The organism is Rhizobium albus (genome assembly GCA_030160035.1).
GTDB classification, from domain to species: domain Bacteria; phylum Pseudomonadota; class Alphaproteobacteria; order Rhizobiales; family Rhizobiaceae; genus Georhizobium; species Georhizobium albus.
In genome coordinates this window covers 1-227,615 of sequence record BSNO01000004.1, presented here as the reverse complement: position 1 = coordinate 227,615, position 227,615 = coordinate 1, and the positions used below count along the sequence as shown (strand labels likewise).

The following is a 227,615-nucleotide window of genomic DNA, read 5'->3' as shown; positions in this document are numbered from 1 at the left end:
TAGACACCAGTCGGGCCGTCCAGGATTCGTCAGGCGAGGCTGCTGCGCGTTCCGCCACGATCGCTTCCAGCCGGGAAAGATCGAAACCACTCATACGTCACTGTCCCTGCCCAAAAGCCGCCTCGGGTCATGTCGCGTTTCCTGAAAACGCGCAATCACTCTCGGATCTCCGTTCGTCGCGTTTTCAAACCGTATCCACTCCATTCGGCAACGCTCTAGTCAAGCCGCACCGCGATGCCGGCGGCGGCCATGTGGCGCTTGGCTTCATCGATGGTAAACGTGCCGAAATGGAAGATCGAAGCCGCGAGCACCGCCGTTGCATGTCCGTCGCGGATCCCTTCGACCAGATGGTCAAGCGTTCCGACCCCGCCCGACGCGATGACGGGTGCCCGCACGGCGTCCGCTATGCTTCGGGTCAAGGCGATATCGAAGCCGCTCTTGGTGCCATCCCGGTCCATGGAGGTCAGTAGCAGTTCGCCCGCGCCACGGTCGACCATGTCGATGGCGAATTCGATGGCGTCGATGCCGGTTTCCTTGCGCCCACCGTGGGTGAAGATTTCCCAGCGCGCTTTCTCGTCAGGCCCAGAGACCTTCTTGGCATCGATCGCGACGACGATGCACTGATTTCCGAACTTGTCGGCCGCTTCGTTGACGAAGGCGCGGTTGTTCACCGCTGCCGTGTTGATCGACACCTTGTCGGCGCCGGCGAGCAGCAATTTCCGGATATCGGCGACAGCGCGAACGCCGCCGCCGACCGTCAACGGCATGAAGCATTGCTCGGCCGTGCGGGCGACGACGTCGAAGATCGTCTCGCGGTTGTCGGAGGATGCAGTGATATCGAGAAAGCAAAGCTCATCGGCACCCGCCGCGTCGTAGGCCTTTGCCGCTTCCACTGGATCGCCCGCGTCGATCAGATCGACGAAATTGACGCCTTTGACGACGCGGCCGTCCTTCACGTCGAGGCAGGGGATGACGCGAGACTTGAGGCTCATTTGCCGGATTCCTTAGCCGACTTCAAAACGTCGAGGGCCTCGGCTGGATCGAGCCTTCCATCGTAGAGTGCCCGTCCCGTGATCGCACCTTCAAGGCGCGCCGCGTCCGGCATTGTCATGCGGACGACATCGGCGATGGAAGCGAGCCCACCGGATGCGATGACCGGAATGGAGACCGCGTCGGCCAGTTCCAGCGTGCTGTCCCAATTGATGCCGGTCAGAATGCCGTCCCGGTCGATATCGGTGTAGATGATCGCCGCGACGCCGGCGCCTTCGAACTTGCGGGCAAGCTCGATCACGCCGAGTTCGGAGCCTTCCGCCCACCCTTCAACGGCAACCTTTCCGCCCTTGGCATCGATGCCGACGGCGATCTTGCCGGGGAAGCGCTTGCAGGCTTCAATCACGAGTGCCGGATCACGCACGGCAACTGTGCCGAGGATGACGCGGGCGAGTCCCTTGTCGAGCCAGGCCTCGATCTGCTCGATCGTGCGAATGCCGCCGCCAAGCTGCACCGGATTGTCGGTGGCCTTCAGAATGGCTTCCACAGCAGCACCATTGACGCTCGATCCGGCGAAAGCGCCGTCGAGATCCACCACATGGAGCCACTCGAAGCCCTGGTCCTGGAATGCCCGGGCCTGCGCGGCCGGGTCGGTGTTGTAGACCGTCGCCTGCGCCATATCGCCAAGCTTCAAACGGACGCACTGACCCTCTTTCAGGTCGATGGCTGGAAACAGGATCATGGGGCCCAACGCAGGAAATTGGCGATGAGAGCAAGGCCGAGTGTCTGGCTCTTTTCAGGGTGAAACTGGGTGCCGGCACGATTGTCGCGCGCGACGATCGCAGTCATCGCGCCTCCATAGTCGGTGGTCGCGACGACGTCTTCCGGACGGCTGGCGGCAAGGTGATAGGAGTGCACGAAATAGGCGTGCAGTCCGTTGCGCCCGGTCGGGATGCCAGCAAGCAGCGGGTGGTCGCTGCGCTGGTCGATGGTGTTCCAACCGATCTGCGGGATCTTGAGAGCGGGATCGCTTGGGCTCATCTCGACGACGTCGCCCGCAATCCAGTCGAGGCCGTGCGTCACGGTCTTTTCCAGCCCGCGGGTCGACATGAGCTGCATGCCGACACAAATGCCGAGGAACGGTCGGCCATTTGCGATGACAGCTTCGTCCAGCGCGTCGCGCATGCCGTCGACGGCAGCGAGACCGGCGGCGCAATCGGCGTAGGCACCGACGCCCGGCAGTACGACGCGGTCTGCGCCCCGGACCGCATCCGGATCGGCCGTGAGGTGGATGTCAGCGGCAAGTCCTGCCTCACGGGCGGCGCGCTCGAAAGCCTTCGTGGCCGAACGCAGATTGCCGGAGCCATAATCGATGATCGCGACCTGCATGGTCAGCGCACTCCATTCCATTCAAACATGCCGAAGCTCTCCTCTGGCCTCTGAAAGCCGGGTTTCGTGCCAACGGGCCTTTTCTCACGCACATCCGGTTCAGTTTTGTCCACGGAACCAGTCGCTGCGGGCCTGGCGAAGAAAACTTCTTCGGCCTCATCAAGCGAAGTTGCGTCGACCAGGGCATCCATCGTCCAGCCACGCGCTTCCAGCTTCGATGCACGCAGCCGGTTGCCCTCGAGACCGGCATAAAGCGATGTCGCAACCGACAGCGCAAAGCCAGTGGCGAAGGTATCGCCTGTTGCCATGAGCCAGTTGGTGACGGCAGTGACAAGAAAAAAGACCCCTGCCCACAACCACATGCGGTGCCAGAGGAACCAGAAGACCGGGAAGATGAAGGCGAGCGGCGCAAAGCCATCGCGAATGAAGCGCGTCTCGATCCCGTCCGGGTCGCCGCCCGGCGGCGTCATCACCACGAAGGTTTTCATTCGGTCATCTCTCTTCGTCGAGCAGCGATCGCTTAGACGAGAATGCCCTTGGTGGACGGGATGCGGTCGGCCGCGCGCGGATCGATCTCCATCGCAGTCCGCAACACGCGCGCAACCGCCTTGAAGCAGGTTTCAGCGATATGATGGCTGTTGGCGCCCGCGAGATTGGTGACATGCAGCGTGATGCCGGCATGCTGGCTGAACGCCTGGAAGAACTCTCGCACCAGCTCGGTGTCGAAGTTGCCGATCTTTTCGGTCGGAAAGGTTACGTTCCAGACGAGAAACGGGCGGCCGGAGACGTCGATCGCGGCGCGGGTCAGCGCTTCGTCCATGGCAAGATCGAGCGAGGCGTAGCGCGTGATACCCTTGCGGTCGCCGAGCGCTTTCGAAAACGCCTGGCCGAGCGCGATGCCCGTATCCTCGACGGTGTGGTGATCGTCGATGTGCAGATCGCCTTTTGCCCGCACGTCGATATCGCTCATGGAGTGTCGCGCCAGTTGGTCCAGCATGTGATCGAAGAAGCCGACGCCGGTCTCCATCGAGGCCCGTCCGGTACCGTCGATGGCGACACTCACCGAAATATCGGTTTCGTTCGTCTTGCGTGCGATGCGGGCGCTGCGACCTTCGCTCACGCCCCTGTCCTTCGATGCCATGCTCAAGCTCCGCCGGGAATATGCGCGCTGCATATCAGGCCACTTGTAAAGAATCCAGAACAGGCCGCCGTTCCGGCCCCAATTGCAAAGGCTTCAGCGCTTCTTACATAAGACCTCGAATTCCATTGGCGGCTCGCGGCCGATGTTCTCCGGACCGGTCGAGCCCATTTCTCCCGACGTTCAAGGACTGAATTTTCATGAGCGATCACGATCCCTACGGCACGATGCATGCCACCACCATCATCACCGTTCGCAAGGACGGACAGGTGGTCATGGCCGGCGACGGCCAGGTCAGCCTCGGCCAGACCATCATGAAGGGTAATGCGCGCAAGGTGCGCCGGCTCGGCAAGGGCGATGTCATCGCCGGTTTCGCCGGTGCCACGGCCGACGCCTTTACCCTTTTGGAACGCCTCGAAGCCAAGCTCGAGCAATATCCCGACCAGCTGATGCGCGCCGCAGTCGAGCTCGCCAAGGACTGGCGCACCGACCGCTATCTGCGCCGGCTGGAGGCGATGATGCTCGTCGCCGACCGATCCGTCACCCTTGCGATTACCGGCAATGGCGACGTTCTCGAGCCGGAGCACGGCACGATCGCGATCGGATCAGGCGGCAACTATGCCTTCGCGGCCGCACGGGCGCTGATGGACACCGACCTTGGCGCCGAAGAGATCGCGCGCAAGGCGATGGGCATCGCCGGCGATATCTGCGTCTACACCAATGGCAATGTGGTGGTGGAGCTTCTGGACGACGCGGCCTGAGATCTCTCGGCCCCTCAAACCGCTCCACGCATTGCGCAGCACAGGACATATTCTCAATGACCGTTTTTTCTCCGCGCGAGATCGTTTCCGAACTCGACCGGTTCATCATCGGACAGAACGATGCGAAGCGCGCCGTTGCCATCGCATTGCGCAACCGCTGGCGCCGCCAGCAGCTCGATGAGAGCCTGCGCGACGAGGTGATGCCGAAGAACATCCTGATGATCGGACCGACAGGCGTCGGCAAGACCGAGATCTCGCGCCGTCTGGCGAAGCTCGCCGGCGCGCCCTTCATCAAGGTCGAGGCGACGAAATTCACCGAGGTCGGCTATGTCGGCCGTGACGTGGAGCAGATCATCCGCGATCTGGTCGAGGTCGGCATCGGCCTTGGTCGCGAGCGCAAGCGTCAGGAAGTGAAAGCAAAAGCCCACCTTTCCGCCGAAGACCGGGTTCTCGATGCACTTGTCGGTTCCACGGCCTCGCCGGCGACACGCGACTCGTTCCGCAAGAAGCTGCGCGAGGGTCTGCTCGACGACAAGGAAATCGAGATCGAGGTGGCCGATACCGGCTCCGGCATGCCGCTCGATATCCCTGGCATGCCAGGCGCCAACATTGGCGTGCTCAACCTGTCCGACATGCTCGGCAAGGCGATGGGCAAGCGCACCAAGAAGATCAAGACAACCGTCAAGCAGTCCTATCAGCAGCTGATCGAAGACGAGGCCGACAAGCTGATCGACGACGAGCAGATCGCGCGTGAAGCGGTACGGGCCGTGGAGAATGACGGCATCGTCTTCCTCGACGAAATCGACAAGATCGCCGCCAAGAACGGTGGAATGGGTGCGGGCGTGTCCCGCGAAGGCGTGCAGCGCGACCTTCTTCCGCTGGTCGAAGGCACGACGGTCGCCACCAAATACGGGCCGGTCAAGACCGACCACGTTCTCTTCATCGCGTCCGGCGCCTTCCACGTCTCAAAACCCTCGGACCTCTTGCCGGAATTGCAGGGGCGTCTGCCGATCCGCGTCGAGCTGCGGGCGCTGACGAAGGAAGATTTCCGCCGTATCCTGACTGAAACGGAAGCCAGCCTGATCAAGCAATATGTTGCGCTGATGGGCACGGAGCAGGTGGAACTCAGCTTCACCGATGATGCAATCGATGCGCTGGCAGGCGTCGCGGTCGATCTCAATGCAAGCGTCGAGAACATCGGCGCCCGGCGGCTGCAGACGGTGATGGAACGCGTGCTCGACACGATCTCGTTCGAGGCGCCCGACCAGTCCGGCACGACCTATGTGATCGATGCCGACTATGTCCGCAAGCATGTGGGCGATCTGGCGAAAAACACCGATCTGTCGCGCTACGTTCTCTAGCTCAACGGTGATTGTGGCGATTCGGCACCGCGTGGATACTTTCGTTCACGCGGTGCTCTATTCGGCTGCGATCCATCTCGACATCAAGGATCGCTCGTCGCTATTCATCGCCTATTCTATGAGGGCTGAAAGCGATGATTCCCGGCGGCTGGACACGTGTCTTCTGCTTGACGGTGGGGCTTCTTGTTGCTGCGCTTCCGGCGCAGGCGGCCGGACGGCCGGTGCCTGAAGGAAACCGCTTCGCCGAGCAACCGGCCGTGCCGGGCGCATCGAGCCGCCGGACATCCGGGCTCAACACGACCTTCGAAGCAAAATACCGTCGGATCTACGATCTGCTCGCTTCTGACGAGGGTCTGCGCACGAAAATCCGCTCGGCAGGCCGTGCTTACGGCATCGACCCGATCCACATTGTCGGTGCACTGGTCGGCGAACACACCTACAATGTCGACGCCTATGATCGGCTCCAATCCTATTACGTGAAGGCCGTCGCCTATGCTGGCGAACGCTTCTCATTCGGCTACAAGGGCGAAAACGTCCTCACTTTCGTCGGCCGCGAACCTTTTGCCCATTGCGGCGAGTTGACGGGCTCCTACGCGCTCTGGTCCTGCCGCGAACGCGTCTGGGACAATGTCTTTCGCGGCCGCACAGTTGATGGCGTCCGCTACCCGAACGATCGGTTCTCGGCCGTCTTCTTCCAGCCCTTCTTTGCCGGCCAGACCTTCGGCCTCGGTCAGATCAATCCGCTGACGGCGCTGAAGATGTCGGATCGCGTCAACAAGGTTTCGGGCTATCCGAAGCTCCAGGCGGATGATCCGATCGGGGTCTACCAGGCGATCATGGATCCCGACCGGTCGCTCGCCTACATGGCTGCAATCCTCGCCTCGTCCATCGAGGTCTATAAGCGCGTCGCGAATTTCGACATTTCGACCAATCCAGGCATCACAGCCACGCTCTACAATGTCGGCGATCCCGATCTGCGCGCTGCCGTTCTTGCCCGCCGCAATGGTGGCGGCGGTCGTCACCTTCCTGAAGAGAATTATTATGGCTGGCTGGTGAACGATCGGCTGGAAGAACTGCGGACGTTGTTCCCCGAAAGCTGAGCGTATCAGCGTTCGATCTGGTCCAGCAGTGCACTCAAGGTGGCGAGCTCCTTCTCGCTCATCTGCGGCAGCAGATGCGCCAGACGGTTGGCGATCTCGGTCTTCTGCTGAGACAGACCGCTCGTTTCGAGCTTGATCTTCGGGTCAGACAGATAGGCGAGGCGCTGCAGTTCTTCGGCCTCGTCCCAGATGATGTTGAAGAAGCCAATCACCTTCTGCACGAATTCCCAGCTCGGGCGACCCCGGTGGCCGTGCTCCAGCGCCGACAGATAGGCCGGAGAGACGCCGAGGGCTTCGGCCATCGCACGCTGTGTGATGCCGCGCTCGGTGCGCATCCGCCGCACGGCGGCGCCGAACGGCGTCATGGCGCAGGCCTGCGCTTCTTCAGGCGGAGATAGATGGCGCCCTCGCCGCCATGGCCGCGCGCCGCCTGCTCATAGCCGGACACATAGGGGCGGAAATCCGGCTGGGTCAACCAGTGGGGCACAGCACGCTTCAGCGCGCCTTCACTGCCGAACGACGCACCCTTGCCGGTGATGACGAGCACATGGCGCAGGCCATCCGCATAGGCCCTGCCGAGAAAGCCGAGCAGCCTCATATGCGCGGCTGATTGATCGAGCCCATGCAGGTCGATCGTCGCGTCGATCGGCAGTCGCCCGCGCGCGATCTTACGATGAACGGGGCGCTCGATCGGGTGCAGCGAGGCGGCAGGCTGTTTTGCTTTTCGGGTTTCGTCGACCGGTGATTCGCGGAACGAAGCTGCCAGCGCCTTGCGCATGCCTTCCGTCACTTTGGCAGGCTCAGGCAGCTGTACGCTGTTCTCCGGGACTTTCGGCGCGAGATCGGCGCTGCTGCCGAGCAGGCTCTCCATCCGACCTGGCATGGGACGCGCGGTCTTCGCCACCTTGTTCCAGAGCGCGTTTTCACCGCGTGTCAGCTTGCGTCCCTTGCTCATAGGCCGAGCCTCGTCGCGGCTGGGCGTGGAACGAGGATGTGGAAAGTTGCTGCGTGCTTGATGCTTCCCGCTTCACTGCCTGCATCTGAGCCAGAGCCTGTGAAAATGTCGGCGCGGGCAGGTCCGATAATGGCCGAGCCCGTATCCTGCCCAATCATCAATCGACAGAACGGCTTAGGGCCATCCACATGGGTCAGGCTCTCGGCATTGATGAAGAAAGGTGTGCCGAACGTATGGATCTCACGATCCACGGCGATCGATCGCCCGGCCGTCAACGGCACCTTGGCAGCGCCGATGGGGCCACGTGTCGGATCGATCTCGGGCTCCTCCCGGAAGAAGATGAACGACCTGTTCTGCCAGAGGATTTCGTCCAGCCGCTCCGGATTCGCGGCCAGCCACTGCCGGATCGTGTCCATCGTCACTGATTTTGCGTCGATTTCACCGAGATCAATCAGGACACGACCGATGGCTTTGAAGGGATGGCCGGACTTGCCGTTGAAGGTGATGCGCGTGACCGTGCCGTCCGGAAAGACAAGCCGGGCCGATCCCTGGATATGCGTGAAAAATACATCCACGCGGGAACGGGCCCAGGCGATTTCGAGATCTCGCTCCGACAGCGCTCCGCGTTCGATCGATCCACGATCGGCGAATTCTTTGAGACCCTCGGGATCCTGCTTTGCCCAGGTGATACCGGCAGCCTGCAGTGAGGGCGCTTCGCCCGCTTCCAGCTGCCGCAGTTCGGGTGGCCGCTTCAGGAAGGGAAACCGGAACTGAGCATCCGGGATGCGCGAAACCTCGACCTCAGGCTCGTAATAGCCGGTCAGAAAGCCGCTGTTCTGGTTGCCGATCCGGCAGGGCCGGAAATGCTGCTCGAAGAAACGGCGCGATGTTTCGGGCTCATCGGCGAGGTAATCGAGTGCTGCGATGGCGGGCGTGAAATCCGTGGCTTCGATGCCGAGCGATCCGGTGCGATACGGCTTTTGAGAGGATGTCAGGTGGCGAGCGCATGCCCGAAACGCCGAGAGGGCGGCACGATGATCATCGGCCGCCCACGCTGAAATGTCCTCAAAGCGAGCCGGATGAAGAACCGCCGGCATGGCGCCGTCAGGCGTCGGCTTCGGTGGCGATGAGCTTCCAATTGGGGTCGCGCGACCGCGTATCACGGGCAAAGGTCCAGACATCATTGACCTCACCGACGCTCTCGGCGTCACCATCGACGACCTTGCCATCCTTGTCATGGGTCACGGAGATGAGCTGGCTGACGAGGCGCAGCGTCACCGCTGACTCGGAGCCCTTCAGCTCCGCCTGGACGATTTCAGCCTTTTCGACGCCGACGAAAGAGGATTTCACCGTTTCGCCGCGCGATTCGCGCTCGTTGATCGCAGCGACGAAGCCTTCATAGACTTCGCGGGACAGGAGGTTCTTCAGCGTCTTGCGGTCGCCGTCGGCAAAGGCCGTGACGATCATTTCATAGGCGATCTTCGCGCCCTCGACGAACTGCTTGGGATTGAAGGCAGGATCGGCTGCGGCGATCTCACGCAGGCCGGCATTCAAATCCGTGCCGGGCTTGGCATAGGCATCCACGGCTTCGAAGCCACCTTCAGCACGCGGCGTATCACGACGAGGCAGGCTGACGACCTTGCCATCGTCAGAAATGTCCGTCCCGGCAGGGGCCTTGGCACCTTCGCGCTTGGTATAAGGGTCGTAGGGCTGGCGCTCATTGCCCGTTCGACGACCGAGCACACTGCGCAGCTGCAGAAATATGATAACTGCCGCCACGAAGAAGAAAAATGTCACAAAATCAAAGGAGCCCATTGCGCCTGCTGCCGATCGGGTGTGTGCCTGCCGCCCCATATAAGGCCCAGGCGGGGATCATTCAAACTCCGTACATTCAAATTGCGACATGGGGCCACCATATTGGGGCCGATTGTTGCGACGGTCGATGTATGAGGCCTGTCGAAACTGTAGTGTATCGGTGTCCACTCAAGGATCAATGGCTGTCACATGGCGTTCTCTCTCGTGCCTTTCATGCTTTTGGCCATGCCGATCGCGGAAATCTCCGTCTTCATCCTCGTCGGAAGCCAGATCGGGCTCTTGCCGACACTTGGCCTGATCCTGGTCACAGCCATCATCGGGTCGGTTCTGTTGCGCGTCCAAGGGTTCGGGATCGTGCGTCGCATCTCGGAAGAAGCGCGTGCCGGTCGCGTGCCGGGCCGGGAGCTCATTCACGGCGTCATGATCGTCGTTGCGGGCGTGCTTTTGCTCACGCCCGGCTTCATTAGCGATACGATCGGCTTCCTGCTCTTCGTTCCGGCCGTCCGGGATTTCGGTTGGCGTCTCGTCAAGGACCGGATCGTCGTGGTAGGTGCGGGTCTCGGAGCGGGCATGGCCGCCGGGATGCGTGGTCAGGCAAGACATCCGAGCGATGAACAGAGGCCCTATGGTGCGCAGCCGCGTGGCCGCACCGTCATCGACCTGGACGAGGACGACTTCAGCCGCGAGCCATCACCGGATAGCCCGTGGCGAGACGATCAGGACGGCCGTGGCGGCCCGAAAAGCCACTGATTGTGCGCTTTGAGTTGTCACCCGGTGGTTGAAGTGATAGCCACGCCGGGATTTTTAAGGGCTGCCGTCAGGCAGTTCGACGGACAAATGGGGAAGAACGATGGCCGAGGAAACAAAGAATTCCGATGGAGCCGCAGCACCAGCGGCAGCCGACAAGGCAAATGGCGCAACGCCGACTTTGAACGTGGTTTCGCAGTACATGAAGGACCTGTCCTTCGAAAATCCGTCCGCGCCGCGCAATGCGGGCCAGCGCGGCAAGGCGCCGTCCATCAATATCAATGTCAACGTCAACGCCAATCCGCTCTCGGAAACCGAGTATGACGTCGTGCTGACGCTGAATGCGACGGCGAAGGATGGCGACACGGTCGTCTTCAACGCCGAGCTCGTCTATGGCGGCATCTTCCGCCTGCAGGGCTTCGCCAAGGAGCACATGCTGCCGCTGCTCTTCATCGAGTGCCCGCGCATGCTGTTCCCGTTCGCCCGCCAGATCATTGCAGACGCAACGCGCAATGGCGGTTTCCCGCCGCTGATGATCGACCCAATCGATTTCGCGCAAATGTTCCAGCAGCGTATGGCCGCCGAGCGGACCCGCGCGGCGAGCGCTCCGGCGCCACAGGTCAACTGACCAAAACGATGATCAGCTTTCCCCGATCGGCCAGATCGGGGAAGGCGTTCAGAGCGATTTCTGGAACACAATCTATCGCAGAACGCGCCACAACGCGTTCTTGCCGAGCCTTTCGACCAGGCGTGCATGCGCTGCTTGTTCCAACTCTGTCAGCCGTGGCGGCAGCGGGCGCTCGCGCACCATGACGGAGATGTCGATCTCGACGGATCTCCCTCCACCATTGTTTCCAAACTCGATTTCCAGACCAAGCGCCGTCTGACGGCCGCCGATCATCTCGATATAGACTTCGGCCAGGAGCTCAGCGTCGAGCAATGCGCCGTGCTTGGTGCGGTGGCCGTTGTCGATGTTGTAGCGCCGACACAGCGCATCCAGCGAGTTCGGACCCATCGGATGGCGTCGACGCGCGAGCACCAACGTATCGAGGATCTGTTCGCGCCCGATGGGAGCGATCCCGATGCGCTCGAATTCGGCGTTGATGAAGCTGATGTCGAATGTCGCGTTGTGGGCGATCAGTGTCGCATCGCCGAAGAATTCCTGCAGTTCGCCCGCGATCTGGGCGAAAGTCGGTTTGTCCGCCAGGAATTCGTCGGTGATCCCGTGCACCTGCAGCGCATCCGGATGGACGGGGCGTCCCTGCGCATTGATGTAGACGTGGAAGCTGCGGCCTGTCGGAAAATGGTCGATGAGCTCGAGACATCCGATCTCGATGATGCGATCGAGCCTGAAATCGAGGCCGGTCGTTTCCGTGTCGAAAATGATCTCGCGCATCACGCTCTCCGTCCGCGTCTCATGCGGGTTGTCCGGTCAGTTCTAAAATGATCGCCTCGACCCGCTGCTCCGTCGCAGCCAGACCCTCGCCGGTCTCGATGATGAAGTCGGCACGGGCGCGCTTTTCGGCATCCGGCACTTGCCGCGCGAGAATAGAGGCGAACTTCTCCTCCGTCATGCCGGGCCGGGCCATGACGCGCGCCTTTTGCACATCTTCCGGACAGGAGACCACGGCAATGCGATCGACATCGGCATCCCCACCACTTTCGAAGAGCAGCGGCACATCCAGAAGGACGAGCGGATGGCCTGCGGCTTTCTGCTCGCTGAGAAAGGCTTCCCGCTCACGCCGGACAAGCGGATGGACGATCGCTTCCAGTTTTTGCAGAGCCTCCCGGTTTCCGAGAACCTTCTGCGCCAGGACAGTCCTGTCGATGACCCCGTCAGCGCTCGTTATGCATGGGAACGCGGCTTCCAGCATGGGCACAGCCTGGCCGGCATAAAGCTCGTGAACGACGGCGTCGGAATCGAAGACCGGAATGCCGCGTGCGGCAAACATTGCGGCGGTCGTCGATTTCCCCATGCCGATCGAGCCTGTCAGACCGAGCTTGATCAATGTTTCGACTCCAGATCGGCGATCACCAGATCCCGGACTTCCTGGGTCACGTCGGGGCGCAGTCCGAACCAGCGTTCAAAGCCCGGAACAGCCTGGTGCAGCAACATGCCGAGACCATCGACGATCGGCAGTCCCTGGGCTTTCGCCTCTTTCAAAAACGGCGTCATCAGCGGCGCGTAGACGATATCGGTGACCACGGCGTCGGGACGCATGCTGGTGAAATCAATGGATGGGACGTCCGAACCGTCGAGACCCAGAGAGCTGGTGTTCACAAAGAAGTCTGCGTTCCGGACGAGCGAAGAAAGCTTTTCCATCCCGTGGGCAGCTGCTTTGGGACCGAATAGGCCAGCGATCTCCCCTGCCCTTTCAACCGTGCGGTTGACGATATCGACGCGGTCGAACCCGCGTTCGACCAGCGCGTCGATCACCGCGCGACTTGCGCCGCCCGCGCCGAGAACTACAGCTCGCTCACCGCGATGCCAACCCGGCGCACGCTGATCGAGATTTGCGAGGAACCCATAGCCGTCCGTGTTTGTGAGATGCAGGCGCCCATCGACGCACCAGAGTGTGTTTCCGGCACCGAGCCGTGCCGCGACCGGATCGATCTCATCGGCGCCACGCATGGCGGCTTCCTTGTGGGGCATCGTCACATTGCCGCCGACAAAACCCGCTTCGCCGCTTCTCAAGCGGTCCAGAAATCCGGGGAAATCATGCGGGGCGACGTCGAGCGCTTCATAGGAGCCGGCGATGCCATGCTTCTTCAGCCAGTGGCCGTGAATGATCGGCGAGCGGGAATGTCCGATCGGGTGCCCGACGACGAAGGCGGCAGGCGGCGTGGTCATCCGTCGATTGCCCCGACCCGGCGCAGCTCGGCCAGAAGCGGCAGCAAGGGCAAACCGACGATAGTGAAGTAATCGCCCTTGATCTTGTCAAACAGCTGGATGCCCTTGCCCTCGAGTTGGTAGGCGCCGACACTTTTCAACGCGATGTCGCCGACCGATGCCAGATGACGACCGATGAAGCCGGGATCGAGGCTCCGCATGGTCATGGCGGCGGTCGACATATGGCGCCACACGGCCTCGCCGTCACGGGCAAGAACGATCGCGGAATTGAGATGATGCGTCTTCCCGGACAGCTTCAGCAGATGGCGGCGTGCACCTTCCATGTCGTCAGGCTTGTGAAAGACTTCATCTCCCAGCGACAGGGTCTGGTCGGAACCGATGACCCATGCGCCAGGCGAACGCTCGCTCACATCGACGGCCTTCGCTTCGGCGAGCACCAGAGCGACATCTTCCGGTGTCGCACCACTATCGGCCAGCGGCGCTTCCAGCGCGCGTTCGTCCACTTCAGCCGGCACGGCATCGAATGCCACTCCGGCGTTTTCCAGTAACTGCCGGCGAAAGGGGCTCGAAGACGCCAGAATGATGGGTTCAGCCATGAGCGAAGCGGTCCTTTCCTTGGAGAAATTCGATGGGTCGAGCGCTAGCGTGCCTTGGCGCGCAAGGCAAGAATCGCAGCGGCCGTCTCCTCGATCGACTTTCGAGTCACGTCGATCATCGGCCAGTTCCTGCGCAGGCAGAGAGAGCGGGCGTGCTTCAATTCCTCGGCGATCGTCGCGCGGTCCGTATATATCTCTGAATTGTACCCTAACGCGTTGCCGAGTACACGGTTTTGCCGGACCTGCGCGATGCGTTCGGTAGAGGCGATGAGCCCGACGATCAGCGGCTTGCGCGCCTGGTCGAGCGCCGGCGGCAAGGGATTGCCCGGCACGATCGGAAAATTGGCTGTCTTCACACCGCGATTGGCCAAATAGATGCTTGTCGGCGTTTTCGACGTGCGGCTAATGCCCACGAGAACCACATCGGCTTCTTCGTAATCGGTGATGATCTGACCGTCGTCATGATCCATCGTGTAGTTCAGCGCATCGATGCGGCGAAAATATTCCGCGTTCATCACGTGCTGGGCACCGACGCGGCGCCGCGACGGAGCTCCCAGATAGGACTGGAACACCGTCATGATCGGCTCAAGCACGGAAACGCTCGGAACGCCCATTTCCCGGCACCTTGTGTCGATCATGGAGGACAGGTCCTGATCGACGATCGTGTAGAGCACGATGCCCGGCGCACCATCGATCGCGTCAAGTACAGCGCCCAGCTGCTTGCGGTTCCGGATCAGCGGATAGACGTGCTCCAGCACCTGAGCGTCCTGGAACTGCGCGGACGCAGCTCTGCCGGCCGCCATTAGGGTTTCACCGGTCGAGTCCGAAATCAGATGCAGGTGAAAGTAATTTTTCGGCTGATCCACACGATTCACTGGGGGCTGTTGATGACTGTTGATGAGTTTCGGCATGAGGATCGCGGTGCTCTCAGGCCGGTATGAACTGCCGACTTGTCCACAATGAGCTCTGCGGGGACGGCCTTTCACGGTCAATGTCACGCTGCGGCGAATTGGAGGATGCGTCAACACACCATCCACAGCTTAACCAAACGGGATCAAGGCTGCGCTTTGCCGCAAAATGCTGAAATACCATCGCTTTTTGAGATGTCCACATTGCAAAGCGAATCAAGTGATTCCAGTGTGCGGCACAGATGGCTTCCACGCTTCTTGTGGAGAAGATGTTGACCAAAACTAATCCCTGGAACACACCGACTCTAAGAAGAAGAATCCATTTCAAAGAATCCTTTATTTAAGGAAGAGGAGACGCCGTGACCGACCGAAAGGTGCTGCGCGTTCTGGCAGGAGAGACCATCAGCCCACCACCGATCTGGCTGATGAGACAAGCGGGACGCTATCTTCCGGAATATCGGGAGACGCGGCTGAAGGCGGGAAGCTTCCTCGATCTTTGCTACACGCCCGAATACGCTGTCGAAGTGACGCTGCAGCCGATCAGGCGGTACGCATTTGATGCTGCGATCCTGTTCTCGGACATTCTCGTCATTCCCGATGCCTTGAAACGTGGTGTGCGCTTTGAAGAAGGGCGAGGGCCCCTGATGGAGCCGATCGATGCCGATGGCATTGCCGCGCTTACTCCGGAAGGCGTGATCGATCATCTCGCCCCGGTATTCGAAACGGTGCGGCGTTTGAGAGCCGAGTTGCCGGCCGAGACGACCCTGCTCGGTTTCTGCGGTGCGCCCTGGACGGTTGCGACCTACATGATCGCGGGGCATGGAACGCCTGACCAGGCACCGGCACGATTGTTCGCCTACCGCGAACCTGCCGCATTCGCGCGGCTTCTGGACCTGCTGGCCGACATCTCCGCCGATTATCTGTGTGCACAGATCGAAGCTGGCGCCGACGCGGTTCAGATCTTCGACTCCTGGGCGGGTGTTCTGGGCGAAGCCGAATTTGATGCCTTTGCGGCTCGCCCCGTCCGGCGCATCGTTGACCAAGTTCGGGAACGTCATCCGCAGGCGCGCATCATCGCTTTTGCGAAAGGTGCCGGCGCCCTTCTGGAGGGCTACCGCAAGCGCACCGATGCGGACGCGATCGGTCTCGACTGGTCGGTGCCATTGTCATTCGCCAAGCGGCTTCAGGAAGAAGGTCCGGTTCAGGGCAATCTCGATCCGATGCGCGTCGTTGCCGGCGGGAAGGCTCTGGATGAGGGGATCGATGCCATTCTCGATGTTCTCGGCAATGGGCCGCTGATCTTCAATCTCGGTCATGGCATCACGCCGCAGGCCGATCCTGCACATGTGACGCAGCTGGTGGAGCGGGTGCGTGGTCGGACCTGAGGCTTCAGCCGCCGCCGGCCGTAAAGCGCGTCACAGGGCCTACACGGCCATCGCTGTGCTGCTTTTCTGCGTGGTGCTCGTCTTCTGGTGGCGGCCGGCCAGTCTCGATCTCTGGATCAAGGCGGCGCATGTGGTGGCGGTAATATCCTGGATGGCCGGGCTGCTATATCTGCCGCGGCTTTTCATCTACCACACCGATGCCGAGATCGGCTCAGTTCAGTCGGAAACCTTCAAGGTCATGGAGGAGCGGCTTCTCGAGGTGATCATGCGCCCCGCGATGATGATCTCCTGGGTGCTGGGGCTGTGGCTTGCCTATTCAAGCTTCGCTTTCTCGGGCGGATGGTTGTGGGCGAAGATTGCCGCAGTCGTCGCGCTGACTGCCATCCACATGCGCTTCCTCAAGGCCTGGAAGAGCTTCGCCGCCGATCGTCGGGAGCACACGGCACGCTATTGGCGGATCATGAACGAGGGCCCGACGCTCTTGATGATCGCCATCGTCATCCTCGTGATCGTGAAGCCTTTCTAAGCCTAAGAACCGATTTTTCAGCTTCCTATCCGCGTCTCACGTTGACGTGCGGCGACAAGCCGCTTGCGTGGGGGCAGGGGAATCGCTATTTTCGCGTCAACTTCTCCTCGGCATCGCGTTGACGTCCCCGGCGACAGGCTCCACGGAGCGCACACGCCTCTTCATTCCCGACGCGCCGCCCCCTCCATCATTTTTAGTTTTCCAGTCATCCCGGATACTCCATGCAAGAAATGAAGCTGCAAGAGCTCAAGAGCAAATCACCGACCGATCTTCTCGCTTTCGCGGAAACGCATGAAGTCGAGAACGCGAACGTCATGCGCAAGCAGGAACTGATGTTCGCCATCCTGAAGAAGCTTGCTGCGCAGGATGTCGAGATCATCGGCCAGGGTGTGGTTGAGGTTCTGCAGGACGGGTTCGGCTTCTTGCGTTCGGCCAATGCCAATTATCTGCCGGGCCCGGACGACATCTACATTTCGCCATCGCAGCTGCGTCGCTTCGCGCTCAAGACTGGCGATACGGTGGAAGGGCCGATCCGTGGACCCAAAGAAGGCGAGCGCTATTTCGCGCTGCTCAAGGTCAACACGATCAATTTCGAAGATCCCGAAAAGATTCGCCACAAGATCCACTTCGACAATCTGACGCCGCTCTATCCCGACGAGCGGTTCAAGATGGAGCTCGATGTTCCGACCTCGAAGGATCTGTCGCCGCGCGTGATCGATCTCGTCGCGCCGCTCGGCAAGGGCCAGCGCGGGTTGATCGTTGCGCCGCCGCGCACGGGTAAGACCGTGCTTCTGCAGAACATCGCACATTCGATCACGGCCAACCATCCCGAATGCTACCTGATCGTTCTCCTGATCGACGAGCGGCCGGAAGAAGTGACCGACATGCAGCGCTCGGTGAAGGGTGAAGTCGTTTCGTCCACCTTTGACGAGCCCGCAACGCGCCACGTTCAAGTTGCTGAAATGGTTATCGAAAAGGCCAAGCGCCTCGTAGAGCATGGGCGCGACGTCGTCATCCTGCTCGATTCCATCACGCGGCTTGGCCGTGCCTACAACACCGTCGTTCCGTCCTCGGGCAAGGTGTTGACCGGCGGTGTGGACGCAAACGCACTCCAGCGGCCGAAGCGCTTCTTCGGCGCGGCGCGCAACATCGAAGAGGGCGGGTCGCTGACGATCATCGCCACTGCCCTGATCGATACTGGCAGCCGTATGGACGAAGTGATTTTCGAAGAGTTTAAGGGTACCGGCAACTCCGAAATCGTCCTGGATCGGAAGGTGGCTGACAAGCGCATCTACCCGTCCATGGATATCCTCAAGTCCGGCACTCGCAAGGAGGATCTCCTTGTGTCTCGCCAAGACCTGCAGAAGATTTTCGTTCTGCGCCGCATCCTGGCGCCGATGGGTACCACCGATGCCATCGAGTTCCTGATCGACAAATTGAAGCAGACCAAGAACAACGCGGACTTCTTCGACTCCATGAACACGTAGTCGGCTCACCTCCGACACGCGCTTTACGCTGTGGAGCGGTAATTGACCGATCCCACCACGGATACGATCGTAGCTTTGTCGAGCGGCGCACTCCCTGCGGGTGTCGCCGTTCTTCGCATTTCAGGACCGCAAGTTCGATTCGTTCTCGAAACGATGTGTGGTGGGGTCCCAGCTCCGCGAACTGCCTATCTCCGATCGATTCGGAAACGAAACGGAGAACTCCTGGACAAGGGCATCGTGCTCCATTTCCAGGGACCTAAGTCCTTTACCGGTGAGGACTGCGCCGAATTGCAGGTCCATGGAGGACGGGCGATTGTGTCCGCAATTCTGGCGGAAATGGCCAGTCTGCCGAGAGTTCGTCTTGCGGAGCCGGGGGAGTTCACGCGCCGGGCCTTCGAAAACGGCCGGATAGACCTCACTGAAGCCGAGGGTCTCGCCGATCTAATTGCGGCTCAGACGGAGATGCAGCGGCGGCTTGCCGTTACTCAATCTGAAGGTGGCCTGACGCGGCTTTATGCTGGATGGGCGCGTCGACTCCTGCATGCGCGAGCATTGGTCGAGGCAGATTTGGATTTTGCCGACGAGGACGACGTCCCAGGATCAGTTGCGGATCGCGTCTGGAGTGACATGGAGGCGCTTCATGAAGAGATGGAGCGCCACCTCACAGAAGCTGTCATTGGCGAACGCATCCGCGATGGTTTCAAGATTGTGATTGTCGGCCCACCGAATGCAGGGAAATCAAGCTTACTGAACGCGTTGGCGGCCCGCGACGTCGCAATCGTGTCTTCCGAGGCGGGAACAACGCGCGATCTCATTTCCGTGGATGTCGATCTGGGCGGTTACGCCGCGACGATTACCGACACGGCTGGCATCAGAGAGACAGATCATGGCGTCGAGCAGGAAGGCATTGCCCGCGCGCGCAGGGCATTGGCAACGGCCGACCTTGTCCTAAACCTCTCCGATTCCGGAGAATATGTCACTGATGCCCCGGAAGCCGTGCCTGAAATCCACGTCAGAACGAAATCTGACGTGAACGCGGACGTCCCGGTCTTCAGCGATGTAGCGATTTCGGTAGCTACAGGTGAAGGCGTCGATGCCTTGATTGAGTTGTGCAGATCAAGACTGAGCAGCTTGGCGAATTTTTCCTCCTTGGCCCTACCAACGCGACTCCGTCATCGACAACATCTCACGCAGGCGCTTGAATGCCTGAACGTAGCCGTGAGCGGATCGCATATGCCGATAGAGCTTCGGTCTGAGGAGCTTCGGCTGGCGAGTGATGCGCTTGGTCGCATCACGGGCCGTGTGGACGTGGAAGACGTGCTGGATGTCATCTTCAGCTCATTCTGCATCGGGAAATAATCGTGATTCACGTGAAACACTGAGGACTGGTGGTGATGGATCAACTTTCCGCATTCGACGTCGTCGTCATTGGCGGGGGGCATGCAGGCTGCGAAGCTGCCGCGGCCTCGGCGCGCCTTGGCGCCAATACGGCGCTGCTCAGTCTGTCCGCTGACAAGATCGGCGTTATGTCTTGCAATCCAGCGATCGGCGGCCTGGGCAAAGGACATCTCGTTCGCGAGGTCGATGCTTTGGACGGCTTAATGGGTCGCGTGGCGGACCAGGCCGGCATTCAGTTTCGCATGCTCAACCGCAAGAAGGGGCCGGCGGTGCGCGGACCTCGCACGCAAGCCGATCGCAAGCTCTATCGCCAAGGCGTGCAGCGAGCCCTCAATGATCAAAGCAGCCTCTTCATCGTAGAGGGAGAAGCTGACGATGTTCTGGTCGCCGATGGACATGTGACCGGAGTTGTCTTGGCTGATGGCCGGACGATCCGCTGTCGGGCTGTCGTCTTGACGACGGGGACCTTCCTGCGTGGCGTCATTCATATTGGCGATCGCCAGTTTGCAGCGGGACGAATGAACGAGCAGCCCTCACTCGGTCTCTCTAAGACGTTGTCGAGATTTGGCTTTAAGCTCGGAAGGCTCAAGACGGGGACGCCGGCGCGCCTTGATGGGCGCACGATCGACTGGGCCAGCATTGATCGTCAGGAAGCTGATGCTGATCCCGTGCCGTTTTCCTTCATGACAGATCGGATTACGATTCGCCAGATTGCATGCGGCGTCACGCGGACCACAAAGCAGACGCATGACATAATCGAGACGAACATCAAGCGCTCAGCGATGTATTCGGGGAACATTTCCTCGGTCGGGCCCCGATATTGCCCGTCCGTCGAAGACAAGATTGTCCGCTTCGCTGACCGGGAAAGCCATCAGATCTTCTTGGAGCCCGAGGGTCTCGATGACCACACGGTCTACCCCAATGGAATTTCGACGTCTCTCCCAGAGGATGTCCAGGCGGCTTTCATAGCCACCATTCCCGGCCTGGAAAAAGCGAAGATACTGCAGCCGGGTTATGCGATCGAGTATGACCATATAGATCCGCGCGAGCTTCATCAGACGCTCGAGACCAAGCGTTTATGTGGGCTGTTTCTCGCCGGACAAATCAACGGAACAACGGGCTACGAGGAAGCCGCCGCTCAGGGTTTGGTAGCCGGACTGAACGCGGCGCGAACCTCGGGAGGGGCCGACGGGGTGACGTTCAGCCGCGCAAACTCATACATTGGTGTACTTATCGATGATTTGACGACACGAGGCGTTTCGGAGCCCTACCGTATGTTTACTTCGAGAGCGGAGTTCAGGCTGTCTTTGCGCGCTGACAATGCCGACGTAAGGCTTACCCCAACGGGATTGAATCTGGGATGTATATCGTCAGAGCGTCAGCACCGCTTCGAGCAGTGGATGAACCGTTTAAATGAGGCACGAGAGCTGTTAAAGCGAACAGTGCCCAGTAGATCGGAGCTGGAAGCCTTATCGATTTCACCCCGGCGCGACGGAGCGCAGAAGTCGGTGTTCGATCTGCTTTCGCATCCAGAGACAAAACTCGAGGCTTTTGAAAAGGCGATTCCATCCCTCGCCGCCATTCCTGGCGAGCTGCGCGAAACTCTGGAGATTGAAGCCGTCTACTCAGTCTATCTTGAGCGACAGGCTTCATCGGCTTCTCAACTTCGTCGTGAAGAAGAACGCGCCATACCAGCCGATTTTGACTACGCTTCGTTGCCTGGACTGTCGAACGAGCTGAAGCGCAAGCTGTCATTGTCAAGGCCTCTAAGCATCGCGCATGCGAGCAAGATCGAAGGCATGACCCCGGCTGCCATCGCACTGATACTCTCCAAGCTCAAGCGTCGAGCGACCGTAGAAGAGGCTCTGTCAGCGTGAAAGTCAGTTATAGTGATCTGCGTGTTTCACGTGAAACAGTGGACAGGTTCGCGATTCTTGTTGACTTGCTGCAGCGCTGGCAGTCGCGGATCAATCTCATTGGCCCGTCGACGGTAGAGGATGTCTGGGCCCGTCACATCCGTGATTCGCTCCACGTCTATCACACGCAGCCAACACCGTTTCGATGGGCTGATCTTGGTTCGGGCGCCGGCTTCCCTGGACTTGTGACCGCTATCTGCCTTGCGGAACAGGATCGTGGCCACGTACACCTCATTGAAAGCAACTCCAAGAAAGCTGCGTTTTTACGGGCAGCCATACAGGCCACTGGGGCGCGCGCAACCGTGCACGCTGAACGTATCGAAGCTGCATCGCTCAAGATCGAGCGGCCTGATGCCGTTTCGGCGCGTGCACTGGCTTCGCTGTCGGACCTATTGCAGCTAACTGAGGCCTGGATTTCGGAAGGAACAGTTGCCTACTTCCACAAAGGTCGGGATTACCGCAACGAGGTCGAGACAGCTCGTGGCGCTTGGGAATTCGATCTGGTAGAACATAAGCAAGACCGGAGCGATGAATCGGTCTTGCTGGAGATCAGTGGCCTCCGTCGCCGCTGAGCGGCACTTGCGGAGCTGACATGCTGAATCGGATCATCACCATTGCGAACCAGAAGGGTGGCGTCGGCAAAACGACGACCGCTATCAATTTAGCGACGGCGCTTGCTGCGATCGGCGAGAATGTCCTTGTGATCGATCTTGATCCCCAAGGCAATGCGAGCACGGGACTTGGCATCGAGCGGAAGGAGCGTCGGCTCTCAAGCTATGACCTGCTGACGAATTCTGCGACGTTAGAAGAGATCGTCGTACCGACGGCTGTTCCCAATCTGTCGATCGTGCCATCGACAATGGACCTGCTCGGTGTTGAGATGGAAATCTCGTCAGCCTCCGACCGTGTGCTGCGCGTAAAGAAGGCGCTGCAGAGCGATGCCGCTCGCCGCTACAGCTACGTCCTCATCGATTGCCCTCCTTCTCTGAACCTTCTGACGATCAACGCGATGGTCGCCGCGCACTCCATCCTTGTTCCGCTGCAGTGCGAGTTCTTTGCGCTGGAAGGTTTGAGCCAGCTGCTCGAAACCGTCGGCCAAGTCAGGCAGACGCTCAACCCAGCGCTTGATATCCAGGGGATAGTGCTGACCATGTATGATGCGCGCAACAACCTCGCCCAACAGGTGGTGGCCGATGTGCGCGAGCATCTGGGGGACAAGGTGTACACCACACTCATCCCTCGCAATGTGCGTGTTTCTGAAGCGCCGTCCTATGGTAAGCCGGCTATCATTTACGACCTCAAATGCGCTGGTAGCCAGGCTTACTTGCAACTGGCCTCTGAGGTCATCCAGCGCGAGCGTCGGCGACGGGCCGCTTGATCGTCCGATTGTCCAAGGAAGACATGATGAGTGAAGACACTTCGAAAAGACGCCTCGGCCGCGGACTGGCAGCCCTGATCGGCGAGATGGATCAGCCTGAAACAACGGCACCATCGCGTGCGAAAGCCGACAGTTTCGTTCCGATTGAGCATGTAACGCCGAACCCTAATAACCCTCGCCGCCAGTTTGATCCGGACGATCTCAAGGACCTCGCGGCGTCGATCAGCCAGCATGGTGTCGTGCAGCCTGTCGTCGTGCGCACGCGCGGGGCAGGGCGCTACGAGATCATTGCTGGTGAGCGGCGTTGGCGCGCATCGCAGCAGGCTGGGCTGGTCGAGATCCCAGTCATCATTCGCGATGTGGACGACCGTACAGCGCTTGAGTTGGCGATCGTCGAGAACGTTCAGCGCGCCGATCTTAATCCATTGGAAGAAGCGCAGGGATATCAGCAGCTTATCGCGGAACACGGCTATACGCAGAACGATCTCGGCGACATCATCGGCAAAAGCCGCAGCCATGTTGCCAACAGTCTTCGGCTGTTGAAGCTGCCTGAAATCGTGCGGTCGATGCTTGCCGGTGGTCAGCTGTCATCGGGGCATGCGCGCGCCATCGCGGCGACGTCGGATCCAACCAAGCTGGCGCGCGAAATCGTCAGCAAGGGCCTGTCCGTTCGAGATGCAGAGCGCCTGGCCCAGAAAGATGCCGAATTCGGTGGTGCCGAAAGCGAGCCAACAAGAGCGGCTGCATCGAAGGACGCCGATACTCTGGCGCTCGAGCAGTCCTTGTCCAACGTGCTCGGGTTGAAGGTCGAAGTCAGCCACAAGTCACGCGGCGGCCATATCCGCATCGATTACAAGTCGCTGGATCAACTAGATGAGCTCTGCCGGCTGCTGGGCGCCAGAAGCTAATTTGCCGGCAAACTGACTAAGGATGATTAAGCGCGTTGCAAGCGAGCGGCGCGGGCCGATCGCACTGCCAGCGCTAGAAGTGCCTGCCTCGCGATCGCGTCCTCCAGCGCTGGCCGGCGCCGCGTTTCAAGGATAGCGGCCTGCAGGTGCGTGAGAGCCTGGCCGATCGCATCCATTCGCCAAGCGGCAAGCGCCTTCTCCAGGGCCGGCTTTCGCCGGAAATGCACGCGCCGACCTTGTTCTGCAACCACATTGCCGACGGGTTTGCCGTCCTGCTCGACCGAGGCCCGCATCGTTTCGAGAGCCTGGAACTGGCGTAGACAGCTTTGCAGGGCGAGAAAGACCGATGTCTTCGATGCCATGATCCGCCGCAGCGAAAGATCGAGCGCTTCGACGTCGCCCAACAACACGGCATCCACGGCCGCATCGACTGATAAAGCGGAGGCATCCCCTATCACCGCAAGGACGTCCTCTTCCTGGACGACGTCCTTGCCTTGGGCGTAGAGGGCAAGCTTCTGGATTTCGCCACGCGAGGCCAGGCGGTCACCGCCGATGAGGCTCGCGAGGAGTTCTCGTGCGGCCGAAGTCAGGCGTAGTCCTGCTGCCGACATCTCGCTGTCGATCAGCTCGTTTACGCTCCGCCCTTCATCGGCGTAGCAGGGCACGGCTAGCCCGGCTTTCGCCTCTTCGACGAGTTTTCGAAGTCCTGTGCCCTTCTTGAGATCACCGGCTTCGATGACAACGAGGCAGTCGCTGGGGGGATTGTTTGCCAGCTCTCCGACCGCTTCGAGAACGCCGCGGTCGTTACCGGCACCCAGCAGCCGGACGAGCCGTAACCCGCCGAAGAGGCTGATGGCGCGCGCCTCGTCGACCAGACGGCCGGGATCGGAATTCACCGTACCCGCGTCCAGCCTCACGGCCGAGAAGGGATCGTCGGCATCAATTTTGCTCGCCGCAACGAGATTGGCCGCACGTTCAGCCACCAGTCCGCGATCGGGCCCATAAATCAGCACAATCGGCTGGGGGGGCAGGCCCTTGGAAATTAGGCGTTCGAATTCATGCGCCTTGATTTGCGCCACGGGCTGCCTCTGTCGTCAGGAACAGCGCAAGATCGGCTCTCAGACGCTCTGCCAGTTCCCGCGCAGCGCGATTTTCCGCGTCGCGCGCGGCGCGCACATCGGCAAAGCCCTGCTCGAAACGGTCGTAGCTCGTGGTGACCGATTGCCGGCGAAGAGCAACGACGTCCCCGGTCGCCGAATCCGTGATCTGGTACTCGGCGCGCACCGTCAGGTTCTGACCGGTTGCACGACCATCGATCGGGTTGCGGAGTATCCCAACGTCGCTGCGGGTAACCGTGAGGTCCACGCGGTAGCGCGCATCGGACGGCTGTCCGGCTCCGCCGTGAAGCAGGAATATCAGCTCATTGCGAAGTTCCTGGCCGATCCGATCGTCAGCCGCCTCGATGATGATGTCTGCTGCGGGCCGGGCGGCCATGTCGTAACCGGGCGTCGACCGATCAGCATAAAGCGGCGTGACCTGGCAGGCAGCAAGTCCGAGGCACAGCGCCCCGGCTGTAAGGCGAAGAACAGGCCGGCCGATCGCACGGCGGATGTCAGACAACGACATTCACGATCCTCTGGGGGACGATGATGATTTTCCGAGGCTCGTTTCCAGCCATGGCTGCTTGTACGAAATCGAGCGCCAGCACGGCGGCTTTCACGTCATCTTGCGAGGCTTCGCGCGCGATTGTCAAATCGCCACGCTTTTTGCCGTTGATCTGCACAGGCAGGAGGATTTCATCCTCCACCACCAGTGCGGGATCGAAGTCCGGCCAAGCCGCCATGGAAACCATGCCGTCGTTTCCAAGCGCAGACCAGCACTCTTCGGCGAGGTGAGGGGTCATCGGTGCAATCAGGTGGACCAGGATTTCAACGGCCTCGCGGCAGGCAGCCAGCATCTCTGGCTCCGCACCTCCCTTGGCGACCGACTGCAGCGGGACGGACAGAGCGTTGGTCAGCTCGTAAATGCGCGCGACAGCCTTGTTGAAGCTGAGGCGTTCAAGATCTTCGCCAACGGCCTTCAGCGCCTTGTGCGCGGCACAGGACGCTTCGAGAGCAGGGCCAGAGGCCCCAGCGGCGGGCGCAATGCCCGACAGTGCCGGTGCCGATTCCTGCACCAGTCTCCAGACACGCTGGACGAACCGATGGGCGCCCTCGACGCCTGATTCGGTCCAGATGACATCGCGCTCAGGTGGCGAGTCCGACAGCATGAAGAAGCGCGCGGTGTCGGCGCCGAACGAGGCGATGATGTCGTCGGGGTCGACGACGTTCTTTTTCGACTTCGACATCTTCTCGATCGAGCCGATCGTCAGCGCTTCGCCCGTTTCAAGATGGGTTGCGCGGCGGCTGCCCTCGACATCTTCAATGCGAACATCGGCAGGCGCCACCCAGCCGGCTTCACCCTTGTAGGTTTCATGGACGACCATGCCCTGGGTGAACAAGCCCTTGAACGGCTCATCCAGATCGAGATGCCCTGTCGCCTTCATGGCGCGCGTGAAGAAGCGCGAATAGAGAAGGTGCAAGATCGCGTGCTCGATGCCGCCGATATACTGGTCGACTGGCAGCCAGGCATTGGCCGTCTGGGGCTCCGTCGGTGCATCGGCGCGGGGCGCGGTGAAGCGGGCGAAATACCAGGAGGAATCGACGAAGGTGTCCATCGTGTCGGTTTCGCGACGCGCATCGGCACCACACTCTGGGCATGACACGTGGCGCCATGTGGGATGGCGGTCGAGCGGGTTGCCCGGCTTGTCGAAATTGATGTCGTCCGGCAACTGCACCGGAAGGTCCGCCTTCGGCACCGGAACGACGCCGCACTCTTCGCAGTGGATCACGGGGATAGGGCACCCCCAGTAGCGCTGGCGCGAAATGCCCCAGTCGCGCAGGCGGTAATTCAGCTTGCGCTCCGCCTGCGGCCGGCCGTTGATCTCGGTGTCGGCCAGTCGCCGTGCGACCTCCTCGAATGCTTTGTCAGGCGTCATGCCATCGAGGAAGCGCGAGTTGATCATCACGCCTTCGCCCGTATAGGCGGTTTCAGTGATCTGGAACGTCGCGAGATCCGCGTCCTTCGGCATCACGACCGGGGTGACCGGCAGGCCGTAGCGATTGGCGAAATCGAGGTCGCGCTGGTCGCCGGAGGGGCAACCGAAGATCGCGCCCGTGCCGTAGTCCATCAGCACGAAGTTCGCGACATAGACAGGCAGCGTCCAGGACGGGTCGAAGGGATGTTTCACGTGAATCCCTGTCGGGAAGCCCTTTTTCTCCGCAGTCTCAAGCGCAGCCAGCGAAGTGCCCGCACGTCGGCACTCCTCGCAGAAGGCCTCAAGCTCGGGGTTTGACGCAGCAGCCTGGCGCGCAAGCGGGTGGTCCGGCGAGATCGCCATGAAGGATGCGCCAAACAGTGTGTCGGGTCGCGTCGTATAGACTTCGAGCTCCGTCGCGCCTGCGGGCGCCGTTGCAGGGTCGATCTCCCAGCGGATCACGAGACCTTCAGACTTGCCGATCCAGTTCTTCTGCATGGTCCGGACTTTTTCCGGCCAGCGGTCGAGACCGTCGAGCGCCGTCAGAAGATCCTCGCTGAAATCGGTGATGCGGAAGAACCACTGCGTCAGCTCGCGCTGCTCGACGAGAGCGCCCGAACGCCAGCCACGGCCGTCGATCACCTGCTCATTGGCCAGGACCGTCTGGTCGACCGGATCCCAGTTGACCTTGGACTCGCGGCGGTAGACGAGGCCCTTCTCCAGAAAGTCGAGGAAGAGATGCTGCTGGCGCTGATAGTATTCCACGTCGCAGGTCGCAAATTCGCGGCTCCAGTCGAGCGACAGGCCCATCGATTTCAGCTGGCGCCGCATCGTGTCGATGTTCTGGTAGGTCCATTCCTTGGGGTGAACCTTGTTCTGCATGGCAGCGTTCTCGGCCGGCATGCCGAAGGCGTCCCAGCCCATCGGGTGCAGCACGTTGAAGCCGCGCGCTCTTTTATAGCGGGCAACGACATCGCCCATGGCATAGTTGCGCACGTGACCCATGTGGATGCGCCCAGAAGGATAGGGAAACATCTCGAGCACGTAGTATTTCTCGCCGACAGCATCATCCTTCGTTTCGAAGACCTGATCTTCGGCCCAGCGCGCCTGCCATTTCGGCTCGGTTTCGCGTGGATTGTATCGTTCGATCGCCATGGCTGCCTTGAAATTCCGGAACTGTCGGGAGTTTGGTGTGGGCGGGACCTTCACCATGAAACCCTATGATCGTCAACCATTCCAGCGCTCTCGAGGCGCGCGGCGGCATTGCCGTGGTCGGCGCGCCGCGCTAGGTGCTGGTCGCAATCAGGGAGAGCGATGTGAGCGCAGTCGATAATCTGGCCGCCATCAAGCAGAAGATCAGCCGCGCGGAACGCAAGGCGGAGCGAGAAGCTGGCGGCGTCGAACTGGTGGCCGTCAGCAAGACGTTCGAGGCGGAGGCCATTCGCCCGGTGCTCGAAGCAGGACAGCGGGTGTTCGGCGAAAACCGCGTTCAGGAAGCGCAAGGCAAATGGCCGGCGCTGCGAGCAGAGTTTCCCGATCTGGAACTGCATCTCATTGGCCCGCTGCAATCCAACAAGGCGGCCGACGCTGTGGCGCTGTTCGACGTGATCGAGACGGTGGATCGTGAAAAGATCGCAGCGGCTTTGGCTTCCGAATGCGCCAAGCAGAACCGGCAGCTTCAGTTCTACGTCCAGGTCAATATCGGCGAGGAAGAGCAGAAGGCGGGCATTTCCCCGGTCGAGACGTTGGCGTTCGTCGAGCGCTGTCGCGAGGTCCACAAGCTCGACGTGGTCGGGCTCATGTGCATTCCGCCGGTGGACAAAGCACCAGGCCCTCATTTTGCGCTGCTGCGAAAGCTGGCGCGGGAAGCCGGGGTCGAGAAGCTCTCCATGGGCATGTCCGCGGACTTCGAGATCGCGATCGGTTTCGGCGCCACCAGCGTGCGGGTCGGTTCGGCGATCTTCGGGACCCGCTGACCTCGAAATTCCTGTGATGCCTCCGACACCGTTGCATGTCATAAACGGGCAAAGCGATTGGATTGGGGGAAATCGATGGGTCGTTTGCGGGAAGGTCTGTCGCTTCATGCTCGCGCGGGCGCACTGTCGTGAGCGTTGTTTCTGAGGCGGTCCCGGAGAGCGAGCGCAAGCGCGGCATCTATGGCTGGATGGGATTCGACTGGGCGGCGCAGCCCTTCTTCACCGTCGTCATCACCTTCATCTTCGGCCCCTATTTCGTCTCGCAACTCGCGGATGACCCCGTGCGCGGGCAGGCATGGTGGGGCTACGCGATTGCGTTCTCGGGCTTGCTGATCGCCGTGCTCTCGCCGGTTCTCGGTGCCATTGCGGACCAGACGGGTGCGCGCAAGCGCTGGATCGCAGCTTTCGCCTGCGTGAAGATCGTGGCGCTGGTTCTGCTATGGAACGCGGAGCCAGGCTCGGCACTGATCTATCCTTTCCTGCTGATCATTCTCGCGTCCATCGCTGCGGAATTTTCGATCGTCTTCAACGATGCGATGATCCCAAGCCTCATGACCAACCGGGAGATCGGGCGGTATTCCAATATCGCCTGGGGCCTCGGCTATCTTGGCGGCATGCTCGTTCTCATCTGCGTCGTCGCACTGATGGCGGCGTCGGAAGAAACCGGGCTGACGCTGATCGGCCTGCCGCCGATCTTCGGGCTCGATCCTGCAGCAGGCGAGGCCGCCCGCGCCACGGGGCCGCTGGCCGCGATCTGGTACCTCGTTTTCATCCTGCCGATGTTCCTGCTGACGCCGGATACGCCGCAGGTGAAGCCGCTGGGCGCTGCGGTCCGCGACGGCTGGAGCGATCTCAAGGCGACCTGGGGCGAACTGCGCGAGCGCAAGGCCATCCTGCGGTTTCTCATTGCCCGCATGATCTACCAGGACGGTGTCAACGGGCTTATCGCGCTCGGCGGCACCTTCGCGGCAGCCATGTTTGCGTGGCAGACGACGGAGATCGGCGTCTTCGGCATCATCCTGAATGTCGTCGCGATCTTCGGCTGCCTTGCTGCAAGCCGCCTCGATCGGACGCTCGGCTCGAAGGTGCTCGTGATCATCTCGCTCGTCTGCCTCACGATCGCCTGCATCGGCATCGTCTCGACCGGGCCGGGCTTCACCCTGTTCGGCTGGTGGCAGCTTGGGCTGGAGGACACCGGCGGGCTCTTCGGTACGCCGGCCGAGAAGGCCTACATCGTGTTCGGCCTGCTCATCGGTATAGCCTTCGGGCCGGTGCAAGCCTCGTCGCGCTCGTTCTTTGCCCGTTCGGTGACGGCCGAAGAGGCAGGGCGTTATTTCGGGCTCTACGCGCTTGCGGGTCGCGCAACGTCGTTTCTCGCACCCTTCACGGTGGCGACGGTCACCGCACTCAGCGGCTCGGCAAGGCTTGGCATGGCGACGCTGGTGCTGTTCCTCGTTGTCGGGCTCGTGATCCTCGTCGCCACGCCCTATCCCGCCAACAAGCCGGTGCCGCCATCCCGTCCCCTGTGACGGGGGTTAGTGCCGGAAGTGGCGCACACCGGTGAAGACCATGGCGATGCCGGCTTCGTCGGCTGCGGCAATCACATCGTCGTCGCGCATGGAGCCGCCCGGCTGGATCACGGCCGTTGCACCGGCTTCGATCGCCGTCAGCAGACCATCGGCGAAGGGGAAGAAGGCATCCGACGCCACCACCGAACCGCGAGTCAGCGGCTCAGGCAAGCCAAGCACTTCGGCGGCATCGATTGCCTTGCGGGCGGCGATGCGCGCCGAATCAACGCGGCTCATCTGACCCGCACCGATACCGACGGTCGCGCCATGCCTGGCGTAGACGATCGCATTCGACTTCACGTGCTTGGCCACGCGAAAGGCGAAGCGCAGATCGGCCAATTCGGTTTCGCTCGGTGCGCGCTTGGTGACGATCTTGAGGTCCATTTGGTCGACAAGCGCATTGTCGCGGTTCTGGACGAGCAGACCGCCGGCCACGGAGCGGACCGTCATGCCGGCAGCGGCTGGATCGGCCAGCGCGCCGGTCGTCATGAGCCGCAGGTTCTTCTTGGCCGCGACGATCGCCATTGCTTCTTCCGTGGCGGATGGCGCGATGATCACCTCGGTGAAGATCTCCGTGATCGCGCGGGCAGCTTCCGCATCGAGCTCGGTGTTGAGCGCGACGATGCCACCGAAGGCCGATGTCTGGTCGCAGACGAGCGCCTTTCGGTAGGCTTCCAGCGCTGACGAACCGATGGCAACGCCGCACGGGTTGGCGTGCTTGATGATCGCGCAGGCGGGGCCGGACGCTGTGGCGAACTCGCTGACGAGCTCGAAGGCGGCATCGGTGTCGTTGATGTTGTTGTAGGAGAGCGCCTTGCCCTGGTGCAGCGTCGCGGTGGCAACGCCAGGACGGTGCTCGCCGGTGACGTAGAAGCCAGCCTGCTGGTGCGGGTTTTCACCGTAGCGCATGACGGTCTTCAACTTGCCGGCAAACGACCGGTGGCGCGGGGCAGGGAGGTCCAGGGCCTCAGCGAACCAGCCCGAAATCGCCGCATCATAGGCAGCTGTGCGGGCATAGGCCTTGGCTGCGAGTTCCTTGCGGGCGGCAAGCGGCAGCGCGCCGGAGTGTGCCTCCAGGCCTTCCAAAACTGCGCCATAGTCTTCCGGGTCGGTGACGATCGTCACATAGGCATGGTTCTTCGCCGCGGCGCGGATCATGGCGGGACCACCGATGTCGATGTTCTCGACGCTCGTCTCGTAGTTGGCGCCCTTCGCGCGCACATCTTCGAACGGATAGAGATTGATCACGGCCAGATCGATCGGAACGATGCCATGCTTTTCCATCGCCTCGTTGTGCTCGGAATCGTCACGGATCGCCAAAAGTCCGCCATGCACGCCGGGGTGCAGCGTCTTCACGCGGCCATCCATGATTTCCGGAAAGCCGGTGACATCGGACACGTCGCGCACAGGCAGACCTGCCTCTGCGATCGCACGGGCCGTTCCGCCCGTCGACAGCAGTTCGACGCCGCGTTTTGAAAGCGCAGTCGCAAATTCGATCAGGCCCTGCTTGTCGGAGACCGACAGCAATGCGCGACGAATGGTGACGAGGTCCGGCGCCGGAACGCGCTTCGATGAAACGGCCATGTTGATCAATCCCCTTGGCGCCGGAATGCGGGAGGGTCTTCCGGCGAATTCGGGGGTCGCCTAGCACAGCATGGCGCGAGAGGGAACGCTTTGGCGGCAGCCGGCGGTCAAACCAGCCGGGTCAACGTCCATTGAATTTCAGGTGTCTCGCCAAGCCGCATCGTGACAGTGATCTGCGACGAGCGTCGCGGACCGGTGATGTCGGCGAGATAGATACTGTCATCGACCGCCGGCTTCGTTTCCACGCATTCGAACGTCCAGCGTTCTCCGTCCGGTGCCGTCAGAAGAACGTTGCCGCTCGACGCCTGGTTGATCGTAATCTTCGGATGGATGTGGAAGCGTGCCACTGCCGCCCGCTTGTCGGACGGGTCCGGATCCTTGTCGCCACGCCGCAGAATGCGATCGCGGCCGACGATCCGCGCGCCATCGGGCGAGAGGCGGATTTCCCGCTCGTGATAGAGGCCGAAGCGGGCGAGATAGCCATCATGCCGGGCAACGAAGCCCTGGTTGCCCGTATCGCTGTCGATGCGCTCCAGCGAGACTGTGCGGATGCCGCCGATCATGATGGGTCCGAGGAAGCGCGACTGGGACTGCCGGCTGGAGGAGGTGTCCTGGACGACAACGGTCGAATGAGCAGCGGTGGAGCGCGCCAGCGACTGGAATTCGCGGCTTGCCGCAACGGGCATGCCGGAATTGACGATGAAGCGGTTGCGGCCGGATGACATTTCGAAGGCGAGACAGCCCGCGTGCGCTCGCGTCGACAGGATGCCGGGCGGTGGGCTGCCCGTATCGGCGATCACGACCGTCGGCCCGCATTCGAGACGCTGGTAACCGAGATGGGGCGCGGCCTTGAAGGTTCGGCCGGTGCTTTCGTCGTAGCGCAATACGCACAGCAACCGGTCGGCGGACACCGATGTCGCGCCGTTGAAGAGTGCCAGCTCGCCGTTCGAGTGCCGGAAAAAGCGCAATGCCGGAAACATGCGGTCGATCGCGGGGATCAGCTTCTTCGGCAATGTCTGACCGAGATTGATGTAGGTCTGGCGCAGCGGCAGCAGGTCGCACAGCAGGTCGAGCGCGACTTCGGGCGAGCGCGAGACATGCCCGCCATCGGCAAGGATCTGCCAGTCGAGTTCGAGGTCGAGGTTTTTTGCCGCTGTCCGGATCGCGGCCGCGCTTGCAGGCATCGCGAGTGTCGCCATCGCCAAGGCAATACGCACCTTCAGACGCGTTTCGCCATTCGGCGTGGTCGGTGCGATATGGCGCAGATAGCGCACCTGGAACGCAAGGCTTTTCAGGAAGCGCCGGTAGAAGCCGTGATCCGACCCTTTGAGGACCACGGTGGAATGGGACATCCAGGCAAGCACGCGCTCGGCCATGATCTCCGGCCGCCAGCCGGCGCCATCGACCCGCCGGCCATGGATCGTGATCCACTCGTCGACCAGCGCGCGCGCATTGGAGAAGGCAAGCTCGGTGTTGGCGGCACGCAGATGCCGCAACCAACGGAACGAATGCAGCCGTTCGGCGAATTCTTCCGACGGAAGGTCCACGATAAAGGGGGAGTCGCCGTAGGTCTCGAAGACCTGGCCTGCCAAGGGGAACCGGCCGGCATAGATTTCGTCTGCGATGTGGCGGTCTGCCATGCGCAGATCGGTTGGCGCAACGATCAGCCGATCGGGTGTCATGCCGGCAAAACGGAACGCGGTCACCCTGCCGAGGGCGACGCGCCGGTAAAAGCGACGCCAGACCTCCTCAGCATAGAGACGCAGCGAACGCCGCGTGTCTGAAAGTGCCAATGTCAAATCGACCCCGTGACCCTTGCATCAGGCCGGATTGGCCAAGTGATTCTCATGCATAGCGAGTCTGAGGGGAATTCGTTAAAACAAATAACAAAATTGCCGGAGATCGCCGGCGCAGTTGGTTAAATTCAGCGGCGACGCAGGATTGCGGCGAAAAATCCGTCGAGCCCAGACGTTTCCGGCGTGTCGCCCTGCATCATGGCTGGGGTCGTTCGGAAAAAGCCTTCCTTCGTGATCGCTTCCTCGAGACCCGGCCAGTCGGTCGGGTCGACCGCAACCAGTTCCACATCATCGCGCCTGTCGAGGCAGGCCTTCACCAGTGTCTCGCCCTCGGACGGATCGAGCGAGCAGTTGGCGAAGACGATCTTGCCGCCGGGCTTCACGAGACTGATCGCCGCGTCGAGCAGGTCGGCCTGCAGCGAAGCCAGCTTGGCGACGTCCTCGGCCGACTTCGTCCACGGCACGTCGGGATGGCGGCGGATCGTGCCGGTGGATGAGCATGGAGCATCGAGGAGCACTGCGTCGAAAGTCCGATTACCGGCTGTCTTGCGAAAATCGCCGACGATCGTTTCGACCTTCAGCCCCAGCCGATCCATGTTCTCGCCAAGACGGCGCAAGCGATTGGCGGAGAGATCGAAGGCCGTGACCTTGCCGCCGGCGGCTGCGAGTTGCGCGGTCTTGCCCCCCGGGGCTGCGCATAAATCTGCGACCGCAAGGCCTTCGATATCGCCGAAGAGCCGAGCGGGGATGGATGCGGCCGCGTCCTGAACCCACCAGGCGCCTTCATCGAAACCTTCGAGCTCAGGGATTGCGCCATGGGCTGCGGGGAGCCGGACGCTGCCTGTGGCAACGACGATGCCGCCGAGGCGCTCGGCCCAACCCGCTGCATCGGATTTCACCGTCAGGTCGAGCGGTGGGGCAAACCGATGCGCGTCCAGAATGCGCCTGGCATGCTCTTTCCCATAATGGCTTTGCAGCATGTCCACCAACCAGACCGGGCCGCCGGCCGCCTGGTCCTTGACCTGCTCGAGCACGGCCTGTCCTTCACGCGACAGGCGGCGGAGGACGGCGTTCGCGAGGTTCGCGAAGCGGCGGCTGCGGGGGTCCGCATGGGTCTGCTCCACCGCGAGATCGACGGCGGCACGATCGGGAATGTCGAGAAACAGGATCTGCGTGGCCGCAACGATCAGGATGTGACGCAGCGAGCGTGCACCATCGGGAAGCTTGCGATCGACCATCGCATCGATGGCCGCGTCGAGAACCGGCAGGTTGCGCAGCGCGGTGAGAAGAATGGCGCGCACAAGCGCCTGATCGGCCGGCGGCAGGGCGCGATAGGTGGCGTTGCCGTTTTCAGGCTCGAGCAAACCATCAAGCGAGATCGCGCGGTCGATGACCGCACCCAGCAACCGCGTCGCGGCCTGGCGCGCTGCGAGACCGGGTTTCTGGTTCGAAGGTTTTGCGTGCGTCGTTTCGTGGCGCTTGCGCGGCTGGCCGACCGGACCGGCGCTCAAGACCACGGGCCTCTCGGCGTCGAGGACGGTCCGTTATCCCATGGTCCGCGGCGGGCGCTTTGCATCGTTGCCTGGGCCGGCGCGCTGCCGCCCATCTCCTGATGCAGCTGTTCGAGCGCTGCGATGCGGTTTTCCGTGGCCGGGTGGGTCGAGAACAGGCCATCCATGCGCTGGCCGTTCAGCGGATTGATGATGAACATATGCGCGGTGGCCGGGTTGCGCTCGGCGTCTTCGTTGACGACACGCTTCGCACCACCGGCGATCTTGCGCAGGGCAGAGGCGAGCCACAGCGGATTGCCGCAGATTTCGGCGCCGCGCCTATCGGCCGAGTATTCGCGGGTACGGCTGATCGCCATCTGAACCAGCATCGCAGCGAAAGGCGCGACGATCATAGCCAACAGCACGCCGATGATGCCGAGCGGGTTGTTGCGGTTGTTGCCGAAGAAGAACGCGAAATTGCCCAGCATGGAAATCGCGCCGGCGAGCGTCGCGGTGATGGTCATGATGAGTGTGTCGCGGTTCTGCACATGGGCAAGCTCATGCGCCATGACGGCTGCTACTTCCTCATGCGATAGGCTGTTGAGCAGCCCGGTCGTTGCCGCGACGGCGGCGTTTTCAGGGTTCCGGCCCGTGGCGAAGGCGTTCGGCTGCGGGTTGTTGATCACGTAGACCTTCGGCATCGGAAGGCCCGCATTTTCGGCAAGCCCCGCGACCATGCCGTAGAACTCCGGAGCCGTACGCTCATCGACCTCCTGAGCGTGGTGCATGCGCAGCACCATCTTGTCGGAGTTCCAGTAGGCGAACAGGTTCATGCCCATGGCAACGACCAGCGCAATCAGCATGCCGTTCGTGCCGCCGATCAGAAGCCCGACACCCATGAACAGCGCAGTCATGAAGGCGATCAGCATCGCGGTACGAACAAGGTTCATCGTCATCGGCTCCGTTTGCTGCCGGCTCGCCGGGCTTTTCCCGCGCGTCAGGCGCCTCTATATGTGAGGAGCCGGCCAAGTCACGTCAATATTCTCAGCATGAAAGCCGAATGATGACCGAATCCGCTGAAAATCATGAAGTTGCTGCAGAGCAGATCATGCCGAAGGGAGAGCGTCCGCCGCTCACGGAAGCGGCCAAGCGCGCTCTTGCCGAAGCGGAGGAACGCCGGGCGAAGGCGCGTGAACTGCAACAGCCTCGCGAAATAGGAGGACGCGGTGGCCTCGATCCGGCGCGTTTCGGCGATTGGGAGATCGATGGCCGGGCGATCGATTTCTAGATCTCTCCCGATATTTCAAATTGTCGTGAAAGCATTGAAGCCCCACTAAGCTTGTGAAGCGAAGCTCAAGCGCCGTTACATCTCGCTTAACCTTGCTTGCCCGAGGATAGCGTTCGATCACGGGACAGTTGGGCAGCGCAAAATCAGCTGTGTTCCGATGATCGATGGATTATCTCGGAGCAGCGCCGATGCCGAACTTGCTTTCTCACTATCGCCGGTTTGCCAAGGACGAAGCGGGCAACATTGCGATCATGTTCGGCTTGACCGCCGTCGTGCTTCTCACGGCAGGCGGACTCGCCGTCGAGGTCTCCCGCGCGATGACGGAGCGCAGTTCCATGGCGAACGCGCTGGATGCGGCGGTGCTTGCAACGGCCCGGTCGATCTCGCTTGGCGAGATCACCCGCGCTGAAGCCGAAAATTACATGAACGCGATGTTCGCCGCCAATCTGAACGTCTCGGCCGAAGAAGTCGCCGGCTACCGGATCGACAACATCCAGTTCAACGAAGCAACGAAGACGCTGTCGGCCAACGGCACGCGCGACTTCGACACGATGTTCCGCTTCTTTGGCGAGAACAATGCGCTGACGCTGCGCACGAATTCCGCAGCACTCTACGGCACGACCTATGTGGAAGTGGCGATGACGTTTGACGTGACAGGATCGATGAAAGGTGCCCGGCTGCGTGATCTCAAGAACGCGGCAACAGAGGGTGTAACGCTTCTCTTGGGTGATGGAGAAAGCGAGACGGTTCGCGTCAGTTCGGTTCCTTACGCCGAGGCCGTGAATGCAGGCAGTCTGGCGCGTTATGTCTTTCCGGACGATGGGGGCGCCAACACGGCACCGCCGCGGTTCGGTGATTTCACGACCATGATCGAAAGCGGACAGCGACCCGCCGGACTTTCGCCCGAGGCGAACATTTCCGGGTCCGGTCCCCTCGCGGAAGACACATGCGCCACGGAGCGGAAGGGCAACTATGCGGTCCTGCCGGACGGGCCGGATCGCGCCATGGTCAATCGTGATGATCGCCTTGCGGACTGCCCCGACGCCGCGTTGATCCCGCTGACGAACGACGCTGATCGCCTGACAACATCGATCCAGAGTTTTGCGGCGAGGGGTGTCACCGCGGGCCAGATCGGGATCCAGTGGGCGTGGTACATGCTCTCGCCCGAATGGGCAGACTATCTTCCGGAGGGGTCGAAGCCTCGTGATCCCGCGACGAGTTCGGACACGGTCAAGAAATACGCGATCATCATGACCGACGGCGAGTTCAACACCGCTTTCTTCGGATCCAACCGGCGACCTCCGAATGGCCCGCAGGGGAATGAGACGACGCGTGCCACCAATCAGGCACTGGCGCTCTGCAAGGCGATGAAAGATGATCGCATTACGGTCTTCACCATTGGCTTCGGCCTTCGTGATGGGACGCGCGCAATGAACATGCTTCGCGATTGCGCCACACCGCAGGACGGCGCCATCCAGTATTTCTACAGCGCGACGACGGGTGCGGACCTGACGGCGGCCTACACGGAAATCAGCCGGACCATCCAATCACTGCGTCTCGTACGCTGAGATCCAGACAAAAAAGAACCGCCCCGATGGGATCGGGGCGGTTCGGTTTGGCGTGACTCGCATCCGCCGCGGCGCCGTCGGCCAGCCTATGGTCGGGCCGGCACCGCTTATGTCCTGCCGATCAACGGGAAGGCTGCTCCCCGTGGCGACGATCCACCAAAGCCTCGCGACGGATACCAAAATCACTCGACATCGGATCACCTCCTTTCGTTTCGTTGCACATGAAAAGGAATATGGGTCGCTTCCGCTCCCGTGGCAATGGCCCTTGTCGAAGGAACCTTTATAGCGGGCCGCCATTTCGCCGCGGTTGCTTTCCATGGTCCATGCGGGCGAGACGAAAACCCGGGGCGCATGTATGGAGTGGCGAACTGAATGAAGAACAAGGTCGAGGACTGGCTGGAGCGGCTTGCGCGTTCCCGCCACGAGAAAACGCTGCTCTTCGGGGCCTCTTTCGCCGAAACGGTCATCGTTCCGATCCCGATCGAGCTGATTCTCGTGCCCTATATGGCGATCCACCGCGCGCGCATGTTCTGGCTCGCCACCATCGTGCTGGCCGGATGTCTCGCGGGGGCGCTTTTCGGCTATCTCCTCGGCTATCTCTTCTTCGAGACAGCGGGCCGCTGGGCCATCGAAACCTTCGGCTGGCAGGCAGGCTATGCCGAGTTCCTGGAGCTTTTCCAGAACCACGGCTTCTGGGCGATCATCGCCGTAGGCATCATCCCAATCCCATTCCAGATCGGGATGCTGACGGCAGGCGCTGCGGGCTACTCGCTGCCGCTCTTTCTGCTGGCAGCGTTGATTGCGCGCGGTGTGCGCTATTACGGTCTAGCCCTTGTCGTCTATCTGGTCGGCGAGCACGTGATCGATGCATGGCGCCACAACCGACGCGCCTTGCTGGTCGGTTGTGGCGTTGCTGCAGGACTGCTCTTAGCCGGCTATTACGGCTACAAGCTTTGGTGGTAGCCGGATTCCGGAAAGCCTGACCGATCAGGCCTTCCGGTTTTCGCGGTGCTCGATCAAATCGTCGACGACGGCCGGATCGGCGAGCGTCGAGGTGTCGCCGAGCGCACCGAAATCATCCTCGGCGATCTTGCGGAGAATACGGCGCATGATCTTGCCCGAGCGGGTCTTCGGCAGGCCCGGCGCGAACTGGATCTTGTCTGGTGACGCGATCGGGCCGATCTCGTTGCGCACGTGCTTGACGAGATCCTTCTTCAGCTCATCGCTCGGCTCCACGCCGCCCATGAGGGTCACGTAGCAATAGATGCCCTGGCCCTTCACGTCGTGCGGATAGCCGACGACCGCCGCTTCGGACACGGATTCATGCGCAACCAGCGCCGATTCCACTTCGGCCGTACCCATGCGGTGGCCGGAAACGTTGATCACGTCGTCGACGCGGCCGGTAATCCAGTAATAGCCGTCGGCATCGCGGCGGCAGCCGTCACCGGTGAAGTACTTGCCCTTGTAGGCGGAGAAGTAGGTCTGGATGAAACGCTCGTGGTCGCCATAGACCGTGCGCATCTGCCCCGGCCATGAATCGGCGATGCAGAGATTTCCGTCCGTCGCGCCTTCCAGGACCTTGCCCTCGGCATCGACGAGCTCGGGCTTGACACCGAAGAAGGGCAGGGTCGCCGAACCCGGCTTGAGGTCGATCGCGCCGGGCAGCGGCGTGATGAGAATGCCGCCGGTTTCGGTCTGCCACCAAGTGTCGACGATAGGGCAACGCTTGTCGCCGACGATGTTGTAGTACCACTCCCAGGCTTCCGGGTTGATCGGCTCGCCGACCGAGCCCAGCGTGCGCAGCGACTTGCGCGACGTCTTCGTCACATGGTCGTTGCCGGCGCCCATCAGCGCGCGGATCGCCGTCGGGGCGGTGTAGAAGATGTTGACCTGGTGCTTGTCGACCACTTCCCAGAAGCGGGCGGGCGAGGGGTAGTTCGGCACGCCTTCGAACATCAGCGTCGTCGCGCCGTTAGCGAGCGGGCCGTAGACGATGTAGGAGTGACCGGTGACCCAGCCCACGTCTGCCGTGCACCAGTAGATGTCGCCATCATGGTAGTCGAAGACGTATTCGTGGGTCATAGAGGCGTAGACGAGGTAGCCGCCCGTGGTGTGCAGCACGCCTTTGGGTTTGCCGGTGGAGCCAGACGTGTAGAGGATGAAAAGCGGGTCTTCCGCGTTCATCTGCTCCGGCTCGCATGTCGCGGAGGCCTTGGCGACGGCGTCCTCATAGGCGATGTCGCGGCCTTCGTGCCAGGCCACATCGGCGCCGGTGCGCTTGACGACCAGCACGTTGGCGACGTCAGCACCCTGCTTCTTGGCAATCTCGATCGCCTTGTCGGTGTTGACCTTGAGCGGCACTTTCTTGCCGCCGCGCAGACCCTCGTCAGAGGTGATGATGAAGGTCGAGGCGGCGTCGACGATGCGGCCGGCCAGTGCGTCGGGCGAGAAGCCGCCGAAGACGATCGAGTGGATCGCGCCGATGCGGGCACAGGCCAGCATCGCATAGGCCGCTTCCGGGATCATCGGCATGTAGATGGTGACGCGATCGCCCTTCTTGACGCCATGGTCCTTCATGACGTTGGCGAGGCGGCACACGGCGTCATGCAGTTCGCGATAGGTGATCTTCTTATCGTCGGCCGGGTCGTCGCCTTCCCAGATGATCGCGACCTGATCGCCGCGCTTGTCCAGATGCCGGTCGATGCAGTTGTAGGAGACGTTGGTCAGGCCATCTTCGAACCACTTGATGGAGACATCGCCCTCGAAGCTGGTGTTCTTGACCTTGGTGTAGGGCTTGAACCAGTCGATCCGCTTGCCGTGTTCGGACCAGAACGCTTCCGGATTGTCGATGCTCTCGGCGTACCATTTCTCATAGGTCGACCGGTTGATCTTGGCACGAGCTTCCGCATCCTGGGGTACTTTGTAGACGGCAGCGGACATGAACAATCCTCCTTGATCCTCGGCCATGCGCTTTCACGCATGTCGTCCTCCGGGCCGGACATGCCGACCTCTTCCTGGCGGCATTCATAACATCTCAAGGGCACCCGGCAATTAGACGAAGGGTTTGCGGCCGGATGGCGCAGCACAGGATCAATTGCAATCGCAGCCGAAGGCGCGTATAGACCTCGTCATTCCCGGAAATTGTGGTCAGTACACCCAATCCCGCGGCGCGTTCCCTGAAAAGAGCGCGGACGATAGAAGGATCACATCCATGGCTCAACAACTGCTCATGCCGAAAGCGACAGCCGTCTGGCTCGTCGACAACACGGCGCTCTCCTTCGACCAGATCGCCCAGTTCTGCAAGATGCACCCGCTGGAAATCAAGGCGATCGCCGATGGCGAATCGCACCAGGGCATCAAGGGACTCGATCCGGTCCAGACCGGCCAGCTTTCGCGCGAGGAAATCTCGAAGGCGGAAGCCGACCCGAACCACAAGCTGAAGCTCGCAGACCCCAAGGTTCGCGTTCCGGAAGCAAAGCGCAAGGGACCGCGTTACACGCCGGTGTCCAAGCGCCAGGATCGTCCGAACGCCATCTACTGGCTGGTGCGCAACCACCCGGAACTGAAGGATGCGCAGGTTTCGCGCCTCGTCGGCACGACGAAGTCGACGATCGAGCAGATCCGCAACCGTACCCACTGGAACTCGGCCAATCTGACGCCGATGGATCCGGTGACGCTTGGCCTGTGCACGCAGATCGATCTCGATCTCGAAATCGAACGCGCCAACAAAGGCCGTCCATTACCGTCTGCGGCAGCCGACGAGACCCTGGCGCCGACGAGCGAGACGGAAAAGCTGGGCTTCGGTGCCGGCAACGATCGCGAGGAAGAAGAGAAGGAAATCGACGCCGAGGCCGTCTTCGCCAAGCTGAAGTCGCTGAAGCGCGAGACCCCGGAAGAAGACGAAGAAGACGACTATCGCCGCTGATCGTCGGTCACGGACCACATAGAAACGCCCGGCCTCGTGCCGGGCGTCTTTTGTTAAGGGTCATCTCGCGGAATGGAACCCTTGCATCGCATTCCCGAACGGTGAATCGGTTCCCACTTCACCTGGGAATGCTTCAGTCTTCCTTCGGCGTGACCGTATAGTTCAGCGGAAGGCGGCCGCCATCGGCGTAGATCGTCTGGCCGGTGATGTAGCTCGCATCGTCGGACGCCAGAAAGGCTGCGACAGACGCGATTTCGCTTGGATCGCCGATGCGGCCGAGCGGCGTGCGCGACAGAATGCGCTTCTTGGCTTCCTTGTCGTTGGCAACCGCAGACAGAAGATCCGTCATGATCGAACCTGGGCCAATCGCATTGGCGCGGATGCCGTAAGGCGCGAGCGACAGCGCCATGACCTTCGTCAACTGGCTGACACCGCCCTTTGAGACCGAGTAGGGCACCTGGTTGGGGATCGCAAAGGTGTCGTTGATGGACGACATGTTGACGATCACACCCGGCTTGCCGCCGGCCTGCACCCGCTCGACGAAGTGACGCGCAACGATCTGGCCGCAGAGAAATGCGCCTTTGAGGTTCACGCGTATGACGCGGTCAAAATCGGCTTCCTCGATATCGAGGAAATCGGCCGAGTGTACGATGCCGGCATTGTTGACGAGGATGTGGATGTCGTCGAACGCATCGAGCGTCGCGGCGACGAGATTGTGCACGTCGAGCCGCTCGGCCACGTCGGCTGCGACGAACCGGATCTCGCCGAGGCTCGACAGTTCCTGCTCGGCGGCGTGGCCGGCCTTCTCGTCGATATCGGCGATGACGACCTTTGCGCCGTCTGCCAGGAACCGCTTGGCGATCGCAAGGCCAATGCCCTTCGCGCCGCCGGTGATGATCGCGATCTTGCCGTCGAGGGCCATGGTCTCACTCCTTGACCTTAGAGCAATTTCGCTTTTCTTCGAATCGCGCAGTTGCTCTAAGGCATTTTTGTTTATCGCGTTTCCTGACGGTGAACCGGTACCCACTTCACCTGGAAACGCTCTGAAGTCGCGGACATTGGACCCGTCACGGCTTTGAGGTCAATTGCGGTCAGCCGTCATTTCCCTCGCGAAACGCCTTGCCGACGCGATGCTCTTTCAGCACGGCCGCGATTTCGTCGAGGATCGCCGGATCGTCGATCGTGGCCGGCATCTTCCAGTCCTCGCCGTCGGCGATCTTCTGGAGCGTTGCGCGCAGGATCTTGCCGGAGCGCGTCTTGGGCAGACGTTTGACCTGGAAGGCGTTCTTGAACGCGGCCACCGGCCCGATGCGATCGCGCACGACTTTGACGACACCGGCGGCAATTTCCTCGGGTGATTGCTCGACGCCGTTGTTGGTAACGAAGAAACCGACCGGGATCTGGCCCTTCATGTCGTCCGCGATGCCGATGACCGCGCATTCGGCGACATCGGGGTGCGTTGCGATCGCCTCTTCCATGCCGCCGGTCGACAGTCGGTGGCCGGCGACATTGATGATGTCGTCGGTGCGGGCCATGATGAACAGGTAGCCGTCTTCGTCGATGTAGCCGGCGTCGGCGGTCTTGTAGAAGCCCGGGAACTCATCGAGATAGGCCTTGTGAAAGCGCTCCGGCGCGTGCCAGAGCGTCGGCAGGGCACCTGGCGGCAGCGGCAGTTTTACCACGACATTGCCGAGCGTGTTCGGTCCCAGTTGCCTGCCGGTGTCGTCGACGATTTGGACATCGTAGCCGGGCAGCGGCACGGAGGGTGAGCCCAGTTTCACGGGCAACTGGCCGAGGCCGACGGGGTTGCCAACCATCGGCCAGCCGCTCTCCGTTTGCCACCAATGGTCGATCACTGGAACTTTCAGCGCATTCTGGGCCCACTGGATCGTGTCCGGATCGGCGCGCTCGCCGGCAAGGAAGAGCGTGCGGAACTTGGACAAATCGTAGCGGCCGACATGCTCGGCCTTCGGGTCGTCCTTGCGGATGGCGCGAAAGGCGGTCGGCGCCGTGAAGAGCGCGACCACGCCGTGCTCGGCGATCACGCGCCAGAAGGTGCCGGCATCAGGTGTCCCGACCGGCTTGCCTTCAAAGAGAATGGTCGTGCTGCCGTGCAGGAGCGGCGCATAGACGATGTAGGAATGGCCGACGACCCAGCCGATATCGGAGGCGGCCCAGAACACTTCGCCGGGCTTGACGCCGTAATGGGCGTGCATCGACCAGTGCAGCGCGACCATGTGGCCGCCATTGTCGCGCACGACACCCTTTGGCTGGCCGGTCGTGCCCGAGGTGTAGAGGATGTAGAGCGGTTCCGTCGCCTCGACCGGCACGCAAGGCACGGGCTCGGCCTTCTGGCGCGCGTCGGCCATCAGGCTTTCATAATCGAAATCGCGGCCTTCGGTGAGTTCGCAGGCGAGTTCCTCGCGCTGAAGCACGATGCAGCTTTCCGGCTTCACCCGCGCCATTGCGATCGCGGCGTCGAGGAGCGGTTTGTAGGCGACCACGCGTCCCGGTTCGAGCCCGCAGGATGCGGTGATGACGAGCCTGGCTGCGCAATCGTCTATCCGCGTCGCCAGTTCGTTGGCGGCAAAGCCGCCGAAGACGACCGAGTGGACGAGACCAAGCCTTGCGCAGGCGAGCATCGCCATCACGGCTTCAGGCACCATCGGCATGTAGATGATTACTCGATCGCCTGCCTTGAGGCCGCGGTCACGGATAATTGCTGCAAGCGCGGTGACCTCGGACAGCATCTCCGCATAGGTGATCGCGCGTTTGCGGCCGGTGATTGGGCTGTCGTAGATCAGTGCGTTCTGGCTGCCGCGACCGGCGGCAACGTGACGGTCGAGGCAGTTGTGGCAGGTGTTGGTGGTGCCGCCGACGAACCAGCGCCCATAGGCGCCGGCATCCGGATCGAATACTTTCTCCGGATCGCTGAACCAGTCGATGGCCGTGGCCGCATCGCCCCAGAATCCTTCGGGGTCGCTCTGCCAGCGCTGATAGACGGCGTGGTAGCTGCTGCTTTCGGCCATGATCGATCCTCCCGGGCGCGGGCGTTCCTCCCATCCGCGCATCCGCCAAGGATTAGCGAAGCACGAAGTTCACCGCAAACCCGACGATGGATCGAGCCGTCACGCCCCTGCCGGCTGGCGGCCCTGGGGAGCGACATCCGACAGCATGCCCGCCGCCACCGTCAGGCGCGACATGTCGAAGGCACTGTCCTCGGCCAGAGCCATGATCTGGTCGCGCAGGCGCTCGACGCGGATGCGATCGCTCGCGATCCATGCCTCGACGGGATTCCTGTCTTCCGCAAAACCCGAAATCGCTGCGGTCGTGATGCTGCGTCGCGCCGCATGGATGGCATTGAGATTGCGGGCAAGCGCCAGCGTCGCGTAGCGATCGCGGTCATCAATGCGCAAGGCTGCCGCCTCGATGCGACCGATGCGGAAAATGTCGTTGACCGCGAAGAACTGGCGGGACGCCTTCTTGAGGTCGACGCCGCAGGCTCGCGCAATCTCCTCGATCTCCGGCACGAGCACGAGTGTCTGCAGCAGGGCCAGGTCGCGGGCGAGATCGGCGGGAGCGCCGATCTGCTCGAAACTCTCGCGCTGCCCGACGGTCTCCTCGCGCAGGAAGGGAGAGAGCGCCTGCTCGATCGTCGGTTTCAATGCGCGGGCAGCATCGCGGATTGCGGCAACCTTGTCGCTGAGCGGCTGGCTGCGATCCATGCCGCGCAGGATGCGCCCTGTAGCCATCGCCAGCGCGAAACTCACCGCTGCATAGAGCGTGTTCTGATCCTTGCCGTCGATCTTGCCGTCCAGCGCATCGATGCGGTCGTAAAGTGCCTCGAGTTCCAGCCCGTCGCGGGCAATGACGAAGGCGCGTACGACATCGCCCGGCATGGCGCCACCAATATCCGCGAACATCGACACGAAGGCCGGGCCGCCGCGGTTGATCACGGCGTTCGCAAGCTCCGTCGCGACGATTTCCTCGTTGAGGCGATGCCCGGCGATCTCGTCGGCGAAGTCCCGCTGCATGCGTTTCGGGAAATAGGATTTCAGCGTTGGCATGAAATAAGCATCGGCGGGCAGGCTGCTTGCCATCAGGTCGTCGAACAGGCCGATCTTCGCATAGGAGAGAAGCACGCCGATTTCCGGCCGCGTCAGCGGCTTGCCGTTGCGCTGGCGTTCTTCGAAGAGCTGCCGGTCCGGCAGCGTCTCCACCTTGCGATCGAGCCGGCCCGCGCGTTCCATGCCGTCCATGAGTTCAGCAAGCTGCGGCGAGGCATCGGCGCCGGCGCGTTCCTGAAGCGAGATCGCGAGCGACTGCAGATAATTGTTTCGCAGCACCAGACGCGCGACGTCATCTGTCATGGAGACCAGCAGACGGTTGCGATCGGTGCGGGTCAGCCTCTCCTGCCGCATGGCCGACGCAAGCGCGATCTTGATGTTGACCTCGACGTCGGACGAATTGACGCCTGCGGAATTGTCGATGGCATCGGAGTTGCAGCGGCCACCAGCAAGCGCATAGGCGATGCGGCCGCGCTGCGTGACGCCAAGATTGGCGCCTTCGCCGATCACCTTGGCGCCGACCTCCGTTGCCGCGATGCGGATCGCATCATTGGCGCGGTCGCCCACATCCGCATCGTTTTCTTCGGCCGCTTTCACATAGGTGCCGATGCCGCCGAACCACAAGAGATCGACCTGTGCCTTCAGGATTGCCGTCATGATTTCCGGCGGCGAGGCGATGGTGGTTGCAAGGCCGATGGCGCGGGCGGCTTCCGGGGTCAGCTTCACCGACTTCTCGCTGCGGGAAACGATCATGCCGCCCTTGGAGAGGCGGGCGCGATCATAGTCCTGCCAGCTGGACCGCGGCAGGTTGAAGAGGCGCTGACGCTCGTTGAAACTCGCCGCCGTGTCCGGATCCGGGTCGATGAAGATGTCACGGTGGTCGAAGGCGGCGATCAGTCGGATGTGCTTGGATAGCAGCATGCCGTTGCCGAAGACGTCGCCGGACATGTCGCCGACACCTGCGACCGAAAACGGTGTCGACTGGATGTCGATGTTCATCTCGCGGAAATGGCGTTTGACCGTTTCCCAGGCGCCGCGCGCGGTGATGCCCATCTTCTTGTGGTCGTAGCCGGCGGAGCCGCCCGACGCGAAAGCGTCGTCGAGCCAGAAGCCCTGTTCCTGGCTGATCGCATTGGCCGTGTCCGAGAAGGTGGCCGTGCCCTTGTCGGCTGCGACGACGAAATAAGGATCGTCGCCATCGTGGCGGACCACGTCCTGGGGCGGCACGACGGCATCGCCGTCGATATTGTCGGTCACCGACAGAAGGGTGCGGATGAAGGTCTTGTAAGCGGACTTGCCCGCTTCGAAGATCGCATTGCGATCGCCCGTCTCCGGCAGGTGCTTCGGGAAGAAGCCGCCCTTTGCGCCAACCGGCACGATGACCGCGTTTTTCACCTGCTGCGCCTTCACGAGGCCGAGCACTTCGGTGCGGTAGTCTTCCGGACGGTCCGACCAGCGAAGGCCACCGCGTGCGACGGGCCCGAAGCGCATATGAACGCCTTCCACCTCCGACCCGTAGACGAAGATTTCGCGGAATGGTCGCGGCGCAGGGGCAGCCTCGAGCGCGCGTGGATTGACCTTGAAGGCGAGCGTCCGGCGAGGCTCACCGTCCTCTTCGGTCTGAAAGTAGTTGGTGCGCAGCGTCGCCATGATTGCGTTTTCGTAGCGGCGCAGTATGCGGTCGTCCTCAAGCCGCGCGACGGATTCCAGCGCCGTTGCAATCTTCTTGCGCAGGACAACCACCTGCTTTTCGCGTCTATCAAGCGCCTGGTCGAGCGCGAAGCGTGCCTCGAAGAGCTGATAGAGCAGGGAGGCGATCTCGGGGTAGCGGCCGAGCGTACCGGCGATATAGGTCTGGGAATAGGCACTGCCGAGCTGTCGCAGATAGCGCGCATAGGCGCGCAGCACAACGACGCGGCGTGCATCGAGCCCGGCACCAAGCACCAGCATGTTGAAGGCATCATTGTCGACGTCGCCGTGCCAGGCCTTCAGGAAAGCATTCTCGACCATGTCGAGGCGCTCGCCGGTCGGTGCCTGCCCACCGGCTGCGGGTGCGAGCTCCATCTCGTGAAGAACCACAAGCGCGGGCTCGGCCCTGTCGGCCTGGACGCGAACATCGAAGGTGCGCTCGCTGATCACGCGGAAACCAAGATTCTCCAGAAGCGGCACACGACGCGACAGCGCGACAGCCTCCTGCGCATGGAAGATCTTCAGCGTCATGCGGTCCGGATCGCCCTCGCGGCTCGCCATCAGGTCGATCGCGATGCCACCCGGCTTCGTGCACCTCAAGATGCGATCGAGATCGCCGAGCGCCTCGGAAGGGGTGAACCGTTCGCGGTAGGCCTGTGAGACGTCGAGCCTTGGAGCATCGGGTGCCTTCTCCATCGCGAACCGGTCTTCCCAGCGCGTGACGATGGTGCGGATATCCTGCTCGAGCTTGTCCTGCGCCACGCGAGGCGTCTTGCCGCCGCGGCGGCCGATGATGAAATGCACGCGGGCGAGATTGCCCTCGGGAAAGGCCGGATAATAGGCGGAAACGTGCCCGTCGAAGCGTTCGGCCAAGGCGGCGCCGATACGCTCGCGAACGTCGGAATCATACTGGTCGCGCGGAACGTAGACGATCACCGACACGAAGCGGTCGAATCGGTCGATGCGCGCAAGCACGCGCACGCGCGGACGGTCGGACAGCTCGTTGATCTGGACGCAGTAATCCACCAACGTATCGATATCGATCTGGAAGAGGTCGTCGCGCGGGTAGGATTCCAGCGTGTTGAAGAGCATTTTGCCGGAATGGCTTTCGGGGTCGAAGCCGAGCTTGTCCACGACTGCCTCGACCTTGGTGCGCAGAAGCGGAATTTCGGTGACCGAGCGTGTATAGGCGGTGGAGGTGAAGAGCCCGACGATGCGCAGCTCGCCGCTGACCTCGCCCGCCTCGTCGAAGAGCTTGACGCCGATATAGTCCATGTAGGCGCGGCGGTGCACCTGCGAGCGGGTGTTGGCCTTGGTGACGATCAGCCAGTCCGGGCCTTCCAGAAACGCCACGATTTCAGGCGTCGTCGTCACGTGATCCTTGCCCAGGCGCAGGACGCGCATGTCCGGATCGGCGAGGATGCCGATGCCGTCTTCGGCTGCGCGTTCCACCTTCGCCTCGCCACTATCGGCGGAATAGACGTAGTCGCGCATGCCGAGGAAGGTGAAATTGCCTTCCCGCAGCCAGTCGAGGAAGGCGAGCGCCTCGCGTCGTTCGTCGGCCCTTGCCGTGGTCTTGGCGCGCTTCATGGTCGCCATGGCGCGCTCGAGCTTGTCGAGCATGGGGCGCCAATCGCCGACCGCAGCGTGAACCTGGTCGAGCACCTCACGCAAATTCGCGATCAACCGTTCCGCCTCAGCGGAGGAGAGGGCGGGCAGATGAACCTGGATGTGGCTGACGCGCTTGTCCTGAGGGCAATCCGAGGTTCCTGTGACGAGCTGGATGCGGTCGAGGTTTCTCGTGTCGAGGATCGGGTGCACGGCAAGGAACAGCGTGCGATGGCTGGCCGCGACGGCGCCGATCACCGAGTCGTAGAGAAAGGGCATGTTGCGATCGGTGACGGAAAGCACCGATACGGCCTGGCCCTCGACGCTAAGGCCTTCCGGGTTCGCGATCGTGATCCGTGCCGCGTGATCCTCGAAAGCCGCGATCTCGCTTCGTGCATGGATCGCCATTGCTGCCAGATCCGCATCCGAATAATGCGCGAGATCGTCGCTTGCCGCGCGTCCGTACAGCACGACCGGATCGATGAAAGGTTTCTCCTGCGCATCCAGGACGAGCTTGATCGCGGCGAGCTTGCGGTCGCGCTTCGGATTCTTGCGGAAGGCCAATTCGAATTCTCCCCAGATTCGGCAGTCGAGCGCGCGCCCTTGTGTTTGGCGGGAGCCTAGCAGATGAATTGTGCCGACAAAGTGTGAAGAGATGAAAAAGCGGAGGCTAAAATGGCTGAAACTTCGCAGAAAGTGACGGCGCTTGACCTGCCGATGGCGGATCTGGGTCCAGAAACGCAGGCCTTCTTCGAAAAGTGCGTTGAAAAGATCGGTTTCGTACCGAATGTGCTGATCGCCTATGCCTTCGATGAGAAGAAGCTGCGGCTGTTCAGCGAGTTCTACAACGACCTGATGCTTGGCCCGTCAGGCCTCTCCAAGCTCGAGCGCGAGATGATCGCGGTGGCAGTTTCGGCAGTGAACCACTGCCACTACTGCCTCGTTGCGCATGGCGCGGCGGTGCGGCAGCTTTCAGGCGATCCAGTTTTTGGCGAGGAGGTCTCCACCAACTACCGTGCGGCCGTCATGACGGAGAAGCAGAAGGCGATGCTCGACTTTGCGGTCAAGCTGACCGAGATGCCCGACAAGATCGAGGAAGCCGATCGCAATTTCTTGCGCGAGAACGGCTTTTCGGATCGCGATATCTTTGACATCGCTGCGGTTGCGGGTTTCTTCAACATGTCGAACAGGGTTGCGGCGGCAACCGATATGCGTCCCAATACCGACTATCACGCGCTGGCACGCTGAAGGCGCGCCGAAAGGGAGCTGTTTCCATGCGGGACGATGACAGAGAACGCCGTCAGGCGAAGCGCGATCTCGATCGCCTCGGCAGCGAAGGCGGCATCTTCGGATCGCCTGCCATGAAGAGCAAGGCGCGCTCCGTGCGCGATCATTTCGCAGCCGGCGACGCGGACCAGACCGACCCGATCGAGGTCGCTGCTACCCGAACCGGGCGCATCCTCGCCGTCGTGGCATTCGTGCTGCTTGCTCTCTGGCTCGTCTCCGCCTACGCGTGATTTCCATGTCCAGCGACGTTCCAGTTGACCGCAAGGCGGTCATTGTCATTTCGAGCCACGTGGTGCGCGGATCGGTCGGTAACCGCGCGGCGGTGTTTGCGCTCGAATCGCTCGGCCACCCGGTATGGGCGCTGCCGACGGTCATCCTGCCGTTTCACCCCGGCCATGGACCGTCGACGCGTTATCCGGTCGAGGCGGACGCTTTTTCGAGGATGATCGACGATCTGATCGTTTCTCCCTGGCTCGGTGAGGTCGGCGCCGTGCTTTCCGGTTATCTCGGCTCGGCCGATCAGGCGCGTCCGATCGCCCGGCTGGTGGAGGCGGTGAAGGCGCGGTCGCCCGAAGCCACCTATGTCTGCGACCCGGTGATGGGAGATCTCGGCGGACTGTACGTACCGGAAGCCACCGCGACCGCGATCCGCGACATCCTCATGCCGCTTGCGACGATCGCCACGCCGAACCGCTACGAACTCGCGCACATGGCGGGTGCGACACTCGACGACAACACCGCGATCATGGAAGCGGCGCTCTCGCTTGGGCCAAAACGTGTGCTGGTGACCTCCGCGGTGCCCATGATGGCGGGCGGCATCGGCAATCTGCTCCTGACCGACCGGCACGCCTTTCTGGCGGAACACCGCGCAATCGAACAACCGCCGAACGGCCTTGGCGACCTGCTGGCTGCTGTTTTCCTGTCACGCCTGATGATCGGCGATGGCGACGAGAAGGCGCTCCAGGCCGCAACGGCGTCGGTCTTCGAGGTGCTTGCCCGGACAGTGAAGCGCGGTGCCGATGAGCTGACGCTTGAGAGCGATGCGAATTCTCTCATTCGGCCGATGGCGCTGGTGCATACGCGCCGCCTCGTGCATCCGGCCCAACGACGAAGGCTCTAAATCGTCGCGACGATCTAGACCGGCAAGATGGCGGTGCGTTAGAACGCGGTCGTCGTTCCGGACACCGCATTCAAGCAATCGCGTGGATCAACAAAATCATGACGCAGTTTCCATCTGAGCTCTTGGGCGGCTACCGCAGTTTCATGGCGGGGCGCTATACCGACGAACGCGACCGCTATCGCAAGCTTGCCGAATCCGGGCAGAAGCCGAAGACGATGGTCGTGGCTTGCTGCGATTCCCGCGCGGCGCCCGAAACCATCTTCGACATGGGCCCCGGCGAACTCTTCGTCGTGCGCAACGTGGCCAACCTCGTTCCGCCCTATACGCCCGATGGCGAGCACCACGGCACGTCGGCAGCGCTCGAATTCGCCGTTCAGGCGCTCAAGATCCGCGAAATTCTGGTGCTTGGGCACGGGCGCTGTGGCGGCATCCAGGCGGCGCTCAATCCGGAGAGCGAGCCGCTCTCGCCCGGCGATTTCATCGGCAGCTGGATGGGGATGCTGAAGCCGGTCGCAGACGCGATGCTGAGCTACACGACGATGACGGCCGGAGAGCGCCAGACGGCTCTCGAGCGCGTCTCGATCCGCAATTCGATCAACAACCTCAGGACCTTCCCGTGCGTGAAGATTCTGGAAGACCAAGGCCGGCTGAAACTGCACGGCGCCTGGTTCGATATTTCGACCGGGGAGTTGTGGGTCATGGACCCGCAGACCGGGGACTTCCACCGCCCCGATCTTTGATCGTCTTCTAGAGCAGTTCAGCGTTTCTTCGAATCGCTCAACGGCTCTAAGTTTTCGATTTTACGCGTTTCCGACCGGTGAACCGGTATCCACTTCACCTGGAAACGCTCTAACGGCTCAGCCGTCGATCCGCTGCGCGATAATCGCGATCGCCTGCTGATAGACGGTCGCGGCATTCCAGGCCTCGATGGCGCGGAAGTTGGGTTCGCCCTGCTGGTAGCCGGCACCGGGCTGCCAGCCATGCGAGCGCAGAAAATTGGCGGTCGAAGCCAGCGCGTCGGCACGAGAATTGATCAGGTCGCGACGGCCATCGCCATCGGCATCCACTGCGTAAAGCACGTAGTTGGACGGCAGGAACTGCGTCTGGCCCAGTTCGCCATGGCCTGCGCCGCGCATCTGGCCGGGTGTCAGCTCGCCGCTCTGGACGATTTGCAGGGCGGCGTAGAGTTCACGCTTGAAGAAGTCCGAACGACGGCAATCGTATGCGAGCGTGGCGAGCGCGGACATGGCGCTCTGGTCGCCCATGAAACGCCCGAAGGCGGTTTCCATGCCCCAGATCGCGATAATGACGCCGGACGGGACGCCATAGCTGCGCTCGATCGAGGCGAACAGGTTGGCGTTCTGCTCCTTGTGGCGGCGTCCCTGCGAAACGATCGCGTCGGCGCCGCGCTTCTGCATGAACTCGTCGAGCGAGAGCCGGAAGCTGCGCTGGTTGCGGTCGAGCGAAATCGTCTGCGTCGCGTAGGTCAGGCCGGAGAACGCCGTCTGCAGTGTCTGCGCCTGGATGCCATTGGCCTGCGCTTCGGCCGAAAAGGCGTTCACCCAGTTGGAGAAACCGGAGGCATCGTTGCCGCAGGTCTGAGCCTGGGCCGTGCCTGCCATGGCAACGCTCATGACGCCTGCTGCAAGCGCGCCGAGATACCGCTTCAAAATAACGCGCATGTGGTCGTCTCCGTTTTTGAAAATCTGCTGAGGCCATGCCTGGCTGAAGCTGTGAGCGCGCTTACCCAGCGTTGCAAGCTTCGTGGTCTCCAACCGACGCTAAGCGACGAGGGTTAAGAATTCTCTGTCGCTCGACAAGCGAAAGGCCCGGCGTTAATCCTGGCCGGGCCTTTCCCATTCGTCAAAAATCGAGTGTGCTCACGCAGCGCGCTGGCGTGGCTTGACCAGGCCGCGATTGACCAGAAGCTCCGCGATCTGGATCGTGTTCAAAGCAGCGCCCTTGCGCAGATTGTCGGACACGACCCAGATGTTGAGCCCGTTCTCGATGGTCGGATCCTCGCGGATACGCGAAATGAACGTCGCGTCTTCGCCGGCGCACTCGTAGGGAGTGATGTAGCCACCGTCTTCGTGCTTGTCGATGACCTGGCAACCCGGCGCTTCGCGCAGGATGTCGCGCGCCTGATCGGCCGTGATCTCGCTCTCGAACTCGATGTTGACGGCTTCGGAATGGCCGATGAAGACCGGCACGCGCACGGCGGTGCAGGTGACCTTGATCTTCGGATCGAGCATCTTCTTGGTTTCCGCGACAACCTTCCACTCTTCCTTGGTGGAGCCGTCATCCATGAACACGTCGATGTGCGGGATGACGTTGAAGGCGATGCGCTTGGTGAACTTCTTGCTCTCGATCGGGTCGGCGACGAAGACGGCCCGCGACTGGTTGAAGAGCTCGTCCATGCCTTCCTTGCCGGCACCGGACACCGACTGGTAGGTGGAGACAACGAGCCGCTTGATGCGCGCAACGTCGTGCAACGGCTTCAGCGCGACGACGAGCTGTGCCGTGGAACAGTTCGGGTTGGCGATGATGTTCTTCTTGCGGAAGCCTTCGATCGCATCCGGGTTCACTTCCGGCACGATCAGCGGCACGTCGGCGTCGTAGCGCCAGGCCGACGAGTTATCGATGACGACGCAGCCCTGTGCGCCGATCTTCGGCGAGTACTTTTGCGAGATCGTGCCGCCGGCCGACATCAGGCAGATGTCGGTGTCGGAGAAATCGTAGTTCTCGAGGTTCTTGACCTTCAGCGTCTTGTCGCCGAACGACACTTCCGTGTTCACCGAACGGCTGGATGCGAGCGCCACGACTTCGCTGACGGGGAACCCGCGCTCGGCGAGGATGTCCAGCATTTCGCGGCCGACGTTGCCGGTGGCTCCGGCGATGGCGATCTTGAAGCTCATGATCAGTCAAATCTCCTGTCTCTTCTTCGGCGTCGGGCGAAAGCCCGATCGAACCGACCTGCCCGGAAGAGCACGGACAGGGCGGAAATGGCGAAAGTCCCCCACCGAGGCTGCCAAGACATTAGCGTCAGACCTTGAGCGCGCCGATCGCCGTCTCTCCTTGAAGATACGGTTGCCCCGTCGCGCGGGCTGAATGACCTCGGAAAGTGTGTCGTTCTACACCGGTTCAGACAGGAGTCAAATGCGCGGCGGCTCGGCCGGACGCGGCGGAAAGCCTCATTCCGGCGCATCCACGGCCTCGTCGTAGGCCAGCTGGAACCGCTCGAAACGCCCAAGGGCTTCATCGATGATCGGCTTGTGGCGCTCTGGATCGACGGCATCTGTCCAAACCCAGTTCTGGATCAGCAGTTTGTTCTGTTGCCGGTCGGCCTTCAGATCGATCGCCGCGACGATCTCATCACCGCACAGGACCGGCAGGGCGAAGTAGCCGAGCTTGCGCTTTTCCTTGGTGACGTAGGCCTCGAACAAATGCTCGTAGCTGAAGAAGGCGGCAGTGCGCTTGCGCTGGATGATCAGGGGATCGAACGGCGAGAGGATGTGCGTGAGTTCGGGTGTCGGCGGCAGCTGCTCGATCGTTTCCGGTCTCGCCCAGTAGGCGGTCTTGGCGTCACCTTGGATGGAAACACTGAGGAGCTTTCGGGCACGCACCCGCTGCTCGATCTTCTGCGCCACCGCGGCTTTTTTTGAGGCGGCGAGGTAGCAGATGGAATCGAGACTGACGATGCCCTGCGCAGTCAGCGAACGGTCGATCAGGTAGTCGATGATCTGATTTTTGGTGGCAGGGCGTGGGGCGCGCTCCCAGCCGAAGTGCCGCTCCATCAGGTCGTAGGTTTTCACCATGCCCGTGCGACCCGCGATCGCCAGACGGCCATTGTAGAAGCCCCTCTGCAGCGCCTTCTTCGACGGCTTGCGGCTGGCCCAGAGATGCTCCTTTTCGACCGGTTCTTCGTCGATGTCACGGATGGACAAAGGCCCCTCGCGGCGCACGCGGGCAATCGCCTTCTTCAGCTCCTCGGGCGCAACGCCTGACGACCAGCGCACCGGGTTGTCTCGATGGTCCTTCATCGCGGGCAAGAAGAACTTCAGGTCGCGCGTCGGCACATAGGACAGGGCGTGCGTCCAGTATTCGAAGACGGTCTTGTCGACGGATTGGGCGACTGCGAGATCGCGGCGGCGATAGCGCGGTATGCGGTTGAAGAGGATGTGATGGTGGCAGCGTTCGATCACGTTGATCGTGTCGATCTGCACGTAGCCGAGATGCTCGACGGCCAGGCGCACCGCCTCGGGGCCGTCACCGAAAGGCTCGGCGTGATCGAGCTTCTGCGCGCTGATCCAGCAGGCGCGTGCCTGGCGCTGAGACAGGTGAAAGGGGCGTCGTGCCATCAGGCCCGGGTCCTTGCGGGGCTACGGACTGGGCTTCTTAAAATGCGAATGGCCGGCAGTGACTGTGTCATGCCGGCCATTCTGGTCAGGTTAAGCGCTGGATCAAGCGGCCAAGGCTTTGAACTCCGCGAGAATAGCGTCGCCCATTTCGGCGGTCGAAACGGTCGGTGCGCCCTTTTCGGCGATGTCCGGTGTGCGGATGCCCTTGTCCAGAACGTTCGCGATCGCCTTTTCCAGGCGGTCGGCTTCGGCGATCATTTCGAACGAGTAGCGCAGGCACATGGCGAAGGAAGCGATCATCGCGATCGGGTTCGCTTTGCCCTGCCCGGCAATGTCTGGTGCCGAACCATGAACGGGCTCGTAAAGCGCCTTGCGCTTGCCGGTCTTGCCGTCGGGAGCGCCGAGCGATGCGGAGGGCAGCATGCCGAGCGAGCCGGTCAGCATCGCGGCGACGTCGGACAGCATGTCGCCGAAGAGGTTGTCGGTCACGATGACGTCGAACTGCTTGGGCCAGCGAACAAGCTGCATGCCGCCGGCATCGGCCAGCATGTGGGTCAGCTCGACGTCGGAATGGTGTGCCTTGTGGTAGGCCGTGACGACGTCGTTCCACAGGACGCCCGACTTCATGACGTTGCGCTTCTCCATGGAACAGACCTTGTTGTTCCGGGTGCGCGCGAGGTCGAAGGCGACGCCGGCGATGCGCTCGATCTCATAGGTGTCGTAGACCTGGGTGTCGATGGCGCGCTTCTGGCCGTTGCCGAGATCGATGATCTCCTTGGGCTCGCCGAAATAGACACCGCCGGTAAGTTCGCGGATGATGAGGATGTCGAGGCCCTCGACCACTTCCGGCTTCAGCGAAGAGGATTTCGCAAGCGCCGGGTAGCAGATGGCGGGACGCAGGTTCGCAAAGAGCTCGAGGTCCTTGCGCAGGCGCAGAAGGCCGGCTTCGGGGCGCACATCGTAAGGCACGCTGTCCCACTTGGGGCCGCCGACGGCGCCGAACAACACGGCATCCGCTGCCGTTGCCTTTTCCATGTCCGCTTCGGAGATGGCCGCGCCATGCGCGTCGTAGGCGCAGCCGCCGACCATGCCCTCGTCGGTTTCGAAGCCTGCGCCGAGTTCATCGTTCATGTAGGTGATGAGCTTGCGGACTTCGTTCATGGCTTCCGGGCCGATGCCGTCGCCTGGCAGAAGGAAAAGGGTACGGTGCGCCATGAAAAAGGATCTCCTCGAATTGTTGTGCAGCCTTGCTAATCGCACGTGCGTGAGCACGCAAGAGGATGGAGCCGGCTCCGCCGAAAAATCGTCTACAGTTTACAGAAAGGTGAGGACGGTCGCTTCACAAAAAAGGGCCCGCGTGAAGCGGGCCCAAGGTGTGGATGCCTGAGCATCCGACGGGATTGAGACCTGCCCGGCGGGAGTACCGGGCAGGAAGAGTGTCAGCGAACGAATTCCGGATAGGCTTCGACGCCGATCTCTGCCTTGTCGAGACCCATCTGCTCTTCTTCCGGCGAGCAGCGCAGGCCCATCACGGCGTTGAGGATCAGCCAGACGATGGCCGAGGTGACGATCATGAAGATCGCGACGATGACGATCGGCACGATCTGGCCGGTCAGCGTTGCGTCCGGGTTCGTGAAGAGAACCGCGATGGTGCCCCAGATGCCAGCGAAGAGGTGGACCGGGATGGCGCCGACGACATCGTCGATCTTCAGCTTGTCGAGGAACGGGACAGCAAAGACCACGATCACGCCACCGACGGCACCGATCAGGATCGCTGCACCGAGCGACGGCGTCAGCGGCTCGGCCGTGATGGAGACCAGACCGGCAAGCGCGCCGTTCAGGACCATCGTGATGTCGACCTTCTTGTAGATGATCTGCGTCAGGAGAAGCGCAGCCACGGCACCGCCGGCAGCACCCATGTTGGTGTTGGCGAAGATGCGCGAGACGTCGGCAACGTCGGAGACGGAGCCCATGGCGAGCTGCGATGCGCCGTTGAAGCCGAACCAGCCCATCCACAGGATGAACGTGCCGAGCGTGGCGAGCGGCATGTTGGAGCCCGGCATCGGGTGAACGCCGCCTTCATACTTGCCCTTGCGTGCGCCGAGAATGATGGCACCGGTGAGGGCTGCCCAGCCGCCGACCGAGTGGACGACCGTCGAGCCTGCGAAGTCGAGGAAGCCGAACTGCGTGTCGAGGAAGCCGCCGCCCCACTTCCAGGAAGCCTGGATCGGGTAGAGGAAGGCCGTGAGGACGATCGTGAAGATCAGGAAGGGCCACAGCTTGATGCGTTCTGCGAGCGTGCCCGACACGATGGACGCGGTCGTGGCGCAGAACATGAGCTGGAAGAAGAAGTCCGAACCGGTGGAGGCGTAGCTCAGGTCGTCGGTTGCTTCCGGCGCGACGCCAACAGCTTCGAGAACGGCAACGCCGAAGGCGCCGAGATAGCCGCCCGTTTCATCGGTGCCGATGGACCAGCTGCCCAGCGGGTACATGAGGTTGTAGCCGACGAGATAGTACATGATCGCCGCGATGCCGAAGAGCGCGACGTTCTTGGTCAACTGCATCGACACGTTCTTGGAGCGGACGAGGCCAGCTTCGAGCATGGCGAAGCCTGCCGCCATCCAGAAGACCAGGAAGCCGCCGATGAGGAACAGCAGCGAGTTGAAGATGAAGACCGTGTGCTCGCCGACGGGCGCGGCGGCCTCGACGACAGCTTCCGCTGCAGGTTCTGCGTCCTGCGCGAAGGCCGGAAGCGCGATCATGACGGTCGCGAGCGCGGCGGTCCGGAGAATGGAGTGCTTTGAGAAAGTCATTGGTTGAGTTGCCCCTTGAACCCTACAGCGCTTCGGCATCGGTTTCGCCGGTGCGGATACGCACGGCCTGGTCGATTCCGTAGACAAAAATCTTGCCGTCGCCGATCTGACCGGTCTTGGCGGCGGTCGCGATTGCTTCGACGGTGCGGTCCACCAGATCGGCCGCAACTGCGATCTCGATCTTCAGCTTCGGCAGGAAGCTGACGGCATATTCGGTGCCGCGATAGATTTCGGTGTGTCCCTTCTGCCGACCGTAACCCTTCACTTCCGTGACGGTCAGGCCCTGGATGCCGACAGCCGTGAGGGCTTCACGCACCTCGTCCAGCTTGAACGGCTTGATAATGGCCATCACAATTTTCATGCGGTTTTCCCATCTTTGCGGTTCTGGTGGCTCAATGAGCCTCCGAAAACGGCCATCGACTGCAGTGCCCCCACAGCGGTGACTCGGCTCCATGGATTCAAGGGCCGTGCCAACTGGCTTAGATTTGTGCAACCCATTGAATCGATGCGCAGAAAACAGAAGGGGCGGAGATCGTGTGACCTCCGCCCCTCGGCGTGCGACTAAAAAATGTGCAAAATTCGAAAATTGACGAAACTTTAATCGTCTCGGCGCCGGATGAGTCCTTCTTGGGCAACCGAGGCTATCAATTGACCATCGCGACCGTAAAGGCCGCCGCGTGTGAGGCCGCGGGCGCCCGAGGCATTGGGACTGTCCTGCGTGTAGAGCAGCCAGTCGTCGAGAGGACTCTGTCGGTGAAACCACATGGCGTGGTCGAGGCTCGCCACCTGCAGGTTCTTGTCGAAGATTGAGTGGCCGTGGGCAAAGAGCGATGTATCGAGAAGCGTCATGTCTGACAGATAGGCGAGCACCGCAGCCTGCAGCGCGCGATCGTTCGGCACAGGACCTGTGGTCCTGATCCAGACATCCTGCTTGGGAGCGAGCTTTTCCCTCGAAACATAATGAACGAGCGAGACCGGCCGGATCTCGATCGGGCGCTCGCGTTCCCAGTAACGGCGGATATTCTCCGGCGCGCCCTTGAGGAACTGCTCTTTCAGTTCCTTTTCGCCCATCAATTGTTCCGGTGGCGTGATCTTCGGCATGTCGAACTGATGGTCGAAGCCGTCTTCATCCGTCTGGAAAGAGGCGGACAGGGAGAAGATTGCCTTGCCGTGCTGGATGGCGACGACCCGCCGCGTGGTGAAGCTGGAGCCGTCGCGAATGCGATCGACCTCGTAGATGATCGGAACGGACGGATCGCCGGGGCGCATGAAGTAGGCGTGAAGGGAATGGACGTGGCGCTCGGCAGCAACGGTGCGCTGTGCTGCGACAAGCGCCTGGCCGATCACCTGGCCGCCGAAGACGCGCTGCCAGCCAACCTGCGGGCTGCGCCCGCGATAAAGATCGTGTTCCAGCCGCTCCAGGTCGAGGATCGACAGCAATTCTTCCATGGCACGTGACAATGAACTCTCCAGGCAAGGCTTAAAACAGGGGCCAGATTGCCTATATCCTCCCAATAGGCAAGGGACGCCCCGGCGAAGGCCGGCCAATGCAAAGGGGTAGCAGCATGTCGCAACCGCACACGCGCGAACGCTTCGATATCGTCGTCGGAGGCGCCGGCTATGTCGGCCTGGCGACAGCCGTGGCGATCAAGGCGTCGGCGCCCGAGCTTTCGGTGGTGGTGGTGGATGCCGCACCTGAAAATGCCTGGCAGCGCGACGAACGGGCCTCTGCAATCGCTGCTGCGGCAAGCCGCATGCTGGATCATCTCGGCATCTGGAGCGCGCTCTCCGAGCATGCCGAGCCGATCCGCGACATGATCGTTACGGACTCGCGCAATGGCGACGAGATCAGGCCGGTTTTCCTGACTTTCGATGGCGAAGTCGAGCCGGGCGAGCCTTTCGCGCACATGGTGCCGAACAAGGAATTGGTGAAGGCGCTGCGATCGCGCGCCAAGGACCTCGGCGTCGATGTCCGGCAAGGCTTGAAGATCACCGACGCACGAGAAGACACCGACCTCGGCGTGCGTTCGGTGCTTCTGTCGGATGGTGAAACCATTGCGGCACGGTTGGTTGTTGCGGCCGATGGATTGCATTCAGGCCTGCGTGCCATGGCCGGAATCAAGACCGTCAGTTGGAAATACGGCCAGTCAGGCATCGTCACCACGGTGCGGCACGAGCGCCCGCACAATGGCCGCGCCGAGGAGCATTTTCTACCCGCCGGACCGTTCGCCATCCTGCCGCTGAAGGACAATCGATCGTCGCTCGTCTGGACCGAGCGCACCGAGGAAGCCGATCGGCTGGTGGCGGAAGACGATTTCGTTTTCGAGGCGGAACTGGAGCGGCGCTTCGGTCACAAGCTCGGCACCATCAGTCTCGCCGGCGGACGCCGCGCTTTCCCGCTGGGCCTCACGCTTGCGCGCGATTTCGTCGTGTCGCGCATGGCCCTGGTGGGCGATGCGGCGCACGGCATCCACCCGATCGCCGGGCAGGGCCTCAATCTCGGCTTCAAGGATGCGGCGGCGCTGGCCGAAACTGTGGTCGAGGCATCCCGGCTTGGACTTGATATCGGCTCGGTCTCGGTTCTGGAGCGGTATCAGGCTTGGCGACGTTTCGACACGTTCCAGATGGGCGTGACGACCGACGTGTTGAACCGGCTCTTTTCCAACGACGTGACGCCGCTGCGCATGGTGCGCGATGTCGGTCTCGGCCTGGTCGACCGGATGCCGAAGCTCAAGAGCTTCTTCATCAAACAGGCTGCCGGACTGTCCGGAGAAGGTGCGCCACGGCTTCTGCGCGGGCAGGCGATCTGAATTGTTCGAGCGAGGGTGACTGCGACCGACGGATTGGAGAACGTCAATCCGTCAGCTTGCGTGCTTCGGAGACGAGCATGATCGGGATGCCATCGCGGATAGGGTAGGCCAGCGCCGCCTTCTTCGAAACGAGCTCGCCTGCCTGCTCGTTCAGGTCAAGACTGGACTTGGTCAGTGGGCAGACCAGCAATTCCAGAAGCTTGAGGTCGAGCTTTGGCGTTGAGGGATTATCATCCATGGCCGGCGCCCTTTTTCCATCCAACGCTTATTGCAGGACACCGTCATAATCGTCCGAGGCGCGTGCAAGCGCAATCTCGGTGATGGCGACGAGCGTATCGGCTCGCGTCTTGAGGTCGGGGGCTTCGAGCAACGCCTGCTTTTCCGGCGGCCCGTAAGGCGACATCATCGACATGGAATTGACCAGCGTCGTGTTCGAGGCACGCTGCACGCTCTGCCAGTCCACTTCGAGCTGGTTGGCATCGAGATAGGACTTGAAGCTTGAGAGAAGAGCCGCGCGATCGACGCTGTCGGCTGTTTCATCGGGCGCCAGATCGCTCAGGAACGGAGCGATGCGGAAGGTGCGATACGGCTTGCGGGAAACGACCTCTTCGATCAGGCGCGTGCGGCACACGCCGATGAGCGACACGATATAGCGACCGTCTCCGGTTTCGGAGAAGGACACCACCCGGCCGATGGAGCCGACCGCGCACAGGCCCGACTGCGCATCCGAAGTTGCGCCCGGGCGTTCGAATTCGGGCTGAACGATGCCGACCAATCGATTGGTCGCCATCGCATCGTCGAACATGGCGAGATAACGCGGCTCGAAAATGTTGAGCGGCATCTGTCCGCCGGGCAGGAGCAGTGCGCCCGTGAGCGGGAACATCGCTACAGAATCCGGCAGATCCTTCTCGGTGCGGTAGTGGGCGTTGCCAGCCTGCATGGCGTGGAGCAGCCTTTCATGAACAGAGACTAGAGATGTGGCGTCCTGCCGCCCAATCTCAAGTAGCTCCCTCTCAAATCGGCCGGCAAAGATGCATCACGAGAACAAAATGGACGACAGCTTGCGGCGGGCCGCCAGCGTTGCCGGATCCGTCGGGCCCCAGGCCTCGAACAGCGCCAGCAATTCGCGCCGGCCACCATCGTCGCGCCAGCTCCGGTCGGCCTTCATGATGGCCAGCAGATGATCGGCGGCTTCGTTGCGCTGACCACGGATGCTGAGAATCTTTGCCAGATCGAGCCGTGCTTCGAAATCGTTGGGATCGGCTGCAATGCGCGCTTCGAGCAGCGAGGGATCGCCAAGCTTCGCCACCTCGGCCTCGAGCGCCAGCCGCGCCAGAATCTTCGCCACATCCGGATGGGCGCGTGCCTTTTCGTCCAGCGCGCCGAGAAGCTGTTCAGCTTCCTGCGTGCGACCAGCGGCGATCATGCACTCGGCCATGCCGGCCTGAGCGGCAACATTATCTGGCGCATGCTGCATGATGGCGGCGTAGATCTGTGCTGCACCCTGAATATCACCGGCGTCCAGCCGTCCGCGCGCCTGGTCGAGAGCGGCCTGGATCTGGGCGGCCTCATCGTCCTTGCCGCCACCGGCGCCGACGATCTTGTCGATGAATGCCTTCAACTGGCTCTCGGGCATCGCGCCCATGAAGCCATCGACTGGCTGTCCGTTGACGAAGGCGAACACCGCCGGGATGGACTGCACGCCCATCTGGCCGGGGATCGCCGGATGCTCGTCGATGTTCAGCTTGACGAGCTTCACCTTGCCGCCCGCTTCGCGCACGACCTTCTCGAGCACCGGCGTCAGCTGCTTGCAGGGTCCGCACCACGGCGCCCAGAAGTCGACCAGAACCGGCTGCTTGCGCGATTCCTGCACGACATCGGCCATGAATTTCGCCGTCGTCGTGTCCTTGATGAGATCACCGGCGGCATTGGCTGCGGACGCTTGGCCCTGATCGCCGAACGTCACATTCATGGTGGGTTGCCCGCCTTGGCCGGAGGTCAAAAAAGTGTTGTCGCTGTCGGTCATCTTTGGGCTCCGGAATGAAAGGCGTGGATGGGGCCTGATCTGCCCGCAAAATCGGGATTCAGCTTGAAAGTTTCAAGATCAGTGGGTTGTGGTCGCAATCCTGCAGGAAACGGACGAGATCGGCGCTGCTGAGCGATGTCGTCGCATCGTTGGAGAGCGGATGGGCATTGATGGTGTCGTTTTCCATCAGCGCAGCGTCCAACACGACGGTGACCACCCCTTCGCGATCGTTGAGCGCCGAGAGAGACGTGACCGAGCCCGGCTCGACGCCCAGATGCTCCATCAATGCGTCGGGCTTTCCGAAGGACACGCGGCCGCTCGCGCCGATCAGGCCATGCACCTGCTTCAGGTCCACCTCGGCCGTTTCCTCGAGCACCAGCAGGAAGTAGCGCCCCTTCTTGTCCTTCACGAACAGGTTCTTGGTGTGCGCACCCGGAATGTCGTCGCGCAGCGCCTGGGCTTCGGCGACGGTGAAGACCGGTGCATGGTGGCGCGTCCGATGCGTAATCGACAGGCGATCCAGCCGCTCGAACAAAGCCTGTTGCGCCTCGGTCCACTCGCTCATCATCCGCCCTCCAGTCCCGCTTCCTGCCTGTGGTGCTGCTTCATATGGCGCCTTGCGCTGAGAGGCAAACGTCGGCCCGTGCGAGATGCGCGAGCTCGCGCCAGGCGATGGAAAATTTTGGAAGGCCCCCGCGATTTTGCCTGTTGCAATCTGCAGCGGCTTGCGTCATACAGCGCCGGTCGACGCGCCAAGCGCTTCGATATCGCGGTCCATCGTTACCCCCGGACCATGCGATTGAGCGGGTGTAGCTCAGGGGTAGAGCACAACCTTGCCAAGGTTGGGGTCGAGCGTTCGAATCGCTTCACCCGCTCCAATTTCTCTCTCTCACCGTTTAGCTATGCAGCTTCCACCGTATGCTCGGTGGGAGGCTTCGGCGTTTCTGTTTTTCCAAGGCTTTCATATGCAAAAGCCGGCGCTGAGCAGCGCCGGCCTCGTTGCGATAAGCGTCGGTCGGCTATTCCGCGACTTCCAGATATTCGCTCACCGGCGGGCAGGAGCACATCAGGTTGCGGTCGCCATAGACGTTGTCCACGCGGTTGACGGGCGACCAGTATTTGCCGACGCGGAAGGAGCCGGGCGGGAAGCAGGCCTGTTCGCGGCTGTAGGGGCGGTCCCACTCGCCGACGAGGTCTTCCACGGTGTGCGGCGCGTTCTTGAGCGGGTTGTTCTCCCGGTCGAGACGGCCTTCCTCGATGTCCTTCGCTTCCCGGGCGATGGCGAGCATCGCTTCGCAGAACCGGTCGATTTCCGCCTTGGTTTCCGATTCGGTCGGTTCGACCATCAGCGTGCCGGAGACGGGCCAGCTCATGGTGGGGGCGTGGAAGCCCGAATCGATCAGGCGCTTTGCCACATCCTCGACGGTCACTCCGGCCGATTGCTGCAGGGGTCGGGTGTCTATGATGCACTCATGGGCGACGCGGCCTGCCTTCGACTTGTAGAGCACGTCGAACGCACCTTCGAGCCGCTTGGCGATGTAGTTGGCGCTGAGGATCGCGACCTTCGTCGCCTGGGTCAGGCCTTCGCCACCCATCATCAGGCAGTAGCTCCACGAAATCGGCAGGATCGAGGGTGAACCGAAGGGCGCTGCCGAAACGGGGCCGTGGTCACCGCCGGTCCGCGGATGTCCCGGAAGATAAGGGATCAGATGCGCCTTGACGCCGATCGGACCCATGCCCGGACCACCGCCACCATGGGGAATGCAGAAGGTCTTGTGCAGGTTGAGGTGGCTCACATCGGCGCCGATGTCGCCTGGCCGGGCAAGACCGACCAGGGCGTTGAGGTTGGCACCGTCGAGATAGACCTGGCCGCCATGCTCGTGGGTGATGGCGCAGATATCACGCACCGTCTCCTCGAACACGCCATGCGTCGAGGGATAGGTGATCATGCAGGCGGCAAGGTTTTGCGAATGCTGCTCGGCCTTCGCGCGGAAATCCTCCACGTCGATGTCGCCATTGTTGGCGGCTGCGACGACGACGACCTTCATGCCGACCATCTGCGCGGAGGCCGGGTTGGTGCCATGCGCCGAGGTCGGGATGAGGCAGACGTCGCGGTGGGCGTTGCCATTCGCCAGATGATAGGCGCGGATCGTGAGAAGCCCCGCATATTCGCCTTGCGCGCCGGAGTTCGGCTGCATGGAAATCGCGTCATAGCCGGTGATCTGGCAGAGCTTCTGAGACAGATCGTCAATCAGATGACGGTAGCCGAGTGCCTGATCGGCCGGCACGAAGGGGTGCAACTCGGAAAATTCCGGCCAGGTGATCGGCAGCATTTCCGCTGTCGCGTTCAGCTTCATCGTGCAGGAGCCGAGCGGGATCATCGAGCGGTCGAGCGCCAGATCCCGGTCCGACAGCCGGCGGATGTAGCGGGTCATCTCGCTCTCGGCGCGGTTCATGTGGAAGATCGGATGCGTCATGTAATCGGACTTGCGCAGGTGCTTGTCCGCAATGCGCCAGCCTGCCTTTCCATCCGCCTTCATCTCGCCGCCAAAGGCGCGCCACACGGTCTCGATCACGCCGGGCCGGGTGCGCTCGTCCAGCGTAATGGCGATGCGATCCTTGCCGAGCGGGCGCAGATTGATGCCGGCTTCGAGCGCGGAGCGGATGATCGCGCCCTGCAGGCGGCCCACATCGACGCTGATCGTGTCGAAGAACACGTCCTGGTCGATCGTGTATCCGATCTTTTCCAGCCCTTCGGCCAGCATCACCGTGCGCTCGTGCACGCGTTGTGCGATCGCCTTGATGCCGAGCGGGCCGTGGAAGACGCCGTACATCGACGCCATCACCGCGAGCAGGACCTGCGCGGTGCAGATGTTGGACGTCGCCTTCTCGCGGCGAATGTGCTGTTCGCGCGTCTGCAGCGCCAGGCGGTAGGCGCGGTTGCCGCGCGCATCGACCGACACGCCGACGAGCCGGCCGGGGATCGACCGCTTGTACTGATCTTTCACGGCCATATAGGCGGCGTGCGGGCCGCCATAGCCCATGGGCACGCCGAAGCGCTGGGTCGAACCGTAGGCGATATCGGCGCCCATTTCACCCGGCGTCTTCAGGAGCGCGAGCGCCAGCGGATCGGCTGCGACGATGGCGATCGCGTTCTCGCCGTGCAACGTCGCAATTACATCGGTGAAATCGCGCACCTGGCCGTTCGTGCCGGGATACTGGAAGATCGCGCCGAACACCTCAGCCGGATCGAGATCACTCATGGGATCGCCGATGACGACGTCCCAGCCGAGCGGCTCGGCGCGAGTGCGCACGACGGCGATCGTCTGGGGATGGCATTCTGCATCGACGAAGAAGGTCGTCTTCTTCGACTTGGAAACGCGCTCGGCCATGGCCATCGCTTCGGCGGCAGCCGTCGCCTCATCGAGAAGCGATGCATTGGCGACATCGAGGCCGGTCAGATCGCAGACCATCGTCTGGAAGTTGAGCAGCGCCTCGAGCCGGCCCTGGCTGATTTCCGGCTGGTAGGGCGTGTAGGCCGTGTACCAGGCCGGATTTTCCAGGATGTTGCGCTGGATGACCGGCGGGGTGATGGTGCCGTGGTAGCCCTGGCCCAGAAGCGAGACCAGGTTGCGGTTCATGTTGGCCGTCTCGCGCAGCCGGTCCAGCGCCTCGCGCTCGGTCATCGGCGCGCCCCAGGCGAGCGGCTCGGCCTGGCGGATCGCCTTCGGAACCGTCTCGTCGATCAGGGCGTCGAGGCTTTCCGCCCCCACGACCTTCAGCATCTCGACCATTTCTTCCGGCGAGGGGCCGATATGGCGTCGGTTGGCGAAATCATAAGGCTGGTAGTCGGTGCGCTTGAACGTCATGGCGTTTTATCCAATCAGCTTTTCGTAGGCGTCCTGGTCGAGCAGGCTGTCGGCGGCGGACGGATCGGCAAGCTTCAGCTTGAACATCCAGCCGGCGCCGGTCGGGTCGGAATTGACGAGAGACGGATCATCCACGATCGCCTGGTTCACCTCGGTAACGTCGCCAGCGAGCGGCGCGTAGACTTCGGATGCCGCCTTGACCGATTCGACGGTTGCGGCATCGCCGCCCTTTTCGAAGCTGGCGCCGACATCCGGCAGTTCCACGAAGACGAGATCGCCGAGCTGCTCGGCGGCGTGTTTGGTGATGCCGACGGTGGCGGTATCACCTTCGATTTTCAGCCATTCGTGGTCTTCGGTGAATTTCAACATGGTGCTGTTCCCTGGATGCTCGGTGTTATCGTTTGTAGGTTTGGGTGACGAAAGGCAGGGGCGAGATGACGACCGGAAGGCGCTTGCCGCGCACTTCAGCATAAAGCTTCGTGCCGGCATCGCTTGTCTCGGTCGGAACGAGCCCCATGGCGATCGGACCGTCGACGCTCGGGCCAAAACCGCCTGAGGTGACGCGGCCGATCGGCTCGCCGCCTTCTGCCTCTGCAAAAAGCGGGGCTCCATCGCGCACGGGGCCACGGCCTTCCGGCTTCAGGCCGACGCGGCGGCGCGGTGCGCCGTCATCCAACTGCTTGAGGATGATGTCGGCACCGGGAAAGCCGCCTGCGCGCTCGCCGCCGGTGCGGCGCGGTTTCTGGATTGCCCATTCGAGGCTTGCCTCGACGGGGGTGGTCTCCTTGGTGATGTCGTTGCCATAGAGGCAGAGGCCGGCTTCGAGGCGCAGCGAATCGCGAGCGCCCAGTCCGATCCAGGCGACGTCCTCGTTCTCCAGCAGCCGCTGGGCAAGTTCGGGCGCATCGGAGGCGGCGACGGAGATCTCGAAGCCGTCCTCGCCGGTGTAGCCGGAGCGGGAGACGATCGCGGAAATTCCCGCAAGGTTCGCATCACGCACATCCATGAACACCATGTCGGCGATGGCGGGATCGAGTGCTGTCAGCACGTCCGCGGCTTTTGGACCCTGAAGTGCCAGCAGGGCGCGGTCGTCACGCACGCGCGCCTCGCAGCTTTCGCCGAGATGCTTTTCGAGATAGGCGATATCGTCCGCCTTGCAGGCTGCGTTGACGACGAGAAAAAGATGATCGCCGCGATTGGCCACCATCAGATCATCGAGGATACCGCCATTCTCGTCGGTGAAGAGCGCGTAACGCTGTCGGCCGGGCTTCAATGCGAGGATCGAAACGGGGACAAGGGTTTCCAGCGCACGCATCGCGGTTTCGACCGTGCCGTCCCTCGGGTGCAGTTCGATCTGGCCCATGTGCGAGACGTCGAAAAGCCCCGCCTTCTGGCGCGTGTGGAGATGTTCGCGCATCACGCCGGTGGCGTATTGGACGGGCATGTCGTAGCCCGCAAACGGCACCATGCGTGCGCCGGCGGCCACATGCATCGCGTGAAGCGGGGTCTTCAAAAGAGGTGTTGCTGCGTCGCCCAAGCGTCATCTCCGGACTGCGCCGGAAGCCTTGATCCCGAAAAAGGGCGGCAAGGCTCATACGACCGGCGTCGGTTCAACACGAAGGCAAAATGCCTTCGACACGACGCCCCCTCTGTCCCTTTGCCTGAGATTGTTATCCCTTCGGCGGACGCTTCAACGAGCGCCTCTCTCCAGAGTCTGTCGGTACCCGATGGTCCTTTTGCCTGAGAGTTTCCGGGGGCGATTGCTCCTTCGGCACCGGTGCTCCCAAGCGGGGTCCGGCTTCTCCCATCGAGTGGCCGCACGTTATGCGAAACCGACGCAAATGCAAGAGCGGATGACGCAAACGGGCGGGCGATCCGCGATCGCCCGCCCGCAGTATTTTTCAAGCTGCCGCTTCGGCTGTCGTTCAGGCTGCGCGGCGCTGTGTGCTGCGTGCCGGTGCGTCGATGACGAACTGGGCGACGAGCTCGCGCAGTGCTTCGGCCTCGCCGGCCAGCGTGTGCGTCGCGGCGGTGGTTTCTTCCACCATCGCGGCGTTCTGCTGGGTCATCTGGTCCATGTGATTGACGGCGTGGTTGATCTCGCCAAGACCCGCAGACTGCTCGCGGGCGGCCGTCGCGATGGTCGCCACTGCGGCGTTGACCTGAACGACATGCTGCTCGATCTCGCTCAGGGCATCGCCGGTCGCGCGGACAAGCTTCACGCCGGCATCCACTTCCGTGCCGGAACGGTTGATCAGTTCCTTGATCTCCTTGGCCGCGCCGCTTGCACGGCCTGCCAGATCGCGGACTTCCTGGGCAACGACTGCGAAGCCGCGCCCAGCATCTCCGGCGCGCGCAGCCTCGACCCCGGCATTGAGCGCAAGAAGGTTGGTCTGGAAGGCGATCTCGTCGATGACGCCGATGATGCGGGCGATCTGGCTCGACGCATCCTCGATGCGCGCCATCGCCGCGATGGCATCCTCGACGACCACGCGGGAGCGCTCCGCACCGGCCTTGGCTTCGTCTGCCATGCGGCGGGCGTTGTCTGCCTGGGTGGACGAATTGCGCACCGTCGCGGTGATCTCCTCGAGCGCCGCTGCGGTCTCTTCGAGCGATGCCGCCTGCTGTTCGGTGCGGCGCGACAAATCATCCGTGCCGGCCCGCATTTCGGCGGATGCACTGCTGATCGAGTGCGCGTTCTCCCGCACCATCTCCAGCGTCTCGCTGAGCTTGTGCATGGAGCTGTTGAAGTGTAGCCGCAGGCTTTCGAGGCTCGATACGAAAGGCTCGTCGAGGCGCACCGAGACATCGCCTTCGGCAAGCCGCGCCAAACCTTCGCCAAGGGCATCGACGGCGATCTGCGTTACCCGCGCATTCTCGGCTTTGATGCGCTCGCGCTCTTCGCGGTTTGCCTCGCGTTCGGCACGGGTGCCTTCGGCTTCCGCTTCCATGCGGGCTTTCTCGATCGCGTTTTCGCGGAAGACGCCAAGTGCGCGGGCCAGCTGGCCCAGCTCGTCGCTGCGGCCGACATGGGCGATCGTCACGTCGAGCTTGCCATCGGCAAGATCGCGCGTCGCACCGATCAGGCTGGTCAACGGACGGGCGATGCCGCGCGAGATCACGAAGTAGCCGATGAGGCCGGCCAGGAGGAGCACCGCCGCGCCGAGCGTCATCAGAAGATAGCCGCGAGCTTGAAGGCTTTCGGCCAGTGCGGTGGAGTCAGCCGCAATTGCAGCGCGGCGCGTATCCACGACCTGCGCGATCAGCCCATTCATTGCAACGGTGTCGGTGAAGACCGTGTCGACGATCGTGCCGACCTCTTCGGTGATGGCGAGCTGCTGGCCGCGCAGTGCGATCAGGCCGTTGTTGCTGTCGGCAAAGGCCTGCAATTGCGGCAGCTGCCCGGCGTCGTCGGAATAGCCGGTTGCCTGCATCTTGGTGCCGAGCGTCAGGAACAGGCCGAGCGCGCGATCCTGCAGGCGGCGGATGGCCTCGGGGTCGTTGGTCAGCGCGCCCTGAACGATGAGCGCGGTGAATTCACGCAGCGTGGAGATCATCTCCAGCGTTTCCTTGAGCTGCTTTACCTGAATGTCGACCAGCTCCGTAATGGTCGCCGTGCTGCGCTCGACGGCGCGTTCGCCGCCGATCGTCAGATCAAAGAGCATGTCGTCGACGGCATCGATCAGCGCGAGGTCGACCGAGTGACCGACATCAATGAGCTGGGACATGAAGCGGCGCGTTGCGGGTGAGCCGCTGGCGAAGAGCGGGTCGCGGCGCATGGTGCGCGCAGCCGTCGGCATGTCGGCCAGCATGGTGAGCTCGGCTTCGATCGGCGGCAGATTGCCCGATGCCTGCAGCTGCTCGATAAGAAGCTTCAGGCGGTCGGACGCGGCAATCATGCGATCGTCGAAGGTGCGGGCAAGCGCGCCGTCTTCGGTCAGAAGGTAACCGGATGTCGCCGCGCTGGTGGAGCCGGCTTCGATGCGCAGGCTGAGCAGGCGGCGGAAGGTCTGCATGTCCTCATTGAGGATGCCGCCGATGACGTCGCTTGCTTCCACGGCCGCGGACTCGCCGTCGAAGATCAGCGTGTAATAGGCATCGTCGGCAAGCGGCTGCAGCGCCAGCGCAAGGCTGTCATGGAGCGCAAACAGCTCAACGAGGCGCCGGTCGCGCTCTTCGCGGATGACGATGTTCTGGCGCGTCAGGCCGTCGAGCTCGTCCAGATTGGCTTCGAAAGCCTGTGCGCGCTCGCGCAGCTCGACAACCGCGGGCGCGCTGTCGGCTGAACTGCCCTGGGCTTCCGCGCTGGAGATCAGCGTGCCGACCGCGGCAGTCAGGCGCTCGAACGCCTCGGTGCGTTCGGCTTCTTCTTCGGCGTTGATGAGCTGCGATGAGGCGATCGTCACGTCCGTGCTGAACGTGGCGAGTTCGCCGGCACTGATGACCTGCGGAACCTGCTCTTCGTTGAAGCGCTTGAATTCCGATTGCGCGCCCTGGAAGGACACGACGGCGATACCGATCGCGACGACGGTGAGCGTCGAGATGCCGGCGACCGCGGCCGTGAGCTTGCCGCGCACACCGAGGCCACCACGTCGCTTTGCGACGGCGGACACTGATTTGGTCTCGTTATGAGTTGCCATGATTCTGGTTCCTGATGGAGTGTCGGGCAAATCGATCAGCTTTGCGGGCCGGCGAGCGGGCGAAACGCACCGTCAGGGCCGATTTCGGTCAAGAAGACGTCGTCCAGGCCCTGATTGTCTTCAGGACCGAACTGCAGCGTGAGGCCATCCATCTCGAAGCTGCCGCGCTGGCGGATGCCGTTCAGGAACGCTTCGCGCGTCGGCTCGGGGCCGGCTTCCTCGATCGCCATCGCTGCGAGGCGGCCGGTTATGTAACCTTCCAGGCTGACGAAGCTCGGCTTCGCCTCGCCATCCACATTGGCAAGTGCTGCCTGATAGGCCGCGACCAGAGGATCTGTTTCGTCCCACGGGAAGGGAACTACCTGCGAGACGATGACGCCTTCGCCTTCACCCTCCAGTGCGGCCGCGAGCGCATCCGAGCCGACGAATGAGATGTTGACGAATGTCGGGTCGAAGTCGATCGAGCGGGCGACCTTGACGAATTCCGCGATCGGCAGATAGGCGCCGACCATGACGACGGCCTGCGCGTTCGCTTTGCGCAGCTCGAGCAGCGCCGCCTTCACGGCCGTCGTATTGCGCTGGTAGGTGCCGCGCGCGACCAGTTCCATGTCGCGGCGTTCCAAAGCCGCAACGGCGCCGCTGAGGCCGGCACGGCCGAAGGCGTCGTCCTGGTAGAGAATTGCGATCCGCTTCAGCTTGCGCTCGTCGACGAGCAGTTTCATCCAGGTTTCGGTCTCGGCGTCGTAGGACGCCCGAATATTGACCACGTTTGTGAGCTTCGGATCGCGCAGGAAGCCGGCACCGGTGAAGGCGCCGATGAAGGGGACGTTGGTTTCCAAGGCAATCGGCTGCGTCGCGGCCGATGTGGGCGTGCCGACCGGCCCGATCAGGCCGAAGACCTTGTCCTGGCCGATGAGACGCCGGACCTCGTCGATGGATCGCGCCGGTTCATAATGATCGTCTCGGCTGATCAGCTCGAGCTGTCGCCCGTGCACGCCGCCGGCGGCGTTGACTTCCTGAAATGCAGCCTGGATGCCGAGTTGCATGCCCAAGCCGAGAGCACTGGCCGGGCCGTCGAGCGGCGCCGCCTGGCCGAACACGATCCGGTCGGCGAAAACACCGTCTTCGAGGTTTGGCATTGCTTCCTGTGCGAAACTTGTGGTCGAGGCGAGCAGCGCTGTCGTGAATAAGGCTGCAATGGTCCGTCCGCCGCCAAGGCGCCGTGCATGCGACATGTGATCCCCCGAGGATAGCGTGTGTACAGCATCCCGGGCATGCCGGAGCGTCAGCCAACATTCATGTATTCGGAGAGCCCACACTTTCCGAAGCCGACCGCACCATTGAATAAAATGCTTCCTAAAAAAGATTAAACGCCGCACCCACGAATTGACATGGATCAGTTTTGCTCTTCACGCGAGCATTGCTGGCTTGGCTTGGTCGTCGCGTCGAGCAATGTCGCGCAGCGCTTTGCCTCTCGCACTGCACGCTGCAATCGCCTATATGGCCCGAAAGAAAGGGTACCGATGGCGGAAATGGACCAAACGAACGACTGGACGAGGGCTTATGCGCCTTCGCTGGCGGAATTCGAGTCACTGGCACGCGAGGCATTCGCCCGCCTGCCCGACGAGTTCCGTACGCTGACTGGCGACGTGATCATCCGGCTGGACGACTTCCCGTCAGACGAAATCTTCGAGGACATGGCGCTCGAGACCCCTTTCGACCTGCTCGGCCTGTTCGAAGGGCGCGGCGTGGGCGAGCGCTTCTCGCTGGAAACCGGTGAGTTCCCCAACCGCATCACGCTCTATCGTCGCCCCATTCTCGACTATTGGGCAGAGAATGAGGAAACGCTCGGCGATATCATCGCCCACGTGCTCATCCACGAGATCGGCCACCATTTCGGCCTCAGCGACGACGACATGGAGCGGATCGAAGAGACGGTCGATTGACCGGTCGACCCGCAACCCGCCGTCATTGCTCGCCGAGCTTCATTTCCGGCACGTAATCCACGCCTTCGACTTCCTTGTAGACCGCCTGCGCGCATTTCATGGTCTTGGTTTCGGCGTCGAAGGCATAGGCCGGCGAGCCGCTCAGCAACCAGCCCTTGTTCAGCGCCGCCGTGACCTTGTGACAGAAGCTTGAATCGTCCGGTCCGGTCAGCAGTCGATAGAGTTTCATGTCCGTGCTCCCTTGCGCGCATCAATTGCGGCAGCCTTGGTCAAAAGGCGTTGCGCATCGATCAGATGCAGCCGCTCCACCATCCGCCCATCGATATTGATGACGCCTTTGGCCGCGTTTTCAGGCTGATCGAACGCAGTGACGATGCGTTCCGCATGCTGCCGCTCATCAACGCCGATGCCGAAGGCGTTGTTGGCAGCCTCGATCTGGGCCGGGTGGATCAGCGTCTTGCCGTCGAAACCCATATCGCGGCCTTGGTGGCACTCGTCGGCGAAGCCTTCCGTGTCGCGGAAATCATTGTAGACGCCATCGATCACATCGAGCCCGAAGGCGCGCGCGGCGAGCAGGATCTGCATCAGCCAAGGCACGAGATATGGCCGACCCGGAGTGACGCGAACACCGGTGTCCTTTGCGATATCGTTCGGCCCGACGACGAAGCAATCCAGCCGTGAGCCGTAGGTTCTGGCCGAAGCGGCGACATGACCGGCATTCATGATGCCTTTCGGCGTCTCGATCATGGCCCAGAGCCGCATCGTTTCCGGCGCGTCGGTCTGGTCGAGCGCGGAGGCGGCCGCCTGGATCGCCGCCGGCTCCTCGATCTTGGGAAGCAGGATCGCGTCGACGTCGCCTGCGCGGGCGGCCAGCAGGTCTTCCGTTCCCCACTGCGTATCGAGCCCGTTGATGCGGACGATGCGCTCGCGGCCCTGCAGGTCGAGGTCGCGCAGCACCTGCCGCATGTTCTCCCGCGCCGCATCCTTCTGGTCTGGCGCGATGGAGTCTTCCAAATCGAAGATCACGACATCGAAGTCGAGCGTCGGCAGCTTGGCGATGGCACGCTCGTTGAGCGCCGGCACATAGAGAACGCTTCGGCGCGGACGGACGGGACGGGACGGCTGCTGTTCGGAGGCGGAGCGATTTGACATGGCGCTGTTTTGCCTTTCAGGCTGCAGCCACGCAAGAGCTTGAGCGAGCACCCGTGATTCTTCCGACGAGCACTTCCCCGTCATCCCGTTTCGACATTGTCATCGCCGGCGGCGCAATCATGGGCAGCATGGTTGCACTTTTCCTGCGGGAGGAAGGTTTTACCGGGTCCATCGCCATTGTCGAGCCCGATCCCACCTACTCGAAGGCATCGACCACGCTTTCGGCCGCCTCTATCCGCCAGCAGTTCTCCGAACCCGAGAACATCGCGCTGTCGCTGTTCGGGCTGGACTTCATCCGCGGCCTCGTCGATCGCTTCGGGCCCGACGCCGATGTGGGGTTGACGGAGAACGGCTACCTCATTCTCGCAAGCGCCGAGGGTCAGGCGCAGATCGAAGCCAACCATGATGTCCAGAAGGCCGCAGGTGCCGATATCGCACTCCTGAACTCGGCCGAGCTCGCTGCGCAGTTCGATTGGTTGAACACAGAAGGGCTGGCGGCGGGCGGGTTCGGGCGGAGCGGCGAGGGCTGGTTCGACGCGCATCGGTTGCTGGCAATCATCCGGGGCGAACTCCGGCGTCGCAATGTGGCCCTTCTGCATGCGCGGATCACGGGGGTCGAGGCGAAAGGTGGTCGTGTGCAGACGTGCCGCCTGGATGACGGGGCGGAGCTTTCCTGCGGCGCGCTGGTGAATGCGGCCGGTCCGTCAGCCGGAAGGTTGGCGGGGCTGGCTGGCATCGATCTTCCGGTGGAGCCGCGCAAACGCACGGTGTTCGTTTTTTCGGCCCGCACCATGTTGCCGGCGATGCCGCTGACCGTCGATCCGAGTGGCGTCTATGTCCGGCCGGAAGGCAGCCTCTTCATCACTGGAACGACGCCGCCCGGCGACGCGGCTGCCGAGGCCGATGATTTCGAGCCGGATTATCATCTCTTCGACGAGATCATCTGGCCCGCGCTCGCCCACCGCATCCCCGCGTTCGAGGCGATCCGTTTCGAGCGTGCCTGGGCGGGTCATTACGAATACAACACGCTCGACCAGAACGCGGTGATCGGCCCGCATCCCGAGATCGCGAATTTTCATTTCATCAACGGATTCTCGGGCCACGGCCTGCAGCAGGCGCCGGCTGCTGGGCGGGCAGTCGCGGAAATGATCGTTCACGGCGCCTACCGCACGATCGACTGCCGCGCCTTCGGGTACGAGCGCATTGCAGCCGGCCGGCCGTTTCTGGAGCGCAATGTCATTTGACATGTTCGTGAGCGCCGCTGCCATTGAAGCGCCTTGATTGCAGCTCCACATTGACAGTGTTGAAACAGGATACCCAATTGATGGACACGCTGCGCAACGCGATCCAAACCGTCATCGGCCTCACCCTGGCTGCTGCATCCTTCGCCATCATGGCCGCACTCGGCCTCGCCTTCGTCGGCATCGTGCTGGTCGTCGGCTTGAGCACCGCGCTTGCACTCAAAGTCTTCGGATCCAATCAGGCCCGCCCCGTTATGGCCCGTACGCAGAATGGCCGGCGCAACCGCGAGCCGCGCATCTGGAACGACGGCCGCGGGACGATCATCGATCAGTAAGCCGTAATCGCCGCGCGGTTCTCTCTCGAGACGTGCGAGCGACGTCAAACCTCTTCATTTTCCGGCCGGGCTTTGCTAAAGCGGGCCGGAATTGAAGCGGAGATCAGTCCTTTGGAAAAGTTCGACAAGCTCACCGGAGTCGCGGCGCCCCTGCCGATCGTCAATATCGACACCGACATGATCATTCCGAAGGACTATCTGAAGACCATCAAGCGCACTGGTCTCGGCACCGGACTGTTTTCGGAAATGCGCTATCTGGAAGACGGGTCCGAGAACCCCGATTTCGTCCTGAACAAGCCAGCCTACCGCAATTCGAAGATCCTCGTTGCGGGCGATAATTTCGGCTGCGGGTCTTCGCGCGAGCATGCGCCCTGGGCGCTCGCAGATTTCGGCATCCGTTGCATCATCTCCACGAGCTTCGCGGACATTTTCTATAACAACAGCTTCAAGAACGGCATTCTGCCGATCGTCGTCTCCAGGGACGAGCTTGAAAAGCTGCTCGACGATGCCGAGCGCGGTTCGAATGCGACGCTGACGATCGATCTCGAAGCTCAGGAAATTCGCGGCCCGGATGGCGGCGTCATCCACTTCGAGTTGGATTCCTTCAAGAAGCATTGCCTGCTCAACGGTCTCGACGATATCGGCCTGACGATGGAACGTGCTGCGGCGATCTCCGGTTACGAATCCAAGCTTGCCGACACCCGTCCCTGGGCCTGACGAATGATGCGGCCCTTCGGTGTCGAAGCAGAAGGTTTCACACCGTGACGCCCTTCGTTCCGCGCTGGGCCGCCCCCATCCTGTTTGCCGTCGTGGTCACCTGCATCATGACGTGCATCGTTTCCGGCATCTCGACCGTCTCGGCGGTCGGATTGTCCGATCCAAGGCTCGGAGCCCTCTGGTTCCAGGCATGGATCCCATCCTGGCTCGTCGCCGCACCGATCATGACAGTCGTAGCGCCGCTCGTCAGAGGCGCCATCCAGCGCATGACGCTCTAGCGCTTCTGAGCCGTCTCCCAATGCTTCCAAGACGTGAGTTAAGCGGCCATTAACCATGGCGCGGCTAGTGTTTGCCCGTAATTTGCGCCAATTGCGGCGCGCAATGCGGGTGTGGCATGCGACGAGCAATCGAAGTTGAAAACGGCAGTTTCGGCGGACGCGGACGTGAAAGACCGGGATACAGCCAGCTGGCTGCCCGGCAGAATCAGCGATCGATCTTTCGCGTTCCGCCACTTCTGAAAACACCGTTGCGCATCACCGGCGCGCTGACGATCGTCGCTCTCCTTGCTTTCGCCGTCGGCGCATTGGCGACCTGGAACGTCAACGATCCGAGCTTCTCCTATGCCCATGGCGGGCGCCCCACCAATGCGCTCGGCTTTGCGGGTGCCGCTTTCGCCGATATCGGCATGCAGTTCTTCGGTCTCGGCGCCGTCTTTGCCATGATCGCCCCTGTCTTCTGGGCCATTTTCCTCTTTCGCGGCGTACCGCTGGTGCCGGTCTTCCGGCGGATGGTCGCATGGATCATCGGCGCGGCTCTCTTCTCCGCCGTGCTCGCCTGCGTCACGCCGCCGGCTCACTGGCCATTGCCCACGGGCATTGGCGGTGTTTTCGGCGACATGATCCTGCGCGTCCCCGCCTCCCTGATCGGCGGCTTTCCTTCCGGCATCTATTCCGTGCTGATCGGGCTGGTGCTCATCGGTCCTGCAGTCTGGCTCTCCATGTATGCTGCCGTGCTGGTCGATCGCCGCGACGTCTTCGATGCCGACGAGGAGGATGATCTCGTCGAGGACGACATCGAGGACGACGATTTCGAGCCGGAAAGCGGCCGCCTGCTCGCGCTCGGTGCGATGGCACATTGGTGGTATTCCATGCGGGCTACGGCGCGCCGGATCAGCGGTGGACGCATCGGGAAAGACCGAGGCCGTGACGAATTCGAAGAGCCCTACGATTTCAACGACGATACGTTTGTCACCCTCGATGGCCGTCGCGAACCGGAATTGGCGGAAGCACCTGTCGTCAAGCGCCGCATAGCGCCATCGATCGAACTCGATGACCGCATCGACGACGAAGACGACGCGCTCGATTTCGCGCCGGCGCCGAAACGCCGTACGCCTGGCCGGCCGATCGAGCCCTCGTTCGAGGAGCCTATGGCGATTGACGAGGATGACAGCTATCTCGATGATCGTCTGCACGCCGTTGACGACGACGCTGAGGATCTGGATGACGGCATGGTCGAGCCCGACTGGGCGCCGCAGCCTCGCCGCCAGCCTACCCGCACGGTTGCAGCCCCCGCTCCCACCCCGGTACAGGCGCCGCAGGCAGCCCGTGCCCCGGTGCCCGTCGAAAAGGTGCGCAAGCCCGTCCGCATCAACCGCGAAGCGGCGGCAGAGGGCGGCGACGGGTTCGACATGCCGTCGCTCGACCTGCTGAACGAAGCGAAGAACCTCGGTCGGGATGCGAGCCTCTCCGACGAAATCCTCGAGCAGAATGCGCGCATGCTGGAAGGCGTGCTGGAGGATTTTGGCGTCAAGGGTGAGATCATCCAGGTAAAGCCTGGCCCGGTCGTGACACTCTACGAACTTGAGCCTGCGCCAGGCATCAAATCGTCACGCGTCATCGGTCTTGCCGACGACATCGCCCGCTCGATGAGCGCGATCGCCGCCCGCGTGGCCGTGGTACCCGGTCGCAACGCCATCGGCATCGAGTTGCCGAACGCGCGTCGCGAGACAGTCTATTTGCGCGAAATCATCGCCAGCCGCGATTTCGAGCAGTCCAAGGCGAAGCTCGCGCTTGCGCTCGGCAAGTCGATCAACGGCGACGCCGTCGTTGTCGACATCGCGAAGATGCCACACGTGCTCGTCGCCGGTACCACCGGTTCGGGCAAGTCGGTCGCCATCAATACGATGATCCTCTCGATCGTCTACCGCATGTCGCCGGAGAAGTGCCGGTTGATCATGATCGACCCGAAGATGCTCGAGCTTTCCGTCTATGACGGGATCCCGCATTTGCTGACGCCCGTCGTCACCGATCCGAAGAAGGCTGTGGTCGCGCTCAAATGGACCGTCCGGGAGATGGAAGAGCGCTACAAGAAGATGTCGAAGATCGGTGTGCGCAACATCGACGGCTTCAACCAGCGCGTCGAGCAGGCGCTGAAGAAGGGCGACACCATCTCGCGCACCGTCCAGACCGGTTTCGATCGCGAGACCGGCGAGGCGGTCTACGAGACGGAAGAGTTCGCGATGGAGGCGATGCCCTACATCGTCGTCATTATCGACGAGATGGCCGACCTGATGATGGTCGCCGGCAAGGAGATCGAAGGCGCTGTGCAGCGGCTGGCGCAGATGGCCCGTGCCGCCGGCATCCACGTCATCATGGCGACGCAGCGTCCGTCGGTCGACGTCATCACCGGCACGATCAAGGCAAACTTCCCGACGCGCATCTCCTTCCAGGTCACGTCCAAGATCGACAGCCGCACCATTCTGGGCGAGCAGGGCGCCGAACAACTGCTCGGCATGGGTGATATGCTCTACATGGCCGGCGGCGGGCGCATCCAGCGCGTGCACGGGCCGTTCGTTTCCGACGAGGAAGTCGAGGACGTCGTGGCGCATCTGAAGGCGCAGGGCGTGCCCGAATATCTCGACGCGATCACGGAAGACGACGAGGACGGCGAAGGCGGCGGCGGTGGTGGTCCGGCAGGGACATCGAATCTTGAAGGCTCGGACGACCCCTACGATCAGGCCGTTGCCGTCGTTCTTAGAGATGGCAAGGTCTCGACGTCCTACATCCAGCGCCGCCTGGGGATCGGCTACAACCGCGCTGCATCGCTGATCGAGCGCATGGAAAAGGAAGGGGTCATCGGTCCCGCCAACCATGCTGGAAAGCGCGAAATCCTGGTGCCGACCGAAGACGACATTTCCGGTCGGTGACGGCGCTCCGAGCGTGTTGGGTGCGGTATTCTCGCCGCACGAGGAACCGACATAGTGGCGCCGCAGTTGATTGGGAAAAAACGCTTCGTAGGAGAAGACGATGACCACAAGACTCGAAGCAGGAACGAACTCCAGCGCCCGCTCGCGGCGCTTCGTGCTGAAGGGCGCAGTTGGCCTGCTGGCCATGGCGCTCGTGGCGATGCCGATGGCAGCCGCCATTCCGACCCCTGCAGCAGCGCAGGACAGCCAGATCGCCCAGCAGATCGCGAACCACTTCGCCTCGATCCGCACGATGACCGGTGACTTCGTTCAGTTCGGCCCACGCGGCGAACAGACGGGCGGAACCTTTCATATCGCCCGGCCCGGCAAGATGCGGTTCAACTATCAGGAGCCGTCGCCGATCCGCGTGATCTCGGACGGTGACTCGGTGGTGATCGGCAACCAGAAGCTTGGCACCTGGGATGTCTATCCGCTGAACAGGACGCCTCTGGCGCTTCTTCTTTCGGAAAGCATCGATCTGTCGGCATCGAACGTCGAGTCAGTCAACCAGCAGCCGGATCTGATCACCATCGTCATGTCGGACAGTTCCATGTTCGGTAATTCGAAGATCACCATGATGTTCGATCCGAACACCTATGATCTGAAGCAGTGGACGATGCTGGACGCGCAGAACAAGGAAACGACGGTGATGATCATGAACGTTCGCACCGGCGTCGATTTTGCCGCGAACGTCTTCGATGTACCCTATGATCAGCTGCGCGGACGCGGCACGCAGCGTTAAGGTCTGCTTGCGCCATTTGAGCGCGACGAACCTTCCGCCATTGCCTCGAAGGCAAGGTGCACGATACATCCCCGGCATCATCTGCCGGGGGTTTTTCTTTGTCGTTTTCTATTGCCACGTGGAACATCAATTCCGTCCGCCTGCGCCTGCCTCTCGTGGAAGCCTTTCTCGAAAGTCACCGCCCGGATGTCCTGTGCCTGCAGGAGACGAAATGTCCGAACGACGCGTTTCCCTTCAAACGTCTGCGCAAGCTCGGCTACGAGCACATTCTCGCGCACGGGCAGAAGGGCTATCACGGCGTCGCGACGCTCTCGCGCAACCCTATCCTCGCCGAAGAACGGATGGATTTCGGCGATGTGGGCCATGCCCGGCATGCCTCCTGCGTCATCGCGGCGGGCGCCAAGCGCATCCGGATCCACAATTTCTACGTCCCGGCCGGCGGAGACGAGCCCGACCCCGAGATCAATCCGAAATTTGCGCACAAGCTCGCTTATCTGGCCGAATTGAAGCTGGTGCATGCCGAGCGGGAACGGGAGGAGGGCATATCTTCCGTCCTTGTCGGTGATCTCAATATCGCGCCCCTGGAAACCGATGTCTGGTCGCACAAGCAATTGCTGCGCGTCGTCAGCCACACGCCGATCGAAACGGAAGGACTGCTGCTGGCCCAAGGCTCAGGTGCATGGACTGATCTGATGCGCGTGCACATCCCGCCGGAGGAGAAGATCTTCACCTGGTGGAGCTATCGCGCCAAGGATTGGGAAGCGTCTGATCGCGGGCGCCGGCTGGATCATATCTGGTCGTCGGCCGATCTTGTCGAGAACCTCACGCGGATCGATGTGCTGCGCGAGGCGCGCGGCTGGGACCGTCCGTCCGATCACGTTCCGGTCATCGCCCATTTCGATCTCTAGACAATCGCCCGCGTTGCGCTCTACGGGCAACAACCACTGGTCTCGTTCGTTCATCATCCATCGCACATCATCGAAAGCGCAATCATTTGAACGAGGCAGGACATGAGGACCGAGCGAGCGTAGGGGCAGACGCGGGTGCAGAAGACTGCGGTACGCTCGCCATGGATGATGACAACCCGCTGCAATCCATCGTCACCTGTGTTCGGGCGGCTGGCGATGGTGACGTCGTCTCGATTGCGGATATCGTTACTGCTCTCGGTCGCGCATCTTTTGCGCCGCTCTTGCTGGTGCCAGGCCTGATCATCATCAGCCCGTTGAGCGGCATTCCGGGGCTCTCATCGATCGGCGGCTTCATCATCGCTCTCATCTCGGTGCAGATGGCCCTGCAGCGCAGTCATGTCTGGCTGCCGCGATGGATTTTGAAGCGCGAGGTCGGGCGCGATCGGCTGAACCGGGCGTTGGACTTTATGGAGAGGCCGGTGCGCTTTGCTGACAGGATCACGCGCCCGCGTCTGGAACTGCTCGTTCAGCCTCCCCTCGCTTTGATCCCGCAGTTCCTGTGCGTCGCGTGTGGTGCGGCGATGCCGTTCTTCGAGCTCGTACCGTTCTCCTCGTCCCTGCTGGCCACGGCCGTGACGCTGTTCGCCACGGCACTCGTCACCCGGGACGGGCTTCTGGCCCTCTTCGGCTATATCGTTCTGGGAGGCGGAGGCTCGGCGCTGTTCCTCTTTGTCGGTAACGCCGTGGAAGCGATGTAAAATCGGCTCTTATTTAAGCGACAGCGCAACATCATGCGGGCCCATGCGTTATCCCTCCAACCAAGGAGGCTTACAAAATGAACGATTCCGAAAAGACGAAAAACCCCGCCAAGGAAAGCCTGGAAGAAGAGCGCAAGCACCAGGATACCGACGACAATCTGGAAGAGGGTCTGGAAGACACGTTCCCTGCCAGCGACCCCGTTTCGGCCACGCAGCCGAAGAAGCACAAGGGAAATGGCGACACGTAAGATCGCCAATCAGGATAAAAAAAGGGCCTCGTTCGGGGGCCCTTTTTCGTTGGATGCCGTCAGTTCAGTCGGCGTCTTTGTCCACCGGACGTGGATCGACTTCCGGATCGGCGCTCTCATTCGGGTCTGCGCCCTCATCGATCTCATCTTCAGCTTCGATGTCGCCCTCTACGCCGATCTGACCGGAGCCGCCGACTGGATCAGGCAGTTCCTCGACATGAAACCCATCGACGCCGGCCGGCACTTCTTCCAGTTCCTCATCGGCATAGGGACGGTTGCCCTGTAGGCGGCTTTCCTCGTTGCCTGGCTCGTCGCTATAGGGCCAGCCCTCGTCGATGTCGCGTTCGGTGTAAGCCTTGTAATCTTCCTTGCGCGTCGTGTGTTCGCGCTCGCCTTCTGGCCGGTCTGACATGTTCGTCTCCATGGTCATTTTCATGAACAGGAAACGCGGAGCTCGGTGGTTTGTTCAGCCCGTCCGCTCAGCTAGCCGCCAAGGCGTGGCGACAGGGCGCTCAGATCGTCGATCAGGCGCTGAAGATTGGCTTCGATACGGCGCTGCATGATGGTCCCGAGTTCGGGATATTCCTCGATCATGCGGTTGAACAGCGGACGCGTGATGCGGATCACCTCGGAAGATTCCGCAGCGACAGCCGTGGTCTTGCGCTCCGTCAGCGAAATCAGCGCCAACTCGCCGAGAAGTGTCCCCGGCCTGGCTGCGCCGAGCTTGATCGTCCGGCCCTGATGATCGGTGCGCTCGAGATCGAACGCACCACTCGCCACCGCATAGGCACAATCAGCCGCAGAGCCTTGCCGGAAGAGCACCTGGCCCGCCGGAATACGGCGCCGCTCGGCACCGAACGCAACCAAGCGCAATTGTTCGTCGCTGAGATCGCCGAAAATCGGCACATCGCCCAAGATCGTGATGTCGTCTTTCAGGGACATGGAGCGATGCTTGTCCTTGAGCGCATCACGGGACGATCTTGTATCCGCCGCTCTCCGTCACCAGGATTTCGGCGTTGGATGGATCGCGCTCGATCTTCTGCCGCAGGCGGTACACGTGGGTTTCGAGCGTGTGCGTCGTCACGCCGGAATTGTAGCCCCAGACTTCCTCCAGCAGCACATCGCGCGTCACCACCTTCTGATCCGCACGGTAGAGGTAGCGGATGATGGCCGATTCCTTTTCCGTCAGGCGGATCTTGCCGCCGTTCTCGTCGGTAAGGAGCTTCTGGCTCGGCTTGAACGTATAGGGCCCGACAGTGAACGTCGCGTCTTCACTCTGTTCATGCTGACGCAACTGCGCGCGGATGCGAGCAAGAAGAACCGCGAAACGGAAAGGTTTGACGACATAGTCGTTCGCACCGGATTCCAGACCGAGAATGGTGTCGGAATCGGTATCGTGACCCGTGAGCATGATGATGGGGGACTTGAAGCCACCCTTCCGCAACAGTTTGACCGCTTCGCGGCCATCCATGTCCGGGAGGCCAACATCCATAATGAGCAGGTCGACGGACGCGTTGCGCGCCGTATTGACGCCCTTGGTGGCAGTCGGCTCTTCCAGGAGTTCAAATTCCTCGCAGAGCGCAAGCTGCTCCTTCAAGGTCTCGCGCAAATCCGTATCATCGTCGACGATCAGGATGGTGCGTGAGGTCATGGGGCAGCTCCTGTGCTCGGTTTGCGCATCAGTGCGCAACGCCGAATGTTTAGGCGCTTTGCCTTCGCCTTCAAAGTGGTAAATGTGATCGCCGATCCTCCAGACCGCCGAGACACTGCAAATTGATAGGTCCGTTATCGCCATCCATCGTCACCGTGCGTCGCAAGCCGGGTGCGCACAGTCGCGGTCTTCTATCGGTCGGAGGCGGCAGCGTCGTCTTCCATGTTGCGCTCGGCAAGGGCGGCATCTCGGCCTTGAAGCGCGAAGGCGATGGCGCCACGCCGCGCGCCGAAATGGCAATGCTGCATGGCTATTGGCGCACCGACAAGGGGCCGCGTCCCGAAACCGCGCTGCCCATGCAGCCCATTCGCCACGACGCCGGCTGGTGCGATGCGCCCTGGCATGCGGCCTACAATCGACCGGTAAGGCTGCCATTCCCGGCAAGCGCTGAAACGATGCGGCGGACGGACGACCTTTACGACATCGTCCTCGTGCTCGACTGGAACATCGTCAGCCGCCAGGCAGGCCGTGGCAGCGCCATTTTCATGCATCTCTCTCGCCCAGGCCACCTGCCGACGGAAGGCTGCATCGCGCTGGCGCGTCGCGACATGCTGCTGTTGCTGCGATCGGTGACCACTGCCACGCGCGTCGTGGTCACCGGTTGAGATATCACGGCGCCGCGCGGAAGCGGTAGACGCTGGTGCGTTTGACTTCGGAATCCTCGAGCGCCGTCAGCACCGGCACCTCATAGGTGGCCAGTGTCTCGAGATGATCGGCGGGCTTGTAGCTGCGGCCGGGATCGCCGACGAGAACGGTGGCGCCGCGCGCTGCGAGAGCCTCGAACCAGGGCAGGATCGCCTGGGTCATCGCCCGATCGTAGAAGACGTCGCCGGCGAGCACGACGTCCCACCCCTCGTCCATCCCGACTAGATCACGCGACGTGGTGGTCATGGTCACGTGGTTCAGTGTGGCGTTGAGCTTGCAGGCGCTGAGCGCCCAACGGTCCGCATCGACCGCAAAGACCTCTCTCGCGCCGGCCTTCAGCGCCGCGATCGCGACGATGCCCGAACCGGTCGCGAAATCCAGCACGCTCTTGCCGGCCACGCAGTCCGGATGATCGAGGACGTAGCGCGCAAGTCCCTGGCCACCGGCCCAGGCGAACGCCCAAAAGGGCGGCGGCAGGCCGATGGCGCCGAGCTCTTCCTCGGTCTTCAGCCAGAGGTCGTGGGCTTCCGTGGCCAGATGCAGCGCGATCTCCGGCACATGGGGCGGGCAGGTCACACTGGTGTTTTCGCGGATGAAGCGCTCGGCGATCAGGTCGGGATCGGCCGCGCCTTCCATTCAGCGCGGCGGCTTGTCGAGCCCGCCCATGCGGCAGACTTCCAGATATTCTTCGTCCGTCACCGGCTGCACCGAAAGGCGCATCGACGTGACGAGCGACATCTCGGCGAGCTTCGGATTGGCCTTCACGTCCTTCAGCGTCACCGGCTTCGGCATGTCGCACACAGCGCGGATATCGACGCATTCCCAGCGAGGATCGTCGATCGTCGTATCCGGATGGATTTCGCTGCAAACCTCGACGATGCCGACGACTTCGAGACCTTCGTTCGAATGATAGAAGAAGCCTTTGTCGCCGACCTTCATGGCGCGCATGTTGTTGCGGGCCTGGTAGTTGCGGATGCCATCCCATTGCTCGCCCTTGTCGCCGCGGGCCTTCTGCATCTCCCACGACCATTTGAACGGCTCGGACTTGAACAGCCAATATGCCACGATCAGCGCGCCTCCGGCGGATTGAACGTCCAGTTCCAGGGCGAAATCTCGACGGTCTCGAACAGGCCGGCCTTGGCATAAGGGTCTGCGGCGGCAACGGCTTCGGCTTCGGCAAGGTCGGCGCATTCGAAAATCAACAAGCTGCCGAACGGCTTGCCGTCTTCGCCGAGCAGCGGTCCAGCGATTTTCAGAACGCCGCTCGCGTTCAATGCGTTGAGATGCTCGACATGGGCGGGACGCGTATCCAGCCGCAATTGCAAGGCACCGGGCTTGTCCCGGCAGATGGCGGCGAAATACATCGGCATACTCGCGTTCGTTGACGATCGGGCTTGAGTGTCGGGCTCATTCGCCCGAGGCGATCGATCCGTCAAGTCTTGGGGCCTTGGTCGAAGGTCGCGTCCTCGTTGCGAAGCGGGCGACGCATCAAGTCTTCCATTGCCTGTCCGACGGTCAACCGTCCCTCGATCACGTCAGACACCGCCGTTGCAATCGGCAGTTCTATGCCGGCCCGGCGCGCGAGATCGCAGGCGACTGCGGCCGTGAATGCGCCCTCGGTGAGGGGCTGGCCTGGTTTCGAGAGCTCCTTGGGAGGCACCCCTTGGCCGATGGCGCGCCCGAAGCGAAAATTGCGCGACTGGTCGCTGGTGGCGGTCAGCACCAGGTCACCGAGGCCGGACAGACCCGCGATCGTTTCCGCCTTTCCGCCGAAGGCCGCAGCGAACCGCGTCATTTCAGCAAGGCCACGCGCAATCAGCGCGGCGCGGGCGGACTGGCCGAGTGCGGCGCCATCGACAATGCCGGCTGCAATGGCAAGCACGTTCTTCAGCGCGCCGCCGATCTCGACGCCGGCGACATCGCCGCTCGCATAGAGCCTGAAAGTGTCGCCGGAAAGCGCGGCGGCCGTCGCCTCTGCCCTTGCGCGATCGCTGGAAGCCAAAGTCATGGCCGTTGGCAGGCCATTTGCCATGTCGGCCGCAAAGCCTGGGCCGGAGAGAACCGAGATCGGCAGACCAGGCGCAGCTTCGGCAGCCACTTCTGAAAGGAAACGATGCGATGCGCGCTCGATGCCCTTGGCGCAGATGACGAGCTCGCACTCCGACCCGACATGCGGGCGCAGGGTTCGGATCATCTCGCCCTGCGCCTGGGCCGGCACCGCAACGAGGATGCGGCTGGCGTGGCCGAGTGCGGTGAGGTCATTGCGCAACTCGATGCGCTCCGAAAGGATTACGCCCGGCAGAAATCGGGCGTTCACTCGCGTGTCGCGCATGTCCGTGACCTGCGCGGCATTGCGCGCATACAGCACGAGGGGTTCGAAGCGGCTGCGCGCCAGCGTGCAGGCGAGCGCCGTTCCGAAAGCGCCGGCACCGACGATGGCGAGATCCGGCGCGCTCACGCCTTTGCCCCGCGGCGACCGGAGCCGATGCGGACTTCGGCACTCTCATCGAGCGGCCAGCGCGAACGCGGTGCGACGTCGGCCGTATCTGCCAGCAAGCCCAGCGCCATCCGCTCGGCGCCGGCCCAGGCAATCATTGCCGCATTGTCGGTGCAAAGCTCGATCGGCGCCGCGATCAGGCGAAATCCATGGCGATTGGTCAGCGAAGCGAGCGCGGTTCGGATGGCGCGGTTCGCCGCAACGCCACCGGCAACCACCAGCGCGGGTGTATCGATCTCGGGGAAATCCGCACGGAACCGGGTGAGGCCGCGCGAAAGGCGTTCCTCCAGCGTGTCCGTCACGGCCTTTTGAAACGAGGCGCAAAGATCGGCGACGTCTTCTTCCGAAAGCGGAGCATGTTTGGCGGCCTGCTGGCGCACGGCGGTCTTCAGGCCGGAAAAGGAGAAATCGAGGCGCTCTTCGCCGTGCATCGGCCGGGGCAGATCGAAACGGAGGGGATCGCCGCTTGCTGCGCGCCGTTCCACTTCCGGCCCGCCGGGATAGGGCAGGCCAAGGAGTTTCGCCGTCTTGTCGAAGGCTTCGCCGAGCGCATCGTCGATCGTGGTCGCCAGCCGGCGGTAGTCCCCGACCCCGGCAACGACGAGAAGCTGCGTGTGCCCGCCGGAAACGAGCAGCAGCAGGTAAGGGTCCCGGATCCCGTCGGTGAGGCGCGCCGTGAGCGCGTGGCCTTCGAGATGATTGACGGCATAGAGCGGCTTGCCTGTTGCCGCGGCGATCGCCTTGCCGGTCATCAGCCCAACGATCAATCCGCCGATCAGACCCGGACCGCTGGTGGCTGCGATTGCGTCGACGTCATCGAGCGTCGTCTCGGCGCGGGCAAGCGCTTGCGAAATTATGCCGTCCAGTGCCTCGACATGGGCGCGTGCCGCGATTTCCGGTACGACTCCGCCGAAAGGCGCGTGCTCGTCGAGCTGGCTCAGGACGACGTTCGAGAGGATGTTGCCCGACCCGTCAGGATTGCGGCGCACGAGTGAGGCCGCAGTTTCGTCGCAGCTCGTTTCGATGCCGAGGACAAGTATGGAATTTGGCATGGTGGGGCTTCGTCGACCGTGACCTGACGATTGCGGGGGGCCTGGCGATTGCAGGGGCTCGCAATCCCGTTTACCTGTCGTGCGGTAACATGGACGGAGAGGCATGCGAAAGAGACAATACCGCATCGGTACGCGTGGCGGCCCGCTCGCACTCAAACAGGCCCATGAACTCAAGGGTCGCCTGATGGCGGCACATGGGCTTGACGAAGACTGTTTCGAGATCGTCGTTCTGTCGACGAAGGGCGACCGCATCACCGATCGACCGCTGTCGGAAATCGGCGGCAAGGGCCTCTTCACGCTGGAGCTCGAAGAGCAGCTCTCCGACGGCAGGCTCGATCTCGCCGTGCACTCCTCCAAAGACATGGCGACGAAGCTGCCGGATGGGCTTTATCTCTCGGCGTTTCTTGAGCGCGAGGATGTGCGCGACGCCGTGATCGGCCGAACGGCACCTTCTATCGAGGCGTTGCCGGAAGGCGCGATCGTCGGATCGTCGTCGCTCAGGCGCCAGGCACTCATCCGCCGGCTGCGGCCCGACCTCAACGTGATCACCTATCGTGGTCTCGTGGAGACCCGGTTGCGCAAATTGGCCGAAGGGCAGGTGGATGCGACGTTGCTCGCATTCGCCGGTCTCAAGCGGCTCGGCATGGAGGAGGTCGTCACGCATCTTCTTGATGTAGAAAGCTTTCCGCCTGCGCCGGGCCAGGGCGCGATCTGCGTTGAAAGCCGGATCGGCGACGGCGAAGTCGCGCAGCTGGTGGAGCCGGTCAACCACGCGGCGACGCATGCAGCACTTCTCTGCGAGCGGGCCTTCCTCCAGGAACTCGACGGTTCCTGCCGCACGCCGATTGCCGGGCTGGCGCAGCTCGTCGATGGAACGTTGACGTTTTCAGGCATGATCCTGAAGCCCGATGGAAGCGAGGCACACGAAATCGGCGCCGAAGGCGATCCTGTCAATGCGGTGGAGTTGGGTACGGAAGCCGGGCGCACCGTGCGCGAGCGCGCCGGAGCGGATTTCTTCGCCGACTGGACCTGAAGCCTTGCGCGTCATCGTCACCCGTCCTGAGCCCGGACTGTCACGCACAATGACGCGGCTCGACGCGGAGGGTTACGATGCGGTCGCATTGCCGCTGACGCGTGCTGTCACGCTCGTCGATGGCGTGAAGGCCGCGCTGGGAATGCAATCCGACTTCTATGTGGCAACCAGCGCCGCGGCACTCGATGCTGCGAGCGAGGCCCTCGACCGTTCCCTGCGCATCTGGACCGTCGGGCCGGCCACGGCAAAGCGGGCTCGAAAGGCCGGGTTCTTGGATGTGCGACAAGGACCGGGCGAAGGCCAGGGGCTTGCGCATGCGATCATCGAAGCGGAAGCGGCTGACCTCAAGCTTCTCTATCTGGCCGGCCGGGAACGCACCGCTGGTTTCGAGGATATTCTGAAAGAGGCGGGTCGTGTGATCGATGTCGTGGAAGTCTACGACGTCGTTCCGATCGACCATGGCGCCGACGCGATCTCCGCTGCATTCGCAGGCAATCCGGCGGTCATGCTTTATTCGGCGGGAGCAGCGCGTGCGCTTGCCAAAAACGTGCATCATAAGACCGCGATCATTGCGGTGTGCATGAGCGAAAACGTCGCGGCTGCATTACCGGAATATTGGCGCAAGACATGCGTGGTGGCCGCGGCTCCGAACGAAGATGGAATGGTCGCTGCGCTGGGTCTCGTTCGGAACCAACGCAGATAAATGCCGTTTATGCATTTCAGTCTCCCCCTTGTCCGTTCTATGATCGGCCCCTTATTTTAGTGACCGATGAGGATTGCCCATGGCCAAGCCCGTGCAGCGCCGCCGTTCTGCCAAATCTGCCGACCGAGTTGCCGGTGCCGACACGTCACCGGCAGTCGCGCAAGCGACCGCCCCGACCGCAACTCTGCGCTCGGCCGAACACGTCAAGGCAGTCGATCTCAAGCGGTCGCAATCGGGGACGACCGCGCGCTCGGCAATTCCGGCTTCAACGGGCTCCTCTTCTGCAGCTGCCACGATGGCTGCGGCGTCGGGCGCTGCTGCATCGACCAAGCCTGCGTCGTCCACTTCATCACACGCATCGACAACGACGCGATCGAGTGCTTCGACGGCTCCAGCCGCGGCTGCAGAGCGCAAGTCGGGTGGCGGGGCGATGGGTCACGGTATCGCGGCCGTCGTCGGTGGTCTCGTAGTGCTAGCCGGCCTCGGCGCCTATCAGCTGCTGTCGCCGAGTGATGGCGCCGACACCGGTCAGGCGGAGACCGTCGCTTCGCTTGAGGCACAGATTGCGGAATTGCGTGATGGCGTTGCCGCCTTGACGGAAGCTGCAGGCACCGGCGAGCCGGTCGACGACACCGCGCTGCGCGATGAACTCACCGCGCTGGGCGAGCGGATCGCCGCTATCGAGACTGCTGCCACCGAAAACACCTCCAACGACGCCGCGGCAGCCAATGCCGCTGCGCTCGATGAGTTGCGGACAGCCTTGGCTTCTGAGCAGGAAGCCCGGGAAAGCCTGGCAAGCGAGGTCGCAAGCCGCCTTGAAGCGATCGAAGCCGAGGTCGCCGACACGTCTGCCGAAGAGCGCGCGGCGCTGGCATTTGCCGCGGCATCGCTGAAGAGCGCGATCGACCGCGGCGGCGCCTTCTCCGCTGAACTCGACGCCTTTGCCAATATCGCGCCGGACAATCAGGCGGCAGAGAGCCTGAGGCCTTTCGCGGAAACGGGTCTGCCGACGCGCACCGCGCTCGCTGAGCAATTTCCGGACGTGGCGCGTGAAATGCTGCTCGCGATCAATGTCGGCTCGCAGGATGCCGGCGTTCTCGATCGCCTGATGTCGAGCGCTCTTTCCGTCGTCACCGTTCGTCCCACCGGCAATGTCGAAGGTGGAACGCCGGTGGCACGGATCGCGCGCATGGAAGCACGCATCGGCGAGGGTGATCTCGCTGCGGCTCTGACCGAATGGGAAGCACTACCAGAAGCCGCGAAGGCGGTTTCGCAGGATTATGCCGAACAACTGCGCGGTCGTGCGGAAGCCGATCAGATCACCGATGCCGCGTTGACCTCGGCTTCGGAAGCGATCTCTGCCGAAACCAACTAAGCGCGTGCCAAAAACAAACGTCGGGAGCCGTCCATGATCCGCATCTTGTTCTTCGTCGCTGTCATCTTGGCGCTTGGCCTGTGTTTCGCCTGGCTTGCGGATCGCCCAGGCGAGATGATCTTGATCTGGCAGGGCCAGCGCGTGGAAATGTCGCTGATCGCCGGGATCACCGGCTTCTTCCTGGCGCTGGCAGCAATCGTCTTCCTGCTGTGGCTCGTGCGTACTCTGTTTTCTTCGCCGCATCGCGTCAGCCGCTATTTGCAGAACCGTCGTCGCGACAAGGGCTACAATGCCCTGTCGCGCGGTCTCATCGCAGCTGGCGCCGGTGATGCCGCGCTCGCCAAGAAGATGAGTCGCCGTACCCGCACGCTGATCGACGCCGACAAGGAGCCGTTGATCCACGTTCTCGAAGCGCAGACCTACATGATCGAAGGTCGCCATGACGATGCGCGGGCGAAATTCGAAGCGATGTCGGAAAAGCCCGAGACCCGGGCGCTCGGTCTGCGTGGGCTTTATCTGGAGGCTCGACGTCTTGGTGCATCCGAAGCCGCTCAGCAATTCGCCGAGCGTGCGGTGGAGAAGGACCCGCAGCTCTCCTGGGCCGGCCAGGCAGCGCTGGAATATCGTACCAAGGACGGACAGTGGGACGACGCCATCCGTCTGCTCGACAAGCAGCGGCAGGCACGCACGATCGAGCGGAGCGAAGCGGACCGCAAGCGCGCGGTCCTGCTGACGGCCCGGGCCATGAGTGTGCTGGAATCCGATCCGCGGCGGGCGGCTTCGGATGCCCAGGAAGCGTTGCGTTTGGCGCCAACACTGGTGCCTGCCGCTGTCGTCGCGGCCAAGGCACTCTTCCGTCAGAACGATCTGCGGCGCGGCTCACGCATCCTGGAAAAGTCCTGGAAGCACAGCCCGCATCCGGAAGTCGGCGCGACCTATGTGCGTGCGCGCGTCGGTGATTCCGTTCAGGATCGGCTGAAGCGGGCGCGCAAGCTCGAAGCGTTGAAGCCCAATCATCTGGAATCGCTGACGCTCGTCGGACGCGCGGCGCTCGATGCGCATGACCATACGCTGGCGCGTCAGCGCGCAGAGGCTGCGCTGCGTATCTCGCCGCGCGAGGGGCTTTACCTCCTTCTTGCCGATATCGAAGAAGCCGACACCGGCGATCAGGGCCGCGTCCGCCACTGGATGGCGCAGGCACTGCGCGCTCCGCGAGATCCGTCCTGGACTGCAGACGGCTATGTTTCCGAGCAGTGGGCTCCGCTGTCACCAGTTACCGGCAAGTTGGATGCATTCGTCTGGAAGGTTCCGGTCGAGCAGCTGTCGGGGCCTGAGCTCGAGGCTCAGACATATTCGGTGAAGGATGCCGAGCTCGCTCTGCAGACCGTTCCGCCGGTTGCCCAGTCAGAGCCGAGTGCACCCGTTCAGCCATCACGCGCGACGGCAGAACAGAAGCCCGCAGAGGCTGGCGCAGCCGAAGCGGCGCCTGCACCCGCGCCCAGCAAGGTGGAGGCCGCAAAGCCGTCGGAGCAGCGTGTCGCCGACGAAACTGCGATGGGCGGGTTGTCCGAGGCCGTCGCTCCTAAACCCGCGTCCCCTGAGAAGAACCCGGCCGACAGTGGCGCCGTGATCATCCCGCTGCAGTCGACCAAGGACACGCCAAACAAGCGTGACGATATCGTTGCCGCCGCGCCCGTAGCCGAAGCATCAACGCCAACGCCAACCGCCGATCAGAAGCCATCGGCATCGACCCCGTGGTTCCGCCGCAAGCCGGTGGTGAGCGAGCCGACCGGTCGCGCCATTGGAGAGCCGGCTGAGAAATTGTCGGAGGCAAAGTCTGCGTCGCGTGGCGAGGCCTCGTCTGATTCTTCTGCACCCGCCGACAAAGCACAGACAGCGGCATCGGCGTCACAGGCGACGTCGAGACCCGTCATCGTTGAGAGCGCAGCCACGACCCACGGAACGGCTGAGCCGACGACGTCACGGCCACCCGCGCCACCGCGCCCTCGTGTGGTCGAGACGACGGATGCTGCCAAGTTGGAAAAGGAGCGGGAAGAGCGCTTTCTGACCCAGCGCATCGACGACCCGGGGGTTCGCGAAGGCGAGGCTTCCGAGGAGCGCAGCAAGTCTCAGTCTTCGCGCTTCCGCCTGTTCTAGGGCCAGCGCGTTCTGCCCGGATCAAACAGGCGTGTCACTGTGACGCGCCTGCAACAGTCAGCGCATTGCGCGACTCACGCCGATCTGTAGTTATTGGGGTTATGCTCGAGCGTCTCCAAAAGCTGTTTCAATCCGTCACCCACAGTGAGCGTGCCTCGCGCCAGCTGACGCGGGACGATCCTCGCGTGGCAGCGGCGGCGTTGTTTTTTCACGTGGTCGACGCGGATGGGGACGTGCGCCCGAGCGAGCGCAAGAAGCTTCGCGATGTCGTTGCCGCCGCCTACGATCTCAAGGGCAGCGAACTGGATGCCGTGCTGAAGGCCGGCCAAAAGGCTGACGACGAGGCTGTCGACCTCTATGCGTTCACCAGCGTGCTCAAGCGGTCGCTGGACGAAGAGCAGCGGGTCAATTTCATCGAGCTTCTCTGGGAGGTGGTGTACGCCGATGGCGAGCGCCATGAACTGGAGGAGAATGTCGTCTGGCGCATCGCCGAACTCCTCGGCGTTTCCACCAGACAGCGTGTGTGGGCCAGACAACGCGTGGAAGGCGAGCAGGACTGATGAACTTCATGTCTGGACGACAGGGTTTTGGATCGCGGGACCTCGATCCCGCACCGCGCATCCTCGTCGTGCTGCATCAAGAACGGTCGAGCCCCGGGCGGGTCGGTCTGATGCTGGAACAAGCCGGATTCGCGCTGGATATCCGCCGACCGGTTCTAGGCGACCCGCTTCCCGATACGCTTGAGCGCCATGTCGGCGCGATCGTCTTCGGTGGCCCGATGAGCGCCAATGACGAAGATGAGGGCATTCGGCGCGAGATCGAGTGGCTGAAGGTTCCGCTGTTGGAAAACAAGCCCTATCTCGGCATTTGCCTCGGGGCGCAGCTTCTCGTTCGTCATCTAGGCGGCAAGGTCGAGGCACATCCCGACGGGCTGACGGAAATTGGCTGGTATCCGCTGCGGCCGACGCCGGAAGGGGCGGCGCTGATGAACTGGCCGTCGATGGTCTATCACTTCCACAGGGAAGGCTTCGAGCTGCCGCGTGACGCGACGCTGCTGGCAACAGCCGACGACTACGAGAACCAGGCCTTCCGCTTCGGGGAGAATGCCTGGGGCGTCCAGTTCCACGGCGAACTGACCCAGGCCATGATGCATCGCTGGGTGGTGCACGGGGCGCATCGCTTCGACCTGCCAGGCGCACAGCAGGGTCGGGATCACCTGCACGGACGCATGATCCATGACGGGCCCCTGCGTGCATGGCTCGCCGAGTTCCTGTCGATGATCTTCATGCGCCGGCTCGATCGCGAAATGGGCGTCATGGCGGCGCGCCAGGCTTAAGCGCCTATCGGTGCGGCAGCAGCGCACTTGCCGGGCAAGTTCGGAGTGGCTACATCTCGGCCAGCCCGCAACGGAGAGTGAGAATGATAGCCGTCTTCCAGACCATCGATCTGGCTTTGAGCATCTACACCTGGATCATCATCGGCAGCGCCATCTTCTCGTGGCTCTATGCGTTCAACGTGGTCAATTCCAACAACCGCTTCGTCGCGATGGTGGCGGAGTTTCTCTACAAGGCGACCGAGCCGGCGCTTCGGCCGCTGCGGCGCATCCTGCCTGATCTCGGCGGCCTCGACATTTCGCCGATCGTGCTTCTGCTCATCATCTTCTTCATCCGTTCCTTCATGTGGAACACGATCGCGCCCGCGCTCGTCTAAACGGCGTGCCGTACCGGCCTTGGCCGGTGGCTGAGAGATACGGAAAAGGGCCGCTGCATCCTTAGATGCAGCGGCCCTTTTCGTGATCACAGACTGGACGAGGCGAAACTTACTTCCGGCCGCGCTCGATAGCTTCGGTGATGAAGCGGCGGGCGGCATCGGCGCCCTGCCAATCTTCCACGCGAACCCACTTGCCGGGTTCCAGATCCTTGTAGTGCTCGAAGAAGTGCTGGATCTGCTGCAGCGTGATTTCCGGCAGGTCGGTGTGGTTCAACACCTTCTCGTAGCGCTTGGTGAGCGCCGAGACCGGAACGGCAATGATCTTTTCATCCTTGCCGGAATTGTCTTCCATCAAGAGCACGCCGATCGGGCGCACATTGATGACGCAGCCGGGGATTAAAGGGCGCGTGTTGCAGACGAGCACGTCGATCGGGTCTCCGTCTTCCGAAAGCGTATGCGGCACGAAGCCGTAATTGCCCGGATAGGTCATCGGCGTGTGCAGGAAGCGGTCCACGACCAGCGTACCGGATTCCTTGTCCATCTCGTACTTGATCGGCTGCCCGCCAACGGGAACTTCGATGATGACGTTGATGTCTTCAGGCGGATTGTTGCCGATGGCGATGGCGTCGATGCGCATGTGAACTCTCTTGTTGGAGGCAGGCTTTGCCGGGGAAATACCGGCAATCACGCGCCAAAGCAACTGTGGCACCCGAGCGCGCCTCTGCTCGGCTCAAGGGTGCGCTGTCCGATGCGCTGAACATGCTGTGTGGGCCGACTTTCAATCAGGCGGTAATGGCTACGGCCAGATGAAAGCGATCTTGCCGAGGCGCTTGCCGTCGAAGGTTTCGGTGCCTTCGGCCACGTCGCGCCCGCCGCTTTGGCGGTAGAACTGCACGGCGCGATCATTGTCTTCGAGCGTCCAGACGACGACGCCGCGGCAGCCGAGCGACGACAGAAGCCGTCGTGCTTCGGTAAAAAGCCGCTTGCCGAGCCCGATGCCCTGATATTCCGGGCGAAGGTAAAGCTCGTAGATCTCGCCTTCCTGCGGCAGGGCAGGCGCTCGGTTGAGGCCAAGCGTTGCATAGCCCGCGACCGTGCCGCCGACATCGAGCACGAGAATGCTGGTCGAGCCATTGATCGCGCGCGTCCACCATTTCACGTTGCGGCGCTCCATCATGGCCCGCAGCGTCTTGAAGGGGATCAGTCCGGAATAGGCATGCGCCCATGCGGAGCGGTGCGTTTCGGCAATCGCCTGGGCGTCGTCGGGTGTTGCAGGACGGACATCGATGGAAAGCGTCTTCATGGCACGAATCCTATCGCTTCGGATTCCGCCGACGAAGCGCCTCGGGGAGCAGACGGGGCATCGCCCACAGCTCATTTGGTCCGACGACCCGAAACAAGTTTAACGCTTCATTAACGTTTTCGGCAAGAGACACGGGTGTCCGGTTTTGGTGCTGGCAGTCGCTCCGAAACGGCACAGCGCGCAGCCAGAAACAAAAAGGGCGGGGATGCGATCGCTCGCATCCCCGCCCTGATTCGCAGTCAATTTGTGCTGAGTTACGCGGCGCCAGCGGCGGCCGAACGCGACTTCTCGAAGCGCTTGCGCTCGTTGGAATCGAGATACATCTTGCGCAGGCGGATCGACTTCGGCGTGACTTCGACGAGTTCGTCGTCCTGGATCCAGGAGAGTGCACGGTCGAGCGTCATCTTGATCGGCGGGGTGAGCTTCACGGCTTCGTCCTTGCCCGAGGCGCGCATGTTGGTGAGCTTCTTGCCCTTCAGCACGTTCACTTCGAGGTCGTTGTCGCGGGTGTGAATGCCGATGATCATGCCGGCATAGACCTTCTCGCCGGCATCGATGATCATCGGGCCGCGGTCTTCCAGGTTGAACATGGCGTAAGCGACGGACTCGCCCGCTTCGTTGGCGAGCAGCACGCCCTGGACGCGGCCGGCGATCTCGCCCTTGTAAGGCTGGTAGGAGTGGAACAGCCGGTTCATGATGGCCGTGCCCCGCGTGTCCGTCAGAAGCTCCGACTGGTAGCCGATCAGGCCGCGCGTCGGTGCGTGGAACACGAGACGCACGCGGTTGCCGCCAGACGGACGCAGCTCGACCATGTCGGCCTTGCGCTCCGACATCTTCTGCACGACGACGCCCGAATGTTCTTCATCGACGTCGATGACGACTTCTTCGACCGGCTCGAGCATCTGGCCGTTCTCGCCCTTCTGCATGACGACGCGCGGACGGGATACGGCAAGCTCGAAGCCTTCGCGGCGCATGGTCTCGATGAGGACGGCGAGCTGCAATTCGCCACGGCCGGAGACGTAGAACGAGTCCTTGCCTTCGGCTTCCTCGATCTTCAGCGCGACGTTGCCTTCGGCTTCCTTGAACAGGCGATCGCGGATGACGCGGCTCGTAACCTTGTCGCCTTCGGTGCCGGCAAGCGGGCTGTCATTGACGATGAAGGACATGGTGACGGTCGGCGGATCGATCGGCTGCGCCTGCAGCGGCTCGTTGACGGCCGGGTCGCAGAACGTATCGGCGACCGTGCCCTTCGACAGGCCGGCGATGGCGACGATGTCGCCCGCCTTGGCTTCTTCGATCGGCTGGCGCTCGATACCGCGGAACGCGAGGATCTTGGAAATACGGCCGGTCTCGACCGTCTTGCCGTCGGCAGCCAGTACCTTCACGGCCTGGTTCGGCTTGATGGAGCCGGAATGGATGCGGCCGGTGATGATGCGGCCGAGGAACGGGTTGGCTTCGAGCAGCGTGCCGATCATGCGGAACGGACCTTCGCCGACTTTCGGCTCGGGCACGTGCTCCATGACGAGGTCGAGAAGCGGTGCAAGACCCTGGTCCGACGGACCTTCCGGCGCGGTGTTCATCCAGCCGGCGCGGCCGGAGCCGTAGAGAATGGGGAAGTCCAGCTGCTCGTCATTGGCGTCGAGCGCGGCGAAGAGGTCAAACACCTCGTTGACGACTTCTTCTGCGCGACCATCGGGACGATCGATCTTGTTGATCGCCACGATCGGGCGGAGACCGACCTTGAGCGCCTTGCCGACCACGAATTTCGTCTGCGGCATCGGGCCTTCGGCGGCATCGACCAGAACGATCGCGCCGTCGACCATCGAGAGAATGCGCTCGACCTCACCGCCGAAGTCGGCGTGACCCGGCGTGTCGACGATGTTGATGCGGTGGCCCTTCCACTCGATCGACGTCGCCTTGGCAAGGATCGTGATGCCGCGTTCCTTTTCCAGGTCGTTGGAATCCATCATGCGCTCTGCTGTGCGCTGGTTCTCACGGAAGGAGCCGGATTGCTTGAGGAGCTCGTCGACGAGCGTGGTCTTGCCATGGTCGACGTGTGCGATGATCGCGATATTGCGCATGGTCATGGGAATGTCTCGGAATTGTGGGGCGCATGGATATGAGCGCCAGCCTTCATTTGGCGCGCTCATACATGGTTTTTCGCAAATGCGAAAGGGGCGCGCGCCGATCAGCGTGCTGCCCCGGTCGAGATCAGGCGGCGTCTTGAACCAGGCCGCGCTTTTTGAGCAGGGCTTCCGGCGTCGGAAGCCGGCCGCGGAAGGCTGTGTATGTCTCTTCCGGGTCCACGGCGCCACCGGCGGAATAGACATGGGTGCGCAGCCGTTCCGCCATCGCGGCATCGAAGGCGTCGCCGGTTTCCGCGAAGGCCGAGAAGGCGTCGGCATCGAGCACTTCCGACCACATGTAGGAGTAATAGCCGGCGGAATAGCCGTCGCCCGAGAAGATGTGCAGAAAATGCGGGCTACGGTGGCGCATCTCGATGGCTGCCGGCTTGCCGATGGCCTCAAGGTTTGCCGCTTCGAATGCGGCGGGGTCTTCGACGTCCGCGGCCGTGTGGTAGGCCATGTCGATCAACGCCGAGGCCGTGTATTCCACCGTCGCAAAGCCCGCATTGAACCGGGCGGCGGCCAGGACCTTGTCCAGGAGCTGCTGCGGGATCGGCTCGCCCGTTCGATAATGCACGGCGTGCTTGCGCAGGATCTCAGGCACGGTCAGCCAGTGCTCGTAAAGCTGCGAGGGCAGCTCGACGAAATCGCGCGAGACCGAAGTTCCCGACACGGAAGGGTAGGTCACGTCGGACAAGAGCCCATGAAGCGCGTGGCCGAATTCGTGGAACAGCGTGCGTGCGTCGTCCAGCGACAGAAGGGCAGGAGACCCTTCGCGCGGCTTGGCGAAGTTCATGACGTTGTAGATGAGCGGAAGCTGCCCGCCATCCAGCCGGTGCTGGCTGGCAAAGGCGCTCATCCAAGCGCCGGAACGTTTCGAGGAACGCGCGAAATAGTCAGTCAGGAAGATGCCGATCGTTTCGCCTGAGCGGTTCTTGACGGCAAAGGTCCGGACATCCGGGTGGTAGGCCTTCACCCCATCCAGAAGCTCGAAGTCGAGGCCGAAGAGCCGGCCTGCAACATCGAAAGCGGCCTCGGCGATGCGATCGAGCTGGAAATAGGGCTTCAGCTCCTCTTCGGAGAAATCGAAGCGTTGGCGCCTCAGCTTTTCGGCGTAGTGGCGCCAGTCCCAGGGTGCGATAGGTTCGTTGTTGCCTTCGGCGGCGGCGATGTCTGCAAGCGCTGCCTCCTCATCGGCCGCGTGGCGAACGGCCGGCTCCCAAACGGTCTGCAGCAACGCGTTTACCGCATCGGGGGTCTTCGCCATCGTGTCTTCAAGCTTGTAGGCGGCGAAATTCTCGTAGCCGAGCAGCTTTGCCTTTTCAGCGCGGAGCTTGAGGATTTCGGCAATCAGCGGACGGTTGTCGGTGTCGCCGGCATTCTCGCCGCGCGCCGTCCAGGCTCGGAATGCCGCTTCGCGAAGGTCGCGTCGCTCGGAGAAGGTCAGGAACGGCTCGATGATCGAGCGCGACAGCGTGACGGCGTAGCGTCCATCGGCGCCCCGATCGCTCGCCGCCGACGCCATGGCGTCGCGCACGAAATCCGGAAGGCCATCGAGATCGGTTTCATCGAGAAGCAGCTGCCAGGACTGTTCGTCGGCAAGCACGTTCTGCCCGAAACGCGCACCAAGGGTCGCCAGGCGCTCATTGATCGCGGCGAGGCGGGTCTGGTCTTCTTCCGCAAGGTTGGCGCCGGATCGCACGAAGCCTTTCCAGCTTCGCTCCAGCACGCGGAACTGCTCGGTGGTGAGATCCAGCGTCGATGCTCTCCGGAAAAGGGTGTCGATGCGCTGGAACAGCGGCTTGTTCATCGCGATGCGCGAATAATGCCGCGACAGTTGCGGCGCGATCTCGCGCTCGAGCTCCTGAATGGCCGGGTTCGTATGGGAGCCGGCGCGGTTGAAGAAGAGCGCCGAAACCCGCGACAGGCCTTTGCCGGCCAGTTCCAGGGCTTCGATCGTGTTTTCGAATGTTGGCGCTGCCTCAGACTGAGCGATGGCCTCGATTTCCGCGTCATGCGCCGAAAGGGCCGCGTCGAAGGCCGGGCGGAAGTCATCGTCCTCGACCGCAGCAAAATTGGGGAGCCCGTAGGATCCGGACCAGTCGGAAATGCGTTCAAAGGCGATCGGTGAAGCGGCGGTCATGCGCGTATCCAGCTTTGAGAATGCGTTGAACAGCGATGTAATGATGATGTGATCGGAAGCAAGCGGCAGGCGGCTTGCGAAAGCGCCTATGGGATAATAAGTAAGGCTTACTTTTATCGCAGGAACACCCCATGTCGCGCACGGTCGATCCGGATTCCCTTGGCTTCGTCATCACCGATGTCGGCCGTCTTCTCAGGGCGGCGGTCGAAAAACGCATCGTTCTCAACGGCACGGATATCACGCCGGGAGAAGCCCGGGCGCTGATCCACATCGCTGCGCTCAACGGCGGCCGTCAGACGGTGCTGGCGGAACGCCTCGGCGTCGAGCCCATGACGGTCTCCGGCTATGTCGACAGGCTGGAGCAACGTGGCCTGGTGGAGCGTCGGGTGGACCCCAGCGATCGCCGCGCACGGCTTGTCTATGCGACGGATGCCGCCGACCAGGTAATCGACGAGGCGCGCGCTGTCGCCGGCTCGGTGCTGGGCGCGGCTATGGAAGGGGTGGCGCCTGCCGACAAGGCCGTTTTCGAAGCGGTTCTGCGCAGTATGAGAGGATCGCTTCAGAGCATGCTCGGCTGTGATCGCTCAACCAGCGGACAAGCCGCATGACCGACGCCGTCGAACCCGCGAACCGGCCGCTGCTTCAGCCGGGGCGCATGTCGGAGCGCCGCACGAGCCTGATTTCCGCGCTGCTCGTGGCGATCGGTCCCGTGTCGATGGCGCTCTACACCCCGGCGATGCCGGAACTGGTGCAGGCCTTCGACAGCTCGAATGCGGCCATCAAGTCCACGCTGACGGTTTATTTTGCCGGCTTTGCGGTGGCGCAACTCGCCGCCGGGCCGCTTGCCGACGCCTTCGGGCGGCGCAAGACGACGCTCGGCTTCCTTCTCGTCTATCTGATCGGTGGCGTGCTCGCTGCCCTGTCGCAAAGCGTTGAAATGCTGCTCGTCGCCCGGCTGATCCAGGGGATCGGCGCTGCCGTCGGCGTCACTGTCGCGCGCGCCATTGTGCGTGATCAGTTTGCCGGCGAGCAGGCAGCGCGCATCATGAACATGGTCGGCATTATCCTCGCCATCGCGCCTGCGCTGTCACCGGCGATCGGTGGCGTGACGCTCAGCATTGCCGGGTGGCATGCGATCTTCGTGCTCATGGTTGGCTTCGGCGTGGTGTCGGGCATCATCGTCTGGTTCGCCATGCGCGAAACGGTCATTCCGAGCACGGCGCTGGCGCGGCCGGGCATGGTGCTGCGCGCCTATCGCACGGTGCTCGGCAGCTCCGAATTCCTGTTCGCGAGCTTGACCTGCGGCTTTGCCGTAGGCGCGCTCTATGCGCAGGCGACGATCCTGCCCTTCGTGCTGATCGACAGGGTGGGGCTGACGCCGACCCAGTTCGGCCTGTCCATGCTGATGCAGTCGGGCTCGTTCTTTCTGGGCTCGCTCACCGTGCGCTCCCTGATGCGGGCCCGAAAGGCTGAGGCACTAGTACTGCCCGGCCTCGCCTTCATCAGCGGCGGTGCGCTGCTCCTGATTGCCCTGCTGCTGATGGCGGGCCCGTCCTTCTACACGGTCATGGTGCCGGTTGGGCTCGCCGCATTCGGCATCGCCTTCGTCATGCCGCACATGCAGGTGGCAGGGCTCGTGCCGTTCCCGCAGATCGCGGGTTCCGCCTCTGCGATGATGGGGTTTATCCAGATGGGATCCGGCTTGCTCGGTGGCTCGGTCGCTGCGCTGATCGGCGATCCGGTGGTCGGCATCGGCGTCGTTGTTCCCGCCATGGCGGCCGTGGCCGTGGTGTCCTATGCAGCCTACCGGTTCACGCGGCGTCGCCACGCGAGCCTCGTCGGTCAGCCGCAGGCGCTCGATCAAACGGCGCCTGCGGAATAGCGTTCGTCTCGATTACTTCGAAGAGCGGTTGCGTGCGGCCAGCGTGCGCAGGCGCAGCGCATTCAGGCGGATGAAGCCGGCGGCGTCCTTCTGGTCGTAAGCGCCACGGTCGTCCTCGAAGGTGACGAGCGCGTCCGAGTAAAGCGATTTCGGCGACGAGCGGCCGGTGACCATGACGTTGCCCTTGTAGAGCTTGAGCGTCACTTCGCCTTCCACATGCTCCTGGCTCCGGTCGATCGCGGCCTGCAGCATCTCGCGCTCGGGCGAGAACCAGAAGCCGTAATAGATGAGTTCGGCATAGCGCGGCATCAGCTCATCCTTGAGGTGCGCCGCGCCACGGTCGAGCGTGATCGACTCGATTGCGCGGTGCGCCGCAAGCAGGATCGTGCCGCCTGGGGTCTCGTAGACGCCACGCGATTTCATGCCGACGAAACGGTTCTCGACAAGATCGAGGCGGCCGATGCCGTTGTCGCGGCCATAGTCGTTGAGCTTGGCGAGAAGCGTCGCCGGCGACAGACGCTCGCCGTTGATCGAGACGGCATCGCCTCGCTCGAAGCCCACCGTGATGATTGTTGCCTTGTCCGGCGCGGCTTCCGGCGAAATCGTGCGCATATGCACATATTCCGGAGCCTCGACGGACGGATCTTCCAGAACCTTGCCCTCTGACGAGGAGTGCAGGAGGTTCGCGTCGACCGAGAAGGGCGCTTCGCCCTTCTTGTCCTTGGCAACCGGGATCTGGTGCTGCTCGGCAAAATTCAGAAGATCGGTGCGGCTCTTGAAGGACCAGTCGCGCCAGGGCGCGATGATCTTGATGTCGGGGTTCAGCGCGTAGGCGGAAAGCTCGAAGCGGACCTGGTCGTTGCCCTTGCCGGTCGCGCCATGGGCGATCGCGTCGGCGCCGGTCTTTTCGGCGATCTCGACAAGGTGCTTGGAGATCAGCGGACGGGCGATCGACGTGCCGAGAAGGTAGACGCCTTCATAGACGGCATTGGCGCGGAACATCGGGAAGACGAAGTCGCGCACGAATTCCTCGCGCACATCCTCGATGAAGATCTCCTTGATGCCGAGCATCTCGGCTTTCTTGCGCGCAGGCTCCAGCTCTTCGCCCTGGCCGAGATCGGCCGTGAAGGTGACCACTTCGGCGCCAAGCTCGGTCTGCAGCCATTTCAGGATGATCGATGTGTCGAGGCCGCCCGAATAGGCGAGAACGACTTTCTTGACGTCTTTCAGAGCGCTCATGGAATATCCGCTTCGGAGAAATTGGCAGGGGTCGAATGTGGCGCGCACTTTATTCAGAACGCGCCCTGACACAAGCCACCGGCACGGCATGACGACGCGAATCGGGTGGCGGACGGTCGGTTTCGGCGCTAGGGAATGCCCATCACGCTTCCTCCAGGACCGACCGTCATGTCCTTCATTCCCGACTGGCCGACGCTGGCAGCATTTTCCGCTGCTTCGATCTTTCTTGCGATCACGCCCGGTCCGGACATGACGCTTTTCATCAGCCGCGCGCTTTCCGATGGACGGCGGGCCGGCATTGCCTGCATTGCGGGCGCAATGACCGGGTGCCTGGTCCACACGACGCTGGTGGCGCTTGGCCTGTCGGCGCTGATCGTGGCGTCGCCGACGGCGTTTCTCGTGCTGAAGATCGTTGGCGCCGGCTATCTCTTGTATCTCGCCGTCCAGGCGCTGCGGCACGGGTCCACGCTGTCGGTCGAGACCGGCCCCGTGCGGAGGCGGTCTTTCTTCAGCAATTGGGCAGTCGGGCTAGGAGTCAATTTGCTCAACCCGAAGGTCGCGCTGTTCTTCATGACCTTCTTGCCGCAATTCGTGTCGGTTCGGGATCCGGACGTCGCCAGCAAGCTGTTCTTCCTGGGCTTTCTGTTCGTCGTGCTGTCGCTGCCGATCGTGATTGCGATCGTGCTCGGCGCCGAGCGCCTGGCCGACTGGCTGAAGCGGAACACCAAGGTGATGCGCGCCGTCGACTACGGCTTTGCAGGAATCTTCTCGGCCTTCGCCATCAAGGTGCTGCTGACGCAGGGGCGCTGAAGCGTTTCCTGCTCCAAGCGAAACTATTCCGCAGTGCGGCTGGCAGCCTCGCGCTCCATGCGCCGCCGCTTGATCTGGCGCGGCAGCCAGCCGCCGGCGTGGCGTCCGGCAATCAACCAATAGGCGAGGCCGCCCAGCATCCCGGAAACGATGATGACGGCGACGAAGCTGATTGATGGATTGCCGTCCTGCTGCGGGTTCAACAGCAGGAAGGCGAGGCAGAGCGCCGCGACGACGCCACCCGAGAGGCAGTAGAACAACCAGCCGCGGCGGCGCTGCATCTCCGAATAGAGCGCGATGAACATCGCCGGGATCAACGATGCGTAGGCGACGAGGCCTGCGACGGTGAGAACGCCGATCATGACGCTTATCCACGTGCCGTCACCGGTGATGTTGCGGACGTCCTCGGGTGTTACCGCGCGCGTCAGGAAGGCAAGCGTCGCGCCGGTGACGATGCAGGCGACAAAGAATGCAAACGCCATCATGAGCAGGCGCAGAAAGAACAGAAAGAAGCGGTTCACGCCCTTTGCCTCACTCGGCGCCGTGTCCGGCGATCATCATGGATTCCAGAGCCAGTCTTTCCGATTTACGCAGCCGCTCCGATTCGGATTTCAGCTGGCCGCAGGCGGCGAGAATGTCGCGGCCGCGCGGCGTGCGGATCGGCGATGCATAGCCTGCATGATTGACGAAGTCGGCGAAGCGCTCGATCTGCTCCCAATCCGAGCACTCGTATGCGCTGCCCGGCCACGGGTTGAAGGGGATCAGGTTGATCTTGGCCGGGATGCCCTTCAAGAGCTTCACCAGATCGCGGGCATCTTCCAGGCTGTCGTTGACGCCCTTCAGCATCACATATTCGAAGGTGATGCGCCGTGCGTTGGAGAGGCCCGGATAGTCGCGGCAGGCCTGCAGCAGATCCTTCAGCGGGTACTTCTTGTTGATCGGAACGAGTTCGTCGCGCAGATCGTCGCGCACGGCATGCAGCGAAATCGCCAGCATAACGCCGATTTCCTCGCCGGCCCGGCGTATTTCCGGAACGACGCCAGAGGTCGACAGAGTGATGCGGCGGCGGGAGATCGAGAGGCCTTCGCCATCCGAGGCGATCAGCAGAGCCTGCTTCACGTTTTCGAAATTGTAGAGCGGCTCGCCCATGCCCATCATCACGATGTTGGACACCTTGCGGCCTTCGCTCGGCACCATCGTGCCCGGCGCTGCTTCGACATCGGGGAAATCGCCAAGGCGATGGCGGGCAAGGATCAGCTGCGAGAGGATTTCGCCGGAGGTGAGGTTACGCACGAGCTTCTGTGTGCCGGTGTGGCAGAACGAACAGGTGAGCGTGCAGCCGACCTGGCTCGAAACGCAAAGGGTGCCGCGGCCTTCTTCGGGGATGTAGACCGTTTCGACCTCGACGGGTCGGCCGGCGCCGCGCGATGGAAAGCGCAGCAGCCATTTGCGGGTGCCATCGTTCGATATCTGCTCATCGGCGATTTCCGGCCACCCGATGGTGAAGTTGGCCTTCAGGAGCGCGCGCATCTCCTTGGAGATGTTGGACATGCGGTCGAAATCGTTGACGCCGCGCATGTAGAGCCAGTGCCAAAGCTGGCTGACGCGCATGCGCACCTGCTTCTGCGGCACGCCGACATTGGCGAGCGCAGCGCCGAGGTCTTCCCGCGACAGGCCGACCAGGTCGAGCGGTTCTGCGCGCGCAGGCGCACGCTGAGCCAGCTGTTCGCGCTGCGCCGGATCGCCGAGTTCGAGTGTCAAAGCCATGTCAATCTGCCGCTTTCCAATGCGAAGCGCCCCCGCAGATCAGGACTGCGGCGGCGCATTATTAGCTTTAGCGATGTCGTTGGCGGGCCATGTATCACACATGGGCCGGATCGTCACCCTTGCAGGCCGAAAGCCGCAAGGGTGAGCGCAAGCATCAATTGCAGTTCTGAATTTCGTTCAAAGCCGCGGTCACGCCGGAGAGCGAATAGGAGTAGCTCGTATTCGTGCCGCGCCCGGACACGGCCTGCACCGTCATGGACGAGCCGCCGCGCATCGCCGTTACGAGAGCAGGCTCCTCAGCCGCATTCTCGACCCAGGCGGAATTGCCACGAGAGAACAGGGTGAAGGCGCGGCCGTCGACCGTGACGTTGACCTTGGAGGCATCCTGCAGCGGGTAGCCCATCATCGCCTGCGGCTCATAGGAGACGTTCTGGCCGGGGCGCTGGGAGACGAGGAAGAAGTTCTCGCCGTGGTTGACGGAGCTCGGTTCGGAGCTGGTCGGGACGGAGAGGATGTAGCACACCTTCCCGTTGCCGCTGTCGTAGGAATAGGCACCCCAGGCATTGAACTGATTCATGCGTGTGGGAGATTGGGCGTAGGCGGTCGCCGTTGTCGCCGCCGTGAGCGCGAGTGCGGTGAGAAGAGTCTTCACGAACATTTTATCCTGCCGGTTGCCTGATCAGAATTGACGAAGCGTCGTCCGCCGCAACGCCCTTTGGCGGGCAAACAACACCGCTTCGGTTTAATTTTACTTAATCGCGGTTACCAAACCGTAACCCTCTGGTTTTTTACCACGATCATGCGCTTGCTTGACGAAACCCCCGAGGCCTGAACCGGCTGACAGCCACACTCTGCCTGCCGGCCAAATGCACCGGCGGAAAGCCCCATCGCTCCTCATCGAAACGATGCTGCGACTATGCGGCAAAGAATCCGGCAACAGTTTGACCTTTGCAAAAAGCTGTGTACCTGTCTGCACTTGGTGCCGGTCGGCAGACTTCACCGAACCGCACCGCGTTAATCAGGACGACGCCCACGAATGACTGTCGAGTTGAATGAGCGCTTTGCCCGGCTCGCCCGAGCCGTCGCCGTCGAGCGCGACAAGTCGGCGTTCGCGCAGCTGTTCGATTATTTCGCGCCCCGCATCAAATCCTACCTGCTGCGCCTGAACATGCAGCCGCAGGAAGCCGAGGAGCTGGCGCAGGAAGTGATGATCGTCCTGTGGCACAAGGCAGGGCTTTTCGACCCTGCGAAGTCGTCTCTGGCCACCTGGCTGTTCCGTGTCGCTCGAAACCGCCGGATCGATGCGCTGCGTCGAGATCGCGGCAAAGACCTTGATGCGGAGGATCCGTCGCTCCTGCCGAGCGCGCCGGAGGCGCCGGATCTCGTGATGGATGCGCAGCAGCGCGACGAGCGGGTGCGCCGCGCCATGAGCGTGCTGCCGGCCGAACAGCTCGAGCTGGTACGGCTGGCCTTCTTCATCGGCCTTTCCCACAGCCAGATAGCGGAAGAGACCGGATTGCCGCTCGGCACGGTCAAATCCCGTATCAGACTGGCTTTTGGTCGGTTGAAGAAAGCGCTCGAAGACGATCCGAGGATCGATACGGACGACTGATCCTCTGCCGGTTCTGGCGATCAGAATGTCGATGCGGTCCCTGCCGTCTCGGCTTCTTTGCCGAGCGTCTCGCGGGCGGCGGCATAGTGCGCTTCGGTCATGTGGCTGCGCACGGCCGTGATCGCCGCGGCGAGAACCGCCAGATCGTCGCCGAAACCGATGATGGCGATGAAGTCCGGCACGAAATCGAATGGCAGAACGAAATAAGCGAGCGCCGCCAGGAGCGTCCCGCGCACCCGCGTAGGCGTCTTCGGATCCAGCGCGCAATAATAGGCTGCGACCAGATCTTCGATGAAAGGCACATATTGAGCCGCGCGCCGCAGTGTCTCGAAGAACTTCGCGCGAACGCGGCTTTCCTGCTCGCGCTGGCCCTGCGTGTCTTCGACCGTCAAAATATCGGCAATCTTCTTGTCGTCCATAGACGTGCCTCTTAACGTTCAATCCGCTCTGACAAATCGTGGCCTGAAGCGGCCTCTTCAAGTCTCTGTCAGGCGGCGATGGTATCCATGAAATGCGCCAGCTGAATGTCGAGCCGGCTCACGCCACCCACATCATGGGTTCGAAGCGTCACGTCCACGTTCTTGTACACATTCGACCATTCGGGATGATGATTCATCGATTCGGCCTTCAGCGCGACGCGGCTCATGAAGCCGAATGCCTCGTTGAAATCTGCAAAGACGAAGCGCCGTTCGATCGCCTCTCCCGATGCTGAGAGCGTCCATTGCGGCAGGCCCGCCAGTGCTTCACGCACGGCGTCTCCGCTCATCCTTTCGACAGTCATGACTGGTTCAACCTTTCGAACGTTCCCGCTCTGAAAAGCGCTAGAGCGGGCTATAATAGGCGTTTGGCAGCAGGCTGCTGCCCGTGCCGGCCGATGCATTGGCTTCGTCGAGAGGAAATGCTTCTTCCGTCACATAAGGTCCCCCGCCGATCGAATCGCGCGAGGACATGAGGACGAAGCGGGTGACCGTGAACGCCTGCGTGTGGAAATCGCCGCGCCCCTGGAGGTAGCGCACCACGTCGCTTTCTCTTGCCGTCTTGATGCGCGCCAAGGTGACATGGGGCTTGAACTTGCGCGGATCGGCAGGCAGTCGCAACCGCTGGCACACCCGTTCTATTTCGGCCTGAAGGGCCATGAGTTCGGCGGTCGGCGTGACGCCGGCCCAGATGGAATGCGGCTTCTTGGCGCCGAAAGACCCCATGCCCTGGAGCCGTACCGGAAATTCGGTCCGGCGGATGCGGTCGAAAGCGTTGACGATCTCGTCGGCTGTGGGACCATCCACGTCACCGATGAAGCGGAGCGTGATGTGATAATTTTCCACGTCGATCCATCGCGCGCCGGGAAGCCCGCCGCGCAAGAGGGAAAGCGACATTGTGGTGTCACGCGGGAGTTCGAGGGCGGCGAATAGTCTCGGCATGGAGATCTCCCCGAATCGAAAGGCACTCTCAGCGAATCATGCGACGCAGCCGTCGACAATCCCTAAATATTCAGCGTCCACTTTTGCCTTATCGGGTTCCAACGCGCGTCTCAGGCATCTGGTTTCAAGCGCTGCAGCAATTCTTCTGCGGCAGGAATGAACCGCTCGACCATCACGTCGATGCCGTCTTCATTCGGGTGGATCCCGTCGTCGAGATTGAGTGCGGCCTCAGCGGCAACGCCATCGAGGAAGAAGGGGTAGAAAACCAGATCGTGCTTTTCGGCGAGACGCTCGAAAAGACCGTTGAATCGCGTCTGATAGTCAGCACCCATATTCGGCGACGCCAGCATGCCGGCTAGCAGCACTTCAATGTTGCGGGCCTTCAGCCGTGTGATCATTTCCTCGATATTGGCTTCGGTCCGCGCCGGGTCGATGCCGCGCAGCATGTCGTTGGCACCGAGTTCGAGGATCACCGCATCCGTGCCGTCCGGCACCGACCAATCGAGCCGCGACAGGCCGGCCGAACTGGTATCGCCGGATACGCCGGCATTGGCGATCACGACATCGTGTCCGCGTTCCTGAAGTGCCGCTTCCAGGCGAACCGGGAACGCATAGGCGGCATCGAGCTGGTAACCGGCCATGAGGCTATCGCCAAAACCCACGATCTGAAGGGTTTCAGCACGCGATGCGGTCACGCTTGCCATCAAGGAGACACAGAATGCGAGGAGGAAAGCGGAAAGCCGTTTAACATTCATTGCACCGTTCCTAAATCTTTTTGCGGCCTTGCAGCGTAGACGCCGGGGCAGCCGCCATATCCGGACATATAGGAAGCTTCCGCCTTGACCCAACACATCATCGATCTCGCCGACGCCGATCTGACCCTCGGAAACGGCGCTTCGTCGGTTCATGTCATGAAGCGAATGTCCCTCAAGATTAACGCCGGAGAGTCGGTCGGGATCATCGGTCCTTCGGGATCGGGCAAGTCGACCCTGCTCATGGTTCTCGCGGGCCTGGAAAAGATCGACAGCGGCGCGATCACCATCGCAGGCGCCGAATTGCACAGCATGAGCGAAGATGCGGTCGCCGATTTTCGGGGTCGGCATATCGGCATCGTCTTCCAGTCCTTTCACCTCATTCCGAACATGACCGCGCTCGAGAACGTCGCCGTGCCGCTCGAGCTCGCCGGACGCAACGACGCATTCGAGGTGGCGGAGCGGGAGCTTCGGGCCGTCGGACTTGGCGAGCGCCTGTCACACCATCCCGGCGAGATGTCGGGCGGCGAACAACAGCGTGTGGCGATTGCAAGGTCGCTGGCGCCGTCGCCGGCCGTTCTCATTGCCGATGAGCCGACGGGCAACCTGGACGGCGAAACGGGCCGGCAGATCGCCGATCTTCTCTTCACGAAGCAGGCGGAGCGCGGCACGACGCTGCTCCTGGTGACGCATGATCCGCAGCTTGCGGCGCGCTGCGATCGGCAGATCAAGGTGCGGTCGGGGGAAATCGTGGATGATGGCCTTGGCCAGGCACAGCCGATTGCCCAGTCGCGCGGAGCCTATGCATGAGCCAGGCGCCAGCGAGCCGCGCGACCTCCAGCCAGAATTTCAAGTTGGCCCTGCGGCTGGCGCTGCGCGAAATGCGTGGTGGCCTTTCGGGCTTCTATATCTTCCTCGCCTGTATCGTTCTCGGCACTGCGGCGATTGCCGGCGTCAATTCCGTGTCGCGCTCGATCACCGATGCCATCGCCGCCGAAGGCCAGGCCATTCTTGCGGGTGACATCCGTTTCGAAATCGACAACCGGCCGGCGACGGGCGACGACCTCGCCTTCGTCGAAGGGCTGGGCGACGTGGCTCAATCGGTCAATCTGCGCTCCATGGCCAGGCTCGAGGATGGCAGCGACCAGTCGCTTGTCGAAGTGAAGGCGGTGGATGACCTCTACCCGCTCTATGGATCCCTCGTCACCGAACCGGCGCTCGATTTCGATGCGCGGCATGGTCTTATCGATGGCGCTTATGGTGCGGTGGTCGCGCCTGTGCTTCTCGAACGGATGGGTCTTTCGATCGGCGATCGCCTGACGCTCGGCAGCGCGACCTTCGAGGTGCGCGCCTCGCTGATCAACGAGCCCGATCTCCTGTCCGAAGGCTTCGCGTTTGCGCCGCGCTTCCTGGTTTCGGTGGACGCGCTTGAAGCGGCAGGCCTTCTCCAGCTCGGCAGCCTTGTCGAATATGTCTACAAGGTCCGCCTGCCGGAGCCTGCGACCTACGATCAGCTGCAGGCTATCCGTGACGAAGCTCGGGCGGACTACACAGATGCCGGCTGGGCCGTGCGCACCAGCGCCAACGCCGCGCCGCAGCTGACCGAAAACATCGAACGCTTCTCGCAGTTTCTCACGCTCGTGGGTCTGACGGCGCTCGTCGTCGGCGGCGTTGGCGTCGCCAATGCCGTGCGCGCTTTCATGGATTCCAAACGCGGCGTGATCGCAACACTGAAATGCGTCGGCGCATCGAGCCGCTTCGTCGTCATGGTCTATCTGGTCCAGATCGGCATCGTCGCCACCATCGGTGTCCTGATCGGTGTGGTCATCGGAGCGATCGTGCCCTTCGTGGCGGCAGTATTTCTTGCAGATCTGCTTCCGATCGGCAGCGGTGTCTCCGTGCATCCGGGCGCGCTCTTGCTCGCTGCGGTCTTTGGTCTGCTGACCGCGCTCGCTTTCGCGATCCTGCCGCTTGGCCGCGCACAGGACGTGCCGGCAACCGCACTGTTTCGAAGCCAGGGATTCGACGGTGCAGGCTGGCCTGCCAAGCGCTACCTCGCGGCAACCGCCGTCACCATGGCGGCGCTGGCGGCGCTTGCGATCCTCACATCGTTCGATCGGTTCATCGCGATCATCTTTCTGGCGGCGATCGCATTCTCCTTCGTGGTTCTCCGCTCGGTGGCGGTGCTCATCCAGTGGGCGGCAAAGCGCAGCCCGCGCGTCAATTCCGCGGCACTTCGGCTTGCCATCGGCAACATTCACCGGCCGGGCGCCTTGACGCCGTCCGTCGTTCTCTCCCTCGGACTCGGCCTCGCGCTGTTGGTGACGCTGGCGCTGATCGACGGCAATCTGCGGCGCGAACTTGCCGGCAATCTGCCGGAGCGCGCGCCGAACTTCTTCTTCGTCGACATCCAGTCGAGCGAGATCGACCAGTTCAGAGGGATCGTTGCGACCGCTGCGCCGGAAGGCGACATCGATGCTGTGCCGATGCTGCGTGGACGTATCGTCGGAATCAATGGTGAGGTGCCGAACCCCGAAGATTACGCCGAGGGTCGCTGGGTTCTTCGCGGTGACCGTGGCATCACCTATGCACCAACGCTGCCCGCCGGCACGGCGCTTACGGAAGGGGAGTGGTGGGCTGAAGACTATGACGGCCCTCCTCTCGTCTCGTTCTCGGCCGAAGAGGCGGGCGAACTTGGCCTCGGCATCGGCGATTCCATCACCGTCAACGTGCTCGGCCGCGAAGTGACCGCAGAGATCGCCAATCTGCGCGAGATCCAGTGGGAATCGCTGTCGATCAACTTCATCATGGTCTTTTCGCCCAACACATTTGCCGGCGCACCACATGCGTGGCTCGCAACGCTGACCGATCCGAGCCTCGATGCGGCGCAGGAAGGGCAGATCTTGCGTGAGGTGACGAACGCCTTGCCGACGGTCACCAGCGTGCGCGTCAAGGACGCGATCGACGTGGTGGATCGTCTGGTGGAGCAGCTGGCCGTCGCGATCCGCGCTGCTGCGGCGGTCGCGCTGATTGCCTCGATCCTCGTGCTTTCGGGCGCGCTGGCTGCCGGCAACCGGGCGCGGACGCACGATGCGGTCGTGCTGAAGACGCTCGGGGCAACGCGCAGCACGCTGATCCGCGCATTTTCCTACGAATATCTGATCCTCGGGCTGGCCACCGCGATCTTTGCGCTGTTCGCCGGTGGAGTGGCCGCCTGGTACATCGTTGCGCGCATCATGACGCTGCCGTCGAGCTTCCTGCCGGACGTAGCCATATCCACGCTCGTGATTGCGATCGTGGTCACGGTGGGGATCGGCCTTGCCGGAACATGGCGGGTGCTCGGGCAGAAAGCAGCGCCAATTCTCCGCAATCTTTAACGTTCGATATACTGCGCGACTATTGGGCGCAGGATGTTAGCGTTTCCGCGGCGGGAATCGGCGTTCTGCCTAGAGCCGAGGGTCTTGCTCTTGGCTCAGCTAATCCTCATATTATCCACAGGCATGCTGGAGCCCCGCAGCGGCGCCTGGGTTGGTCGATGACACGACCCGACACCGTTTCACTTCCGGGGCTTTGAAAGAGGAAACTATGGCTGACCTTCGTAACTACCAGACCCGCTCGGCCCCGGCCGGGATGCAGGCCGGAGCTGCGATCGACCAGGGCCTGCGCAGCTACATGCTTCGCGTCTACAATCTGATGGCCCTCGGACTGGCGATCACGGGTGTTGCTGCCTATGCGACATTCGCATTGGCACAGAGCAATCCTGCGTTTGCGCAACTCATGTATGCCAGCCCGCTGCGCTGGGTCGTGATGCTCGCTCCGCTGGCGCTCGTCTTCTTCCTGAGCTTCCGCATTCAGAACATGAGCGTCAGTGCGGCGCAGACCACGTTCTGGATCTACTCGGCCGTCATGGGCCTGTCTCTATCGTCGATCTTCCTGGTCTTCACGGGCCAGAGCATCGTACAGACATTCTTCATCACCGCCGCATCGTTCGGCGCACTGTCGCTTTACGGCTACACGACGAAGCGCGATCTGTCAGGCATGGGTTCGTTCCTGTTCATGGGCTTGATCGGTCTGATCATCGCCATGGTCGTGAACATCTTCCTTGCTTCGAGCGCTCTGCAGTTCGCGATCTCGGCAATCGGTGTCCTGATCTTCGCAGGCCTGACGGCTTACGATACGCAGGAAATCAAGACGATGTACTATGAAGGCGACTCAAGCGATGCCGCCGGCCGCAAGGCCATCATGGGTGCGCTTCGCCTGTACCTCGACTTCATCAACATGTTCATGTTCCTGCTGCAGTTCATGGGCAACCGCGAATAAGCAGAACACGGATAGGTGTTTCGAAAGGGCGGCCTGCGGGTCGCCCTTTTTCGTTGCGGGATCGTCATCGTGCGCGCTGGTATCAGACCTGAAGCTAGGCTATCTGGCGAGCGAAACCGAACGCGATGGTGCTTGCCCCATGTCTTTCTCAATCCGTCCCGCCACGTCCGCCGATCTTACCGCAATCACCGCCATTTATCGGGAGAATGTAGAGAACGGCACGGCAACCTACGAGCTCGAGGCGCCCGATCGCTTCGAGATGGAACGTCGGTTTTCAGCGATCACGGGCAAGGGATATCCCTATCTGGCGGCAGAAGGAGCCGACGGCGCCCTGATCGGCTACGCCTATGCATCCGCTTTCCGGGACCGGCCGGCCTATTCCTGGCTGGTTGAGGATTCCATCTATCTCTCGCCAGAGGCGCGAGGACAGGGCTTGGGCAAGGCGCTGCTCGCAGACCTGCTGTCGCGGACCGAGGCGCTTGGGTTCCGGCAGATGGTTGCTGTGATCGGTGGTGCTCACCCTGCATCGGTCGGTGTGCACCGTGCCTGTGGCTTCGATATGATCGGCACGATGCCGGGCACCGGTTTCAAATTCGGCCGATGGCTGGACACCGTCATCATGCAGAAGGCACTGGGCGCGGGTAACGAAACGCCGGCGGATTTGACGCGCTATCCGGGCACGCTGGCGAACGGCATCGCTGGTCGCTGAGTTATCTGACGGGCTCGGCGGTTAGATACCGACGAGCTTCGGCTTCTTGTCGAGCACGCGCAGCACGGTTTCCAGTTCGTGGCCGCGCTTCAGAATCATACCATTGGCCGCAACCACGCTGAACGCTCCCTGTCGACGGGCATTCTTCGGGCATTTCTCGATCCGGTAAAGTGGGACCTCGCTTGTGCGCCGAAATGCCGAGAAGACAGCCTTCTCGCGAAGATGGTCAAGCGCGTAATCGCGCCACTCGCCGGACGCGACCATGCGGCCATAGAGTCTCAGGATCGTATCGAGTTCGCGGCGATTGAAGGTGACGGGAAGAGGCTCGGCGCCGCTTTTGTAATCCGTCATATGGACGATGTTTGCGCCCTGTTCTGGCACGTGATCCGTCATCGGGTCTCCTGGGATTTCCGACCTTGGGCATGACAACCGTGTGACAGTTTGCCTGCCGGCTGCGGAAATGCAAGGGAAAGAAAGCGTTAAAAGGCCGATCACGAAAGGCGACCGTGCGCGTTACCAAGTGAACCGAAACGGTTACTTGAGCGGGTTTTGGCCGCAATTGGGCCGCACCGATGCCCGAATTGGAGACGAGATTCCGATTGTTGCCTCAGACGGCTCGGTCCGGTGACTTTCGAATTCAAAGCCCCCCAGCCCCTCGAAACCGCTGGGCCGAGCCAACTCTCTGATGCAGCATTGGAAAAGGTCGCTTCGGCGGCCTTTTTTTGTGCCGCCCTTGCTAAGCCGTCCTTTTAATCGGTCCCGGCAGAAGGCTCGATGAGCGCTGCACCGATGATCGCGCCCGGTGCGCGGCCATTCACCATCCTTTGCAACAGGATTGCGCCGTTCCGGTTGACCCAGTCGTCGATCATCATGGCGGGCAAGGAGATGCGCTCGGCATCGCCCTTCCAGACACCGACGATCTGAAGTTCGCGTACGCTGTTCACATAGGTGTAGCTTGCGCCGTCGTTTTCGCCGGCCTCTATCGGCACGGTGGTCTCGCGATCGAAGACGACGAGCACCACATGGGCTTTTCCTTCGCCCTCGCCGACATCGATGACAAGCGTATCATCATCATCATCATGGGCGACGTCGACATCGACCACGAGGCCGCGGCCATCGCGTTCCATCGCGGAAAGGGTGGTGTCGATATGCCCGCGCGAGGCGCCATTGACGTGGTCGCGGCCATTGAGAACGGCCTGGGGAGTGTAAACGCTCTTGCGCTCGAAGGTCGTTGCATAGGCCTTTTGGCGCGCGGTGTTTTCCGGCGAGGCCAGCGTGTCCTTCCAGCCGAGATAATTCCAGTAGTCGACATGATAGGCGAGTGCGATCACGTCGCCTTCTTCGGCCAGATCGGCGAGCACGGCATCTGCCGGCGGGCAGGAGGAGCATCCCTGGCTTGTGAAGAGCTCGACGACACCCAGCGGCTTGTCGCCTGCTATGGTGGCGGTTGGGCAGACGGCGAGCGACAGAAGCAGCAGCGCCGGCGCAATCTTCGATCTGACCATCATCAACTTGACCATTCTGGCGCACGCCATGGCGCATATGGCCCGAAATTGTCGATCGCGGGTCCGTCTTGCGCTGTCCATCCGTTAAAAACGCTACAGGCCGCGCAGATCAAGCAAAAGTCACGTTCGAGTGACGCGCGCGCCCCGAATTTTTGATCCGGGGCGCACATCGATGTCGAAGCTCGAGGTCGCAGTGAACGGCCTTGAGCGGATTCAGGTAGTATCAGGCAGCAAGATCGCGCAGAACCGTCTGCAGAATCCCGCCATTTTCCATGTAGGTGACCTCATCCAGCGTCTCGACGCGGCTGATGATCGTGACGTCCTTGACCGTGCCATCGCCATAGGTGATGCGGGCGGTCTTGGTTTCGCGGGGCTTCAGCTTGGTGAGGCCTTCGATGGTCACGGTTTCGTCACCACGCAGGTTGAGGCTTGCCCAGCTCGTTCCCTCTTCGAGAACGAACGGGATCACGCCCATGCCGACGAGGTTGGCACGGTGGATACGCTCGAAGCTCTGTGCGATCACGGCGCGTACGCCGAGAAGGACAGTGCCCTTTGCAGCCCAGTCGCGCGACGAGCCGTTGCCATACTCGGCGCCAGCGAAGATGACGAGCGGAACGCCCTCTTCCTTGTACCGCATGGCGGCGTCGAAGATCGACATTTCTTCCTTCGACGGATAGTGGATCGTGTATCCACCTTCCTTGCCGTTCGGGCCCATCATGTGGTTGCGCAGACGGATGTTGGCGAAGGTGCCGCGCATCATGATCTCGTGGTTACCACGGCGCGTGCCGTACTGGTTGAAGTCGGCAGCGCCGACGCCACGCTCCATGAGATAGGCACCGGCAGGCGATGCCGCCTTGATCGAACCGGCCGGCGAGATGTGGTCGGTGGTGATCTTGTCGCCGAGCAGGCCGAGAACGCGTGCGCCGACGATGTCGCTCGTGCCGCCTGCGCCCTTGCCCATTCCGACGAAGTACGGCGGGTTCTGCACATAGGTCGATGAATCGTCCCAGGTGTAGGTGTCGCCGGCCGGAACCTGGACGTTCTGCCAGTTCTCGTCGCCACGGAATACGTCGGCATATTTGCTCTCGTAAACGTCGCGTGTGACGTATTTCAGGATGAATTCCTGAATTTCCTTCGAGGTCGGCCAGATGTCGCGCAGATAAACCGGCTGACCGTCGGAGCCTTCGCCGATCGGCTCGGTGGTCAGGTCCTTCTTCACCGTTCCGGCGAGCGCGTAGGCAACGACCAGCGGCGGCGAAGCGAGGTAGTTCGCCTGGACGTCCGGCGAAATGCGGCCTTCGAAGTTGCGGTTGCCCGAAAGCACGCCGGCAGCGATGAGGCCCTTGTCGTTGATCGTCTTCGACACCGGAGCCGGCAGCGGGCCGGAGTTACCGATGCAGGTCGTGCAGCCGAAGCCGACGAGGTTGAAGCCGAGCGCGTCGAGGTCTTTCTGCAGACCGGCCTTTTCGAGGTAGCCGGCAACGACCTGGCTTCCGGGAGCGAGCGATGTCTTCACCCAGGGCTTCGTCTTCAGGCCCTTGGCAACGGCGTTGCGTGCAAGCAGGCCGGCACCGATCAGAACCGATGGGTTCGACGTGTTGGTGCAGGACGTGATGGCGGCAATGGCGACATCGCCGTGGCCGAGATCGTAGTCCTCGCCTTCGACGGCATACCGCACGTCGATCTGGCCAGGCTTCTTGTACTCTTCAGTCAGCGACTTTTCGAAACCGGATGCGATGCCTTCCAGAGGGATGCGGCCTTCGGGACGCTTCGGGCCGGCCATGGAGGGCACGACGGTGCCGAGGTCGAGTTCGAGCGTGTCGGTGAAGACCGGATCGGCCGAACCGGCCTCGCGCCACATGCCCTGCGCCTTCGAATAGGCTTCGACGAGCGCGATTCGATCACGGTCGCGGCCCGAAACGGTGAGGTAGTTGATCGTTTCGGAATCGACCGGGAAGAAGCCGCAGGTCGCGCCGTATTCCGGGCCCATGTTGCCGATGGTCGCGCGGTCGGCGAGCGTCATGTTGTCGAGGCCGGGGCCGAAGAATTCCACGAACTTGGCGACAACGCCCTTCTTGCGCAGCATCTGAACGACGGTGAGCACGAGGTCGGTGGCGGTGACGCCTTCTTTCAGCGCGCCCGTGACCTTGAAGCCGATGACTTCCGGCAGGAGCATGGAGATCGGCTGGCCGAGCATGGCAGCTTCGGCTTCGATGCCGCCAACGCCCCAACCAAGAACGCCGAGACCGTTGATCATGGTCGTGTGGCTGTCGGTGCCGACGCAGGTGTCCGGATAGGCGACGGTCTCGCCGTCCTGATCCTTCGTCCAGACGGTCTGGCCGAGATATTCGAGGTTCACCTGGTGGCAAATGCCAGTACCGGGCGGAACGACGCGGAAGTTCTGGAAGGCCTGCTGGCCCCACTTCAGGAAGCGGTAGCGCTCGCCGTTGCGCTCATATTCCTTCTCGACGTTGTTCGCGAAGGCCTGCGGCGTGCCGAACTCGTCGACGATGACCGAGTGGTCGATGACGAGATCGACCGGAACGAGCGGGTTGATCTTCTGCGGGTCGCCGCCGAGCGATGCCATTGCATCGCGCATGGCCGCGAGGTCGACGACGGCGGGAACGCCGGTGAAGTCCTGCATGAGCACGCGGGCAGGGCGGTAGGCGATCTCGCTGCCGCCGGTGCCCTTGTCGTCGAGCCATTTGCTGACATTGATGATGTCGTTCTTGGTGACCGAACGGCCATCTTCATTGCGCAGGAGGTTTTCGAGAACGACCTTCATCGAGAAAGGCAGGCGCGAAACGCCTTCGAGGCCGTTTGCCTCTGCCTTGGTAAGGTCGAAATAGACATAGTCTTTGTCGCCCACCTTGAGGGTGGAGCGGCAATTGAAGCTGTCGAGCGATTTGGACAAGTGAAACCCCGTCTTCGTCTGATCAGCCGAAGCTGCCGGGCGAACGCCTATACGCTTGATCCCGCGAGGGGATGCGTGAGGATGCGGGTACGGTCATTTCCGCTGTCCGCCCGTGATCGTGAATGCCTTCCGGCAGATCATGTTCGGCGCAAGGATGGTGATCACGCCGACCGCTGGCGTGGTTGCAGGCCTTATAGATAATTTCTATGAAGGGTTCCAGTGCATCGGGGCAAAATGCGACGGATTTCGCAGCCACGCCGCAAGCTGCCCTCACGGGCAATTTCGCCCAGGGGAAAAGCATGCGGCTGATCGCCGAAAGACTGACGGCAAGCCGGGGAAGTGAGCCGATTTTCGCGGATCTGTCGCTGACAGTCGAGGCGGGCGAAGCGCTGATCGTGACGGGTCCGAACGGCATCGGCAAGTCCACGCTGCTCAAGGTCATCGCCGGGTTGCTCAAGGCTGATTCGGGAATCGTGACGTTGGACGGCGGCCCGCAAGAGGCAGAGACGCTTGCCGAAGCCTGCCATTATCTTGGCCATCGCAACGGCATGAAGCGCGAACTGACGGTGGCCGAGAATCTGGGCTTCTGGCAACGCTTCATGGCAGCGCCTGCGCTTGGTGTCGAAGAGGCGGCAGATGCGGTCGGGCTCGCAACAGTTCTCTCGTTGCCTTACGGATATCTCTCGGCCGGTCAGCAGCGCCGGATCGCGATGGCACGACTTCTCGTCTCGCACCGGCCGATCTGGATTCTCGATGAACCGACCGCTGCACTGGATGTTGCTTCGGAAGCGCGATTCGGCGGCATGGTGGAGGCCCATCTTCGAACGGGAGGGCTAGCTCTCATCGCCACGCACCAGCCACTCGCGATCTCGACGCAGCGCGAATTTGCCATGACGCCCGGCCTGTCGGTGAGCGCATGAGAGCGCTCATCCTGCGCGACATCCGGCTCGGCATACGTGCCGGTGGCGGGGCGCTCATCGGGGTGCTGTTCTTCCTCACTGTGATTGCCGTCGTGCCCTTCGGCGTCGGGCCGGATCTCAACCTTCTCGCCCGCATCGGGCCGGCGATGCTGTGGATCGGTGCGCTGCTCGCCTCGCTTCTCGGTCTGGATCGGCTGTTCCAGGCCGACCGAGAGGATGGCGCGCTCGATATCCTGCTGATGCAGGAGCATCCGCTGATCCTCACGGTCTTCGCCAAGTGTCTCGCGCACTGGATCGCGACCGGCCTGCCGCTGGTGCTCGCTGCGCCGCTTCTCGCGCTCTTCATGAATGTCGAGCCGCTGGCGATCGGCGCTGCGACCCTGACGCTGGCCGTCGGCACCCCGGCGATCACGTTCATCGGCGCGGTCGGAGCGGCAGTTGCCGTATCGCTGCCACGCGGAGGTCTTCTCGTATCGATCCTAGTGCTGCCGCTGACCGTGCCGGTGCTGGTGTTCGGGGTGAGCGCCATCTATGCGGCGGTTGAGGAGCCGGCACCTTTCATGCCGCCTTTCCTCATTCTTGCTGCGATCACATTGTTCTTTGCAGTGCTGGGGCCGCTTGCCGCCGCTGCGGCATTGCGCGCATCGACCGACTGAGCCGGGCGCGTTGCCGCCTGTCACGATCCGCGATATGAGTTTCAGGAATGAGCGACACGAGCCTATCCATCGGACGCATCGGCGATCTGGCAAACCCCACCCGGTTTCTTGCCTTGGCGGGGCGATTGTTGCCATGGCTTGCCGGGTTGACCCTCCTCGTTGCCGTGATCGGCCTCTGGATGAGCTTTGAGGCCCCTGAAGACTATCAGCAGGGCGCGACCATCCGCATCATGTTCATCCATGTGCCTTCGGCCTGGCTTGCGATGATGTGCTACACGGTGATGGCGGCTTCCGCGATCGGCACGCTCGTCTGGCGTCATCCCCTCGCAGACGTTTCAGCGCGCGCGGCCGCTCCGATCGGCGCAGCCTTCACCGTACTCGCGCTCGTCACCGGCTCGCTCTGGGGCAAGCCCATGTGGGGAACCTGGTGGGTCTGGGACGCGCGGCTGACTTCGGTCTTCGTGCTGCTTCTCATGTATCTCGGGCTGATCGCCCTGCAGCGGGCAATGGACGATCCGACGAAGTCCGCGCGGCTTTCCGCCATCCTGATCCTGGTCGGTTTCATCAACATCCCGATCATCAAGTTCTCGGTCGACTGGTGGAACACGCTGCACCAGCCGGCGAGCGTCGTGCGGCTCGACGGGCCGACGATCCACCCGTCGATGCTTTATCCGCTGCTGGTGATGGCCGTTGCCTTCACGCTTCTGTTCTTCACGCTGCATCTCGCGGCGATGCGCAACGAGATCTGGCGCCGGCGCGTGGCGGCCTTGCGCCGCCAAGTGGCACGGCAGGCGGCCTGAGGCGGAATCATGCAGTATTTCGGGTTCATCTTCGCGTCCTACGCCATCACTGCCCTCGTTCTGGGCGCCCTGATCGCGTGGGTGATCCTCGACCATCGCGGTCGGCGCGCCGAACTGGCGGCGCTCGAGGCGCAAGGCGTTCGCAGGCGCTCCGATCGGGTCAGCGAGAGCGGGCGATGAGCGAGACCCCGATCGGAGAGCGCGACGAGGCGGCAGGTCCGGCCAAGCGCAGCAACGCACGCGCCCGACTGATCGCGCTGCTGCCGCTGCTTATATTCGGCGCATTGGCGGCGGTCTTCCTCGGTCAGTTGCTGTCCGGCCGCGATGCTTCAGTCATTCCATCGGCGCTGGTCGGCCAGCCGGCGCCTGTGCTCGATCTTCCGGAACTTGCGGGGCTGACGCGCGATGGCGCGCCGGTGCCCGCGCTGAGCAACGCCGCACTTGATGGGCAGCTGACCCTCGTCAATGTCTGGGCTTCCTGGTGCGTGCCATGCCGGCAGGAACATCCGCTCCTGATGGAGCTTGCCGCGCAGGAAGATATCCAGGTCGTCGGCATCAACTACAAGGATCAGAACGAAAACGCGATCCGCTTCCTTGGCGAGCTCGGCAATCCCTATGATGCCGTTGGCGTGGACGACAACGGACGCACCGCGATCGACTGGGGTGTTTATGGCGTGCCGGAAAGCTATCTGGTCGGCCCCGATGGCACGATCCTCTACAAGAAGGTCGGCCCGTTCTCTCCAGAAACCTATCTGACGGAGCTGTTGCCGGCGATCGAGGCGGCGCGGTAAGCCCCGGTTCACAGTCTCAGAGATGGCGGTTCACATCCATCCGCTGATGCAGGATGCGTAGGACGATGAGGTATACCTCGTTGCTCTCCCGAAAAAAGATCACGTGCGATCCAACATTCGTCTTGCGGTAGCCCTCCCGGATGTCGACTGGCCTTGTCATCTGCTGACCCGACGCCACCGAAAAACAGCCATCACGCAGCAACTGAACATACGTGACTGCCTGGCTGGTGCCTCAGCGCTCCTCGATATAGTGCCAGATGCTGTCGAGGTCGCGCTTGGCGGCTGGGGAGAATTGAATGGACCTCAACGAGTGTACGGAGAGGTCTTGCCGGCGATGAAATCATCGAAGTCAAAAACTTCGGGCGGCCCTGAGTTCTCGCCTTCGATCAAAGCATCCTCGAGCGCTTTCACCTTCGCTTCATGCTGCTCGAGCAGGCGAAGTCCGTCACGAAGAACATCGTCCGGCGACCGGTACCGACCAGATGCCAACTGGGCTTCGACGAAACCATCGAAATGTTTGCCGAGCGATACCGCCATGGAAGAATTCCGAGTTGAGATAATCAAAGTTAGATCGGAACAAGGGCGGCTTCAACCCGCTCACCCCTCCGTCGGCTTCTCCATGGCCTTTTCGACCGTCTGGTCCTTCGGCTCCAGCGAATGACGCATGATCAGCGGCATCTGGGCCATCGTGAAGGCGATGGTGATCGGCATCGTTCCCCAAACCTTGAATGCCACCCAGAAGTCGGTCGAAAATGCGCGCCAGACCACCTCGTTCAATACGGCGAGGAACAGGAAAAACACGCCCCAGCGAAGCGTGAGCTTGCGCCAGCCTTCGCTGTCGAGCTTGAAGGCGCTGTCGAAGACATAGCCGAGCAGGGATTTACCGAAGTAAAGACCGCCGAGCAGGATTGCTCCGAACATCGTGTTCACGATGGTCGGCTTCATCTTGATGAAGGTTTCGTTCTGCAGATAGAGCGTCAGCGCGCCGAAGATGAAGACGACGACGCCGGAGATCAGTGGCATCATCGGCACTGTGCGCAGCAACAGCCATGATACGGTGAGCGAGATGGCTGTCGCGACCATGAAGAGCCCGGTCGCGATGAAGATCGGGTCGCCGAGATCGGCCAGCATCGGGAATGTGGAGGCCAGCCACTCGCCGCGCGAATTGGCGAAGAAGAAGACGAGCAGCGGGCCAAGCTCGAGCACGAGCTTGAGGAGCGCATGCGGTTCGGCCTTCTTGGCCGGTGCCACGGGTTCGATCGGTTCGACGCTCATGCAGTCCTCTTCATTCCTGATGCCCGTCATCGTCTACAGCGTCATGATGCTGAAGTGATGGCACGAAAGCACTCTATTTCAGCGGCGTTCCGGCAATCGCCGCGGCGAATTCCCGCGCTTCGAAGGGCTCCAGATCGTCGATGCCTTCGCCAACGCCGATGAAATACACCGGCAATTTGTGCTTGGCCGCAATGGCGACGAGGATGCCGCCGCGGGCCGACCCGTCGAGCTTTGTCATCACAAGACCGTTCACGCCGGCGACGTTCCTGAAGATTTCGACCTGGTTCAGCGCATTCTGGCCGGTCGTCGCGTCGAGCGTTTGCAGCACGGTGTGCGGGGCTTCCGGATCGAGCTTGCCGAGCACGCGTACGACCTTTTCCAGTTCCGCCATCAGCTCCGCCTTGTTCTGCAGGCGGCCGGCCGTATCGACGATGACGACGTCGGAGCCATTGGCCTTCGCCTTCTCGAAGGCATCATAAGCAAGGCCGGCCGCATCGGCGCCGAGCTTGGAGGAAATCACGGTGGAGCCGGTGCGCTCGCCCCAGATCTTCAACTGCTCGATGGCTGCCGCGCGGAATGTGTCACCGGCGGCGAGTGTCACCTTCAGGCCGCCGCGCGTCAGCTTGGCGGCGAGCTTGCCGATCGTGGTCGTCTTGCCTGTGCCGTTGACGCCGACGACGAGGATGACATGCGGCTTGTGGTCGAGATTGAGTTCGAGCGGCCGCGCGACGGGCGCCAGCACCTTCTCGATCTCGCTCGCCATGATCTTCGCGACATCGGCGGAATCGACGCTCTTGCCGTAGCGGCCGGAGGCGAGTGTGTCGGTGACGCGCATCGCGGTCTCTATGCCGAGATCGGCCCGGATCAGGACGTCCTCCAGATCCTGCAGCGTGTCCTCGTCCAGCTTGCGCTTGGTGAAGATCGAGGTGATCTGGTCGGTCAGCTGCGCGGAGGTGCGCGAGAGGCCCTGGCGCAGGCGCTGGAACCAGGACAATTTCTGCGGCGGCGCGATGTCGGTCAGTTCCGTTGATGGTGCCGAGCCGCGGGAAATGCGGATGCCACCTTCCATGGTCGGCAACGGAGCCGGATCAGGATCGACGTCAGCGTCGATCGCTGTCGATTCGTCGGCTAAGGATGTCAATGCCGCAGTGTCTTCCGGCTCGGCTGCGTCCAGATCGAGCGATGCCTCGCCTGCCGTCTCGACAGTCTCGATAATCGGCTCAGGCGTCTCGACCGGCTCTGCCGTCGCTTCCGTCGGCAGTGTTTCGGGTGTGAAAGCGGGCGCTCCGTCGATCACAGGTGTCACGGGTGCTTCAACAGGCTCGGGGCGGATCAGGGTAACTGCCGCCACGCTTTCTGCCGCAGGGATCGCTTTCGGTGCTGCGGGTTCCTCGGTCGAAGCGAGCGGAGCAAGCGTTTCCGGAAGCGTCGCCGCTCCATCCGGCTTTTCCTCTTCCTTCGTTCGACCGAAGGAGAACATGCGTTTCACGAAGCCTAAGGCCATAATCTGTCTTTCAGTCCCGCAGAGCAATTTCGCTTTTCTCGAACCGCTCGATTGCTCTGGGTTTGGGTTTGTCGCGTTTCCGAACGGTGAACCGGTGCCCACTTCTCCTGGAGACGCTCCTGGGGTTCGGAGGTCAGGCTGCCGAGCGGCATCGGTTTTCGGCGCGCAGCATGCCCTCATCATGGCCGACGATATCAACGCCGATCAACGTTCCCGATTCACCGAGATGCTCGGAGAAGGATGTTAGCGCGAAGTTTTCGGTGCGGCCGATGCCGGGCTTTTCGATCAGCAGCGTCTGCCGCGTGCCGACGAGCGACGTCAAATGAGCGTGGTGGGCCTCGTCACCCTTGGCGCGAAGCCGGCGGGCGCGCTCCTTGATCAGCGACCGGTCAAGCTGTGGCATGCGGGCGGCCGGTGTACCTTCACGCGGGCTATAGGGAAACACGTGGAGATGGGAGAGGCCGCAGGCGTCGACGATCGACAGCGCGTTTTGAAACATCTCCTCGGTCTCGGTCGGAAAGCCGGCAATGATGTCCGCGCCAAAGGCGATGTCGGGGCGCAGTCGGCGAACGTCCTCGCAGAACCGGATGGCATCGTCGCGCAAATGGCGCCGCTTCATCCGCTTCAGGATCATGTCGTCGCCGTGCTGCAGGGAAAGATGCAGATGCGGCATGAAGCGCGGCTCGTCAGCAATGAGCTGCATCAGATGCTCGTCAGCCTCGATGCTGTCGATGGAGGACAGGCGGATCCGGGCGAGTTCCGGCACCTGGGCGAGAATGGTGCGCACCAGCTTGCCGAGCGAGGGCTGGCCCGGCAGGTCGGCGCCATAGCTCGTTGCATCGACGCCGGTGATCACCATTTCGATATAGCCGTTTTCGACAAGCCGGCGGACCTGGTCGACGACGGCGCCCATCGGCACCGAGCGCGAGTTGCCGCGGCCATAGGGGATGATGCAGAAGGTGCAGCGGTGGTCGCAGCCATTCTGCACCTGGACGAAGGCACGGGCGCGACCTTCGATGGCATCGACCATCTGCGGCGCGGTTTCCTTCACGGCCATGATGTCGTTGACGCGGACTTTCGCCTCGGCCGAAACGCCAAAATCCGGCAGCTTGCGGTAGCTCGCCGCCTTCAGCTTCTCCTCGTTGCCGAGAACCACGTCGACTTCATCCATGCCGGCGAAGGTTGCGGCCTCGGTCTGGGCGGCGCAGCCCGTCACGATGATGCGGGCATGGGGATTGTCACGCCGTGCCTTGCGGATCGCCTGCTTGGCCTGGCGCACGGCTTCGGCGGTCACCGCGCAGGTGTTGACGAGCACGGCGTTGTTGAGGCCGGCCGCCTCGGCCTCACGCCGCATGATCTCGGACTCGTAGGTATTCAGCCGGCAACCGAAGGTGAGGATGTCGACGCCGCTCATTGCGCGGCCTCGCTCTGCTCGGCGTCTCGGGTGAATGCGCCGGTCCTGGGATCGAGCGTTCCGGAGAATTCCCACTCAGCCGGGCCGGTCATCATCACATGGTTGTTTTGCAGCCACTCGATCACGAGCGGGCCGCCGGGGACATGCACGGTCACGGTCCGGTCGGTCATGCGCTTGCGGATGGCTGAAACGGCAGCCGCACAGGCGGCGGAGCCGCAGGCGCGCGTCAGCCCGGCGCCACGTTCCCAGGTACGGAGCGTCATCTCGCTGCGCGAAGTCACCTGCGCAATGGAGATGTTGGCGCGTTCCGGAAACAGCGGATGATGCTCGAGGATCGGGCCGAAGCGATCGAGCTCATAGCCCCAGACGTCGTCGTCGACCCAGAAGATTGCATGGGGGTTGCCCATGGAAGCGACCGAAGGCGAATGCAGGACCGGCGCGTCGATCGGGCCGATCTGCAGCTCGATCATGCGCGTATCGCGAAATTCCTCCGAGAGCGGGATCTTCTGCCAGTCGAAGATCGGCTCGCCCATGTCGACGGAGATCAGCCCGTCCTCGTGCTCCTGCGCCGTCAGGATGCCGGCGATGGTCTGGAAGGTGAACAGCGACTTGCCGGTTTCGGCGGCGAGTGCCTGGACGACGCAGCGCATGCCGTTGCCGCAGGCCTGTGCTTCGGAACCATCGCAATTGAGGATGCGCACATAGGCGTCGGTCAGGTCGCGCTTGGGATCATGGATCGCCATGATCTGATCGAACCGCGTTGCTGGATCGGCCGCGAGCGCGATGGCGGCCTCGGGCGATACCCGATCGTCGCGGCCGCGCATGTCGACCACGAGGATCTGGTTGCCCAGTCCATTCATCTTGGCGAAGGGAACGCCGGCGTTCATCGTCTCATCAAGCCCTGTCACTTGCCGGCTTATATGGCCGAAACGGCTTGAGATTACCAGTGCGCGGGGCTCAAGCCTGTTCTGCGGGGACGTCCCACACTTCGCCGGGCCGCATCGGGCGGAACCGCTCGCGCGCGATCGACCGTCCGTCGAGTGCCGCATGGAGCGCCGTCACCGGATCGTCGATGCCTTCATTGGTGAGCCGGAAGGTGCCCCAATGGTGGCCGGCGACATGCGCGGAACGGGAAAGCAGCATGCCTTCCACCGCTTCTTCCGGATTCTGGTGCTGGCCCTGCATGAACCAGCGCGGCTCATAGGCGCCGAAGGGCAGGATGGCGAGGCGGAAGCCGCCGTATTTTTCCGCTGCCGCGCGGTAATTGATGCCGGAATGAAAGCCGGTATCGCCGATATGGTAGATACGCCCGCCCGGCGTCTCCACGACGAAGGCGGCCCAAAGCGCCATGCGGCGGTCGCGCGTACCGCGTGCCGACCAATGGTGTGCCGGCTCCAGGCGAACACTGATGCCCGGCGCGACCTCGACGCCTTCTCCCCAGTCGTGAACCGCGATCCACGCATCGGCCACGCGTTCGCGCACGATCACATCATTGCCGAGCGGTGTGACGATCAGGGGTCGATGGGCGGCGTGAAGGGCTGCGAGCGTATCGAGATCGAGATGGTCGTAGTGATTGTGCGACAACAAAATCACATCGATCGGCGGCAGCGCATCCAGCGCGATCCCCGGCTGATTGATGCGGCGCGGGCCGGCGAAGGAGACGGGACTTGCGCGTTCAGACCAGACGGGGTCGGTGAGGATGTTGAGGCCCGCGGTCTGGATCAGCATCGTCGCATGGCCGACCATGGTGATGCGAAGGTCTCTACCACCAACGCGCTCATCCGGCCGGGCAGGCGGGAAGGGGCTGTCGAAGGTCTCGGGCCAGGGCGTCTTCGTCTCGCCGAGCTGCCATTTCAGGAGGTCGAGGAAGGACCCCGGCTCCCGACCACCCGGATTGAAGAAGTACGTTCCGTCGAAATGATCGCTGACGGGGCCATCGTAATAGGGATTGGCCGAGGCGCGCCGCACGCCGAACAGGCCGAAGCCAGCTGCCATGGCACCCAATCCTGCAAGTGAGAGAAAATGTCGACGTTTCATGGCGCCGATATAAGGGACGGCATGGGCCGCGTCGACGGCTGCGCCGGAACGACCGTCCAGTTCACGGGAAGTTTATGAGCACCTCCTAAGGTGCAGTTGTCCCAGTGCAACGCCGTTGCTAGTTTGATTTGCCATGCAAACACGCTTCGACAAGCAAGACCGGCTTTATCAGGTCATCAGGCTCATCCGGCCGGTTCATCTCAACATCCAGCGCACCCTCGAAGCGCAACTGGAAGGCACCGGCATTTCGGTCGCGCAGCGCGACGTGATGGAAGTGCTGCATGGCTGCGGGCCGATCACGGTACCCACCGCAACGCGCATGCTGGGCATGAAACGGCAATTCGTGCAGCGCACGATGACAGACCTGATCACGCTCGGCATGGTCGAGCGCCGGCGTTCGAGCCGGCAGAGCCGCGCCTATCTCTGCAAGCTGACGGAAAAGGGCGAGCGGCTGTTCGAGACGGTCCACCATCGCGAGATGGCCTTGCTGCGCCAGCGGCTCGGCGACATCAACATCACCGAGGTCATCGTTGCGTTGCGTGTCATGGCGCGCGTCGCCGCCGCCTATGAGGCTGCCGCGGCCGACACGCTGACGCGGGACGAGGTGCCCACTCGGCTGAACCGTGACGACGCGCCGAAGAGCGCGCTCGTGGACGGTTGAAGCCGGCGCTCTGGAGGGGGCAAGCCGCCTGCGCTTGACTTTCGGAAGCATATCCTGTTGAAGCGGGCCAATTCCATGCGACGAGCGTAAGCTTCGAAGCCGCCGACCGGGCCCCGTCAAGGTATAAAGAGAGCCCGGAGGTCAACACCCGACAGCGCGATGCGCCCTCGGGTGCTTTCGTGCTTTGGCTTGCATTCGGGTGCGGACATAACGACCTTCGAGACTCTCCTGTTTCGATGGTTTGAAGGACTGAGCCATGTTCGACAATCTCCAGGAACGCCTGGGTTCCATTCTGAACGGCCTGACCGGCCGTGGCGCGCTGTCCGACAAGGATGTGCAGGCAGCGCTGCGCGAAGTGCGTCGCGCGCTTCTGGAAGCCGACGTGGCGCTGGAAGTGGTGCGCGACTTCACCGACCGGGTGCGTGAGAAGGCCGTCGGCGCCGAGATCGTCAAGTCGATCAAGCCCGGCCAGATGGTCGTCAAGATCGTGCATGACGAGCTAGTCTCCATGCTCGGCTCGGAAGGCGTCACGCTCGATCTCAATGCACCGGCGCCTGTCGTGATCATGATGGTCGGCCTTCAGGGCTCGGGCAAGACGACCACGACCGGCAAGATCGCCAGCCGCCTGACCAAGCGGGACAAGAAAAAGGTCCTGATGGCGTCGCTCGACACGCGGCGTCCGGCCGCCCAGGAGCAGCTGAAGCAGCTGGGCGAGCAGACCGGCGTCGACACGCTGCCGATCATTCCGGGCCAGTCGCCGACCGACATCGCGTCGCGCGCAGTCCAGGCGGCCCGTCTCGGCGGCCATGACGTCGTCATTCTCGATACCGCCGGCCGCACACACATCGACGAGCCGCTGATGGTCGAGATGGCGACCATCAAGACGAAGGCCAAGCCGCATGAAATCCTGCTGGTCGCCGATGCGCTGACCGGTCAGGACGCCGTCAACCTGGCGCGCAACTTCGACGAGCGCGTCGGCATCACCGGCCTTGTGCTGACACGCATGGACGGCGATGGCCGCGGTGGTGCGGCGCTGTCCATGCGTGCCGTTACCGGCAAGCCGATCAAGCTGATCGGTGTCGGTGAAAAGATGGACGCGCTGGAGGAATTCCATCCCCGCCGCGTTGCAGACCGCATTCTCGGCATGGGCGACATCGTCTCGCTGGTCGAGCGCGCTGCCGAAACCATCGACCAGGAAAAAGCCCAGGCGATGGCCGACCGGATGAAGGCCGGCAAATTCGACCTGAACGACCTGTCCGACCAGCTCAAGCAGATGTCCAAGATGGGCGGCATGGGCGGCATCATGGGCATGATGCCCGGCATGGGGAAGATGAAGGACCAGATGGCTGCCGCCGGGTTCGACGACAAGATCTTCGGTCGCCAGCAGGCGATCATCTCGTCGATGACACCAGCCGAACGCGCCAATCCCGATCTTCTGAAGCACAGCCGCAAGAAGCGCATCGCCGCCGGCTCCGGCACCAATGCCGCCGACATCAACAAGCTGCTCAAGATGCACCGCCAGATGGCGGACATGATGAAAGCCATGGGCGGCAAGGGCAAGAAGGCCGGCCTTTTCGGCAAGATGATGGGCGGCCTCGGTGGCGGCATGGGCGGCGGTCTTGGGGGCCCGGGCGGCATGATGGGCGGCGGCATGCCCGATCTGTCCAAGATGGACCCGAAGCAGCTCGAAGCACTGCAGAAGCAGGCTGAAGCAGCCGGTCTCGGCAAGGGCATGGGCGGCATGGGTGGAATGGGCGGCGGCGGACTGCCTGGGCTTGGCGGCCCGCGTCTGCCCGGCCTTGGCGGGCTTCCAGGCCTGCCTGGACGGAAGAAGTGAGGGGAGTGGCATGAGCGAGCCGAGCGCGATCGAACAGCTGAAGGGACTGCGCAAGTCCATCGACAACATCGATGCGGCGTTGATCCACGTGCTTGCCGAGCGCTTTCGCTGCACCCAGGCGGTCGGCGTGTTGAAGGCCACACACGGCCTTCCGGCCTCCGATCCGAACCGCGAGAGCCAGCAGATTGAACGCCTGCGTCGCCTCGCGCGCGATGCCGAGCTCGATCCGGATTTCGCAGAGAAATTCCTGAATTTCATCATTCAGGAGGTCATCCGCCATCACGAGGCAATCGCCGCCTCGGCCAGTGGCGCGGTGACGGAGAATTCCGCTCCCTCCGGAGCGGCCTGAGACCAAGACTTTTACCAAACCTCTTCGCCGCAGATGCGGCAGCCACGATCGCAAGGAGTATTTGACATGGCACTGAAGATTCGTCTCGCCCGCGGCGGCGCCAAGAAGCGCCCCTACTACCACATCGTCGTCGCCGACGTGCGCTCGCCGCGCGATGGCCGTTTCATCGAGAAGGTCGGCCGTTGGGATCCGATGCTCTCGAAGGAAAGCGGCGATCGCGTTCAGCTGAACGAAGAGCGCATCAAGCACTGGCTCTCGAACGGCGCCCTGCCGACCGACCGTGTGCTGCGCTTCCTGGACGAAGCCGGCGTTTCCAAGCGTGATGCTCGCAACAACCCGGACAAGGCGAAGCCCGGCAAGAAGGCTCAGGAGCGTCTGGCCGAGAAGAAGCAGAAGGAAGAGGAAGCAGCCGCCAAGGCCGCCGAGGCTGAAGCTGCAAAGAACGCCCCGGCTGAAGAAGCCGCTGCGGAATAAGACTTTTCCTGATTTTCGGGACTTTGAACGGGCGGCCCATCGGCCGCCCGTTCGTGTATGATGAGATGACGCGGACAGAGGACTTCGGCGACATGAATTCCAAGCAGATGCTGCTGATGGCACGGATCGGCGGGGCGCACGGCATCAAGGGCGAAGTGCGCGCGCAAGCCTTCACCGGGGACCCGTCCGCGGTCGGAGATTACGGTCCGCTGACTGCCGCCGATGGCCGGACGTTCGAAATTCTCAAGGCAAAGCCCTCCAAGAACATCGTGCTGTTGACGATCAAAGGCGTGTCGGACCGCAATGCCGCCGAGGCGCTGAACGGGCTGGAGCTCTTCATCGACCGGGACAGCCTGCCGGACGATGCGCTCGACGATGGCGAGGTCTATCAGGACGATCTGATCGGGCTTTCCGTCAAGGACGGCGAGGGTACTGCCCATGGATCGGTCATTGCCGTGCATGATTTCGGCGCCGGCATCGTGCTGGAGATCAAGCCGGAGCGTGGTCCGAGCGTCATGATCCCGTTTTCTGAAGCTGCCGTTCCCGAACTGGACGTCGATGCCGGCTGGTTGCTGGTCGATCCGATCGCTGCCGGGCTCGTCGATGACGGCGAAGACGAGCGCGGTGAGGAGGAGGCGGCGTCCCGCTCCAATCCGGGCAGCCGCAGGCGGCGTCCGCCGAAGGGCGCGGGGGTGGACTGATGGCGTTTCACGCCAGTATCCTCACACTCTACCCGGACATGTTTCCCGGGCATCTCGGTACGTCTCTCGCCGGCCGTGCGCTCGAGCGCGGCGACTGGAGCCTCGAGGCGGTCCAGATCCGCGATTTTGCCGAGGATCGGCACCGCACCGTCGATGATACTCCGGCGGGTGGTGGCGCCGGCATGGTGCTGCGGCCCGACATCCTGGCGCGCGCGATAGACCACGCTTCTCCCGAGGGCGATCCTCGGCCGCGCCTGCTGATGAGCCCGCGCGGGGAGGTGTTGCGGCAACCTTTGGTGCGGGAACTGGCCGAAGGACCGGGCGCCGTCATCGTCTGCGGTCGGTTCGAAGGCGTGGACCAGCGCGTGATCGAGGCGCGCGGCCTGCGTGAAGTCTCGATCGGCGACTATATTCTTTCCGGCGGAGAGCCGGCAGCGCTCGTTCTTCTCGATGCGATCGTGCGGCTGCTTCCGGGCGTGATGGGCAATGCGCTTTCCGGCCAGTCCGAGAGCTTCGAAGACGGGCTTCTGGAATATCCGCACTACACGCGCCCGCAGCTCTTCGAAGGTCGCGCGATTCCCGAGGTGCTGACATCGGGTGATCATGGCGCCGTCGCGCGCTGGCGCAGGGCGGAGGCCCAGAAGCTGACCGAGATGCGCCGGCCGGACCTGCTCGCGGAGAAAAAATTCCACGGCGAATGATGACATCCGGCGCCACTTGGTGTAACGACCCGGCGCGAAGGGTAATATCCCTTCGCGATAATCAAGCAAAGAACCGTGCATCGCTTCCGCCGAAAGGCACACGACCTGGCGTCCTGTCACAAAGGGTCACGCAAGCGCTCTGGCAGTTTCAGAAGAACGAAAGGTCATCATCATGGATATCATCCGTGAACTGGAAGCCGAGCAGGCAGCCAAGATCGAAGCGACACGCAAGCTTCCCGAATTCTCCCCCGGCGACACGGTCCGCGTCATGGTGCGCGTGACGGAAGGTACGCGTACGCGCGTGCAGGCCTATGAAGGCGTCGTCATCGCTCGCTCCGGCGGCGGCATCCATGAGAACTTCACGGTTCGCAAGATTTCCTACGGCGAAGGCGTCGAGCGCGTATTCCCGGTCTATTCGCCGCTGGTCGAAGCGGTCGAAGTCGTGCGCCGCGGCAAGGTCCGTCGCGCCAAGCTCTATTACCTGCGCGATCGTCGCGGCAAGTCGGCCCGTATCGTCGAGAACACCGGCACGCGCGCCCGCAAGCTGAACGACGCCGAGCGCCAGTCGGCTGCCGATGAGAAGGCACGTCTGGAAGCGGAAAAGGTTGCTGCAGCCGAGGCTCTGGCCAAGGAAAAGGCCGCCGAAGACGCAGCGAAGAACGACGCACCGGCTGCAGCCGAATAAGCGTCCGTTCGACACGATCGGATTTCGAAAATGGCGGCCGTCGGTCGCCATTTTCATTTGGGCGTCAAAGCACGGAAAAGCGGTTGCTTGCTTCGCCGCTTGGCGCCGCTAGGATGCGTCGATCGACCGTCTCAGGAGCAAGACCATGACCCGTTCCAAACTGATCGGCAGCCTCGCCGCCATCGCCTCTGTCCTTGCTCTGCCTCTTGGCGTTGAAGCGCAGGAACTGCCCGATCTCGGTGGCCGGTCGATTGTGGTCGTCACGGAAAACGCCTATCCGCCGCTGCAGTTCGTCGATCCGATGTCGGGCGATGCGATCGGCTGGGAATATGACGCCGTCGCCGAGATCGCCGCGCGGCTGAACCTGACCGTGACCTACCAGAACACCAGCTGGGATGCGATGATCCAGGCCGTGTCGGACGGACAGTACGACATGGGCATGACCGGGATCACGATCACCGAGGAACGCGCACAGCTCGTCGATTTTTCCGATCCCTACATGCGCTCGGAAATGTTCATGCTGGTGCGGGCCGACGAAGACCGCTTCACGGATGCTGCGAGCTTCGCCGCTTTCGAAGACGGGCTGGTCGGCGCTCAGTCCGGGACGACGCCGTTCTACGTGGCGGTTTATGACGTTCTCGACGGCAACGAGCAGAACCCGCGCATCCGGCTTTTCGAGACGTTCGGCGCGTCGGTGCAGGCGCTGAACACCGGTGACGTCGATCTCGTTCTCACCGATGGAACGGCCGGCCGCGGCTATGTGAATGCCTCGAACGGCGCGCTGAAGCTCATCGGCGATCCTCTCGGCACCGAGGATTTCGGCTTCATCTTCCCGAAAGGCTCCGACCTCGTCGCGCCGATCAACGCGGCGATCGCGTCCATGCGGGCTGACGGCACGCTGGAGACGCTCACGACGAAGTGGTTCCTCGACTACGAACTGGGCAACTGACACTTGCCGCATCGTTGGAGTAACGGCCCGAGCGACGGGCAGGGCGCTGCCTGATGGCCCATGGCGGAGCGCCGGCGGGCGACAAGGATTTTCCGTACTGGCTGGTTGCAGCAGGTGCGCTCGCCATCGCCATTGCGGTGCTGATCGCGTCGAACGATCTCTACTCGCAAGTTCTGACGATCGTCTCGCGCGGGCTCTGGATCACCATCTTCGTGACGATCGTGGCGTTTGCGCTGGCGACGCTGCTCGGGCTCGGACTTGCGCTCATGGCGCTGTCCGGATCGGTCGCGCTGCGCCAGATCTCGCGGTTCTATGTCGAGATCATCCGGGGCGTGCCGGTTCTGGTACTGCTGTTCTACATCGCCTTCGTCGGCGCGCCGGCTTTCGTCGTTGCCTGGAATGCCGTGACGACACCGCTCAGGGAAGCCGGGCTTGTCGGTGAACTGCTGGTGCGGGACGTGTCGCTGCTCTGGCGCGCGATCATCGCGCTGACGATCGGTTATTCGGCCTTCATCGCGGAAGTGTTTCGGGCCGGCATCCAGTCGGTCGATCCCGGCCAGGTGGAGGCGGCAAAGGCACTTGGGCTCGGTCGCTGGCACCGGTTCCGGCTTGTCATCCTGCCGCAGGCGATCCGCACCATCCTTCCGCCGCTCGGCAACGACTTCGTGGCGATGGTCAAGGATTCTTCGCTTGTTTCGGTGCTCGGCGTCGCTGATCTCACGCAGATGGGCAAGGTCTACGCCTCAGGATCGTTTCGCTTCTTCGAGACCTATTCGATCGTAGCCTATCTCTATCTCTTGCTGACGGTCGGCCTTTCGATCGCTCTGAGGGCGCTGGAGCGGCGGTTGCGCCGCTCGACGGGCCAGCCGGAGGATCGGCGCGGCGGCTGGCGTTCGAAGCCCCACTGATTGCCTCATCCGCCGAAGATTGGTATGAGCGGCGCATGAATTTCGATCGGCCAGAGACGACAGAGCGCTTTAGTGGGAAAATGCGTTTTCCGACGACGCTCAGCTTCGCGCCTCTGCACGATCACAAGCGTCTGCCCGGCCGCTTTCATGCGCGGCTGACCGGCGCCGACGGCAGCGATATCGGCTGATTCCAGTCGCCGCCGGTTTTACGGCGCAATGCTGCCCATCCCCTTTTTCAGTTTTGACGGATGAACACCATGTCCAAGCCCACGACGCTTTATGACAAGATCTGGAACGACCATCTGGTCGACGAACAGCCCGATGGCACCTGCCTGCTCTATATCGACCGCCACCTCGTCCACGAAGTGACGAGCCCGCAGGCTTTCGAAGGCCTTCGCATGACTGGCCGCAAGGTGCGCCAGCCGGAAAAGACGCTGGCCGTCGTCGACCACAACGTGCCGACCACGCCGGACCGCGCGCTCGGCATCAAGAACGAGGAAAGCCGCATCCAGGTGGAGGCGCTTGCCAAAAACGCGGCCGATTTCGGCGTCGAGTATTATGATGCCGCCGACATCCGCCAGGGCATCGTGCATATCGTCGGCCCCGAGCAGGGCTTCACGCTGCCCGGCACGACCATCGTCTGCGGCGACAGCCACACCTCCACCCATGGTGCTTTCGGTGCGCTGGCGCACGGCATCGGCACGTCGGAAGTCGAGCATGTGCTCGCTACACAGACGCTGATCCAAAAAAAGGCCAAGAACATGCTGGTGCGCGTCGACGGGCAATTGCCCGAGGGCGTGACGGCGAAGGACATCATCCTTGCCATCATCGGCGAGATCGGCACCGCCGGCGGCACGGGCCACGTCATCGAGTTTGCCGGCGAAGCGATCCGCTCGCTCTCCATGGAAGGCCGCATGACCGTCTGCAACATGACGATCGAAGGTGGCGCCCGCGCCGGCCTCATCGCGCCGGACGAGAAGACCTTCGCCTATATCAAGGATCGCCCGCGCTCGCCCAAGGGCATGGCCTGGGACATGGCGCTTGAGTACTGGAAGACGCTGAAGACCGATGAAGGCGCCCATTTCGATCGCGTCGTCACGCTCGATGCGGCCAGCCTGCCGCCGATCGTCTCTTGGGGTTCCTCGCCCGAAGACGTCATCTCGGTGACCGGTGCGGTGCCGAACCCCGACGAGATCGAGGACGAGAACAAGCGCATCTCCAAGTGGCGCGCACTGGAATATATGGGCCTGACGCCGGGCACCAAGATCACCGGTATCAAGCTCGACCGCGTGTTCATCGGATCGTGCACCAACGGCCGCATCGAAGATCTGCGCGCAGCCGCAAAGGTCGTTGAAGGCCGCAAGGTCGCCAGCACCGTTGAAGCCATGGTCGTGCCGGGATCCGGCCTCGTCAAACAGCAGGCAGAGCAGGAAGGCCTCGACAAGATCTTCCTCGACGCAGGCTTCGAGTGGCGCGAGCCCGGCTGCTCCATGTGCCTTGCGATGAACGATGACCGGCTGAAGCCCGGCGAGCGGTGCGCGTCCACCTCGAACCGGAATTTCGAAGGCCGCCAGGGCTTCAAGGGCCGGACCCACCTCGTTTCGCCGGCCATGGCAGCAGCGGCGGCGATCGCAGGCCACTTCGTCGACATCCGCGACTGGAACTGAATTCGACATCCGCGGCCCGTTCTGAGACGGGTCGCGGATGTTGGCGTTTACTTCGCCTTAGCCTGACGGGCGTAAGCTTCGCGTCATTCACTCGGGGAATGAGTTTTTGGGCGCGTCTCTACTTCTGGCCATCAATGTCGCGCTCGGCGTCGCCATCATGGTCTCGTTTCTCGCCTTCGGGCTGTTCGATCGCAATCAGAAGCCAGCATTGTGGTGGTTTGCGGCCTGTATTGCCGGCGTCGCGTCCGGTCTGATCGAGTATTCGATGCCACCGCTGGAATACACGGCGATCGCCCGCTTTGCGATCTATGCCTGTTTCGCGGTCTGCCTTTCCTGCATCTCCATCGGGTTGTGGCTGCGCTATTTGCGCCGTGTGCCGGTGCTACCGATGACCATCGTCTTCATGGCGGCCATTGTCAGCTACGCCCTCATCTCCGAACTCCCGCGCAGTTCACTTCTGCGCGCCTTTGTCTACCAGGGGTCCTATAGCGCCATCGCTCTTGTTGGGGTTTTCGCCGTGTGGAGAGGCATGGACCGCAACGCGCTCGATCGCACTCTCTTGGCGGCGATGCTGCTTTTTGCGCTGAACTTCCTGATGAAACCACCGATCATGGTCTTGCTCGGGGGAAACGGCGGCGTCGCGCAGGATTATCTTGCGACCGACTACGCAATGGTCAGCCAGACCATGATGGCGATCGTGACCATTCTGCTGGCTTTCGCGCTTGGACTTCGCACGATGGCCGATATCCTCGGCACCATCCAGAAGCGCTCTGACATCGATCGCCTGTCGGGCGCGCTGACCCGCGACGCCTTTCACCGGGAGGTGTCGCGCAGCCTCTGGCAAGCGGACCGAGAGCGCACGCCGAAGGCGCTGATCCTGTGCGACCTCGATCATTTCAAGCTGGTCAACGACACGTTCGGCCACCAGGTCGGCGATCTCGTCATCGCACAGTTCGGAGCCCTGCTGGAAAGCTTCCGGCGGCCTGGCGACGTCGTGGGCCGGATCGGAGGCGAAGAGTTCTGCATTCTCCTGTCGCGCTGCGACGAGGGAACGGCACGGCTTTTTGCGGAGCAGCTGCGGTCGACGTTCGAATCGCTGGATGCGACGGGCGGACGTTCCGCGCGCCGTTGCACGGCAAGTTTCGGGGTCACGGAGATGCGACCCGCAGAAGCGTTCGAGGCTGCGTTCTCGCGCGTCGACAAGGCGCTTTATGAAGCCAAGAGCGCTGGGCGCAACTGTGTTCGCTTTGCGCGACCAGACATCGAGGATCAAGACGCAACGGTTGGCGGGGCAGTGGAGCCCGACGCTCTGCAGAAGAGGCGGAGCTTTCGCGTCGTCGGCCGGACGCAGGGCTGATCAGTGATCGATCGCCTCGGCGGTGGCCGTTGCTGTGACCAGGTCGTATTCCAGAAGTTCCTCCGGGCTCAGATAATAGAGCCGGTCGGGCGGTGTATCCAGGGCATGAAGCCAAAGGCCCTGGTCGATGCCCATCGCTGCGAGATGGCGGCTGACGCGTGCCGTTACGTTCTGGGCGCGCGACATGGCCTCGGCTGAAGAGACGGCACCGTCGCTGACGCCATAGACCTGATGGACCCCAATGACCGCTTCAGGCCCTGCGCTCCGCTCCACACCACCGGCCATGACCAAAGGGCAGGACGAGGCGCAGAGATCGCCGCTTTCGACGCGTGTCGAGAATTCATTGTCGCGGATGATCTGAGACATCCGCAACGCGTCATCGACCGAGCCGCCGGGCGAATTGAGGACGATCGTCGTCACATACTCGCCGCGGGCAGCAACTTCTGTCTCGAAGCGCGCGGCTGCACCCGGGTCGATCGCTCCCTGCACGCGCAACACGCCGCCCCCGATCAGGTCGAAACTGGCCGCGTTTTTCAAGATGTCCGGATCGGTTGTGATCTGGTGCGGCGGGGCCGGGGCCTCACCATCGCTGAGCGCAGGAGGCAGCATCGTTTCCCGCGAGGCCGGTGAGATCGGCGCGTCCGGCGTACCGTCGCGCAATTCGCCGAGATCGAGCGCCAGAACCACGACCGAGCCGAGCAGGATCAGCCGGAAGGCCCATCCGAGCACGATGCCGTCATCCAGCCTATCAGCCAGCGAAAGGCGTGGCTTGTCGGAAGGGGCCACGCTGCTGGCGTCATTGCTGTTGGCCGGATCCAAGTCCTTTTCGGGAAGTTGCGCGCTCAGGCGCGCCGGCGCTGCCATGGCGTCAGCTGCCTTCCTTGCGGGTGCGGGGATTTGCGGCCTGCACGATCGGCATGATCTTGTCGCTCACCCGCGACGGTGCACCGGTCTGGGCCTCGGGGCGCTCTGTCACCTCGCGTGCGGCTGCTGGCGCCGGCACGTTTTCCTCCTGGTCGGCTTCCGGTTCCGGGGCCGACGGAATGGCTGAAAGCGCCCTGTGCACTTCCATTGCGGCGATCAGATCCGCCGCGCTGACGCGCTCCGCATAGGGCAGGCGCCGCTCCGCATCGCGCAGGACGGCATGGGCGACCGCGAGCATGAGAACGAGCACGGATGGCAACAGGTCGATCGAGATCGCACCGGCCCAGCTTGGAATGAAATCGCCGGCGTAGCGCAGCACGGCTTCCGCGCTCGACATCGGCACGAAGCGGCGTTCGGCGACAGGCTCGCGCGCCAGGATGTCGTCGGCGGCCTGCGACAGAACGAGCGACTGGGCGGCGACGGACTCCTGAATGGAGCCCATCACACGGTCCTGGCGATCGACAAGGCCGAGATCCCGGCCGTCGGCGATCGGTGCGATGAAGCCCAGGGAGAGATCTTCTGCCGCACGTTTGACGGAGGGCGCGACCGACGTTTGCTCCATGGCGGAAATCACGCCGGCCAGCATGACCGCGTTTTCCGCAAACGAATCGGCACGCGGCTCGATCGCGCCGCTGGCGGACACCAGGCTGCGCATGGCAACGAGATGCTGCTGCCCGGTTTCGAACAGCGTCTGCGCCTCCTCGCGCGACGACGCGATGCTGCCTTCAAGTTCACGGAGCTGGCTCGACATCTGGCTCAGAAGTTGAACGACGCTTCCGGATCCGGATGTGCCGGTGAGCGCTCCGCTTTCGCGTTCCTGCCCGGCCAGACGGGCAAAGCGTTCGGAGGCGAGCTGGATGTCGGGCAAAAGACTCTGCGCCGCGAGGGCATTTTCGTGAGCGCGATCAAGGTCGGATGTATAGTCCTGGAGGGTGACGGCGAGGTGCTGCTCGAGCGCCGCCGAACCGGCCAGAGCGGCCGCGTTCAACCAGGACGACATCGCGATGATCATCACGCTGCCGAGCGCCATCACGCCGAGAAGAGCTGCGCGTGCCGATGCGCTCGCCACATGCGGAAAGAGCCGCATCAAATAGGTCCAGAAGGCGTAGATGCCGACGGACACGGCCGCGGAGTAGATGATGGCGGCAAAGAAGACGATGGTGGCCGTTCCATCCAGAAGGCCACGCACGCCGAGATAGGTGTAGACGCCGCTGGCCAGCGCCAATGTCGCCAGCGCGAACCGCGTCATCGTTTCCAGCTTGCCGAGCGAATCTCGCAGCTGTGTGACCAAAGCACCTGACATCAACATCCAACCCCGACGATAATGGGTGCCCAGTCTCTGCCGAAACGGGACGAATTCAAGGCCACTTCGCAACGACGGCGCGGCAGCTCATCACGGTTTAGTCAGAGCGACCCGCCGCGCGCCGGCTCACTGTGGTCGGATCACACAGACGCCGGCTTCGTCCGAACAGGCCGAGTTGCCGCTTGCCGGGCTCACGACCTTGGGACCGGCCGACAGAGGTTCGAGGCTCTCAAGCCGGGAGCGATCCGTGTCGCGACGGTCGATGTAGTAGTAATTGCCGTTGCCGCGATCCCGGTAACCGGAAACGTTGCCAGTAAACGTGCCGCCGCGCGGCGACGAACCGTACCGGTCACGGCGGTCTCTGTCGGCACGGTGCGAGCGGTCGCGTTCGCCCCAGCGCCGATGATAGTCGCGGTCGCCGTCGCGGCGGCCATATCGGTGGTCACGATCGTGACTGCGGCTTCGGCTGAGATCGGGGTTGAAGCGGCTATTCAACCCTTGCGGGCTGGCGAGATCGGATTGCGCATGCGCGATCGTCGCCGGCGTTGCTGCAAATGCGAGAACCGCTGCCAATGCCGCTGACAGAATTCGCAAACGCTGAGACATGTCGAACTCCTCGAAATCGGCCACCCGAAAGCCCTTGGAGGACTGAAGATGGCGTCGTGAGGGCATAATGTCACGCCTGCGGCTCCGAATTGTTACAATATCGTTAAGACTGCAACTGCGAGAGCCGGCCTTCCACAAAGTGTTGACAATCCGTTGGCTGTTTCAATCGATTAACCGCAAGTCTCTGATTTTTCGAGCATTCGGGTCGCCATATTTTGGCTAAAGTGCAACAAACGCGCTTTGACGCGCTGCACATAACAGATTAAAACGCTTCCAAACTATCAAAGAGCCGCTTCCCGCTTCGGCCTTTTGCGCCCGGGGAAACGTGATGAGGTCATAATGGCAAGCGCGACAGGAACGAAGCGAGAGCGCCCGCTTTCGCCGCATCTCACGATCTATCGACCCTACCCGACCATGGTGATGTCGATCGTCCATCGTATCACCGGTGGCGCGCTCTATGTGGGCACCTTCTTCGTGGCGTGGTGGCTGGTGGCAGCAGCCTCCGGTGAGGCCTATTTCAACTGGGTGAACGGCATTCTGGGCTCGGTGCTCGGCCTCATCGTGCTCTTCGGCTACACTTGGGTGCTGGTTCATCACATGGCCGGCGGCATTCGCCATCTCGTGTGGGATACCGGCCGCGGGCTTGAGAAAGAGACCTCGACCACATTCGCCTGGGTCACGCTCGCCGCATCCGCATCGCTCACCGTGATCATCTGGATCGCGGTCTTTATCGTTCGCTAGGAGGCGTCCATGTCCTTGCGCACCCCACTCGGCAGAGTTCGCGGCCTTGGCTCCGCCCGTGAAGGCACGGAGCACTTCTGGCGCCAGCGCCTGACCGCGGTCGCCAACGTTCCGCTGATCGTCTTCTTCGTCGTCTTCCTCGTTGCCCATGCCGGCGCACCTTACGCGGAGGTGACGGCATCATTGTCCAATCCGATCGTCGCCGTGCTCATGGGCATGGTTCTCGTCTCGGCGCTCATTCACATGCGCATCGGTATGCAGGTGATCATCGAGGACTATATCCACGGCGAAGGCGCCAAGGTGGCGCTGCTGATGCTCAACACATTCTTCACCGTGCTGGTCGGCGCATTGTCGATCTTTGCGGTTCTCAAGCTCGGCTTTGGAGGCTGAACGCTCAATGGGTCAGACAAACGGACATGCGGCACCGGGCCAGAACGGCCGTGCCTATGAATTCGTCGATCACGCATTCGATGTCGTCGTCGTCGGTGCCGGTGGCGCCGGATTGCGTGCAACACTGGGCATGGCGGAGCAGGGGCTGAAAACTGCCTGCATCACCAAGGTGTTTCCGACGCGCTCGCACACGGTCGCGGCGCAAGGCGGCATCGCGGCCAGCCTGCGCAACATGACGCCGGACAGCTGGCAGTGGCACATGTACGACACCGTCAAGGGCTCCGACTGGCTCGGCGACGTCGACGCCATGCAGTATCTCGCCATGGAAGCGCCGAAGGCGGTCTATGAGCTCGAGCATTACGGCGTGCCCTTCTCCCGCACGGAAGACGGTCGCATCTACCAGCGTCCATTCGGCGGCCACATGCAGAACTTCGGCGAAGGCCCTCCCGTGCAGCGCACCTGTGCAGCAGCCGACCGCACCGGCCACGCCATTCTGCATACGCTCTACGGCCAGTCGCTGAAGAACAACGCGGAGTTCTTCATCGAGTATTTCGCGATCGATCTGATCATGTCGGACGATGGCCAGTGCACGGGCGTGATTGCCTGGAACCTGGACGACGGCACGATCCACCGCTTCGCGGCCAAGATGGTCGTGCTCGCCACCGGCGGCTATGGCCGCTCCTATTTCTCGGCCACCTCTGCCCACACCTGCACCGGTGACGGCAACGGGATGATCGCACGTGCTGGCCTGCCGCTGCAGGACATGGAGTTCGTGCAGTTCCACCCGACCGGCATCTACGGCGCGGGCTGCCTCATCACCGAGGGCGCACGCGGCGAAGGCGGCTATCTGGTCAACGGCGAAGGCGAGCGTTTCATGGAGCGCTATGCTCCGTCGGCCAAGGATCTTGCCTCGCGCGACGTCGTCTCGCGCTGCATGACGATGGAGATCCGTGAAGGCCGCGGCGTCGGCAAGAACAAGGATCACATCTATCTGCATCTCGACCATCTGGATCCGGCCGTTCTTCACGAGCGCCTGCCGGGCATTTCGGAAAGCGCGAAGATCTTCGCCGGCGTCGACGTGACCCGCGAACCGATCCCGGTTCTGCCAACCGTTCACTACAATATGGGCGGCATCCCCACGAACTATTGGGGCGAGGTGCTGAACGCCAATTCGGAGAACCCGGAGCGGCTGGCACCGGGCCTGATGGCTGTCGGCGAGGCTGGCTGCGCGTCGGTTCACGGGGCAAACCGTCTTGGTTCGAACTCGCTGATCGACCTCGTCGTCTTCGGTCGTGCCGCCGCGATCCGCGCCGGACAGATCATCGACCGCGACAGTGCGATCCCGTCGATCAACGAGGCGCAGTCCGAGCGCATCATGGATCGCTTCGACAGGCTGCGTCACGCTAACGGCTCGTCGCCGACGGCCGAGGTTCGCGGCACGATGCAGCGTATCATGCAGGAAGACGCCGCCGTTTTCCGCACGCAGGAATCGCTGGAATCGGGCTGCAAGCGCATGAGCCAGCTCTGGGGCGCGCTCGGCGACCTCAAGGTCACCGACCGGTCGATGATCTGGAATTCGGATCTCGTGGAAACGCTCGAGCTCGAAAACCTCATGGCGTGCTCGATCACGACGGTCTACGGCGCGGAAGCCCGCAAGGAAAGCCGCGGCGCCCATGCCCGTGAAGACTACAAGGACGGCCCGCTCGGCGGCCGCGACGACGAAAACTGGCGCAAGCATACGCTCGCCTGGGTCGATGACAGCGGTGGCATTAAGCTCGACTATCGCCCCGTGCATACGGAGCTGATCGCCGAAGGCATCGCGATGGAGAAGATCGCGCCGAAGGCGCGCGTCTACTGATCAGGAAAAGCCAACATGGTTGAACTCGCACTCCCCAAGAACTCGCAGATTTCCGAAGGCAAGACCTGGCCGAAGCCGGCGGGCGCCGGGAATCTTCGCGAGTACAAGGTTTATCGCTGGTCGCCGGACGACGACGCCAATCCGCGCATCGACACCTATTACGTCGATGTCGACGATTGCGGACCGATGGTTCTCGACGCGCTGCTGTGGATCAAGAACAAGATTGACCCGACGCTGACGCTGCGCCGTTCCTGCCGCGAGGGCATCTGCGGCTCGTGCGCGATGAACATCGACGGCACGAACACGCTTGCTTGCACCAAGGGCGCCGACGACATCAACGGTGCCGTCAAGATCTATCCGCTGCCGCACCTGCCGGTCGTCAAGGATCTTGTGCCCGACCTCACGACCTTCTATGCCCAGCACAGGTCGATCGAGCCGTGGCTGAAGACGGTTTCGCCGACGCCGGCCAAGGAATGGAAGCAGAGCAAGGACGACCGGGCGAAGCTCGACGGCCTTTACGAATGCATCCTGTGCGCCTGCTGCTCGACCTCCTGCCCGAGCTACTGGTGGAACGGGGATCGTTACCTCGGCCCCGCCGTGCTTCTGCAGGCCTATCGCTGGCTGATCGACAGCCGGGACGAAGCGACCGGCGAGCGTTTGGACAATCTGGAAGACCCCTTCCGTCTGTATCGTTGCCACACGATCATGAACTGCGCTCAGACCTGCCCGAAAGGCCTGAACCCGGCGAAGGCGATCGCCGAAATCAAGAAGATGATGGTGGAGCGGAGGGTCTAGCAACCCGTGAGGGTTCTGACACTCAACAGGGCTCGATCGAGACTGAATCTCTCGATCGAGCCGATCCTCGAGCAGCGCGGCGTGGAGTTTCACCACATCGCGCTTGACGATGTGCAGCGTCCCAGCGGCAGCAAGATCTCTCAAAAGCTCCAGAGCTATTTTTCGCGCCAGGCCATCCGGTCAATTCGTGCCGCCGTCGACGAATTTCGGCCCGATCTCGTGCATGTCATGGCCGGCCGATCCACGGCGCTGCTCGCCGTGCAGGCGCTGCGCTCGCGGCCGGACATCCCCATTGTTCTCTATCATGGCGCGATCGGCGGGTTGAACGTCGCGAGCCCCATCGAATGGGCAACCTACTTCAACAGCCGCATCGCCAAGATCGCTGTGCCGTCGCATGCATTGGTGAACAATTGGCTGGGGCGGCCATTGCTCGGCAAGCTGATCGGAGCCGACAGGCTCTCAGTGCTGCCGCATCCTGTCGAAGTGCCGGAGCGGCTCGACGATGAGGCGCGCGCAAGGCTGCGCGCTGCTTTCGGCTTGAAACCGGACGACATCGTCATCGGCTCCGTCTGCAGCATCAGGCCCGTGAAGAATTTGGAATTCCTGGCGCGGGTCGTGCGCGACCTCGGTTCACCTTACAAACTGCTGATCATCGGGGGTGGTGACGCCGGCGAGATCCAGGCACTGGAAGAGATCGGCGGTGACAGCATCGACGTTGCGGGCTTTCGTCCGGGCGCAGCGAAGCTGATGCCGATCTTCGATATCTACGCGACCCCGACGCGACCGGCCGGCGAATCCTTCGGCCTGGCGCCGGCGGAAGCCATGGCGGCTGGCGTTCCGGTCCTAACGATGAATTACGGGGGCACCGCGGAGATCGTCGAACACGGCGTATCGGGCTTCTCGCTGACCGCGGATCCTGCAGACTGGGCGGCATCCATTGTGCAGCTGCAAGACCCGGACGTCAGGCGCAGGATGGGTGAGGCGGCGCGGGAGCGGATCCAACAACGCTTCTCGCCCGAGATCATCGCGGATGTCTGCGAGGAGCTCTATAGGCTCGTGTCCGCTCGAAACGCAGTTCACACGTGAAAAAGCCGCCGGCCGGAGGGCCGACGGCTTAGGTCATCGTCTTAAAGAGAGAATGTTGTGGTGGTCAGCCGAGCTTCGCGTCGAGCGTCACCTTGATAGCGCCGTAGGCCTTGGAGACCGGGCAGGTATCCTTCGCCTGTTTGGCGAGCCGCTGGAAATCATCCTCGCTGATGCCGGGGACATGACCGACCAGTGTCAGCGCGCTTTCGGTGATCTCGAAACCACCACCTGCAGCTTCCTGCACGTTCACGACGGCCTTGGCATCCAGCTTGTCCGCGGGCGTACCGTTTTCGGCAAGGAAGTGCGAGAGCTGCATGGCGAAGCAGCCTGCGTGGGCGGCGGCCATCAGTTCCTCGGGATTGGTGCCGGACTTGCCTTCTTCGTCCTGAAAGCGGCCCTTGAAGGAATAGGGGGTCTTGGAGAACGCGCCACTTTGCGTGTCGAGGGTGCCTTTGCCGTCAACCAGCGCACCTTGCCATACGGCGTTTGCGTGCCTTTTCATTCCAGTCACCTCTCTGTTGGGGGAAATTCACTCCAGAAACGATCGGGTGGCGGTGCGGTTCCGGACGAGCTCATCACACGCTCGTGCAAAGCGTTGAATTGCAATGCGGGATCGGGGGACTAGTTTGGCTCTCATGGTCGAAGGAGGATTTCCCATGCGCTTGCCATTCTATACCGCCATGTTGCTCGCCGGTGCGGCCACCGCACTCCTCTTTGCCGGCGGCGCTTCGCAAGCGCAGGAGCAGGCCAAGGCCATCTTCGCCGGCGGCTGCTTCTGGTGTGTGGAATCGGATTTCGACAAGGTTGCCGGCGTCACGTCGACCATTTCTGGCTATATCGGCGGCTCCAGCGACAACCCGACATATGAGAACCACACGGCAGACGGTCACCGCGAGGCTGTCGAGATCACCTACGATCCCAGCCAGACCGATTTCGAAACATTGCTGGCGACCTTCTGGCGGACGGTGGATCCGACAGACGATGGCGGCCAGTTCTGCGACCGAGGCTTCAGCTACACGACGGCGATCTATGCCGTGGACGGCGAGCAGGCGACACTGGCCGAGCAGTCGAAGGCGGAAGCCGAGGCGGCACTCGGTCAACCGATCGTGACCGAAGTGGTGGAAGGCCAGACCTTCTGGCCGGCGGAAGACTATCATCAGGACTACTACGTCAAGAATCCGGTCCGCTATAACTACTATCGCCGCGCGTGCGGGCGGGACGTTCGCCTGGTCCAGCTCTGGGGCAATGAAGCCATGAAGGGTGTGATGGCCAAGAACTGAACACCGACTGTGCCAATTTGTTGCAAAATGCGCACAGGGTCGCCCGTTCTCGTGCCAGTACTTCTTGCAAATTGGACCTTTGATCCCTCTTATGGGTTGCGAAGGGCAGAGGGTCGGTTAAGGCCCCGCGCGTAGGCGTTGCAAGGAGACCATGAATGCGCATTTCCATCGCCATCACGATCGCTATGGCTGGTCTGGCGATTGCCGGCTGCCAGCGGACATCACCCGGCCCGATGCCGCAGCAGCAGGCAGCGGTGCTGCCGCCGCCGATCAATCCGGCACCGCTTGGTGGTGTTCAGTCGAGCCAGCTGCCACCGCCTTCCGCAACCGAATTTCCGAGTGCACCGGCTTCCACGACGCCTGATCCGGCGGCGGCCAACCAGGCTTTCGAAACCGCTGCTGCCTCTGCGCCTGCCGTTTCGCGCGAGGCACTGCTCGGCACGTGGCAGACGGCCGTCAATGGCGGCAACTGCCAGCTGGCGCTCTCGCTCACCCAGTGGACCGGCGGTTACCGCGCGGCGTCGCTGCGGTGCCCTGGCGAGGCTGCAAACATCGCGTCGTGGGATGTCTCGGGTAACCAGGTCGTTCTCAACGACCGGGACGGCAACAATGTCGCGCGGCTCTACCAGGCCGGCGCCCAGAACTATCAGGGAACGCTGAGTTCGGGTGGCTCGATCACGCTTTCGCGCTGATTTGTGCGCCGGCTCCCGCTTCGGGTGGCCGGCGAATGCCCAGCTCGGTTCGGCTGAATGGATACCAGAACATATGTGAGTGTCGCCGAGCGCTATGAAGCGCTCTGCGACGCCGGTCGGATCGAACGCGACGCGCGCCAGGAGAAGTTGGCGCGCGCCCTTGATCGCGTCTTGACCGAGGTTCGGGAAAAGCGGGTTTCGACGAAATCCAGCGCGCTGGGCTGGTTGTTCGCCAAGCGCAGGCCCGTACAGGATTTTCCAAAAGGGCTCTATGTCTTTGGCGGCGTCGGTCGCGGCAAGACAATGATGATGGATCTTTTCCTCGCAACGCTGCCGGTGCGGCGCAAGCGGCGGGTGCATTTCCACGATTTCATGTCGGATGTGCATGGACGGATCCAGGCGCATCGAGCGGCGCTGAAGCGCGGCGAGGTCAAGGAAGACGATCCGATCCCGCCTGTGGCGCGCGCTATCCACGAGGAGGCCTGGGTTCTCTGCTTCGACGAATTCTCCGTCACCGACATCGCGGATGCGATGATCCTGGCGCGGCTGTTCGAGCAATTGTTCAAGCTCGGTACCGTGCTGGTGACCACATCGAACGTGCATCCGGATGATCTTTACCGTGAGGGCCTCAACCGCGATCTGTTCCTGCCCTTCGTCGATCTCTTGAAGACGAGGGTCGAACTTTTCGATCTCGATGGCGATACCGATTATCGGCTGCTCAAGCTGACGCGCCGGCCGGTCTACATGACGCCGCTCGATGCGGATGCCGACGAGATGTTCGATCAAGCATGGGCCGAGCAGGTCGATGGTTTGACCGTGCAGCCCGAGAGGATCAAGCATCGCGGTCGGGAAATTCTGGTGCCGGCCGCGGCTAATGGTGCTGCCCGGTTCAGCTTCGACGACCTGTGCCGAAATCCGCTCGGGGCGTCGGATTATCGCGCCATCGCCGACCGATACGAAACGATCTTCGTCAGCCATGTGCCGGTGCTCAAGCGCGCGGAGCGCAACGAAGCCAAACGCTTCATCATGCTGATCGATACGCTCTACGACATGAAATCACGGCTCGTCGTCTCGGCAGCGGCGGAACCAGACGCTCTTTATGCTGCCAAGGACGGGACGGAGGGCTTCGAGTTTGCCCGCACGGCATCCCGGCTGATCGAGATGCAAAGTGTAGACTACCTGAAAGAAAGTCGTGAGCGAAACGCACGAGCTGCGTAAAAACTCTTACCCTTACGTAAATCAGCGAGTATATAACCGTTTGAAATCGTTGGGCGCCAAAGTTTTGGTTGCCATTTTTGCCTCATCCGTCTATCCCCGGGGCGACTTTTCTGGGGAGCTTCAGGGCTCCCCTATGGCTCCACAGACAGGGGATTTCCATACATGGCGCGTAACAAGATCGCTCTCATCGGTTCCGGCATGATCGGCGGCACGCTTGCCCATCTGATCGGCCTCAAGGAACTCGGGGACGTCGTGTTGTTCGACATCGCCGAAGGCACGCCGCAGGGCAAGGCGCTCGACATCGCCGAAAGCTCGCCGGTCGATGGCTTCGACGTCAGGCTCAAGGGCGCGAACGACTATTCTGCGATCGAAGGTGCCGATGTGTGCATCGTCACCGCAGGTGTGCCGCGCAAGCCCGGCATGAGCCGCGACGATCTTCTGGAAATCAACCTCAAGGTCATGGAGCAGGTCGGCGCCGGCATCGCGAAATACGCGCCTGACGCCTTCGTCATCTGCATCACCAACCCGCTCGACGCGATGGTCTGGGCCCTGCAGAAATTCTCCGGCATGCCGAAGAACAAGGTCGTCGGCATGGCCGGCGTTCTGGACTCGTCGCGCTTCCGTTACTTCCTCGCCGAGGAGTTCAAGGTCTCGGTCGAAGACGTCACGGCCTTCGTGCTCGGCGGCCACGGCGACACGATGGTGCCGCTCGCGCGCTACTCCACCGTTGCCGGCATTCCGCTGACGGACCTCGTCGACATGGGTTGGGTCACCAAGGATCGCCTGGAAGAAATCATCCAGCGTACCCGTGACGGTGGTGCCGAGATCGTCGGCCTGCTCAAGACCGGTTCGGCCTATTATGCGCCGGCTGCGTCTGCGGTCGTGATGGCGGAATCCTACCTCAAGGACAAGAAGCGCGTCCTACCTTGCGCTGCGTATCTCTCCGGCCAGTACGGCGTGAACGACATGTATGTCGGCGTGCCGACTGTCATCGGCGCCGAGGGTATCGAGCGTATCATCGAGATCGAACTGAATTCCGCCGAGCAGAAGGCCTTTGACAAGTCCGTCGAGTCCGTTGCCGGCCTGTGCGAAGCCTGCCGCAAGATCGCTCCCTCCCTCGCTTGATTTGGCTTCCGTCCGATCTGGCAACCTGAAACCACAGGAACCCTCTCATGAATATCCACGAGTATCAGGCCAAGCGCCTCCTCGGCACATTCGGTGCGCCGATCGCCGAAGGGGTCGCCGTCTACTCCCCTGAGCAGGCGGAAGAATGGGCAGCCAAGCTGCCCGGACCGCTCTATGTGGTGAAGAGCCAGATCCATGCCGGCGGCCGCGGCAAGGGCAAGTTCAAAGAACTCGGCCCTGACGCCAAGGGCGGCGTTCGCCTTGCGAAGTCGACGGAAGAAGTCGTCGCTTTCGCCAAGGAAATGCTCGGCAACACACTGGTGACGAAGCAGACCGGCCCGGCCGGCAAGGTCGTCAACCGCCTCTACATCGAAGATGGTGCCGACATCGAGCGCGAGCTTTACCTCTCGATCCTGGTCGACCGTTCGGTTGGCCGGCCTGCCTTCGTCGTTTCGACCGAAGGCGGAATGGACATTGAGGCCGTCGCCGAAGAAACGCCGGAGAAGATCGTCAATGTCGCGATCGATCCCGAGCAGGGCGTGACGGATGCGGATTCCGCGAAGCTGTGCGATGCGCTGGAGCTGAAGGACGAGGCGCGCGCCGATGGCATGGCGCTCTTCCCGATCCTCTACAAGGCGTTCATGGAGAAGGACATGAGCCTTCTCGAGGTGAACCCGCTCATCGTCATGAAGAACGGCCGCCTGCGCGTCCTGGATGCCAAGGTGTCGTTCGACGGCAATGCGCTCTTCCGCCACGACGACATCCGCGAGCTGCGCGACGAGACCGAGGAAGACGCCAAGGAAATCGAGGCCTCGAAATGGGACCTCGCCTATGTGGCGCTCGACGGCAATATCGGCTGCATGGTCAACGGCGCCGGTCTCGCCATGGCGACGATGGACATCATCAAGCTTTACGGTAAAGAGCCGGCTAACTTCTGCGACGTCGGTGGCGGCGCTTCCAAGGAAAAGGTCGCCGCGGCCTTCAAGATCATCACGGCTGATCCGCGCGTCGAAGGCATCCTCGTCAACATCTTCGGCGGCATCATGAAGTGCGACGTCATCGCCGAGGGTGTCGTTGCAGCCGTCAAGGAAGTTGGTCTCAAGGTGCCGCTCGTCGTGCGCCTCGAAGGCACCAATGTCGAGCTTGGCAAGAAAATCCTCAACGAGTCCGGACTGGCCATCACGGCTGCCGACGATCTCGACGACGCAGCGAAGAAGATCGTTGCGGCGGTCAACGGCTAACGGATTGAAGGATCAGGATTGATGTCCATTCTCGTCAACAAAGACACGAAGGTCCTCGTTCAGGGCCTGACCGGCAAGACCGGCACGTTTCACACGGAACAGGCGCTGGCCTACCACGACACCAAGATGGTCGGCGGCATTCACCCCAAGAAGGGTGGTGAAACCTGGACCGGCGCAGTGAACGGCGGCTCGCGCGACCTGCCGATCTTCGCTTCGGTCGCCGAAGGCAAGGAACGCACCGGCGCCAACGCATCGGTCATCTACGTTCCGCCGGCAGGCGCAGCAGAAGCGATCATCGAAGCGATCGATGCCGAAATTCCGCTGATCGTCTGCATTACGGAAGGCATCCCGGTTTCCGACATGGTGAAGGTGAAGGCGCGGCTCGACCGCTCCTCGTCGCGCCTGATTGGCCCGAACTGCCCCGGCGTTCTCACGCCGGAAGAGTGCAAGATCGGCATCATGCCGGGCTCCATCTTCAAGAAGGGCTCCGTCGGCATCCTGTCGCGCTCGGGCACGCTGACCTATGAAGCCGTGTTCCAGACATCCAACGAAGGCCTCGGCCAGACGACGGCTGTGGGCATCGGCGGTGACCCCGTCAAGGGCACCGAGTTCATCGACGTGCTCGAGATGTTCCTCGCCGACGACGCCACCGAATCCATCATCATGATCGGTGAAATCGGCGGTTCGGCCGAAGAAGAAGCCGCCCAGTTCCTGAAGGACGAAGCCGCCAAGGGCCGCAAGAAGCCGATGGTCGGCTTCATCGCCGGCCGCACGGCGCCGCCCGGACGCACAATGGGCCATGCCGGCGCCGTGATTTCCGGCGGCAAGGGCGGAGCAGAAGACAAGATCGCGGCCATGGAATCGGCCGGCATCCGCGTCTCTCCTTCGCCGGCACAGCTCGGCAAGACGCTGGTCGAAGTCCTCAAGGGCTGACTTTTAAGCAAGGGTGCCCGGGTTCACCAGAAATCCGGTCACCCGCCCCGCGACGGGCACATTCGTCGCACAGAACGGGGCCGCTTTCGAAAGAGCGGCAGCACCCGAATCAACGAAGGAGGCGGAGCGATCCTCCGCAGGCACCGATGGCCAGGCAAGACGCCAACGATTTCTTTCAGTCCACGTCGTTCCTCTATGGCGCGAACGCCGCCTACATCGAGGAACTCTACGCTCGCTACCAGGATGATCCAGCCAGCGTGGATGGCGAGTGGCAGGCCTTTTTCGGTCAGCTGAAAGACGAGCCCGATATCGCCCGCAAGGCCGCGGACGGCGCCTCTTGGAAGCAGAAGAACTGGCCGATCCACGCCAATGGCGAGCTGGTGTCGGCCATGGATGGCGACTGGGGCCGCGTCGAGAAGCACTTCGAGAAGAAGATTTCCACGAAGGGTTCTGCGTCGGCGGCGCCTGCAGCGGCCGGCCAGCAGGCGCAGATGACCAGCGAGGAAGTGCTGCGCGCGACGCGCGATTCCGTCCGCGCCATCATGATGATCCGCGCCTACCGCATGCGCGGCCACCTTCACGCCAAGCTCGATCCGCTCGGCATCGAAGAGGAAAAGGAAGATTACAACGAGCTGTCGCCGGAGGCCTATGGGTTCACCGAGGCAGACATGGACCGCAAGATCTTCCTCGATAACGTGCTCGGTCTCGAATATGCGACCGTGCGCGAGATGCTGGACATCCTGAAGCGCACCTATTGCTCCACGATCGGCGTGGAGTTCATGCACATCTCCAATCCGGAAGAGAAATCCTGGATCCAGGCCCGCATCGAAGGGCCGGACAAAGGTGTCGAGTTCACTGCGAACGGCAAGCGGGCGATCCTGCAGAAGTTGATCGAGGCCGAGGGCTTCGAGCAGTTCATCGACGTGAAGTACAAGGGCACGAAGCGCTTTGGCCTCGATGGCGGCGAAGCGCTCATTCCTGCGCTCGAGCAGATCATCAAGCGCGGTGGCCAGCTTGGGCTCAAGGAAATCGTTCTCGGCATGCCGCACCGCGGCCGTCTCAACGTGCTGAGCCAGGTGATGGCGAAGCCGCACCGCGCGATCTTCCACGAGTTCAAGGGCGGTTCGTTCGCGCCTGACGACGTGGAAGGTTCCGGCGACGTGAAGTACCACCTCGGTGCCTCGTCGGACCGCGAATTCGACGGCAACAAAGTGCACCTGTCGCTGACGGCCAACCCGTCGCACCTGGAAATCGTCAACCCGGTCGTCATGGGCAAGGCGCGTGCCAAGCAGGACATTCTTTCCGGCTCGCCGCGCGACGAGATCGTGCCGCTTGAGACACGGGCGCAGGTTCTGCCGCTGCTTCTGCATGGCGATGCGGCCTTTGCGGGCCAGGGCGTCGTTGCCGAGTGCTTCGGCCTTTCGGGTCTTCGCGGCCACCGCGTTGCCGGGACGCTGCATTTCATCGTGAACAACCAGATCGGCTTCACGACAAACCCACGCTTCTCGCGCTCCTCGCCTTATCCGTCCGACGTCGCCAAGATGATCGAGGCGCCGATCCTGCACGTGAATGGCGACGATCCAGAAGCCGTCGTCTACGCGGCGAAGATCGCTGCGGAATTCCGCATGACGTTCCACAAGCCGGTCGTCATCGACATGTTCTGCTACCGCCGCTTCGGCCACAACGAAGGCGACGAGCCGGCATTCACGCAGCCGAAGATGTACAAGAAGATCCGCAGCCACGAGACCGTGGTGCAGATCTACTCCAAGAAGCTGATCGAGGAAGGCCACATCGATCTCGGTACGTTCGAGAAGATGAAGGCCGACTGGCGTGCGCATCTCGAACAGGAATTCGAGAGCGGCCAGTCCTACAAGCCCAATAAGGCCGACTGGCTGGACGGCGTCTGGTCGGGCATGCGCGTTGCCGACAATCAGGACGAGCAGCGCCGCGGCAAGACCGCCGTTCCGATGAAGACGCTGAAGGACATCGGCCGCAAGCTGTGCGAAGTCCCGGAAGGCTTCGAGACGCACCGCACCATTCAGCGTTTCCTCGCGAACCGCTCGCAGATGATCGAAAGCGGTGAAGGCATCGACTGGGCGACCGGCGAAGCGCTCGCCTTTGGCTCGCTGCTGCTCGATGGCCATCCGGTCCGGCTGTCCGGCCAGGACGTGGAGCGTGGTACCTTCTCGCAGCGCCATTCGGTGCTTTACGACCAGCAGAGCGAAGACCGCTACATCTCGCTCAACAATCTCGCCAAGGGCCAGCAACTTTACGAAGTCATCAACTCGATGCTTTCGGAAGAAGCGGTACTCGGTTTCGAATATGGCTACTCGCTGTCGGAGCCGAATGCGCTGACGCTCTGGGAAGCCCAGTTCGGCGATTTCGCCAATGGCGCCCAGGTCATCTTCGACCAGTTCATCTCGTCGGGTGAGCGCAAGTGGCTGCGCATGTCGGGCCTCGTATGCCTTCTGCCGCATGGCTACGAAGGGCAAGGCCCCGAGCACTCCTCGGCCCGCCTCGAGCGCTGGCTGCAGATGTGCGCGGAAGACAACATGCAGGTCGCGAACTGCTCGACGCCGGCTAACTACTTCCACATTCTGCGCCGGCAGATGAAGCGTGACTTCCGCAAGCCGTTGATCATGATGACGCCGAAGTCGCTCCTGCGCCACAAGCGTGCTGTGTCGACGCTTTCGGAACTTTCGGGCGAAACGTCCTTCCACCGCCTGCTGTGGGACGACGCCGAAGTTCTGAAGAACGAGAAGATCAAGCTGCAGAAGGACAGCAAGATCCGTCGCGTCGTCATGTGCACCGGCAAGGTCTATTACGACCTGTACGAAGAACGCGAAGCACGCGACATCGACGACATATACCTTCTGCGTCTGGAGCAGCTCTATCCGTTCCCGGCCAAGGCGCTCATCAATGAGCTGTCGCGCTTCCGGGGTGCGGAGATGGTGTGGTGCCAGGAAGAGCCAAAGAACATGGGCGCCTGGGCCTTCATCGATCCTTATCTCGAGTGGGTGCTCGCTCATATCGACGCGAAGTACCAGCGCGTGCGCTACACGGGCCGTCCGGCTGCCGCTTCGCCGGCGACGGGCCTCATGTCCAAGCACAAGGCGCAGCTCGACGCCTTCCTCGAAGATGCGCTCGGCGATTGAGCCGGGCGTCACTCGCCTCTCATTTCGATCCCCTATTGAACGGAAAAGCTGACAGCCATGGCCACCGAAATCCGCGTCCCGACATTGGGCGAATCCGTCTCCGAAGCCACGATCGGCACCTGGTTCAAGAAGGTTGGCGACACCATCAACGCCGACGAGCCGCTGGTCGAGCTTGAGACCGACAAGGTGACGGTCGAGGTGCCGGCGCCGGCGTCCGGCGTGCTGACGGAAATTCTGGCCCAGACGGGTGACACCGTGGAGGTCAACGCGCTTCTCGGCCAGATCGGCGCCGGATCGGGTGCTGCTGCCCAGCCGGCCAAGACGGAAGAGCCGAAGGCGGAAGCGCCGAAGCCAGCTGCAGCCAAGCCAGCCGCCGAGCCTGCCGCAAAGTCCGGCGACATGCCGCCCGCACCGTCCGCCGCCAAGATGATGGCGGAGAAGAACGTTTCGGCCGATCAGGTTTCGGGCAGCGGCAAGCGTGGCCAGGTTCTCAAGGGCGACGTGATCGACGCGATCAACAAGGGCAGCTCGGCCGCACCGGCTGCAGAAGCACCGAAGGCGCCGCGCCCTGCTTCCAGCGAAGCCGACGTGTCCCGCGAAGAGCGCGTGAAGATGACGCGCCTGCGCCAGACGATCGCCAAGCGCCTCAAGGATGCGCAGAACACCGCTGCCATGCTGACCACCTACAACGAGGTGGACATGACGGCGGTCATGGACCTGCGCAAGAAGTACAAGGATCTCTTCGAGAAGAAGCACGGCGTGAAGCTCGGCTTCATGGGCTTCTTCACCAAGGCCGTGACGCACGCCCTGAAGGAGATTCCCTCGGTCAACGCCGAGATCGATGGCAATGACATCGTCTTCAAGAATTTCTGCCACATCGGCGTCGCTGTCGGCACCGACAAGGGTCTCGTCGTGCCGGTCGTGCGCGATGCGGACCAGATGTCGATTGCCGAGATCGAGCAGGAAATCGGTCGTCTCGGTGTTGCAGCACGTGACGGCAAGCTCGGCATGGCGGACATGCAGGGCGGCACCTTCACCATCTCGAACGGTGGGGTCTACGGCTCGCTGATGTCATCGCCGATCCTGAATGCGCCGCAGTCGGGCATCCTCGGCATGCACAAGATCCAGGAGCGTCCGGTCGCGATCGGCGGCCAGGTCGTCATCCGTCCGATGATGTATCTGGCGCTTTCCTACGATCACCGCATCGTCGACGGCAAGGAAGCTGTCACTTTCCTCGTGCGCGTCAAGGAAAGCCTCGAAGATCCGGAACGTCTCGTTCTCGACCTTTAAGGTTCGCGGACAAACCGTGGGCTGTCCGACGCTTCAGGCGGCCCACGACGATCAGGAAGGGCAGCGCAATGAACGGCAAGGCACCGTCACTGCTCGTCACCGGCGGAAGCCGTGGCATCGGCGCTGCCGTCTGTCGTCTTGCGGGAGCACGCGGCTATCGCGTCGCCGTCAACTACGTCTCCGATGAGCAGGCGGCCGAACGGGTGGTCGCCGACATCAAAGCTGCAGGCGGCGAAGCCTTCGCGGTGGCGGGGGACGTTGGCCGGGAGGCGGACATCCTTGCTGTTTTCGAGGAGATCGATCGGCGTTTCGGCAGGCTCGATGCCCTGGTCAACAATGCCGGTGTCGTCGATCGCATGGCACGGGTCGACGAGATCAGCCTCGATCGACTGGAGCGCATGTTCCGCATCAATGTGACGGGCAGCTTCCTGTGCGCACGCGAAGCGGTTAGGCGCATGTCGACGCGGCATGGCGGGCAGGGCGGTGCGATCGTCAATCTATCATCGGCAGCCGCACGCCTTGGCTCCCCCGGCTGGTACGTCGATTATGCAGCGTCGAAGGCCGCGGTCGAGACCATGACGAAGGGTCTTGCGCTCGAAGTCGCGGCCGAAAAAGTTCGCGTCAATGCCGTCCGTCCCGGTATCATCGACACGGATATCCATGCTTCGGGTGGCGAGCCCGACCGCGTCGCGCAGGTGCGTGATGCACTTCCCATGAAGCGCGAAGGCACTGCCGACGAGGTCGCGCGCGGAATTCTCTGGCTGCTTTCGGACGAAGCCTCGTACACGACGGGTACCGTCCTCGATATCACCGGTGGTCGCTGAACGCGCGCCGCCGGTCTTCAAAAACGAAAGGATTTCATTCAATGGCTTACGATGTCGTCGTCATCGGTTCTGGACCGGGTGGATATGTCTGCGCCGTGAAGGCTGCGCAGCTTGGTCTCAAGACCGCGATCGTGGAGAAGCGCCCGACGCTTGGCGGCACCTGCCTGAACATCGGCTGCATTCCGTCCAAGGCGATGCTGCATGCTTCGGAAGTGTTCCATCAAGCGGGCCACAGCCATGCCGATCTCGGTGTCGAGGTCGGAACACCGACGCTCAACCTGCCGGCGATGATGGCGCACAAGGATGCCGTCGTTAAGGCCAATGTCGATGGCGTCTCCTTCCTCATGAAGAAGAACAAGATCGACGTGCTCGTCGGCACCGGCAAGGTGCTCGGCGAAGGCAAGCTGTCGGTGACGACGGAGGGCGGCGAAAGCCAGGAAATCGAGGCGAAGAACATCGTCATCGCCACCGGTTCGGACGTTGCGGGCATTCCCGGCGTCGACGTTGCCTTCGACGAGAAGGTCATCGTCTCTTCGACCGGCGCGCTGGAACTGGAGAAGGTGCCCGGCCACCTGGTGGTTGTCGGCGGCGGCGTCATCGGTCTCGAACTCGGCTCGGTCTGGGCGCGTCTCGGCGCCAAGGTCACCGTGGTCGAATATCTGGATGCGATCCTCGGTGGCATGGACGGCGAAGTCTCCAAGCAGTTCCAGCGCATGCTGGCCAAGCAGGGCCTCGACTTCAAGCTTGGCCAGAAGGTAACGGCCGTCACGCGCAAGGATGCCGGTGCTGCCGTCACGTTCGAACCCGCCAAGGGCGGCGAGGCGCAGACGGTGGACGCGGATATCGTGCTCGTTGCGACCGGACGCCGGCCTTACACGGACGGGCTCGGCCTCGAAGATGCCGGCGTAGTCATGGAAAAGGGCGGTCGCGTGCAGATCGATGCGCATTTCCAGACTTCGGTGCCCGGCGTTTACGCGATCGGCGATGTCGTCGCGGGTCCGATGCTTGCCCACAAGGCCGAAGACGAAGGCGTGGCCGTAGCCGAGATCATCGCCGGCCAGGCCGGTCACGTGAATTACGAGGTCATTCCGAGCGTCGTCTACACGCAGCCGGAAGTCGCCTCCATCGGCCGCACCGAAGAGCAACTGAAGGCTGACGGCGTCGCTTACAAGGCCGGCAAGTTCCCCTTCACCGCAAACGGCCGTGCCCGCGCGATGCTGGCCACCGAAGGCTTCGTCAAGATCCTCGCCGACAAGGACACCGACCGGGTGCTTGGCGTGCACATCGTCGGCGCCGGTGCGGGTGATCTCATCCATGAGGCAGCCGTGCTGATGGAGTTCGGCGGATCGGCGGAAGATCTTGCGCGCACCTGCCATGCCCACCCGACCTTGTCGGAGGCGGTCAAGGAAGCCGCGCTCGCCACCTTCTTCAAGCCCATCCATATGTAAAAGTATCGAGAGCGGCGTCTTCCAAGAGACGCCGCTTTCTCACCTGTACGGGTGATTGTACCCGTGCACGCTCTGTCGTCTGTCTAGTCCCGCAAAGCGTGCGCCGAACCTGAACCAGGCGGCGCGCGTCTCAACATATGGGCTGGGGACGACAGACAATGACCATGAAAATTCTGCCAGTGCTTGCGCTGGCGCCGGTGCTGGCGCTTGCCGCGTGCGGTGGTTCGACCACGACCGGATCGATCGGGCCAGGCGCCGGTGCCGGCGGCACGCCCGGCGGTGGTGGCGCAGGTGGCGGCGCAGGAGGTGGAACCGGCAGCGCCATTCGCGGCGTTTCGACCAAGTTTGCGCGCGCGCAGCAGCCGATTCCTACACCGGTTCCGATCTATGAGCAGGGCAAGTTCGCCTATGTGCCAACCGGCGATCTCGTGACCTCGAGTGCTCCGATCGAAGGCACGGCTGATCTGTCCACCGCGAAGCAGGCAGGCGGGTCAGTCGTAGTAGCGACTGGAGGCCGATACCGCGATGGTTCGGCTGTTCCGGGAGTTACTGCGGAAGCGCAAACCGACGCGCGGGGCATCACGACGACAAACGCTCTACAGTCGGAATTTATGGGAGTTTCCGGCACTTCGGTCGCCGATGTGATGGTGACGTATTATGATGCCGACCAAGATGGTACGGACGAATTCTTTACGATCGATCATCATCAGGATCGCATCGACGTCACCCAACCGATCGACACGATCAGCATCTTCTATGGCGGCGATTTTGCGCCTGCTTCCACCGTGGCGAGCCGCACGGGCGTCGCAACCTTCATCGGAACCGATACTGGCAATGCCGACAAGGGTGCCGCTTACGTGCGCGTGGCGACGGGCACGGGCGTGTCCAACAGCCAGGTCGATTACGGTGGCGATGTACGCATGGTCGCTGATTTCGGTGCCGGGACGGTGGATGGCGAGATCACCAATCTGCGTCGCTTCGGGGCGCAACAGGCAGCAGACTTCTCGCTGCGGCTGGATGGCTCGCAGATCAGCGGCCAGCATTTCGATGGTGGATCGGTGACCATGCTGCAGGGGGCGACACCCGTTGCAAGCTTCACGGATTCTGCAGTGACCGGGTCGTTCCTGGGGCAGAACGCGGATGCCGTCGGTGGCGTGTTCCAGGCAAACGGAACGCGCGGCGGTCAGGATGTGTATCTCGGCGGCCAGTTCATCGCGCGGGAAGGTCAGACGACCAACTAGGCTTCGAGCATGACAAGGGAGCAGCGGCTGACCGGCCGCCGTTTCAATCGGCCCGTTCGACCGAATAGCCGGCATCGCGCAACAGTTCGATAACGCCTTCGTCGCCGGGCAGGTGCAGCGCACCGACCGCGATAAAGGCGTGGCCTTCATCCAGGAACGGTTCGGCGCGTTCCGCCATGATGCGATTGCGGGCAAGGACGATCCGCTCTTCGAAATCGGCATAGCCCTGTGCGTCTCTCTCATGACCCTCAGGAGCAGCCTCGCGGAGCATCGGCATGATCATGCCGGTTTCGCCCGCGACGTAGAGATCCGTCATCGTCGCCGTGACGTCCTCGAGCAGGGGCCCGAGCGACAGCGTTTCCACCAGACCGCGCACATGAAATTCGAGCGACAGGCTGGCCATGGCGTCAAGCTGCTCGGCAATGGTTTCAAGTCCGTCGACGGCCTTGCCGTCTGCCAGCGCCTGTTCCGCGAGCATCTGGTCGAGGAAGGCGGCACCCTCGGCTTTTCTCGCGTGTTCGCAGGCCGGAAGCGCAACGAGACCGGCGATCATCCACGGTTTCATGTGCACGAGAGCGTCGACCGGCAGTCCGAGCTCATCGAGCCGGGTTTCGACAAGAGCGAAATCCTCGTCGCTCATCACGGTGCGCAGGGTGCGGCCATCGGTGAACATCGTCAGTTCGGGGCGCGCGATGAGCGCCGCCTGCGCCACTTCGGGATCGAGGATCTCGTCGGTTTCGATGACCACGGTTTCCGATGCGTCGAGCGCTTGGCTCACGGTGTTGGTCAGTTCCGTCACGCGCGGATCGGCGACATGCATGGTGCCGAGAAGATAGGAGGCGACGCCTTCCTCGTTCTCGACACGCCACAACAGGCCTTCACCATTGGGTGTCGCCGCTGCCGCTTCCAGCAATGCCGGCAGACGTGGATCGTCTTCGGCGCGCATGCGGTCGATGAGGTTCTCGCCGCCGCATGCGGCTGGCTGCTCCTGCGCATCGGCGCGCTCAAGCGTCGCCAGCACCATGAGGAGGCTCAGCGCCATGATGAGGTGGATCAATCCGAGAAAACCGATGACGCCGCGCGCCAGATGCTCTTCGGTGACGGTTTTGATGCGTGCGATCACGAGACATCCCGGTGCTGTTGATCGCTCTGCGATAACATTCGCCCGCGCAAGAAATCGTTAATGCCGCTCCGTCCTCGCGTTTCCCAACGTTGAACCGGTGCCCACTTCGCCTGGCGACGCTCTAGGCGCGCGGGTGGGCTGCGCGGTAGGCGGCAAGGAGCCGCGCGCTGTCGACGCCGGTGTAGATCTGGGTGGTGGAAAGGCTCGCATGCCCGAGAAGTTCCTGGATGGTCCTGAGATCGCCTCCGCCAGCCAGAAGATGCGTGGCGAAGGAGTGGCGGAGCGCATGCGGGGTCGCCGTATCGGGGAGCCCGAGCGCCGACCGCATCTTGCGCATTTCCTTCTGGATGATTGCCGCATGAAGCGCGCCGCCACGAGTGCCGCGAAAGAGCGGCTCCGGCGCTGCGAGATGATAGGGGCAAAGTCTTAGGTACTCGGCGATTGCCTGTCTGGCGACATCCATGAGCGGAACGAGCCGCGTCTTGCCGCCCTTGCCTGCAATGCGCAGCGTCGTCGTGGTCGGGCCGATAGACGCCGGCGTCAATGCAAGCGCTTCCGAGATGCGAAGACCGCAGCCGTAGAGCAGCGTCAGCAAGGCGGCATTGCGGGCAGCAATCCAGGGTTCGTCGGACATCTGATCATCGAGATTCGCGACGGCGACGGCCTGCTCTTCCGACAGGGGCTTCGGCAGGCTTCGCCCGGTCTTGGGTGCGCGTACATGGCGGGCGCCTGCCGCGTTCACGAGGCCTTCGCGTTCCAGATGGCGCAGGAACGAGCGGACGCCTGCAAGCCCGCGTCCCAGCGTGCGTGCCCCCGCTCCGTCGCGGCGACGGCTGGAAAGAAAGGCGCGCAGATCTGTCGGACGAAGATTTGCCAGATCGGCGATGGCAGGCATGGAACCTATGTGCCTGCTCATGAATTGGAGGAATTGCCGGAGATCACGCTCGTAAGCCTCAAGTGTGTTCGCTGACAGACGCCGCTGTATGCTGAGGCCATCAAGCCATCGCTGACGCTGCATCATCACATCCGGTGCGGCAGGGAGCAGGTCGGTTGTCACGCTACGTTACGCCCGAGAAACGTCATTTGATATCCAGTGGCTTTCCTCGAAGCCTCTGCGACAATGGTTATATAAGGGTTACGATGTTAGTGAGTGATGTCGGAAAAGGGGCTGTCATGCTGTCTTTACAAGAGCATGCGATGTCCGGTTGGACGCGATAACGGGGACACTTATGGTGCAGAAGCGCGATATTCACGGCGTGGTCGATGCCATTGCACTGCTGTCCCAAGGCCGCCCCGGCCATATTGTCGATGAGCTCATCGCCGAGCGCGGGCAGCGTCTGGTCAATCATCCTCTCTGGCCGGTGATGCGGCCATTCCTCTACAGCGCGCTGCACTACGGCAAGGCGCTGCAGTTTGCAGACGCCGTCGCCAACATGCCAGGCTTCCAGGCGTTCGAATATGCCAGCGCTCAGTTAAACCTGAATGTCGAGGTGAACCGCGGCGAGCGCATCCCTGAAAAGGGCGGCTTCATCATGGTGTCGAACCACCCGACCGGGATTGCCGACGGCATCGCCGTCTTCGACCTTCTGAAGAACCGTCGTCCGGACATGATGTTCTTTGCCAATCGCGATGCCATTCGCGTCAACCCACGCTTCGTGGAGATGGTCATCCCGGTCGAGTGGCGTGAAGAGCACAAGAGCAAGTTGAAAGCGCGCGAAACGCTGCAGCTGACGACGCGCGCCGTGAAGGAAGAAAAAGCGACGGTGCTGTTTCCGTCGGGCCGCATTGCCTATTGGGCCAATGGCACGCTCAACGAGCGGCCGTGGAAGTCTTCGGCGATTTCGCTGTCGCGCAAATACGGGCTGCCGATCCTGCCGGTCCACATGACGGCGCGCAATTCCGGCCTGTTCTACTGGCTGTCGAAATGGTCGACAGAGCTGCGCGACATGACGGTCTTTCACGAGCTCCTCAACAAGAAGAGCCAGACTTTCGAATTCACCATCGGTGAATTGCTGCAGCCTGACCAGCTCGAGGGCGATCCGGCAGTCGTCACCAAAGCGCTCGAATATCACTCAGTCTATGGGCTGAAGGCCGATCCCGACCGCGCATTTCGCGTTCAGTTCTGATCGGTTGTCACCCCTGATCTATCCCCCAGGTTGGAATTGCTTTTTGCGGGCTTCGGCTTGAAAATCCGCCACGCTGCGAGTGCCGCAGCGCCAAGGGGGATCATTCAGGCCGATGCGCATTCTGCTGGTCGAAGACAATCGCGATCTGGGCGAAGCGGTGGAAGGACGGCTCAAACGCTCCGGCCATTCGGTGGATTGGGTGCGCGACGGAGAAGCAGCGCTTGCTTTTGCGCGCGATGCGTCGTTCGATGCCATCGTCCTCGATCTCATGCTGCCGCAGCGCGACGGGATTTCGGTGATATCGGCGCTGCGCAGCGGCGGCGACGATACGCCAGTGCTCGTCGTCACGGCGCGCTCGGAAATCGACGACCGCGTCAGTCTGCTCGACATGGGGGCCGACGATTATCTCGTCAAACCGTTCGATCTGCGCGAGTTGGAAGCACGCTTGCGCGCGCTCATGCGCCGGCCGACGGGGCACGTAACCAGCCGCATGGTGCTCGGCGATCTTGTGATGGAAACCGCGGCGCACTCGATCACGATCGCAGGCGTGCCGGTCGAGATCGGGAGACGGGAGTTTCGGCTTCTGGAGATTTTGTTGTCGCGCGCCGGCCAGGTGGTTGCGAAGGAGCGCTTGATGCAGCAGCTCTTTTCGATCGACGAGGATGTCGCCGTCAATGCGCTCGAACTCTACGTGTCGCGCCTGCGCCGCAAGATCGAGAATTCCGGCGTGTCGATCCTGACGGTGCGCGGCATCGGGTATCTTGCCAGGGCCGATGCGGAGGCTCGGCCGGCAGATGCACGCTGACAGCTTCTCCATCCGCCGTCGGATCACCGCGCTTGCCGCGATCCTCCTCGTGGCCGCCGCCCTCATGCTCGTGGTGTTTATCAGGGACTACGCCGAGCGCGCTTCCGATCGCGCCTTCGACCGGCTGCTCGCGGCCTCCGCGCTCACCATCGCCGGCGCGGTGCAGATCGAGGACGGCGACGTGACGGTGGAGCTCCCTTATGCGTCCTTCGCGATGGTGTCGGGCGACGACCGCGTGTTCTATTCGGTGCGCGCGCCGGATGGCTCGCTCGTCACCGGCTATGACGATCTTGCTGCCGATATGCCGCTTGCGCAAACGCTCGATGCCGAGTTCGATGACGTGCGCTATGGCGGCGAAGTCGTGCGGGTTGCAAGCGTCGGTCGCCTGATTTCGACGGCGGACGGAACCGGCTGGGTCACGATTCGTGTCGCCGAAACGCAAGGTGCGCGCGAAACGCTGTCGCGCGAGATCGTCAACAACGCGCTGGTGCCGCTCTTGGTGCTGACCCTGCTCGCCGCATGGCTCGTCTGGTATCTCATCCGGCGGACTTTTGCGCCGCTGCTCACGCTGGAACGTGAATTGCGCGCCCGCTCGCCCGACGATCTCTCGCCGGTGGACATTCCGGTGCCGGTGGAGGTGCGCCACGTTGTCGGGGCGCTGAACGAATTCATGGCACGGCTGAACCAGTCGATGGTGCGTCTCAGCGAATTGGTGGCGGAGGCGGCCCACCAGGTGCGTACGCCGCTCGCATCGCTGCGCGCACAGGCGGAGGTCGCCATGGACGAAACGGATCCGGATGCCATGCGGGCCCGTGTCGAGCGGATCCATCAAGGTGCCGTGCAATCGAGCCAGCTTGTGACCCAGTTGCTGATGGATGCGACGGTCTCGCATCGTCTCGATATGCGCGACGTGCAGGTGACGGCTATCGGTGCGCTGGTCAACGAAGTGGCGCAGCGGCTCGATCCGGACCAATTGATGCGCATCAGCGTCGAGATGGAAGCCGATGTGGCGGAGATCGGCTTTCCCGCCGATCGCGTCGTCATGCGCGAGATGCTGAAGAACGTGGTCGACAACGCGCTCGCCTATTCGCAGGGCGACGTGATCATCCGCGTGGAACGCGCACAGGAAGAAAACGGTGACGTGCTCAAATTGTCGGTTCTCGATCGGGGGCCTGGTATCCCCGATGTGGAGAAGGAGGCCGTGATGGAGCGCTTTCGCCGCGGTGCGAGCGCCGGCGATCAGCCGGGTTCAGGGCTGGGCCTTGCGATCGTGCGCCGCGTGGCCGAGGCGCATCGCGGGCGCTTCACACTGAAGGACCGTGCAGGTGGTGGACTTGTTGCCGAGATATGCCTGCCCCTTTTTGGGCGCGGAAGCGATCGCCGGGAGGGTCGCGCGGGACGAGGGGCGATCCCTGCGGCGATCGCGCTTCTGGTCGGCGCATGGTTCATGCCGTCGCACCAAGCCGCTGCCGAGCCTCTTTTGTTTCCCGCAAGATCTGTCGAACTCGCAACGCTGACGATCGTTGGAACGACGGATACGCGGCTCTTCACGCTGTTCGTCGAGGCCTTCCAGGAGCGCTATCCTGACGTCGCTGTCCGTTACGACGAGACCGACACGCTGTTGATGTACGAGAATTATCTTGCCGGTACGCTCGATCCCCCGGCTGATCTTATGATCAGCTCTTCGTCCGATCTGCAGGTGAAGCTTGCCAACGATGGGCACGTATTGAGGCATGATCCCACGGTGGCGTCGATGCCGGATTGGGCGACGTGGCGGAACGAGGTTTTCGGGTTTACCTTCGAGCCCGCAGTGATCGTCTACAATCCCGATCTCGTCTCGCAGGATGAAGCGCCGCGCACGCATCTGGCGCTTGCGGAGTTTCTGGAAGGCAATGTCGCGCGCCTGACGGGAAAGGTCGCGACCTACGACATCGCAACGAGCGGGGTCGGCTACCTGCTCGCCGTGCAGGATCAACTGATTTCATCGCAGTTCTGGCGCCTCGCTTCTGCCTTCGGGCGCACGGGCGCCGTGCTCAGCGGATCGAGCCCCGATATTCTCGATCGGGTCGACGCCGGCGAACTGGCGATCGCCTACAATGTGCTGGGCTCCTACGCGTTTGCTCGGCAGGCGGAGGGCGCGAACATCCAGATCATCGTGCCCGATGATTACGTGCTGGTGCTGACCCGCAGCGCGGTGATCGCACGGGATGCGCCGAATGCCGAAACGGCGAGGCTCTTTCTCGATTTTCTCCTTTCCGACGAGGGCCAGGCGGTGGCAGCGGGACCGACGGCGCTCGGCGCGGTGCGGGGTGGCGTGCGCGGCATCTGGACGGCGGCGAACATTACCGAGATGGGGCGAGGCGCGGTGCAGCCGATCGCGCTCGGCCCGGCGCTCATGGTCGCGCTCGACCAGCAGCGGCGCGCGCGCTTTCTGGAGACCTGGCGCGGCATCGTCTCGCCTCCATGATCAAGCAGGAACATGGCTGACAGGTGGACGACAGGTTGGCGTGTTAACTTCTGCCGTGATCGGGTCTGGGAGGGCCTCAACGATCCTTGGGAGGAGGTTGCTCAGCGACCGCTCCTTGACAGTTTCATTGCCCTTCCAGCCGTTCGAAGCGACGCCGCATGGCGTCCGAAACAGAACATTTGGGAGGTCATCTTGAAGAAATCCGTATTCGCTGCTGCTTTCGCGGCACTGCTCACCAGCACATCCGCTTTCGCGCAGATGGACGAACTGAAGATTATGGCGCCCGCAGCGCCAGGCGGTGGCTGGGACCAGACGGCCCGCTCGATCCAGTCGGTGCTCCAGGCTGAAGGTCTTGCGTCCAACATCCAGGTCGAAAACGTTGCCGGTGCCGGTGGCACGATCGGTCTCCAACAATTCGTCAACCGCTCGGCAGGCGACCCGACGGCAACGATCGTCGGCGGTTACGTCATGGTTGGCGCCATCATCGCCAACGCCGCTCCGGTCACGCTTGCCGATGTCACGCCGATCGCCCGTCTGACCGGCGAGTATGTCGTCGTCATCGCACCGGCTGACAGCGAAATCGACAATGCCGAAGAGCTGGCCGAAGCCATGCGCGCCGATCCAGGCTCCGTCACCTGGGGCGGTGGTTCCGCCGGTGGCGTCGACCACATCGCGGCCGGCCTCTTCGCCCAAGCAGCCGATGTCGACCCGCGCGCCTTGAACTACATCCCGTTCTCCGGTGGCGGCGAAGCGCTTGCGGCAATCCTCGGCGGCCAGGTCACCGTTGGCATTTCCGGTTACAGCGAGTTCGCATCGCAGATCGAAGCCGGCGAAGTGAAGGTGATCGCAATCACCGCTCCGGAGCGGCAGGACTATGTCGACGCGCCGACCTTTGCCGAGCAGGGCTTCGACCTCGACGTCCAGAACTGGCGCATGATCGCAGCCGCCCCGGACATTTCGGATGAAGAGCGCCAGACACTGACCGACACGATCCGGACGATGTCGGAATCCGAAGCATGGGCCACCGAACTCGAAACACGCGGCTGGGTGAACACCTATCTCGACGGCGAAGAGTTCCAGACCTACCTGAACCAGGAGATCGAGGCGACGACTGCCATCCTCTCCGACCTCGGCATCAGCCAGTAAGATGGCGACGCACGAACAGGGCGGGGCCGACATGCGCCGGCCCGACGAGGCGGCCCGTCGCAAGTTCGACCTCGGCGGATTGGCGATCGCAATCGGGCTGTTTCTATTCTCCGCCCTGATCGCGCTCGACGCTTCCTCCTATCCCGAGCGGCGCAGCTATGCGCAGATCGGGCCGGAGATTTTTCCTTACATCGTCGCTGTCGGCATCGCCGTTTTCGGCGTGCTGACAGTCGTGATGGCGCGGCGCGGTGATTTTCCCGAGCGTGAAGCGCTGAACTGGGTTCCGGTGATCTGGATCATCGGAGCACTCGCCGGCATGACCGCGCTGCTCTATGCGGGCGCCGGTTTCATCATCGCGTCCGGGGTCCTGTTCGGGGGTGCCGCGCGCGGTTTCGGCCGCAAGCCGGTGGTCCTGACCGTGTTCGTCGGCGTGGTGATCTCCGCCTTGCTTTACGTGCTCTTTCGCCAGGGTCTCGGGCTGTCGCTGCCGGCCGGGCTGATCGAGCCGTATCTTAACGCGCTGTTTCGTTAGAGTTGGCGTTTCCGCCTTCGCAGAATTGCGGCTCGCAGCACAAAGCCTCTGAATTTCAGGCTTGAGCCGGCGGTCGCGGCCCAAACGAGAGTATTCCGACGGTTATGGATACGTTCACGCTTCTTTTCGATGGTTTGCTCGTCGCAGCCCAGCCCGCCAATCTCGGCTTTGCGCTGCTCGGCGTTCTGCTCGGCACGGCCGTCGGTGTTCTGCCGGGCCTCGGACCGGCACTGACCGTCGCCCTTCTTCTGCCCGTTTCGCTGTCATTCGGGGCCACCGGCTCCATGATCATGTTCGCCGGCATCTATTATGGCGGCATGTATGGCGGGGCGATTTCTTCAATCCTTCTGAACACCCCCGGCGAGACCGCGTCGATCATGACGGCGCTCGAGGGAAACAAGATGGCGAAGGACGGGCGCGGTGGTAAAGCGCTCGGCGCTGCAGCCATCGGCTCCTTCTTCGGCGGCACCTGTGCCACGATCGGCCTCGCGATCATCGCGCCGCTGATGGTCAAGGTGGCGCTCTCCTTTGGCCCGGCGGAATATTTCGCGCTGATGGTGCTGTCGTTCCTTACGGTTTCGGCAGCCTTCGGCGGATCGATCATCCGCGGCCTGACGGCGCTCTTCATCGGCCTGTCCATCGGACTCGTCGGCATCGACAGCCTGACTGGCCAGGCGCGTCTGTCCTTCGGCGTGCCGGAACTGCGTGACAACATCGATATCGCCATCATTGCGGTCGGCCTGTTCGCCATTGGCGAGACGCTGTTCATCGCGTCGCAGGCGAGCACGATCAACGAGAAGCTCCAGGCCGTCAAAGGCTCCGTCTGGCTGAGCCTTGCCGAGCTGAAGCGCTGCCTCAAGCCGTTCCTGCGGGGCACGGGCCTTGGCTTCCTGTTCGGCCCGCTGCCGACCGGCGGCGCGGAAATTCCAACTTTCCTGTCCTATTCGACCGAGCGCCGCACTGCGAAAGGCGTCGCGCGCGAGGAATTCGACAGCGGAAGGGGCGCAATCGAAGGCGTTGCGGGGCCGGAGGCTGCAAACAATGCTTCCGCTGCCGGAACGCTCATCCCGCTTCTGACGCTCGGCCTGCCGACCTCGGCGACCGCCGCCGTCATGCTCGCCGGCTTCCAGCAATACGGTCTGCAGCCGGGTCCGCTGCTCTTTACCAGCAACCCGCAGCTCGTCTGGGGTCTCATCGCAAGTCTCTTCATTGCCAATCTGATGCTCGTGGTGCTCAATCTGCCGTTCGTCGGCCTTTGGGTAAAGCTCCTGACGATCCCGCGCCCCTGGCTCTATGCGGGCATCATGACCTTCGCCTCGCTCGGCATCGTCGGCGCCCAAGGTTCGGCCTTCGCCCTCATTCTGCTGCTCGTTTTCGGCATACTCGGCTTCATCATGCGGCGGTTCGACTATCCGCTGGCGCCGGTTCTCGTCGGCGCCATTCTCGGGCCACTGGCCGAAGAGCAATTGCGCCGTGGATTGATGATCAATCAGGGTGATTTCACGTTTCTCTTCACCTCTTGGATCGCCCTGACGATCTACGCTGTCGCCATCGCTGCCGTTGCCGGCCCCATCCTCTGGACCAAGCTGTCCAAGCGAGGCCGGGCTGCCGCCGAGGCGCTCCACGAGGCCTGATGCTTTGAACAGATTGCGCGCGGGCATGGATTTCGCGCGCAATCGCCTCTACCGTTCGACAAGGACATCGAACGGGAGGTGCTGATGGCCGGAAGTTCAACCGGAAACGGGCCGCTTCAACTGCATGTGCCGGAGCCTTCGGTCAGGCCCGGCGATCAGCCTGACTTCTCTTCGGTGAAGATACCGCAGGCTGGGACCGTCGAGCGGCCCCCAGTCGATGTCGATCCTCGCGATATCCGCGATCTCGCCTTCTCGATCATTCGCGTGCTCAATCGCAAGGGCGAGGCTGTCGGCCCGTGGGCGGGAAGCCTCACCGACGAGGAACTGCGCGACGGCCTGCGCGACATGATGACCCTGCGCGCCTTCGATGCCCGCATGCAGACGGCGCAGCGCCAAGGCAAGACCTCGTTCTACATGCAGCATATGGGCGAGGAGGCGGTCTCCTGTGCGTTTCGCAAGGCGATGGAGCCGGGCGACATGAACTTCCCGACCTATCGGCAGGCCGGTCTTCTGATCGCCGGCGGCTATCCGATGGTCGACATGATGAACCAGATCTATTCCAACGAAGCCGATCCGCTGAAGGGCCGGCAGTTGCCGATCATGTATTCGTCGAAGGAGCATGGCTTCTTCTCCATCTCCGGCAATCTCGGCACACAGTTCATCCAGGCTGTCGGGTGGGCGATGGCGTCCGCCATCAAGCGTGACACCAGGATTGCCGCAGGTTGGATCGGCGACGGCTCTACGGCAGAGAGTGATTTCCACGCAGCACTGGTCTTCGCTTCCACCTATCAGGCGCCCGTCGTGCTCAACATCGTCAACAACCAGTGGGCGATTTCCACCTTCCAGGGTATCGCGCGTGGTGGTTCCGGCACGTTTGCTGCGAGAGGCCTTGGCTTCGGCCTGCCGTCGCTCAGGGTCGACGGCAATGACTATCTGGCCGTCCATGCGGTGGCGAAATGGGCGGTCGAGCGGGCGCGTCGCAATCTGGGTCCGACGCTTGTCGAATACGTCACTTACCGCGTCGGCGCACACTCCACCTCCGACGACCCGTCCGCTTACCGTGCAAAGACCGAATCGGATGCTTGGCCGCTCGGCGATCCTGTCATCCGGCTGAAGAACCATCTCATCGTCAAAGGGCTGTGGAGCGACGAGCGCCACAAACAGGCGGAGGCAGAAGTGATGGACAGCGTCATCGCCGCCCAAAAGGAGGCAGAGAGCCACGGCACGCTGCATTCGGGCGGCAAACCCTCCACGCGCGACATGTTCGAGGGCGTCTACGAAACCATGCCACCGCATCTCAGGCGCCAGCGCCAGGAGGCGGGGGTGTGATGGTGGGTCGTGAGAAATTAACTGACGTCGCACGTCCATCCACGCCGTCATGGTCGTCCCGGCCATCCACTGGCACATCGGCACGACGGATGGACCGGAAGATCCTCGGGACGAGCCCGAGGATGACGGCAGTGGGTGGGGGGCGTCTGCTTGCTGCCATCAACTGTCACAAGACTATCCTCTGTGCCGGGCCTGTAGCTACGCCGTCATGGTCGGGCTTGTCCCGACCATTTACTGGCGGCTCGGCGACACGGATGGGCTGGCAGATCCTCGGGACGAGCCCGAGGATGACGGAGGTAGGGTTGGGCCCGGGTGCAGACCACGCGCATGCCGGAATTGCGTGGCTGTCTGGTTCGGTCAAAGGAAACCGCCCATGCCGCGCATGACGATGATCGAAGCCATCCGGTCGGCCATGGATGTGTCGATGGAGCGCGATGACGACGTGGTCGTGTTCGGCGAGGATGTCGGCTATTTTGGCGGCGTTTTCCGCTGCACGGCGGGCCTTCAACAGAAATACGGGAAGACGCGGTGCTTCGATACGCCGATTTCCGAGCTGGGCATCGTCGGTGCGGCGATCGGCATGGCGGCCTATGGCCTTAGGCCCTGCATCGAGATCCAGTTTGCCGACTATGTATATCCGGCATTCGATCAGATCGCGTCGGAAGCCGCGCGCATCCGCTATCGCTCCAACGGCCAGTTCACCTGCCCGATTGTGATCCGCATGCCGACGGGCGGCGGCATCTTCGGCGGGCAGACGCACAGTCAGAGCCCGGAAGCGCTGTTCACCCATGTCTCAGGTTTGAAGGTCGTCGTTCCGTCCAATCCGGTCGACGCGAAAGGTCTGCTGATCGCGGCGATCGAGGATCCGGACCCGGTGATTTTTCTGGAACCGAAGCGGCTCTATAACGGGCCGTTCGACGGGCATCACGACAAGCCTGTCACGCCCTGGTCGAAACATGCCTTGGGCGAGGTGCCGGAAGGGCACTTCACCGTGCCGCTCGGCAAGGCGGAGGTGCGCCGGGCGGGCGCGGAACTCACCGTGCTCGCCTATGGCACGATGACCTATGTGTCGGAGGCCGCCGCTGCCGATACGGGCATCGATGCCGAAATCATCGACCTCAAGACGCTGCTGCCGCTCGATCTGGAAACGATCGTTGCTTCCGTTTCAAAAACCGGACGGTGCGTGATCGTACATGAAGCGACGCTGACATCCGGCTTCGGCGCGGAGCTTGCCGCGCTCGTGCAGAAGCATTGTTTCTACCATCTTGAAGCGCCGATCACGCGCGTGACCGGCTGGGACACGCCCTATCCGCATGCGCAGGAGTGGGATTATTTCCCCGGGCCCGCACGTGTCGGCCGGGCGATGATCGAGACGATGGAGGGCTGAGGCGATGGGCGAACGCGCAATCAAGCTGCCCGATGTCGGCGAAGGCGTCGCCGAGGCCGAACTCGTCGAGTGGCATGTGAAGATCGGCGATGCCGTGCGGGAAGACGATATCGTCGCCGCCGTCATGACCGACAAGGCAACGGTGGAAATTCCGGCACCCTGCGATGGCGAGATCGCCTGGCTCGGCGCGGACGTTGGCGATGTCGTCGCCGTCGGCTCGGTGATCGTGCGCATCAGGACGGGGGTCGCGGGATCGGACGAAGACCACGCCTCGAAGCCGATGGATGACGGCGAGAACGAGGCGCCGATCGCAGACGGGATGAGCGGCGAAGGCGAGGATCTGCCGCCACCGCCTGCAGGCGAGCCCCAGAAGGTCGATACCAAGCCGGCAAAGGATACTGAGGCGAAGGAGCCTGCGCCCAAGCGGCCCACCCGCCCCGCTGCGGCGCCCAGTGCCGACAAGCCGCTGGCCTCACCGGCCGTGCGGCTGCGTGCCCGGGATGCGGGCATCGATCTGCGTCAGGTGGTGGGGTCCGGTCCAGCGGGCCGAATCACCCATGACGACCTCGATCAGTTCGTTGCCAAGGGTCCAAAGGCGGCGTCGCCGGCCGGTCTCATGCGCCGCACGGATGTCGAGGACATCAAGCTCGTTGGCCTCCGCCGCAAGATCGCGGAGAAGATGGCGATCGCCAAGCGACACATTCCCCACATCACCTATGTGGAGGAAGTGGACATGTCGGCGCTCGAGGATCTGCGGGCGGCGCTGAACCGTGACAAGCGCCCCGACCAGCCGAAACTGACGCTGCTGCCCTTCCTGATGCGGGCGATGGTGAAGGCCATCGCCGCCCAGCCGCAGTTCAACAGCCATTTCGATGACGAGGCGAACATCATCCACCGCCATGGCGGTGTCCATATCGGCATCGCGGCGCAAACGCCGTCCGGGCTCGTCGTGCCCGTTGCCAAGCACTGCGAGGCGCGGGACCTCTGGGAATGCGCGGCGGAAGTCGGCAGGCTTTCGGACGCGGCGAAATCGGGTACGGCGACGCGCGAGGAGCTTTCGGGTTCCACGATCACGATCACCTCGCTCGGCGCGCTCGGCGGCATCGTGACGACACCCTTGATCAACCATCCGGAAGTCGCGATCATCGGGGTCAACAAGATGGCGATCCGCCCCCATTGGGACGGCACCGCGTTCGTGCCACGGCGCATGATGAACCTGTCCTGCAGTTTCGATCATCGGATCATCGACGGCCATGATGCGGCGGTCTTCGTCCAGCGGATCAAGACGCTGATGGAAACGCCGGCCATGATCTTCGTGGCATGAGGGGGCGGTGATGAAAGACATTTCCTGCAAGCTTCTCGTCATCGGCGCCGGTCCCGGCGGCTATGTCTGCGCCATTCGTGCCGGCCAGCTCGGCATCGATACGGTCATCGTGGAGGCGGTGAAGCCCGGCGGCACCTGCCTCAATGTCGGCTGCATCCCATCCAAGGCGATCATCCATGCGGCCGATCAGTTCGCCGAGACAAAGGCTATGGCGGCCGGCGAAAGCCCGCTCGGCATCACGCTTGCCGAGCCACGCATCGATCTCACCCGTACGATGGCCTGGAAGGACAAGATCGTCGGGCGACTGACGACGGGCGTGGCGGGACTCTTGAAGAAGGCCGGCGTGAAGACCGTGCAAGGCTGGGCGCGGTTTCGCGACGGCAAGACGGTCGAGGTCAAGACCGAAACCGGCGTTCAAGTCATCCGGGCGGAATCGATCGTGATCGCCACCGGCTCGGAATCGGTGCCGTTGCCCGGGCTCCCCTTCGGCGGTTCGGTGATTTCCTCGACCGATGCGCTGGCACTCAAAGCCGTGCCGGAGCGGCTCGCCATCGTCGGCGCCGGCTATATCGGGCTCGAACTCGGCACGGCCTTCGCCAAGCTCGGCTCACAGGTGACCATCGTCGAAGCCGCCGATCGCATCCTGCCGCTCTATGACGGCGAACTGACGCGCCCTGGCGCGAAGCGGCTGGGCGAGCTCGGCATAGAGGTCGTCCTCGGGGCAAAGGCGCGCGGGCTTTCCGGCAAAGGCGATGCGCTTCTGGTCGAGGGGGCACACGGCAACGATCTGCGCATCGCAGCCGACAAGGTGCTGGTGACGGTGGGCCGGCGGCCGCTGACGGAAGGCTGGGGCCTCGAAGAACTCGATCTCGACCGCTCCGGTGCTGCGATCCGCATCGACGAGACCTGCCGCACCTCGATGCGCGGCGTCTACGCGATCGGCGACGTCACGGGCGAGCCGATGCTTGCGCATCGGGCCATGGCGCAAGGCGAAATGGTGGCGGAAATCATCGCTGGCCACCGCCGCGCTTTCGACAAACGCGTGATCCCGGCAGTGTGTTTCACCGATCCGGAGATCGTGACGGCGGGGCTCTCGCCCGACGAGGCGCGTCGCGGTGGCCGCGAGGTCAAGATTGGCCTCTTCCCGTTCCAAGCGAATGGCCGGGCGATGACGATGGAAGCCGAGCAGGGTTTCGTGCGGGTGGTTGCCCGGGCGGACAACCATCTCGTTCTTGGTATTCAAGCAGTGGGGAAAGGCGTTTCGGAGCTTTCCGCTGCCTTCGGCATCGCGATCGAGATGGGCGCGCGGCTGGAAGACATCGCCGGCACGATCCATGCCCATCCGACACAAGGCGAGGCGCTGCAGGAAGCGGCGCTGAAGGCGCTGGGCGCGGCGCTCCATATCTGATGGCCGCGCCATGTCGATGAAACTCCGGTCGCTGACCGTTGCCGGCTATCGCTCGCTCAAGTCGATCCGCATGGAGATCGGCGACGTCAATGTCTTCGTGGGCGACAATGGCGTCGGCAAATCCAATCTTTATCGGGCGCTGCATCTCGCCCAGTCAGCGGCCGAAGGGACGTTCGCGCGCGAAATCGCTGCGGAGGGCGGCATGGCGGCCGTACTCTGGACCGGCACGCGCAAGAAGGGGCGGCCGGTGCGCCTGTCGATCGCCGTCGAAATTATCGACGAGGACACGGCGCTTGGCTGGCGCTACACGATCGATGCCGGCCTGACGCCGCCGATGGGCGCCGGATTTCCGTTCGAGCCGCAGATCAAGGAAGAGCGGCTCTCGATCGACCAGGGCCGGCGTGTCGTGGACGTAATGAAGCGCGCCGGTCAGGGACTGTCCTACCGCGATGCCGACGGGCGGATGCAGGAGTATCCCGTCAGGCTTCTCTCATCCGAAACGGGCTTGGCTGCGCTTGGCGGATCGGGGCTGCATGCGGAAGCGGCGATCGTGCGCGATACGCTTGCCCGGTTCCGCTTTTATCACGGCTTTCGCAGCGACGCTGGGTCGCCCTTGAGGGCAGCATCGCTTGCCGTGACGGCGCCCATGCTCGACATGGATGGCAGCAATCTCGCGGCTGTGATGGCGACGCTGAAACATATCCGTGGCGATACGGTCGATCTCGATCGGGCCGTTGCCGATGCTTTAAGGGGTGCCTGGCTCGATATTCCGCTGCCGGATCGCGAAGCGCGCTTCGGCGTCGTCTTCCCTCAATTCCCGCAGCGCGTCTTTTCGGCTGCGGAGCTCTCGGATGGCCAGATCCGGTTCCTGGGTCTTGCCGCAGCGCTGCTTGCCTATCGCATCCCGCCTTTCATCGCGCTGAATGAGCCCGAAGCGAGCCTGCATCCGTCGATGCTCGCGGCGCTTGCCGACATGATCGCGCGGGCGGCGAAGGATGCGCAGATCTGGGTCGTCACCCACGCGCCCGAACTGGCAGGCCTGATCGTGGAACGCACCGGTGTTCGGGCGAAGACGGTGATCCGGCAGGAGGATGGATCGACCTGGATCGAGGGCATGCGTCTGACGGGGCAGGTTCCGGACGAGGCCGACGAAATGACTGATGACGACGCATGAAAAAAGCCGGCGGACTTAGGCCGCCGGCTTGGTGCTCTTGAGCCAGGTGCCGATCAGGCGATCGTCTGGCCGGTCTTCTTCCAGTCCTCAAGGAACGTCTCGAGACCCTTGTCCGTCAGCGGGTGCTTGACGAGCGACTTGAGCGTGGCCGGCGGCGCAGTGACCACATCGGCGCCAATGAGGGCGGCATCCTTGATGTGGTTCGCGGTGCGGATCGACGCTGCGAGGATTTCGGTGTCGAAGCCGTAATTGTCGTAGATCTGGCGAATTTCGCGGATCAGGTCCATGCCGTCGAGGTGGATGTCGTCCAGGCGGCCGATGAAGGGCGAGATGAAGGTTGCGCCGGCCTTGGCAGCCAGAAGCGCCTGGTTGGCCGAGAAGCACAGCGTTACGTTGACCAGCTTGCCCTGTTCGGTGAGCGTCTTGCAGGCTTTGAGGCCGGCGAGCGTGAGCGGCAGCTTGATGCAGACATTGTCGGCGATCGCACCGAGAACTTCGGCTTCGCGCATCATGCCGTCATAGTCGACCGCAGTGACTTCGGCGGACACGGGACCTTCGACGATGTCGCAGATTTCCTTCGTGACTTCCTTGTAGTCGCGGCCGGATTTCATGATGAGCGAGGGGTTGGTCGTCACGCCGTCGAGAAGGCCGAAATCGTTCAGCTCCCGAATTTCGGCGACGTCGGCGGTATCGACAAAGAATTTCATCAGATTGTCTCTTCTGCTTTGCTTTGGCTGCCTGTTGGCCGGTAAGGCCGTTTCGGGTTCCCTTTAGACCAAACAGGGGGCAAGGTCACGCATCATGACCCGCCATTCCGCTGCCGATTCTCAGAGCGTTCTGTTCGACGCGCCGCCACCGCCCGTCGTCCCCGTGCCGGTCGTCTCCGTGCTCGTGCCGCTTCCTGCGCCAGAGCCTTATTCCTATGTGGTGCCTGAGGGTCTGCATGTCCAACCCGGTTCGCTCGTACAAGTTCCGCTCGGTCCGCGTCAGGTGCTCGGCGTCGTGTGGGATGGACCGCCCGGGCGTGAGATCGATGCGCGCAAGCTCAGGCCGATCACGCATGTCTTCGATTGCCCGCCGCTCGATGCGGTGATGCGCCGGTTCATCGAATGGGTCGCAGATTATACGCTGTCGCCGCCCGGTCTCGTCGCGCGCATGGCACTGCGCGCACCCGCGGCGCTCGATCCGGAGCCGATGATCGAGGGACTGGCCGCGACCGGTGCCGTGCCGGAGAAGCTGACGCCGGCGCGGCGGCGCGTGCTGGACACGGCACAGGAAACCGGCGCCTGGACGAAATCGGGCCTTGCCCATGCGGCTGGCGTCTCGTCCTCCGTGGTCGACGGCCTCGTGAAGCAGGGCGCGTTTGCGCCCATCCTGCTGCCGCCGCCGCCGGTGGTTGCTCTGCCCGATCCCACCTATGGCGGAGCGGAGCTCAGCGACGGACAGGCTGGTTCGGCTGCGATCCTGCGCGAAGCTGTAGGGAAAGCGCGGTTCGGTGTGCATCTTCTCGATGGCGTCACCGGCTCGGGCAAGACCGAGGTCTATTTCGCCGCCGTTGCGGAGGCCATCGAGAAGGGCAAGCAGGCGCTGATCCTGCTGCCGGAAATCGCGCTGACGCCGGCCTTTCTCGGTCGCTTCGAAGCCCGCTTCGGCGCGCCGCCGGCGGAATGGCATTCCGAGCTTGCGCCCCGTACCCGTGAAAGGGTCTGGCGGCAGGTGGTCGACGGGCGCGTGCGCATTGTCGTCGGTGCCCGCTCGGCGCTGTTCCTGCCGTTCAAGGAGCTTGGGCTGATCGTCGTCGATGAGGAGCACGATCCGGCCTACAAGCAGGAAGATCGGGTGTTCTATCATGCGCGCGACATGGCGGTGGTGCGCGCTCGGCTGACCGATTGCCCAGTGGTGCTCGCCTCGGCGACGCCGTCGATTGAAAGCCGGGTCAATGCGGAGGAGGGGCGTTACGGCCTCTTGAAGCTTTCCAGCCGATACGCTGAAGCGGCCATGCCGGATCTGAAGCTGATCGACATGCGCCAGAGCCCACCCGCACGGGGCGGCTTCCTGTCGCCGCTGCTTCTCAAGGCTGTCGCCGGTCGATTGGAACGCAAGGAGCAGTCGCTGCTCTTCCTCAATCGCCGGGGCTACGCGCCGCTGACGCTCTGCCGGGTCTGCGGACACCGCTTCCAGTGCCCGGATTGTTCAAGCTGGCTCGTCGAGCACCGGTTCCGTGGTCAAATTCAGTGCCACCATTGCGGCCATGCCGAACCGACGCCGCAGGCCTGCCCGGAATGCGGCACGTTCGATCATCTGGCAGCCTGCGGACCGGGCGTGGAGCGGATCGCGGAAGAGGTCGTCGGGCATTTCTCGGACGCGCGGATCGTCGTCATGTCGTCGGATCTGCTCGTCGGGGCGAAGCGCGTGCGGCTGGAGCTGGAGGCGATCGCCAAGGGCGAGGCGGACATCGTCATCGGGACCCAGCTGGTCGCCAAGGGACACAATTTTCCGCTGATGACGCTGGTGGGCATCGTCGATGCCGATGTCGGGCTTTCGAGCGGCGACCCGCGTGCAGCGGAGCGCACCTTCCAGCTTCTGTCGCAGGTGACGGGGCGCGCCGGGCGCACCGGCCTCAAGAGCCTCGGGCTCATCCAGACTTACCAGCCGATGCATCCGGTGATGCAGGCGCTCGTGTCGGGCGATGCTGACACCTTCTACGAGCGGGAAATCGCCGAGCGGCAACGGGCCGGGCTTCCGCCCTTCGGGCAACTGGCCGCGATCATCGTTTCGGCCAATACCCGCACTGAAGCGGACGAGCATGCGCGGGGTCTGCGCCGTGTCGCGCCTTCCGCCCGTGGCATCACCGTGCTCGGACCGGCCGAAGCGCCGCTCGCGCTCATCCGGGGGCGTCACAGGTTTCGACTGCTCGTCCACGGCGAGAAGCGGGCCGACATGCAGGCCTATCTGAAGGCGATGCTCGGCAGTGGCCCGAAGGAGCGGGGCTCGGTGCGCGTGCAGGTCGACATCAATCCGCAGAGCTTTCTTTGATCGCTGGGCGGTGCGGTGTCACGCAGCGCTTTACCTGACGTTGCGCCTATCCTATCGGTCAGCAGCGCAAATCAGGAGGTGCTTCGTTGGAATTCGCTTTTCCCTGGCCGGGCAGCCAAGGCGAGTGGCTGGCGTTTGGTGCCGCCGTCGCGACCGCGCTTCTCGGGCTCTGGCACTTCGTTGCGCTGCTGTTTACCCATTTTCCAAATGCCTTGGCGGTTCGCGCGCAGGCCGCGGGCCTGCAATTTGGTGCAGGTGCCGTCGCCGTCTTGATGGCGCAGCCGCTTGTCTACCTGGCGATCGGAGCGGGCTGGGCGGCCGTGGTTCTGATCAAGATCGTCGCGATGGCGCGCCACGGCAGGGCCGATGGCACCACGCTGCTTTCGCTGATCCTGGCGCTTGTTCTCGCCGTCCTGCCGCTCGGATACGTCTTCGGAATGCTCTGACTGCGACGGAATGCGCCAAGAATGCGCCCAAAGCAGGCGTCTTGGCGTGTTGCGGGGGCGGAATTCCTATGTTAGACGAACCCCGAATTTCGGAGCGGGCGTGCCTTCCAGGCATTTGCTCCTGATAATTACAGCAACAAATTCAAGGTGTTGTGGTTGGCCAGATTTCAACCGGCGGCGCTCTTGAGTACATTTGAGAGATTTGGGTGCCCGTGGCAGACACATCCCAGCTAATTTCCGGTGTTGCAGAACGGTATGCCTCCTCGCTTTTCGATCTTGCGAAAGAGGCTGGTGAAGTCGATTCCGTCACGCGCGAACTCGACGCGTTCGAGGCGATGATCGCAGAGAGCACCGACCTGAAGCGACTGGTGATGAGCCCGGTTTTCTCGGCCGAGGATCAGGCGCGCGCCATCGGCGCCATCTTGGATCAGGGCAGGATCGGCGGTCTCGCCGGCAACTTCCTGAAGGTCGTCGCCGCCAACCGCCGTCTCTTCGCTCTTCCCGGCATCATTCGCTCCTTCCGCCAGCTTGCCGCCGCCGATCGCGGCGAAGTCGCTGCCGAAGTCACGAGCGCCTATTCGCTGGACGAGGCACAGCAGCGCGAGCTTGCTGCAGCGCTCAAGGACGTCACGGGCAAGACCGTGTCGCTCAATATTCATGTCGATCCGTCAATACTCGGCGGCCTGATCGTCAAGGTCGGCTCGCGTCAGATCGACACATCGCTTCGTACGAAACTCTCCTCGCTTAAGCTTGCACTGAAAGAGGTCGGCTGATGGATATCCGCGCCGCGGAAATTTCCGCAATTCTCAAAGATCAAATCAAGAATTTCGGCCGCGAAGCCGAAGTTTCCGAAGTCGGCCAGGTGCTCTCCGTCGGTGACGGTATCGCTCGCGTCTACGGTCTGGACAACGTTCAGGCCGGTGAGATGGTCGAGTTTCCGGGCGGCATCCGCGGCATGGCGCTCAACCTCGAAGCCGACAATGTCGGCGTCGTCATCTTCGGCTCGGACCGTGACATTCGCGAAGGCGATATCGTCAAGCGTACGGGCGCCATCGTGGACGTGCCGGTCGGCAAGGGTCTTCTCGGCCGCGTCGTCGACGCGCTCGGCAATCCGATCGATGGCAAGGGCCCGATCGTTGCCGACGAGCGCATGCGCGTTGACGTCAAGGCACCGGGGATCATCCCCCGCAAGTCGGTTCATGAGCCGATGTCGACCGGTCTCAAGGCCATCGACGCGCTCATCCCGGTTGGTCGTGGCCAGCGCGAGCTCGTCATCGGCGACCGTCAGACCGGCAAGACCGCCATCATTCTCGACACCTTCCTGAACCAGAAGTCGCTGAACGAAGGCACGGACGAGAGCCAGAAGCTCTATTGCGTCTACGTCGCTGTCGGCCAGAAGCGCTCGACCGTCGCGCAGTTCGTCAAGGTTCTGGAAGAGCGCGGCGCGCTGCCTTACTCGATCGTCATCGCCGCGACCGCATCCGATCCTGCGCCGATGCAGTATCTGGCGCCGTTTGCCGGCTGCACGATGGGCGAGTATTTCCGCGACAACGGCATGCATGCCGTGATCGGTTATGACGATCTGTCCAAGCAGGCCGTCGCCTACCGCCAGATGTCGCTGCTGCTTCGCCGCCCGCCAGGCCGCGAAGCTTATCCCGGTGACGTTTTCTACCTGCACTCGCGCCTTCTCGAGCGCGCCGCCAAGCTCAATGACGAGCAGGGCGCCGGTTCGCTGACGGCTCTGCCGGTCATCGAAACGCAGGCAAACGACGTTTCGGCCTACATCCCGACCAACGTGATTTCGATCACCGACGGTCAGATCTTCCTCGAAACGGACCTATTCTATCAGGGCGTCCGTCCGGCCGTGAACGTCGGTCTGTCGGTTTCGCGCGTGGGTTCGTCGGCTCAGATCAAGGCGATGAAGCAGGTTGCCGGCTCGATCAAGGGCGAGCTTGCGCAGTACCGCGAAATGGCGGCGTTCGCGCAGTTCGGTTCCGACCTCGATGCCTCGACGCAGCGCCTCCTGAACCGTGGCGCACGCCTGACCGAACTTCTGAAGCAGCCGCAGTTCTCGCCGCTGAAGACGGAAGAGCAGGTCGTCGTGATCTATGCAGGCGTGAAGGGCTATCTCGACAAGCTGCCGGTCAGCGATGTCGGCAAGTTCGAGCGCGGGCTGCTCTCGCACATGCGCAACGAAGGCAAAGGCATCCTCGACGCCATCCGTACGGACAAGGCGCTCAAGGAAAACACCGAAGCCGACCTGCGCAAGGAGCTCGACAAGTTCTCCAAAAACTTCGCTTGAGTTAATCAGACTCCGAGAAACGGACGGATAGCGGATGCCTTCACTCAAGGATCTGAGAAACCGGATCGCCTCAGTCAAGGCGACGCAGAAGATCACCAAGGCGATGCAGATGGTCGCCGCGGCGAAGCTGCGTCGTGCGCAAGAGGCGGCGGAAGCTGCGCGGCCCTACTCGCAGCGCATGGGGGCGGTCCTCGCCAACATCGCGAATGCAGTGGGTGACGGTGAGGATTCGCCGCGTCTGATGACGGGCACCGGCAAGAGCGACGTGCATCTGCTCGTCGTCTGCACGGCCGAGCGTGGTCTTTGCGGTGGTTTCAACTCGCAGATCGTGCGCCTGGCGCGCGAGCATATCCGCCGGCTCGTTTCGGAAGGCAAGCAGGTCAAGATCCTCTGCGTGGGCAAGAAGGGGTATGACATCCTTCGCCGTGACCACCGCGAGAAGATCATTGATCGCGTCGATCTTCGTGACGTGAAGGCTGTCGGCTTCGTCGACGCCGACAAGATCGCCCGCCAGGTCATCGCGCTTTTCGACCAGGGCGAGTTCGACGTCTGCACGCTGTTCTATTCGGAGTTCCGTTCGGTGATCTCGCAGATTCCGACGGCCCAGCAGCTGATCCCGGCAAGTGCGCCTTCGGGCGATACCGCGGCGACGGATGCGATGAATGCCCGTCTCGGCGGCGCCATCTATGAATACGAGCCGGATGCCGGCGAAATCCTGACCGATCTGATCCCGCGCAACATTGCGGTCCAGATCTTCCGTGCTCTCCTTGAAAATGCTGCGTCCGAACAGGGTGCGCGCATGTCCGCCATGGACAACGCGACGCGCAATGCGGGCGAGATGATCGAGAAGCTGACGCTTTCGTACAACCGCCAGCGTCAGGCTCAGATCACCAAGGAACTGATCGAAATCATTTCGGGCGCGGAAGCGCTCTGAGGCTCTTTGAAGAAGAGGTTTGAACGATATGGCTAAGGCAGCGACACCACAGACGCCAGCGGCTGAAAAGAAGCCGGCCACCCGCAAGGCGCCGGCCAAGACAGCCGCCGCTGCACCAGCAGCGACCACGACATCGGCACCGGCGACAGCCGTTGCGACCGGCCGCGTCACGCAGATCATCGGCGCCGTCGTCGACGTCTCGTTCGATGGCCACCTGCCGCAGATCCTGAACGCGCTCGAAACCGACAACCTCGGCAACCGCCTCGTTCTGGAAGTCGCGCAGCACCTCGGCGAGAACAGCGTTCGCACGATCGCCATGGACTCCACCGAAGGTCTCGTTCGCGGCCAGGCCGTTACCGACACCGGCGCGCCGATCTCGGTTCCGGTCGGCGCCGGCACGCTTGGACGCATCATCAACGTCATCGGCGAGCCGATCGACGAAGCTGGTCCGGTTCCTGCCACGACGCGCCGCGCCATCCACCAGGAAGCGCCTGATTTCACCGAACAGTCGACCGAAGCCGAAATCCTCGTGACCGGCATTAAGGTCATCGACCTTCTCGCACCTTACGCCCGTGGCGGTAAGATCGGCCTCTTCGGCGGTGCAGGCGTCGGCAAGACCGTCCTCATTCAGGAACTGATCAACAACATCGCAAAGGCGCACGGCGGCTACTCGGTGTTCGCCGGCGTGGGTGAGCGTACTCGCGAAGGCAACGATCTCTATCACGAAATGATCGAATCCGGCGTGAACAAGGACCCCAAGGAGCACGACGGCTCCACGGAAGGCTCCAAGTGCGCCCTGGTGTTCGGCCAGATGAACGAGCCGCCCGGCGCCCGCGCACGCGTTGCGCTGACCGGCCTCACCATTGCCGAGCAGTTCCGCGACGAAGGTCAGGACGTTCTGTTCTTCGTGGACAACATCTTCCGGTTCACGCAGGCAGGCTCCGAGCTTTCGGCTCTGCTTGGCCGAATTCCTTCGGCCGTGGGCTACCAGCCGACGCTCGGCACCGACATGGGTGCAATGCAGGAGCGCATCACGACGACGACCAAGGGTTCGGTCACCTCGGTGCAGGCCGTTTACGTCCCTGCCGACGACATGACCGACCCGGCTCCGGCTTCGACCTTCGCCCACCTCGACGCAACAACCGTTCTGTCGCGTTCGATCTCGGAGAAGGGCATTTACCCGGCCGTGGATCCGCTTGACTCCACGTCGCGCATGCTCGACCCGATCATTCTCGGCGAGGAACACTACAACGTTGCCCGTCGCGTCCAGGAAACGCTGCAGCGCTACAAGTCGCTGCAGGACATCATCGCCATCCTGGGCATGGATGAGCTTTCGGAAGAGGACAAGCTGACGGTTGCCCGCGCCCGTAAGGTCGAGCGCTTCCTGTCGCAGCCGTTCTTCGTCGCCGAAATCTTCACCGGTGCACCTGGCCAGCTCGTCGATCTCGAAGACACGATCAAGAGCTTCAAGGGGCTCGTCGAAGGCGCATACGACCACCTGCCGGAAGCTGCCTTCTACATGGTTGGCGGTATCGACCAGGCGCTCGCCAAGGCCGAAAAGCTGGCCGCGGAAGCAGCCTGATCATTAGAGCAGATGGCGAATAGGGAGCGGCTGACGGACGCACATTGCTGATACTCCGGTGTCACTGTCACATGGGTTTCCGTCGGCCGACGAGATATGGCTGACACATTCAAGTTCGAACTCGTATCGCCTGAGCGTCTGCTCGTCTCGGCCGAAGCCGTCGCCGTCGTGCTGCCGGGCTCGGAAGGCGAAATGACGGTCATGGCCAAGCACGCGCCGCTGATGTCGACGCTGCGTCCGGGTGTGATCACGGTCGAACTGGCAGATGGCCAGAAGCAGTCCTTCATCGTGTTCGGCGGTTTCGCAGACATTCTGCCGGACGGTTGCACCGTGCTCGCCGAGGCTGGCTACGACCGCGCGGCCTTCGATGGTGCTGAGCTGGCACGTCGCATCGAGGCAGCTCGCGCCGAGCGTGAACAGGCTTCCGGCGACGATCAGGCTTTCAAGCTCGACGAGTATCTGAGCCAGTTGACGACGCTGCAGGGCACCGTGCCTCCGGCATAGGCTCCAGCGACCGATGGACAAGAAAAAACGCCGGCCTTAAGAGGGCCGGCGTTTTCGTTTCAGGCCACAGAGTGCGTCTAGCGGGCGGCGAGTGATGAAAATGTCGAGACGACTGTCTCGTAGACGCCGCGCTTGAAAGGCACGATGAGGTTCGGCAACTCGGCCATGGGTTTCCAGTCCCAGGCATCAAACTCGGCCTCATGGCCGCCCGGGGGAGGATTGATGGCGATTTCGCTCTCATCGCCTTCGAAGCGGAATGCGAACCATTTCTGGGTCTGACCGCGATAGCGGCCCTTCAGGCCGATGCCGATCAGCTCCGTGGGAAGATCGTAGTTGATCCAGTCCGGCGCTTCCGCAAGGAGGCTGACGGTTTTGATGCCGGTCTCTTCATAAAGCTCGCGCAGTGCCGCCGGATAAGGATCTTCACCGGGATCGATGCCGCCCTGCGGCATCTGCCAGAGCTGAGACGTTCCGGCATGCTCCGAATCAGCGATCGGAATGCGGCGCCCGACCCAGACGAGGCCTTCAGCATTCAGCACCATCACCCCAACGCAGGGGCGATACGGCAGGTCCTCGGCATTCATGCGGCTCATCGGCTCGCAGCTCTGGATGAAGCCGGATCAAGCGCGATTGCCGAGACGCTGACGATCTCGATGTTGCGGCGCGATGCCTGCCGCACCCATTCAGCTATGGCGTCGACGCTTACGTCGAAGGCCGAGGCGACGCCGATCGCGGCACCGTTGCGCACGGCGCTGCGTTCGAGCGCATCGAGTGCTTCCATGATCGCGCCGCGCTCGCGCCGGCTGTCGAGAACGATCTCTGCCTGGCCGAATGGCGCACCGAAGGTTCTGGCGAGCATCTGCGACCGCGACTGCGATGCGGAGCCGTCATCGAGGAACAGCAGGCCACGGTCTGCGATCTCGCGCATGACCGGCTCGAAGGCTTCGATGTCGGACATGAAGCGTCCGCCCATATAATTCATGACGCCCGTATAGTTCGTCATGCGGGCCAGTGATTTGTGAAGCGCCTCAATGTTGCTTTCCAACGGCGCTTCGACGGTAAGCGTGTTGGCGCCCGGGTCCACGGAGGGATAGTCGAAGGGTTCCAGCGGGATCTGCAGCAGGATTTCATGGCCACCACGGCGGGCGTCCTGCATCCAGCGCGTCAGGCTGTTGCCGCTTGCCGCAAAGGCAAGCGTGATCTCTTCGGGCAGCTTCTCGATCGCGTACTGGGTGCCCGTTTGGCTGAGCCCTAGCCCGCCGACGACGATCGCGATCTTCGCGCCGTTCGTGCCGGACCATGACCGTGCATAGGCTTCTGCCGAACGCTTACCGCCTGGAGAAATGGTGGGGATGGCACCGAATTCGGTTTCTTCGAGAAGCGCATCTTCCGGCAAATGCGCGACGCGCAGATCCTGGCCGACCGCGCCGCCGTCGATGATGAGCGGTCCGAGCCCTTCGCGGCTGCCCGGGCGGTAGGTCGTGACCATGACGCCGTCGCCGGTCATTTCGGAAGCGATGTTGCCGCCTGCCGTGCCTGCCGTGCGGGCGGGGACGGTGCCTGTCTGAAGGTTTGCGTATTCGTCCGTTTCATCGGGCGCGACAACGGGTGTGTCGGCGGTTGCGACGGGCGCCGGTGAGCCGCTGAGGCCACTGGGCGACATGGCACTGTAAATGGAACCGGCGAGAAGCAGCACGACGGCTGCAGATGTGCCGAGCGCGAAGCGACCCGGCCACGGCCGGCGCTTCTGCCTCGACTTTCGGGCTTGGCCCAATGGAGTATCTAGCTTGTTACGCACCGCTCACCGGTCTCATGACTGAGGGTGATTCGGCAAGACGCGGCGCTCAAAGAACGCCGCGTCGAAAGGATCCAGAGACCCTTATTGGTTGGTGACGGCAGCCTGATCCGGGTTGGGCGGGAAGGACGCATCCGTGCGGTCGCCACGCAGAAGATCGAAGGCGTGGTTCAGCTGGATGTCGTCTTCCTGCTCCGGCGGCACGTAAGCGATCGAGCCTGAGCCTTCTTCGGTCTCGCTCTCACCCTGGATGTGGCCACGCAGCTGTGATTCTCCGGATGCTTCCACCTGGCCCATGAGTTCCTCGGGCAGGGGCTGCTCCACGATGATGTCCGGCGTGATGCCCGTGCCCTGGATCGACTTGCCCGACGGCGTGTAATAGAGCGCCGTCGTCAAGCGGAGGGCACCGTTTTCACCGAGCGGAATGATCGTCTGGACGGAGCCCTTGCCGAAGGAACGTGTGCCGAGAACGGTCGCCCGCTTGTGGTCCTGCAATGCGCCGGCCACGATTTCGGACGCCGAAGCGGAACCGCCATTGACGAGAACGATGAGCGGCTTGCCGCCGGTGAGGTCGCCTGCACGCGAATTGAAGCGGCGGCTTTCCTCTTCGTTACGGCCACGGGTGGAGACGATCTCGCCACGATCCAGGAACGCGTCGGAAACGCTAATCGCTTGATCGAGCAGGCCGCCCGGGTTGAGGCGCATGTCGAGGACGTAGCCTTTCAGCTCATCTTCAGGCACTTCTTCCTGGATCTGCTCGATCGCCGCAGCGAGATCGTCATAGGTCTTTTCGGTGAAGGAGATGAGGCGGAGATAGCCGACATTCTCTTCGACGCTATGGCGAACTGCCTTCACTTGGATGATGGCACGCGTGACTTCGATCTTTAGCGGTTGAGCAGCGCCCTCGCGTATGACCGTGAGCTCGACCGTCGTGTCGACCGGTCCGCGCATGCGGTCAACGGCATCCGACAGGGTCAGGCCCTGCAGCGATTCGCCGTCGATTTCAGAAATCAGATCGCCAGCAAGCACGCCTGCCTGCGCGGCGGGTGTGTCGTCGATGGGCGTGATGACCTTGACGAGGTCGTTTTCCATCGTGACTTCGATACCAAGGCCGCCGAATTCGCCACGCGTCTGGGTGCGCATGTCGTTGGCATCGTCAGCATTGAGATAGCTGGAATGGGGATCGAGCGAGGTCAGCATGCCGTTGATGGCACTCTCGATCAGCTCTTTCTCTTCCGGCGGTGTCACATATTGCGAACGCACCCGTTCGAACACGTCACCGAAGATCGACAGTTGGCGGTAAGTATCCGACCCAGCGGCTTCCGCCGGCATGCTGAACTGCTGGGCAGTGCTCAGGGCGGTAGCGCCCATGAGGGCGCCGACGAACAGAAGCGATATTTTACGAATCATTGCTTGCCCTTCCCGAAGTATCGTTTGCCCACCAGGGGTCAGGATCGACCGGCTGTCCATCTTTCCTGAATTCAATGTAAAGCGTCGGCTGCCCGGAAACCAGAGCCAAAGCAGCAGCGCCTGCGAGCCTCGTTTCACCCATCGCAGCGACCGGTTCGCCGGTCACCACGAACTGGCCTGGTGAAACATCGATACGGTCCATACCCGCCATGACGATATGATATTCGTCACCTGCGTTGAGGATCAATAGCTGCCCGTAAGTCCGAAAGGGGCCGGCATAGACGACCCAAGCGTCGGCCGGGGCTTGCACGAGTGCCCCCGACCGGCTCGCGACCATGATGCCTTGAAGCGGGTGGCCGGTGCCGTCATCGTCGCCATACCAGCGCTCGACGGCCCCTTCCACGGGCAATTCCAGGGTTGCGGTGCGCGATGCGAAAGGAACGGCCGGCGAAAATCTTTCCATGTCGAGGTCGCCGCTGGCGGCACGGTTGCGCGCCCGCTCGAGCTCTTCCTCGCTTTGTTGTTCACGCAATCGTGTTGCTTCGCGAGCCTGTTCGGCGGCTTCTCGGACGGACGAAATCTCCGTTTCGAGCGATGCGATGAGTTCGCCGAGCGACGAGGCACGTTCCGCGAGACGGGCCGCCGCGACGCGCTCTTCCTCGATGCGTCTTTCGCGGTCGCCCTGCATTTCGCGCTTTTCGGCGAGAAGCAGGGCAAGGCGTTCCTCTTCGACGACCTGATCCGTTCGCGCGGCGACGAGCTTCGCGCGCTCCTCTTCGATGTCTTCACGCACCGCTTTAAGGCGAGCCAGATCCAGCGCGAGTTGTTCCGTCTCCTCGCGCATTTCGGGTACGACGGCTCCGAGCAGGATGGCGCTTCTCACCGAAGCAAGCGCATCCTCCGCCGCAACGAGGAGAGCCGGTGGCGGATTTCGGCCCATACGCTGCAATCCGGCAAGAACTTCGGCGAGCAGCACGCGCCTTTCCTTCAGCGACGCGGTGATCTCGCCTTCGTCACCGCGCAGTGTCGAGAATCGATCTTCGGCTTCCGCCATGCGCGTGGTGAGTTCGCGCTGGCGGTCGGCCGTTTCTATCATGCTTGCGCGAATGGCCGCCTCGTCCTGGCGCAGCGCATCCACCTCGGCGCGCAGATCGGCCATGCGCTGTTCGGACAGCGTGATGGCTCGGCTCAAGCGGTCGAGTTCCTCGGCCGTTTCGGCGCGCTTGGCATCGAGAGATTGGGTTGGATCGGCTGCATCCGCCTGAGGAGCGGTCACAGCAGGAGGGGCCTCCTGAGCGTAGACTGTATCGGCCGAAGCGGTAGAGAGAAGCCCAACAACCAAAGCCTTGCCGGCGAACCAGGCAGCGAGCCTGACCTGTCCACCTCGCGAATGATCCGGCGCGGCGCAGTGACCGCGGCTCCGTGGTGCTGGCTTCAAGTCACAATCCGATCTTGGCCCGAGACGTCTCCATCGGATGCAAGCATGTCGAGTTTGAGGCGAAAGGGAGGTTTCATCGTACCAGTCTAAAATACATTTCCAGGAAGAAACTGCCGGTTAACCCCACCCCTAGAATTTCAGGGTGCGGGCCTTTTTCCTTGGCTGATTCTCTATCAAGCAAAGCATGTCTTAATTGCTCGCGCGTATCCACAAAGGGATAGCTGGGGATCAAAGCATGAAGCGCTTTCTTCAAGATCGTAGCGGCCAATTTGCACTTATGTTCGGCATTTCCTTGCCGGTCATGCTGCTTTCGGCCGGATTGGCAGTCGATACGACCCGCATGATGGCGGCGAAGACTGCGCTGCAGAACAATGTCGATGCGGCGCTTTTGGCGGCAACGCGGCTCAACGATCGTGACCAGAGCCGCGAGAGCTATTTCGAAACTTATCTTGCCGCTCTGGTTGAGGCAGACCCGACGATCAGCAATCTCGATATGGATTTCGACGCTGAGATCGGCGCCAACTTCATTCGGACCGAGGCAACGGCCACCGCGGATGTGGCGCTGACGATCATGAACAGCTTCATGGGCGGCCCGGCGCGGATTTCAGTCAGCTCGGACGCTTATGAAGCGACAGATGCGCTGGAAGTCGTCATGGTGCTGGACAACACCGGATCGATGGCGACGAACAATCGCATCGCGGCGCTGCGAACGGCTGCAACCACGCTGGTCAATACTCTAGAGACGGTTGCTGAAGCAAATCCCAACCGCCGCATCCGCATGGCGCTCGTGCCATTTGTAACCGCGGTCAACATTCGCGGCCCGGAGTTCGACTGCTCGTGGATCGATCTGCATGCGACTGCCGAATTCGCCGGTGCCAATTTTGATGGCATCCAAGTTGAATTCGATCGCAACAAGACTGTCAAGACCGCCGGTCTTGGCGCCGTCGCCGCCACCCCTTGTGCGATCCCGGCGGTTCTCGAAAGCAATGCGACAGGCGTGACGAGGCTCAATGGCAACCAAGGGTCTCGTGGTCAGGTCAAGGCCAATCACCTGCGGCTTTTCCATCAGATCGGTTTGGAGTGGAAAGGCTGCGTAGAGGCTCGCCCGCGCACTGTTGCCGTCGATGCGCCGCCGACGACGGGGAGCACCCTGTTCGTTCCGTATTTCGCGCCTGATGAGCCGGATACCGATTCCACGCGCAGCAATGCGGCAACGCCTTTTGCAGGCAACAACAGTGCCAACCTCAACACGTCCTATCTCAAGGACACCCTTACCGGTGATTTCAGCGTCGTCCAGCGCTCACTCGCGAAATACACGTCTGAAAATGCTCGCGCCTCCAACCTCAACACTGCGGCTCAGCCTGGTCCGCTGACAGGTGGACCGAATCGCGCCTGCCCGACGCCTGTTCAGCCGCTGACCGACGATTTCGCCGCGCTCAGGACAGCCGTGTCGAAGATGCGGGAGTGGAACGGCTCGGGGACCAACGTGGCGGAGGGGCTCGCATGGGGCACCCGCGTGCTTTCGCCGGAAGCGCCCTATACCACCGCCGATCCGTTTGACACTCCAGGCACGAAGAAGATCGTAGTTCTCCTGACGGATGGCGAGAACGTCGTCTACGGGTCCAGCAACACGGTCAACAAATCGGATTACGGGTCCAACGGCTTGATGTCGTCCAATCGTTTCGGCTCCACCAATCAAGGCACGGCGGCGCGAACCGTCGATACGTGGACGAAAGCCAACTGCGCCATGCTGAAGAACAATGGTGTCGAGATCTACACCGTGCTGCTGCAGGCTGACACTGCCAACAACCGTGCGGTCTACAGCAGCGCCAATGGTGGCTGCGCGTCTGCTCCTGAAAACTACTTCCCGACCAACGATGTCAGCCAGCTGGACAGCGTCTTCGCACGCATTGGCAGCATGGTGGCGCAACTGCACTTCACCAACTGACCCGCACGAAATCCTGTCTGCTCATTCCCTGTGATAGGGGTGGCCGGACAGGATCGTGACGGCGCGGTAAAGCTGCTCGGCGAGAAGGACCCTGACGATCTGGTGCGGCCATGTCAGGCGGCCGAAGGAGAGCGTCAGGTCGCTTTCCTGCAGCAGCGACGCATCCAGGCCGTCGGCGCCGCCGATCACGAACGTGGCGTTGCGGGCGCCATCGTCGCGCCACTGGCCGATATCGGCTGCGAATGCCTCAGACCCGGGGGTCTTGCCGCCCTCGTCGAGCAGGATCAGCTTGCCGCCCTCGCTCCGTGCCGCGCGGATGGCGTCCGCTTCCTCGCGCTTGCGGGTATTGGTGCTGGAGGCGCGGCTTTCGGGGCGCTCGATGAGGCGGCCGAACTCGATGCCGATGGCGGGGCCTGATTTCGCCAGGCGATCCACATAGCGGGAGACGAGCTCGCGTTCCGGTCCCGATTTCAGCTTGCCGATGGCGATGATGTCGATCTTCATGTCGGTTGGGTTCTGGCAGGCCAACGGCGTGCCGTAAAGGCGGGGTCGCCGGCATTTCGGCGATTGTCTTTGACCTCTCGGGCCGTCGGCTATATCACCGCCGGCAGAACCCGGTCCCGCAGGCTTCATCCTGCGCGCGTGACGATAAATGGCAACATCATGAAGTTTCTGGATCAGGCGAGAGTCTACATCCGCTCTGGTGACGGGGGCGCAGGCAGCGTCTCGTTTCACCGCGAAAAATTCATCGAATTCGGTGGACCGGACGGCGGCGACGGCGGCCGTGGCGGTGACGTGTGGGTGGAAGCGGTCAACGGCTTGAACACGCTGATCGACTACCGCTTTCAGCAGCACTTCAAAGCTGAGACGGGCGGTCACGGCATGGGCCGCAACCGCACCGGCGCGAAGGGCGGCGAGGCTGTCCTGAAGGTGCCGGTCGGCACGCAGATCTTCGAAGAAGACAACGAGACGCTGATCGTCGACATGACGAAGGAAGGCCAGCGCTATCGGCTAGCTGCCGGCGGCAATGGCGGTTTCGGCAACGCGCATTTCAAGACATCGACCAACCAGGCGCCTCGCCATGCCAATCCGGGCCTTGAGGGCATCGAAAAATGGGTTTGGCTGCGGCTGAAACTCATCGCCGATGCTGGCCTTGTCGGCCTGCCGAATGCCGGAAAGTCGACATTCCTCGCAGCTGTCACGCGCGCGCGACCGAAGATCGCGAACTACCCTTTCACGACGCTTCATCCCAATCTCGGCGTCGCGTCTGTCGATGGATCGGAATTCGTGTTGGCCGATATTCCGGGCCTGATCGAAGGCGCCCATGAGGGTGTCGGGATCGGCGACCGTTTCCTCGGCCATGTCGAGCGCAACCGTGTGCTCCTGCATCTCGTTTCGGGCCAGGAAGAGGATGTGGCGAAAGCCTACCGGACTGTCGTCAACGAGCTCGATGCCTATGGCCATGGCTTGACCGACAAGCCGGAGATTCTGGCGCTTTCGCAGATCGACACGCTGGACGAGGACGAGCGTGCCGAAAAGCTGCAAAAGCTGGCCGCTGCTTCTGGCAAGACGCCGATGATGCTTTCGGCAGCGACTGGGGAAGGCATGCAAGCGGCCTTGCGGGCGTTGCGCACGATCATTCTGGAATCGAAAGGCAGCGAGCCGTCCGATGGCTCCGACGATTTTCAGGACGATGCCGACTGGGCTGCCGACGCGGATCGGCGATAGGCAGACTCGCCCGTGGCAACATCCAGAAAACCCGTCGCAGCCCACCGTCGCGTGGTCGTGAAGATCGGCTCGGCGTTGCTCGTCGACCGCAGCCTCGGCCTCAAGCAGGAATGGCTGGAGGCGCTTTGCGCCGATCTCGCTGCACTGCGCGCAAGCGGATGCGACGTGCTCGTCGTCTCCTCCGGTGCCATTGCCCTTGGGCGCTCCGTGCTCGATCTGCCCGCAGGCATGCTGAAGCTCGAGGGGAGCCAGGCGGCGGCGGCCGTCGGGCAGATCGCGCTGGCCCGTGCCTGGTCCGCCGCGCTCGCCGAACGGTCGATCATTGCCGGGCAGGTGCTTCTGACGCTCGGCGATACAGAGGACCGGCGGCGCTACCTCAATGCGCGGGCGACGCTCACCGAACTGATGAAGCTCGGCGCTGTCCCCATCATCAACGAGAACGACACGGTCGCCACCACCGAAATCCGCTATGGCGACAATGACCGCCTGGCAGCCCGCGTCGCGACGATGATCGGCGCCGATCTGCTGATCCTTCTCTCCGATGTCGACGGGATGTACAGCGCCTCTCCTTCGATCGATCCCGGTGCGCAGTTCTTCGACGTCGTGTCGTCGATCACGCCGGAGATCGAGGCAATGGCGGGTGGGGCTGCATCCGAGCTGTCGCGCGGCGGCATGCGCACCAAGGTGGAAGCCGGCAAGATTGCCACCAATGCGGGCTGCGCCATGATCATCGCATCCGGCAAGGATCTGCATCCGATCAGCGCCATCGACCAAGGTGCACGCTCCACCTTCTTTGCGCCCAGCGGTCAGCCCGTGACGGCGCGCAAAACCTGGATTGCCGGCCAACTGACGCCGATGGGCATGCTGCGCATCGACAAGGGTGCCGAGCGGGCGCTGCGCATGGGCAAGAGCCTGTTGCCGGCCGGCGTTCGCTCGCTGACCGGAGATTTCGCGCGCGGCGACACGGTAGCGATCTTCGACGAAGCGGGTCGCGAGATCGCCCGCGGGCTGATCGCCTATGACGCAGAAGAGGCGACCCGGATCGCCGGCTGCAAGACTGCGGAAATCGAGGCGATCCTCGGCTATTCCGGCCGGGCGGCGATGGTTCATCGCGACGACCTGGTGTTGACAGGCGCATCGCGAGAGCCGATGGCATAAGTCTTGAGAAATGAGGCGGAGCATGAGCATGCTGCACCAGGTCCAGACCAACGACAACACCATCGCCGACGTGATGGAAGAGATCGGCCGTCGCGCAAAGGCGGCGAGTGGACCATTGGCGATCGCCTCGCCGCAGACGAAGACCAAGGCGCTTCTTGCCATGGCCGATGCCGTTTTGGCCGATGAAGACAAGATCCTTGCCGCCAATGCAATCGACCTTGCCAGTGCCAAGCAGGCCGAGCTCGCCGAGTCCCTCGTTGATCGGCTGAAGCTCGACGCCCAGCGCATCGCCGGCATTGCCGAGGGCATCCGCACGATTGCCGAACTCGACGATCCGGTCGGCGCCGTGATCGCTGCCTGGGAGCGCCCGAACGGCCTCCAGATCGAGCGCGTGCGTACACCGCTCGGTGTGATCGGCGTCATCTATGAAAGCCGGCCGAATGTGACCGCCGATGCCGGCGCGCTGTGCGTGAAGGCTGGCAATGCGGTGATCTTGCGGGGCGGTTCCGACAGCCTGAATTCATCGCGCGCAATCCATGCGAGCCTGGTGCGCGGCCTGAAACAGGCCGGGCTGCCCGAGGACGCGATCCAGCTTGTTCCCGTTGCCGACCGCGCTGCCGTCGGTGCCATGCTGACCGGCCTTTCCGGCGCGATCGACGTGATCGTGCCGCGTGGCGGGAAGAGCCTCGTGGCGCGTGTTCAGGCCGAGGCGCGAGTGCCGGTCTTCGCGCATCTCGAGGGCCTTTGCCACATCTACGTAGATCAGTCCGCCGACCTGGAAATGGCAAAAAGCATCGTGGTGAACGCAAAGATGCGGCGCACCGGTATCTGCGGTGCAGCCGAGACCCTTCTGGTGGACGGTGCCGCTGCCGGCACGCATCTGATGCCGCTTCTCGAAGCGTTGACCGAGGCGGGCTGCGAAATTCGCGCTTCGGCTGCTGTCCTGAAGGTGTTTCCGGCGCTCAAGCCGGCGACGGAAGAGGACTGGTCGACCGAATATCTCGACGCCATCATCTCCGTGGCGCTGGTCGACGGGATTTCGGGCGCGATCGCGCACATCAAGCGCTATTCCTCGCACCATACCGAAGCGGTGATTGCTGAGGATCCGGCCGTTGCCGAGCGCTTCTTCAACGAGGTCGATTCCGCGATCCTGCTGCACAACGCCTCGACGCAGTTTGCCGATGGTGGCGAATTCGGCATGGGCGCCGAAATCGGCATCGCAACGGGCAAGATGCATGCGCGTGGCCCAGTCGGCGTGGAGCAACTGACCTCGTTCAAGTACCGCGTTCACGGCACCGGCCAGACGCGACCTTGACCCCTTGAGCCCATCGCTATCTCCCCTGTCGCCTTACGGCCGCATGCCCCATGTCGAGCAGGGCATGCGCGTCGGGCTGTTCGGAGGGTCGTTCAACCCGCCCCATGGCGGCCATTGGCTCGTAGCGGAAATCGCGCTCAGGCGCCTCGGGCTCAACCAGTTGTGGTGGATGGTGACGCCTGGCAATCCGCTGAAGGATCACGGTAAGCTTCTGCCGCTTGCGGAGCGCATAGCGCTGAGCGAGGCGATCACGCCCGATCCGCGCGTGAAGGTGACGGCGTTCGAGGCGACCCATGGCCTGCGCTATACGGCCGAGACGCTGGCGGTGATCAAGCAGCGCAATGCCGGCATCCATTTCGTCTGGGTGATGGGCGCCGACAATCTGGCCGGTTTTCACCACTGGCAGGACTGGCAGGCCATTGCCAGGACGTTTCCGATCGCCGTGATCGACCGCCCCGGCTCGACCCTTTCCTACCTCTCTTCGAAAATGGCCAAGACTTTCGCCCATGCGCGGGTCGACGAGGATGATGCAGGGCGACTTGCACTAATGGAAGCGCCGGCCTGGACCTTCATTCACGGTCCGCGCTCGCTTCTTTCTTCCACCGAATTGCGCAGCCACTGGCCCGCAAAGTCCTGAAGCCGAGCCGTTCATCCTTAGAAATTGCCGCCGAGCCAAGAAAATTGGTGATGGGACGGCAACTTCTTGTGTCTTGAAACCTTTAACGAGACGCGCCTATCATTACATTCTGCTTTGGACCTTGAAGAAACAAAGCGGGTGAAGCTGGTCCTGTCACTGCTGAAAGGGTAACGACACTGACAACAGCACACGCGAAGGGAAATGCGCCAAGCAGTTTCTCCTCAGCCACGGGTCGCGGCACGGATGCCGACACCCGCGTGCTCCACCAGATCCTCGAAAGCCTCGAGGATTCGAAAGCGGAAGATATCGTCTCCATCGACATTGCCGGAAAATCGGCGCTGGGGGATCACATGGTGATCGCATCCGGACGCTCTAGCCGTCATGTCAGCGCTATCTGCGACGAGCTTTTGCGGCAGATCAAGGAAGCCGGTTACGGCAATGCGCGGGTAGAGGGTCTGGCGACCGGCGACTGGGTGTTGATCGACACCGGCGACGTCATCGTTCATGTCTTCCGGCCGGAGATCCGGGAATTCTACAATCTCGAGAAGATGTGGATGACGCCGGAACTGGGCGACGAGACGCTGCACTAGGTCAGAAGGCGGCCAAAAGCCGCCGGCTGTGCCTCAATTTACGATCGGCAGAGGCCGACCGGTCAATCGCGCTCGAAATTCACCTCGACCCGCGCAACCGGTACGCCAAACTTCGTAACGAGAGCGGTGTTGGTGATCGTGCCATCGCTGTTCAGCACGAGCTTGTCGAAGAACCGGACGATGTTGGGCTCTTCTCTCGGCGCAAGATCGACGCGGTAGGTGAAGTCAGCCTCGTTGCCGGCGAGATAGACGGTCGTCGTTCCGATGACGTCTTCCCGCGTTCCGCTATAGGTTCTCTCGGACGTCTTTTCGAAAATCCAGGTCTTGGTGTCGCGTTCGCCGTCGTCATATGCGAAATCCTCGCGCAGCCGCAATGTGGTTCCGTCCCAGGTGCCGGTCAGGTCGACCGTGAAGCGCCGATGCGTGCCGTCGATGGCGGAAAAGCTTCCTTCGGCCCGCGTCTTGCCGAGAAACCATTCCTCCAGGAGAAGCTCGGCGCGTGCCGGCAGGGCAAGTACGAGACCAAGCGCGGCAATGAGAACAAAACGAACGGCTTTCATGGCGATGATCCTTCAAGGCAACTCCACCGGCTTCTACGCACAAGCCGATGGAGAGGATCATCCTGCAGCGTCAGGCCCGACGGTGAGGCGCAGCGCTCCAGCTCTTCAGCGACAGCCACGTCTTGCGATCGAGCCGATACCACTCGACGGGCAGGGCGCCGCCGAGCGCCATGGAGGGCACCATGCCGTTGCCCTGGTGCTGGAAGCCGGACTTCTGGATGACCCGGCGCGACGCGTGGTTCGTCACCCGGCAACGGGCTTCGATCGCCTCTATTGTCCGGGTGCGGAAAACCATGTCGATGACGGCGTGGGCAGCTTCGGTGGCGATCCCGCGGTTCCAGTAGGGTTCGCCGATCCAGTATCCCAGTTCGACCGTGTCGGTGTCGTCATGCGGCTCGATGCCGGCACAGCCGACGAATGCACCATTATCGGCCAGGGTGATCGCGTAGACGCATTTGCCAATACCGCCCGTTTTGGCGCGTCGGATAAAGTCCGACGCATCTTGTGCCGTGTAGGGATGCGGCATGCGCGACACCATGGAGGCCACGCGCATGTTGTTGGCGAGATTGGCAAGCGCGTCGGCGTCTTCCGTGTGGGGCCGGCGCAGAACCAGCCTTTCGGTCAACAGGACGGGACAATCGGGCCGGGTGTCGTCAGGCAATAAGTCGTCCCGACAGTCGTCATCGAGATCCATGAGCATGGGAACAGTCCTTCGTTCAATGAGAAAAGGGGAGATGGATTGCCCCATCTCCCCTTTCGAACGTGGTCTGAACCTTGGTGCTCAGCCGGGTCGATGAGACGCCGGCTTTTTAAAGAGCGGTCCGGCTATTCCGCTGCGTCCGCGATTGGCATCACGGACACGTAGGTACGACCATTGGCTTTCGTACGGAACGAAACCTGGCCGTCGGTGACTGCGAAAATCGTGTGGTCCTTGCCGAGGCCAACGCCCGTGCCCGGGTGCCACTTCGTGCCGCGCTGGCGCACGAGGATGTTGCCCGAGATGACGTTCTCGCCACCGAACTTCTTCACGCCCAGGCGCTTGGATTCAGAGTCGCGACCGTTGCGCGACGAACCACCAGCTTTTTTATGTGCCATCGGTGTTCTCCTTAAAGTTTCTCGTCGCTATCAGTTGTTCTCGGCCAAAGCCTTGGCCTGATCGCGCCAGTCTTCGATCTGGGCGGCGCTGAACGGCATGGCTTCGTCGATCTTGGCGATGTCCGCATCGGTAAAGGCGGCGATCTGGGCGAAGGTGGTGATGCCCTGCTCGTTGAGCTGCTCGGCCGCCTTCGGGCCGATGCCCTTGATGACCGTCAGATCGTCGCCGGCACCCTGCGGTGCGGTGAAGAGCGTCTCGCTTGCAGGAGCGGACTTCGCTTCCGGCTTGGCGGCGGCCTTCTTGGACGGCTTCTTGCCTTCGGTCAGGATCTCGGCAATGCGGATGACCGTCTGGTGCTGACGGTGGCCGCGGGTGCGCTTGGAGTTCTGGCGGCGACGCTTCTTGAACGCGATGACCTTGCGGGCGCGACCATGCTCGACGACTTCTGCCGTGACGAGCGCGCCCTGAACGAAGGGTGCGCCGATCGTGGCATCGGCGCCGACGCCGACCATGAGAACTTCTGCGAATTCGATGATGTCGCCGACTTCGCCGCCGGTCCGTTCGACCGTCAGCTCATCGTTTGCGGCGACGCGGTACTGCTTACCGCCGGTCTTGATGACTGCGAACATTTTTTAACCTTTCATGTTCGTTCCGGCTTCTTCGACCACATGGCCGCGAGCCGTCTTTTTATCAGTCCTATGGCGTCAGCCGGGATCGAGACGTCGCGCGCCAAAAACCGATCACGGTTCAGCCGGTGAAACATCGCACCGATCGCCGTTTGCGCCTGCCACACGGCCGGGAAAACAGAAAGCATTTTGGTCGATGCATGATCGAGGACGGACTTCGCCATCCAAAGATGCTGCGCGGATAAGCGATGGGGGCAGCGGAGTCAAGATATGCAGTGTAAATTTGCCTGTCACATGCCCTTGTGTCGAAGCGCTCATCCCGCTATTGAAACGCCCGCACGCGACCACCGTGCAACATGGCCCCTGGAGAGGTGGCAGAGTGGTTGAATGCACCGCACTCGAAATGCGGCATACGGGCAACCGTATCGGGGGTTCGAATCCCCCCCTCTCCGCCAGCTCGAACTGCCCCGCTCCGTCCGCAGTTGTGTACGTGAAGGCCGTTCAGGAGCGAGGCGCACGTAGCCTGCGCGCTTCGCTGAACCGCGAGCTAGCCAGCAGGGGTTTGGGCTTTCTCTTCCACTTCGTCACAGATGGCGATGCTTGCGTCGTCTCAAACTGACGCCATCCGCTGATGCGTGGCCACCATCACCCCTGCGAAGAACTCGGCAAGTTCCGTGTGGGCCGTCAGTGGGAGCACGTGCGCGATGTATTGGTCCGGGCGGACGACCACGAGGCAGCCGGTTTTGCGGTCGATGCCGCGCAGGTCGAAGATGTCGGGGCCGGTCTTGAGGTCGGGGCAGAAGATTTTCTCGTGATCGAGCAAGCCGTAGCGGCCTTTGCGGGGCGTGAGAAGCGGATGCAGCCTATCGCGCGAAAGCGATCGGTGGTCTGCTTGATAGACCGCGCGCAGATCGATGACCGCGTCGATGTCTGCCCCGGCTGGGGTGTGCCGCAGAATTGGTGACGCAGGATCGTCTGCGAGAAAGTCACAGAGCGATCGCATCGGATCTGGTTGAACCGTCTGGTTAATCGAGGCGGCGCCCGATCCTTCGAAGGCGAAGATGCGCCAGCGTCCATCGGCCTTCACGACATGTCCGAGCTGCATGGGCTTGGCGTCGGCAAAGCGGATGACCGGGGCGGAATGGAACCGCATGCCAACCGGAAAACCGGCTGCCAAATGCTGATGATCGCAGTCTTCAGTAAGTTTTGACTTACGGTATTGCGTCGCCGTACCCGCGGTGAAGCGCCCCTGCTTGACGAAATAGCTCTGGAACTCCTTCGGATCGACGCCCTGGTCGTCGCCGTTGCCGGACGTCTTCGGTCGCGCACTGAACATTTTCGCGAATTCGCGATCGAAGTCGATCAGTTCCTGGGCGATCGCCTGGCGCTCCTCGGAATAGGTTTTCAGGATTTCGGGCTTCAGGATGTTGCGCAGCACGCCTGCCAGCTTCCAGCCGAGATTGAAGCTGTCCTGCATGGAGACGTTCATGCCTTGGCCCGCTTTCGGGCTGTGCGTGTGGCAGGCGTCGCCGGCGATGAAGACACGAGGCCGGTGGTTATCGTCGGCATCGTCCTCCCGATCGTCGAAGCTTGCGCAGAGGCGCTGGCCGATCTCGTAGACTGACCACCAGGCGACTTCCTTCACGTCCAATGTGTAGGGGTGAAGGATGCGCTGTGCAGCGGTGATCAGTTGCTCGCTCGTGATGTTGCGGCTCGCGACGCGCTCGTCCTTGTTGAGCTTGTCCATCTCGATATAGAGACGCACCAGGTAGCCGCCCTCGCGCGGGATGATCAGCACATTGCCTTCATTGGCCGAGTGAATGGCAGCCTTCAGGCGAATGTCCGGAAAATCCGAGACGGCCAGCACGTCCATCACGCCCCAGGCGTGATTTGCCGAATCGCCGAGCAATGGTTTGCCGAGCGCCTGCCGAACGGCGCTGCGGGCTCCATCGCAGCCCACCACGTAGCGCGCCTTGACGATTTCCAGGGCGTCGTCGCCCGACGCGTCGGTGCGCTCAAGCGTGACGGACACGGGGTGGCTTCCGGCTTGTTCGCCCCGCGCGATCTCGAGGCTGGCCAGCCGGCGACCGTAGTGCGGCTCCAGGCGGGTCGGCGCATTGCGCATCACTTCCAGATAAAAGTCGTGAATGCGGGCCTGATTCAAGATGACATGCGGGAATTCCGACAGCCCGTCCTCGGTGTCCTGGATGCGTCCGCTGCGGGCAATCTCGCGAGGATTTTCAGGATCCGGCTTCCAGAAGGACGTTTCGTTGACCCAGTAGGCCTCTTTCAGCACTTTCTCGCTGAAACCGAACGCCTCGAACATCTCCATCGTGCGACAGGCGATGCCGTCGGCCTGACCGAGCTCGAGTGGGCCCGGCTTCTGGTCGACAATCATCGTGGTGATGTCCGGGAAAGCGGCAAGTTGCGCAGCGAGCGTCAAGCCTGCCGGGCCGCATCCGATGATCAGGACGTCCACCTCTGTTGTCGCGGAACCGGCGGACGTGCCTCCGGCTTCTGGTCTTGCGGGAGGAGCTATCGAGGGATCACCGGTACGAAAGCCGTTGAGATGAAACTGCACGATATCCTCCCAATCGCCAATACATTATGATAAGTATACGTATCAAATGGGTGCGGTCAATCGGGAACTGTAGAGGGAACTTCTGGATCAGGCTTGGCTGGAATTCAGCTGCTTGAGATGGCGCTCCCATGCAATCGCATGCGTCACGATCAGATCGAGATCGTCGAGCTCCGGAGTCCAGCCGAGTTCCCGTCGGGCAGTGGCGGCATCGGCCACGACGGTGACGGCGTCACCGGGACGACGCTCGCGCTCGCGCACGTCAAAATCAAACCCGGTCACTTTCTTCACGGTGTCGATGACCTGGCGCACGGAATAGCCACGGCCATAGCCGCAGTTGGCAAGCAGGCTATCGCCGCCATTGCGAAGTCGGGCAAGCGCCAGACGGTGTGCCCGCACCAGATCGGTGACATGGATGTAATCGCGAATGCAGGTGCCGTCCGGCGTGGGGTAATCGCCGCCGAACACTTCCATGAAGTCGCGCTTGCCGGTCGCCGTTTCGCAAGCGACCTTGATCAGATGCGTCGCACCGCGCGTGGATTGTCCGGTGCGGAGCCGCGGATCGGCGCCGCACACGTTGAAATAGCGCAGCGCCGTATAGGCGAAATCGTGGGCGGCGGCGGTGTCGCGCAGCATCCATTCCGTCATCAGCTTCGATGCGCCGTAAGGAGATTCCGGCTGGGTGGGCATGTCCTCGGTTACGGGCACCTTCTGAGGGGTGCCGTAAACGGCGGCCGTGGAGGAAAAGATGAAGTGAGGAACGCCGGCGCGAACTGCGCTCTCGAGCAAAGACCGCGTCTTGGAGGTGTTGTTCTCGTAATAGGTAAGGGGGTCGGCGACGGAGTCGGGCACGACGACGGAGCCGGCAAAATGGATGATGGCATCGACGCCATTTTCGCGGATGGTGGATTCGACGAGGTCCTGGTCGGCGATGTCGCCGACGACGAGCTTTGCTTCCGGAGCGACTGCCCAGTCGAAGCCCGTGCTCAGCCGGTCGAGGACGACGACCTCTTCACCCGCATCGAGCAGTTCCCAGACCATGTGGCTGCCGATATAGCCGGCGCCGCCGGTGACGAGTACGGACATGCATGACCCCAATGACAAGCTGCGTTCGACAAGCCGATGCCGCGTCGCTGCCGCGAACATCGCCGTGGGACTTAATCGAAAGCGCTAGCGGGGCGCAATGCCGAGAAGCCTGGTAATGCCGCCTCGTTTCTTCTTGGGAGCGACGGCCGCGGCGAGCTGCGCCTGCAGATCAAGCAGCTGTTGCTCGAGTTCGGCGATGCGTGCATCGCGTTGGGCGAGAGCGGGGGCAAAATAGGAGCTTCGCTCCGCTTCATAGGCTTCGGCAGTCTGCTCCAGATGGGCAATGCGCTGCTGCCTTGCCTCAAGCTGCGGCTCGTACCAGGTGGAACGCACATTGTCGTACCGGCCAACCTCCTCTTTCAATTTCAGAAGTTCCGGTTCGTACCAGTTCACGCGTTTGTCTTCATAATCGTCCGCACGCTCGGAAAGCTCGTGGATGATGTTGGACATTCGGCGCATCTGTTCGGCGTAATGCATGAGGCGCCGCCGCATGACGGCCTGTTCGCTGCTCTCTGCAGGCCGTTGCTTCAAATCGGCCGACGCGCCGCTCTGCCGCTTCGTCATCGGCTCATAGTCATGGCCATTGCCATTCATGCCATCGTTCCCGTGCATCACATCGCTCTCGCGGTTTCCAGCAGCTATTCGATCAGTTTGGCGGGTTGGTTGCGTTCAGCTTCTGCCCGCCGATGAGAATCGGTCCGGCTGGCGGCGGCTTCGTCGCCCGCACTCCATTGGGACGCTGGATGCCCCGCTCAGGCGAAATCTGGTCTTCTGGGAGCTCAGGATTGGTGAAAATCCGAGCGATCCGGGTCTGGTGTTCACGGATCGAGTGGCGGCTTTCCATCAGCTTGCGTGCGTTGTCCGATCTGCGTCGCGTTTCGATTGGATCGGCGTAAAGCTCTGCTACCGCGGCCAAATAGGCGGCTACGAGGGCGTCGTCGTCGATCAGGTCGGGAACAAGAAATCCGGTCTCGAAACTCACCGCTTCTCCGATGCCGCCAACGGCGGGGGCGATGACCGGCAAGCCCGCGCCCATGGCCTCGAGCACCACATTGGGAAGACCATCGAACGCTGCCGTGTAAATCAACGCGTCATAGGCTTCGAGGTCGATGGTCGACAGACCATCGAAGGTGCCGTTGTAGACGAGGTTGGGCAAGTTCCGGAGGCATTCTGGTTCCGAGCCGACCCCCAAATTGCCAAAGACGTCGACGACCAACCTAGGCTGGCAGGCTTGGAGGCCTCGGGCGATTTCAGCGAGAAGCTCGGGCCGTTTCTGGCGATCGATACGCGACGCCCAAAGCAGCCGTTCTTTCGGCGCCTCCAGGTCCGAAAACACGCGCCGCTCGTCGCTGCAGGCGGCGTAAAGAGTGTGAAGCTTCGGGGTGGCATGATCACCCAGCCGAACATTCAGATCGGTCAGGATCGCCTGATGGTCTGAAATGATGCCATCAAAACGATGGCCGGTTTCGGTGATGAGATCAAAGCCAAAGCCGTTCTCGAACCTGAGGCCATGAATCGTGTCGATGGCTTCGCAGAAATGGTAGAAGTAGGTTGAGACGTCACCCAGCCGATCTGCATGGTTGCGCATGAACGCATCGACATATTCGCAGTGTTTCAGATGCAGGCGCTTCAGCCCGGCTTGATGCTGGATGATGCGGAGGGTGATCGTTTCGATGTCGGCTTCGCTCAGTCCCGCGATGCCGAGACTGTGCAGATCGACAAACAGGCTGTCATTGGGCAGGCGATCCACCCAGTGATGATAAGCGACGCGCTGGCCGCCGAGCACGAGACAGCGCGTATCGGGCCGTTCGGCCTTCAGGGCCGAAAGAACCGACAGGATGAACTTCTCACCGCCGCCCCGCGTGAGATACGGGACAAGCAGGATGTCGGTGAATTCCTGGCCGGCAAGGATGCCGCAAAGCTCGAAATAAGCACGTGACAGTCCGGCAGGTTGCGTGAAGTTCGTGCTGCCGGGTTTGTCTTTCAGGATCCCGAGACTGATCGCGGGGTCGATGGCGTTGGCTGCTGCAACGAGATCTGCCATTCCGGGCATGTCGACGAAGGCTGCTGCTGAGAAGGTCGGCGGCTCGCTGCGCGGCAGGTCGCCGTTGAAGTCAGCCCAAGCGATCTTGTGGAACCTTGCCGGTTCAAAGAAGGGGCTTGGCGGAATGAGCCCCGGGGTCTCGGCGCGAAAGCGGCGGCTCATGCTCCTCTGGCGTTCGCGATAGAAGACGAGCGCGTCCTTGGCGATTGCAATGTCGTATCCTTGCGCGACTGCCGAACAGTTGAAATGCCAGTCCTCGTAGGCGTAGCCGGATTTGTAGGAGACGTCGGCGAAGTGCAGCTCGTTGAAGGCTTCGCGATAGAGCATGATCCGCGAGACAAACGGGTGGTTGTCCATCATGGCCGCGGCGCCGATGGTTTTCAGCGGCAGGAATTGCCACACGTAGTATGTGGTGCCGAAACCCAAATAGAATTCGGGGCAGATTATCGACTTTGGCCCGCCCGCCTTCAGTGCGGCGTGCATGCGATGAAAATAGTCGAAGCCGACGAGATCGTCTCCGTCGGCAGTTGCGATGATTGCGCCACGAGCCACGTCGATGCCCGCATGACGCGAGGGGCCGAGCGAGCCGTGCGCGACCTCTATGACCTGAAAATGATCAAAAACGGTGAGGTCGACGCTCGACAAAGCCGACCGCGTGTCTGCATCGGCGTTGTCGAGCACGACGACAAGCTCCATCTGCAGGCCGAACTGCGCCGTGTATTGCATCGCCTCCTGCAAGGATCGAAGTGTCCGCAGCAAGTAACGGGCTTCATCATGCAGGTTCAAAATAACCGATATGTCGACCCTGGCTGAAGTCTTTGTTGGTTTGTTCGGGGAAGACCTGGCCGCCCGCTCGCGATCGATGTGGATTTTCACGCGGCCTCTCAATGCCGCCATGGCCTTGGAATCGTTCAATGTGCCTACCCCTACGCAAGGGCACACTGTTGCACTGCGCACCTGTTGCAGGATGCGCTTATCCCCGAGCCCCAGAAGAATAGTATGATAAGAAATCTGTTAAATAAAGGGGAATTCTATGGATCGAACGACTAACTTGAAAATCCCCTATATTCTTATGGCTCAGGCACAGAAACATGTCACCCATAACGAAGCTCTACTTCTGATCGACGCGCTCATGCAGATGGGTGTGCAAAGCAGAGCAATGAGTGAACCCCCGGCAGACCTTGCTGATGGCGCGCGCTTCATCGTGCCGGAAACAGCTGCCGGCGCCTGGATCGACCAACACGCCAAGATTGCAGCTTGGCAGGATGGCGGGTGGCGGTTCTACCAGCCGGTGGAAGGCTGGATCGCGTTCTGCTCGAACGAAAATCGGCTTCTCGTTTTCCATGAGGGGTCGTGGCAGGTCCTGGAATCCAGCATCGATTTTGCCGAGCGTCTTGGGATCAATGCCACGGCAGATGGACCCAACCGCCTGGCGCTTGCAGGAGATGCATCGCTCTTCAATCATGAGGGCGCCGGTCATCAGGTGAAGATTAACAAGGCGGCAGCGATCGACACAGCAAGCATCCTCTATCAGACCGGCTTCTCGGGGCGTGCCGAATTCGGGTTGACCGGCGATGACGATTTCCATCTTAAGGTCTCCGGTGACGGGGAGACTTTTATCGAAGCCATGGTCGTGCAATCGGCCACTGGGGTGGCATCATTTCCGTCCGGCATTTCCGGCGTGCGCGAGCGGCTCGTCGCTCCGCGGACGCTTTTTGTCGCATCGAGCGGATCCGACGCGGCGGATGGACTGAGCCCCGATACGGCCTTCGCGACACTGCAGCGGGCGGTGGATGCAGCCCATATGCTCGACTGCATGACGTTCGACGTCACGATCCAGCTTGGCGCGGGAACGCATTCTGGTGCAGTCGTGCTGCGCCCTCTCGTCGGCGGTGGGCTGTTGCGTATCGAAGGCTACGACGCGGATGCGTCGACCGTCGTCGTCTCTTCGAGCATCCTTGCCGGTGGTGGCGCCCGGGTCTTGGTGTCCGGCATCCGCTTTGTCATGGCGTCACCCTGGATGAGCGCGTTGACGGTCCAGGAAGGCGCGATGCTGACGCTCGGAGTGGTGGATTTCGGACCTTGCGGTGCGAACGGATCCCACATTGCCGGAACCGGCTTCGGCCAGATCAATTTCCTTGGGGACTATACGATCTCCGGCGGTGCATTGAGGCATTTCAACCTGTCCGGCCATCTCATGGTCACGAGCAACAATCAGACGGTGACGCTGCTCGATGATCCCGCCTTCATCGAGGAATTCGCGTTCGTCTCCAACGGGGCGGTTCTTTCGCTTTGGAACGCGACGTTCTTAGGTATGGCGACCGGGCGGCGCTATACGGCCACGACCAACGGCACCATCAGTCTATTTGGAGCAGGCGAAGCATTTTTGCCGGGCAACGGCGCCGGGATCGTCACTGCGGGAGGGATTCTCGCATAGATCGCGCAGAAATTAAGCGAGAATCGAGGTCCCGCAGCCCTTCGGACGCCGTCGGGTTGCGTGCCGTTCCAGTCCATGCATGGATGTGATCGTTCAAATCCGCATGCACCGAGTCGGGGCTGGCGGTCAGTTCGAGTAGACGGTGCATGACCCAATCCTGGGCCCCGGTGCGTTTTGTCCGGCAGAGGTTTACGCAATCCCTCTGGCGTCAAATCATTGTTTTGTCCGGATACTTCGATCGTGACTGGTATTTGCTCGCCTATCCAGACGTGCTGCGTACCGGGCGGGATCCGCTCGATCATTTTCTGCGGCATGGTCACGAAGGACGCTCACCGGGGCCGCGTTTCGATGCGGCTGCCTACCTCGCGCATTATGAGGTGAAGGGGAACCCGCTCGTCCACTATCTAATGCATGGCCGTCGCAAAGGGTTTGAAGTCCGACCGCCGGCGCCGAGTGAAGCGGATCGAGTAGTTGCCTCGGGTTTCTTCGATGCGAAATTTTATCTGGAGACCAATCCCGACGTTCGGCGGGCCAACTATCCGGCGCTCCTTCACTACATGCTTCATGGCGCGCTGGAAGGTCGCTCGCCGGGTCCGGATTTCGATGCGCAATGGTATCTCATGCGCAATCCCGACATCGTGGGCATGCACCCGCTTTTACACTACATCGACTATGGCCGTTTCGAAGGGCGCAAGCCGCGCCGTCCGGATGGTGCGCTGAAGGCCGCGCGAGAAGCCATCGCCAGCGTCGAGGATCTCGACGTGGCGCTTTATGGCGCGGACTACTTCGCGCATGCGGATTATCTGGAAGTCGTCGATGGAGCGGCACACAACCGGCTGGAGCGGGCACTGACCGCGCTTGTCGACCAGATCGAGCATGTGCCGGAACGAATTGTTTTCATGCCCTGGCTCGTGCGCGGAGGTGCCGAACGCGTGGCAGCCCATGCGGTGCGCGCGATGGCCGAGCGGCTGGGGCCCGAAAGGGTTCTCGTCATCCTGGCCGATTACGACCTGGAAAGTGCCCGCGACATGATTGCGCCGGATATACCGGTTCTGTCCTTCTCGCGCGTCGATCCGGATCTCTCTCATGATGAGCGGGTGCGTCTGGTCGAGCTTCTGGTCCGGGGATTTCGTCCCGAGGCGATCCTCAATGTAAACAGCCGGGCGTGCTGGGACGCAGTCCTAAAAAAAGGACGTGTGCTTGCCCGCTATACGCGGCTCTACGGGGCGCTCTTCTGTGCGGATTTCACGCCGGATGGGCGACGTGCCGGCTACAGCGATCTCTATCTGCGCGACTGCCTGGCGCATCTTTCAGGCGTCTATTTCGACAACGCCGCCCATCGCGCCGAGCTGATCCAGTCTCTCGGCATTCCGGAATCGCTTGTGTCGAGGCTTGTCGTGGCGCGCCAGCCGGCTCCTGCGGGTCGGGTTTTGCCACAACGAAAGTCAACGGGTCGGCAAAGGGTCATCTGGGCGAGCCGGCTCAGTCGCCAGAAGAACATCCCGCTCTTGCTTCGTATCGCTCGTGCCGTGCCTGAATTCGATTTCGAGATATTCGGCAAGGGCGATGTGGAGCACGAAGCCATGGTGACGGAGGCCGCACGCGAGATCGTCAATCTTCGTTACCACGGTGCGTTCGACGACTTCTCGGCGCTGCCGCTGACGGAGGCGGATGTGTTTCTCTACACGTCGCATTGGGACGGGCTGCCGAACATCCTGCTGGAGGCGGGGGCATGCGGGCTGCCTGTCGTTGCGCCGAATGTCGGAGGGATCAGCGAACTGATCGACGACGACACGGGTTACCTCATCGACGATCCCGATGCGCTGGAAGGCTTCGTCTCAGCCTTGCGCGCAATCGGACGAGATCCGGCCGAAGCCAGGCAGCGGGCGGGGCGGCTGCAAAAGCGCGTCGCGGATGTGCATAGCTGGGCGGGCTATGTCCGTATGCTCGAAGCCGAGCCGAGACAGGGAGGGCTGTTGCATGTCGATGGCGCCTGACATCACCGCCGTTCTCAATGCACATCGCGAAGGTCTGCTTGCCCATGCATCGCTCACCAGCATGAAGCGGGCCATCGCCGCTGCAGCCGAAGCGGATATCCGTGTCGAACTCCTATGTGTTCTCGATCGCGGCGATGATCTGACGCGCGCAGTCATCAAAGGCGGGCTCGGGCAAGACGATCGCCTGATCGAGGTTGCCTATGGGGATCTCGGCCGATCGCGCAACACTGCCGTCGAAGAAGCGCGCGGCGCCCATATCGCGTTTCTGGATGCCGACGATTTCTGGGGAACGAGCTGGTTGGTGCGCGCTCATGCGGAAGCGACAAAGCGGTCCGACCCCATCGTGTGGCACCCGGAAGTCTGCGCGTTCTTCGATGGCACCAAGCACATTCTGCACCATGTGGACATGGAGTCACCGTCCTACAGGCCCGTGGTGCTGATGGATCAGAATTACTGGACGGCGCTGAGTTTTGCCCGACGCAGCATTTATCTGGACACGCCCTATCCGCCCTCGGATATTCCAGGGGGTGTTGGGTTCGAGGACTGGGCCTGGAACAAGATGACGATCTGCAAGGGCGTCCTGCACAAGATCGTGCCCAACACCGGTCACGTCATCCGGCGCCGGACCTTTTCGCTTTCGCATGTGACGGTGGCGTCGCAGGCGGTGCCGCATTCGATGGGCTATCTGCGCCATCTTGTGGAAAGCAGGCAGCGTTCGGCAAAGTCCAAGCAGCGGTGACGCGGAAGCGTCAGTCGCCCGAGCCTTCTCGCCACATATCCATTTTGCGCCGCTCGCGCTTTGTCGGACGGCCCGTTCCGGGTTCCCGAATGGGCGCCAGGGCCGTGGGCAGGCTGTCGGCCGATTTTTCCACGACGGGTGTGAGGTCCTCGTAGAGGGTCCGCGCTTCTTCTGCAGGGCCGCGACGAATGCCCGGCGCCGATATCTTCAGAATGCGCACAGTTCGATCGAGCGTGATCGTCAGCGTATCACCGAGGCGAACCTGGTGGCTTGCCTGGTCGATCTTGTCGCCATTGACCCGGATGCGTCCGTTCTGGGCGAGCTTTGCTGCCAGGGTACGTGACTTGACCACACGCGCGAAGAACAACCACTTGTCGATGCGCTGGCGGTCTGCGGTCATTGGCGCCTGCTACTTCCCAAGCTTGTCCTTGAGGGCTGCGAGCTTCGCGAAGGGTGAATCCGGATCAATCGGACGCTCCTTGCGGGGTGGCCGCGCCGCCATAGGCGCCGGACGCTCCGCATCCTTGCCCTTGCGATTGCCGGGGTGACCGCCGCGCTTGTCCTTGCCCTTGCCGCCCGGCGCATGATTGTCGCGGCGACGATGCTGCTGCTTGTCGCGTGCCGGCTGTTCGCCGCCTGCAGGCGTGGCGCCGGCCTCGGCAGTGCCTCCAGCAGGACGACGTCCACGACCCTGCTTCTGGCGCTGCGGCCGCTGCGTCTCCGGCCGGTTGCCGGCCGGTCGCCAGAGCAGCACGGGCTTCGGCTGCTCTTCTTCGCCTGCTTCGGCCGCGGCAACTGGTTCCGCCGGCGCTTCTGCGGCAGGGGCGGAAGCTTCGGTTTCCGTGGATGCCAATTCGGACGCTGGCTCGTCGCTGGCCGGCGTCTCCTGATCGTCGGTCGCGGTAGGCTGTGTCTCGGCGTCGGAAGTCGTTTCGGAAGGAGCCTCGGCGGCCTGTTCTTCGCTCGGCGCTTCCTGCCGAGCCAGGTAGGTGGCGGCCTCTTCGGCGCTCACTTCATCTGCGCGGTAGCCGAGGCCTTTCAGGATTTCTTCGATATCGCTGACCGTTGCGCCGAGAATCGACAGCATGGCGGGCGTCGTGGTGAAGCGGCGACCATCGTAAGCGCCTTCCGGACGACTGCCCGTCCCTGGCTTCCAGTTGAGGGCCGGGCGGATCAGGTCTGCCAGACGCTCGAGGATATCGATGCGAACGGCACGCTTGCCGAGAAAGCGGAAGCCGGCGAGCTTGTAGAATGTGCGCTCGTAGCCGGGTTCGGTGACAACGGAGGTGCGGCCGGCAGCGAGGGCGGGGATGAGCTCGCCATAACCCGGCTGATCGATGCCGTCGTTCTTTAGCGCCCAGAGCAGCGTGATCAGTTCCGCCGGCGCCGGCTTCAACAGGGCCGGCATGAAGATATGGTAGGCGCCGAAGCGCACGCCATAGCGGCGCAACTGGGCACGGGCATCCTGATCGAGCGCCTTGACGTCATCGGCGACATCGCGGCGGAAGAGCACGCCGAGCGCCTCGACCAGCTGGAAAGCGAGGCCGCGGCCGAGACCGTCGATGTCCTCGGCGCGCGACAGATCGTCGAGCGGCTTGAGGACCGTTGCGATGTGGTGCTGAACGAAGCGCTCGATGCGTGCAGCCACATGGGTGCGTGCCGTGCCGCTCAGATGATCGTCGGCCAGAAGCACCACGCGCGGACGCAGCGTGTCGTCGCCTGCGGTCAGGCGGGCAATCGGTTCGCCGACCCAGCGCACGGTCGCATCGGAGCCGATCGCGAAGTCGCTGTTGCCGGCGGCGTACAACCGCGCGGCGCGTGCTTCGTATTCAATAGACAGTGCCTTTTGCGCGGCGCCCAGGACAGCCTTGGCGTCCGGCCCCTCGGCTTCGCTGTCGGGGGTAAACCGAAAGCCGGCGAGCTGGCCGACAAGATGGCCCTCGACATAGACGTCGCCATCGACACTGATTTGAGCTTCGAGCATTGCATTTTCTCTCAGGCGCTTCATGAGAACGGATGTCCTGCGGTCAACGAAGCGTTTCGTCAACCTTTCGTGCAGAGCATCAGACAGACGATTCTCTATTTCTCGAGTCTTTTCCTGCCAGTGTGTCGGATCGGCAAGCCAATCCGGGCGGTGGGATACGTAGCTCCATGTCCGAATTTGCGACACACGGGCGGAAAGCGTGTCTATTTCGCCATCGGTGCGGTCGGCGCGGCGGACCTGCTCGGCCATGAAGTCTTCGTTGACCGAGCCGAGCTGGACAAGATCGGCAAAGAGCGTCGCGATGAGGTCGGCGTGCTGTGCGGGCGCAATTCGGCGATAATCGGGCAGGGCGCAGGCGTCCCACAGCCGGGCAACGCGCTCGGGCGTGGTCGCAAGATCGCGAATTTCCGGATAATTCACCAGATAATCAAGCGCCTGTTGATCGACCGCGGGCAGGGCGCGGGTCAGGCCCTGGGTGGGTGGCAGACGGTCGAGCGAGCGACGCAGCGCCTGCAGATCGGCAAAATCCATGTCCTTGCTGCGCCATTGCAGGATGCGAACGGGATCGAAGACATGCGCTTCGATGCGCTCGACGGTTTCCTCGCCGAACGGATCGACCCGACCCGTGACGCCAAATGTGCCATCGCGGACATGGCGCCCCGCGCGCCCGGCGATCTGGCCGAGTTCGGCAGGGTTCAAGGGTCGATACTGATAGCCGTCGAACTTGTGGTCCTGCGCAAACGCCACATGGTCGAGATCGAGATTGAGGCCCATGCCGATCGCATCGGTCGCCACGAGATAATCGACATCGCCGTTCTGGTAGAGCTCGACCTGCGCGTTGCGGGTTCTCGGGCTGAGCGCGCCGAGCACCACGGCTGCGCCGCCGCGCTGCCGGCGGATGAGTTCGGCAATCGCGTAGACTTCATCGGCGGAGAAGGCGACGACGGCGGAGCGTCGCGGCAGGCGGGTGATCTTGCGCGCACCGGCATATTGCAGCTGTGACAGACGTGGACGCTCCACCACCGTCAGGCCGGGCAGCAGCTTTTCCAAAATGCCGCGCACGGTGTTTGCGCCGAGCAGCAGCGTTTCATCCGTTCCGCGCAGATGCAGAATGCGGTCGGTGAAGACATGGCCGCGCTCGAGATCGCCTGCGAGTTGCACTTCGTCGATGGCAACGAAGGCTGCGCCGGTGCGGCTCGGCATGGCTTCGACCGTGCAAACCGAGTAACGCGCCTTGGGCGGAACGATCTTTTCCTCGCCGGTGATCAGCGAGACGTTCTGTTCACCCACCCGGGCAGCAATCCGTCCATACACTTCCCGCGCCAGCAACCGCAAAGGCAGGCCGATGACGCCACTGCCATGCGCGATCATGCGCTCTATCGCGTAATGCGTCTTGCCCGTGTTGGTCGGTCCCAGAACCGCCGTCACGCCCCGGCCGGAAAAGACGGGAGGCTGGCTTTTCTCGGGCATCCGACGGTCGGATGTCACTGGTGAGTGGGGCAAGGCGTCCTTCCTGCCCGAAACCGGACGTGGGCTTGGCAGCGCTCCATATGGGGCTGTTGCCGCCCGAATGCGAGCAGGTCCGTCGGACGCCAAAAGACCAAGCACGATCGAGCCATCTGGAACAGGCGCGGAACGAAAGAACGACGAATCGCTGACTCTAACGGATTCCGGGTTTGTTCACCGCAACATCTATGCTGCGTGGCGGCTGGCGCGTCTAGATCGTGAATCTTTTGAAGCATTTGGCGGTTGATGTTGTCCGCACAGGCGGATGCGGGCGAGGACTCCGAATCGAAAGGGAGTCAAGCCATGCGGTGAAGGTGACGGGCCAGGTCGTCAGAAAGGGATCGGCCGCGAAAGCGCCCGATCCCGATGAGCAATAAACCGGCTTTCTCAGTAGCCGCGTGGACAGGCTGCCACATACCGGCGGCCGTAGCTGTCGCGATAGTAGCACTGGCCCGGCTGTTCGGATGCGCGACCGATCAAGGCGCCGGCTGCGCCACCAAGCGCTGCGCCAACGATCGCGCCTTCGGTATCGCCAACAGCCCCGCCGACAGCGCCACCAGCAACGGCGCCGATCACGGCACCTTCCTGGGTCGGGGTGCAGGCAGCCAAGGCGGCAGTCATAAGGATTGCAGACAGGATCTTCTTCATTTTGGTTTTCTCCGAGCGTCCCACTCCAAAAGTAATTACGGCAAGCTCTTGTTCCGTCAAGGAGCAGGCTGACAGAGACTTTTGCCTGTCAGGCGCGGCGCAGGTTCAATCGCTCCGCCCGGAGCACGAGTTCGGCATCTCGAACGAAGGCGTTCAAAAGGGGATTGAACAGCTGCGGCGCGTGCCAGAATGCGGCATGACCCGTTGCGGGTATCAGGTGGGAGCGATCACGCCACAGATTGGCGAAGGGGATCGTTTCGAGATAGCTCAAGCGAACAAATGGATCGAGCACGCCGTTGACGAGCGCGATCGGCATCTGCGACGTCTCCACCAACCGGCGCTGGTCGGCGCCGTGTCCATGCATGAGGCTGCGCAGGAAATTGACGCGCAGGCGTCCGTCCGTGCGCGCAATCATCGTCAGGAATGCCGGGTCGAATGAATCGCCGAAGCACAATTGTGCAAACCGCGTCACGTCACGTTCGGAGAAGTGGCGCTTGGAAGTGAGCAGGATGTCGAAGCTCGGCTGAAAACCGCGCAGCAGTCCGAGCGGGCCGAGCGAGACAGGAGGCGTACCCGATAGCAAGAGAGCGACCGGGATGCTTGTGGTTGCAGCGATCTGCAGCGTTACATGGCCGCCTAGCGACCAGCCGAAGAAGACGGCTCGGCTGACGCCAATCGACGTCAGGACTTCCGTGACGACGCCGGCCAAACCCTTCAACGTGTAGGTCTTCTCCGGTGTTGCGGCGTCGGAGGACAGGCCATGGCCCGGAAGCTCGATGGCCACCAAGCGGTGATGGCTCAAGATCGGGTCTGCGAACTGACGATGAAAGACGTCGATCGAGCTGCCGGAGCCGTGAAGCAGAACGATCGGCAAACCGTCGCCGCCGGTGTCGCGCACCCGCAGCGACGCATCGCTTGTGGTTATCATCCGATCGATTGGCGCCATGGCCATTGTCCCATTCAGTAGCGTCCCATGTTGACACGAGGCCCTCTAGATTTCGTGTAAGGGAATGGTCAAGGAACCGTTAGCAGAACGACATATTACGGTTGTGTTCAGAAAGCTGTGCTACTTCAGCATGTTGCGCTTGCCATCCCTCAGCACCCCGGTTAGCGTCCCAAAACCGCGCCAGACAGTCGTTGATGATGAACAGTCAGACCCTCCTAGATCTCGCCAGCATTCTTCTCGGCCTCGTCGTCGTCGGTCAGTTCACCTGGGCGATGCGGTTTCACTTCACCACCGAAAAGATGCCGCCTGCCGCGAAGATGATCTCCGTGATCAGCATCGCGATGATCGCCCTCTTCATCTATCTGCTGATGACGCGCGTGCAGCCGGTCGGGGCTCATGTGGCCGGACTTTTGATGATGATCGGGGCATCGTTGCTGTTCGTCAGTGCGATCCGAGCATCGAAAAAGGCGCGGCTCTGGTATGTCTTCGAAGGCCGTAGCCCCAACACGCTCGTCACCGATGGGCCCTACCGATACCTTCGTCACCCGTTCTACGTGTCCTATCTGGTTCTGTGGTCCGGCTGGGCACTGACCACGTTCTCTCTCGTCTCGATCCTTCCGGTCATGATCATCGCGCTCGTCTATATGCGGGCGGCAAAGGGCGAGGAGGCGACCATTGCCGCCTCGCCGCTGGGGCATGACTATGCCGCCTATAAGCGGCGCGCGGGTTTCTTCTGGCCCAAATTCGGCAGCTCTTCCTGATCGGCGGCAACCGCGTCCTCGATGAAGCGCGTAAACGCATCGACCTTTGCCGGTAAGCGCTCATAGGGCGGATAGAATGCCGTCAGCCAGATCATCTCGGGTGGCCAATCGGGAAGCACCTGCACCAGCCGACCGTCGCTGAGCGCCTCCTCCATGATGAAGCGCGGCAACAGCACGATGCCTTCGCCGGCGGTTGCCAGATCCGCCAGAAGCTCTCCGTTGTTGCAGGCAAGCTTTGAGGCGATGCTCACATCGGCTCTCTCGTCGCCATTGCGCAGGCGCCATATCTGCGGATCGTTAGAGTTGGAATAGGCGAGACAATTGTGCCGGGCGAGCTCCTGTGGATCAGTGGGGCTGCCGCGCCTGGCAACATAATCCGGTGACGCTGCGAGCACGCGGGGCACCTCGCAGATCTTGCGCCAGATGGTGGAGCGATCGGTGGGCGGGCCCGAGATGCGCAGGGCCATGTCGTAGTCGTCCCGCAAGATGTCGACGAAGCGATCGGTCAGGTCCATGGCCAGCGTCAGGTCCGGATAAAGGATGCGAAATCGCGCGATCGCATCGGGAAGGAACCGCATGCCGAAGGACAGCGGGGCGCTGACCTTCAGCGTGCCGCGCAGGGTATGCTGTTCGTCGCGCACCGCGTCTGTCGCCTGGTCGATCTGGCGAATGGCCGTGCGCATGCGGTCTGCGTAGATGGCGCCGGGTGCGGTCAGTGCCACCTTGCGCGTGGTGCGCACGAACAATTGCACGCCGAGCTCTTCTTCCAGCTCGGCCACCTGCCGCGTGACCACAGATCGCGACAGGTTCAGCGCCCGCGACGCATCGGCGAAGCTCGAGCGGTCGGCAACCTCAAGAAAGATCCGGCTGCGTTCGAGATGCCCCATGACTGCCCTTCTGACTGTTCTGAATTCCGCAACAGATAATGGCAGATTATCGTACTAGCAAAGACAGTGGAACATCGCGACATTGGGTCCAACAGTCCACATGCCCTCTAAGGCAGAAAGGAATTCCGATGTTGAACGAGATCAGAGGCCTGCACCACGTCACGTCGATGGCTGCAGATGCGCGCGAGAACAATCGCTTTTTCACCGACACGCTCGGCCTGCGCCGGGTTAAGAAAACCGTCAATTTCGACGCGCCCGATGTCTATCACCTGTATTATGGCGACGAGGTCGGCACGCCGGGTTCGGTCATGACCTATTTCCCGTTCCCGAACATCCGCCGCGGTCGCCCGGGCACGGGTGAAGTCGGAACGACCGTCTTCGCCGTCCCGCAGGGTGCGCTGCCGTTCTGGAAAGAGCGGTTCCAGAAGCTGGGCGTCAGTGGCCTCAAGGAAGAGGAACTCTTCGGCGAGAAGCGCCTGAATTTTGCCGGGCCCGATGGTGACGGTTTTGCGCTTGTTGAGACAAGCGACGACGACCGCCAGCCCTGGACCGGCAATGGCGTTGGTGACGATGTCGCGATCCGCGGGTTTCACTCTGCCGCCATGCGGCTGCGGGACGATGGCGCGACCGGCGAACTTCTGAAGTTCATGGGCTATAGCGAAATCGAAGCGCGCGACGGCGTTAAGCGGTTCGCGATCGACGGCGGCAACGGTGCACATCGCATCGACATCGAAACCATGCCGAACATCGCCCATGCGGACCAGGGTGCCGGCTCGGTGCACCACATCGCCTTCGCGGTCGACAATCGCGACAGCCAGCTGGCGGTGCGCAAGGCATTGATGGACACGGGATACCAGGTGACGCCGGTAATCGACCGGGATTATTTCTGGGCGATCTATTTCCGCACGCCCGGTGGAGTCCTCTTCGAAGTCGCCACCAACGAGCCGGGCTTCGAGCGTGACGAAGACCGGGCGCATCTCGGTGAAGCGCTCAAGCTGCCGCGCCAGCACGCGCATCTTCGCCCGTATCTCGAAAACACGCTGCAGAAGATCGACGGTGCAGCGGGAGCTGCGGCATGAGCCTGCAGTCCTACAAGCATCGCATCCGGCCAGGCGCGCTGGGTGCGCCGATCCTCTTTGCCTTTCACGGGACGGGCGGCGACGAGAACCAGTTTTTCGACTTTGCCGCCCGGCTGATGCCACAGGCAACGATCGTTTCGCCCCGTGGTGATGTGTCGGAAGGTGGCGCACTGCGCTTCTTCCGCCGCAAGGCCGAAGGTGTGTACGACATGGACGATCTGGCGATCCGGCGGGATGCTCTCGCTGCGTTCGTCGCTGCGCATCGCGATGAGGCGAAGGCGGGCGCCGTCTACGGCCTCGGCTACTCCAATGGTGCCAATATCCTGGCAGCCATGATGCTGGAAAACGGTGCGCTCTTCGACGGTGCCGTGCTCATGCATCCGCTGATCCCGTGGGCGCCCGCGGCCAATGCGGCTCTCAAGGACCGGGACATCGTGATCACGGCCGGCCGTCGCGATCCGATCTGTCCGCCGGCCGAGACGCAGGTGCTGGCCGATTACTTCTCGGCACAGGGCGCAGCGGTCAAGCTCGAATGGCACGAGGGCGGGCATGACATCCGTCCGAACGAAGTTGAGGCCGCGCAGGCTTTCGCTTCTCGTCTCGGGGTCAGTGCCTGAGTTCAGAACGTGTTCGACACAACGCAACGACGTGGCCTCGTACTGAAGCCGCGTCGTTCTTGTTTCAGGCAGACTTGGATTTGGCGTCAGGCAGGCCTGGCTTCGCCAACCGTGTCTGCCACGACTGCTCCCCGCTCGCCCATCCGACGGCCTGGACCGACTGTCGTGTCGTTCAAAGTCTGGTGCTCGATCTCGGCGTTCAATTGTGCGCCGACCAGCAGGATGATGACCGAAATCCAGGTCCACGTCATGAAACCGATGACAGCGCCGAGCGAGCCGTAGGTGGCGTTATAATCTGCGAAATTCTGCAGGTAGAAAGAGAAGGCGGCCGAGGCAGCGATCCACACGATGGTCGCAAGCACCGAACCGGGGACGAGCCAGCGCCATCTCGCAGGCCGCCTGCTTGGGCCGAAACGGTATACGAGCGTGATGCCGACCGCGATCATGGACAGAAGGATAGGCCAACGCAGCCATGCGATCATCAGATCGGCCTGACGTTCCAGCCCCATGAAAGCGATGATCGCTGGCACGACACCAACCGTGAAGATCAAGGCGATCGCCACCATTAGACCACCGAGCGTAAAGACTGCGGAGAGGAGGTTGAGCTTGATGAAGCCGCGCTTTTCCTCCTCCGCATAGACGATGTTCATCGCGTCGAAGAGTGTCTTGATGCCGTTGTTCGCACTCCACAGGGCGATCATGAGACCGAGGATGAAGCCGAAGCTGAGCGCGCTGACATCCTGAGTGGCCAGAGCGTCCAATTGGGTCTCGATGATATCGAGCCCACCGGCAGGCAAGAGCGATCCTATGAAGGCGATGTGGTCGGCGACGCTGACGGGGTTGGCGACGAGGCCATAGAGCGACACGAACGCGGCAAGCGCGGGGAAAAGTGCCAGCAGCAGATAAAAGGTTGCGCCTGCTGCCACAAGCATGATGCGATTGGCGCCTATGTTGTTCCAGATGCGCCATGCCACATCGAGCCAGCCGTGTCGGGAAAGCTGCATCGGGTGGTCGGCACGACGTCCGCGCGAAATGTGCGCACCATCGGTCCGCTCTTTGTCCTGCTTGGCAGCGGTGGAAGCATCGATGATGCCGGTGCGTTCGTCGCCAAAATCGCTCACGCTGGTGTCCCCGGTTTGGTTGGCGCGATGTTTCGCATGTTGGTAGGATCAAGGTCCGGAGGGAAGGAATGTTCCGAACGCGCATCGCAGATGATCTGGATTTGCTGGTGCGCACCGTCGAGCCGGCGGACAAGGCGCATCTTCTGGCCGGGTTTTCCCATCTTTCGGAACGGTCGAGGTTCTTCCGCTTCCTGGGCGGTGTCACGCGGCTTTCCGAAAAGGATCTCGCCCGCTTCACTGCTCGATCCAACTTCGAGCACTGTGCGATCGGCGCGCTGAACATGAGCGTCGTTCCGCCTGACCCGGTCGCCATCGCGCGTTATGAACGGCTCGATACCGATCAGGAAAGCGCAGAGATGGCCGTGACCGTCATCGATGCCTATCAGGGTCGTGGAGTAGGCCCGTTGTTGATCGGCGCCATCGCCTTTTGTGCGGCGGAAGCAGGGATCAAGCGGTTCGTGGCTTATGTTCATCCGGAAAATCGCGGGATGATCCAGCTGATGATCTCCCTCGGCGCGCATATCGCGGATGCGGCCGAGGGGGAGATCACGTTCGACATGCCGCTGCATCGAGATGCAGGAGGCTATCCGGATACGCGGGCAGGAAAGCAGATGCGGCTGGCTTACGGTCTGATGGCGCATCATGCGCCGGAATCAGCCGCTCGTCCGACGGGGTAGTCCTGATCTTTGTGCGTCGTATCAGCTCAGGCCGAGGAACGACAGGATGGCGATGACGATGACGACGAGGCCGACGATGTAGATGATGCTGTTCATTGTTTTTCTCCTTGCATTTCGACCGGGAGAACGACGGCCTGCGACGTTGGTTCCATTCGCAAATGGTAAAACACCGGCATAAGTGGCGATTCACGAGTTTTCTGCGACGGCCTGTTCGAAAAGGGCAACGGGCTCGGATGTGGTCAGCCGCACCGGCGTGCCGATCGTCAGCAAGCTGTTGGTCGCCGCGATCGCCATGATCTCGGTTCCGCCGACGCGGACCCAGTAAAGTTGATCGTGGCCGCGGAACTCGCGGCCGATGACGACGCCGTTGCCATCTTCTGCAGGCGTCAGCACGAATTGCTCGGGTTTCACCGCCAGTCGCACATTGCCGTACATGGTCCGGTCGATGGCGAGGTCGCCGAAATCCGTCTGGGCGAGGAATCCGTTCGCGCAAGCGGGAACGATGTTGGAACGGCCGATGAAGCGCGCGACGAATTCGTCGGCAGGGCGCCGATAAACGTCATCGGGCGTGCTCATCTGAAGGATCCGGCCCGCATGCATGACAGCGATGCGGTCGGCAAGCGCCAGCGCCTCCTCCTGATCATGCGTCACCAGAATGGCTGCGGACCCGGCCTGCTTCAGGAGCCGGCGGACTTCCTGGCGGGTCTCGACCCGCAAGGCGGCATCGAGATTGGAAAAGGGCTCGTCGAGCAGAACCAGAGGCGGTGCCGGCGCTAGCGTGCGGGCGAGCGCCACGCGCTGCTGCTGGCCGCCCGATAGCTGATGCGGCATCCGCTCGGCGAGATCGGCGAGGCCGACCATCTCCAGCATCTGCGCCGTTCTCTTCCGTTGATCGGCAGCTGAGGCGTGTCGCAATCCAAAGGCGACGTTGGCCGCAACGCTCAGATGCGGAAAGAGCGCGTAATCCTGAAAGACGAAGCCGATGCCGCGCTTTTCTGGTGGCAGGTTCGTCACATCGCGGCCATTGAGGCTGATCGTGCCTGCGTCCGGCCGCTCGAAGCCGCCGGTCAGGCGCAGCGTCGTGGTCTTGCCGCATCCCGAAGGACCGAGAAGCGCAATGAGTTCGCCCGGCATGACCTCGAAGGACACGCCGGCGACTGCGGCGCCGCGCGCCGACGGAAAATGCCGCACGAGATCGCGCGCCGCGAGCAGCGGTCCCGAACTCCGATCAATGTCAGCTGTTTCAGTCATGTTTTGCTTCATGCCTGAGAACGACCCCGACAAACAAGCCGGAAAAGATGATGATGGCTGCGGCATAGGGTGCCGCATTCACCAGCATGCCCTCAGATGTGCGGCTGAACAGCGTAATCGCAAGCGAACGGTATCCGGTCGGGGCCAGCAGGAATGCGATCGGCAGTTCCTTCATGGCGATGACGAAGACGAGCACCATGCCGCCGATCACGCCGCGCCGGATCAGTGGGAACACCACATGCGCGACGACCGAAAGCGGACTGTAGCCGAGCGAGCGTGCCGCTTCCTCAAGCGACGGGCGCGCGAGGTACAGCGCCGCGCGGATCGGTCCAAGCGCCAGCGCCAGGAAAGCTAGCGAATAGGCGATCACAAGCAGCAGATGCGACTGATAGAGCGGCCGTGCGAAGCCGAGCGAGATGAACACGAAGGCAAGCGCAAAGGCGAGCGGTGGCACCGCATAGCCGATGAAGGCCAGGCGGTTGATCGCGCTCGACAGTGGCGACGGATAGCGCACCGCCATGACGGCGACGGGCAGCGCGAGCGCACCGGCGAGCAGGGCGGAGGGGACCGCCACCGACACGGAATGCCAGAAGCTCGTCAGAAGCGCGGGCAGGCTCGGCAGCAGGGGCTCGGCCGAAAGCCAGAAGGCAAGAACCGATACTGGCAGGCCGAGCGAGGCGAGCGCCACGAGGGCGATGAAGCACCAGGCGGCTACGGACGGGAGCGTGCTGAGCGAGGAAAGGCTCGATCGCACGCCGGAGCCGGTGCCGGTGCGGGCGAAATGGGCACCTTCGCGCAGCTTGCTCTCCCACCAGATGACCGAGACCGCGATGGTGATCATGATCAATGCGAGCCAGGCGGCATAGATGCGGTCGTAGGCAGCGGCGTATTGCGTGTAGAGCGCGTAGGAGAAGACCTCGTAGCGCATCAGCGCAACCGCGCCGAAATCGCCAATCACATAGAGGCCGACGACGAGCCAGCCGGAAAACAGCGCCGGGCGCAGATAGGGCAGCGTGACGCGGAAAAAGACCTCACGGGGTGACGCGCCAAGTGCGCGCGCGCTCTCTTCGAGGCTTGCATCGATGCTGCCGAGCGCCGCGCGCAAATTCAGATAGATGTAGGGATAGGTGTAGAGGCTGAGAGCGAGCGTCGCGCCGAGCCAGCCTTGCGGCCTGGGAAAGGTCCAGCCGAAGAGCGTATTCATGAAGCCGTAATAGCCGGATAGCCCGATCAGCGCATAGGCCATCACGTAGCCCGGAACCGCCAGCGGCAACACAACCAGAATATGCGCGATGCGCCGTCCCTTCAGGCTCGTGCGCGTGGTCAGCCAGGCCAGCGGCGCGGCAATCGCGGTCGCGAGAATGAGCACGCCGGCGACGAGTGCTGTCGTGTTCAACAGCAGTTGGCCGGTACGGGGCCTGAAAACGAGAGAAGCGACCGTGCCGAAATCGGCCTCGGTCGCGCGCAGCACGAGGTAGAAGATAGGGACCAGCATCGCCAGCCCCACCAGAATGGCGGGGATGACGAAGATGGCGGGCGCCGCGCGTTTGCGGCCGCCCGTCACAAGGGTTGTCACAGCAAGCCGACCTCACGGAGCAGGTTCAGCGTGCCTTCCAGATCGTCGATGTCGTTCAGGTCGAGCGGAGGCGATGCCAGGATGACGTCCTCGATGTTCGGCTCGATGCCGGCATTGTCGGCACCTTCAATGACACCGTATTCCTGATTGTCCTGCGCGAAATAGGTTTGGGCTTCTTCGGACAGGAGGAAGGCGACGAACTCTTCGGCCGCTTCCTTGTTGTCGGACGAGGCGAGAACGCCTGCGCCGGCCGCCATCAGCAGATTGCCGGCGTCGCCATTGGCGAAGATCGACTGCTCGACCGGGAAGGCGGCATCGGCAGCCTTCTGGCGCAGAAGGTAATAATGATTGACGAGGCCGAAATCGACTTCGCCGTCGGCGATCGCCTGAAGCTGCGACGCGTTGTTGGAATAGACCTGCGTGTCATTGGCGATCATCGCCTCGAGCCAGGCCTTGGTTTCTTCTTCGCCGAGCAGCACGCGCAGCGCGGTGAGATGCGCCTGGAAGGAACCGTTGGTCGGCGCCCAGCCGACGCGGCCGCGATACTCTTCGCCGGTCAGGTCAGTGATCGACGTCGGCAGCTCGCCTTCTTCGACACGCTCCGGCGAATAGACGAATGTGCGTGCACGTGCCGAAGCGGCAACCCAGCGGCCTTCGTCATCGCGCAGTGTTTCAGGAACGTTGGCCAGCACCTCTTCCGGCAGCGGCTCGAACAGTTCGCCGACGGCGCCCAGAGCACCCGGATCCTGTGCCCAGAACACATCCGCCGGGCTCTGCTCACCTTCTTCGGTGATCAGGACGGCCATCTCGGCGGTTCCGCCATAGCGGACTTCGACTTCGATGCCAGTCTCTTCGGCGAAGCGGTCGATGATGGGCTGCGCGAAGGCTTCGCCACGGCCGGAATAGATCGTCAGTTCCTGTGCGCTCGCAAGCGTTGGCAGCGATACGGCCGCAAAGGCAGCCGCGGCGATCAGCGATCGGGTCGTCTTGGACATCAGTGTCTCCCGTTATGTTGTCTGTCCCGGTCTGCGGGATGGAAGCCACCCCGAGATTTCTCCTGAAGCAGGCTGCTTTGAGCGGCCCCCTCTGTTGAGGCGTCGCTACAATACCTGACAAATATCGTCAAGTAATATCCGCGGCACGAAGAGCGGCGCATGCGACTGCTTTGGGAGGGGTGGCGATTAGCACCAGGCCGGCAGACCATCCCTACCTATATAGTACGCGCATACCCGCACGTGCTGTTCGGACAAGTCACCTTGAAGCGCCAAGGCGGGGAGCCTGCACACTCAACAGGCAGCGCTAGAAAGCAGGCAGCGTCGGCGCATTTTTTGTCGCCAAAACGGGATGTTGGGACATTTTCTTGCAAGGTGCGAAAACTGTCATTTTTCTGCAAAATGGCTGTTGACCGGAACGAATAGCTCGGACTATAACCCGCTCACCAACG

The 227,615-nt window shown here is 62.5% G+C and carries 216 protein-coding genes, 2 tRNA genes, 1 pseudogene and 1 riboswitch (1 of these 220 running past the window's edge); of the genes and pseudogenes, 116 read left to right on the top strand and 103 right to left on the bottom strand.

Annotation, left to right across the window (positions count from 1 at the left end; genetic code table 11):
• The 6 genes from QQL76_RS16400 to hisB all read right to left on the bottom strand — a co-directional run.
• A protein-coding gene (locus QQL76_RS16400) for a phosphoribosyl-ATP diphosphatase (protein WP_126007344.1) crosses the window boundary here: on the bottom strand, positions 1-94 show its 5' end (the start). Its footprint begins 242 nt before the window's first position; 94 of the gene's 336 nt are visible here — the first part of the coding sequence; its start codon is at positions 92-94; the stop codon falls past the left edge of the window.
• A gap of 121 nt (positions 95-215) precedes the next feature.
• Complete coding sequence (gene hisF, locus QQL76_RS16395) at positions 216-992, bottom strand: imidazole glycerol phosphate synthase subunit HisF (protein ID WP_126007346.1); 777 nt, start codon at positions 990-992, stop codon at positions 216-218.
• Positions 989-1,732, bottom strand: a complete 744-nt coding sequence (gene hisA, locus QQL76_RS16390) for a 1-(5-phosphoribosyl)-5-[(5-phosphoribosylamino)methylideneamino] imidazole-4-carboxamide isomerase (protein ID WP_499208554.1) — start codon at positions 1,730-1,732, stop codon at positions 989-991. Before hisA ends, hisF begins: the two co-directional genes overlap by 4 nt.
• Positions 1,729-2,379 carry an imidazole glycerol phosphate synthase subunit HisH gene (hisH, locus tag QQL76_RS16385; RefSeq protein WP_499208553.1) on the bottom strand — a complete coding sequence of 217 codons (651 nt, stop codon included), beginning with the start codon at positions 2,377-2,379 and terminating at the stop codon, positions 1,729-1,731. Before hisH ends, hisA begins: the two co-directional genes overlap by 4 nt.
• Before the next feature lie 2 nt (positions 2,380-2,381).
• Positions 2,382-2,867 (bottom strand): DUF2628 domain-containing protein, encoded by a 486-nt coding sequence (locus QQL76_RS16380; RefSeq protein ID WP_126007352.1) that lies wholly within the window; start codon positions 2,865-2,867, stop codon positions 2,382-2,384.
• 32 nt (positions 2,868-2,899) lie between these two features.
• A complete protein-coding gene (gene hisB / locus QQL76_RS16375) occupies positions 2,900-3,520 on the bottom strand; it encodes an imidazoleglycerol-phosphate dehydratase HisB (RefSeq protein ID WP_404863344.1) in 621 nt (206 codons plus the stop codon).
• A 197-nt stretch (positions 3,521-3,717) separates the two neighbouring features.
• Here hisB and hslV point away from each other — a divergent pair, with 197 nt between their 5' ends.
• From hslV to QQL76_RS16360, 3 genes are all read left to right on the top strand, one after another.
• Positions 3,718-4,278, top strand: coding sequence for an ATP-dependent protease subunit HslV (gene hslV / locus QQL76_RS16370; RefSeq protein ID WP_499208552.1), 561 nt, complete (start codon positions 3,718-3,720; stop codon positions 4,276-4,278).
• A 56-nt stretch (positions 4,279-4,334) separates the two neighbouring features.
• On the top strand, positions 4,335-5,639 hold the full coding sequence (gene hslU, locus QQL76_RS16365) for an ATP-dependent protease ATPase subunit HslU (protein ID WP_126007358.1): 1,305 nt from the start codon (positions 4,335-4,337) through the stop codon (positions 5,637-5,639).
• Between the two features lie 134 nt (positions 5,640-5,773).
• Positions 5,774-6,739 carry a DUF1402 family protein gene (locus QQL76_RS16360; protein ID WP_499208551.1) on the top strand — a complete coding sequence of 322 codons (966 nt, stop codon included), beginning with the start codon at positions 5,774-5,776 and terminating at the stop codon, positions 6,737-6,739.
• A 5-nt stretch (positions 6,740-6,744) separates the two neighbouring features.
• On the opposite strand, the gene QQL76_RS16355 is transcribed toward QQL76_RS16360, so the two are convergent.
• From QQL76_RS16355 to QQL76_RS16340, 4 genes are read right to left on the bottom strand one after another with little or no spacing between them, the layout of a single operon-like run.
• On the bottom strand, positions 6,745-7,104 hold the full coding sequence (locus tag QQL76_RS16355) for a helix-turn-helix domain-containing protein (RefSeq protein WP_499208550.1): 360 nt from the start codon (positions 7,102-7,104) through the stop codon (positions 6,745-6,747).
• Entirely contained in the window at positions 7,101-7,694 is a 594-nt protein-coding gene (locus QQL76_RS16350; RefSeq protein ID WP_499208549.1) for a Smr/MutS family protein, read from the bottom strand. The genes QQL76_RS16355 and QQL76_RS16350 overlap by 4 nt, the downstream gene beginning before the upstream one ends.
• Positions 7,691-8,791 (bottom strand): murein transglycosylase A, encoded by a 1,101-nt coding sequence (gene mltA / locus QQL76_RS16345; protein ID WP_499208548.1) that lies wholly within the window; start codon positions 8,789-8,791, stop codon positions 7,691-7,693. The genes QQL76_RS16350 and mltA overlap by 4 nt, the downstream gene beginning before the upstream one ends.
• Before the next feature lie 7 nt (positions 8,792-8,798).
• On the bottom strand, positions 8,799-9,509 hold the full coding sequence (locus QQL76_RS16340; RefSeq protein WP_404863349.1) for a Tim44/TimA family putative adaptor protein: 711 nt from the start codon (positions 9,507-9,509) through the stop codon (positions 8,799-8,801).
• Between the two features lie 189 nt (positions 9,510-9,698).
• Here QQL76_RS16340 and QQL76_RS16335 point away from each other — a divergent pair, with 189 nt between their 5' ends.
• On the top strand, positions 9,699-10,259 hold the full coding sequence (locus QQL76_RS16335; RefSeq protein WP_499208547.1) for an FxsA family protein: 561 nt from the start codon (positions 9,699-9,701) through the stop codon (positions 10,257-10,259).
• Positions 10,260-10,359: 100 nt separating this feature from the next.
• Positions 10,360-10,884 (top strand): protein-export chaperone SecB, encoded by a 525-nt coding sequence (gene secB, locus QQL76_RS16330; protein ID WP_126007372.1) that lies wholly within the window; start codon positions 10,360-10,362, stop codon positions 10,882-10,884.
• Between the two features lie 72 nt (positions 10,885-10,956).
• On the opposite strand, the gene dnaQ is transcribed toward secB, so the two are convergent.
• The 5 genes from dnaQ to QQL76_RS16305 are packed head-to-tail and all read right to left on the bottom strand — an operon-like array spanning position 10,957 to position 14,614.
• A complete protein-coding gene (gene dnaQ, locus QQL76_RS16325; protein ID WP_499208546.1) occupies positions 10,957-11,652 on the bottom strand; it encodes a 3'-5' exonuclease family protein in 696 nt (231 codons plus the stop codon).
• Positions 11,653-11,671: 19 nt separating this feature from the next.
• A complete protein-coding gene (gene coaE / locus QQL76_RS16320) occupies positions 11,672-12,265 on the bottom strand; it encodes a dephospho-CoA kinase (RefSeq protein ID WP_499208545.1) in 594 nt (197 codons plus the stop codon).
• Positions 12,262-13,107 (bottom strand): shikimate dehydrogenase, encoded by an 846-nt coding sequence (locus tag QQL76_RS16315; RefSeq protein ID WP_499208544.1) that lies wholly within the window; start codon positions 13,105-13,107, stop codon positions 12,262-12,264. The genes coaE and QQL76_RS16315 overlap by 4 nt, the downstream gene beginning before the upstream one ends.
• Complete coding sequence (locus QQL76_RS16310; RefSeq protein WP_499208543.1) at positions 13,104-13,703, bottom strand: Maf-like protein; 600 nt, start codon at positions 13,701-13,703, stop codon at positions 13,104-13,106. Before QQL76_RS16310 ends, QQL76_RS16315 begins: the two co-directional genes overlap by 4 nt.
• A gap of 44 nt (positions 13,704-13,747) precedes the next feature.
• Complete coding sequence (locus tag QQL76_RS16305; protein ID WP_499208542.1) at positions 13,748-14,614, bottom strand: pyruvate, water dikinase regulatory protein; 867 nt, start codon at positions 14,612-14,614, stop codon at positions 13,748-13,750.
• Positions 14,615-14,988: 374 nt separating this feature from the next.
• Between QQL76_RS16305 and hemE the strand changes: the two genes are divergently transcribed.
• The 8 genes from hemE (at position 14,989) to QQL76_RS16265 (ending at position 23,609) form a co-directional block, all read left to right on the top strand.
• Positions 14,989-15,996 (top strand): uroporphyrinogen decarboxylase, encoded by a 1,008-nt coding sequence (gene hemE, locus QQL76_RS16300; protein ID WP_499208957.1) that lies wholly within the window; start codon positions 14,989-14,991, stop codon positions 15,994-15,996.
• Positions 15,983-16,522 (top strand): CopD family protein, encoded by a 540-nt coding sequence (hemJ, locus tag QQL76_RS16295; protein WP_499208541.1) that lies wholly within the window; start codon positions 15,983-15,985, stop codon positions 16,520-16,522. Before hemE ends, hemJ begins: the two co-directional genes overlap by 14 nt.
• Before the next feature lie 221 nt (positions 16,523-16,743).
• Complete coding sequence (gene rho / locus QQL76_RS16290) at positions 16,744-18,009, top strand: transcription termination factor Rho (protein WP_126007388.1); 1,266 nt, start codon at positions 16,744-16,746, stop codon at positions 18,007-18,009.
• A gap of 42 nt (positions 18,010-18,051) precedes the next feature.
• The gene (gene mnmE / locus QQL76_RS16285; protein ID WP_499208540.1) at positions 18,052-19,368 is read left to right on the top strand and encodes a tRNA uridine-5-carboxymethylaminomethyl(34) synthesis GTPase MnmE; all 1,317 of its coding nucleotides are present in this window, start codon (positions 18,052-18,054) and stop codon (positions 19,366-19,368) included.
• A gap of 35 nt (positions 19,369-19,403) precedes the next feature.
• Positions 19,404-21,284 (top strand): tRNA uridine-5-carboxymethylaminomethyl modification enzyme MnmG/GidA, encoded by a 1,881-nt coding sequence (gene mnmG, locus QQL76_RS16280; protein ID WP_499208539.1) that lies wholly within the window; start codon positions 19,404-19,406, stop codon positions 21,282-21,284.
• Positions 21,281-21,895, top strand: a complete 615-nt coding sequence (rsmG, locus tag QQL76_RS16275) for a 16S rRNA (guanine(527)-N(7))-methyltransferase RsmG (RefSeq protein WP_499208538.1) — start codon at positions 21,281-21,283, stop codon at positions 21,893-21,895. The genes mnmG and rsmG overlap by 4 nt, the downstream gene beginning before the upstream one ends.
• A gap of 20 nt (positions 21,896-21,915) precedes the next feature.
• Positions 21,916-22,701: a ParA family protein gene (locus tag QQL76_RS16270; RefSeq protein ID WP_499208537.1), complete on the top strand. Its 786-nt coding sequence runs from the start codon at positions 21,916-21,918 to the stop codon at positions 22,699-22,701.
• 26 nt (positions 22,702-22,727) lie between these two features.
• Positions 22,728-23,609 carry a ParB/RepB/Spo0J family partition protein gene (locus QQL76_RS16265; RefSeq protein ID WP_499208536.1) on the top strand — a complete coding sequence of 294 codons (882 nt, stop codon included), beginning with the start codon at positions 22,728-22,730 and terminating at the stop codon, positions 23,607-23,609.
• Positions 23,610-23,635: 26 nt separating this feature from the next.
• Here QQL76_RS16265 and holA read toward each other — a convergent pair whose 3' ends face one another.
• The 3 genes from holA to leuS are packed head-to-tail and all read right to left on the bottom strand — an operon-like array spanning position 23,636 to position 27,840.
• A complete protein-coding gene (holA, locus tag QQL76_RS16260; protein WP_499208535.1) occupies positions 23,636-24,688 on the bottom strand; it encodes a DNA polymerase III subunit delta in 1,053 nt (350 codons plus the stop codon).
• Positions 24,666-25,235, bottom strand: coding sequence for an LPS assembly lipoprotein LptE (gene lptE / locus QQL76_RS16255; protein WP_499208534.1), 570 nt, complete (start codon positions 25,233-25,235; stop codon positions 24,666-24,668). Before lptE ends, holA begins: the two co-directional genes overlap by 23 nt.
• The gene (leuS, locus tag QQL76_RS16250) at positions 25,222-27,840 is read right to left on the bottom strand and encodes a leucine--tRNA ligase (protein ID WP_499208533.1); all 2,619 of its coding nucleotides are present in this window, start codon (positions 27,838-27,840) and stop codon (positions 25,222-25,224) included. Before leuS ends, lptE begins: the two co-directional genes overlap by 14 nt.
• A 161-nt stretch (positions 27,841-28,001) precedes the next feature.
• Here leuS and QQL76_RS16245 point away from each other — a divergent pair, with 161 nt between their 5' ends.
• Positions 28,002-28,661, top strand: coding sequence for a YggS family pyridoxal phosphate enzyme (locus QQL76_RS16245; protein WP_499208532.1), 660 nt, complete (start codon positions 28,002-28,004; stop codon positions 28,659-28,661).
• A 188-nt stretch (positions 28,662-28,849) separates the two neighbouring features.
• Positions 28,850-30,190, top strand: a complete 1,341-nt coding sequence (locus QQL76_RS16240; RefSeq protein WP_499208956.1) for an MFS transporter — start codon at positions 28,850-28,852, stop codon at positions 30,188-30,190.
• A gap of 6 nt (positions 30,191-30,196) precedes the next feature.
• On the opposite strand, the gene purH is transcribed toward QQL76_RS16240, so the two are convergent.
• The 4 genes from purH to htpX form a co-directional block, all read right to left on the bottom strand.
• Positions 30,197-31,813, bottom strand: coding sequence for a bifunctional phosphoribosylaminoimidazolecarboxamide formyltransferase/inosine monophosphate cyclohydrolase (gene purH, locus QQL76_RS16235; protein ID WP_499208531.1), 1,617 nt, complete (start codon positions 31,811-31,813; stop codon positions 30,197-30,199).
• A gap of 107 nt (positions 31,814-31,920) precedes the next feature.
• Entirely contained in the window at positions 31,921-33,606 is a 1,686-nt protein-coding gene (locus QQL76_RS16230) for a heparinase II/III family protein (protein ID WP_499208530.1), read from the bottom strand.
• Between the two features lie 131 nt (positions 33,607-33,737).
• On the bottom strand, positions 33,738-35,126 hold the full coding sequence (locus tag QQL76_RS16225; RefSeq protein ID WP_499208529.1) for an RsmB/NOP family class I SAM-dependent RNA methyltransferase: 1,389 nt from the start codon (positions 35,124-35,126) through the stop codon (positions 33,738-33,740).
• A complete protein-coding gene (htpX, locus tag QQL76_RS16220) occupies positions 35,117-36,049 on the bottom strand; it encodes a zinc metalloprotease HtpX (RefSeq protein WP_499208528.1) in 933 nt (310 codons plus the stop codon). The genes QQL76_RS16225 and htpX overlap by 10 nt, the downstream gene beginning before the upstream one ends.
• Before the next feature lie 158 nt (positions 36,050-36,207).
• On the opposite strand from htpX, the gene QQL76_RS16215 reads away from it, so the two are divergent.
• The 3 genes from QQL76_RS16215 to QQL76_RS16205 all read left to right on the top strand — a co-directional run bounded on the left by QQL76_RS16215 (position 36,208) and on the right by QQL76_RS16205 (position 38,918).
• Positions 36,208-36,387: a DUF1674 domain-containing protein gene (locus QQL76_RS16215; protein ID WP_404864415.1), complete on the top strand. Its 180-nt coding sequence runs from the start codon at positions 36,208-36,210 to the stop codon at positions 36,385-36,387.
• A gap of 188 nt (positions 36,388-36,575) precedes the next feature.
• The gene (locus QQL76_RS16210) at positions 36,576-37,955 is read left to right on the top strand and encodes a TadE/TadG family type IV pilus assembly protein (protein ID WP_499208527.1); all 1,380 of its coding nucleotides are present in this window, start codon (positions 36,576-36,578) and stop codon (positions 37,953-37,955) included.
• A gap of 372 nt (positions 37,956-38,327) precedes the next feature.
• Entirely contained in the window at positions 38,328-38,918 is a 591-nt protein-coding gene (locus tag QQL76_RS16205) for a YqaA family protein (protein ID WP_499208526.1), read from the top strand.
• Positions 38,919-38,942: 24 nt separating this feature from the next.
• On the opposite strand, the gene acs is transcribed toward QQL76_RS16205, so the two are convergent.
• A complete protein-coding gene (gene acs / locus QQL76_RS16200; protein ID WP_499208525.1) occupies positions 38,943-40,895 on the bottom strand; it encodes an acetate--CoA ligase in 1,953 nt (650 codons plus the stop codon).
• Between the two features lie 271 nt (positions 40,896-41,166).
• Between acs and QQL76_RS16195 the strand changes: the two genes are divergently transcribed.
• On the top strand, positions 41,167-41,880 hold the full coding sequence (locus QQL76_RS16195; protein ID WP_126007420.1) for a DUF1013 domain-containing protein: 714 nt from the start codon (positions 41,167-41,169) through the stop codon (positions 41,878-41,880).
• Between the two features lie 133 nt (positions 41,881-42,013).
• Here the strand turns inward: QQL76_RS16195 and QQL76_RS16190 are convergent, their stop codons facing one another.
• The 3 genes from QQL76_RS16190 to QQL76_RS16180 form a co-directional block, all read right to left on the bottom strand.
• Positions 42,014-42,802 (bottom strand): SDR family NAD(P)-dependent oxidoreductase, encoded by a 789-nt coding sequence (locus QQL76_RS16190; protein ID WP_499208524.1) that lies wholly within the window; start codon positions 42,800-42,802, stop codon positions 42,014-42,016.
• A gap of 169 nt (positions 42,803-42,971) precedes the next feature.
• Positions 42,972-44,909, bottom strand: a complete 1,938-nt coding sequence (locus QQL76_RS16185; RefSeq protein WP_499208523.1) for a propionyl-CoA synthetase — start codon at positions 44,907-44,909, stop codon at positions 42,972-42,974.
• A gap of 99 nt (positions 44,910-45,008) precedes the next feature.
• The gene (locus QQL76_RS16180) at positions 45,009-49,808 is read right to left on the bottom strand and encodes an NAD-glutamate dehydrogenase (RefSeq protein WP_499208522.1); all 4,800 of its coding nucleotides are present in this window, start codon (positions 49,806-49,808) and stop codon (positions 45,009-45,011) included.
• 111 nt (positions 49,809-49,919) lie between these two features.
• On the opposite strand from QQL76_RS16180, the gene QQL76_RS16175 reads away from it, so the two are divergent.
• From QQL76_RS16175 to QQL76_RS16160, 4 genes are all read left to right on the top strand, one after another.
• The gene (locus QQL76_RS16175; protein ID WP_499208521.1) at positions 49,920-50,492 is read left to right on the top strand and encodes a carboxymuconolactone decarboxylase family protein; all 573 of its coding nucleotides are present in this window, start codon (positions 49,920-49,922) and stop codon (positions 50,490-50,492) included.
• Between the two features lie 26 nt (positions 50,493-50,518).
• Positions 50,519-50,761, top strand: a complete 243-nt coding sequence (locus QQL76_RS16170) for a hypothetical protein (protein ID WP_126007431.1) — start codon at positions 50,519-50,521, stop codon at positions 50,759-50,761.
• A 5-nt stretch (positions 50,762-50,766) separates the two neighbouring features.
• Positions 50,767-51,651 carry a pyridoxal kinase PdxY gene (pdxY, locus tag QQL76_RS16165; protein ID WP_499208520.1) on the top strand — a complete coding sequence of 295 codons (885 nt, stop codon included), beginning with the start codon at positions 50,767-50,769 and terminating at the stop codon, positions 51,649-51,651.
• Positions 51,652-51,749: 98 nt separating this feature from the next.
• Positions 51,750-52,391: a carbonic anhydrase gene (locus QQL76_RS16160; protein WP_126007435.1), complete on the top strand. Its 642-nt coding sequence runs from the start codon at positions 51,750-51,752 to the stop codon at positions 52,389-52,391.
• 117 nt (positions 52,392-52,508) lie between these two features.
• Here QQL76_RS16160 and QQL76_RS16155 read toward each other — a convergent pair whose 3' ends face one another.
• The 7 genes from QQL76_RS16155 to tesB form a co-directional block, all read right to left on the bottom strand.
• The gene (locus tag QQL76_RS16155) at positions 52,509-53,333 is read right to left on the bottom strand and encodes a lytic murein transglycosylase (RefSeq protein ID WP_499208519.1); all 825 of its coding nucleotides are present in this window, start codon (positions 53,331-53,333) and stop codon (positions 52,509-52,511) included.
• Positions 53,334-53,531: 198 nt separating this feature from the next.
• On the bottom strand, positions 53,532-54,566 hold the full coding sequence (locus QQL76_RS16150; RefSeq protein ID WP_499208518.1) for an aspartate-semialdehyde dehydrogenase: 1,035 nt from the start codon (positions 54,564-54,566) through the stop codon (positions 53,532-53,534).
• 276 nt (positions 54,567-54,842) lie between these two features.
• Complete coding sequence (locus tag QQL76_RS16145) at positions 54,843-56,009, bottom strand: winged helix-turn-helix domain-containing protein (RefSeq protein ID WP_499208517.1); 1,167 nt, start codon at positions 56,007-56,009, stop codon at positions 54,843-54,845.
• Between the two features lie 102 nt (positions 56,010-56,111).
• A complete protein-coding gene (gene leuB, locus QQL76_RS16140) occupies positions 56,112-57,224 on the bottom strand; it encodes a 3-isopropylmalate dehydrogenase (protein WP_499208516.1) in 1,113 nt (370 codons plus the stop codon).
• A 224-nt stretch (positions 57,225-57,448) separates the two neighbouring features.
• The gene (locus QQL76_RS16135; protein WP_126007446.1) at positions 57,449-58,822 is read right to left on the bottom strand and encodes an ammonium transporter; all 1,374 of its coding nucleotides are present in this window, start codon (positions 58,820-58,822) and stop codon (positions 57,449-57,451) included.
• Between the two features lie 22 nt (positions 58,823-58,844).
• On the bottom strand, positions 58,845-59,183 hold the full coding sequence (locus QQL76_RS16130; protein WP_126007448.1) for a P-II family nitrogen regulator: 339 nt from the start codon (positions 59,181-59,183) through the stop codon (positions 58,845-58,847).
• Positions 59,184-59,419: 236 nt separating this feature from the next.
• Complete coding sequence (gene tesB, locus QQL76_RS16125; protein ID WP_499208955.1) at positions 59,420-60,271, bottom strand: acyl-CoA thioesterase II; 852 nt, start codon at positions 60,269-60,271, stop codon at positions 59,420-59,422.
• 116 nt (positions 60,272-60,387) lie between these two features.
• Here tesB and QQL76_RS16120 point away from each other — a divergent pair, with 116 nt between their 5' ends.
• Positions 60,388-61,632 carry a ubiquinone biosynthesis hydroxylase gene (locus tag QQL76_RS16120; RefSeq protein WP_499208515.1) on the top strand — a complete coding sequence of 415 codons (1,245 nt, stop codon included), beginning with the start codon at positions 60,388-60,390 and terminating at the stop codon, positions 61,630-61,632.
• Positions 61,633-61,675: 43 nt separating this feature from the next.
• Here QQL76_RS16120 and QQL76_RS16115 read toward each other — a convergent pair whose 3' ends face one another.
• The 4 genes from QQL76_RS16115 to QQL76_RS16100 all read right to left on the bottom strand — a co-directional run bounded on the left by QQL76_RS16115 (position 61,676) and on the right by QQL76_RS16100 (position 64,226).
• On the bottom strand, positions 61,676-61,870 hold the full coding sequence (locus QQL76_RS16115) for a Trm112 family protein (RefSeq protein ID WP_499208514.1): 195 nt from the start codon (positions 61,868-61,870) through the stop codon (positions 61,676-61,678).
• A gap of 27 nt (positions 61,871-61,897) precedes the next feature.
• Complete coding sequence (locus QQL76_RS16110) at positions 61,898-62,572, bottom strand: LON peptidase substrate-binding domain-containing protein (protein ID WP_126007454.1); 675 nt, start codon at positions 62,570-62,572, stop codon at positions 61,898-61,900.
• 96 nt (positions 62,573-62,668) lie between these two features.
• Entirely contained in the window at positions 62,669-63,658 is a 990-nt protein-coding gene (gene trxA / locus QQL76_RS16105; protein ID WP_499208513.1) for a thioredoxin family protein, read from the bottom strand.
• Between the two features lie 58 nt (positions 63,659-63,716).
• Entirely contained in the window at positions 63,717-64,226 is a 510-nt protein-coding gene (locus QQL76_RS16100) for a prolyl-tRNA synthetase associated domain-containing protein (protein WP_499208512.1), read from the bottom strand.
• Between the two features lie 235 nt (positions 64,227-64,461).
• Between QQL76_RS16100 and QQL76_RS16095 the strand changes: the two genes are divergently transcribed.
• Positions 64,462-64,536, top strand: a tRNA-Gly gene (locus tag QQL76_RS16095).
• Positions 64,537-64,677: 141 nt separating this feature from the next.
• Here the strand turns inward: QQL76_RS16095 and gcvP are convergent.
• The 5 genes from gcvP to QQL76_RS16070 form a co-directional block, all read right to left on the bottom strand.
• Positions 64,678-67,527 carry an aminomethyl-transferring glycine dehydrogenase gene (gene gcvP, locus QQL76_RS16090; RefSeq protein WP_499208511.1) on the bottom strand — a complete coding sequence of 950 codons (2,850 nt, stop codon included), beginning with the start codon at positions 67,525-67,527 and terminating at the stop codon, positions 64,678-64,680.
• 6 nt (positions 67,528-67,533) lie between these two features.
• Complete coding sequence (gene gcvH, locus QQL76_RS16085) at positions 67,534-67,896, bottom strand: glycine cleavage system H protein (RefSeq protein ID WP_499208510.1); 363 nt, start codon at positions 67,894-67,896, stop codon at positions 67,534-67,536.
• A gap of 25 nt (positions 67,897-67,921) precedes the next feature.
• Positions 67,922-69,064 (bottom strand): glycine cleavage system aminomethyltransferase GcvT, encoded by a 1,143-nt coding sequence (gene gcvT, locus QQL76_RS16080; RefSeq protein ID WP_499208509.1) that lies wholly within the window; start codon positions 69,062-69,064, stop codon positions 67,922-67,924.
• A 181-nt stretch (positions 69,065-69,245) separates the two neighbouring features.
• Positions 69,246-69,344: riboswitch (glycine riboswitch) on the bottom strand.
• A gap of 108 nt (positions 69,345-69,452) precedes the next feature.
• The gene (locus tag QQL76_RS16075; RefSeq protein ID WP_499208508.1) at positions 69,453-72,167 is read right to left on the bottom strand and encodes a methyl-accepting chemotaxis protein; all 2,715 of its coding nucleotides are present in this window, start codon (positions 72,165-72,167) and stop codon (positions 69,453-69,455) included.
• 35 nt (positions 72,168-72,202) lie between these two features.
• Positions 72,203-73,402 carry an ABC transporter substrate-binding protein gene (locus QQL76_RS16070; RefSeq protein ID WP_499208507.1) on the bottom strand — a complete coding sequence of 400 codons (1,200 nt, stop codon included), beginning with the start codon at positions 73,400-73,402 and terminating at the stop codon, positions 72,203-72,205.
• A gap of 288 nt (positions 73,403-73,690) precedes the next feature.
• Here QQL76_RS16070 and QQL76_RS16065 point away from each other — a divergent pair, with 288 nt between their 5' ends.
• Positions 73,691-74,113 (top strand): metallopeptidase family protein, encoded by a 423-nt coding sequence (locus QQL76_RS16065; RefSeq protein WP_499208506.1) that lies wholly within the window; start codon positions 73,691-73,693, stop codon positions 74,111-74,113.
• A gap of 22 nt (positions 74,114-74,135) precedes the next feature.
• Here QQL76_RS16065 and QQL76_RS16060 read toward each other — a convergent pair whose 3' ends face one another.
• Positions 74,136-74,342 carry a DUF1737 domain-containing protein gene (locus tag QQL76_RS16060; RefSeq protein ID WP_499208505.1) on the bottom strand — a complete coding sequence of 69 codons (207 nt, stop codon included), beginning with the start codon at positions 74,340-74,342 and terminating at the stop codon, positions 74,136-74,138.
• Positions 74,339-75,265, bottom strand: coding sequence for an HpcH/HpaI aldolase/citrate lyase family protein (locus tag QQL76_RS16055; protein WP_499208504.1), 927 nt, complete (start codon positions 75,263-75,265; stop codon positions 74,339-74,341). The genes QQL76_RS16060 and QQL76_RS16055 overlap by 4 nt, the downstream gene beginning before the upstream one ends.
• Positions 75,266-75,321: 56 nt before the next feature.
• Between QQL76_RS16055 and QQL76_RS16050 the strand changes: the two genes are divergently transcribed.
• The 9 genes from QQL76_RS16050 to QQL76_RS16010 all read left to right on the top strand — a co-directional run bounded on the left by QQL76_RS16050 (position 75,322) and on the right by QQL76_RS16010 (position 83,458).
• A complete protein-coding gene (locus QQL76_RS16050) occupies positions 75,322-76,509 on the top strand; it encodes an NAD(P)/FAD-dependent oxidoreductase (protein ID WP_280988224.1) in 1,188 nt (395 codons plus the stop codon).
• Positions 76,510-76,589: 80 nt separating this feature from the next.
• Positions 76,590-76,841 (top strand): hypothetical protein, encoded by a 252-nt coding sequence (locus tag QQL76_RS16045; RefSeq protein WP_499208503.1) that lies wholly within the window; start codon positions 76,590-76,592, stop codon positions 76,839-76,841.
• Positions 76,842-76,952: 111 nt separating this feature from the next.
• Positions 76,953-77,558, top strand: coding sequence for a 3-isopropylmalate dehydratase small subunit (gene leuD / locus QQL76_RS16040; protein WP_499208502.1), 606 nt, complete (start codon positions 76,953-76,955; stop codon positions 77,556-77,558).
• Between the two features lie 44 nt (positions 77,559-77,602).
• Complete coding sequence (locus QQL76_RS16035) at positions 77,603-77,836, top strand: DUF2798 domain-containing protein (protein ID WP_199864404.1); 234 nt, start codon at positions 77,603-77,605, stop codon at positions 77,834-77,836.
• Positions 77,837-77,952: 116 nt separating this feature from the next.
• On the top strand, positions 77,953-80,763 hold the full coding sequence (locus QQL76_RS16030) for an FtsK/SpoIIIE family DNA translocase (protein ID WP_499208501.1): 2,811 nt from the start codon (positions 77,953-77,955) through the stop codon (positions 80,761-80,763).
• 100 nt (positions 80,764-80,863) lie between these two features.
• Positions 80,864-81,544: a LolA-like protein gene (locus QQL76_RS16025; RefSeq protein WP_499208500.1), complete on the top strand. Its 681-nt coding sequence runs from the start codon at positions 80,864-80,866 to the stop codon at positions 81,542-81,544.
• 98 nt (positions 81,545-81,642) lie between these two features.
• On the top strand, positions 81,643-82,452 hold the full coding sequence (locus QQL76_RS16020; protein WP_499208499.1) for an exodeoxyribonuclease III: 810 nt from the start codon (positions 81,643-81,645) through the stop codon (positions 82,450-82,452).
• Positions 82,453-82,613: 161 nt separating this feature from the next.
• Entirely contained in the window at positions 82,614-83,210 is a 597-nt protein-coding gene (locus tag QQL76_RS16015; protein WP_499208498.1) for an exopolysaccharide biosynthesis protein, read from the top strand.
• 77 nt (positions 83,211-83,287) lie between these two features.
• On the top strand, positions 83,288-83,458 hold the full coding sequence (locus QQL76_RS16010) for a hypothetical protein (RefSeq protein ID WP_164527764.1): 171 nt from the start codon (positions 83,288-83,290) through the stop codon (positions 83,456-83,458).
• 64 nt (positions 83,459-83,522) lie between these two features.
• Here the strand turns inward: QQL76_RS16010 and QQL76_RS16005 are convergent, their stop codons facing one another.
• From QQL76_RS16005 to QQL76_RS15995, 3 genes are all read right to left on the bottom strand, one after another.
• The gene (locus QQL76_RS16005) at positions 83,523-83,870 is read right to left on the bottom strand and encodes a hypothetical protein (RefSeq protein WP_499208497.1); all 348 of its coding nucleotides are present in this window, start codon (positions 83,868-83,870) and stop codon (positions 83,523-83,525) included.
• Positions 83,871-83,941: 71 nt separating this feature from the next.
• On the bottom strand, positions 83,942-84,400 hold the full coding sequence (locus QQL76_RS16000) for a cyclic nucleotide-binding domain-containing protein (RefSeq protein WP_404863397.1): 459 nt from the start codon (positions 84,398-84,400) through the stop codon (positions 83,942-83,944).
• A gap of 25 nt (positions 84,401-84,425) precedes the next feature.
• Positions 84,426-85,109, bottom strand: coding sequence for a response regulator transcription factor (locus QQL76_RS15995; RefSeq protein WP_126007492.1), 684 nt, complete (start codon positions 85,107-85,109; stop codon positions 84,426-84,428).
• Between the two features lie 155 nt (positions 85,110-85,264).
• Between QQL76_RS15995 and QQL76_RS15990 the strand changes: the two genes are divergently transcribed.
• Positions 85,265-85,774, top strand: coding sequence for a L,D-transpeptidase family protein (locus tag QQL76_RS15990; protein WP_499208496.1), 510 nt, complete (start codon positions 85,265-85,267; stop codon positions 85,772-85,774).
• 4 nt (positions 85,775-85,778) lie between these two features.
• Here QQL76_RS15990 and QQL76_RS15985 read toward each other — a convergent pair whose 3' ends face one another.
• From QQL76_RS15985 to tsaD, 5 genes are all read right to left on the bottom strand, one after another.
• Positions 85,779-86,450 carry a class I SAM-dependent methyltransferase gene (locus QQL76_RS15985; RefSeq protein WP_499208495.1) on the bottom strand — a complete coding sequence of 224 codons (672 nt, stop codon included), beginning with the start codon at positions 86,448-86,450 and terminating at the stop codon, positions 85,779-85,781.
• A complete protein-coding gene (locus QQL76_RS15980) occupies positions 86,451-86,879 on the bottom strand; it encodes an EVE domain-containing protein (protein WP_499208494.1) in 429 nt (142 codons plus the stop codon). It abuts the gene before it with no gap.
• Positions 86,880-86,881: 2 nt separating this feature from the next.
• Positions 86,882-87,178: a YciI-like protein gene (locus QQL76_RS15975; protein ID WP_499208954.1), complete on the bottom strand. Its 297-nt coding sequence runs from the start codon at positions 87,176-87,178 to the stop codon at positions 86,882-86,884.
• A 68-nt stretch (positions 87,179-87,246) separates the two neighbouring features.
• On the bottom strand, positions 87,247-88,272 hold the full coding sequence (locus QQL76_RS15970; protein WP_499208493.1) for an NAD(P)H-dependent glycerol-3-phosphate dehydrogenase: 1,026 nt from the start codon (positions 88,270-88,272) through the stop codon (positions 87,247-87,249).
• Positions 88,269-89,363, bottom strand: coding sequence for a tRNA (adenosine(37)-N6)-threonylcarbamoyltransferase complex transferase subunit TsaD (gene tsaD, locus QQL76_RS15965; protein WP_499208492.1), 1,095 nt, complete (start codon positions 89,361-89,363; stop codon positions 88,269-88,271). Before tsaD ends, QQL76_RS15970 begins: the two co-directional genes overlap by 4 nt.
• A gap of 103 nt (positions 89,364-89,466) precedes the next feature.
• On the opposite strand from tsaD, the gene hemC reads away from it, so the two are divergent.
• The 7 genes from hemC (at position 89,467) to QQL76_RS15930 (ending at position 96,341) form a co-directional block, all read left to right on the top strand.
• On the top strand, positions 89,467-90,396 hold the full coding sequence (hemC, locus tag QQL76_RS15960) for a hydroxymethylbilane synthase (protein WP_499208491.1): 930 nt from the start codon (positions 89,467-89,469) through the stop codon (positions 90,394-90,396).
• Between the two features lie 4 nt (positions 90,397-90,400).
• The gene (locus QQL76_RS15955) at positions 90,401-91,099 is read left to right on the top strand and encodes a uroporphyrinogen-III synthase (RefSeq protein WP_499208490.1); all 699 of its coding nucleotides are present in this window, start codon (positions 90,401-90,403) and stop codon (positions 91,097-91,099) included.
• Between the two features lie 79 nt (positions 91,100-91,178).
• Positions 91,179-92,474: a COG4223 family protein gene (locus QQL76_RS15950; protein WP_499208489.1), complete on the top strand. Its 1,296-nt coding sequence runs from the start codon at positions 91,179-91,181 to the stop codon at positions 92,472-92,474.
• A 33-nt stretch (positions 92,475-92,507) separates the two neighbouring features.
• Positions 92,508-94,631 (top strand): heme biosynthesis protein HemY, encoded by a 2,124-nt coding sequence (locus tag QQL76_RS15945; RefSeq protein WP_499208488.1) that lies wholly within the window; start codon positions 92,508-92,510, stop codon positions 94,629-94,631.
• A gap of 101 nt (positions 94,632-94,732) precedes the next feature.
• The gene (locus tag QQL76_RS15940) at positions 94,733-95,191 is read left to right on the top strand and encodes a tellurite resistance TerB family protein (protein WP_499208487.1); all 459 of its coding nucleotides are present in this window, start codon (positions 94,733-94,735) and stop codon (positions 95,189-95,191) included.
• A gap of 8 nt (positions 95,192-95,199) precedes the next feature.
• Entirely contained in the window at positions 95,200-95,967 is a 768-nt protein-coding gene (locus tag QQL76_RS15935) for a glutamine amidotransferase (RefSeq protein ID WP_499208953.1), read from the top strand.
• Positions 95,968-96,050: 83 nt separating this feature from the next.
• On the top strand, positions 96,051-96,341 hold the full coding sequence (locus QQL76_RS15930; RefSeq protein ID WP_126007512.1) for a YggT family protein: 291 nt from the start codon (positions 96,051-96,053) through the stop codon (positions 96,339-96,341).
• 109 nt (positions 96,342-96,450) lie between these two features.
• On the opposite strand, the gene ppa is transcribed toward QQL76_RS15930, so the two are convergent.
• From ppa to QQL76_RS15910, 4 genes are all read right to left on the bottom strand, one after another.
• Complete coding sequence (ppa, locus tag QQL76_RS15925; protein ID WP_126007514.1) at positions 96,451-96,978, bottom strand: inorganic diphosphatase; 528 nt, start codon at positions 96,976-96,978, stop codon at positions 96,451-96,453.
• A gap of 159 nt (positions 96,979-97,137) precedes the next feature.
• Positions 97,138-97,644 (bottom strand): GNAT family N-acetyltransferase, encoded by a 507-nt coding sequence (locus QQL76_RS15920; RefSeq protein ID WP_126007516.1) that lies wholly within the window; start codon positions 97,642-97,644, stop codon positions 97,138-97,140.
• Positions 97,645-97,898: 254 nt separating this feature from the next.
• Positions 97,899-99,731 carry a GTP-binding protein TypA/BipA gene (gene typA / locus QQL76_RS15915; RefSeq protein WP_499208486.1) on the bottom strand — a complete coding sequence of 611 codons (1,833 nt, stop codon included), beginning with the start codon at positions 99,729-99,731 and terminating at the stop codon, positions 97,899-97,901.
• Between the two features lie 124 nt (positions 99,732-99,855).
• The gene (locus QQL76_RS15910; RefSeq protein WP_499208485.1) at positions 99,856-101,913 is read right to left on the bottom strand and encodes a M3 family metallopeptidase; all 2,058 of its coding nucleotides are present in this window, start codon (positions 101,911-101,913) and stop codon (positions 99,856-99,858) included.
• Positions 101,914-102,044: 131 nt separating this feature from the next.
• Between QQL76_RS15910 and QQL76_RS15905 the strand changes: the two genes are divergently transcribed.
• Together QQL76_RS15905 and QQL76_RS15900 are read left to right on the top strand one after the other, a co-directional pair.
• Complete coding sequence (locus QQL76_RS15905) at positions 102,045-102,521, top strand: MarR family winged helix-turn-helix transcriptional regulator (protein WP_499208484.1); 477 nt, start codon at positions 102,045-102,047, stop codon at positions 102,519-102,521.
• Positions 102,518-103,795: a multidrug effflux MFS transporter gene (locus QQL76_RS15900; protein WP_499208483.1), complete on the top strand. Its 1,278-nt coding sequence runs from the start codon at positions 102,518-102,520 to the stop codon at positions 103,793-103,795. Before QQL76_RS15905 ends, QQL76_RS15900 begins: the two co-directional genes overlap by 4 nt.
• 12 nt (positions 103,796-103,807) lie before the next feature.
• Here the strand turns inward: QQL76_RS15900 and QQL76_RS15895 are convergent, their stop codons facing one another.
• The gene (locus QQL76_RS15895) at positions 103,808-105,034 is read right to left on the bottom strand and encodes an argininosuccinate synthase (RefSeq protein WP_126007524.1); all 1,227 of its coding nucleotides are present in this window, start codon (positions 105,032-105,034) and stop codon (positions 103,808-103,810) included.
• A 168-nt stretch (positions 105,035-105,202) separates the two neighbouring features.
• On the opposite strand from QQL76_RS15895, the gene QQL76_RS15890 reads away from it, so the two are divergent.
• On the top strand, positions 105,203-105,844 hold the full coding sequence (locus QQL76_RS15890) for a LysE family translocator (protein ID WP_499208482.1): 642 nt from the start codon (positions 105,203-105,205) through the stop codon (positions 105,842-105,844).
• Positions 105,845-105,867: 23 nt separating this feature from the next.
• On the opposite strand, the gene QQL76_RS15885 is transcribed toward QQL76_RS15890, so the two are convergent.
• The 3 genes from QQL76_RS15885 to QQL76_RS15875 all read right to left on the bottom strand — a co-directional run bounded on the left by QQL76_RS15885 (position 105,868) and on the right by QQL76_RS15875 (position 108,269).
• Positions 105,868-106,365, bottom strand: a complete 498-nt coding sequence (locus QQL76_RS15885) for a hypothetical protein (RefSeq protein WP_499208481.1) — start codon at positions 106,363-106,365, stop codon at positions 105,868-105,870.
• A gap of 10 nt (positions 106,366-106,375) precedes the next feature.
• Positions 106,376-107,611, bottom strand: coding sequence for a 23S rRNA (adenine(2503)-C(2))-methyltransferase RlmN (gene rlmN / locus QQL76_RS15880; RefSeq protein ID WP_499208480.1), 1,236 nt, complete (start codon positions 107,609-107,611; stop codon positions 106,376-106,378).
• A gap of 154 nt (positions 107,612-107,765) precedes the next feature.
• Positions 107,766-108,269 carry an invasion associated locus B family protein gene (locus QQL76_RS15875; protein ID WP_499208479.1) on the bottom strand — a complete coding sequence of 168 codons (504 nt, stop codon included), beginning with the start codon at positions 108,267-108,269 and terminating at the stop codon, positions 107,766-107,768.
• 378 nt (positions 108,270-108,647) lie between these two features.
• Here QQL76_RS15875 and QQL76_RS15870 point away from each other — a divergent pair, with 378 nt between their 5' ends.
• Positions 108,648-109,223 (top strand): sigma-70 family RNA polymerase sigma factor, encoded by a 576-nt coding sequence (locus QQL76_RS15870; RefSeq protein WP_499208478.1) that lies wholly within the window; start codon positions 108,648-108,650, stop codon positions 109,221-109,223.
• 20 nt (positions 109,224-109,243) lie between these two features.
• Here the strand turns inward: QQL76_RS15870 and QQL76_RS15865 are convergent, their stop codons facing one another.
• The 4 genes from QQL76_RS15865 to QQL76_RS15850 form a co-directional block, all read right to left on the bottom strand.
• A complete protein-coding gene (locus tag QQL76_RS15865) occupies positions 109,244-109,642 on the bottom strand; it encodes a YkvA family protein (protein WP_499208477.1) in 399 nt (132 codons plus the stop codon).
• 68 nt (positions 109,643-109,710) lie between these two features.
• Positions 109,711-110,004, bottom strand: coding sequence for a 4a-hydroxytetrahydrobiopterin dehydratase (locus QQL76_RS15860; RefSeq protein ID WP_499208476.1), 294 nt, complete (start codon positions 110,002-110,004; stop codon positions 109,711-109,713).
• A gap of 40 nt (positions 110,005-110,044) precedes the next feature.
• On the bottom strand, positions 110,045-110,641 hold the full coding sequence (gene thpR, locus QQL76_RS15855) for a 2'-5' RNA ligase family protein (RefSeq protein ID WP_499208475.1): 597 nt from the start codon (positions 110,639-110,641) through the stop codon (positions 110,045-110,047).
• 110 nt (positions 110,642-110,751) lie between these two features.
• Entirely contained in the window at positions 110,752-111,396 is a 645-nt protein-coding gene (locus QQL76_RS15850; protein WP_126007543.1) for an arylesterase, read from the bottom strand.
• A gap of 84 nt (positions 111,397-111,480) precedes the next feature.
• Here QQL76_RS15850 and QQL76_RS15845 point away from each other — a divergent pair, with 84 nt between their 5' ends.
• From QQL76_RS15845 to QQL76_RS15830, 4 genes are all read left to right on the top strand, one after another.
• Positions 111,481-112,203 carry an ABC transporter ATP-binding protein gene (locus tag QQL76_RS15845; RefSeq protein ID WP_499208474.1) on the top strand — a complete coding sequence of 241 codons (723 nt, stop codon included), beginning with the start codon at positions 111,481-111,483 and terminating at the stop codon, positions 112,201-112,203.
• On the top strand, positions 112,200-114,770 hold the full coding sequence (locus QQL76_RS15840) for an ABC transporter permease (protein ID WP_499208473.1): 2,571 nt from the start codon (positions 112,200-112,202) through the stop codon (positions 114,768-114,770). Before QQL76_RS15845 ends, QQL76_RS15840 begins: the two co-directional genes overlap by 4 nt.
• 208 nt (positions 114,771-114,978) lie before the next feature.
• Positions 114,979-115,713: a Bax inhibitor-1/YccA family protein gene (locus QQL76_RS15835; protein WP_126007549.1), complete on the top strand. Its 735-nt coding sequence runs from the start codon at positions 114,979-114,981 to the stop codon at positions 115,711-115,713.
• Between the two features lie 139 nt (positions 115,714-115,852).
• A complete protein-coding gene (locus QQL76_RS15830; RefSeq protein ID WP_499208472.1) occupies positions 115,853-116,422 on the top strand; it encodes a GNAT family N-acetyltransferase in 570 nt (189 codons plus the stop codon).
• A 21-nt stretch (positions 116,423-116,443) separates the two neighbouring features.
• Here the strand turns inward: QQL76_RS15830 and QQL76_RS15825 are convergent, their stop codons facing one another.
• The 3 genes from QQL76_RS15825 to acnA form a co-directional block, all read right to left on the bottom strand.
• Positions 116,444-116,773: a DUF2794 domain-containing protein gene (locus QQL76_RS15825; protein ID WP_425364908.1), complete on the bottom strand. Its 330-nt coding sequence runs from the start codon at positions 116,771-116,773 to the stop codon at positions 116,444-116,446.
• 398 nt (positions 116,774-117,171) lie between these two features.
• A complete protein-coding gene (locus QQL76_RS15820; RefSeq protein WP_499208471.1) occupies positions 117,172-117,930 on the bottom strand; it encodes a DUF1223 domain-containing protein in 759 nt (252 codons plus the stop codon).
• Positions 117,931-118,150: 220 nt separating this feature from the next.
• Positions 118,151-120,841, bottom strand: a complete 2,691-nt coding sequence (acnA, locus tag QQL76_RS15815) for an aconitate hydratase (RefSeq protein WP_499208470.1) — start codon at positions 120,839-120,841, stop codon at positions 118,151-118,153.
• Positions 120,842-121,047: 206 nt separating this feature from the next.
• On the opposite strand from acnA, the gene ccmA reads away from it, so the two are divergent.
• Genes ccmA through QQL76_RS15790 form a run of 5 tightly spaced genes read left to right on the top strand, consistent with a single transcriptional unit; the run spans position 121,048 to position 124,008 of the window.
• Positions 121,048-121,761 carry a heme ABC exporter ATP-binding protein CcmA gene (gene ccmA / locus QQL76_RS15810; RefSeq protein WP_499208469.1) on the top strand — a complete coding sequence of 238 codons (714 nt, stop codon included), beginning with the start codon at positions 121,048-121,050 and terminating at the stop codon, positions 121,759-121,761.
• Positions 121,758-122,417 (top strand): heme exporter protein CcmB, encoded by a 660-nt coding sequence (ccmB, locus tag QQL76_RS15805; protein WP_151983879.1) that lies wholly within the window; start codon positions 121,758-121,760, stop codon positions 122,415-122,417. Before ccmA ends, ccmB begins: the two co-directional genes overlap by 4 nt.
• Positions 122,418-122,464: 47 nt before the next feature.
• Positions 122,465-123,217: a heme ABC transporter permease gene (locus tag QQL76_RS15800; protein ID WP_126007559.1), complete on the top strand. Its 753-nt coding sequence runs from the start codon at positions 122,465-122,467 to the stop codon at positions 123,215-123,217.
• Positions 123,218-123,226: 9 nt separating this feature from the next.
• Positions 123,227-123,397, top strand: coding sequence for a heme exporter protein CcmD (gene ccmD / locus QQL76_RS15795; RefSeq protein ID WP_499208468.1), 171 nt, complete (start codon positions 123,227-123,229; stop codon positions 123,395-123,397).
• Positions 123,394-124,008 carry a thioredoxin domain-containing protein gene (locus QQL76_RS15790; protein ID WP_499208467.1) on the top strand — a complete coding sequence of 205 codons (615 nt, stop codon included), beginning with the start codon at positions 123,394-123,396 and terminating at the stop codon, positions 124,006-124,008. The genes ccmD and QQL76_RS15790 overlap by 4 nt, the downstream gene beginning before the upstream one ends.
• Positions 124,009-124,024: 16 nt before the next feature.
• Here QQL76_RS15790 and QQL76_RS15785 read toward each other — a convergent pair.
• From QQL76_RS15785 to QQL76_RS15755, 7 genes and pseudogenes are all read right to left on the bottom strand, one after another.
• Positions 124,025-124,219 (bottom strand): annotated as a pseudogene (locus QQL76_RS15785) (type II toxin-antitoxin system RelE/ParE family toxin); the annotation flags it as partial.
• Positions 124,220-124,311: 92 nt separating this feature from the next.
• A complete protein-coding gene (locus tag QQL76_RS15780; RefSeq protein WP_499208466.1) occupies positions 124,312-124,545 on the bottom strand; it encodes a type II toxin-antitoxin system ParD family antitoxin in 234 nt (77 codons plus the stop codon).
• Positions 124,546-124,605: 60 nt separating this feature from the next.
• Positions 124,606-125,283, bottom strand: a complete 678-nt coding sequence (locus QQL76_RS15775) for an inner membrane-spanning protein YciB (RefSeq protein WP_499208465.1) — start codon at positions 125,281-125,283, stop codon at positions 124,606-124,608.
• A 73-nt stretch (positions 125,284-125,356) separates the two neighbouring features.
• Positions 125,357-126,787 (bottom strand): signal recognition particle-docking protein FtsY, encoded by a 1,431-nt coding sequence (gene ftsY, locus QQL76_RS15770; RefSeq protein ID WP_499208464.1) that lies wholly within the window; start codon positions 126,785-126,787, stop codon positions 125,357-125,359.
• A gap of 133 nt (positions 126,788-126,920) precedes the next feature.
• Positions 126,921-128,201, bottom strand: a complete 1,281-nt coding sequence (gene mtaB / locus QQL76_RS15765; protein ID WP_499208463.1) for a MiaB/RimO family radical SAM methylthiotransferase — start codon at positions 128,199-128,201, stop codon at positions 126,921-126,923.
• A complete protein-coding gene (gene dapF, locus QQL76_RS15760) occupies positions 128,198-129,088 on the bottom strand; it encodes a diaminopimelate epimerase (protein WP_499208462.1) in 891 nt (296 codons plus the stop codon). Before dapF ends, mtaB begins: the two co-directional genes overlap by 4 nt.
• 70 nt (positions 129,089-129,158) lie before the next feature.
• Positions 129,159-130,196 carry an MBL fold metallo-hydrolase gene (locus QQL76_RS15755; protein ID WP_499208461.1) on the bottom strand — a complete coding sequence of 346 codons (1,038 nt, stop codon included), beginning with the start codon at positions 130,194-130,196 and terminating at the stop codon, positions 129,159-129,161.
• A gap of 175 nt (positions 130,197-130,371) precedes the next feature.
• On the opposite strand from QQL76_RS15755, the gene QQL76_RS15750 reads away from it, so the two are divergent.
• The 12 genes from QQL76_RS15750 (at position 130,372) to QQL76_RS15695 (ending at position 140,527) form a co-directional block, all read left to right on the top strand.
• A complete protein-coding gene (locus QQL76_RS15750; RefSeq protein ID WP_404863427.1) occupies positions 130,372-130,899 on the top strand; it encodes a MarR family winged helix-turn-helix transcriptional regulator in 528 nt (175 codons plus the stop codon).
• Positions 130,900-131,155: 256 nt separating this feature from the next.
• Complete coding sequence (gene ffh / locus QQL76_RS15745) at positions 131,156-132,736, top strand: signal recognition particle protein (protein WP_499208460.1); 1,581 nt, start codon at positions 131,156-131,158, stop codon at positions 132,734-132,736.
• Between the two features lie 10 nt (positions 132,737-132,746).
• Entirely contained in the window at positions 132,747-133,085 is a 339-nt protein-coding gene (locus tag QQL76_RS15740) for a chorismate mutase (protein ID WP_499208459.1), read from the top strand.
• 66 nt (positions 133,086-133,151) lie between these two features.
• Positions 133,152-133,559, top strand: coding sequence for a small ribosomal subunit protein bS16 (gene rpsP / locus QQL76_RS15735; protein ID WP_499208458.1), 408 nt, complete (start codon positions 133,152-133,154; stop codon positions 133,557-133,559).
• A gap of 92 nt (positions 133,560-133,651) precedes the next feature.
• Positions 133,652-134,260: a ribosome maturation factor RimM gene (gene rimM / locus QQL76_RS15730; RefSeq protein WP_499208457.1), complete on the top strand. Its 609-nt coding sequence runs from the start codon at positions 133,652-133,654 to the stop codon at positions 134,258-134,260.
• Positions 134,260-134,961, top strand: coding sequence for a tRNA (guanine(37)-N(1))-methyltransferase (gene trmD, locus QQL76_RS15725; protein WP_499208456.1), 702 nt, complete (start codon positions 134,260-134,262; stop codon positions 134,959-134,961). The genes rimM and trmD overlap by 1 nt, the downstream gene beginning before the upstream one ends.
• 172 nt (positions 134,962-135,133) lie before the next feature.
• Complete coding sequence (gene rplS / locus QQL76_RS15720; RefSeq protein ID WP_126007589.1) at positions 135,134-135,646, top strand: 50S ribosomal protein L19; 513 nt, start codon at positions 135,134-135,136, stop codon at positions 135,644-135,646.
• 145 nt (positions 135,647-135,791) lie between these two features.
• Complete coding sequence (locus QQL76_RS15715) at positions 135,792-136,595, top strand: type 2 periplasmic-binding domain-containing protein (protein ID WP_499208455.1); 804 nt, start codon at positions 135,792-135,794, stop codon at positions 136,593-136,595.
• Between the two features lie 53 nt (positions 136,596-136,648).
• Positions 136,649-137,503, top strand: coding sequence for an amino acid ABC transporter permease (locus tag QQL76_RS15710; protein WP_499208454.1), 855 nt, complete (start codon positions 136,649-136,651; stop codon positions 137,501-137,503).
• 35 nt (positions 137,504-137,538) lie between these two features.
• Complete coding sequence (locus QQL76_RS15705; protein ID WP_164527765.1) at positions 137,539-137,691, top strand: hypothetical protein; 153 nt, start codon at positions 137,539-137,541, stop codon at positions 137,689-137,691.
• Positions 137,692-137,760: 69 nt separating this feature from the next.
• Positions 137,761-139,170 carry a 3-isopropylmalate dehydratase large subunit gene (leuC, locus tag QQL76_RS15700; protein ID WP_499208453.1) on the top strand — a complete coding sequence of 470 codons (1,410 nt, stop codon included), beginning with the start codon at positions 137,761-137,763 and terminating at the stop codon, positions 139,168-139,170.
• Between the two features lie 106 nt (positions 139,171-139,276).
• Positions 139,277-140,527, top strand: a complete 1,251-nt coding sequence (locus QQL76_RS15695; protein WP_499208452.1) for a GGDEF domain-containing protein — start codon at positions 139,277-139,279, stop codon at positions 140,525-140,527.
• On the opposite strand, the gene QQL76_RS15690 is transcribed toward QQL76_RS15695, so the two are convergent.
• From QQL76_RS15690 to QQL76_RS15680, 3 genes are all read right to left on the bottom strand, one after another.
• Positions 140,528-141,391, bottom strand: coding sequence for a COG3904 family protein (locus tag QQL76_RS15690; protein WP_499208451.1), 864 nt, complete (start codon positions 141,389-141,391; stop codon positions 140,528-140,530). It lies immediately after the preceding gene.
• Positions 141,392-141,395: 4 nt separating this feature from the next.
• Positions 141,396-142,754: a hypothetical protein gene (locus QQL76_RS15685; RefSeq protein WP_499208450.1), complete on the bottom strand. Its 1,359-nt coding sequence runs from the start codon at positions 142,752-142,754 to the stop codon at positions 141,396-141,398.
• Positions 142,755-142,880: 126 nt separating this feature from the next.
• Positions 142,881-143,360 (bottom strand): hypothetical protein, encoded by a 480-nt coding sequence (locus QQL76_RS15680; protein ID WP_126007603.1) that lies wholly within the window; start codon positions 143,358-143,360, stop codon positions 142,881-142,883.
• A 339-nt stretch (positions 143,361-143,699) separates the two neighbouring features.
• Between QQL76_RS15680 and sdhC the strand changes: the two genes are divergently transcribed.
• From sdhC to QQL76_RS15655, 5 genes are read left to right on the top strand one after another with little or no spacing between them, the layout of a single operon-like run.
• The gene (gene sdhC, locus QQL76_RS15675) at positions 143,700-144,101 is read left to right on the top strand and encodes a succinate dehydrogenase, cytochrome b556 subunit (RefSeq protein WP_499208449.1); all 402 of its coding nucleotides are present in this window, start codon (positions 143,700-143,702) and stop codon (positions 144,099-144,101) included.
• Between the two features lie 9 nt (positions 144,102-144,110).
• Entirely contained in the window at positions 144,111-144,491 is a 381-nt protein-coding gene (sdhD, locus tag QQL76_RS15670; RefSeq protein WP_499208448.1) for a succinate dehydrogenase, hydrophobic membrane anchor protein, read from the top strand.
• A gap of 7 nt (positions 144,492-144,498) precedes the next feature.
• Complete coding sequence (gene sdhA, locus QQL76_RS15665) at positions 144,499-146,349, top strand: succinate dehydrogenase flavoprotein subunit (RefSeq protein WP_126007609.1); 1,851 nt, start codon at positions 144,499-144,501, stop codon at positions 146,347-146,349.
• Between the two features lie 15 nt (positions 146,350-146,364).
• Positions 146,365-147,144 carry a succinate dehydrogenase iron-sulfur subunit gene (locus QQL76_RS15660; protein ID WP_404863439.1) on the top strand — a complete coding sequence of 260 codons (780 nt, stop codon included), beginning with the start codon at positions 146,365-146,367 and terminating at the stop codon, positions 147,142-147,144.
• Between the two features lie 6 nt (positions 147,145-147,150).
• On the top strand, positions 147,151-148,230 hold the full coding sequence (locus tag QQL76_RS15655; protein WP_499208447.1) for a glycosyltransferase family 4 protein: 1,080 nt from the start codon (positions 147,151-147,153) through the stop codon (positions 148,228-148,230).
• Between the two features lie 64 nt (positions 148,231-148,294).
• Here QQL76_RS15655 and QQL76_RS15650 read toward each other — a convergent pair whose 3' ends face one another.
• Positions 148,295-148,732, bottom strand: coding sequence for an OsmC family protein (locus tag QQL76_RS15650; protein ID WP_499208446.1), 438 nt, complete (start codon positions 148,730-148,732; stop codon positions 148,295-148,297).
• A 178-nt stretch (positions 148,733-148,910) separates the two neighbouring features.
• Between QQL76_RS15650 and msrA the strand changes: the two genes are divergently transcribed.
• The 11 genes from msrA to QQL76_RS15595 all read left to right on the top strand — a co-directional run bounded on the left by msrA (position 148,911) and on the right by QQL76_RS15595 (position 162,677).
• The gene (msrA, locus tag QQL76_RS15645; protein WP_126012651.1) at positions 148,911-149,510 is read left to right on the top strand and encodes a peptide-methionine (S)-S-oxide reductase MsrA; all 600 of its coding nucleotides are present in this window, start codon (positions 148,911-148,913) and stop codon (positions 149,508-149,510) included.
• A gap of 155 nt (positions 149,511-149,665) precedes the next feature.
• Entirely contained in the window at positions 149,666-150,202 is a 537-nt protein-coding gene (locus tag QQL76_RS15640; protein ID WP_126007617.1) for a protease inhibitor Inh/omp19 family protein, read from the top strand.
• Between the two features lie 57 nt (positions 150,203-150,259).
• On the top strand, positions 150,260-151,420 hold the full coding sequence (zapE, locus tag QQL76_RS15635; RefSeq protein ID WP_126007619.1) for a cell division protein ZapE: 1,161 nt from the start codon (positions 150,260-150,262) through the stop codon (positions 151,418-151,420).
• A gap of 162 nt (positions 151,421-151,582) precedes the next feature.
• A complete protein-coding gene (gene mdh / locus QQL76_RS15630) occupies positions 151,583-152,545 on the top strand; it encodes a malate dehydrogenase (RefSeq protein WP_404863444.1) in 963 nt (320 codons plus the stop codon).
• 47 nt (positions 152,546-152,592) lie between these two features.
• Positions 152,593-153,786 (top strand): succinate--CoA ligase subunit beta, encoded by a 1,194-nt coding sequence (gene sucC, locus QQL76_RS15625; protein WP_499208445.1) that lies wholly within the window; start codon positions 152,593-152,595, stop codon positions 153,784-153,786.
• 21 nt (positions 153,787-153,807) lie between these two features.
• Positions 153,808-154,719 carry a succinate--CoA ligase subunit alpha gene (gene sucD / locus QQL76_RS15620; protein ID WP_404863446.1) on the top strand — a complete coding sequence of 304 codons (912 nt, stop codon included), beginning with the start codon at positions 153,808-153,810 and terminating at the stop codon, positions 154,717-154,719.
• Between the two features lie 146 nt (positions 154,720-154,865).
• A complete protein-coding gene (locus QQL76_RS15615; RefSeq protein WP_499208444.1) occupies positions 154,866-157,874 on the top strand; it encodes a 2-oxoglutarate dehydrogenase family protein in 3,009 nt (1,002 codons plus the stop codon).
• Between the two features lie 57 nt (positions 157,875-157,931).
• On the top strand, positions 157,932-159,164 hold the full coding sequence (odhB, locus tag QQL76_RS15610) for a 2-oxoglutarate dehydrogenase complex dihydrolipoyllysine-residue succinyltransferase (protein WP_499208443.1): 1,233 nt from the start codon (positions 157,932-157,934) through the stop codon (positions 159,162-159,164).
• A 68-nt stretch (positions 159,165-159,232) separates the two neighbouring features.
• Entirely contained in the window at positions 159,233-159,988 is a 756-nt protein-coding gene (locus QQL76_RS15605; RefSeq protein WP_499208442.1) for a Rossmann-fold NAD(P)-binding domain-containing protein, read from the top strand.
• Positions 159,989-160,029: 41 nt separating this feature from the next.
• Positions 160,030-161,436, top strand: a complete 1,407-nt coding sequence (lpdA, locus tag QQL76_RS15600) for a dihydrolipoyl dehydrogenase (protein ID WP_499208441.1) — start codon at positions 160,030-160,032, stop codon at positions 161,434-161,436.
• A gap of 158 nt (positions 161,437-161,594) precedes the next feature.
• Entirely contained in the window at positions 161,595-162,677 is a 1,083-nt protein-coding gene (locus QQL76_RS15595) for a HupA family protein (protein WP_499208440.1), read from the top strand.
• 43 nt (positions 162,678-162,720) lie between these two features.
• On the opposite strand, the gene QQL76_RS15590 is transcribed toward QQL76_RS15595, so the two are convergent.
• The gene (locus tag QQL76_RS15590; RefSeq protein ID WP_499208952.1) at positions 162,721-163,719 is read right to left on the bottom strand and encodes a TraB/GumN family protein; all 999 of its coding nucleotides are present in this window, start codon (positions 163,717-163,719) and stop codon (positions 162,721-162,723) included.
• Between the two features lie 202 nt (positions 163,720-163,921).
• Complete coding sequence (locus tag QQL76_RS15585; protein WP_499208951.1) at positions 163,922-164,821, bottom strand: tyrosine recombinase XerC; 900 nt, start codon at positions 164,819-164,821, stop codon at positions 163,922-163,924.
• 208 nt (positions 164,822-165,029) lie between these two features.
• On the opposite strand from QQL76_RS15585, the gene QQL76_RS15580 reads away from it, so the two are divergent.
• The 11 genes from QQL76_RS15580 to QQL76_RS15530 all read left to right on the top strand — a co-directional run bounded on the left by QQL76_RS15580 (position 165,030) and on the right by QQL76_RS15530 (position 179,132).
• The gene (locus tag QQL76_RS15580; protein ID WP_499208439.1) at positions 165,030-165,926 is read left to right on the top strand and encodes a GNAT family N-acetyltransferase; all 897 of its coding nucleotides are present in this window, start codon (positions 165,030-165,032) and stop codon (positions 165,924-165,926) included.
• Positions 165,927-166,038: 112 nt separating this feature from the next.
• Positions 166,039-166,731 (top strand): response regulator transcription factor, encoded by a 693-nt coding sequence (locus tag QQL76_RS15575; protein ID WP_499208438.1) that lies wholly within the window; start codon positions 166,039-166,041, stop codon positions 166,729-166,731.
• Complete coding sequence (locus QQL76_RS15570) at positions 166,721-169,198, top strand: extracellular solute-binding protein (protein ID WP_499208437.1); 2,478 nt, start codon at positions 166,721-166,723, stop codon at positions 169,196-169,198. Before QQL76_RS15575 ends, QQL76_RS15570 begins: the two co-directional genes overlap by 11 nt.
• A 192-nt stretch (positions 169,199-169,390) precedes the next feature.
• Positions 169,391-170,344, top strand: a complete 954-nt coding sequence (locus QQL76_RS15565) for a Bug family tripartite tricarboxylate transporter substrate binding protein (protein ID WP_245451412.1) — start codon at positions 169,391-169,393, stop codon at positions 170,342-170,344.
• 1 nt (position 170,345) lies between these two features.
• A complete protein-coding gene (locus QQL76_RS15560; RefSeq protein WP_499208436.1) occupies positions 170,346-170,876 on the top strand; it encodes a tripartite tricarboxylate transporter TctB family protein in 531 nt (176 codons plus the stop codon).
• Positions 170,877-170,980: 104 nt separating this feature from the next.
• Complete coding sequence (locus tag QQL76_RS15555; RefSeq protein WP_499208435.1) at positions 170,981-172,510, top strand: tripartite tricarboxylate transporter permease; 1,530 nt, start codon at positions 170,981-170,983, stop codon at positions 172,508-172,510.
• Positions 172,511-172,594: 84 nt separating this feature from the next.
• Complete coding sequence (locus tag QQL76_RS15550; RefSeq protein ID WP_126007645.1) at positions 172,595-173,839, top strand: 3-methyl-2-oxobutanoate dehydrogenase (2-methylpropanoyl-transferring) subunit alpha; 1,245 nt, start codon at positions 172,595-172,597, stop codon at positions 173,837-173,839.
• Positions 173,840-174,212: 373 nt separating this feature from the next.
• Positions 174,213-175,226, top strand: a complete 1,014-nt coding sequence (locus QQL76_RS15545; RefSeq protein ID WP_404863456.1) for an alpha-ketoacid dehydrogenase subunit beta — start codon at positions 174,213-174,215, stop codon at positions 175,224-175,226.
• Positions 175,227-175,230: 4 nt separating this feature from the next.
• A complete protein-coding gene (locus QQL76_RS15540; RefSeq protein WP_499208434.1) occupies positions 175,231-176,550 on the top strand; it encodes a dihydrolipoamide acetyltransferase family protein in 1,320 nt (439 codons plus the stop codon).
• A gap of 10 nt (positions 176,551-176,560) precedes the next feature.
• Positions 176,561-177,958, top strand: a complete 1,398-nt coding sequence (gene lpdA, locus QQL76_RS15535; protein ID WP_126007651.1) for a dihydrolipoyl dehydrogenase — start codon at positions 176,561-176,563, stop codon at positions 177,956-177,958.
• A 16-nt stretch (positions 177,959-177,974) separates the two neighbouring features.
• Positions 177,975-179,132 (top strand): AAA family ATPase, encoded by a 1,158-nt coding sequence (locus QQL76_RS15530; protein WP_499208950.1) that lies wholly within the window; start codon positions 177,975-177,977, stop codon positions 179,130-179,132.
• Positions 179,133-179,185: 53 nt separating this feature from the next.
• Here QQL76_RS15530 and fsa read toward each other — a convergent pair whose 3' ends face one another.
• Positions 179,186-179,839 carry a transaldolase family protein gene (gene fsa, locus QQL76_RS15525; protein WP_499208433.1) on the bottom strand — a complete coding sequence of 218 codons (654 nt, stop codon included), beginning with the start codon at positions 179,837-179,839 and terminating at the stop codon, positions 179,186-179,188.
• A 94-nt stretch (positions 179,840-179,933) separates the two neighbouring features.
• Between fsa and QQL76_RS15520 the strand changes: the two genes are divergently transcribed.
• The 7 genes from QQL76_RS15520 to QQL76_RS15490 all read left to right on the top strand — a co-directional run bounded on the left by QQL76_RS15520 (position 179,934) and on the right by QQL76_RS15490 (position 187,936).
• On the top strand, positions 179,934-182,168 hold the full coding sequence (locus tag QQL76_RS15520) for a primosomal protein N' (RefSeq protein WP_499208432.1): 2,235 nt from the start codon (positions 179,934-179,936) through the stop codon (positions 182,166-182,168).
• A gap of 86 nt (positions 182,169-182,254) precedes the next feature.
• A complete protein-coding gene (locus QQL76_RS15515; protein ID WP_499208431.1) occupies positions 182,255-182,614 on the top strand; it encodes an AGROH133_08824 family phage infection protein in 360 nt (119 codons plus the stop codon).
• Positions 182,615-182,820: 206 nt separating this feature from the next.
• Complete coding sequence (locus QQL76_RS15510) at positions 182,821-183,387, top strand: FoF1 ATP synthase subunit delta (protein ID WP_499208430.1); 567 nt, start codon at positions 182,821-182,823, stop codon at positions 183,385-183,387.
• Positions 183,387-184,916, top strand: a complete 1,530-nt coding sequence (gene atpA / locus QQL76_RS15505; protein ID WP_499208429.1) for a F0F1 ATP synthase subunit alpha — start codon at positions 183,387-183,389, stop codon at positions 184,914-184,916. The genes QQL76_RS15510 and atpA overlap by 1 nt, the downstream gene beginning before the upstream one ends.
• Before the next feature lie 34 nt (positions 184,917-184,950).
• Positions 184,951-185,850 (top strand): F0F1 ATP synthase subunit gamma, encoded by a 900-nt coding sequence (locus QQL76_RS15500; protein ID WP_499208428.1) that lies wholly within the window; start codon positions 184,951-184,953, stop codon positions 185,848-185,850.
• Between the two features lie 28 nt (positions 185,851-185,878).
• On the top strand, positions 185,879-187,432 hold the full coding sequence (gene atpD, locus QQL76_RS15495) for a F0F1 ATP synthase subunit beta (protein WP_499208427.1): 1,554 nt from the start codon (positions 185,879-185,881) through the stop codon (positions 187,430-187,432).
• A gap of 96 nt (positions 187,433-187,528) precedes the next feature.
• Complete coding sequence (locus QQL76_RS15490; protein ID WP_404863464.1) at positions 187,529-187,936, top strand: F0F1 ATP synthase subunit epsilon; 408 nt, start codon at positions 187,529-187,531, stop codon at positions 187,934-187,936.
• Between the two features lie 77 nt (positions 187,937-188,013).
• Here QQL76_RS15490 and QQL76_RS15485 read toward each other — a convergent pair whose 3' ends face one another.
• From QQL76_RS15485 to QQL76_RS15470, 4 genes are all read right to left on the bottom strand, one after another.
• Positions 188,014-188,529 carry an RNA pyrophosphohydrolase gene (locus QQL76_RS15485; RefSeq protein WP_499208426.1) on the bottom strand — a complete coding sequence of 172 codons (516 nt, stop codon included), beginning with the start codon at positions 188,527-188,529 and terminating at the stop codon, positions 188,014-188,016.
• Positions 188,526-189,710, bottom strand: a complete 1,185-nt coding sequence (locus tag QQL76_RS15480; protein WP_499208425.1) for a divergent polysaccharide deacetylase family protein — start codon at positions 189,708-189,710, stop codon at positions 188,526-188,528. The genes QQL76_RS15485 and QQL76_RS15480 overlap by 4 nt, the downstream gene beginning before the upstream one ends.
• Before the next feature lie 105 nt (positions 189,711-189,815).
• Complete coding sequence (locus tag QQL76_RS15475) at positions 189,816-191,141, bottom strand: S41 family peptidase (RefSeq protein WP_499208424.1); 1,326 nt, start codon at positions 191,139-191,141, stop codon at positions 189,816-189,818.
• Positions 191,131-192,417 (bottom strand): murein hydrolase activator EnvC family protein, encoded by a 1,287-nt coding sequence (locus QQL76_RS15470; RefSeq protein ID WP_499208423.1) that lies wholly within the window; start codon positions 192,415-192,417, stop codon positions 191,131-191,133. Before QQL76_RS15470 ends, QQL76_RS15475 begins: the two co-directional genes overlap by 11 nt.
• A gap of 397 nt (positions 192,418-192,814) precedes the next feature.
• Between QQL76_RS15470 and QQL76_RS15465 the strand changes: the two genes are divergently transcribed.
• Entirely contained in the window at positions 192,815-194,527 is a 1,713-nt protein-coding gene (locus QQL76_RS15465) for a TadE/TadG family type IV pilus assembly protein (RefSeq protein ID WP_499208422.1), read from the top strand.
• Between the two features lie 21 nt (positions 194,528-194,548).
• Here QQL76_RS15465 and rlmH read toward each other — a convergent pair whose 3' ends face one another.
• Positions 194,549-195,031 carry a 23S rRNA (pseudouridine(1915)-N(3))-methyltransferase RlmH gene (gene rlmH / locus QQL76_RS15460; RefSeq protein WP_499208421.1) on the bottom strand — a complete coding sequence of 161 codons (483 nt, stop codon included), beginning with the start codon at positions 195,029-195,031 and terminating at the stop codon, positions 194,549-194,551.
• A gap of 159 nt (positions 195,032-195,190) precedes the next feature.
• Between rlmH and obgE the strand changes: the two genes are divergently transcribed.
• The 5 genes from obgE (at position 195,191) to rsfS (ending at position 199,955) form a co-directional block, all read left to right on the top strand.
• Complete coding sequence (gene obgE, locus QQL76_RS15455; protein WP_499208420.1) at positions 195,191-196,255, top strand: GTPase Obg; 1,065 nt, start codon at positions 195,191-195,193, stop codon at positions 196,253-196,255.
• Between the two features lie 12 nt (positions 196,256-196,267).
• The gene (gene proB / locus QQL76_RS15450; RefSeq protein WP_499208419.1) at positions 196,268-197,413 is read left to right on the top strand and encodes a glutamate 5-kinase; all 1,146 of its coding nucleotides are present in this window, start codon (positions 196,268-196,270) and stop codon (positions 197,411-197,413) included.
• Between the two features lie 28 nt (positions 197,414-197,441).
• A complete protein-coding gene (locus QQL76_RS15445) occupies positions 197,442-198,728 on the top strand; it encodes a glutamate-5-semialdehyde dehydrogenase (protein ID WP_499208949.1) in 1,287 nt (428 codons plus the stop codon).
• A gap of 43 nt (positions 198,729-198,771) precedes the next feature.
• Positions 198,772-199,365 (top strand): nicotinate-nucleotide adenylyltransferase, encoded by a 594-nt coding sequence (locus tag QQL76_RS15440; RefSeq protein ID WP_499208948.1) that lies wholly within the window; start codon positions 198,772-198,774, stop codon positions 199,363-199,365.
• Positions 199,366-199,541: 176 nt separating this feature from the next.
• Positions 199,542-199,955 carry a ribosome silencing factor gene (gene rsfS, locus QQL76_RS15435; RefSeq protein ID WP_499208947.1) on the top strand — a complete coding sequence of 138 codons (414 nt, stop codon included), beginning with the start codon at positions 199,542-199,544 and terminating at the stop codon, positions 199,953-199,955.
• A 62-nt stretch (positions 199,956-200,017) separates the two neighbouring features.
• Here rsfS and QQL76_RS15430 read toward each other — a convergent pair whose 3' ends face one another.
• From QQL76_RS15430 to QQL76_RS15415, 4 genes are all read right to left on the bottom strand, one after another.
• A complete protein-coding gene (locus tag QQL76_RS15430; protein ID WP_499208418.1) occupies positions 200,018-200,515 on the bottom strand; it encodes a DUF3833 family protein in 498 nt (165 codons plus the stop codon).
• 70 nt (positions 200,516-200,585) lie between these two features.
• Positions 200,586-201,215: a GNAT family N-acetyltransferase gene (locus QQL76_RS15425; protein ID WP_499208417.1), complete on the bottom strand. Its 630-nt coding sequence runs from the start codon at positions 201,213-201,215 to the stop codon at positions 200,586-200,588.
• A 125-nt stretch (positions 201,216-201,340) separates the two neighbouring features.
• Positions 201,341-201,610, bottom strand: coding sequence for a 50S ribosomal protein L27 (rpmA, locus tag QQL76_RS15420; protein ID WP_126007682.1), 270 nt, complete (start codon positions 201,608-201,610; stop codon positions 201,341-201,343).
• A 30-nt stretch (positions 201,611-201,640) separates the two neighbouring features.
• Positions 201,641-202,240: a 50S ribosomal protein L21 gene (locus tag QQL76_RS15415; RefSeq protein ID WP_499208416.1), complete on the bottom strand. Its 600-nt coding sequence runs from the start codon at positions 202,238-202,240 to the stop codon at positions 201,641-201,643.
• Between the two features lie 362 nt (positions 202,241-202,602).
• On the opposite strand from QQL76_RS15415, the gene QQL76_RS15410 reads away from it, so the two are divergent.
• Positions 202,603-202,692 (top strand) — tRNA-Ser (locus QQL76_RS15410).
• A gap of 155 nt (positions 202,693-202,847) precedes the next feature.
• Here the strand turns inward: QQL76_RS15410 and QQL76_RS15405 are convergent.
• The 4 genes from QQL76_RS15405 to QQL76_RS15390 all read right to left on the bottom strand — a co-directional run bounded on the left by QQL76_RS15405 (position 202,848) and on the right by QQL76_RS15390 (position 208,842).
• The gene (locus QQL76_RS15405; protein ID WP_499208415.1) at positions 202,848-204,818 is read right to left on the bottom strand and encodes an FAD-binding monooxygenase; all 1,971 of its coding nucleotides are present in this window, start codon (positions 204,816-204,818) and stop codon (positions 202,848-202,850) included.
• An 87-nt stretch (positions 204,819-204,905) separates the two neighbouring features.
• A complete protein-coding gene (gene galE, locus QQL76_RS15400; protein WP_499208414.1) occupies positions 204,906-205,901 on the bottom strand; it encodes an NAD-dependent epimerase/dehydratase family protein in 996 nt (331 codons plus the stop codon).
• A gap of 84 nt (positions 205,902-205,985) precedes the next feature.
• Positions 205,986-206,513: a hypothetical protein gene (locus tag QQL76_RS15395; protein WP_499208413.1), complete on the bottom strand. Its 528-nt coding sequence runs from the start codon at positions 206,511-206,513 to the stop codon at positions 205,986-205,988.
• Positions 206,514-206,547: 34 nt separating this feature from the next.
• The gene (locus QQL76_RS15390; RefSeq protein ID WP_499208946.1) at positions 206,548-208,842 is read right to left on the bottom strand and encodes a glycosyltransferase; all 2,295 of its coding nucleotides are present in this window, start codon (positions 208,840-208,842) and stop codon (positions 206,548-206,550) included.
• 136 nt (positions 208,843-208,978) lie between these two features.
• Here QQL76_RS15390 and QQL76_RS15385 point away from each other — a divergent pair, with 136 nt between their 5' ends.
• The 3 genes from QQL76_RS15385 to QQL76_RS15375 all read left to right on the top strand — a co-directional run bounded on the left by QQL76_RS15385 (position 208,979) and on the right by QQL76_RS15375 (position 213,118).
• Positions 208,979-210,382, top strand: coding sequence for a DUF2793 domain-containing protein (locus QQL76_RS15385; RefSeq protein WP_499208412.1), 1,404 nt, complete (start codon positions 208,979-208,981; stop codon positions 210,380-210,382).
• A 221-nt stretch (positions 210,383-210,603) separates the two neighbouring features.
• The gene (locus QQL76_RS15380; RefSeq protein ID WP_499208411.1) at positions 210,604-212,379 is read left to right on the top strand and encodes a glycosyltransferase family 4 protein; all 1,776 of its coding nucleotides are present in this window, start codon (positions 210,604-210,606) and stop codon (positions 212,377-212,379) included.
• Positions 212,363-213,118 carry a glycosyltransferase family A protein gene (locus QQL76_RS15375; RefSeq protein WP_499208410.1) on the top strand — a complete coding sequence of 252 codons (756 nt, stop codon included), beginning with the start codon at positions 212,363-212,365 and terminating at the stop codon, positions 213,116-213,118. Before QQL76_RS15380 ends, QQL76_RS15375 begins: the two co-directional genes overlap by 17 nt.
• A gap of 10 nt (positions 213,119-213,128) precedes the next feature.
• Here QQL76_RS15375 and QQL76_RS15370 read toward each other — a convergent pair whose 3' ends face one another.
• The 4 genes from QQL76_RS15370 to QQL76_RS15355 form a co-directional block, all read right to left on the bottom strand.
• Positions 213,129-213,518 carry an RNA-binding S4 domain-containing protein gene (locus tag QQL76_RS15370; protein ID WP_499208409.1) on the bottom strand — a complete coding sequence of 130 codons (390 nt, stop codon included), beginning with the start codon at positions 213,516-213,518 and terminating at the stop codon, positions 213,129-213,131.
• 9 nt (positions 213,519-213,527) lie between these two features.
• A complete protein-coding gene (locus QQL76_RS15365; RefSeq protein ID WP_499208945.1) occupies positions 213,528-216,572 on the bottom strand; it encodes a helicase-related protein in 3,045 nt (1,014 codons plus the stop codon).
• A 423-nt stretch (positions 216,573-216,995) separates the two neighbouring features.
• Positions 216,996-217,256, bottom strand: coding sequence for a membrane lipoprotein lipid attachment site-containing protein (locus QQL76_RS15360; protein ID WP_126007831.1), 261 nt, complete (start codon positions 217,254-217,256; stop codon positions 216,996-216,998).
• 88 nt (positions 217,257-217,344) lie between these two features.
• Positions 217,345-218,202, bottom strand: coding sequence for an alpha/beta fold hydrolase (locus QQL76_RS15355; protein ID WP_499208408.1), 858 nt, complete (start codon positions 218,200-218,202; stop codon positions 217,345-217,347).
• A 194-nt stretch (positions 218,203-218,396) separates the two neighbouring features.
• On the opposite strand from QQL76_RS15355, the gene QQL76_RS15350 reads away from it, so the two are divergent.
• Positions 218,397-218,963 (top strand): methyltransferase family protein, encoded by a 567-nt coding sequence (locus QQL76_RS15350; protein WP_499208407.1) that lies wholly within the window; start codon positions 218,397-218,399, stop codon positions 218,961-218,963.
• Here the strand turns inward: QQL76_RS15350 and QQL76_RS15345 are convergent.
• Entirely contained in the window at positions 218,912-219,850 is a 939-nt protein-coding gene (locus tag QQL76_RS15345) for a LysR family transcriptional regulator (protein WP_499208406.1), read from the bottom strand. The two genes, QQL76_RS15350 and QQL76_RS15345, sit on opposite strands and share 52 nt — an antisense overlap.
• Before the next feature lie 128 nt (positions 219,851-219,978).
• On the opposite strand from QQL76_RS15345, the gene QQL76_RS15340 reads away from it, so the two are divergent.
• Positions 219,979-220,929, top strand: coding sequence for a VOC family protein (locus QQL76_RS15340; protein ID WP_499208405.1), 951 nt, complete (start codon positions 219,979-219,981; stop codon positions 220,927-220,929).
• A complete protein-coding gene (locus QQL76_RS15335; protein WP_499208404.1) occupies positions 220,926-221,546 on the top strand; it encodes an alpha/beta hydrolase in 621 nt (206 codons plus the stop codon). Before QQL76_RS15340 ends, QQL76_RS15335 begins: the two co-directional genes overlap by 4 nt.
• An 86-nt stretch (positions 221,547-221,632) precedes the next feature.
• Here the strand turns inward: QQL76_RS15335 and QQL76_RS15330 are convergent, their stop codons facing one another.
• Positions 221,633-222,667: a YihY/virulence factor BrkB family protein gene (locus QQL76_RS15330; protein ID WP_499208403.1), complete on the bottom strand. Its 1,035-nt coding sequence runs from the start codon at positions 222,665-222,667 to the stop codon at positions 221,633-221,635.
• Between the two features lie 68 nt (positions 222,668-222,735).
• Here QQL76_RS15330 and QQL76_RS15325 point away from each other — a divergent pair, with 68 nt between their 5' ends.
• Positions 222,736-223,344 (top strand): GNAT family N-acetyltransferase, encoded by a 609-nt coding sequence (locus QQL76_RS15325; protein WP_499208402.1) that lies wholly within the window; start codon positions 222,736-222,738, stop codon positions 223,342-223,344.
• A gap of 186 nt (positions 223,345-223,530) precedes the next feature.
• Here QQL76_RS15325 and QQL76_RS15320 read toward each other — a convergent pair whose 3' ends face one another.
• The 3 genes from QQL76_RS15320 to QQL76_RS15310 are packed head-to-tail and all read right to left on the bottom strand — an operon-like array spanning position 223,531 to position 227,166.
• The gene (locus tag QQL76_RS15320) at positions 223,531-224,595 is read right to left on the bottom strand and encodes an ABC transporter ATP-binding protein (RefSeq protein ID WP_404863549.1); all 1,065 of its coding nucleotides are present in this window, start codon (positions 224,593-224,595) and stop codon (positions 223,531-223,533) included.
• Positions 224,588-226,171, bottom strand: coding sequence for an ABC transporter permease (locus QQL76_RS15315; RefSeq protein ID WP_499208401.1), 1,584 nt, complete (start codon positions 226,169-226,171; stop codon positions 224,588-224,590). The genes QQL76_RS15320 and QQL76_RS15315 overlap by 8 nt, the downstream gene beginning before the upstream one ends.
• The gene (locus QQL76_RS15310) at positions 226,168-227,166 is read right to left on the bottom strand and encodes an iron ABC transporter substrate-binding protein (RefSeq protein WP_499208400.1); all 999 of its coding nucleotides are present in this window, start codon (positions 227,164-227,166) and stop codon (positions 226,168-226,170) included. Before QQL76_RS15310 ends, QQL76_RS15315 begins: the two co-directional genes overlap by 4 nt.
• Between the last annotated feature and the right edge of the window lie 449 nt (positions 227,167-227,615).

Coding starts and splice junctions, on each gene's coding strand:
- atpD (WP_499208427.1), top strand. CDS start 185,879: ATGGCTAAGGCAGCGACACCACAGACGCCAGCGGCTGAAAAGAAGCCG.
- ccmD (WP_499208468.1), top strand. CDS start 123,227: ATGCAGTATTTCGGGTTCATCTTCGCGTCCTACGCCATCACTGCCCTC.
- rlmH (WP_499208421.1), bottom strand. CDS start 195,031: ATGAAGATCGACATCATCGCCATCGGCAAGCTGAAATCGGGACCGGAA.
- QQL76_RS15320 (WP_404863549.1), bottom strand. CDS start 224,595: ATGACTGAAACAGCTGACATTGATCGGAGTTCGGGACCGCTGCTCGCG.
- thpR (WP_499208475.1), bottom strand. CDS start 110,641: ATGCCGAGACTATTCGCCGCCCTCGAACTCCCGCGTGACACCACAATG.
- QQL76_RS15385 (WP_499208412.1), top strand. CDS start 208,979: ATGGATCGAACGACTAACTTGAAAATCCCCTATATTCTTATGGCTCAG.
- QQL76_RS16315 (WP_499208544.1), bottom strand. CDS start 13,107: ATGACCACGCCGCCTGCCGCCTTCGTCGTCGGGCACCCGATCGGACAT.
- QQL76_RS15430 (WP_499208418.1), bottom strand. CDS start 200,515: ATGAAAGCCGTTCGTTTTGTTCTCATTGCCGCGCTTGGTCTCGTACTT.
- rimM (WP_499208457.1), top strand. CDS start 133,652: ATGAATTCCAAGCAGATGCTGCTGATGGCACGGATCGGCGGGGCGCAC.
- QQL76_RS15930 (WP_126007512.1), top strand. CDS start 96,051: ATGATAGCCGTCTTCCAGACCATCGATCTGGCTTTGAGCATCTACACC.
- sucD (WP_404863446.1), top strand. CDS start 153,808: ATGTCCATTCTCGTCAACAAAGACACGAAGGTCCTCGTTCAGGGCCTG.
- QQL76_RS15445 (WP_499208949.1), top strand. CDS start 197,442: ATGCTGCACCAGGTCCAGACCAACGACAACACCATCGCCGACGTGATG.
- QQL76_RS15890 (WP_499208482.1), top strand. CDS start 105,203: ATGTCCTTCATTCCCGACTGGCCGACGCTGGCAGCATTTTCCGCTGCT.
- QQL76_RS15945 (WP_499208488.1), top strand. CDS start 92,508: ATGATCCGCATCTTGTTCTTCGTCGCTGTCATCTTGGCGCTTGGCCTG.
- rplS (WP_126007589.1), top strand. CDS start 135,134: ATGGATATCATCCGTGAACTGGAAGCCGAGCAGGCAGCCAAGATCGAA.
- ffh (WP_499208460.1), top strand. CDS start 131,156: ATGTTCGACAATCTCCAGGAACGCCTGGGTTCCATTCTGAACGGCCTG.
- QQL76_RS16075 (WP_499208508.1), bottom strand. CDS start 72,167: ATGGCAACTCATAACGAGACCAAATCAGTGTCCGCCGTCGCAAAGCGA.
- zapE (WP_126007619.1), top strand. CDS start 150,260: ATGGATACCAGAACATATGTGAGTGTCGCCGAGCGCTATGAAGCGCTC.
- QQL76_RS16205 (WP_499208526.1), top strand. CDS start 38,328: ATGAAGAACAAGGTCGAGGACTGGCTGGAGCGGCTTGCGCGTTCCCGC.
- sdhA (WP_126007609.1), top strand. CDS start 144,499: ATGGGTCAGACAAACGGACATGCGGCACCGGGCCAGAACGGCCGTGCC.
- leuB (WP_499208516.1), bottom strand. CDS start 57,224: ATGGCGCACCGTACCCTTTTCCTTCTGCCAGGCGACGGCATCGGCCCG.
- QQL76_RS15825 (WP_425364908.1), bottom strand. CDS start 116,773: ATGACGGATTACAAAAGCGGCGCCGAGCCTCTTCCCGTCACCTTCAAT.
- QQL76_RS15490 (WP_404863464.1), top strand. CDS start 187,529: ATGGCTGACACATTCAAGTTCGAACTCGTATCGCCTGAGCGTCTGCTC.
- QQL76_RS16145 (WP_499208517.1), bottom strand. CDS start 56,009: ATGGCACGACGCCCCTTTCACCTGTCTCAGCGCCAGGCACGCGCCTGC.
- QQL76_RS15365 (WP_499208945.1), bottom strand. CDS start 216,572: ATGCCCGAGAAAAGCCAGCCTCCCGTCTTTTCCGGCCGGGGCGTGACG.
- QQL76_RS16060 (WP_499208505.1), bottom strand. CDS start 74,342: ATGAAACTCTATCGACTGCTGACCGGACCGGACGATTCAAGCTTCTGT.
- QQL76_RS15940 (WP_499208487.1), top strand. CDS start 94,733: ATGCTCGAGCGTCTCCAAAAGCTGTTTCAATCCGTCACCCACAGTGAG.
- QQL76_RS15475 (WP_499208424.1), bottom strand. CDS start 191,141: ATGATTCGTAAAATATCGCTTCTGTTCGTCGGCGCCCTCATGGGCGCT.
- leuC (WP_499208453.1), top strand. CDS start 137,761: ATGTCCAAGCCCACGACGCTTTATGACAAGATCTGGAACGACCATCTG.
- QQL76_RS15355 (WP_499208408.1), bottom strand. CDS start 218,202: ATGGCGCCAATCGATCGGATGATAACCACAAGCGATGCGTCGCTGCGG.
- QQL76_RS15660 (WP_404863439.1), top strand. CDS start 146,365: ATGGTTGAACTCGCACTCCCCAAGAACTCGCAGATTTCCGAAGGCAAG.
- QQL76_RS15335 (WP_499208404.1), top strand. CDS start 220,926: ATGAGCCTGCAGTCCTACAAGCATCGCATCCGGCCAGGCGCGCTGGGT.
- QQL76_RS15775 (WP_499208465.1), bottom strand. CDS start 125,283: ATGAGCGTCGAACCGATCGAACCCGTGGCACCGGCCAAGAAGGCCGAA.
- QQL76_RS15595 (WP_499208440.1), top strand. CDS start 161,595: ATGACCATGAAAATTCTGCCAGTGCTTGCGCTGGCGCCGGTGCTGGCG.
- QQL76_RS15530 (WP_499208950.1), top strand. CDS start 177,975: ATGAAACTCCGGTCGCTGACCGTTGCCGGCTATCGCTCGCTCAAGTCG.
- lpdA (WP_499208441.1), top strand. CDS start 160,030: ATGGCTTACGATGTCGTCGTCATCGGTTCTGGACCGGGTGGATATGTC.
- trmD (WP_499208456.1), top strand. CDS start 134,260: ATGGCGTTTCACGCCAGTATCCTCACACTCTACCCGGACATGTTTCCC.
- QQL76_RS16265 (WP_499208536.1), top strand. CDS start 22,728: ATGAGTGAAGACACTTCGAAAAGACGCCTCGGCCGCGGACTGGCAGCC.
- QQL76_RS16310 (WP_499208543.1), bottom strand. CDS start 13,703: ATGGCTGAACCCATCATTCTGGCGTCTTCGAGCCCCTTTCGCCGGCAG.
- QQL76_RS15440 (WP_499208948.1), top strand. CDS start 198,772: ATGCCCCATGTCGAGCAGGGCATGCGCGTCGGGCTGTTCGGAGGGTCG.
- ccmA (WP_499208469.1), top strand. CDS start 121,048: ATGAAGGGTTCCAGTGCATCGGGGCAAAATGCGACGGATTTCGCAGCC.
- QQL76_RS15375 (WP_499208410.1), top strand. CDS start 212,363: ATGTCGATGGCGCCTGACATCACCGCCGTTCTCAATGCACATCGCGAA.
- QQL76_RS16160 (WP_126007435.1), top strand. CDS start 51,750: ATGACGCAGTTTCCATCTGAGCTCTTGGGCGGCTACCGCAGTTTCATG.
- QQL76_RS16030 (WP_499208501.1), top strand. CDS start 77,953: ATGCGACGAGCAATCGAAGTTGAAAACGGCAGTTTCGGCGGACGCGGA.
- QQL76_RS16270 (WP_499208537.1), top strand. CDS start 21,916: ATGCTGAATCGGATCATCACCATTGCGAACCAGAAGGGTGGCGTCGGC.
- QQL76_RS15975 (WP_499208954.1), bottom strand. CDS start 87,178: ATGTATTTCGCCGCCATCTGCCGGGACAAGCCCGGTGCCTTGCAATTG.
- QQL76_RS15835 (WP_126007549.1), top strand. CDS start 114,979: ATGGCTGACCTTCGTAACTACCAGACCCGCTCGGCCCCGGCCGGGATG.
- QQL76_RS15350 (WP_499208407.1), top strand. CDS start 218,397: ATGATGAACAGTCAGACCCTCCTAGATCTCGCCAGCATTCTTCTCGGC.
- QQL76_RS16065 (WP_499208506.1), top strand. CDS start 73,691: ATGGCGGAAATGGACCAAACGAACGACTGGACGAGGGCTTATGCGCCT.
- hisA (WP_499208554.1), bottom strand. CDS start 1,732: ATGATCCTGTTTCCAGCCATCGACCTGAAAGAGGGTCAGTGCGTCCGT.
- hisF (WP_126007346.1), bottom strand. CDS start 992: ATGAGCCTCAAGTCTCGCGTCATCCCCTGCCTCGACGTGAAGGACGGC.
- QQL76_RS15860 (WP_499208476.1), bottom strand. CDS start 110,004: ATGACTGTCGAAAGGATGAGCGGAGACGCCGTGCGTGAAGCACTGGCG.
- QQL76_RS16045 (WP_499208503.1), top strand. CDS start 76,590: ATGGACACGCTGCGCAACGCGATCCAAACCGTCATCGGCCTCACCCTG.
- QQL76_RS15900 (WP_499208483.1), top strand. CDS start 102,518: ATGACCGACGCCGTCGAACCCGCGAACCGGCCGCTGCTTCAGCCGGGG.
- QQL76_RS15590 (WP_499208952.1), bottom strand. CDS start 163,719: ATGGCGCTGAGCCTCCTCATGGTGCTGGCGACGCTTGAGCGCGCCGAT.
- odhB (WP_499208443.1), top strand. CDS start 157,932: ATGGCCACCGAAATCCGCGTCCCGACATTGGGCGAATCCGTCTCCGAA.
- QQL76_RS15485 (WP_499208426.1), bottom strand. CDS start 188,529: ATGAGCCGCATGAATGCCGAGGACCTGCCGTATCGCCCCTGCGTTGGG.
- pdxY (WP_499208520.1), top strand. CDS start 50,767: ATGTCCAGCGACGTTCCAGTTGACCGCAAGGCGGTCATTGTCATTTCG.
- rlmN (WP_499208480.1), bottom strand. CDS start 107,611: ATGGCTTTGACACTCGAACTCGGCGATCCGGCGCAGCGCGAACAGCTG.
- QQL76_RS15790 (WP_499208467.1), top strand. CDS start 123,394: ATGAGCGAGACCCCGATCGGAGAGCGCGACGAGGCGGCAGGTCCGGCC.
- ppa (WP_126007514.1), bottom strand. CDS start 96,978: ATGCGCATCGACGCCATCGCCATCGGCAACAATCCGCCTGAAGACATC.
- QQL76_RS15850 (WP_126007543.1), bottom strand. CDS start 111,396: ATGAATGTTAAACGGCTTTCCGCTTTCCTCCTCGCATTCTGTGTCTCC.
- QQL76_RS16350 (WP_499208549.1), bottom strand. CDS start 7,694: ATGAGCAAGGGACGCAAGCTGACACGCGGTGAAAACGCGCTCTGGAAC.
- galE (WP_499208414.1), bottom strand. CDS start 205,901: ATGTCCGTACTCGTCACCGGCGGCGCCGGCTATATCGGCAGCCACATG.
- QQL76_RS15995 (WP_126007492.1), bottom strand. CDS start 85,109: ATGACCTCACGCACCATCCTGATCGTCGACGATGATACGGATTTGCGC.
- mltA (WP_499208548.1), bottom strand. CDS start 8,791: ATGCCGGCGGTTCTTCATCCGGCTCGCTTTGAGGACATTTCAGCGTGG.
- sdhD (WP_499208448.1), top strand. CDS start 144,111: ATGTCCTTGCGCACCCCACTCGGCAGAGTTCGCGGCCTTGGCTCCGCC.
- QQL76_RS16010 (WP_164527764.1), top strand. CDS start 83,288: ATGAACGATTCCGAAAAGACGAAAAACCCCGCCAAGGAAAGCCTGGAA.
- QQL76_RS15575 (WP_499208438.1), top strand. CDS start 166,039: ATGCGCATTCTGCTGGTCGAAGACAATCGCGATCTGGGCGAAGCGGTG.
- hemC (WP_499208491.1), top strand. CDS start 89,467: ATGCGAAAGAGACAATACCGCATCGGTACGCGTGGCGGCCCGCTCGCA.
- QQL76_RS15500 (WP_499208428.1), top strand. CDS start 184,951: ATGCCTTCACTCAAGGATCTGAGAAACCGGATCGCCTCAGTCAAGGCG.
- QQL76_RS16185 (WP_499208523.1), bottom strand. CDS start 44,909: ATGGCCGAAAGCAGCAGCTACCACGCCGTCTATCAGCGCTGGCAGAGC.
- secB (WP_126007372.1), top strand. CDS start 10,360: ATGGCCGAGGAAACAAAGAATTCCGATGGAGCCGCAGCACCAGCGGCA.
- hisH (WP_499208553.1), bottom strand. CDS start 2,379: ATGCAGGTCGCGATCATCGATTATGGCTCCGGCAATCTGCGTTCGGCC.
- QQL76_RS16150 (WP_499208518.1), bottom strand. CDS start 54,566: ATGAGCTTCAAGATCGCCATCGCCGGAGCCACCGGCAACGTCGGCCGC.
- QQL76_RS15325 (WP_499208402.1), top strand. CDS start 222,736: ATGTTCCGAACGCGCATCGCAGATGATCTGGATTTGCTGGTGCGCACC.
- ftsY (WP_499208464.1), bottom strand. CDS start 126,787: ATGGCCTTAGGCTTCGTGAAACGCATGTTCTCCTTCGGTCGAACGAAG.
- QQL76_RS15465 (WP_499208422.1), top strand. CDS start 192,815: ATGAAGCGCTTTCTTCAAGATCGTAGCGGCCAATTTGCACTTATGTTC.
- QQL76_RS15540 (WP_499208434.1), top strand. CDS start 175,231: ATGGGCGAACGCGCAATCAAGCTGCCCGATGTCGGCGAAGGCGTCGCC.
- QQL76_RS16015 (WP_499208498.1), top strand. CDS start 82,614: ATGGATGATGACAACCCGCTGCAATCCATCGTCACCTGTGTTCGGGCG.
- QQL76_RS15640 (WP_126007617.1), top strand. CDS start 149,666: ATGCGCATTTCCATCGCCATCACGATCGCTATGGCTGGTCTGGCGATT.
- QQL76_RS15910 (WP_499208485.1), bottom strand. CDS start 101,913: ATGACCGCCGCTTCACCGATCGCCTTTGAACGCATTTCCGACTGGTCC.
- QQL76_RS15550 (WP_126007645.1), top strand. CDS start 172,595: ATGGCCGGAAGTTCAACCGGAAACGGGCCGCTTCAACTGCATGTGCCG.
- QQL76_RS15580 (WP_499208439.1), top strand. CDS start 165,030: ATGGTGCAGAAGCGCGATATTCACGGCGTGGTCGATGCCATTGCACTG.
- QQL76_RS15780 (WP_499208466.1), bottom strand. CDS start 124,545: ATGGCGGTATCGCTCGGCAAACATTTCGATGGTTTCGTCGAAGCCCAG.
- fsa (WP_499208433.1), bottom strand. CDS start 179,839: ATGAAATTCTTTGTCGATACCGCCGACGTCGCCGAAATTCGGGAGCTG.
- QQL76_RS15345 (WP_499208406.1), bottom strand. CDS start 219,850: ATGGGGCATCTCGAACGCAGCCGGATCTTTCTTGAGGTTGCCGACCGC.
- QQL76_RS15755 (WP_499208461.1), bottom strand. CDS start 130,196: ATGGCAGCTGGCTTCGGCCTGTTCGGCGTGCGGCGCGCCTCGGCCAAT.
- trxA (WP_499208513.1), bottom strand. CDS start 63,658: ATGACCGACAGCGACAACACTTTTTTGACCTCCGGCCAAGGCGGGCAA.
- QQL76_RS16135 (WP_126007446.1), bottom strand. CDS start 58,822: ATGACTTTCTCAAAGCACTCCATTCTCCGGACCGCCGCGCTCGCGACC.
- QQL76_RS15705 (WP_164527765.1), top strand. CDS start 137,539: ATGAATTTCGATCGGCCAGAGACGACAGAGCGCTTTAGTGGGAAAATG.
- QQL76_RS16195 (WP_126007420.1), top strand. CDS start 41,167: ATGGCTCAACAACTGCTCATGCCGAAAGCGACAGCCGTCTGGCTCGTC.
- QQL76_RS15710 (WP_499208454.1), top strand. CDS start 136,649: ATGGCCCATGGCGGAGCGCCGGCGGGCGACAAGGATTTTCCGTACTGG.
- acs (WP_499208525.1), bottom strand. CDS start 40,895: ATGTCCGCTGCCGTCTACAAAGTACCCCAGGATGCGGAAGCTCGTGCC.
- tsaD (WP_499208492.1), bottom strand. CDS start 89,363: ATGCCAAATTCCATACTTGTCCTCGGCATCGAAACGAGCTGCGACGAA.
- atpA (WP_499208429.1), top strand. CDS start 183,387: ATGGATATCCGCGCCGCGGAAATTTCCGCAATTCTCAAAGATCAAATC.
- QQL76_RS16000 (WP_404863397.1), bottom strand. CDS start 84,400: ATGTCCCTGAAAGACGACATCACGATCTTGGGCGATGTGCCGATTTTC.
- lpdA (WP_126007651.1), top strand. CDS start 176,561: ATGAAAGACATTTCCTGCAAGCTTCTCGTCATCGGCGCCGGTCCCGGC.
- QQL76_RS15935 (WP_499208953.1), top strand. CDS start 95,200: ATGTCTGGACGACAGGGTTTTGGATCGCGGGACCTCGATCCCGCACCG.
- QQL76_RS15690 (WP_499208451.1), bottom strand. CDS start 141,391: ATGGCAGCGCCGGCGCGCCTGAGCGCGCAACTTCCCGAAAAGGACTTG.
- QQL76_RS15310 (WP_499208400.1), bottom strand. CDS start 227,166: ATGTCCAAGACGACCCGATCGCTGATCGCCGCGGCTGCCTTTGCGGCC.
- QQL76_RS16025 (WP_499208500.1), top strand. CDS start 80,864: ATGACCACAAGACTCGAAGCAGGAACGAACTCCAGCGCCCGCTCGCGG.
- ccmB (WP_151983879.1), top strand. CDS start 121,758: ATGAGAGCGCTCATCCTGCGCGACATCCGGCTCGGCATACGTGCCGGT.
- QQL76_RS16360 (WP_499208551.1), top strand. CDS start 5,774: ATGATTCCCGGCGGCTGGACACGTGTCTTCTGCTTGACGGTGGGGCTT.
- rpmA (WP_126007682.1), bottom strand. CDS start 201,610: ATGGCACATAAAAAAGCTGGTGGTTCGTCGCGCAACGGTCGCGACTCT.
- QQL76_RS15425 (WP_499208417.1), bottom strand. CDS start 201,215: ATGCTCATGGATCTCGATGACGACTGTCGGGACGACTTATTGCCTGAC.
- QQL76_RS15905 (WP_499208484.1), top strand. CDS start 102,045: ATGTCGCGCACGGTCGATCCGGATTCCCTTGGCTTCGTCATCACCGAT.
- typA (WP_499208486.1), bottom strand. CDS start 99,731: ATGACCATGCGCAATATCGCGATCATCGCACACGTCGACCATGGCAAG.
- QQL76_RS15800 (WP_126007559.1), top strand. CDS start 122,465: ATGAGCGACACGAGCCTATCCATCGGACGCATCGGCGATCTGGCAAAC.
- lptE (WP_499208534.1), bottom strand. CDS start 25,235: ATGTCGTTGTCTGACATCCGCCGTGCGATCGGCCGGCCTGTTCTTCGC.
- msrA (WP_126012651.1), top strand. CDS start 148,911: ATGTTGCTCGCCGGTGCGGCCACCGCACTCCTCTTTGCCGGCGGCGCT.
- QQL76_RS16055 (WP_499208504.1), bottom strand. CDS start 75,265: ATGTCAAATCGCTCCGCCTCCGAACAGCAGCCGTCCCGTCCCGTCCGT.
- hslV (WP_499208552.1), top strand. CDS start 3,718: ATGAGCGATCACGATCCCTACGGCACGATGCATGCCACCACCATCATC.
- QQL76_RS15920 (WP_126007516.1), bottom strand. CDS start 97,644: ATGAAGACGCTTTCCATCGATGTCCGTCCTGCAACACCCGACGACGCC.
- QQL76_RS15560 (WP_499208436.1), top strand. CDS start 170,346: ATGGCGACGCACGAACAGGGCGGGGCCGACATGCGCCGGCCCGACGAG.
- QQL76_RS15750 (WP_404863427.1), top strand. CDS start 130,372: ATGCAAACACGCTTCGACAAGCAAGACCGGCTTTATCAGGTCATCAGG.
- gcvP (WP_499208511.1), bottom strand. CDS start 67,527: ATGACGTTCAAGCGCACCGACTACCAGCCTTATGATTTCGCCAACCGA.
- QQL76_RS16210 (WP_499208527.1), top strand. CDS start 36,576: ATGCCGAACTTGCTTTCTCACTATCGCCGGTTTGCCAAGGACGAAGCG.
- QQL76_RS15615 (WP_499208444.1), top strand. CDS start 154,866: ATGGCCAGGCAAGACGCCAACGATTTCTTTCAGTCCACGTCGTTCCTC.
- sdhC (WP_499208449.1), top strand. CDS start 143,700: ATGGCAAGCGCGACAGGAACGAAGCGAGAGCGCCCGCTTTCGCCGCAT.
- QQL76_RS16305 (WP_499208542.1), bottom strand. CDS start 14,614: ATGCCGAAACTCATCAACAGTCATCAACAGCCCCCAGTGAATCGTGTG.
- QQL76_RS16110 (WP_126007454.1), bottom strand. CDS start 62,572: ATGCAGGCTGGCAACGCCCACTACCGCACCGAGAAGGATCTGCCGGAT.
- QQL76_RS16190 (WP_499208524.1), bottom strand. CDS start 42,802: ATGGCCCTCGACGGCAAGATCGCGATCATCACCGGCGGCGCGAAGGGC.
- QQL76_RS16115 (WP_499208514.1), bottom strand. CDS start 61,870: ATGGATGATAATCCCTCAACGCCAAAGCTCGACCTCAAGCTTCTGGAA.
- QQL76_RS16215 (WP_404864415.1), top strand. CDS start 36,208: ATGCCGAAGGGAGAGCGTCCGCCGCTCACGGAAGCGGCCAAGCGCGCT.
- hisB (WP_404863344.1), bottom strand. CDS start 3,520: ATGGCATCGAAGGACAGGGGCGTGAGCGAAGGTCGCAGCGCCCGCATC.
- leuS (WP_499208533.1), bottom strand. CDS start 27,840: ATGGCGATCGAACGATACAATCCACGCGAAACCGAGCCGAAATGGCAG.
- rho (WP_126007388.1), top strand. CDS start 16,744: ATGCAAGAAATGAAGCTGCAAGAGCTCAAGAGCAAATCACCGACCGAT.
- QQL76_RS15650 (WP_499208446.1), bottom strand. CDS start 148,732: ATGAAAAGGCACGCAAACGCCGTATGGCAAGGTGCGCTGGTTGACGGC.
- QQL76_RS15415 (WP_499208416.1), bottom strand. CDS start 202,240: ATGTTCGCAGTCATCAAGACCGGCGGTAAGCAGTACCGCGTCGCCGCA.
- dnaQ (WP_499208546.1), bottom strand. CDS start 11,652: ATGCGCGAGATCATTTTCGACACGGAAACGACCGGCCTCGATTTCAGG.
- QQL76_RS15865 (WP_499208477.1), bottom strand. CDS start 109,642: ATGGACGACAAGAAGATTGCCGATATTTTGACGGTCGAAGACACGCAG.
- QQL76_RS16175 (WP_499208521.1), top strand. CDS start 49,920: ATGGCTGAAACTTCGCAGAAAGTGACGGCGCTTGACCTGCCGATGGCG.
- QQL76_RS15830 (WP_499208472.1), top strand. CDS start 115,853: ATGTCTTTCTCAATCCGTCCCGCCACGTCCGCCGATCTTACCGCAATC.
- QQL76_RS16170 (WP_126007431.1), top strand. CDS start 50,519: ATGCGGGACGATGACAGAGAACGCCGTCAGGCGAAGCGCGATCTCGAT.
- mdh (WP_404863444.1), top strand. CDS start 151,583: ATGGCGCGTAACAAGATCGCTCTCATCGGTTCCGGCATGATCGGCGGC.
- QQL76_RS15570 (WP_499208437.1), top strand. CDS start 166,721: ATGCACGCTGACAGCTTCTCCATCCGCCGTCGGATCACCGCGCTTGCC.
- QQL76_RS16100 (WP_499208512.1), bottom strand. CDS start 64,226: ATGATGAGCGAGTGGACCGAGGCGCAACAGGCTTTGTTCGAGCGGCTG.
- obgE (WP_499208420.1), top strand. CDS start 195,191: ATGAAGTTTCTGGATCAGGCGAGAGTCTACATCCGCTCTGGTGACGGG.
- purH (WP_499208531.1), bottom strand. CDS start 31,813: ATGGCCGTTTCATCGAAGCGCGTTCCGGCGCCGGACCTCGTCACCATT.
- QQL76_RS15605 (WP_499208442.1), top strand. CDS start 159,233: ATGAACGGCAAGGCACCGTCACTGCTCGTCACCGGCGGAAGCCGTGGC.
- QQL76_RS15820 (WP_499208471.1), bottom strand. CDS start 117,930: ATGATGGTCAGATCGAAGATTGCGCCGGCGCTGCTGCTTCTGTCGCTC.
- QQL76_RS16340 (WP_404863349.1), bottom strand. CDS start 9,509: ATGGGCTCCTTTGATTTTGTGACATTTTTCTTCTTCGTGGCGGCAGTT.
- QQL76_RS15870 (WP_499208478.1), top strand. CDS start 108,648: ATGACTGTCGAGTTGAATGAGCGCTTTGCCCGGCTCGCCCGAGCCGTC.
- QQL76_RS15875 (WP_499208479.1), bottom strand. CDS start 108,269: ATGTTCGTGAAGACTCTTCTCACCGCACTCGCGCTCACGGCGGCGACA.
- QQL76_RS15340 (WP_499208405.1), top strand. CDS start 219,979: ATGTTGAACGAGATCAGAGGCCTGCACCACGTCACGTCGATGGCTGCA.
- QQL76_RS15520 (WP_499208432.1), top strand. CDS start 179,934: ATGACCCGCCATTCCGCTGCCGATTCTCAGAGCGTTCTGTTCGACGCG.
- QQL76_RS16335 (WP_499208547.1), top strand. CDS start 9,699: ATGGCGTTCTCTCTCGTGCCTTTCATGCTTTTGGCCATGCCGATCGCG.
- tesB (WP_499208955.1), bottom strand. CDS start 60,271: ATGGAAGAATTGCTGTCGATCCTCGACCTGGAGCGGCTGGAACACGAT.
- QQL76_RS15895 (WP_126007524.1), bottom strand. CDS start 105,034: ATGAGCGCTCTGAAAGACGTCAAGAAAGTCGTTCTCGCCTATTCGGGC.
- QQL76_RS15555 (WP_499208435.1), top strand. CDS start 170,981: ATGGATACGTTCACGCTTCTTTTCGATGGTTTGCTCGTCGCAGCCCAG.
- QQL76_RS16005 (WP_499208497.1), bottom strand. CDS start 83,870: ATGTCAGACCGGCCAGAAGGCGAGCGCGAACACACGACGCGCAAGGAA.
- QQL76_RS15545 (WP_404863456.1), top strand. CDS start 174,213: ATGCCGCGCATGACGATGATCGAAGCCATCCGGTCGGCCATGGATGTG.
- QQL76_RS15950 (WP_499208489.1), top strand. CDS start 91,179: ATGGCCAAGCCCGTGCAGCGCCGCCGTTCTGCCAAATCTGCCGACCGA.
- QQL76_RS15740 (WP_499208459.1), top strand. CDS start 132,747: ATGAGCGAGCCGAGCGCGATCGAACAGCTGAAGGGACTGCGCAAGTCC.
- QQL76_RS16380 (WP_126007352.1), bottom strand. CDS start 2,867: ATGAAAACCTTCGTGGTGATGACGCCGCCGGGCGGCGACCCGGACGGG.
- gcvH (WP_499208510.1), bottom strand. CDS start 67,896: ATGTTGAAATTCACCGAAGACCACGAATGGCTGAAAATCGAAGGTGAT.
- QQL76_RS15390 (WP_499208946.1), bottom strand. CDS start 208,842: ATGGCGGCATTGAGAGGCCGCGTGAAAATCCACATCGATCGCGAGCGG.
- sucC (WP_499208445.1), top strand. CDS start 152,593: ATGAATATCCACGAGTATCAGGCCAAGCGCCTCCTCGGCACATTCGGT.
- rpsP (WP_499208458.1), top strand. CDS start 133,152: ATGGCACTGAAGATTCGTCTCGCCCGCGGCGGCGCCAAGAAGCGCCCC.
- QQL76_RS15585 (WP_499208951.1), bottom strand. CDS start 164,821: ATGATGCAGCGTCAGCGATGGCTTGATGGCCTCAGCATACAGCGGCGT.
- QQL76_RS16240 (WP_499208956.1), top strand. CDS start 28,850: ATGGGATTCGACTGGGCGGCGCAGCCCTTCTTCACCGTCGTCATCACC.
- QQL76_RS15685 (WP_499208450.1), bottom strand. CDS start 142,754: ATGTCAGGTGCTTTGGTCACACAGCTGCGAGATTCGCTCGGCAAGCTG.
- QQL76_RS16120 (WP_499208515.1), top strand. CDS start 60,388: ATGTCGCAACCGCACACGCGCGAACGCTTCGATATCGTCGTCGGAGGC.
- QQL76_RS16130 (WP_126007448.1), bottom strand. CDS start 59,183: ATGAAAATTGTGATGGCCATTATCAAGCCGTTCAAGCTGGACGAGGTG.
- QQL76_RS15840 (WP_499208473.1), top strand. CDS start 112,200: ATGAGCCAGGCGCCAGCGAGCCGCGCGACCTCCAGCCAGAATTTCAAG.
- QQL76_RS15370 (WP_499208409.1), bottom strand. CDS start 213,518: ATGACCGCAGACCGCCAGCGCATCGACAAGTGGTTGTTCTTCGCGCGT.
- mtaB (WP_499208463.1), bottom strand. CDS start 128,201: ATGAGCGGCGTCGACATCCTCACCTTCGGTTGCCGGCTGAATACCTAC.
- QQL76_RS16355 (WP_499208550.1), bottom strand. CDS start 7,104: ATGACGCCGTTCGGCGCCGCCGTGCGGCGGATGCGCACCGAGCGCGGC.
- htpX (WP_499208528.1), bottom strand. CDS start 36,049: ATGAACCTTGTTCGTACCGCGATGCTGATCGCCTTCATGACTGCGCTG.
- QQL76_RS16155 (WP_499208519.1), bottom strand. CDS start 53,333: ATGCGCGTTATTTTGAAGCGGTATCTCGGCGCGCTTGCAGCAGGCGTC.
- QQL76_RS15395 (WP_499208413.1), bottom strand. CDS start 206,513: ATGCACGGGAACGATGGCATGAATGGCAATGGCCATGACTATGAGCCG.
- QQL76_RS15360 (WP_126007831.1), bottom strand. CDS start 217,256: ATGAAGAAGATCCTGTCTGCAATCCTTATGACTGCCGCCTTGGCTGCC.
- QQL76_RS15680 (WP_126007603.1), bottom strand. CDS start 143,360: ATGTCTCAGCGTTTGCGAATTCTGTCAGCGGCATTGGCAGCGGTTCTC.
- dapF (WP_499208462.1), bottom strand. CDS start 129,088: ATGAACGCCGGCGTTCCCTTCGCCAAGATGAATGGACTGGGCAACCAG.
- QQL76_RS15985 (WP_499208495.1), bottom strand. CDS start 86,450: ATGGAAGGCGCGGCCGATCCCGACCTGATCGCCGAGCGCTTCATCCGC.
- mnmG (WP_499208539.1), top strand. CDS start 19,404: ATGGATCAACTTTCCGCATTCGACGTCGTCGTCATTGGCGGGGGGCAT.
- QQL76_RS16070 (WP_499208507.1), bottom strand. CDS start 73,402: ATGTCGCATGCACGGCGCCTTGGCGGCGGACGGACCATTGCAGCCTTA.
- hslU (WP_126007358.1), top strand. CDS start 4,335: ATGACCGTTTTTTCTCCGCGCGAGATCGTTTCCGAACTCGACCGGTTC.
- QQL76_RS15715 (WP_499208455.1), top strand. CDS start 135,792: ATGACCCGTTCCAAACTGATCGGCAGCCTCGCCGCCATCGCCTCTGTC.